Below are 230686 nucleotides of genomic sequence, written 5' to 3'. Positions count from 1 at the left end.
CTTGATGTCGCGCATTCCGTATAGGCTGAAGCCGAGCGAAAGTTTGCCGCTGCAATCCACTATCGAATGCGCTGCTGCCGATTCCGGTCGGCATGCGGCGGTCGTCAGGGCGGTGCTGGCCAATAAAAATGTTCGGCGATCGGCGCGGTGTCGACGCGGTAGGGGATCGCTGTGCATCGTGGCAAGTCTCACGGAGGGGGCGAGTGGAAGCTACGCTTCGGCCATGTCGCGGGCGTGATAGCTGCTGCGGACAAAGGGGCCGCTGGCAACTTGCTTGAAGCCGAGTTTCTTGGCGATCTCGCCCAGTTCGTCGAATTCCTCCGGCGTGACGTAACGCTGGACCGGCAGGTACTTTTCGCCCGGCTGCAGGTATTGGCCGAGAGTCAGGAAGTCGATGTCGTAGGCTCGCATGTCGGCCAGCGCGTCGAGCAGTTCGTCGCGGGTTTCGCCGAGCCCCAGCATCAGGCCGCTCTTGGTTTTGATCGTTGGATCGAGCTCTTTCACACGACGCAGCAACTGCAGCGTCCATTGGTAATCGCTCTTGGGACCGCGAACGCGGCGGTACATCCGCGGCACGGTTTCCATGTTGTGGTTGAAAACCTCGGGGCGTGCTTCGACAACGCGGTCCAACGCTTCTTTGCATTGCACAAAGTCGGGAGTCAAAACTTCAACAGTCGCTCCGGTCCGTTCACGGACTGCGGTGATGCACTGGTAATAGTGGTCGGCTCCACCGTCGGGCAGGTCGTCGCGGGTAACGCTGGTGATCACGACATGTTTCAGCCCTAGTCGCGCTGCCGCTTCGGCTAGTCGTTGCGGTTCGTCCACCTCTGGCTTTTCTGGCGGGCGGCCGCGATTGACGGCACAGAATCCGCAGGGTCGCGTGCAGATCGCCCCCAGGATCATGAACGTCGCGGTTTTCTGCGAGTAGCATTCCGAGCGGTTCGGGCACTTGGCGTTATCGCAGACCGTTTCCAGTCGCAATTCGTCCAGCAGGCCCGCGGTGAAGTTGTTCGCGTTTCCCTTGGGGACTTCACGCTTGAGCCAGCGCGGCAGGCGACCGGAACCCGAGACGGGAGTGGTTGGATCGGGGATCGGGTCGGCGACAACTGGTAACCGAAATGCCATCTTTGAAATACTCTTGTGGAGGTTTTCTATCGTCGTTTTGATTGTGCTTCGCTGCAGGGACGCCCCGCTGCGATCGCTCTGAATCGCACCGGGGCCATCGCATTCTAGTGCTTCGGGGCGTTGCCGTCGAAGGGCACCCCTCGCTTATGCAAGCGAATCCCGTCGCCATGCCAAAGGATTTCCATATCTTGCGTTGTCCATTGCTCGCGGCCGATCGAAGGGTCGCCGACGACGAAGTTGCCGTTCGGGAGGCGACCGAAGCAAACAACCGAATGTCCAAGACCGGGGATCCAGCCCCAGTTCTGTTCGTAGCGCGGGTCCTCGACACCCGTCTTGGGCAGCCGCACCATCAGCAGTACCGGCCATTGATCGTCGATGATCAGCTGGTCCAGCGACGGGGGGACCACCTCGACCTCAAGGTCGTTGGCATCGGCGTAAAGCTTGACGCCACGATACAGCCCCAGCGAAACGGTGCCGCGATTGTCGGTCAAGCAGGCTGTCATTAAGTCGCTCTCGTCGACGTCGACTCCGTTGGCTCGCAGCAGCGTCGCCGCGGCGGCAGGGCTGCACGAGGACCAGGAGGTCTGCAGCGCCACGCCCTGGCTCCACGTGTTGCCGCCCGGTTGCGGTGGTCTCAGGATGAAGCCTTGTAGCGGCCAGAAGACGGTGCCGAAGGAGAGCAGGCCCAGAAGCCCCGATGCCAGCAGTTGACGCCAGTGAGGCGTGTTAGGCAGGCGATAAGCGAGTCCCGCGGAGATCGCTGCAGCGATCGGGACGACGTTGGCCCAGACGATCACTGCTGAGTGCGGGATGTAACGAGCCCACACGATTAGTCCCGTGCTGTAGAAGACATTGCCAAACGCCCCGATCAGCAGGATCGCCATCGCGGCGGTTCGCCACTGCCCACTGGGCTGAGGGGACCTCGCAACAAGCAGTCCCAGTGTGAGTGACACGACCAGGACGATGCCAATTGCTGTGAAAATGTCGGTCATGTGATGTTGGAGACCAGTCGCTCGTAGGTCCGTTCCGCGCTTTGCGGCCGGCCTTCGTTATCCAGTTCCAATTGATACAGTTTTTGACCGCAAGGCGTTGGATATTTTCCGGTGATGCAGGCTTGGCATAGATCGCTGGCAGGCAATCCGATCGCGCGGGCGATCGCATCGACCGGCAGGTAACGCAGCGAATCGGCTCCGAGTTCGCGAGCCATTTCGCGTTGCCCCGATTCGGTCAAGTTGGCGTTTTCGAAATAGCGCGGTGCGATCAATTGATCGATCGTGCTCATGTCGATGCCATAAAAACATGGGGCAACGATCGGCGGACTGGCGACGCGGACGTGGATCTCGCGGGCCCCACCCATCTCGCGTATACGATCCAGTAGGACTCCCATCGTCGTGCTGCGGACGATCGAATCCTCGACTAGGAGGACGCGTTTTCCTTCGAGCACTTCGCGAAGTGGAGTGTATTTGGTCGATGCTTTGACGCGCCGCGCACGTCCCCCCTCGATGAACGTTCGGCCGGAATAGCGGTTTCGGATCAGCCCTTCACGGCTGGGGATGCCCAGCTTGTAAGCCATCGCGTCGGCGGCGGCTTTGCTGGTGTCGGGTACGGGGACAACGATCGTGTCCTCGGGATCCAAAGGAACTTCACCCGATTCGATCTCGAGCCTGGCAAGCTCTTCGCCCAGTCGCGTTCGACTCAGATAGACGCTCTTCTCGTCCATTGTGCTGGCGACGTTGGCGAAATAGATCCATTCAAAGAAGCAGTGGGCTCGGCTCTTGCTCTCACAAAACGGTTCGATCCGCAAACCCTCTCCTGGGGTTACCAGGGCGGCATGCCCCGGAGGCAATGTTTTGATGTCATTGGGTTCGAAGCCCAGGTTCACCAGAGCGACGTCTTCGCTGGCTGCGGCGAACAGGCTGCCATCAAACGCGTAACACATCGGTTTGATCCCCAGCGGATCGCGGGCGACAACCATTTCGCCAAGCGCCGTCAGGAAGGCCATGCTGTAGGCGCCGTCGAAGTCTTTGGTCGCTTTGCCAAGTAGCTCGATCCAGTCGGGCTTGCCTTCGCTGTTGCTCAGCAGGCGGCCGACCTCGTGCAAAATGATCTCGGTATCGGTGTCGCGCGACAGGTGATGGTCGCCATCGGCCAGCAAGCGATGCTTGAGGATTTGATAGTTCGCAAGTTGCCCGTTGAAGCAGAAACTGAACCACTTTCGCTTATGGATGTGCTGGCGTTCGAACGGCTGGGCGTAAGAGCGATCGTCTTGGCCGCAGGTGGCATACCGCACGTGGCCGATCGCCGCGCGGCCGGCAAGCGATCGCATCATCGATTCGCTTTTGGCCCGATGGCTCAGCTTAAAAACTTCGGAAACGGTGCCGATGTCTTTGTAGGTTGCCAGGATCTCGGGCCGCTTGGGATGGAAGCTGGTCATCCCGGCTGCCAATTGGCCGCGGTTCTGGATGTCCAGCAGCATCCGAGGCATCAGCCGCGAGATCTGCGACGGACCTTGGTCCGGACACATCGGGCTAGGGGCCGTACGTGGAAGATGGTAGATCGCCGCAACACCGCACTCGTGATGTATTTCGCTCATCCAGGCCTTCGCCGTCGTTGTGCATTTTGAGGGCTCGCAAGTCGAGCCGTTCATAAAAGGGACACTATCGTCTTTATAAAGTCTACTCATCCACGCCGTTTCGGCAATTCCGCCGCATTGCTTCCCTCGCCGTTAATCCGCGCGCGATCGTCAGCAAACACGTGAATCGCTTGCCCGATCCCTATCGGCACAACAGGTTTTCTTTCCCAACATTTATGCAGATTGCGGCATTCGGTAGCCCAAATGCCGCCTCCCAGGTAGGCCGCTCCCTCGGCCACGCCACCCGCTCGGCGGCCTTGCGGAGGGTTGTGAAAACTCGGATTGGTGGATGTGGCGATCCGTTTTGCACCCCGCTTCGCCGCTCGCCAGCCGAGTTTGGCGCTTTGATACCAGCCCCGGAACTACAACCACGAAGCGCAACCAGACGATCTGAATACCCGCACGAAGCGCAAGTAAGTGGTCACGAGAAAGTGAAGGTGCGTCGCTCCCTCGCCCTTCCTGCGGGTAGATACCGGATCAAGATCAATCGCTTGCGTTTCGTGCTGGTAAGAAAATTCCGTGTTTGTCGTCCAGTCCCGTCGAAGCGGGACATATATAAAAGAGAGAAGAGTCGCCACGCATCCGGTTCCGATGGAGCTCACCATGTCTTTGCCCAGCCGCTTGATCTTCGCTGCATTATTCGTTGCATCGGTGTTCGCTCGACTTGCCCACGCGCAGACGTTCGACCTGATCGTGCCGGGATCCGATCTGCGATCGACCGCGCAATTGACGGCAGATCGATTGGTGATCGTCGATGCCACTGGGCAGGCATCAATTTATGATCGCGATCCGCAACTCGACGCCAACGGATACGCCGCCTATTCGAGCCAGGCGATGGGGCAAGCGATCCGCTGGCCGCTGCGTGGCGCGGGGAACATGCAAGTCGCTTCGTTGGCCGGGCCTTTGGGGAGCATTGCGTTTCGCCCGACGCAGATGGTCGTCTCGCCGCGCGGCAACGGTGGTTTCAATCCTGGCGTACCAGGCGTGTTCCCCGTCAACCAAGTTGGACCGCAAGCGGCGGGCAATCCCAGCAACGACCCTAAATCGGTGTACGTGATTGAATCAGCGCTTGGCCCCGGCTTGCTGCTTTCCGTTGCACCACTAGCTGGCGCCAATATGCGGATCGAAACGCAAGCCACCGGCGGGCAGAACGTCTTCTTTCGTTTGCTGCCAACCGACAGTGGTTATGTCTCAATCGTGCCGATGCAAGATCGGGGGCTCGCGATCGGGATGGCGACCGGCTTGGCCGGGAACCAGGGGAACGCTCAACTGTTCGATCGTCGGATGGGCGGTGGCGATGCGATGCAGTTCCGCATCGTCCCCGACAACGCTGGCTTCGTGACGCTTGAACTGCGAGCGAATCGCGATTTTGTCATCGACGTCGTGAAGCCACGCGGTGGTCGCCCTGCCAGTGTTGGCGTCTTCACGCGTCATGGTTTGCAAAATCAGTTGTTCCGCCTGCAGCGAGTTGGCGCGATGGGGAACCTGCCACCGGGCGGCGTCCCGCAGCCAGTCGGCAATCCCGTTGCGCCGGTGCTAATTTCGAAGACGGTCGAGCCGAATCCGCCGCTGACGCCGGTTCAGGTTCAATTATCGAACTCTCACTCCAACGAGTTGTGGGTTCTCGTTACCGATTTACGCGATCCCGACAACTTGCAGCGGCTGAAGATCCCGACGGGAGAGTCTCGGCCTGCGACGTTCGAACGCGATCCGGGATCTCGAGTTGTTAGTCGGTTCGAGGTTTTGCAGCCCAACGGAATGCGGGTTCGTGAAGAATCGGTCGTCGATTTGCCGCCGCAGCCGCTCTACGACATCAGCGTCTACGAGATGATACCGCAATCGGTCTACATCGATCGAACTCAGCCCGGATCGGCACCGGAGGTTCAACACGCCCCTCGAAGCGTTGGCTTTTTCCAAGTGCCAGCGACTTTTGAAGGGGGCCGCAGCGACGTCTATCGAGCTGCCAAGCGGCAGAACAATTCCGGCGGCGTGCGAAGGCTGGAACTCAAGGATTGGGATCAGGCCGATCCATTGACCGGCGATGTGTTAGATCGGGGCACCTCGCCGCGCTGAACATCATTGAGCGTCTGAACCGCAACGCCAGGCGGTGTGCTTGCATGGGGATTCCTTTGAGTGGGTGCGTGTCGCTCGTTGGAAGTGTTGTGTGTGAGGTGCTGCATGTGTTTTATGTCGTAGGCCACGTTCATTTAGTTAGACACGCCTCGCCTGCTGTCCATGTGTATATGAAAGTGTGGGATACCACCTTTTGGATCGGTGGTAGGTGTTAAAGCAGGCTGTTTTGAGACGCTTCGCTGATGCCATAACGTGACATCAGTTCACCTAAGGGCCGGTGTTGCGGGGGAGTTCTTGTCATTGCGTTTTTAAAAGTATTGACTCTGTATTTTTTGTCGCATCTAATCGGACAAGGCGTTAACGGATCGTTTCATCGACGATTCGCATCGCAATCGCGATCTAATCCACGCGCCTCTTCTGTTTCATCTACGTATTGGGAGTCACGTCATGCACTGTGTCCAACGTCCCCGTTCTCTTAAGACAGGTTTCACGCTTGTCGAATTGTTAGTCGTTATTGCGATTATCGGAATCTTGGTAGGCTTGTTATTACCCGCGGTGCAGTCAGCACGCGAAGCTGCGCGACGGATGAGCTGCGGCAACAACTTGAAGCAGCTAGGCCTGGCGCTTCACAATTATCACGACACGTATGGCAAATTGCCTCCAGATGCAATTTGGCACGGAAATGCAAAAGGGACCACGGCGGCCGTGGGGGACCAGCGGAATTACACTTGGCTGTGCCTGATATTGCCGTTCATTGAAATGAACAGTTTGCACGATCAGATCAACTTTTCGTTGCCAGCTGACACAACGTTGACCGCCATCACAGTGGGAGAGGAAACGGCGAAAGAGCTTTCGATCGCTGCCTTTTTGTGTCCCTCGGATATTCAATGGGAGATCGGGTCGAAGCCCCGTGGGTTCGGTGTCACGTCATACGCTGGCAACGCGGGTTGGGACGGGCACCGTAGGAAAACGAATGATATCGGTCGTGCTGGGGTCTTTTCGTTTTATGACTCAGTGCGAATCTCCGACATCAAAGATGGCACGTCCAACACGATTGCAGTCGGCGAGGTGACCACCGTTGGTTTGGCCAAAGCGTCCACGGTTCATCGTTCTCAAGGAGGTGCAGGTTACTTTCGGCGAACCAGTTCATCGGTGTCACGAGGTGCTTTGGTCGCATCGGGACCTTGGCACGGGCACAATCATGCCTGGGTTACCGCTGCTGGAAAAGGGAACGTGTTGATGGCCGATGGTTCGCCAGGGCCTATCTGGGGAGTTTACGGTGGGCCAAATCATGTCTGCCCTCCAGTCTACTGGACCCATCACGCAATCAACAATGAATGGGTTGGCCCAGGAAGTTTTCATGCTGGCGGCGCTCAATTCACGCTTGCGGATGCGTCGGTCCGTTTTATCGCTGAGACCATCGCGACAGGTCGGGGGTCTGAAGAATCTACCAATGGCGAGTATTGGAATACCGGCAAATATGGAAATCTCTATGGAGCGATGCACAGTATCTATGGTTTTGATGGAGAGGAGATTGTTCGTTGGGAGTAGTGCTCTCCGGTTGGTGTGAATCGTAGACGCAGTCGTAATCGAATGGCTGCGGAATTCTCTTGTTACCCACGTTTTTGAGATTTCGATTTTATGTTGATGAAGTATGTTGCGTGTGGTTTTCTCATAATCTCGTGTTTGGTCTGTGGTTGCGGAGGAGGCGGGCTTGGAGAAGCAACCGATGAACAGGCACAGCAGAGTATGGATGCAACCTTGAACATGGAGAGTCCTGCTAGGTTAGACCCGTAGTCTTCTGCCGGTTTGTCCGTATCTATGCGCTCAAGGGTTTCTATCGCTAGACGCCGGCAACACGATGCTGGCGTCTAGCATGGATGGGCTTGCAGATTGATTCGTTGTGTTAACGAGGGGACGCCTGATTGTGTTCTTGATGTGCGTTCGTGTCTGTTCGCGTGCCAACGCTGGCGTCAATTATTCCACGTGATCGCCAGTTGTAGCGTCGTCGCGATCGAAACCCAGATCAGGTACGGGATCTGCGCCACCGCGATCAGACGGTAGTGCTTCCAGATGGCGAACATCATCCAGAGAATCGTTGTCCAGACGATCAGGATGTCGACGGCGGCAAGCGGCAGATTGCGCAAGCCGAATTGAATCGGGGTGAAGCAGAGGTTGGCGACGAGGTTGATCGCAAACGGCAATGCGACAAGCCATGGCAGTCGCTTGCGAAACGCTTGTACGAAGACGAAGCCAAACGTCACGATGATCACCGGGTACAACAGTTGCCAGATCAGGCCGATCGTGCCGGGGGCGGGAGTCCACGAAGGTTTGTCCAGGCCGTTGTACCACTCAATCCATGTCATCGTGTCGATTCCCGTTGTTTGTAGGATTGGTGATCAAATTCGTCGCCGCTGAGACTCTTGATCTTAACCGCCATCGCGCCGCCACGCTGGAGGGTCAGCAATAGGTAGCTGTCCTCGCCCGCGAGGAACTTCGAATGGGGATCGCGATATTGGGCGCCGCTGCCGCTGAGCGAGCTGTTGTAATAGGGAAAGCCATCGACTTCCGCTCGCTCTGCAAAATAGCCGTATCCGGTGACGCAACACGTTCCGCGGCGGAACAGTTCGTGCCATTGTTTGTTCGCCTGGTTGCGAATGCTCGCGTTGCGTTCGTTATAGAGCGTGACAACAAATCCGGGCGGGTTGGCCATCTGTTGTTGGTACCAGAGGAACTGAGGCGAGGCTTCGTCGAAGCGGTGGCAGGTTTGCCAAGTGGTTCCGAAGTCGGAGATGTGATTGAAGTCCAACGCGATCACCCGCAGGTCAAGCTGTGGGATGTCGAAGTGCCACTTCCACTCGTCCCCCGGCAATTCGAAGGATTTGCGAAACGCGGTCGCATCGACATCGTAGACGGCTTCCTCGGGCGGCATCTTCCCACGCGGGCGAATCTGGCGGTCGTGATTCCCCAACGCCGGCATGAACGGTGTGGAGCGAAACAGATCGGGGTAGGCGTCGATCAGTGCAGCGTAGGGCTTCACGCAATCTTTGGTCCCCTCGCCGCAGGCTGGGAAGAGGTTGGCGATGTTGTCGCCAGCGGTCAGCAGTAGATGGACATCGTCGTTTCGGATCGACGACAGGTCGGGCTTGCTCTGCCAGTCGGCGACGATCGCAATCCGCAGTTCATCGCTCGGGTAGGCTTTGAAGGTGGCGTCCTTCGATCGTTGGTCGCCGCTGCTGACCGAGTAGTGATAGACCGCATCGCGATGTTCCAGCGGAATTTCGACATGATGCAGCGTCGTCGTTTCGTCGACTCGGACCGTTTTGTCGTAGTCCGTGGTCAGGCCAAAGCGAACGACCGAATCCCCCTCGCTCTCGCTCATCCAGTTCACAACGATGCGGCTCGGGTCGTTGCTCTTGTGTGTCAGCCAGATCCGTCGGATCTCGGTTGCGACGGCGAGATCGGAAGCGACAAACAAAAGCAACAGGATTAAGACGTTTCGCATCGGAAGACTTTTGGTGGAGGGTGAGGCGGCATGTTTCCGACGGCGCGTCTCGGCTGGCGTTGGCGGTTAGCGGTATTTGCCCATCAGGGGCTTCATCGCATCCCAAGACCTCGCGTTGGCGACGTGTTGTTTTTGCAGCCCGGCTCGCCGCGCTTGCAGGATGCCGTACTGCATCACGTCGAGGCCATCGATCGAGTGCGCGTCGGTGTTGATCACGATGGGGATGTTGTAACGGCGCGACGCCGTTTGGCAATGGACTTCATGAAGATCTAACCGAGACGGGTTGGCGTTGAGTTCCAGCAGCGTCGACGTTTCGGCGGCGGCTTGGAAAACCGCGTCGATGTCGACTTGATACGCTTCGCGGCGATTGATCAAGCGTCCGGTCGGGTGCGCGATCGCGGTGACATGTGGATTCGCGATCGCTCCCAAGATCCGATCGGTAATCTGTTCGCGACTTTGCCGTTGCCCATAATGCACGCTCGCCAGCACCCAATCGGCTTCGGCGAGGACATCGTCGGGCAGATCCATTCCGCCACCTTCCAGGATGTCGCATTCGATTCCTTTGAGGATCGTCAGTCGGCCCTCGTACTGCGGCCGCAGTTGATCGATCCGCGCCCATTGCTCGCGCAGTCGCTGCGGGTCCAGCCCGCGAGCCATCGCGACGCGTTGGCTGTGATCGGTGATCGCGATCGCGGTCAGGCCGCGGGCGATCGCCGCGTCGGCCATGTCGCCGATCGTCGCTTCGCCATCGGTCGCCGTGGTATGCATATGCAGGTCGCTGCAAATGTCTTTCAATTCGATCAGGTCGAATGGATCGCCACTTTTCGCCCAATCGAATTCCAGTCGATCTTCGCGCAGTTCGGGCGGAACCCAAGGCAGGCCGATCGCCGCATAGACCTCCTGCTCTTCCCCGCCGGCGATCGAATGCTCGGGATCATCTTCGCGAAACACGCCGTATTCGTTGACCTTCAGCCCTTTTGCTTTGGCCATGCTGCGGACGCGAACGTTGTGCGCTTGCGATCCGGTGAAATACTGCAGCGCCGCGCCAAACTGATCGGCCGCAACGACTCGCATGTCGACTTGGAACGCTTCGTCGACGCGGATCGAGATCTTGGTGTCGCCTCGCAAAATGGTCTCCTTCCGCGGCGGGAAGGCTTCCAGGTGATCCATCGCCGCAGCGGCCGGATCGGCGACGACAAGGATGTCCAGATCGCCGCAGGTCTCGCGGCCGCGGCGGTAGCTGCCGGCAAACTCCATTCGCTCGATCGCCTCGCAGCTAGATAGATGGGAACGCAGCCGAGCGCCCCAGCCGTCGGCATGGACCCACTTCTTCCGCTGGGCCGCCGCTTGCGCGATCGCCAAGCCGTCGAGGATCGTCTGCTGGCTCTTCTTGCCAAAGCCTTTGAGGCCACTCACCTGATCCGTTTCACAAGCGGCCTTCAGTTCGGCGAGGTTGTCGATCCCAAGTTCTTGGTGCAGCCGAGCCGCCTTCTTCGCGCCAAGGCCGGGGACGCGAGCCATCGCCAGGACCGAGGCGGGGAACTGTTCTTGCAACTCCAGCAACTGGGGCAGGCTGCCGGTCGCGACCAGGACGGTGATCTTGTCGACCAAGGTCTTGCCGATCCCCGGCACATCGGACAGCTTGCGGCTGGGATCTTCGAGGATCTGGACGACCGGTTCTTCCAGGTCGAGGATCGCTTTGGCCCCGTTGTGATACGCCCGGATCCGGAACGGATTTTCGCCTTTAAACTCCAGCAGTTCCGCCATCTGTTCGAAAACTTCGGCGATCGATTGATTATCCATTTGTTCCAGCACTCGTTGAACTCTATCGTATCGGCAGCAGGCCTTTTCCTCATCCTACGGAATTGCCAAATCCTTGCCCACGGGCAGCGTTTGAAAACGTCGGCCGAGCCGTCCCGTTCGCCTGCAAAATTTCCTCAATCGAGCGGTGCGGCAGGTATGATGACAACTATGAACATTCGAATCATTTGCCGTCGCTCGATCATCGCTTTGGCCGTCGTTTGTGGATCGCAGGTGGCCGTGTCTGCCGTCGCCGACGACGGGACTGCGAAGCGGTTGGCCGCGTTTTTGGATCAGCACTGCACTGCGTGTCACGGTGCCGATACGCAAGAGGCCGACGTGCGGTTGGATCGCTTGACCGCCGCCGATTCGGGAAGCGAGACGATCCGCCAGTGGACGCAGGTTGTCGATGCTATCGAATCGGGAGAGATGCCGCCGGAGGGGGAAGACCGTCCGGACGCTGCTGCGGTGAAGCGTTTTGTTTCGGAAGCCGGTCGGTTTGCGGAGCGGATGCGCGGCGAACAGCCGCTGGCGCTGCGACGGATGAATCGCCGCGAATATCAAAACACGGTCCACGATCTGTTGGGGATCGATGTCCCGTTGATGGATCTGTTGCCCGAGGATGGCAGCCTGCAGGGATTCGATAACGTCGCCGACGGGTTGAGCATTTCATCGGTCTTGATGGAACAGTACTTGGCTGCTGCGGCGGTTGCTTTTGAAGCGACGATACGGCGCGTACAGCCGCTGCCGGTTGCGACGCGTCGAGCCTATCTGATGCAGGTCAAAGAGAACATCGATTCGGTTGACAAGAAAAAAGGGGGCACGGTTGCTGTCGATGAATCGTTTGTGAAGTTCACTCCCGGTTGGCCTCCCGCTCGAATCGATCCCGCCCATCCGATCGAAGATGGACTGTATCGCTGTCGCGTTGCGGTTTGGCCCCACGATCCGGGAGAGCGGACGTTGTCGGTGGCTCTCTACGTCGGTTCGTTGTTTGGTCCCGATGCGCATCGATTTATCGGGATCTTCGATGCCACGGGCAGTTCCCAGCAGCCGCGGGTGATCGAATTTACGGTGCCGATGCAGCAGGGAGATACGATTCATATCGTCCCTCGGATCTGGCCCGAACACGTCACGTGGCGCGACAAGCACGAACCGCGTCCCGGCGTGGGGATCGCGTGGGTGGAGACCGACGGGCCGCTGGACCAAGCGTTTCCATCGTTGGCGACTCAGCGGTTGTTTGGCGATGTCGATCATATTCGGATGGAACCGGAGCGAACAATTTCGATGCGGCATCGCAAGCGAGTTCCGTGGCATCGCGTCGAATCGGAGCGGCCACGCGAGGATGTGGCGCGAATCGTTCGCGATCTGTTGCCGCGGGCGTTCCGGCGTCCGGTCGACGACGCCAAAGCGGAGCCGTTCGTTCAGCTGGCGCTCGACCGCCTCGACGCGGGCCGCTCGTTCGAGCAAGCGGTTCGCGCGGGGGTGACCGCCGTTTTATGTGCTCCTCAGTTTTTGTTGCTCAACAGCCAACCGACGGTTGACGATTTCACGATCGCTTCGCGGCTCTCCTATTTCCTTTGGTCTTCGCAGCCCGACCCGCAGCTGATCGATTTGGCGGCGGCCGGGAAATTAAAGGATCCCGCAATTCGACGCGCTCAGGTTCTGCGGATGTTGGCCGATCCGAAACGGGAGCGGTTTGTCGAGAACTTTCTCGGTCAGTGGTTGGATCTGCGGGAGATCGGCTTCACGACGCCCGATAAAAAACTCTATCCCGAGTTCGATCCGTTGCTGCAGGAAGCGATGCTTGGCGAGACACGCAGCTTTTTTGAGCACTTGATCGACGAAGATGGGAGCGTTTTGAATTTCATCGATTCCGATTTCACGTTCCTCAACGAGCGGCTGGCCAAGCATTATGGCATCGCCGGGGTGCGTGGGAACGAGCTCTTTCGCAAGGTCGCGCTGCCCGGCGACAGTTTGCGTGGCGGGGTGCTAACGCATGCGAGCGTGTTGAAGGTGACAGCCAATGGCACGACCACGTCGCCGATCCAACGCGGCAATTGGGTCTTGGATAACCTGTTGGGCCGCCCTGCCCCGCCGCCGCCTCCAGGTGTTCCGGCGGTCGAACCCGATGTTCGCGGCGCGACTACGATTCGGGAACAACTGGACAAGCACCGCGAGATCGATTCGTGCAACGTCTGCCATCGCCGGATCGATCCTCCGGGCTTTGCCTTGGAAGCGTTTGATGCGATCGGTGGCCAGCGGCAATGGTATCGATCGATTGGCGATGGGGAGAAGCTTGGTCGCTTGCCCTATCGCAAAGGGCCCGATGTGGAAACGGCGTCGCGGTTGGCCGACGGCCGCTCGTTCGCCGACTTTGGTGGCTACCGCCAACGGTTGCTCGAAGACCGCGATCAGGTCGCTCGAGCGATCGCGACCAAATTGATCGTTTACGCGACCGGGCGGCCGCTGTCGCTAGCCGACCGCCCGGCGATCGATCGCATCGTCGCCGCATCGGGCGAGAACTTGGGACTGCGGTCGATGATCCTGGCGATCGCCAGCAGCGATGTGTTTATTGAACCTTAAAAGATGGGAGCGTTCCGATGAGATCTGTTTTGCGACGACGAACGATGTTGCGCGGCGGTGCGGTTTCGATGGCGCTGCCGATGCTGCAATCGATGTCCGGCGGCGCTGCTGCCGCTGCGCCGGGGGGATCTGGGAAAGGGGATGTTCGCCGGATGTTGGCGATCTGCGCTCCGCTGGGAATCCACACGCCCTACCTGTTCCCCAGCCAATCGGGAACCGATTACGAAGTCACGCCCTATCTGGAACCGCTGCAGCCGCTGCGGGACAAGTTCACGGTGATCTCGGGGCTGCACCATCCCGATGTCGACGGAGGGCATAGCGCGGAGAAGAGCTTTCTGACCGGAGCGGCGCATCCCGGTCAGCCGAGTTTCCAGAACACGATTTCGGTCGACCAGTTCGCCGCCGAACAGATCGGTCATCAAACGCGGTTTGCTTCGCTGGCCCTTTCGGCCGGGCGATCGAGTCTTTCATACACGCGATCGGGCGTTCAGATCCCGGCTCAATCGCGTCCGTCGCAGTTGTTTGCCAAGCTGTTTTTGGCGGGGACGCCGGCGGAGCAAGCCGATCAGATCCGGCGGATCGAAGATGGGCAGAGCATCATGGATTTGGTCCGCGATCAGACGCGCGGCGTCGCTCGCCGCGTGGGACGTCAGGACAATCAAACGCTAGATCAGTATCTGACGAGTGTTCGCGAGCTGGAGCAGCGGTTGGTCAGCGCGGCGCAGTGGGCGACGCAGCCAAAGCCAGTCGTCGATCGCAAGCCACCGACCGACATCACCGATCGGGCCGATTTCACGGGGAGCATGGGACTGATGTTCGAGATGATCTTTCTGGCGATTCAAACCGATTCGACGCGCTTGATCACTTTGATCGGTGCCGGTGGCAATGAGGTGGTGTCGCTGAAAGGGGTCGACGACGGCTGGCACAACTTGAGCCATCACGGGCGGAATCCGGAAAAGATCGAGATGCTGGCGATCATCGAACGCGAGGAGATGCGGTTGTTTGGTGAGCTGTTGAGCAAGCTGGAAGCGGTTCGCGAGGGTGAGCACAGTTTGTTGGATCAGACAGCCATTTTGATGGGCTCCAATTTGGGGAACGCTTCGAGCCACAACAACACGAATCTGCCGATCATCGCCGCCGGAGGCCACTTCCGGCAGGGGCAGCATCTGCGGTTTGAAGCCGAGAAATCGCCACCGCTTGGAAATTTAATGGTCAGTTATCTGCAGCACTTGGGGCTGGCGGTCGATCAGTTCTCTAGCGGCGTCGGTACGTTGACCGGTTTGCAGCCGAGTTAGCCGATCGGGGCGAGTTGGTGTTTCGATTGGAGGTATTCGCTGGAGAAGAACCGCTTGATAGCCCTTGGTTAGCCAATCGAATCGGATCGCTTTTGCCCAGGCCGCGTGTTAGGATGGATAGTAGGCAAAAGGGAATACGGCGGTAGCGCCGCGAAGGTTATATGAGCGAATTACCAAAAGACGACAAGCCGTGGATCGATCGCCTGGGGGAATGCACGGGGAATCACCACGAATCGATGGTTGCCGTTGCCGAAGGCTTGGTGATGGAGCTGCCCGACGTTTCGCAGCGGTTGCGAGTGGCGATCGCTGGCGGCACGCCGAAAGAGATCGAACGCTACGGGCATACGCTGAAGTCGTGTCTTAAATATGTCTCCAGCGGAGACGAAGTCGCTCTGGCCGAAGAGATCGAACGTTGTGGCCGCGAGTCGCGCGTCTCCGACGCCGTCGCGTTGTACGATCAACTGCAACCGACCGTTCAAGCCTGGCAGGACCGAGTGCAACAATGGCTCGACCGGCAGTAACGAGCCTTTTCTTGATCAGCCTAACGTTTCGCCGCTGTCATCATTCTGCCCCCATCATTCTGCCAAAACTTACTTCGCTTCGCGTTCTGCGATGTTGCCGTTTTCCTGGGGCTCGCGTCCCAGGCTTTATGCTGCCATGGCTCCGCCATTTAGGAAGATCCGTGCGTTTGTATAGCGAAGAGGATGGGGGCAGAATGATGGGGGCAGAATGATGGGGGCAGAATGATGGGGGCAGAATGATGGGGGCAGAATGATGGGGGCAGAATGATGGGGGCAGAATGATGGGGGCAGAATGATGGGGGCAGAATGATGGGTGGCGAGATGTTCATTCTGCCCTTCTCTTTCGCTTCTCCGTTGGCGTTTGGTGTTTACGTCCAGCGGCGGAGCCATTTTTCGAGGATCAGCAGGTTCCACAATCGGTAGCCGTGATTCACTGCGCCGGTCTCGTGATCGTGGACCATCTTGGCGACGACTTCGGGGCGGAAGAACTGTTGATGCTTGGCGTCGGGAGCCAGCAGCATGTCGTGCAGCATCGGCCGCCATTCGTTCTTGAACCAAGCAGCGATCGGGATGCCGAAGCCCATCTTTTTGCGAGTCCAGATGTTTTTGGGGATCATCGATCCGAAGGTGTCGTCCAGGATCAGTTTGCCGCGTTTGCCGCGGAACTTCCATTTCACCGGCATCCGCGCGGCGAGTTCCACGACGCGGTAGTCGAGCATCGGTTGGCGGACCTCCAGTCCGTGAGCCATCGACGCGATGTCGACTTTCGTGCACAGGTCGCACGGTAGGTAGGTCATCAGGTCGGCTAGCGATGCTTTGGTGACGTCGTCCCGATTCCCCGACTGTTTCCAGGCCATGTGGAAGAACTCGAACGGATCGTCTCCCGGCAACTGCTGAACGAAGTCCTCGTTGTAGATCTCGCCCCGCAGTGCTTCGGGGAAGATCTGCAGCCAATTCATGAAGCGCCGCGCCGGCGGTTGGCTGATCGCGTCGCAGAACCGCTTGCCGCGGCGGATCAGGGAGCGCTGCCGCGTCGAATCGGGGAGCCGCTGGATCCACTTGGCTCCCAGCATTCCACGCATCGGCAACATCCGATCTATCTGGCGACTGATCCACAACGCTCGGTAACGATCGTAGCCGGCGAACAGTTCGTCGCCGCCATCGCCCGAGAGGGCCACGGTCACTTCGCGGCGGGTCAGTTCCGACAGGTACCAGGTTGGAATGGCGCTCGAATCGCCAAACGGTTCGTCGTAGTGCCAGACTAATTTGTCGATCACATCGACCGCGTTCGGCTGGACTTCGAACCGTGTGTGCTGGGTTCCCAGATGGTCGGCGACTTGTTTGGCGTAGTGAGTCTCGTCGAAATCCTTCAGTGGAAAACCGATGCTGAAGGTGCGGATCGGATCGTCGCGCTGCTGTTGAGCCAGAGCGACGATCAGCGACGAATCGATCCCGCCGGAGAGGAACGCGCCCAGCGGAACGTCGGCTTGCAGTCGCAGCCGCACCGAATCGGAGAGCAGTTCCCGCAGTTGCTCGGACGCCTCCCCCTGCGTCATCGGAGTCTCTTTGGCGAGATCGATATCCCAGTATCGTTTGACGCTCAACTGTTCGTCTTCGAAGACCGCAAAGTGTCCCGGAGGCAGCTTGTGAATATCGCGATAAATCGTATTCGGATGAGGGACGTATTGGTAGGTTAGGAACTCATCGATCGCCGACGGATCGATCTCCCGACGCAGCCCCGGCACCTCCATCAGCGACTTCAGTTCGCTGGCAAACAGCAGCCGATCGTCTTGCACTGTGTAGTGCAGCGGTTTCTGGCCCAAGCGATCGCGCGCCAGCACGATCCGGCGTCGGTTGCGGTCCCAGATCGCGACGGCAAACATCCCATTCAGATGCGAGAAACACTCGACGCCCAAGTCTTCGTAGAGGTGCAGGATCGATTCGCCATCGCTGGAGGAACCAAAACGATGGCCGGCTCCTTCAAGGCGTCGTCGGAGGTCGCCAAAATTGTAGATCTCGCCGTTGAAGACCATCCAGATCGAACCGTCTTCGTTGCTCATCGGTTGGTGGCCGCCCGCCAGATCGATGATGCTCAATCGCCGGAAACCAAGGGCCACGCCGGGGACGGGGCCCGACGGATCAGTCCGCATCGCTTCGACATGGGTTCCGCTGTCGTCGGGGCCGCGGTGGCGGATCGCCTCGGTCATCCGATGCAGGACGTCGGCGGAGATCGAGTGTTGCGGGTGAGTCCAAAGTCCGCCGGTGATGCCGCACATAAAGCTTTTGGGGGTGGTAGAGCAGGAACGAAAAGGAATTGCAAAAGGGGCGGTTCACCGAACGCCGCCATTCCCATTGTCGCGGTTGTTGCAACAATGGAAAGCCGCCCAATCGAATGCCAATGCGCAACGCTTTGGGTAGACTGGTTGGCGACGTATGATAACAACTATTGGCTGGCTGAGCCCGATGCTCTCTGCTTCCGGCGCAGCGTTTAGAAGAAACCTTTTCAGGATAATCCGATGCGTTGGCGTGGAAGACGAGAGAGCGAAAATATTGAAGATCGGCGAGCGATGGGGGCGGGACCCGCGGTTGCCGGTGGGGGCGGGCTGATGATTTTGGTCATGGTCGTGCTCGGTTTGATGATGGGGAAAGACCCGCAGCAATTGATCCAACAGGTGCAACAGCAGCAAGCCCAGCAACAGGCCGGTGCGCCACAAAACATGCCGGTCGAAGATAGCGAAGCCGAACGCGAGCTGAAGCAGTTTGTCTCGGTGGTGTTGGCCGACACCGAAGATGTCTGGAACAAGTTGTTCACCGAGCAGATCGGGAAACGGTATCCCGAGCCGAAGTTGGTCCTGTTCCGCGATCAGGTCTCGTCGGCTTGTGGGACGGCCAGCAGCGCGACGGGGCCGTTTTATTGCCCCGGCGACGATCAGGTTTATTTGGACATGTCGTTCTTCGAACAGCTGCAGAATCAATTTGGAGCCAAAGGGGACTTCGCGATGGCTTACGTGATCGCTCACGAAGTTGCGCATCACGTGCAAAATATGCTGGGGATCTCCGACCAAGTTCATCGCAGTCAGCAGGGTGTCGATAAGGTGGCGGCAAATCGTTTGAGCGTGCGGTTGGAATTGCAGGCCGATTTTTTAGCTGGCGTCTGGGCGCACCACGGCCAAAAGATGAAGTCCTTCTTGGACTCTGGCGATGTCGAAGAGGCGATGCGATGTGCTCAAGCGATCGGCGACGATCGCTTGCAGCAACAGATGCAAGGACGCGTCGTTCCCGATGCCTTTACGCACGGAACCAGCAGGCAGCGAGCCTACTGGTTCCGCAAAGGATTAGAGACCGGGCAGATCGAAGTTGCCAACGAGCTGTTCGAGTTGCCATACGACCAGATCTAGTCGATCGTGGTGCGTAAACAACTTGCACGCGACTTCCATCGCAGAAGTCGTGTAGTCCTATTTACCTGAGGAAGCGAGTGCCAGGTCGATCAGTTCATTACCCTCGACCACGTCGATCACCAGCGGTGACGTTGTGCTCGAAGCGTAAACCGACGGAATGTCTCCCTTTGCTTGCTTCCGTTTCTTTGGGGACATGTCCGTAAGCGCAATCGCGGCTGCAGGTTCACCGTTGTCAAGCACGTCGCCTTGACGAGCGGCATCGAAATCCGCATCCGTGATCGGAATCAAGGGTTCGCTAACCGTCACACGATAGCGGCCCGGTGGGCAGCCATTGAAGTCTTGAATTGCCCCAGGGACCATTGCAAGCAGCTGGTATTTGCCTTGGCCATCGGAATACCCCGAGGCACCGCCACCGGCAGTTCCTTCAATCGGTGTTAACGTCAGGCTCTTAAACGCGAGCGGCTCGCCGTCGAGCGTGAGCGTTCCGGTGACCGGGACACACATCGGGCCGGACTCTCCGCACCCTACAATCGCAGCGATGGCTACGAACAAGCTGGCTTTCAAATACTTCAACATCTGTCTCACCTGTGAACTTTTAGATTAGGCAAAGGAATAGGCGTGCTAGATAACAGTCACGCGTTTTAAAGGGTTATGGGAGCTTGACGACTTGTCCGTCGGCCATGACGGTCAGGTTCAGCAGGGTCGGCTTGTCGATCGTTTCGTTAATGAACTGGACCGAAGCGTCACCCATGACAAAGTGGCATCCGCCGGGATGCAGGCTGGCCGACGCAACCCACCAACTGCGGGCGCGGCTACGGATGGGGATATAAGGTGGGTTCTGCCATGTCGGATGGACCCAGGGTTGATGCCAGACGTTGATGCCACCGTTCGTTGCTGTGTAATGAGGGTCGATGCCTGTCATCACATGTCCGCGATAAGACCACGCAAAAGCAGCTCCATTGACATGGTATTTGGTCGTCTCGCCGACCATGAAGGTGTTGCTAAGTCCGTCGGTTACCTCGGCCATGCGTGTGTTAACGTCGCCACCAAACATTCGCTTCGTGGCGCTGCTGGTCGTCGCATAGCTGTTGCAGGTGCTGTATTCCGTGCCGCAGGTGACGATGAAGTCGTAGTTGGTTGCTGCTCCCGACAATCCTGGGCCTGGCCCATAATGTCCGCCCACGAGGCGTCCTTTAACGGGATTGCTGTCCGAAGGGCACACGAAAACGTCCAATTCGAGTTCCGCAAGCGCCGCATTCCCGTTTGCCACCGGGTCACCAACCAGCGTGCCGGTCGCTCTTTGGCCGGAACTACAAATCGCGTACGCCTCATCGTGGTTAAATTGATCGTAGACGTTTTGCAATTCGATGTAGGGGAGCAAGGCGACAAGGCCGTTGGCGTTCTTAATCTCCCCGTTGACTGCGTTTCCAGCACATCCACCAAAGCCTCGGGCTGAGGCGGGGAACTTTTGGTAGGTGTCTACATAATTGTGCAGGGCCAATCCAAGCTGCTTCATGTTGTTGCTGCACTGCATTCGCCGCGCTGCTTCGCGAGCGGCTTGCACTGCCGGCAGCAGCAGTCCCACCAAGATCCCAATGATCGCGATCACAACAAGTAGTTCTACAAGGGTGAACGCTCTTCTTTTGACAAACATCGGACGTCTCCTAAGAGGGCATGAAATTAACAGATCGTGATTTGCAGTATTCGCCTACGATTCTGTGCAGCGCCGATTTAAGTGGACATTAATTCGAGGATGAAAGGACTCTGCACGGGATGGAGTGGGATTGAAAATGGAACAGGCAAATGTCTCAAATGTTTTAATGTAAGACATGTGCGGCTTTCTGAATTTAGCAGTCTCTAGTCGGAGTAAAAGCTTTTTCTTTCGAAGAAAGGCGATGTTTTTTTGAAGCGTAATCGATGCATGAACGAAAGGTCATGTGTCGTGGGAATCAGTGGCTATTGAGGAAGGTGGGATGTGTAAAGTGTGTGGCTTAGGATGTGTTCGTGTCGCTTGGCGTTGCTGTCGCGTTTGCAAAATTCCATCGTGTTGTGGTTTGCCGTATTGCAACGTCGGGAATCGCTATGTTGCATTGATGTGCGTTGTTGGTGCTGCAATGTGATTTACGGTCGCGTTGCGGTAGAGCTTTCCCGTTGTGGTTTTTGTTCGTGAGGTGCTGAAAGCATGTTTCGCATGCCGAAGGGCCCGCATGCCATGCAAGTATGTTTCCGCGTTTGGTTTGGCGTGGAGTGTCCGTGTTTGTTGGTGTGAGTTTTGGATGGTCGTGGCGGCGGTGCCTTGTGTTAGGGTGTTTGTTCGCGTCTAAGGGCGTTGCTGCTTCTTCAGTCGGAGTCTTTTTCGTTTTGTTGGTCTCCTGCGGAACTCTCTTGGGTGTTATCCGTCGGTGGAGTTGGCTCGGGGATGGCGCGTGGAGCAGCTTTTGAATCGAGTTCGATCGTCAGAGGTTCGGTTTGTTGGTCGATCACAATCTCTAGTGGGGAAGTGTCGTCGGTTCGATAGGCGTCGGGAATGGTGCTGTTTGGATTGGGGGCGGATAGCAAGAGCGCGACTTCGGGTTCGCGGGGTTCCTCCGTCATCTCTTGGTGAACTGCTTCAAAGTCCCGATCGGAGATCGGAATCAATGGTTCCGTGACGACAACGTGATAGCGTCCAGGGAGGCATCCGGGAACATCCTCGATGGTATCGGACGTTATCGCTTTCATTAAGAACCGTCCTTGGCCATCGGTGAACGCTGCCGCACCTCGACCTGCCGTGCCTGGGGCCGGTGATAGTACTACGCTCTTGAAGGGTAATGGCTGACCGTCAAGCGTCAGCGTTCCCCGGACAGCAACCAGGGCGGGGCCTGTCTCCAGAGGCTCTTTGCCACAACCCAAGATTGCGACGAGTGTGATGAGCAGGCCTGTTTTGAAGTCCGTAAACATTGGAACGCATCTGCCCATGCGAAAGTGAATTTGCGACCGGGCCTCGGTTGCCCGGTCGCAACAAAACAGTAGGAGTTACGGTAATGTAACGACTTGTCCGTCGGCCATGACGGTCAAGTTCAATAGGGTCGGCTTGTCGATCGTTTCGTTGATGAATTGGACCGAAGCATCGCCCATCACGAAGTGACATCCGCCCGGGTGCAAGCTGGCTGCTGGTACCCACCAGCTGCGAGGTCGGCCGCGTTGCGGAATGTAGGGTGGGTTTTGCCAAGTCGGTGCGACCCACGGTTGGTGCCAGACGTTGATTCCACCATTGGCGGTCGTGTAATAGGGATCGATGCCGGTCATCACCCAAGCGCGGTACGACCAGGCAAAGGCAGCGCCGTTGGAGTGGTACTTGGTGGTTTCACCCATCATGAACGTGTTGGTAAGTCCGTCGGTTGCTTCGGCCATCCGAGTGTTCACGTCGCCACCAAACATCCGTTTTTCATTGCTAGCCGTAGTTGCGTAACTGTTGCATGTGCCGAATTCAGTACCGCACTTAACGATAAAGTCGTAATTGGTTGCGGCGCCCGAGAAGCTGCCGCCGGGACCGTAGGCACCGCCTACCAGTCGTCCCTTGGCTGGGTTCGGGTCGGACGGACACAGGAAGACATCGAGTTCCAATTCGGCGAGTGCTGCGTTGCCGTTGGTGATCGGATCGCCGACCACGGTGCCGGTTGCCCGTTGGTAGCTGCCTGGGTTTACCGAAAAGGCTTCATCGTGATTGAACTGGTCGTAGACGTTTTGCAGTTCGATGTAAGGAAGCAGTGCGACGAGGCCGTGTGCATTCTTGATTTCACCGTTCACCGCGTTTCCAACACATCCACCATACCCGCGGGCCGAAGCGGGGAACTTTTGGTAAGTGTCGACGTAGTTATGCAGAGCCAAGCCAAGCTGCTTCATGTTGTTGCTGCACTGCATCCGCCGCGCTGCTTCGCGGGCGGCTTGAACGGCTGGCAACAACAGGCCAACCAAGATGCCAATGATCGCAATCACGACCAATAATTCAACCAACGTAAATCCGTTTCTGCGATGCATCGAGAATAAACTCCAGGTAATTTTTGAGGTGGGTTCGGAACTGGAGCTGTCTGTTGGAGTTACAGGAATACCGGCACCGAAAGTCGTAGGAATAACAAACGTTATGTGAGGATCAGCCATCCAACTGAAGTTGCTGGATGGCTAATCGAGCGATAAGCAAAAGGTGTGCCGGTGTTAGTTGCGGAGGTCCGAGGAGGGGCGTTTTACGCAGCGATTTGCTGTGTTTTTTGTTCTCCGAGTTTTTGACGTTTCTCGACGAGAGACACGCAATTGCTGGTTTCTTGCCTAGGAAGCGTGCCGTCGACGCCTATCGATTGTGCGTTGATTGTCGATTGGGCGGGCAGTCGATTCGGGGTGCTTTCTGATAAACTCGGTGCATGGAAACCCAAGAACCTGAAGAATTTTCGATCGAATCGCAACTGCTCGCCGCCCTGGAGAGAAGCTGGGGGTACGATGCCTTTCGCCCGCTGCAGCGCGAGGCGATGCAGTGCGTGATGCAGCATCGCGACAGCGTCGTTGTGCTGCCGACTGGTGGCGGGAAATCGCTCTGCTTCCAAGCCCCGGCGACCTGTCTCGACGGGATGGGCGTGGTCGTGTCGCCGTTGATCTCGTTGATGAAAGACCAAGTCGATGCGCTCCGCAGTTGCGGTATTTCGGCGGCGTATATCAACAGCACGCTCTCGGCTGACGAGCGTCGCGAGATCGCCGACCAGATCCAGGCGGGAGAGCTGAAACTGCTGTACGTCGCCCCCGAGCGACTTGTCGACGCGCGGATGATCGAGTTCCTGAAGTCTGCCAAGGTTTCGATGGTGGCGATCGACGAAGCCCACTGTATCAGCGCGTGGGGGCACGACTTCCGGCCCGAGTTCCGGCAGTTGCGGTTCCTTAAAGAGGCCTTCCCCGGCGTTGGCGTGCACGCCTACACGGCGACCGCGTCGCAGCAGGTTCGCGAGGACATCGCCCAGCAGTTGCAATTGGAATCGCCGCAGATGCTGGTCGGCGGTTTCGATCGTCCAAATCTGGTTTATCGCGTTTTGGCGGCGAACAATCGGTTCGGGCAGGTCTGCGAAGTCATCCAGCGGCACGCCGGTGAATCGGGAATCGTCTACTGTATCAGCCGCAAGGAGGTCGATCGGACGACGGAGAATCTGGTCCGGTTGGGCTTCAAGGCCGCTCCCTATCACGCCGGATTGAGTGATACTCAGCGGGCGCAGAACCAGGAAGCGTTCCTCAGCGAGCAGGTCGATGTGATCGTGGCAACCGTTGCCTTTGGGATGGGGATCGATAAATCGAACGTCCGGTACGTGGTCCACGCTGGGATGCCGAAGTCGTTGGAGCACTATCAACAGGAGAGCGGGCGTGCCGGACGCGATGGCCTGGAGGCCGAATGCGTGCTGATCTACAGCGGCGGCGATCTGGTGACGTGGAAACGGATCATGCGCGGCGGCGATCCGTCGGTCTTCGATTCCGCGGTTGCGTCGCTCGAAGCGATGAACCACTTCTGCGCGTCGGTCTCCTGCCGCCATCGATCGATCGTCCGCTACTTTGGCCAAGATCTCGAGGCGGAGAAATGCGGAGCCTGTGACGTCTGTCTGGACGAGATCGATTTGGTCGACGATGCGACGACGATCGGTCAAAAGATCTTGTCGAATGTGTTGCGGACCGAGGAGCGGTTCGGAGCCGACTACAACGCCAAGTGCCTGGTCGGATCGCAGGAGCAGCGGATCGTGCAGATGGGGCACGACAAACTTTCGACCTATGGGCTGCTCTCCAGCGAGACCGTCAACACGGTCCGCGGTTGGATCGAACAACTGGTGGAGCAAGGTTTCTTGTTGCGTAGCGGCGAATACAACACGATCAGCGTGACGCCAAGCGGTCGCCAGTTGTTGCGCCGCGAGGTGGAGCCACGGTTGTTACGCCCCGCCAATAAAGAGGCTCAGCCCAAGGCGGCGTCGGCCGAATCGTGGGAGGGTGTCGATCGCGGGCTGTTCGAACACTTGCGTCAGTTGCGCGGGAAGATCGCCGCGGAGAAGAAGGTGCCGGCTTATGTCGTCTTCGGCGACGTGACGCTTCGCGACATGGCTCGCATCCGTCCGTCGGACGTTCCTCGCTTGATGACGGTCTCGGGAGTCGGCGAGAAGAAGCAGCAGGACTTTGGCGAGTTCTTCCTCGCGGAAATCGCCAGCTACTGCGCCCAGCATGATCTGCAGCAAGATGCCGCCGTGGCGACGCGAGCGGTCAAACCGGTCGCTAAGAAACCGAAGGCGTTGGCTGCGTCGAGCCTTGCCGCGATGGATCTGTTCCGCAACGGAATGTCGTTGGACGATGCGGTTGTCGAACTGAAGCGAGCCCGGTCGACAGTAGCCGGTTATTTGAACGACTACCTGAAGCACGAACGCGTCACCGACCCAACTCCGTGGGTCGAGACCGAGGTGATCCAGCAGATCGAAGCCGTGCTTGCCGAAACGGGGCTCGAGCGGCTGCGGCCGATCTTCGACGCCCTCGACGGTAAGGTCGATTACGATTCGATTCGGATCGTCGCCAGTTGCTGGAGCAACCGGCAAGGCGAAGCGGGATGATCCCGCTTGGGACGCTGTGGCGGTTGCCTAGAACAAGCTCGCGATCGGTACACCGCCGTCGGTGATCGGAACGGGGCGATCGCCATCGTATAGATTGATGCTGGTGTCGATTCCCATCGTCGCCATGATCGTGGCAAAGGCATCGGGAACGGAGATCGGGTTTTCGACAGCGTTCATCGCCAGTTCGTCGCTGACTCCGTAGGCTCCTTGGTGTCGCAAGCCGCCGCCGGCCAGGACCATCGAGAAGTTCTTGCTGTAGTGACCGCGGCCGCCGCCGGAATCGAACTGAGCCGGGCGACCGAATTCGCTGTTGATCACGATCAGCGTCTTGTCGAGCATCTTGTGGGCTTCGAGGTCAGCCATCAGCGCCGACATCGACCGGTCTAGCTCTTGGATCAACACGTGCTGGTTCAATTGGCCGTCGTTGTGCGTGTCCCAGCCGGTTCCGTTGCGGAAGTTCATGTTGTGGGAGACTTCGATGAAACGGACGCCCGATTGGAACAACCGCCGCGTCATCAGCAGACGCTGGCCGAAGCCGTCGCCATATTGGTTCCGCAAGTCGTCCGGTTCGTTGCTCAGATCGAACGACTTCATAAAGTCGGGGCCGCTCAAACGCAGGCTCTCCGCAACCGCCGAATCGTAATCGGCGTACAGCTTGTCGCCGGCAAACCGCTTGCGGCCCGCGGTTCGGACGGCGGAGAGGAGTTGTTCGCGGCGAGCTTGTCGACCGTCGGTGATCTCCGCTGGACGAGCCAGTCCGGCCGGACCCGATTTGATATCGGTCAGGTAGACAAAGCCAGCCTTCTGGCCCAGGAAGCCCGGGCCGCGGGTGAGGTTGGGATATCCGATCAGCATGTAGGCGGGAACGCCTTCGCCGGCGGCGCCGCGTTGGTCGGCGATGATCGAACCGATCGATGGGTATTGGACGGTGCCGGTCGTCGGCCGGCCGGTGTGCATCCGGTTGGTCGCCGCCGCGTGTTCATCGACGACGTCGTGGTGAACCGTTCGCAGCGCGGTCACGCGGTCCATCATCCGTGCGGTTCCCGACAGGTGCTCGCAAACCTGGACGCCCGGGACAGCGGTGTCGATCGCTTTGTAGTAGCTGCCCGCCTTCTTCGCCTTCGCGTCTCCCATCGCTTTGGGATCGAAGGTGTCGATCTGAGCCATGCCGCCGCCGAGCCAGATCATCACGCAATGTTCCGCTTTGCCCATCGGCATCGCGTTGGTTTGCGAAGCGAGCAGTGGAGTGGCAGCTGCAGCAGCGGCGGTCGATTGCAAAAAGTGTCGTCGTTTCATGGCAAGATCGTTGGGTTGCGTGGGAATGTGTCAGAGGGGAAGTTTCCTGGGCGATTGAAAGATCCGTTATGGGACCATGATCATTTCGGGGCTGTTCAACAGCGACCAGATCGCATCTTCAGCTCGCAATCGCCAGGCTTCGGTCAACATTCGTGTCGGTGGATCACCTTGGCGTGCGTAGGCTTCCATCTCGACCTTGATCACATTGGCTTCCGAATTCAGGTGGTTCGACCACGAGACATAACGGAACCGTTTGGGAGGCTGCGGAGCAAAGGCGTCGATGTCGCTGACCAATCGATCGGCGTAGCCAGGTTCCAGCAGTTCGCGGAACTGGGCCCGTTCGGGATCGGTCGCTTTGCGAGTCAACATCCGCAGATACAACGCGTCGATGAAGGCGTCGAGGTCTTGATCCTGCAGCGCCAATTGCGTCAGTTCGCTGTGGTCGCTCAGTCGCGTCAGCCAGGTGCCGAAGGTCGCGTTGGCCAGTACGCCCGGCTGGATCAGGTTGGGCGTCTCTTCGCGTTGGCTGATCGGTTCGGGGCGGGAGTTCCGCCATCCGAAGGCCTTCAAAACGTCGATGATCGCTTGGGCACGCGGCAGTGCCAGGCTGGGGCGATCGCGTTCGTTCGCCAACGTTGTGAATTCCCACGACCGTTTGGGGAATCCGAAATTGACAAACGTGTTCGGTGGCAACGTTCCTTCGATGTCCATTGTCAATTGTTCGGTACGCATCGTTTGGCCAACGGCGTGCAGCGACGAATCGACGATCTGTTCAGCCGACATGCGGCGGCGATAGGGGCCCGCGAACAGGCGTTGTTCGCCATCGACTGGGATCGCAACGCGTTGGTAAGCGTCGCTGGAAAGGATCGCCCGTTGCAGTTCTTTCTGGTCGTAGCCCGATTGGATCAGGATATCGGCAATCGCCGCCAGCAGTGCGGGATCGCTGGGCGGATTGCCTTCCCAGTCGTCGACCGGTTGCACGATTCCGGCTCCCATCAGACGCGTCCAGATTCGGTTGGCGATCACTTCGCTGAACCGTCGCGATGCAGTGATTTGCGCCGCCAGGACCTGCCGCGAATCGGAGGGATCTTGAACGATGTCCGTTGCGCTTTCGGACGACAGGCTGGCGAAAGGCCATTCCGGTCGGACGGTCGATCCCGGTTTCAGGGTGACTTCGATCAACGATTTGCGGGCTTGCTTTTCGAAGAAGGCCGCCGGTACCGTGCTGCTCTCGGGCAGCTTGATCGAATTGCGACTGAGCATCGCAGCCATCTGGAACAGATCGCCCTGCTTCCACGAGTGGTAAGGGGCGTCGTGGCATCGGGCGCATTTCATTTCGACGCCCATGAAGGCGGTGCCGATCACGTGGGCTTTGGCAGCCATCGGCACATCGTTTTGCGAAGCGATCGAAAATCCAGCCGAGCCGCCGTACCATTGGCTGCCCCGCATCATCATCAACTCGGTCGCAAAGCGATCGATCGGTTTGTTGTCCTGCAACGCCTCGAGGATCCAGAACCGGAACGGTCCGGTGTTGTTAAGTGTTGGTTTCAGCAGGTTCGGGTTTTCAGCGAATACGTCCTGCCAGTAGCCGACCCAGTTTTCGGCCCAACGGGGATCGTTCAACAAGCGATCGATCGCGTTATCGCGGCGGGTGGCGGGATCGTCGTTGAAGAACTGGTCGATCTCTTCGAGCGTTGGCGCGAGGCCGATGGTGTCGATCGAGACTCGGCGTAAGAAGGTGTAGTCGTCGACGTTGTCGGTAAGTTCGACCGGCGGCTTGGAGGTCTGAGTCATCGCGGCGCCGTCGGCGATCCATTGGCGAACCGCTGCAATCTCCTCTTTGCTCAGCCCGTCGCCCTTGGGAGGCATGCGGTAGTCGTCGGCATCGGCGGAGATCAGGTCCATCAGATAGCTGGCGTCGGGATCGCCCGGCACGACGGCGGGATCGCCCGATTCACCCCCTTCTAAAAGCGATTGGCGATCGACAACGCTCAGTTCTCCCTGCCGCTTTTCGCTGTGACAGCGGGCGCAGTGAGATGCCAAGATCGGTTCGATCCGCTCGCGATAGAAGGTATCCGATGCGGTCGCCGTAGCGGCAGCTTGGCGTTCTGTATTGACGGCGTCGATCTTCGCGGCGATCAGACGGTCGATCTCCCGCGACGCGGGTTCTTCCAACAGATGCTGCCGCGCGTATTCGTGTCGCTGCTGCCAATAATCGGATTGGATCTTGTTGGCAGCTCGCCGTCGCTCGCGGTTCATTTCGCCCACCAGTTGCTTGTGGTCGGCGGCAAAGGCCAGCCAGCCCTCGTCGGTCAGCGGGTACGATTTGCCTGGACCAATGATTTCAAACATCTCGCCGGGACGAGCGATCGCGATGCACGATTCGCCAAACTCCAGGCGATATCGCGGCCCGCCAACGATCGCTTCAAACAGGATCTGGTGCGTTTTGCCGTCGCTGTGGAAGTCGACGATCCGTTCGGAATCGCTCATGAAGTGCGGACGCATTCCCGGCACGGGAACCTTCGGCAGCGGATCGACCACGTGGTGAGCACCGGCTCGGTTCGGTTGCCGCGGCGTCGTGACGACGTCCTGGTCGTCGATCTTCAGTCGCGAGTAGCCGCGCGATCGAACCAGCAGTTGGTAGTCGCCCGGCGGCAGTGTCAATTCGGTCCATGCGCGGACGACCATCGACTTTTGGTTGCCTTCAGTCCAATCGTCGCGGATGCCCCAGTCATCGTATTTGTAGGGAAGCTGGGAGAACGCGAGCGAGTCCTGGTGCCATTCCAGTTGCGGTTCGTCCATTCGTCGCGGGATCGAATCGAAGGTCGCCGTGGGGCCCAACAGTTGGACGAGGACCTTGCCTTCGGGGACCTCTGGCTTTTTGATCGGTTGCGGAACGTATTTGTAACGCGACGCGATCAGTTCGCTGGGCAGTTCGTTTCGGTACAGCTTCAGTTCATCGATCTCGCCGTTGAACGAACAGCTGCGGGCTCCCTTCATCGACGACCCGATCCAGACCTCGTCTTCATCGACGACGGGGGCTCGTTTGGTTGGACCTCCCATATCCCAGGCGCCTTTGACCGGCTTGCCATCGACGAAACCTTGGATCGTCTCTGGCTTGCCAAATTGGTAGGAGACTGCGATGTGATGCCAGCCGCTTCCCGGAGCGAAGCCTTTGGACGAAGTCCAGCGATGCCAATCGGCGGGGCCAGCTTCGTCGGCGCGGCTGCGGAACAAGAAGTTCACGCAGGCTTCGCCACGGTGATTGCTCAACCGCACGGCCCAGTTCTGGTTGTCGGATTCGAAACCGCTGCGCCCGGTTCGTCCTTTGCCGATGATGTAGGCGTGCTGCACGATCGAATACAGATTCACCCACGCTTCGACCGAGATCCAATCGCCGTTGTCAAAATCGTAGCGGTCATCCTCCTTAGTATCTTCAAGGCGGATGTAGGCCGGAGCGTTCAACGACAGCGCCTGGTTCTCCTTCGTAAAGTCGGGGAACTCGGGAGCCGCGGGGCCCCATGGTTCCAGGTTCGCTTCGCCGACGATCGTGCCGGGAGGCTGTTGATCGAAGGACCATCCGAGGATCGGTTGCCCACTATTGTCGGCGGCTTTGCCCGTCGGCTGGATCGCGACCGACAAAAGCAGGGTTAAGGAAGCGAGCCAAGGCAGGCAGCTGTGGGAGAATCGCATATCGCATCGTTGGGGGCGCGAGGTGTGAAGGTGGGGATGCTGGATGGACATTATACCAGGTCGATGGGGGATCTGAACCCCAATCTTTTCCCGAGGATGCCGGTCTGTCTGCGTCGGCGAACGGTCAGATGTCATGCATCTGGTGGCGAGGCTGGAGTAGATGTTTCAGCCGAATCGCGCGAGTCGATCGACCGCCTCTCGCATCGATCGGGGCCGCGAAGCGGCCCGAGGGGGTAGCCGGAGGTTTGAGCGCAGCGAACACCACCGGACCCGAGCGTGAAGTCGGACGCCACCCCCAAAGGGGCGCATATCGATCTGCGCTCCCTGTGGGAACGTCGTGCGTGGTGGGCGTCCTGCTCCGGATGCCGGGCCGAAGGCCAGGCGATTTGCCTAGCCCAGGCCAACGGCCTGGGAACACATCGCCCCCAGGCGCCGCGAGGGCCAACGGCCCAGCGATTTGTTCGCCGATCGATCCTAATGCAGCAAATTGCCGGGCCGTTAGCCCTACCGATCGGATGCTGCGATCGCCATTCCCAGGCCGTTGGCCTGGGCTAGGCAAATTGCTGGAGCTTCGCCCCGCCAAACAAAACGGGGCTCCAAACATTCCGGCAGCCCATGGACCGCGAAGCGGCCCCAGACGGTAGCCGGTGGTTTGAGCGCAGCGAACGCCACCGGTAACCGAATCGTGAAATCGAACGCCGCCCCCGACGGGGGCGCACATCGGTCTGCGCTCCCTTCGGGAGCATCGCGCGTGGTGTGGGCTTTATTCCCCCCAGCGACAACAACATGCCACAGAGGGCTCAGAGTTCACAGAGAAGAGTCAGCCACAAACACCGATCCTCTGTGGCATCAACGGCCAATCATCCGAACGGATCGAAGACGATAGCGCAGCGAATACATCGGCCCGAATCCTTTGGAGGATTCTTCAGTCGTGTCACGGAGGTCGCTGAGCGCAGGGAGAAAATCATCCTCCCTCTTATTTCCTTGGCAATGGTGCGATTAGCGGACAGCTGACGGTTTCAAGCGGAGACCGTGAAAAGACTGTTGAGCTTACGGTGGGCGGGGTCGCCTGTCGTGCAAGTCGCCGTACGCAATTTCGCGCCGGGGGGGCGGTAAACCATTGCAATAAGTTGATTCTCTTGAGTGGTGTCGTTGATTCGGCGGTCGGAGGTGTTCTTTGTGGTGGGGTTAAAGTTGGATAGCAATCCTTTTTTAGGGGGTGATTGTGATTTTAAGCCCCCCTGAGGGCTGGTATATTGATCTCCCGCAGCGTGTTGTTGTGGCCCCCCGTTGTTGCGGGGATCGCCGTTTAATTTTGGCGTGCGTTGTTTTGGGGAGCCGCCCGAGCCTGGGTTCAGTAAGTTTGCAAACAGCGATGTTGAGTCTTAGGCATTACGCAGCGATTCGCGGTTTTCCGTTCACTTTTTGTTCTTTTTGTGAGGAGTTGATTGATGCAAATCAAGAGAAGGGCGTTCACTCTGGTGGAACTACTTGTGGTGATTGCAATCATCGGAATTTTGGTTGGCCTCTTGTTGCCAGCCGTGCAGGCAGCTCGCGAAGCGGCCAGAAGAATGCAGTGCGGGAATAACATGAAGCAATTGGGATTGGCATTGCACAATTACCATGACACGCACAACACCTTGCCTGCGGGAACCTGGAGACTTCAAGGTTGGGGTTTTTCGTTCTACTACAGCGTCTTGCCATATATTGAGCAGGGAGCACTTTATGACTCGATGACATCGTCGGGTGATCATCCTGGATACACCGGTGCAAACGCTCAGAATAGGGATGCCGTTAATGGCGTCACGTTGAGCGGGTTCATCTGTCCTTCAAATCCAATGGATCCCAACAAGGATGTTGGCGGAGGAGCGATAACGACAAGGCCGTCTTACGTTGGAATCGCTGGAGCGATTGACGAAGACAAAACGAGCAGCGCCACTCCGCCACAGGCAGGTGCGACTGGGGACACCGACGGTTTCCAGGAGCAGCGCAACCGAAATGGTTCCAATTGCTGTAATGCTCAAGAAATGGCTGGGCAGATGTCAGCTGGCGGCGTGTTTCCTACGAACAAATGGCTGTCGTTTGCAAAGCTGACCGACGGGACATCGAACGTCATGATGATCGGTGAAACCTCCTCGTGGATGTACGACAATGGGATCCAAATGGACAGCCGAACGACCCATGGATGGACGATGGGAACCGACGGGTCGGGGACCACAACTAACTGGAATGGTCCCAATTCTCGCCAGTTTAATGTCACGTCGATCCGTTACCCGATTGGCACCGATACTTGGGCACTTCCAGGCGTAGGCAGCAATTATGGGCCGAACAACCCCTTGCTCTCGGCGCACCCTGGAGGCGTTCAGGCCGTCTTCGGAGACGGTAGCGTTCACTTTATCGCTGAGACGATCGCGATGCCTATCGTTAAGTACTTGGCGACTCGAGATGACGGAGAGGTCGTCAATGGGTTCTAAGTAGGGGCGAACTCGACCGTCTCCATTGGTAAACACGGGGCGCTGCAAACAATCTCGCTTGCAGTGCCCTCTTTAGTTTTCGTCATTTGTTTTTTCGCGCGAGGGATTTTGATCGATGAATAATCTGTTTAGTTGGGTGGGCTGTCTGTGTCTAACAGTCTCATTAGTAGGATGCGGTGGAGAAGGGCCAAGTGGCACAGTGGCCGGCACCGTGACAATGGAGGGTAAGCCCGTTGCAGCGCAGATCTCGTTCAAGGGTGATAACGCTGCTGCAAGTGGAACGAGCGACGCGTCGGGTAACTTCCAGATGATGTCCGGCCCCAATGCGACCGTACCGATCGGCAAGTATCGTGTTAGCGTGACCGATGTTTCTTCGTCGGTCTCCAGCGAAGGAGCCGACTACGAAGCCATGATGACAAGCGGGCAGCCTGCCGCAGCACCTAAAAGCACGATCCCCGCTAAATACCAGGCATTTGGTACCAGTGAATTGGAGTTTGAAGTTACCGAGGGGGAGAACACCTTCAACATCGCACTGGAATAGCCGACGCCCGTTTAACGGTTGTACGCTAGGCCGAAGCTGATGCCTTGGGTCCAGAAACCGTTCTCTTGCCACTGGAACTCCGGACGCAGCGGTTCGGTCGCTGTGTTGGTCGCTGGTGGCAGTAGGTTCGGGTTGACGGAGGTATCGATCTGGTCGCCCGGACGGACGACGCGGTCCCAGTAGATGATCGAATATCCGAGGGTGGCTCGCCAATTGGGACGGAAGGCGTATCCGACCGTGGCTCCCAGTTCGGGAATCAATGCGAATCGGTTCCGTGTGTAGGTGCCGATGTTCGACGTTTGGGCTAGCAGGCCGCCAGGGGCATCGACGACATCGATGCCGTCGGTCGCCACGGTGCGGCCGGAGATTTGAACGGTTTGGCGATTGTTGCCGAAAGCAACTTTGCCCAGCATTTCCAGGCTGAGGCGTCGGTATTGCTCCTGCCAGCGAACGCCCAGTTCGCCACCGTTAAAGCGGTTGGTCGTGGTGAATTGATCGAAGATGTCGAACGTTGTTTCCGGCGGCGTCACCTCTTGCAAGTCCTCGCGGATCAGCAGGTTTTCGTCCAGCGAGGCGTAGCGGTATCCGACCAACAGATCGAAACGAGACTTGTTGATGATCGGACTGCAGGGGCCACAATCTTCGCAGCATTGCTGGCACTGATTCCAAACCAAGCGTACTCCGGCCGATTGGAAGTCCCCTTCGGCTTGAACGCTGGCGGTGCCGCGAAGCACGCCGGGGAAGGAGACCAGTTCGGCATCGGGCTGATTCGTCAGGACGTTGAAAAACGGGCGGGTGTAAACGGTGGAGCCCGCTGTGCCGTCGTCACCCACGCTGTGGAATTCGTTGATCGTGTCGAGGAACAGGTACTCGAATTCGATCCCCACGGTTTGGCAGTTGTCCAACCAGGTGCCACCGCGGACTCGCAATCCCGAACGCATTCCTTCCAGCAAATCGCCAGCCGATCCGCCAACCAACGGGGTGCCGATTTCTGGGTTCTGTTCGCTCGCCCGGGCCAGCAGAGCAGGTGTTGGCATGCCCGCCGACCACCACATCAAATACTCTGCCTGTAACCAAAGGTTTCCGCAGCCCGCCGCGTTGCCCGCATTCCAACCATCGGTGCCGCACGTCGGGCCAATCAGGCTGTCACATCCGATCGTGCCTTCGCAGCCACATGAGGTCTCGCCGCAGAGATCGCAGCCGGAGCCAAACAGTTGAGACTCGAAGCGTTCGGTTTCGTTGTAATCGACCACGTCGATCGCCGCGTCATCGGCAAACGGTTCGTGCGTCGCAAAGACGACTCGCTCATCCGCTGCAAGCAACGGGTTGACTAGAAGCATCGCCAGTAGCGACGTCTGCAATAGGCGCGCGGCCTGCTTTAGGATTGTGCTATTCAATGGATTGTCCCCCCACCTTTTCGATACCAGCAGCGGTTGGCTGGCTAGATCTGATATCGGCGGCAAAGTCGCGGCAATCGACAGAATCCGGAAAATATGCAAAGGTTGCCTAGTCCGCAAACTTTACCGTCGTCGCCTCACGTGGAGAGAGTGCCGCCGGGCTGAAGGCATTACGTTGCTGCGCGCGGTTGATCCGTTTCCGGCAGTCTTGGAGCGAGCTACCACTGGCCGGTCATCACACCGCGGGTCAATGCATGTCGCGGGGTTGACTGCTTCAGCGATTCCATCGCCTGTTCTGCCTGCTGTCTCAGCAGATCCACCATGTCGGGAACGCGGGAGGCGATGTCATTGCTATCAAAACGGTCGTCCGGTTTGCGGAACAGCCCGAAGTCGGTCCCGGAGCGGCAGAGGTTCCACCACGGAGTTTGGAAGCTTGCGACGGCACCGTGGGAATCGACGGTAAGTGCCCAGTTGGTAGCCGCTTGAGCATCGGTCCAACCGATCGGAGTGGCATCGTGCAGCAAGCCGGTCGGGCCCTGCTCCAGCCACCCACGAAGCGTGGGGGCGACTTCCCACGGCTGGCAGATCCGCAACGAACGCAATGGATCTTGGCGGGGGATGCGAACGATCAAGGGGACGTGTGAAGAAACGCTGCGGTGGTCCCCGTTGGCAAAACCAAAGCGATCATTCTCCCCGAGTGCCATGCCGCTGGTACCGATCACGATCAGCAAGGTTTCTTCGCATTCGGGGCTGGATTCGATCGCGTCGGCGACGATGCCGATCAGGATATCTAGCAAACGCACTTGCCCACCGTAAACCGCCATCCACGCCAACATCTCGTCGGGTTCCAGCGCGTCGTGTTGGCAAAGTTCCGGTGGCGTCGTCTGCTCTGGCAGCATCATCTCATCGTCGGCATGGCACAACGCACGTGGCACATCCCAGCACCGGGGCAAACTGGAAGCATGCAGCCAACAGAGTCGACAGTCGGGATCGTTGATCGCATCGATGCCGGAGGCAAACAGCTGTGCCAACGCAGTCTGTTCGACTTCTTCTCGCGGCGTCGCGGGGATTGCGTAGGGGACGACGACTTGGTTTTCGAACTGCTTGGCCAGCGGCAGGTCGGCGATCCGGGAATCGTCGACGACCAGGACGGCTCCCGATTGGTAAAGCGGTTCGGCGGTCTTAGGCCCCTGGGCGGCGTGCGTTCCGGAAAGCAATGCGCCTAGCGATTCGATCGGGTCGAGCGAGTCGGCGTAGCAGCGTTCAAAGACGAGCGACTTTGCGGCCAGTTGATTCAAGTTGGGAGTCGGTTGCCAGGAGCAGCCGTAGGGTTGCAGGCTGGCCGGGGCAAGCCCATCGACGGAGAGGACGACGGCGCGTGAGGGCATGGATAGAGGCGGTTCCGGGGGGCGGCACTTATATTGACAGCAATCCCGTGGCGTTCGTGGACTGCGGTGTCGCGCGATGTTGTTTCGTTAAACGCCCGACGGTTGCGGAGCTGGTTGGGCCCCACGATGGAGCGCGTCGGAAGCAATTGATGAACATCTTAAAGGGACGGCTCGGCCGAGGTAAGTCGCCGCTTGGCAACGGGGCAATTATCCATGGTTGGAAAAAACTTGCGGTTGGTTCGCATCTTGGCCAAGTTGTTCGATGATCGTGTAGCGGTCGCGGTACATCCAGCGACGCAGGAATCCCGCCAATCGCAGGCCCGGATCGGCGGAATCGATAATGTGTTCCTTCCCCCGGCGAGTCTTTAGCAGCAGCCGACCGTCATTCAAAACCCGCTCCACAATCCAGTATTTTTCCACGACATAGGAGTACTGTTCCCCTTTAGGAGACGGATGGACCTGTTGGGCACGCGGTCCCGGTAATGGTCCGGTCTTGCTTTTGCGATAGACAACCCAGTCGCCCGCCATATAAGTGGGACGTATCATTGACCTTGCTCCGTAGATTGTGGGCAGGGAGGAATCGAAGGCTTGAATGGAGGAGATTTTCTTCGATTGCCACGGGCTGCCCGTCAGTCCGCGTCCAGTGAAAACGGTTGCGTCGACCTGACATACCTCTATGATGTTGTGGATAATGAGTTTTGGCAAAGGCAATACGCTATAAAACCAAGGTGTTTAACCGTGTTTTCACATTTCGACCTGCTAGGCATCACAACCGAAGCTGCATTGTTCCTCGGTTTCGTCGTCTTTTGCATGTTCTTCGGTCTAATCGCCGCCTTTTTTGGGTTGCGGTACGGCAAGCTGTGGTTCCAGGCGTGGATGAGTGGTGCCGACGTCAGCATCACCTCGCTGTTGCGGATGCATTTCTGCAAGGTCCATGCATCGACAATTGTTACCGCCAAGGTGATGGCAGCTCAGGCAGGCCTCGATATCAGCCCTCGCAGCGGCATCAGCACCCGTCGTTTGGAGGCACATTATCTGGCCGGCGGCAATGTGATGAACATCATCAATGCGATCATCGCCGCTCACCGGGCGAACATCCCGTTGGTCTTCGATCAAGCGGCGGCAATCGACTTGGCCGGCCGTGACGTCTTGGATGCGGTTCGCACCAGCGTCTACCCGAAGGTTATCGATTGCCCCGATCCCAAGCGCAGTGGCAAGACCACCCTGAGTGCGATCTCGATGGACGGGGTCGAATTGCGAGTTCGAGCGCGCGTCACCGTCCGGACCAATCTGGAACAGTTGATCGGCGGTGCGACCGAAGAGACGATCATCGCGCGGGTGGGCGAAAGCATCATCAGTTCGTTGGGATCGTCCAAGTCGCACTCGATGGTTTTGGAGAATCCCGATCTGATCACACGGGCTGTGCTCAGCCGTGGTCTCGACGCGCACACCGCGTTCGAAATCGTCTCGATCGATATCGCCGACATCGACGTCGGCGAGAACATCGGCGCTCGCTTGCAGGCCGATCAGGCGGAAGCCGACACGCGTGTGGCGCGTGCTAACGCGGAACGTCGCCGCGCCGAGGCGGTAGCGGTCGAGCAGGAGAACAAGGCGAAGGTCGCCGAAAATCGTGCCCGCTTGGTCCTCTCCGAAGCCGAAGTGCCGCAGGCGATGGCCGAAGCGTTCCGCGGTGGCCGGATCAACGTCAACGAGAGTAATGGTCGTGTCTGAGCCTGCGGACCACGTCGCGACCCGGCGCAGCCAACGCGTCGAATTTCCCGGCGGCAGCGGCTTCCCGCTGGCCGGGATCATCGAGATGCCTACGGTTCCGGCGATCGCTCGGGCCACGTTCTCGCACTGTTTCACCTGCGGTAAGGATCTCAAGACGATCGTCCGGTTAAGTCGTCTGTTGGCGCAGCGTGGGATCATCGTGTTGCGGTTCGATATGACGGGGATTGGCGACAGCCAAGGGGACTTTGCCCAGACCAACTTCGAAACCAACCTTGCCGACCTGCGAGCCGCCGTCGCATATTTTGATACTCAATTCGATCAACCTGCGTTTCTGATTGGGCACAGTTTTGGCGGGGCGGCATCGTTGGCACTGACCGATGCATTGGATTCCATTCGCGGGACCGTCAGCATCGCCGCTCCCAGCGACACCTGGCATCTGGCCGATACGATGCTGCGGATGAATCCTGCGATTGACGTCGACGGCGTGGGGCAAGTGACGATCGGTGGGCGGTCGTTCACGATCCGCAAAGCGACTTTAGATCAATGGCGTCGGTACGATCTGGAATCAACCATCGCTGCGATCCGCAAGCCGATACTCGCGCTACATTCACCGGACGACGAAACGGTGGGCTACGAAAGCACTTCGCGTATCGTGCCGCGACACGACGGCGAGGCCGACGGGCCGGCGAAGTCGCGGAGCCTAATCACGCTGCCCGGATCGGATCATTTGCTGTTGAAGGATTCGCGCGACTTGGAATTTGTCGCCACCGTGATCGCCGGTTGGATTGAACGCCACGCGGATTAAGACTGCAAGCTTTTGCGGTTGTCGATCACCCGCCTCGCCTTGGCTTCGAAGCGGGGCAGCGAATCGGGTGGGACAATTTTCACGTCGATCCGCAATCCGATCGTCGCTTCGAATTGTTTGCCGATCCGCTGGGGATCGTTCTGCGGGTCTTCGACCTCGACACGCACCTGATCCATCTGTCCTTGTTTGCTCAGCAGGATCCGAAATTCGCCAAGTTCGGGGAAGCTGCGGATCACTCGTTCGATGCTGCTGGGGAAGACATTCACGCCGCGGACGACCACCATGTCGTCGGCCCGTCCCAACACGCCACCTTGCAGGCGGATGAACCGACACGTGTCCTGGTGCTCCCAGTGCGGCCGCACGAGATCGCCGGTTCGGTAGCGGATCATCGGCGCGCCGATGCGGCCCAGATTGGTCAGCACCAATTCGCTCAGCTGGCCCTCGTCCGCCGGAGTTCCATCTTTCAAAAGAAACTCGGCGATGAATTCTGATTCGATCACTTGTAACGAAGTACCGTCGGTCGTCCCGACGCCCCAGGGACCGATTTCCGTCGCCCCGCTGTGGTCGATCACCTTGGCGCCCCAAGCCGCTTCGATCCGCTGGCGGACCTCGGGAATCGATCCTCCCGGTTCGCCGGCCACGATCACGCAACGGATCGAAGATGATTCGATGGGGATCTCTTCGGCTTTCGCCACATCGGCCATGTGGAGCGCGTAGGTCGGCGTGCAGCAGAGGATCGTGGCATCGGAATCTTGCAGCAACGTCAACCGCGCTGCCGTCGAAAGCCCACCGCCGGGAATCACCATCGCGCCGCGGGCCGCCAGCGCGTCGTTGGCACTCCAGAAACCGATGAAGGGGCCAAAAGAAAACGCCATGAACGCTCGGTCGTCGGACGTCACATCGGCAGCATCGAGCACGAACTGCCAGGTGTCGATCCACCACTGCCAATCGTCGGCGGTATCCAACAGCGGCAGCGGTCGACCGGTCGTTCCGCTGGTTCGGTGCAGGCGGATGTAACGCGATGCATCGAAGGTATGGAACCGCGGCGGAAAGGTGTCTCCCGCCGCGATCAGGTCGGCTTTGGTAAGCGTCGGCAGTTGCCGCAGTTCGCCGAGTGACCGCAGTGGGAATGGGATGTCGACCAATCGTTCGGCATGAAACGCATTGTGCGGTAGAATGGTCTCGACCAGACGGTTGAACCGCTCCAGCTGAACCGCTTCCAAGAGGTCCCGAGGGAGCTGCGTAAACGAAAACCGATCGTGTGCGTCGTAGGTAAGCATGATCGCAACGATACAAGTAAAGTTGGCGTTGAACAAGCTTGTGATATAGCCCAATTGGGGCATAATAGTGTGTGGAATCTAAAGTCTTTGGTCGATTCAGGGTCGCTGAACGGGTAGCTCTCTTTTCACGAGCGATTCGATTCGACATGATTTCAATCAGGCACTTGGCTCTCGGTCGGCATGTTTTGCATCGCCGCGGAGCCTGGATTTACCGATCACTATCGATCCATTGAAGGAAACAGCGTTGAGTAATTTGTCTGGCAAACGTGCATTGATCAGCGGAGCGAGTCGTGGCATTGGGGCGGGAGCGGCCATCGAACTAGCGCGGGCTGGGGCGGATGTCGTGATCAACTACTTCAGCAACGCCGACGAGGCCGAAACGATATGCAAACGCTGTCGCGAATTTGGCGTCCGCGCCGAAAGCGTTCAAGCGGACACCGGCGAACAAGCCGATTGTGAACGGCTGGTCGCCGAAGCTTGGGATCGGATGGGCGGACTGGAGATCGTGGTTTCCAATGCCGCGTACAGCGATCGCGAACTTTTCTATCGCGCCAACCTGGATGGTTTCCGACGAACGATCGATGTCACAATGTGGGGCCCGTTCTACCTGCTTCGGGCTGCCAGTTTGAAGATGATCGATGCCGGCACGCAGGGGAGCATCGTCATCGTCAGTTCGCCGCACGCGGTCCAGGCGATGCCCGGCGCGATGGCGTACAACATGGCCAAAGCCGCGATCGATCAAATGGCGCGAACCGCGGCTGTCGAATTGGCCCAATACCGGATCCGGGTCAACATCCTGCATCCCGGCTGGATCGATACGCCGGGGGAACGAAAGTTCTTCAGCGAGCAGACGCTCGAAGAAAAAGGGGCCGAGCTGCCGTGGGGCCGCTTGGGGCAACCTCAAGAGATCGGCCGCGGCGTCGTCTTCTTGAGCGATCCGGCCAGCGAATACATCACCGGCAGCACGCTGACGATCGACGGTGGCATCCAGCTACCGTGGCGGGATATGTTCCGCGTCGAAGAAACTCCGCAGTCCGTCTAGTTCAAATTGGCAGTTCCCGCGTCGGCCGCGACGCGTATCTTGTCGGCTCCCTTTTCGTAACACCCCGACCACAGCAGACCCTATGTCCGATGAACCTCGCCTAATTTTGGTCGTTGACGACAGCGCGACCCAATTGGCTCAGATGCGGATGCTGCTGGAGAAGGCGGGCTATCGAACGCTGACCGCCGACGATGGCGAACACGCCCTTACGATCGCCCGCGAACATACGCCTGATCTGGTCGTCACCGATCTCGAGATGCCCGGGATGTCGGGGCTGGATCTGGTGATGATGTTGAATCTGGAGTCGCCGCAGTTGCCCGTCGTGCTGACGACGTCGCGCGGAAGCGAAGAACTGGCGGTCGAAGCGTTGCAAGCGGGGGCGGCTAGCTATGTCCCCAAACGAAATCTCGCCAAAGATCTCGCCGACACGATCGAACGCACCCTGGCAGTCGCCGATTCGGAGCGGCAGCGACTGTCGTTCGCCAAGTACATCCGTACCGTGGCGATCGAACTGGAATTGAACAACGACGATTCGCTGCTGTCGCAGATCCTGTCGCGGCTGGAGGCTCCGTTAGTGGAACTGGGGATCGTCACCGAAGCAACGCGGATGCACATTGGCATCGCGCTTGATGAAGCGTTGCGGAACGCCATGATCCATGGAAACTTGGAAGTTCCCAGCTCGCTTCGCGATCAAGATTGCGGCCAAGCGTACATCGATATGATTCAAGCCCGCTTGAAAGAGGAGCACTACGCGTCGCGTCGTGTCTTTGTGAAGTTGACGGCAAACCCCGAACAGGCGGTTTTCGTGATCACCGACCAAGGGCCAGGGTTCGACGTCAGCAAGCTTCCCGATCCCACCGACCCTGAAAACTGGGAAGCGGTCAGTGGGCGCGGCCTGCTGCTGATTCGTTCGTTTATGGATGAAGTGGAACACAACGAGGTGGGCAATCAGATCACGATGGTCAAGTGTCGTGTCGATCCCGATGCGATCGACGACGATGATGATGACGACGACGAATGCGACGACTGATCGCGCCGGACGCTGGTCATTGCGTTGGACCGAAGCCGCAGATGGAGTTCCGTGAGACCGGGGTACGGCTTGGTGCGTTTCGCCGCCCGATTGTCTTGGAATTCGTTAACGAGATCGCCGCGGCATCGGGTAGACTTGGATGCGGGGCCATTTCTTCTCTCTGCTGGGACCGCGCGATGCTTCGCTTCTTCACCACGATGTTGGTTCTCTTGCTTGCCTTTCGGATCGATGCGGCCGACGAGACCGAAGGCAAAGTGCGCGAGGCCTTTTATCAAGAGTTGGAAGTCCAGCGGCAACCGCAGTTTCGGATGCAGGGAATCGAGATCTCCCAGCAACTGCACTATCAAATCGTTTCCTGGTTTCAGCTGTATGAACCCGACGCAGCAGGGAATCAGTCGGTCGTGCAAGAGATCCGCGATGCAACACTGATTGCGGCTGACCCGTTGTCGCATACGGTTTTTGCCGACGCCCTTGCACAACTGAAAGGACGTCAGTTGAAGTATCGTGTAGCGGCCGACGGCTCGATCTTTCAATTCACCGGATATGTTAACAGGCAGGATCCTGTGAACGTCGCCGCGGAGGACATCACGGGAATGTTGGTTTCCAACGTGATCGATGAAGATGGATGGAAAGAGTTGGCTCAGTTGACTCTTTTTCAGCCCCCCAAGGATTCTCCGGGGGCGAAGCCTTTCGACCAACCGACGCGGCACGATTGGGGAAGCTTAGGCAGTTGGTATGGCGATACGCGGTTCCAGCGTGGCAAGCGGAGAGGGAACCTGCAGGGCTTCGGTTTTGTTCGTCAGTTGCAATATCTACCACCCGGCAATGCTGCGAACGACGCAAAGCCGGCGACGGCGTTGCAAGTTCGCGACGCCAAATTTGCTACCGAACGAGCGGACGGACAGATCGTTTTTGATACGCGAAGCGACCGCGTTACCACCGCGCACGAGTGGTTTTCGGCGAAGGGAACCGTGACGGCGAACGTGCTGGGCACCGACATCGTCATTGAGTTGCACGAGCGGCAGCAGATGGCGATTCGTGTGAAAGCGGAAAAGTTTGTCCCGCGTCGCCCCTGAATCGGCTGACACGAACTCGTGCCGCCGCATCCACGGGAATGGCGTTCCGCTTGTCGAGAACCCGCTCGATGTTTGGGGCCACGTTACGGCAGTCGCTTAAAATTTCACGTCAAAGCCCATCGACAGCGTATCGCTGACCTGGGTGATCTCAACCGAAGATCCAGGGACCGGACCCGCAGGAGTTTGGATCGCGCCGCTGCTGGAAGCCTCGAAGACGTGAACATAAGCCAGCGACATCGATAACGCGTGGTTGACCGGCAGCGTCGCTCCGGTGGTGACTGCGTGATTCCAAAGCGCTGACGACAGGACGTTGAATCCGGTCTTATCGTTGGAGATCGGCGACTGGCCAAAGTCGTATCCGGCTCGCAAGCTGACGCCGTTTTGGAACTCGCGTTGCAGGCCAAGAGCGACCCCGACGGTGCTGTCCCAACCAAGGCCCGGCACCGAGCCATCGGCTTGGAATGCCGCATCGTCGCCGAAGACCGATGCGTTGGCGTAGTCGATGTAGCGGACGTCGACCGCGCTGACCCAACCTTCAAATCCGGTAAACGAGGTTCCGAGGCTGATGATCATCGGATATTCCGGGTTGGCGGTGAGTGTCCGCGGCGCCCCGGTCTCTCCGGCCGATTGGAATTCAAATTCTTCAAACCATTGCTTGCTCTTGAAAGAGAGGCCAAAGTTCCAGCCCGACATTGTTTCCAGATAAACGCCGACTTGGAAGCCGAGCGCGTACCGCCAGCGGCCGTTCTGGGCGTCGGAATAGGTCGGCAGGCCACCGTCGGCGTTGTCGGGAGCGGCGAACAGAGCGGGGGCCAAGGCGAGATCGCCCATCGTGACGGTGGGAGCAAAACCGATCGATAACCCATCGACCAATTGGACCGCAACGGTGGGTGCGATCTGCAACAGGTTCAGCCGCGAATACGCGTTGCCGATTCCAAAGCCGTTGGGGGGCTGAGCTGTCAGTAATGGATTGGTTCCGCTGGCAGCATAGTTCACTCCGAAGCCGCCGATGGTGAAAACACCTAAGCCGTAGGCGAAATCCGAATCAGGATTCGAATACACCAGAGCGATCGTCGGCAGCACCGGGACTCCCGAATGGCTGTCGCTGGATCCTGACACGGGACCTCCAGGAACGCCGGGGCCGAATGCATCGGCGGGCAGCGACGAATCGAGTGTCGTCCGCGTGTACAGGAATTCCGCTCCAAACATCATCTGCGAACCGCCCAAGCCAGTGATCGAGCCTGGATTCCATAACAAGGCTCCGGCTGCATCGATCGGGGCTGCTGTTGATGCACCTCCCATCGAGCGGTTTATCGGGCCGGCACCCGGTAGCACGATCCCTTGAGCGAAGCTCGAACCCGTGACGAGGCATGCCAAGGCGGTGGCAAGTATCCGAGAAGTAATTTGATTTTGCATCGAATGCCTACTATAAAAAGCGGAGCCTATTGCGGGGGGGATGTTCCCATCCCCTTCCTCTGGTTGTTTCGGTAGCAGCGCTTGGTTCGATGATCGCTATTGGCGCGATGGCATGGAAACGTTGCCTTTTTAGGATTAAAGCATGTCACAATCGGAAAAGATTGCCGTTTTTGGTGGTGGGATCGCGGGGCTTACCGCCGCCTATGCGTTGACCGACCCTTCGCTTTCCACCCGCTATGAGGTGACTGTCTACCAGATGGGGTGGCGTCTGGGGGGGAAGGGAGCGAGCGGTCGCAACCGCCAACAGCATGATCGCATCGAGGAGCATGGGCTGCACATTTGGCTGGGCTGCTACGAGAACGCCTTCCGCGTCATGCGGACCTGTTACGACGAATGCCGCAGCGCGAATCTAACTCCCGAATCGCCGTTTCAAACTGTCGAAGATGCGTTTGATCCTCAAGACCTGATCACGATGATGGAGCCCGACGGGGCGGGCAGCTGGGATCCATGGTCGATTACGATGCCGTCGACCGACAAGTTTCCGGGCCAGCAATCGCAATGCATCAGCGTTGCCGGAGCGGTTCGCCGGTTGTTGGAATTGATGGACAAACTGCAACAGGTGCCGTTGGATCGGATGTCGCCGGAACGACTGGACCAGGTTCGCCAGGTGAAAGAGCGGCTGAACGATTCGGAGTGCCAGAACTGTAAACAGGATTATCGAGCGGTTTTGCAGTCACTCGAATCGCTGCAGATCGATAGTAAACGCAGTTGGATCGCGGAGGATCAGACGCCGGAGCAGCGACGGCGAGCGATCCTGATCGAATTGGCGATCACGCTAGCCAAAGGCGTGTTGCGCGATGTTCTGTTGGAAGGCCATACGTCGTTTGACGTCCTCGATCAGCACGACTTTCGAGGCTGGCTGCGACAGCACGGTGCCAGTCGCCAGGCCTGCGATTCGGCGCCGGTTCGGGCGGCCTACGAGATCGTGTTTGGGTACCACCGCGGCGAGGACGATAAGCCCAGTTATGCCGCCGGCGTCGCCACGCGGTTTATGTTGCGTTGGGTGCTGACCTATGAAGGGTCGCTGATCTACAAGATGCGAGCGGGGATGGGGGATATCATCTTTTCCCCGCTGTATCTGATGCTCAAGAACCGCGGCGTGGAGTTCAAGTTCTTCCATCGCTTGGACACGATGTCGCTATCGTCGGACAAGTCGCACGTCGCTTCGATCTCGGTCGATCGCCAGGTCGATCTCGAGGTGCCGCAATACGATCCGCTGACCTGGGTCAAAGGCGTTCCCTGTTGGCCGTCTGAACCGATGTATCAGCGCGACGATGGAACGCGGCAGATTCCGCTGTCGCAACAGCAAGCGATCCAGGCGTTGGCTGAAGAGCATCCGGGGCTTGAACCGCTGGAGTCAGCTTATTCGCCATGGGCCAGCCAGGAGAAGTTGCAGCTGCGGCATGGCACCGATTTTGACAAGGTTGTGCTGGCTGTCGCGCTGGGGGCCCTGCCACTGCATTGCCAAGAGCTGATCGAAAACAGCCCCAACCTGCGGAAGATGGTGCTGGGGATGCCGACCATTGGGACCCAGTCGTTCCAGTTGTGGATGTCCGAGGATCGGCATGGGCTGGGTTGGCAGGGGGACGCCACGATCCTCGATTCTTATCTCGACAGTTGGGCCGATTTCAGCCATCTCGAAGCGGTCGAAAGTTTCCCACCGCAGACGGTCAAATCGATCGCGTATTTCTCGCGGACGCTACCCGAACCGGTTGATCCGCCACCGGTTGGTCCGAATCCTGCGTATCCGGTCGATCGAACCGAGTGGGTGAAGCGTTCGCGGCGCGACGAATTTCTCGGCGGGAAGACGGGAATGAAACCGATCTGGACCGACAGCTATACCGCCGAGGGTGAGTTCCGTTGGGATCGGTTGGTCGATCTGCAGTCTCCCGATTCGGTCGGCAAGGACCGTTTCGACGCTCAGTTCTGGTGTGCCAACGTCAATCCGACCGATCGCTACATTCAATCGTTAGCCGGAACGACACAGTACCGCGTCGGTGCCGGAGATTCGGGCTTTGGCAACGTCGTGTTAGCGGGGGATTGGATTCGTACCGGCCTGAATGTCGGCTGCATCGAAAGTGCAACCAATGGCGGGCTGATGGCGGCGCGCGCGATCTGCGGGCATCCGGTGGAGATCTCGGGGGAGTTCGATTTCTGTTCGCGGACCAGCGGATGTTTTATGACGCTGATGGCGATCTTCTCGCCCCTGCTGGCTTGGGTTCGCAAGTTGTGTCGGATCTGTTGCCCACCGCCTCCCCCTGCTCCGCTGCCAACGCCGTCGCTGCCGTTGTATGTCGAGCGCGGCGGGGATCAATCGTTTCCCGCTCCATTCGAATTCAAAACCGTCGACGCGTTTGCGTTTCATCTGTCAGCTCCTGCGTCCGCATTGCAGCGGTTATGCGATGCGCACTTGAATGATCCGACCGGTGGGCGACTCTCTTATGTCGCACCGTTTTCGAGCGTCATGATGGTCTTTTCGAACATCGCGCGATCGCGGCCCTCGGTGCCGCCAGCGAGCGAATACGGTTGGTTGCCGGAGAAAAACTTCTCGATCTGGATTCCGTTGATCGCCATGGAAAGCACCTCCACCGGAATCCCTTGGCCGCGCGCGATCGTCTGGTATCAACCCTACATCATGGTCGACCAGGCTTGGGCGTTGACCAGCGGACGTGAGGTCTATGGCTACCCCAAAGCCTTGGCCGACGTGACGATTCCCGGCTTCGGGACCGATCAGACGGCTTTCGGCGTCAAGACATTAGCCGTCGAAGCCGCCGACCCTGCCGCGGAGGTCCGTCGTTTGGAGCTGTTGAAAATTCGCCCGGCCTCAGGGGCGGCGCTCCCTGCGGGCCAGCAGTTCGATAAGACTCAAGCCGCCGACCTGGTGGACGACATGAAGCGGAAGGTGCTTGGCGATTCCGAAACGCTCAACTGCAACGACGGTGCGTTCGTGTTGGATGTCGACACGTTATTGAGCCTAACCGATTTGACCGGCGTCTTCTTAAAGCAGTTTCGCGACGCCGGGATGGGCAATCAGGCGTGTTATCAAGCGATCGTGGAAGCCGACGCAAAGCCTTCCTTTTTGGGAGGCAGTTCGTTGTCGGATTCGTATCAAGTCGAAGGGATCGACACGATCACGCATCCGTTTCTCGCCAATTTTGGTTGGGGCAGTTTCCCTCGCGATGTTGCCAATGCGTGGCATGTGAAGTTCAACTTCACAATGCAAGCGGGGCGCGAAGTCTGGCGCGCGTGAGGGCGGTTAGGTTACGCGAACCGCTAGGGCATCGCAAAACGCCGCCGGATTTCGAACCTTCTGTGCTTGCATCGTCTGTTGCGCCGTGCGGATCAGATCGTCGCCTTGCGTGCCGCCGATTAACTGTCCACGACGCCAGCGGGTTGCCGCGGCAAACATGCGCATGTCGACCGACGAATACCCGCGTTCGGCTTCTTCCAGCAATCTGCCTACAGCCTCTCGGTGGCCTCGCGCCGCGGCAACTCCCGCCAACAGATGCTTGCCGTGCGGGATGCAGTAAGGCATCTTCGACCGGATGATCTTGGAGGCATCGCGTTCGACGCGAGCCAGCATCGCGTTGGCTTGGTTCCAAGCGAAGCGGTTGCTAGGCTGCATCACCGCCGCGAGTATCGCTCGCCCTCGCAGTTGCAGGTTAAACATCCGGATGGTTTGCAAATGCAGTAGATTGGAAGCCTTCAGCTGTGGCCACTGCTTTTGGTAACGGTTCCATGCATCGATGCCGTTTCCGCAGTAGAGGTCGATGTAGGTGTTGGCCATCAATGCGATGCTGTGCTGGACATGGAAGCCTGGGTAGACCCATTTGTTTAACGCATCGTCGATCGCCATCCGCCCAGCCGCCGGATCGTCGTGCACTAGTTTCGCCATCGCCACACTGAATGAACCGTGGGTTGTTTCAGCGTACAGGTCTCCACGCTGCTTGGCCTGCGTCATCCAGGCGTCCGAACGCGTGCAGAGTTCGTCCAGTTGTCCTAGATAAAACTGCCCCCAGAGAATGAAGGTGTGGGCGGTGTCTAGTTCCCAAGCGACGCCTGCGCATTCGTTTCGCAGACGATGTTCCGCATCGATCAAAGCGTCGAACGATTTTTGCCAACGCCCGTTGGTCCAATGCTGGACACCGTCGGAAAGTGCCGTGATCACGTGCACGTAGGGCTCGTCGGATCCCGAGGCCAGTTGTTTCGCCAGCCCCAGCAGTTTGTTGACGCGGCCTTGGGTGTGTCCCCCGGCATTGGAAACATGCGCCGCTTCCCACGCCAAGGCGCGAGCCAGGCGGGTGCGTTCGCCGACACGCAACGCCATCCGTAGATTGCGCGTTTGAAAGCTGGCCCCTTCAACGACATCAAACATGCTTAAACCGGCCGATGCGGCCCAAGCGACGTCGATCTGGGTGAGTTCGGCGGGATCGATTTGATCTTCGTTACGGGTTCGAAATTTCAATCCGCGGATCCGTAGCAGGGCTTGCTGGCTGAGCATCGACAGCAGTGCGCGTTGCGGCGATTTGGACAGCCGCATGCCATTTTGTTGCAATACGCTGGCGAGCGCAGCGCGGCCTTCGGGGATGTGCCCGCTGATGCAGTATTGATAGGCCGCTTTGCGTTCCAGTTGCAATGCTTCGTCCGTATCCGTGGGATCGATTGCCGCTTGATATTGTTGCGCCGCTTCGGCACCGCGTCCCGCGTTGGCCAGCGCGTCGGCCAAACGAATCCCGATGGGGCGTGCCTCTGCGGGGGACAAATCTTGCAATGCGATGCTGCTTTGATACAGACGTACGGCGCGATTGAAGGCCAATTTGTCGGCTGCCAAATCGGCTGCGACGCCGTAGTAGCTGCCTGCCTGGGCGGGTTGGCCGGCGGCTTCGAAGTGATTGCCGATCCGTTCGGGATCGGCATCAAATTCCTGTCGCAAGGCCTCCGCCAAACGCAGGTGATGTCCAATGCGATCCTGTGCCGGCAATTTCCCCACAACGGCTTCTCGGATCCGATCGTGGTAGGCGCAGACGTCATCCCCGATGTCTCGGCCGGTGGTTCGAATCAAACGTTCGGAACGCAGCAGGCCGAGCAGGCTTTCCCGGGAACTATCCAAGCCCGACGATTGTAGCGCGACCCGCGTTCGGACCGGTTGGGCGGCAACGGATATGATCTCCAGCAACGTCCGTGCCTGCTCGGGGAGACGAGCGATTCGCTGGAACAAGACTTGATCCAAATCGGCTTCGATCCGCGTGCTGGTGTTGTCGAGACTTTGCGCTAGTTCCGAAATGAAGAACGGGATTCCTTGTGATTCGCGGACGATGGTTTCGGCAATCGACGCTGCATCGGAGATCCCCCGAGGCATCAATTCGGTCGCCAATTGCAGCGATTCCTCTCGCGACAACGCACTCACATGAATCGAAATTCGATGCTTGGCATCCCCCACTTCACGCAACATTCGCAAGCAAGGATTGTGCTCGACACGTTCGTTGCGATAGCCCATCAGCAGCATCAAACGTGGTGGATTGGGGGCAGCGACCAGTTCCGTCAACGTCGTGGCGCTATCGAGATCGCACCAATGAAGATCGTCGACATGCAGTACTAAAGGGCATTTTTTGCCGATCGCATCCAACAGTTTGCGAAACGCGGCGAACGCGATCCGACGCTGTTCCTGGGCCTCCAATTTAAACGCGTTGTGTTGCGTGGATCGGGCAATCGACGGAACACCATTGAGCGCCGGGAAGATGCGAGACAGCGTCGCGATGTTTTTTGGCAACAACGCGTCCACCTGATGTTCGGGCAGCCGGTTTAAATAGCGACACAATGCATCGATCAAGGCATCGATCGCTTTAAAAGGTACCGATTCCCCTTCGTAACAGCGGCCGCTGAGGATGCATGCTTCGGCATCCAGTTGCGTGTGTTCGAGGAAGTAATTGATCAATCGGCTTTTGCCCGACCCCGAATTTCCCTGGACGTGCGCGACTACGGCGTTCCCCTGCAACATCCACTGGAGTCCGTTGCCCAGTTTTGCCAAGTCGTCGCTGCGACCCACGAACGGACGCTGTGCCGGGATTTCGGCGGCGTCGGTGCCTGGTTGGACATCCTTGCCACTGAGCACCGCTTGAATTTTGCTGCCGTCGGGGCGCGCGTCGGGATCGCTGCTGAGCATCGCAAGTCCCAGCTGGATCAAATCCTCGGGAACATCCTCGGGAAACTGGATCTCCGGAACTGCATAGGCCTCGCGTTTGTGCTGCAAAACTACGGCCCGCAGCCCGCGGAAAAGTGTCTGTCCCGAGAGTGCCTCGCACAACATCACACCGACCGAAAACCAATCGCTTGCCGGAGTCAGTTTGTCGCTGCGCGTTTGCTCGGGCGACATGTAGGGGACCGTTCCGGCAGCATGGAGGTCGGAGACTTCATTTGCCGATGCGATCCGTGGGCGAGTACCGGACGCATCGGGTTGCAATTCATCCGCAGCGTCCAGCGCGATCGCCAGTCCAAAATCGACGATTACCAAGCTGCCATCGCCCCGGACGACGATATTCGAAGGCTTCAGGTCGCGGTGTAGTTTTCGCGTCGCATGCAGCGCCACAACGCCGTCGGCAATTTGCGCAAACAGTCGACGCAACATCGCGTAGTCCAGCGGTGGTCGAGCGGGGGCCGGCGGCGTTGGCGCCACGTTCTCTTTGGGAAATCGAGGTTGGGGCAAAACCTGACCTTGCGTGCTGCTGGGTTCCGACTTGGTTTGATTTACCGAATCGGTCGACACGAGTGCACAATTCAAGGGCAAGAACTTCGATGCGCCCAGATGTTTCCAGAGATCGCGTCCGTCGATCAACTCCATCGTGTAGAACCAGCTGTTCGCTTCGGCGAACAGTTCGTACAGCACGACCAAGTTGGGATGGACCAAATCGGACAACGACCGGAATTCACGTTTGAAGTAATGCAGCGCGCGACTACTGGCCGTCGGCAGAACCTTGAGCGCCACCCGCTGGCGCCGTTGACGGTCGAACGCCATGTAAACGACCCCCATTCCACCCGATCCGATTTCACGCAACAGGAAAAATCGGCCCGTTCGCTGATAGCTCTCTTCGCTCCCGAGAGACCTTCCGGATTGCAAGAGTCTCTCGAATTCCACCTTGTCGAAGGCAAAGTCAGGAAACCGCTGGTTCACCGACTCCAGATCGATCGGTTCCGCAAACGCTGCTCGAAACGTTACCTCCGCAGCAAGCATCCGCTGCATGTTGATCGCATGTTCCAGCAACTGGGGCCAAGTCACCAGATACGATTCCAGGTCCTTGCGGCATCCGCTTCGCCAACCCAGCTTCATGTCTTGGATGATCAAATCGGTCAGCAAGTCCAATTGATCGTCGTCGGTCTCTTCCTGGTATTCGCTTAGAACTTGAGAGATCGCATCATTGGAAGGACTGATGACCGGCAGGTCGGCATTGGTCGCGCTGACATCATCGACCTGAGTCAGGATCGTGGTTAAAGCGACTCTTGCGCGTTGGGTGATATTTCCAAGACTCACGATCACATTCCTGAGAGTTCTACACCTCCACCCATTAGGATGCTGTCCAACCGCAAAGGACGTTGCCGTTATTTTAGGTCGCCATCGATCCAATCGCTAGTAGCAATCGATGCAGCCACCCTAATGTGCTCGACTGGCAGTCGGGTCCCCCTTACATTAGGGATGCGGTGGCAGCTCGTGAATCCTGCCTGGGGTGTGGAGAAGTGCTTTGGTGCCAGAGCCGGTGGACGAAAAGTCGGACGATCGCGAACAACAACTCGCCGAGTTATTGTCGGAGTTAGCCGATCGCGTTGCGCGCAACGTCCCCGTCGATCTGGAACAGGTTTGTCGCCAGCACCCTTTGCTAGCGAGCGAACTTCGGCGGCTCTGGGGGGCGATTGTCGTGGCGGGTGCGGTCGGGGAAACGTACCAGCGAGATGCGGCAGTCGAGGACGTAGCGGCGGTCGTCAACGAGCGAATGTTTCAATTGCCGCAGCGATGGGGCGATTATGAATTGCAGCAGGAGGTGGGGCGCGGCGGGATGGGAGTCGTTTTTCGGGCACGGCAGATCAGCCTGAATCGCGAGGTTGCCGTCAAGATGATCGCCCAGGGACGCTTGGCCAGCGAGACCGATCAAGCTCGGTTCGATTCCGAAGCGCTCTCGGCGGCCCAGTTGGAACATCCCGGAATCGTTGCGGTTTACGACGTCGATGAATTCGATGGACGTTCGTTTTTCAGCATGCAATATGTTCCGGGACCTACCTTGGCCGACCGGATCCACGACGGTTTGCTGCCGCAGCGCGAAGCGGCGCGGATCGTCAGCCAGGTCGCTCGGGCCGTTGAATTTGCCCATTCCCGCGGCGTCTTGCATCGCGATCTCAAGCCTTCGAACATCTTGATCGATTCGCATGGTCAACCGTTGGTCAGCGATTTTGGGCTGGCGAAACAACTCTCCAACGACTCCGATGTGACGCGCAGCGGAGCGGTCCTGGGCACTCCGTGTTACATGTCCCCCGAACAGGCGGCGGGTCGGCGGGGCACGATCGGGCCAGCCAGCGATGTCTACAGCCTCGGGTGTGTTTTGTACCACGCCTTGGTCGGACGGCCTCCGTTGGTCTCCGATTCGGCGGTCGAAATGGTGATGATGGTATTGGAGCAAGAGCCGTTGCCCCCGCGCACCTTGCGTCAGGGGCTCGATCGCGATTTAGAAATGATCGTGATCAAATGCCTTCAGAAGCCTGCCGATCTCCGCTATTCCACCGCAGCCGAATTGGCGGACGATCTGGACGCCTTCTTGAATAGCGAGCCGGTGACCGCTCGCAGTGGCCGATTTGCCCAAGTCATTGGCCGCGCGTTGCGGGAGACGCATCATGCGGCGGTGCTTGAAAATTGGGGCGTGTTGTGGATGTGGCACAGTTTGGTGTTGTTGATCGCCTGTGCACTCACATGGCGTCTGCAAGCCCTCGGAATCACCAACCAGCTGGCTTTCGCCGCGCTGTGGACCGCTGGCTGGATCGCTTGGGCCACGGTGTTTTGGATCCTGCGGCGACGGATGGGGCCGGTCACCTTTGTCGAACGCCAGATCGCACACGTCTGGGCGGCAAGCATGCTGGGAATCGCTGCGCTCTTTCCGATGGAGGCTCAGTTGGGCTTGCCCGTGCTCAGCCTGACTCCGCTGCTGGGTGTGATCGCAGCGATGGTCTTTGTCGTCAAAGCCGCGATGCTCAGCGGGGCATTCTACATCCAAGTCGTCGCGTTGTTATTATCGGCTGTCGCGATGGCGGTTTGGCCGGCGCAAGCCCACCTGATCTTCGGTGTCGTCGCCGCCGCATCGTTCTTCTTTCCGGGGCTGAAGTACTATCGCCAACGCCGCCGGAACGAACGTCTGCTGGAAACATCACGCGATCGCGAGCCAAGTTAATCGTTTGCCGACGGAGGCTTCACGTCGCCGCTGCGTAGATGGCGATCGAGAAATTCAAAGCTGCCAACGGCATTAATCATGTGAGGCCCGTCGAACCATTCGATTTCGCATCGCTCGGGCAATTTCAATCGCGCCGCGTACAGGAACCTCGCCTTGGCGAACTCCTTGGCCACGCGATCGTCGGGCCCCACGCCATCGTAGTGTCCTCGTTCGACCATAAACGGACGCGGCGCGATCAGTGCCGCCATCTCGGCATAGTTAAAGGTCTTCCCAAGGCCAAACTCATAGATCTCGTATTCGCCGGTTCCGATGTAGCTGTACCGGGCGCGCGTCGAAGCGTTTTTCCAGACCCAGTCGTTAAAGTCGGCGCTGCAGATCGACAGGCAATAATCGGGCAGCAGGGCTGGCAAACGCATCGCCGATTTGCCCCCATACGACAATCCGTAGAATGCGATCCGCTGGGGATCGACGCTGGGGATCGTTTTCAGCCAGTCGAGGATCTGTTGATGCTGCGCCGCGATGATCGAAAACAGCGTCTTGCCGACGGGGTACGATTTGCGTTGCAGCGTGCGGAATGCGTCTTTGCCTTTGTAGGGGTTCTGTGGGGCGAAGACGATGTAGCCGGCTTCGGCCAGTTTGGCTGCGTAGTCGTGATAGGCGCGATGGTCGTTGGCGAAGGTATCGCTCGGTTGCCCTTCCAGTCCATGTTGGCAGACGACGACGGGCCGCTGCTCACCGGCGGGGATGTCGTTGGGGACCAACAGCACGCCGTAGGCAAACACGTTGGGAAAGACATCCAAGACGACGTCGTGCCCCGTCCAACCGGTTCCTTGATACGATTTCAGCGACCGCGGGTTGGCGGGCAGTTTCGGTTGGTCGTACCATCCAACCACTTGCTCGCGAAAGATCTTGCGGAACCGCTCCACCGACTTTTCATAGGCGGCGGGTGAGGAGGTGTCGAGCTGGTTGTGAGCATTGTTGGCAATCGTTCGCGAGTGCCCCAAGTTCATGAACTTGCCCCGCTCGTATTCGCTCTCCTCCAGCAACGCTTGGGTGTGGCGATCGATCATCGCCAACCGACGGGCGCGCCGATCGATCGCGCTCCGTTTCCCGGTCGCCGCCGCTTCGCTGGCCTCGGTCTTTGCGTACTTCACAGCAACCGCTGGCGCCACCGGCATGTCCAGCGCCGGGCAGATGATGTCGTTCAGTAGATCGGACTTTTCGTCGGAGATCAGTTTGGCGTGTGCTGGCGTCTCGAGCGGTTGGCCGATTCCCGACAGCACGCTTGCGATTCGGTCGAACTCTTGTTGTGCTTCGGCCTGGCTCGGCGAATGCCAAGAGGCGGGGCTCGCTCCGGCATCCCCCGATTCTTCGAGCGCGAAGCGGGGCTCGGTTTGGATGACCAGTTTTCGCGGCGCGATCGCGGCGGCAAGTTCTGCGTCGGCAAAGCGGTTCTGCAGACCGAAGACGTTGCGGTCGGCCGGTTCTTGCCAGACTTGGTCACGCGGGCCGAAGTAGCCGGCGACGATCGTCAGGTCGATTCGCGGTTCGAGTGCGGCGCTGATCAGCGCCGTGCGGCCTCCTTCGCCCCATCCTGCCACGATGACTTGGGCGTCGTCGGCTTTGGATGCCGCAGGTTGCTGGGCCAGCCAATCGATCGCCGATTGGACGGTTTGAATTTCGTAGCCGACCAAAGTCCGGCCGAGTTCAAAGGCGGCGCGGTTGAGGTATTCGCGGCGCGGCAATTTGGCCCCGCCATGTTGGATCCGGTCGTGACCGGTCGTGGCGACTTCGAGGACCGTAAAGCCTTGGGCGGCGAGCGTCTCGCATCGCACGCGTTGATCCTCGGCGATCGGTTCGGACCAGAAGGACGGTTCGCCGTCGTGGGAGAGCATTACGACGGAGGATCCATTGGCTTTGCGAGGCAGCCACAGCAGCCCCTCGCCCCACAGCGATGGCTGCAATTGCAATCCGGCGGGCGTGCCCGGTTCGGTGACGCTCGGAGGGGCGGGATGGGAGAGGACGGGCCAGCGGACAGCATGGACTTCGAAGCGGTCGCTGGTTCGCAACGGTGGCGATTCCCATTGAAGATCGGTTGGGTATCGCTCGGGTTCTAGCCCCAGTTGTCGGCTCAGAAAAGGAACGTTCTTGGCGACCGCATCGGCATCTCGCCAATACTGGTGCCGGGCGTTATCGGCGGCCGATAGCTTTTCCAGCAAGAAGCGGTCGATCCCGGCAGCCATCGCCGCAGCGGGATCTGCGGGCAACGACAGCAATCGCGGCGGCCCGTCATCGGACCATTGCCCTTTCGTTGTGGCGTCGTCGGAATCTTGCGGGGTCGGCTTCAGAGGGCGGGTTTGGATGGAATCGTCGGCAACAGCGTGGCCGAACAACGACAACAGGATGAGAAGCGCGGCGGGGCGTTGGCTCATGGGTGGGCTCGTGAGGTGGGTGGGCTAACGTTCGTCTCCAGGAGGTGAATAATAGTCGATACTGACGGGGGCTGCAGGTTGGTTCGACGCTCCCGAGCGCAACGCGACGCGGCGTAAGCAGCTGTCGGTGTCCAGCAGGCCGACAACTTTGTTTTGCGAATCGAGAACGGGAACTTGCGTGGCGTCGCGAGGCATGCCGACCAAGACCTCTTCCAGGAGATCGTTTTCGTCGACGGTGATCGATTCCCAACGCATGATCTCACCCACCGTCCGCTGTTGCCCCGCGGCGGTCTGCATCGCGATGGCCAGTGGTTCCATCGGCAATAAGCCGCGGTAGACGCCGTTGTCGACCACGGGGAAGGCGCGTTGCAATTCATCGGCGGCGCGCTGCGCGAATTCCGCCACGGTGCTGTCGATCGACGCAACACAGAACTGTCGCAGCATTGCGTCGCGGACGCGGAGATCTTTGACCTGCGAAGCGATGTCGACCTGACGATATTCCATCATCCCCACCCAAAAGATGAAGGCGGCGATGAAGGGTAAAAATGGCATGCTGGATAAATTTGTGAGTCCCAATGCAAACAGCGCGATCGCAATCACTTGTCCCAGCCGCATCGCAAGCCATGTTGCCCGGCGATGGTTGGTGAACATCGATGCCACCGACCGAAAGACGCGTCCGCCATCCATCGGGAATGCGGGGATCATGTTGAACACGATCAACGCGATGTTCACCGCGAACAACCGATGGGCGAACATATTACTTTCGCCGTTGCCGCTTAGATCAAAACCGTAGACCGCGATGATCCCAATCCCCAACGTTGTCGCAATCACTACGTTGACCGCGGGACCGGCGACCGCCACGACCAGCTCTTGCCAAGGTTCCTCGGGCATCCGTTCCAAACGGGCGACGCCGCCGATCGGCAGCATCGTGATGTCGCGGGTGCCGACGCCAAAGGCGCGGGCGGCGAGCACGTGACCGTATTCGTGAAGGATCACACAGGCGAACAACAGCACGACAAAGCCAAGGGTCAGCAGGACATCGATCAAGCGACCTCCATTGCTCCATTCGCTGTACGCCACCAGCGCGGGCATCAGGAAAAAGCTCCAATGGATGAACAGTGCGATTCCGAAAAAGGTTCCCAGCTTGAAGCGGCGAGACATCATGGATGAGTTCTAAATTACTGGGACTTGAGGGATGGGAACTTTCGTTCGCAGACTAGCGGATCGAGCCGTGTGAGGGCACTTGAAGCGTTCGCTTCAGCATACCGGGTCGCCCGACCCCTGCCAGCCACTGGATATCAATGCTCGATCACGATCGGGTAGATGAGGACCCGTTTACTGTTGCGATCTTCAGCTTGCAGGGTCATCGTGGTTCCCAGCAATTCCTTGCCATTATCCCAGACAAAGTCTTTGGAAACTTGCTGCTGGGGACCCACGGTCAATTGGTTTCGCTGATGTCGCCGCGTCTGCGACTGGGTCAACATATAGCAATTGTAGTCCTGTTGGCGGTCGGACAAATTGATCAAATTGACGGAGACCACCAAGGCGCCCGACGGATCGAAGCGAATGCTGGGATCGATTTGGATGTCTTCAGGGCCGACGTCCAGATCACGCCAGATGCTAAATCGCAACCGTTTTTCGACATCGATCAGGAAGTCGAAGCGGACTCGCTCGCGGCCGATCGCCGCGTTGCTGCGAAGCGCCACGTCGACGGTGGCATCGACGATCGCATCCTCCGCGACGTTGACGGTTGTCGGTTGGGGTGGAGAATCCCAGGTGATGGGCGTTTGCACCGTAAACCGCCCCGTGAGCGCCGAATCGAAGGTGTTTCTCAACCGCAATTGGAGTGTTTGTTGTCGGCCGGGCAGACTTTCCAAACGGGTCGGTTGCAGATCAGCGGCCAGGCGGAATTTGGCAACCGCGGGATGGACGTTGACCAAAAAGGTGGGGAGCGTTTCCACCGAAACGATCTGTCGACCGTCTTCGTCGGTCGCCACGTCTTTCGATCGGCCCCAGACATCGACTTGTTTAACGCCTTCGCCAAGATAGATTCGTTCTTCTGTTGGGGTCGTGTTCCAAACCACCATCACCGCCCGCTCGCCATCGGACATCACGACGTTCTCGCTGCGGTTGGGCATCTGCAGTGAACCTTCGTGTTGCAGTCCGCCGATCAGGGTCGCGGTCGTACGCCACGGCAGCAGCATTTCACCGGGGGTCGCATCGGGATTCAAGACGCCCAGTTTTGAATCGAAGGGATCGGAAATAAACGCGACCGGCACTTGATGCCGGCGCACCGTGAGCATCCGTCCGACCAGATCGCGAATCCGATCTTCCAGGCGATAACGTCCCGCGTCCAGTGGATCCAACGTGATCCACTTTTCCAACGCATCCGATTTCATCGCCTGCAGGTTCGCATCCAATTCAGCTGTCGTGTAGGGTTCATTTTCGGTCAGGCAAATTGCTTTCCAGCCACCGGTGGAATCGTTAGGGCTCGGATCCAACCAGGGCCATGACAACGCCACACGGATCGGTTGGCCGAATCCTTGCAGCTCGCGTCGGATCTCGTCGACCGTATCGGCGAGATTCGGGTGTCGCAAGAAGCTGTGATCACCTTCGCCCCCGATCTGCCACCACGTAGTCCGCATCGAGAGTCGTGTCAGCAAAGCCTCCAGTTGTGGCTGCCAGTCGGTCGGATCGCGCAGCAGTGGCGCAAGCGGTTTCCGCGTGCGCGGGTCGTTGTGGGTCCGCAGTTCGTGGGGCGGTTGATCCAACATCCCCACACTTTTCATGCCCCGTTCCTGCAACCGCTCCATCATCCACGCCAAATCGTCGGCTCCTTGCGTGTCGGTTGGATCCAGCCAGCAAGGATATTTCACCCAGCCGACGCCACACGAATGTAACCATTGCGGCAGTTCGCGGCGTGAGATCGGGTCGTGTCCCGAACCGAGCGTCCACCCGAACGGTCCACTCTGCCCCGTCAGCTCTTCCAAGACCGCAAGGGTCGCGGTCGCGGTGTGGGTTTGCGTTTCCTGCGCGTACAGGTCGACATAGACGCGATAAAATCCAGGCCCCAGTTTCGGCAATTGCCACGATTGGGTAAGCGTCTGTTTCGCGGCACTTCCGTCGGTCGCAGGCATCGGGCCATGCAAGTGCTTTGCCGTCGCGTCGTCCAGCGGTGCTTCGTATTCTGACAACGCTTCCCCTTGCGGGCCTTGCAAACGGAATCGCAGTCGCGTCACGACTTCCGCCAAACCCGAAACGTGGCAGGTCGCGGTCGCCGATTGTCCGACCGCGTACAGCCCGCGCGGCTGGTCGGTGGTGACCTGCAATTGCGGCAGGCGTTCGATGCGAATGTTATCGAAGCCCGCTTCGCCGTAGATGTCCGCTTCGCCGCGCGGCTGGACGTGCAATCGAACCAGAATGTTCGCGGCGTCCTGAGGCGGCGGAACCGTCGGTAGTGCGATCTGAGTCCATTCGGTGTCGCCGCTGAATTTTGGGGTCGCGTGCGTTGCCAACACCTCACCACTGGCGTCGACGAACAGGAATTCAATCCAAGCCGAATCGTGTTGCAAGCCTTGGGTGAAGATCGAACCGACGAAGCGATAGCTGTAAATTGAATCGACAGCAATCGGTGGGCTCTGGACGACCGCAGCGCCACCGTTCAACTGGACTCTCAGATAGCGGTCGACCATCCGTTCGGCAAACAGCCAATCGCGAGGCATCCCCAACTGCTCGGCGAGTTTTCGGTAGGGGGCAAATTGATGGTCCGCGCGGATCGCGGCTTCCATCAGTTCGGTCGATTTGGGAACGATTTCGATCGACAGATAAGCCGGATACTGCGGCCCTTGGCGGCGCCGCCAATTATCGGGCCAGTTGTCGTAGTTGACGTCGTTGCTTTGTTCAAACGACCATTGGGTGACCGTTTCCGCGCTCGAGGGGGCTCCCTTCGCAGCGAAGGGTGTGGGGAGTAAAATTGCGGTGACGAAAATCGCGACCCATCGTGCCGCCAGCGGCGGAACGAACCCGCCGATCGACAAGCGGGCGATCGATGCGTTTCGGTGCGATTTTCGTTTCAAAATCTCAATCCACTTTCTATTAGCTCAGCTGCGGCTTAAAGTGGCGCCTTCTTGTTTCGGCCTGGCACCTTTGGGGCGGGCCTCACCACGCGGAGTCTAACGAAAACACGTGTCTCAAACTCGTATCGCCGTCCGACTGGGATCTCTGAACCTGCCCTTTAAGAAAGCTTTGCTTATGGCGGCAAAGATGGGCGCCCGTGCTGTCGAAATCGACGCCAGAACCGAGCTGCGTCCAGCCGAACTAACCGATACAGGCGTTCGCCAGTTCCGGAAGATGCTGGATGATCTGAATTTGCGGATTAGTTCGATCCGTTTTCAAACCCGCCGCGGCTACGACGTCCTCGACGATCTGGACCGCCGCGTCGAAGCGACCAAGCAGACGCTGCGGATGGCGTTCCAGTTGGGGACCGATGTGGTCGTCAACCAAATCGGGCAAGTTCCCAGCGATCCCGAAAGCGCCGCTTGGGATCATCTGCGCAGTGTGTTGGATGATATCAATCGTTATGGCGCACACATCGGCGCCTTCTTGACTCCCGAAACGGGAACCGAAGAGGGGGCGGATCTGTTGCGGTTGTTGGACGCCAACGAGGAATCGTTTACGCCGGTCGCCTTTAATCCGGGCAATCTGATCATCAACCGCTTCTCCGCCGGCGAAGCCCTTCGTGCTTTGGGCGATCGGATTCGTCTGATCACCGCTCGAGATGGAGTTCAAGATCTGGCAGCCGGCCGCGGGATCGAAGTTCCGCTAGGGCAAGGACTGGCCGATTTTCATGACATCCTTGGCTACATGGAAAACCATCACTATCAAGGTTGGGTCGTGGTTCAACGCAGCGGCGCTGCCGATCCGATCGCCGAGATCACCGATGCAGTCGGTTATCTGGCCAATATGTAAGCTGGCAACCTTCGAAAGTCCCCCTCTGTGCCTCTGATTGAAATCGACCTGCCGATCGATCTGGACCGCGTGCCCCCGCAGGCGACGACCGATTGGCTGCAGCGAGCGAGCGATCGAATCCAGCGTTTTCAAGATCGTTGGGATCGCGCGCCGATCGAACAGTTTGTCGCCTCCGATTTTGAACTGGTCCACCAGTCGCTCGACCTGATCCGCAGCCAGCGGATCGTCTCGGGAAATCGCTTCTGCGAATGGGGCTGCGGATTTGCTGTTGTCAGCTGCTTGGCGGACGAACTGGGCTGGGACGTGATCGGGATCGAAGCCGAAGCCGATCTGATCGTCGAAGCGCGGCGTACGATCGCCGACTTGCAGGCATCGGTCGAATTGTGGCACGGAAACTTTCTGCCCGATGGCAGCGAGCGACTGGCCGACGACCTGGGGCTACCCTCGCTGGGACATTCCGAGGATAGTGTGTATCCGGAAATTGGTTTGTATGTGGATGACTTCGATCTGATCTTCGCCTACCCTTGGCCGGGAGAAGGCGACTTTTTAGAGACGGTGTTTGAAAAGTACGCCGAAAACGGGGCCTGCTTTTTAACCTTTTGCGGCCCCTACGACATGAGACTCGTTCGCAAAGTGCCCAGATAAATATGACTGTGAATCAAATCGAAGGTGGCGTGATCATCTTTCACTTCCGCGACGGACCGCTGCAAGGCGACACGGTTCGATCCGACGTGGCGACCGATCGCGACAGCACCAACGCCGCGACCACTTTTTGGGCGATGACTCAAGGTGGCAAGATCGGGCGGACGCTGAAGACGACCGGCGGCGGCACGATCGGCGACCTGTTGGCTGGCGGAGTTCCGTTGGACGGCAAGCAGCTTGGGACCGCCAAACATTTGTACCGCGTGATCGACCGGATCGAATCGCCCAAGCAGATCGAGATCTTTGTGGAATTCGTCAAGTCGCTGGCGAAAGAGTAACGGAACCACCCAACCCTCAGGCAGGTACGCCGCATGAACACTCCGACCAACAAGCCACGCAACCTGGGCGACGTGCTGCGAGAATTCGCTCAGCATCAACAGACGATGCGGCAGGAATTGAGCAAGGTGATCGTGGGGCAGAACGAGGTTGTCGAGCAATTGCTGGCGGCGATCTTCACCCGTGGCCACTGTCTGCTCGAAGGTGTCCCCGGCCTGGCCAAGACGTTGATGGTCAGCACGCTGGCGAAGATCTTGGACGTCGATTTCAAGCGGGTCCAGTTTACTCCCGACCTGATGCCGTCGGACATCACCGGCACCAACGTGATGGAAGAGGATCCCAACGGCCGCCGCGAGTTCCGCTTTATGGAAGGCCCGATCTTCACCAACGTCTTGTTGGCCGACGAGATCAACCGGACTCCGCCCAAGACCCAAGCGGCGCTGCTGCAAGCGATGCAGGAACGCGAGGTCAGTGTCGGCAATACGACTTACAGTCTGCCCGATCCGTTTTTTACGATCGCCACGCAGAATCCTGTCGAGCAAGAGGGAACGTATCCGTTGCCCGAAGCTCAACTGGATCGCTTCATGTTCAACATCAAAGTCGACTATCCGTCGGCGGCTGAAGAGGAGCAGATCCTGACCAACTCCACCCGCGGCGAGATCGTGGTACCGAACAAGGTCCTGTCGGGGCGGGCGATTCTGAATGTGCAGAAGTTGGTTCAAAGCGTGGCGGTCAGCCCCTATGCGATCAAATACGCATCGATGTTGGTCCGCGCCACGCGGCCTCGCGATCCGTCGGCTCCCGATTACATCAAGGAGATGGTCGACTGGGGTGCTGGTCCGCGAGCTGGTCAGTTTCTGATCAACGGTGGCAAAGCGATCGCCGCGATGGATGGACGCTTCAGCGTCGACATCGACGATATGCGGCACGTGGCAGTTCCGATCCTGCGGCATCGCGTCAGCACGAACTTCCAGGCCCAGGCCGAAGGGGTGACGACCGACGACTTGGTCGCTCGACTGATCAAAGACGTCCCCGTTCCCGAAGCCCCCAAGTTCGCTCAATGATCCACCGTTAGGTTCGAAACCCAATGTCCGCCGAAAGCTATCTGAAGCCGGAAGTTCTGAACCAGATCAAGCGTCTGGATCTACGCGCTCAGATGGTCGTTCGCGGTTTTTTGCAGGGCCTGCACGCTAGCCCGTACCACGGGTTTTCGGTCGAGTTCAGCGAGCATCGCCGCTACAGCAAAGGGGACGACCCCAAGACGATCGATTGGCTGGTCTACGCCAAGACCGACAAGTATTACGTCAAACGATACGAATCGGAAACGAATCTGACCGGCTATCTGATGATGGACCTTAGTCGATCGATGGGGTTTACGCATCGCCAGCAGTTTTCGAAGTTTGAATATTCGATCTGCCTAGCCGCCTCGCTCTGTTATCTAATGATCATGCAGCAGGATCCGGTGGGGCTGCTGACGTTCAGCGACAAGTTGCGAGCGAATCTGCCGGCCCGCAGTCGTCGCAGCCAGGTGACCGATCTGTTGGCCCAGTTGTCGCGGCTGAAGCCCGAAGGAGAGACCGACCTCGGCGACAGCTTGCACCGCGTCGCGGCGATGTTGCCGCACCGCAGTCTGTTGATGATCTTTTCCGATCTGCTGGGCGATCCCGAACCGGTCTATCGAGCTCTGGCGCAACTGCGACACGCCGGCCACGATGTGATTCTGTTTCACATCTTGGACGAATCGGAAGTCCATTTTCCCTACGATGGGCCTGTCGAATTCGAGGATCCCGAAACGGGACAGAAGATGCCCGTCGACGCGACCGAGATCCGCCAGGATTACCTGGAAGCGATCGAAGAGTTTCGCGAAGGCTACCGCGAGCGGTGCAGCAAGTTGCGAGTCGATTACGTGCCGCTGGACACCAGCATGCCCTTCGACAAAGCACTCACGGAATACCTCTCCAGCCGTCAATCGCGGTTCTAGAGCTCCGGTCCAATGGCCGTCGGAACGTTTGGAGTCCGGTTGGGTTTGGAGCCTGGTTTGGGTATGGCGGGGCGAAGCTCCAGCAATTTGCCTAGCCCAGGCCAACGGCCTGGGAATGGCAATCGCAGCATTTGATCGGTAGGGCCAACGGCCCGGCAATTTGCTGCGTTCGGATCGATCGGCGAACAAATCGCCGGGCCGTTGGCCCTCGCGGTGCCCGGGGCGCGATGTGTTCCCAGGCCGCTGGCCTGGGCTATGCAAATCGCCTGGCCTTCGGCCCGGCCTGCGGAACGAATGCGACCGCTTTGCGGCCCATTGGCCGCCGAACGCTATTCGGGCAAAGGGCCGTCGGCGGTCATTTCGGCGCCGGTCTTGGGGCAGCGGGTGGCGCCGGGTTGTCGGTTGATCTGTTCGACCGATGGGATCGCGTGCCAACGCTCGCACTTGGGGCAATAGAGTGCTGGTTGCAGCGTCCGTTTGCCGGTGACCGGGTGGATGGCGGGAGTCTGCGTGACGGTGTCGGCGACAACCGCTTGCATCGTGTCGATGTCGACGTAGACCGATTGAGTGACCTCGGCGACCGGCGGTGCGGTCTCGCCGCAGCCGATGGCAGTTAGCAGCAATAGGCAGGCGGCAGCTTGGCGGATTTTTACTTTGGCGAACATCGATCGAACTTCCAGGGAAGGCGTTGGGTGCGAATAGGAACTCAGCGGACTGGATCGCCTACTCGCGGTCGTACAGTTCGTCTTGCAACGCAGGGTCGTCCAGGTGACCCTCACTGACGTAGCCCAGCTTTTTCTCGTCGATCAATGCAGCTTGTTCTGCTGACATATAGTTGGTGCCAGGAACGTCGATCCTAAAGTGTCGCTCTCGCGATTCGACGTGTCCGTCCAGGAAGGCAACGTTCGCAGCGCCGTGATGACGGAAGTGGACGGAGGGAAAGTTGTGGCTGGGAGGCTCCAGCAGCCAGTTCTCTTCAAAGCTGTAAGCTGGCGGCGAGAAGGAGACAAGTTTGACTTGGGCGCTGTCGGCAAAAGCGACTGTTGCACTCATCGAACGGACTTCAGCAAAACGACGGACCATCGGTTCGGGATTGGGGGCCGCGGCGTATGTCGGCGGCAACCAATCGATCCCGGAGGATCGCGAAAGGTAGTGGCCGTTGAAGCCAAAGCCCGATGCGGGAAAACCGTATTTCACCGTGTCCATCTGTCCGGGGCCAAAATCGGGACACTGGAACGACGTGTAACTGGTCTCGATGAACGGAGCCAAGGGGCCTAGGGTGTAATCGAGTTGTTGATTCGGATCGGGTTGATCGTAGTCGACGGTTCCGAACCAGAACTGCGCCTTGCCTTGCGATCCCGAATAGGTCGCCAGGTAATTGATCCGCGCTTGATCTTCGACGACGTAGGGAATCATCGTTTCGCGGTAGGTGTCGGCATAATTATGCAGTGCCAGAGTGATCTGTTTCAGCCGGTTCTTGCACTGCATGCGGCGAGCTGCCTCGCGGGCTTGTTGTACGGCGGGCAATAGCAATCCGACGAGGATGCCAATGATTGCGATCACGACCAGCAGTTCGACCAGCGTGAAGCCGGCGCTGCGCGTATTGTTCATTTTCATGGATGGAAAGATCTTTCGAGCCGACTGCCACGGTGGCTCTACGGTTCGCGGTCCCTACGGCGCAGAACAGGAGCGAAGATCGAGATCTTTCGTCGCTCGCACGATTGCCGGCCAGTGCCGTTGCAACGCGAGCGCAACCAAAAAATCACGTCCGCTCCCTGTTCCCCGAGGGTACGACGCTATTGTGCGATGACAGCTGGGCAGGTCTTCTGGCTCCCGGTTCAGCCTTGGCTTATGCCTTCCCGCAACCGCGATCATCGTGATCGCATCGGTCACAGTGGCAGTGATTTAAGCCTCGTCCCCGGTTACAGCGGCGGGACCGCAACGGATTTGCACCGTTTTCCCTATTCTCCGAACGGACCACAAGTCGACGCTCGGCACCCATGTCGGGCTCGATTCTAACAGCGGGCCTGTGTCCGTCAATCGCTGATTTGTCGGAGGGTGTGCCAGATTGCTATTAGTAGTTGGCGAGCGCTCCGTTTCCTGCAATCATCCAAGATTGTCGCTGCAATGGCGAATTGTCATTAGAAGCACCGCACGGTGCGGCGGGATTGTCGGGTGTTTGGGTGACGGAATCAGACGGAGGAATCACAGCATGAATGCGAACACGATTGCCATGGCTTGCCATTTGTGCGGCCTTTTGGGCTACCTGGCCAATGGTCTGGGCAGCATCTTTGGGCCGTTGATCGTTTGGATCCTAAAGAAGGATGAGATGCCGTTTGTCGACGCGCACGGCAAGGAGGCGCTGAACTTCAACATCTCGGTGATGCTGTATGGTATCGCGCTGGTCGCCGCCACCTTCCTGACCTTTGGTTTTGGGATCTTTTTGACAGCTCCGTTGGGCCTGGGGCTGGTCGTCTTCCATGTCTACTTCGCAATCCGGGCCGCCCTGGCTGCGAACGAAGGAGAGATGTATCGCTATCCCTTCACGCTGCGACTGTTGAAGTAACCGCAGCGCCACCGCTATTTTTCGATCCGGTACAGGTGCGACTGCGTGCGGATGATCAAGCTGTTGCCGACGACCGCGGGCGACGCGCAGATCGTCTCGGGTAGCTTGTTGTCGGCCAGCAGTTTGAACTTGTCGCTCGCTTCGAACACGGGGCAGTCGCCATCTTTGTTGAAGCCGTAGATGCGACCTTCGGCGTACAGCGGCGAGGCCCAGAAGTCGCCGCCTAGTCGATGCTTCCAGATCTGATCGCCCGTCTTGGCGTCCAAGCAGATCGCGATCCCGTCGTCGGTGATCGCAAACATCAGGTCGTCGACGATGATCTGCGATCCGCGTTTGGGCATTCCACGCCCCTTGCCCCAGACGATGTGGGAGTCGGTGACGTCGCCGGTGCCGCCGGGACGGACGGCGATCAAACCCAGGTCATTCGCGCCGCCAGTGATGTAGACCAAACCGTTGGCGAACAGCGGACGTGGGGCCGCGTTCATTCCGCCGTGGTAAACCTTCCACAGTTCTTTGCCGGTTTCGGGATCGTACGCGATCGTGGCGACAGCGCCGGGGCTGATCATTTCCGATCGGCCTTCGTGTTGGATGATCTTTGCCGTGCTGTACGCCTTCTTGTGATCGCCGTTGTCGGTTCCGTATTCGATGTTTCGGTCGACCTGCCACGCGGTCTCGCCGGTCTGTTTATCGAACGCGATCACAAATTGGTTGTCGTATCCGTCGTAGGCGACGATCAATAGGTTGCCGTGTAGGACCGGCGACGATCCGGGAGCACGCCAGTGGTTGCAGACCAGATCGCGTCGCTCCCAGATCTTGGCACCTTTGGTCGTATCGACACACGCGGTTCCGTAGCTGCCAAAGTGGACGTACAATCGGCCCGCTTCGACGACCGGGGTTGGCGAGGCGTAGCTGTTCTGCGGGTGGCAGTATCGCGGTTCGGCGTTTTCGAACAGCGGCACATCGTGCACGACTTTGCCACTGTTGAAATCGACGCAGACCGCCGACATCTGCTTGCCATCTTCGGATGCCGTCGTCATCCAGATCTGGTCGTCCCAAACGACGGGCGAGGACCATCCCTTGCCGTGAACGGGCGTCTTCCAGGCGACGTTTTCGGTATCGCTCCAGGTGACCGGCAGCCCTGTCGCCGCGGTTTTGCCGTCGCCATCGGGGCCGCGGAACTGGTTCCAGTACGGTTGTTCGGCGACCGCGGCGCTGGCCAGCAACAGAATGATCAACGCAGCAATAGACTTCACAGGGCACCTCGGTGGGAATTCAACACAGGTTTGGGAGGGATCACTGAGATTAAACCATGATTGTCAACGTGGCAACTCGCAACCCAATCGCCTCCATTACGGCCGGGAATTGACCGGGGACGGCTGAGCAATAAAACTGGGGGCTGCCGATTTTGGTTCCCACCTCACCCCCAAGACCTTCAGCCACCCGGGATTTCCATGCTCTCTAGCCACCCTCCAATCCAGTCGTCGGGAATTCATCGCCGACCGCGGGCGATCCGAACATGGACGGCAGCGATCGCAACACCGCTGAGTTTGTTGATCTGTCTGTTGGTCGGCGGATCGGCATCGCAACGCGCCGCCGCAGCGGAGCGCTTGCCCAACGTGGTGTTGATCTTTATCGACGACATGGGATACGAAGACATCGGCCCGTTTGGTGCCGAGGGGATCGAGACGCCGAACCTTGATGCGATGGCCCAGCAGGGGCGTCGGTTTACCGATTTTGTCGTCTCGTCGGCCGTCTGTTCGGCGTCGCGAGCTGCGCTGATGACCGGATGTTACAACCGCCGGCTTGGGATCAGTGGCGCGTATGGACCTGGGTCCAAGGCGGGATTGAATCCCAATGAGATGACGATCGCGGAACTGTGCAAACAGAAAGACTACGCGACAGCGATCTATGGCAAGTGGCATCTGGGGCACTTGAAACCCTTCCTGCCGCTGCAGCATGGCTTCGACGAATACTTCGGTTTGCCTTACAGCAACGACATGTGGCCCTACCATCCCGACGTGTTGCATCTGCCGATGGAACAACGTGTGAAACGATGGCCACACCTGCCGTTGATCGAAGGGAACGAAACGATCAATCCGCAGGTCAGCGGCGAGGATCAGGAGCAACTGACGACTCAGTACACCGAGCGAGCGGTTTCGTTTATCGAACGCAACAAAGACAAGCCCTTCTTTTTGTATGTTCCTCACAGCATGGTTCACGTCCCGCTGTACGTTTCGGAAAAGTTCAAAGGGAAGAGCAAGCGTGGGCTGTTCGGCGATGTTGTGATGGAAGTCGATTGGTCGGTTGGGCAGATCAACGCGGCGCTGAAGAAGAACGGCATCGAGGACGATACTCTCGTGATCTTCACCTCCGATAACGGACCCTGGTTGTCGTACGGCGATCACGCCGGCGTGACGAGCCTCCGCGAAGGGAAGGGAACGATGTTCGAGGGAGGCTACCGCGTGCCGACGTTAATGAAGTGGCCTGGAAAAATTCCCGCCGGGACGACGTGTGACCAATTGGCGTCGACGATCGACATCCTGCCGACGGTCGCCCATTTGATTGGTGCCGAGTTGCCTAAGCACAAGATCGACGGCAAGGATATCGCTCCGCTGATGTTCGACAAAGAGGGGCAAGCGAAATCGCCTCACGAAGCGTTTTACTGTTACTACAGCGGAGGCGAACTGCACGCGGTTCGCAACGATCGCTGGAAGTTGCACTTTCCACATCGCTACCGAACGCTTGCTGGCAAGCCGGGGGGAACCGATGGTCTGCCGACGAACTATCAGCACACAACGATCGGGCTCGAATTGTTTGACCTCGACAACGACGTCAACGAAACGACGAATGTGATCGACCAACATCCCGAAGTCGTGGCGATGTTGCAGAAGCACGCCGAAGCCGCTCGCAACGACCTGGGGGACAAACTGACCAAACGCCCCGCCACCGGTGCCCGCCCGCCAGGCCGCGTCGACAAATAGGCTTGAGGTTTGGGTAATACCAAGCGGATTCTGTCAAATCGAATCTCGGTGGCGTAGAATCAAGGAGACCGAGTGAGACACCGCATTCAGTCTCCTGGTCTCAACAGCAGAGGTATGGGATGAACATCGAACTACCACGCGAAGCAATGCAGTTTGTTGAGGGGCTCGTCGCCTCCGGCGAATACGATTCGGCAAATGAGGCCGTTGTCGACGGCGTGCGATTGTTGATGGGCCGGCAACAGTTGCGATCCGACATCCAGAAGGGGATTGCTGAACTGGATGCGGGGTTGGGCATAAACGGCGACGAAGTGTTTGCCGATCTCGACCAACGTCCGCAGTCCTGATTTCTTTGTGGACTTAAGGGCGGACGTCCAGTTATGCTAGGTTAAAAGGTTCCGGTAGGGAATCATCAGGCTTGAGTAATTCAAGTTTGGTCGGCGGAGACGGAACAGATAGCTGATCGGAGTGAAAAGATGTCCACAGATAGTCGAGCGAGCATTCCTGGGATCGTGAAAGATGGCGTGATTGTTCCGCAAGCAACCCAGCAGTTGGCTGAAGGGACGCATGTCGAGATCGTGGTCGAGCCAGAATCGATTCCGGCCGAACTGCGTGCCGAGATGCAGGCATGGGATCAAGCTAGCGATGAAGCGTGGGCGATGATCGAAAAATGGGAGGCAGAGGAGCAATGAATGTCGGCGACATTCATTGGGTCGATTTTCCGCGGGCCAATGGTCGGGAACAACATGGCCGTCGCCCCGCCATCATCATGCAGGAAGATCGATATGCGGGAGGTCTACCTACAGCGCTGGTGGTGCCGCTGAGCACGGCAATTCGAGCGTTGCGGTTCGCAGGAACCACGACGATTGCCGCATCGTCAGAAAGCGGGTTGGGCAAGGCTTCCGTTGCGTTGGTGTTTCAATTGCGAGCGATCGACCGAGGCCGTATCCGCGAGAAGATGGGGCACATCGGCGATGCCGGTTGCGAAGCCGTTTTCAATGAGTTGAGCAAACTATTGGGTCGGTCGATTTGATCTCGTTCACTGTTAAGAGCGGGCATTTCACGGTTGAATCGCCACCTCTTCATATGCTTCGCCTGCAGCTCTTCGAGCGTCTTCGCGATTCAATTCGATCGCCTCCGCCAACGCATCGCGTAGGTTCGCTATCAGCTCATCGCGAGTTGCACCTTGTGAATAGACGCCTGGAATCTCCTCGATCCAGCCGATCCACCATTGGCCATCACGGCGAATTACTGCATTGAAGTTGGGAGTCAGCATGCAAATTCCTTCGAACGGGGATTCAGGTGTGCGCTGTGCGGGGCGATCGGGAGCGCAGTGAAAAGCCTCTGTTAACAATTGTCGTGCGTTGGACCTGCGCAGGCAAGCGACTATTCGTTGGTTCGATACCGTCGTGTCATCGATGCATCCCCGGATGCCGGAAGGACGCAATGCAAATCTTTTCCGTGAATCGCTTGAGAAACCGCCCACCTGCTTCGCCTCTATGCGGAGACTGCGGGGGGCGATTGTTCGATCTGGCGGGCGAAGTCGACGTAGTTGGTGCGATCCGATGCGAGTTCGTGGCGGATGCCGTCGAGGATCATGCCGCAGTGATACAGATAGACTCCCGGCATCTGAAAACTGTTGCCTTGGATCGCGCCGATCCCATGTCCGTTGACGACTCCATAGATCAAGCCTCGCAGCCAGACTCGCAGACCAAACAGTTGCGAGAAGCCGCCGAGCTCCAGGCCAAACTGACGGTACAGCCGACACTTCGGATCGGAGATTCGGGGGACGTCGTCGACGTCGTAGCGGCGAAAGACTTCGGTCGCTTGAGCGTCTTCGGGGCCCAGGTGAACGAACAGCAAACGGCATCCCGTCGCTTCGATCAACGCCCGTTGCAGCGAGATGTCGGCCAGCGTCTGACGGCAAAATGTACAGCCGGCATGGCGCAGGAAGACGATCATTTGCGGGTGGGCGTTGGCCAGTTCGTTTAAGCTTTTGCCGGTGTTGGTCCGCAGATCGTTCATCGGATCGTCGGCTTCCGGTTCGCTGTGAGCCGAATCGACGGCATGGGCGGTGTGCGCCGATTCCCAAAGAATCAACGCCAATGGAACCATCCATATCAGATCGTTGGTGAGCACAGTCCAACCGATCGCCATAGGGACCGCCCCGGCGGAAAACGCCAGCGCGAATCCTGTGGCTGTGAAGATCTTTCCAATCAACCCGATCGTCAGCAGCAGCCAGTGCCCGGTCGGGTTTCGCGATGCGATCCCGCACCCGATTCCAAACAGCCCGACAAGCAAGCCGATGTATTGCCAGAGGGTGAGGGCTAATCCGTCGCCGTCGGCACCCAACCAGCCGAGCATCGTCGCGGGCATGGCGATCGCCAACGCACCCCAGGCGAGATGGTAGACGGCCGCACCGCGCAGCGCGTACCGCATCCAACTTCGTGGCTTGTAGGCGGGATTGATGGAATCCCGATCGATAGGAACGTCTGCGTATGTCATGGACGGTCTTGTTGAAGAATGGATTCCAGCGGCTCAGCAATTTTGGCCAGCTTTTCGATACTACTGTTCAGGAGCTGTCGGACGCGTTCTTTACTGATCCCTAAATCGTCGCCGATGGCTCGCATCGACGCCCCTTTGCCCGATGCATTCAGCCCAAATCGGCGGCGGACAATTTCCTGTTCGCGATCGTCCAGCACGCGATCAAAACTAGCGATCAGCTTCTTCATCGCTTTGGCTGCGTCTTCGCAAGCCGCTTCGCCGACATAGGGCGACGCTTCGATCTGCAGGATCTGGTCGTTGCCGTCGGCCGTTTGGCGATCGCGAACCTTCCGCGTCTTCTGCAGCAACCTGTAAATATGTCGTTGGATCGCGTGAGTCGCGTACGTGCTGAAGCGATAGCCTCGGGAGTAATCGAACTTGTCGACAGCGTTCAGCAAAATCGCATTCGCCTCGGCCAGGAACTCGTCGAAATCGTCTTGCGAGTTCGAATACTTGCGAACGATCGAAGCGGCTAACCGCAGGTTCGCACAAGCGATCTGATCGCGAGTCTGGTTCGCTTCGCAAAGCAGCCGATCGATCTCCTGCTGACTCCGCCTAGCGGCTCGCCCACGCCCCAGCGACGCTTGCAAGGCGTTGGCTCGGAACCGCAGGAAGTTCAAACGCTTGAATAAAAAACGTTCGCCTTCGACCGTCAACAATCGCGACGCTTCGACCGCCATCAAGAACGCTTCGGCATCGCGGCGACTGCGTCCGGACTCCTCTTCGTCAGCATACAACTGACCATCGATCTCGGCGAAGTCTTGTTCGGACGCCGTGTCAAAGTCTTCGTTCGGAATGTAAGCGATTTCTGAACGGCCCAAGTCGATTTCCAGTAAGTGGATTGACGGAGTGGGGGAGCCGGCCGACTCTCGACCCCGCATCCTTTATAGCGGCACGCGTTGAATTGACCACAAAATTAAAGTGATTCTCGGCGGGACCAAGAATTTCGTTGGTCAATCCGGCAGTTCGCTCTACAAAGAAGTGGGTGTCCGCAGCATCGCGTGACGCCAGCAAATTTCAGCGGAGTTGAATGTGCGAATCGCCATCGTCGGATCGGGAGTCTCGGGACTTGTTGCAGCGCGAATGCTCTCCGCGATCCACGAAGTCGTCGTTTTCGAAGCCGATTGGCGACTGGGCGGTCACGTCAACACGCACGAGGTCGAGGTCGGGACGGCGGAAACCGGCCGACAACGCTACCAGATCGATACCGGGTTCATCGTCTGCAACGACCGCACCTACCCCAACTTCACACGCATCCTTCGCGATCTGGACGTCCCGACCGATCCGACGTCGATGAGTTTTAGTGTCTGTTGCGAGCGGACTGGTCTGGAATACAACGGCACCTCGCTCAACGGAGTCTTCGCCCAGCGGCGGAATCTTGTTCGGCCCTCCTTCCTGCGGATGCTTCGCGACATTTTGCGGTTCAATCGCGAGGGGCCTCAGCATCTCGAAACGGTCTCCGAAAACGAGACGGTCGGCCAGTTCCTCGCCCAACATCGCTACTCGAATGAATTTGCACAGCAGTATCTGTTGCCGATGGGAGCGGCGATTTGGTCCTGTCCCTGCGCCGACTTCGCCAACTTTCCCATCCGTTTCATTCTCGAGTTTTATGTCAATCACGGTCTGTTGAGTTTGCGAGACCGGCCGACGTGGCAGGTGATCCGCGGCGGATCGATGCGGTATGTCGAGAGGTTAGTCGAACCGTTCCGCCACAACATCCGCATGGCTTGCCCTGTCGAATCGGTCAGCCGCCAAGCCGATGGTGTGCGAGTGAGCTTTCGCGGGGGCGAGGAGATCTTCGACGAGATCGTTTTCGCTTGCCACAGCGATCAAGCGTTGCGACTGCTGGCTGATGCCGATCCGCTGGAGACGGAGTTATTGTCGGCGTTTCCCTACAGCGATAACTCAGCGGTCCTGCACACCGATGAGCGCGTGCTGCCCAAACGTCGCCGCGCTTGGGCCAGTTGGAATTACCACCTTCCCAAAACGCAAGTCGATCGGCCGACGCTGACCTACAACATGAATCTGTTGCAGCAGATCGATTCGCCGCAGACGTTTTGTGTCACGTTAAACGAAGATCAGCGAATTGCAGAGGAGAAGGTGATCGCTCGGTTTAAGTATTCGCATCCTCTGTTTACGGTTCAACGCTCGGCGGTTCAGAAGCGGCACCGCGAAGTCATTCGCCGCCGTAGGACCTCGTTTTGCGGAGCCTATTGGCGCAACGGGTTTCACGAGGACGGAGTGGTCAGCGGTTTGGCGGTCTGCCGAGAGTTTGGCATCCCCGATTGGTCGCTGCAGACCAAGCATTCTCTTCCGGAACAACCGGCGGCTGAAAAGCCTGGCGCCTCGTTGCGATCGCAACCAGCAGCCGCGGCGGTGGCCAGTGGAGGAAAGTCATCGTGAACGCATCGGCCGCCATTCCAAGCGACGCCTCGCTGATCAGTGAACTCGAAGTTGAATCGGCCGCGGAGGTGACGAGCGACTTGTCGCCGCCAGCTCGATCGAGCTGTCTGTATTTCGGTACGATCCGGCACCGCCGCTTCGTCCCCGTCGGACACCAGTTCTGTTATTCGTTGTTCCTAGCGATGATCGATCTGGACGAAGTCAATTCGCTGTTTCGCTTCCCCTTGTTCTGCAGCACTTCACGATTCAGTCTGCTCCGTTTTCGCCGCAGCGACTACTGGGGCGATCCCGAACGTCCGCTGGCCGATTGCATCCGCGATTTGGTTCAACAGCAGATCGGCTTGACGATCACCGGGCCGATCCGTCTGCTGACCCATCTGCGATTCTTCGGTCTGTCGTTTAATCCCGCCTCGTTCTACTTCTGCTATCACGCCGATGGTCGACGGTTGCAAGCGATCGTTGCCGAAGTCACCAACACGCCGTGGGGCGAGCGTCATTGTTATGTGATTCCGTGCTATGGGGATTCACGAATCCATCGCCATCAATGCCGCAAAGTGTTCCACGTCTCGCCGTTCATGCCGATGCAGATGATGTATCGCTGGCGAATCTCCACGCCGGCCCAGCAGTTGTCGGTGCAGATCGAAAACTTCGACGAAGCGACGCAAGTTTTTGATGCGACACTGCAACTGAAACGCCAACCGTTTTCCTACCGCCGGTTGGTCTGGGTCGTCGTCCGTTTTCCTTTGATGACCTTCCAAGTGGTCGCAGCGATCTATTGGCAAGCGTTGCGATTGTGGTGGAAGAAAGTTCCGTTTGTCCCGCATCCAGGCCGCCAACGCGAGGGATCTCGATGAGTACGACTGCAACCACGCTTCCACACCCCGCGGCTCCGTCGCTCTCCTGGCTGCAACGCTCGGCTCGCGGCAAGATGCTCGACTGGTTAGCGACCGCCGACGGGGGCGTCGTCCGTTTTTCCGACAGCCACCAACAACGCACACTCGGAACGATGGCGGAGGATGGTTTGCAGGCCAGCCTGAACGTCCGCGAGCCCGACTTCTATTCTCAATTGGCAACCGGCGGATCGCTGGGGTTCGCGGAATCTTATCTTCGCAATCACTGGCAGACCGACGACCTAACGACGTTGCTGCGGATCCTGTATCGCAACGATCGCCAGGCGTCTGGCGATACGTCGTGGATCGCCAAGCTGACGCGTCGCGCTGCTCGGTATTCTCACCAACTGGCGAGCAACACGTTGCGAGGCAGTCGCCGCAACATCGCGGCGCACTACGATCTGAGCAACGAATTCTTCGACTTGTTCCTCGACTCGACGGGGATGTATTCCTCGGCCTACTTCGCCGAGGATACGTTTTCGCTCCGCGAGGCGTCCGAGGCGAAGCTGCAGCGGATCTGCGAGAAATTGGATCTGCAGCCGCAGGATCATGTGCTGGAGATCGGCACCGGATGGGGCGGCTTCGCCTTGCATGCGGCCCAGAACTATGACGTTCGATTGACGACGACAACGATCTCGTCGGCTCAGTACCAAAAAGCTGGCCAGCGATTTGAAGCGGCCGGGATCGCCGATCGCGTCGAACTGCTCGACAGCGACTATCGCGATCTCGTCGGCCGCTACGACAAACTGGTTTCGATCGAGATGATCGAAGCGGTGGGCGAGCGATTCCTGAAGACCTTTTTCGAGCGATGCGGCAGACTGTTGAAGCCCGGCGGTCGGTTTGTGCTGCAGGGGATCGTGATGCCCGAATCGCGATACGACGCCTATCGCCAGGGCGTCGACTTTATTCAGAAGTACATCTTTCCGGGCGGCTTCCTGCCGTCGGTCGCTGCGATGCAACAGGCGGTTGGCCAGACGACCGATCTGCGGCTGCATACCATCGAAGATCTCTCGCCGCATTACGCACGCACGCTGTACGCCTGGCGGCAGAGGTTCATGCGGCGGCTGGATGATGTGCGGCGACTTGGCTTCGATGATCGTTTTATTCGGATGTGGGAGTACTATTTGTGTTATTGCGAAGCGGCGTTCAGCGAACAGGCGGTTCGAGTTGTTCAAGTTGTGTGGGACAAACCGAAGCGGTAGATCCAGCGATCCATGAGAGCACGCTGCAATCGTTTTTTGGGTTCCTGACGCGGAAGGCGGAAGCCGGTTGGTTGCCCGATCCGCTGCTGCGGGCTGGCATCCGGCGGTTGCTGCGTTCGCGGCTGCGCGACCTTCACGAACTGGCCGACGACAACGATTGCGAAGCCTTTCTGCGAGCGACGCGTCCGCAACCGATCGCCGTCGTGCCGGAGAAGGCAAACGATCAGCATTATGAAGTCCCGGCGGAGTTCTTTCGAGAGGTGCTGGGACCACGGCTGAAGTACAGTTGCTGCCGCTGGACCGAAGGCATCGGATCGCTGCAACAGGCGGAGGAGCAGGCCCTGCGCGAAACGTGTGAGAACGCGCAACTGGAAGATGACATGCGCATTTTAGAACTCGGGTGCGGATGGGGATCGCTGTCGCTGTGGATGGCGGAACATTACCCGAACAGCCAGATCACCGCAGTTTCGAATTCCCATTCCCAGCGGGAGTTCATCACCGCACGAGCTCGCGACGCGGGGCTCACGAATTTGCAAGTGCTTACCGTCGACATCAATCACTTCCAACCATCCGACACCTTCGACCGCGTCGTCTCGGTCGAGATGTTCGAACACATGCGGAACCACCGCAAGTTGATGGACCGGATCCACGATTGGCTGGCCCCCGACGGGAAGCTGTTTGTGCATATTTTCTGTCACAAGCAAACGCCTTACCTTTTCCGCTCCGACGGCGAGCAGAATTGGATGGGACGCTACTTCTTCACCGGTGGAATGATGCCCAGCGAGAACCTATTGGAAAGCGTCGGGTCACGATTGACCTTGGCCCAGAAGTGGCGATGGAGCGGCATGCATTATGCGAAGACCAGCCGGGCGTGGCTGGAGAATCACGACCGCTGCAGCGAATCGCTATTACCGATTCTGAAACAGACCTACGGCGAGGACCACGCGATCATGTGGCAGAATCGCTGGCGAATGTTCTTTATGGCGTGCGAGGAGTTGTTTGCTTTCAACGGCGGCAACGAGTGGTTCGTTTCCCATTATCTGTTCGAACGATGAGCACAATCCATTGTTAAATGTCATGCTCGCCAGTACCGCTGCGATCGCCTGTCTGATGCTCGCGATCTGGCTGCTGAGTCTGTGGAAACGCGACGCCAGCATCGTCGACATCGGCTGGGGCCTCGGGTTTGTGCTGGTCGCATGGACGGCGTATTGCATCGCCGATCGCGATTCGGCCGATTGGTTGTTGCCCGTGCTGACAACAATCTGGGGCGTGCGACTCAGCGGCTACTTGTTCTGGCGGAACCATGGTCAACCCGAAGACTATCGCTATCGAGAGATGCGGGCGAAGTGGGGCTCGGCCTTCGCGTGGATCAGTCTGCTGACCGTCTTTGGATTGCAGGGCGTGGTGATGTTTGTCGTCGCGTTGCCGATTCAAATCGGAACGGCGTTGGCCGACCGAGATCTAGTCTGGATTAAAGTCGTGGGTGTGATCGTTTGGGCTGCGGGGTTGTGTTTCGAATCGGTGGGCGATTGGCAGTTGGCTCGTTTTAAAGCCGCTTCGGACAACAAGGGGCAAGTGCTCGACAGCGGCTTGTGGCGTTACACGCGTCACCCCAACTATTTCGGCGACTTCCTAGTTTGGTGGGGCTTGTTTCTTGTCAGCCTCTCTCTGACCGCCGCTTGGTGGACGATCATCGCTCCGTTGTTGATGTCAGTGCTGCTGATGCGTGTCTCGGGCGTGACATTATTAGAGACGAAGTTGTCGACGTCGAAGCCAGGCTATGCGGAATACGTCGCCCGAACGAATGCCTTTTTCCCTGGCCCTGTGAATATTGGCGACGGCTAAGTTGGCAGATCGATGGAGCGGCAACACCGTTTCCCGTTTACGCCTTGGCCGTTGATTGCAGCGACCGCTGCATGATGTGTTTGGGAACACCGCGCAGCCCCCAGACCAAGCCGATTTTGGACATCATCCACAACGTGTAATACGAGATATCGATTTCCCACCAGACGAAACCTTGGCGAGCGGAGGATTGGTAGTGATGGTGGTTGTTGTGCCATCCTTCGCCGAGTGTCAGCAGCGCCACGGGCAGATTGTTGCGGCTGTTGTCTCGCGTTGCGAATCGTCGCCGACCGAAGATGTGAGCGAAGGAGTTGACGGAATAGGTGGCGTGATAGAGGGCGACGGTGGAAACGAAGAAGACCCAGATGAGCAGTGAAAGCCCACTGGTTTGCAGCGTTGGTGCCACGGCGTTTAAGACCTCGCCGGTGACGTAGACTAGCAATGCAAAAGCGACGCCGATCGGCATCGACAGTCGTTCGAGCCATCGCAGTTCGGGGAAGCGGAGCCAGTCGCGGATCAGATTCTCCCGGACCTCGCTGCTGCGATCGGCGAGGATCCATCCGAAGTGAGACCATATGAAGCCGCGTGGGATCGGCGAATGGACGTCGTCGGGCTGATCCGATTGGCGGTGGTGATGACGATGGTGAGCAGCCCACCACAGCGGCCCCTTCTGCAACGCGGTCAGGCCGATCAGGGCCCCGGCAAATTGAACGGGCCGCGACGTTTTAAATGCCCGGTGGGCGAAGTAGCGGTGGTAAAACGCCGTCAATGCAAACGCTCGCAGCAGGTACAGCCCGATTGCTGCAGCAATGTTAAAGACGCTCCATGAGACCCAGACCAAGCCCAGACAACCGAGATGCATGGCGATCAGTCCGAACAACCGAGCCCATGCGATCTCTTCCGACTCGAGCTTCCGTGGCTCCGCGATGTCTGTTTCCAAAATCTTCTCCTCGCCCATCTACAATGTGAATCGGTCGTTGCGATCAAGCTGCCGGAAGCATACGGAAGCGACCTAACGATCGTTGTAGGGGCGAGTTGTGATTTGACCACTTTTCCGTTTTCGCCTGAGTGCCTTTATTGATCGTCGGCTTCAGGTGATGCCGGCTCGTCCGTGGCGGCTTCTTCCGTTCGCGATTCTTCTTGCGCCAAGGCTTCCTGTTTTGCCAGCTTCTTGGCTTCGCGGCGGGCTTGGTGTTCGGCGGCCATCGCTTCGATCGTCAGCACGACTTCGGGGGCGACGCGGCCGAACTGCTTTTCGTACAGGGATTCAATGAATTCGGGCAACGGCAGCTTCCAAGGCTGATCCTTGCGGTCGGCGTAGTTGCTGAATCGCTTCGGACTCAGCCCCAGTTCGCGGGCCATCTGGACCTGCGCGTCGGTCAGCCGATACTTTTTGCGGACGGCGATCCACGGTTGGAATTTGTGCGGGATCCGCTGCTTTTTGGTCATGGTTTGTTTCGGTTGCCACCGCTGCGTGCGGCGGAGTGAAGGGGAACGGATGGGATCCTCCACGTAGGCGGCATCGCCTGGACAGCAGTCGCCGTGGTGGAGGATCGCAAGTTGAGGACCCGTCATAATAATGAGCGACGTTGGGCAAGGGAACCATTGTTTGTCAGTCGGCCTGGTATGCGGTGCGACCGACGCGTTTCTTGTTCCCCTCCCTCCAGCTACAATCATCCGTCCACTCTCTCCACCCCACCTCCCTCAAGGCGAAAACGATGCGTCGATTCCAGAGACTCTCGCTGTCGATTGGTTTACCGTTGTTGCTGTTGGTCCTCGTGCCGATGACGGCCAGTTGCCAGCAGATTCCGCCGACGCATCGCGATCTCGCCTACGACGACCAGCACGCGTCGCAGCGGTTGGATGTCTATCTGGCGAAGTCGGAAACGCCGGTCCCGGCGATGGTCTACATCCATGGCGGCGGTTGGCGGGGAGGTTCGAAGAATCGCTTGCCTCAATGGCTCAGCAACGCAGTCGCGCAGGGCTGGCTTTCGGTCGTCTCGATCGAATACCGATTCACCGACGTCGCGCCGCATCCGGCGCAGACCGACGACTGCTTGCGAGCGATTCAGTTTGTCCGCAGCAACGCCGCGGCGTGGAACATCGATCCCGATCGGATCGGCGTGACCGGCGGATCGGCTGGCGGACACCTTTCGCTGTGGGTTGCATTGCACGACGATGTGGCCGATGCCCAGGCGACCGATCCGATTAAAAAACAGTCGTCACGCGTGGCGTGCGCTGTCAGTTTTGCTGGCCCCACCGATTGGTCGCTGTTGTCCGATATCGAACACAAGCATCCCGCCTACCGACAATTGCTGGGCTATCAACCGGGAACGGCGGTTGCCGAAATGGATGCCGACAAAATGAAAGACGTCTCGCCGATCAGCTTTGTCAGCAGCGACGATCCGCCGATCATGCAGGTCCACGGCGACGCAGACGATATCGTGCCGATCAAACATGCCCGGCGGATGGACAAACAATTGCAAGAAGCAGGTGTCACAGCGGAACTTGTTGTGGTGCCGGGAGCCAATCATGGAGTTGCGGGAGCCGGTGGAGATGCTGGCAAGCGAGCCTCCGAATTCGTACGTGAAACAATAGGGAAGAAGTAGTCGGATGGCGAAGTCTGAAAAAACGGTATGGATCGTCGCAGCGAAGCGAACTCCTCAGGGACGCTTGCTCGGCGCGTTGGCAAAACAATCGGCGGTCGATCTGGCTGTCGCGGCCGGACGCGAGGTCGTCGCATCGGTCGATCCCGGTTGGATCGATTCGGTGATCGTTGGCAACGTGCTGAGTGCAGGACTGGGGATGAACGTCGCGCGGCAAGTTGGCGTGCGGTTGGACCTGCCAGTCAGCACGCCCGCCTTCACCGTCAATATGATGTGCGGTTCGGGGATGCAGGCGGTGATCCTGGCGGCTCAAGCGATCCAGAACGGATCGGCCAAAATGGTTTTGTGCGGCGGGACCGAATCGATGTCCAATGCACCCCACTTGATGCAGCGGGCCCGCAGGGGATACAAGTTGGGCGACGCGGTGCTTGTCGATTCGGTGTTGCGCGACGGGCTGACCGACGCGTTCAGCGGCGATCACATGGGCCAAACCGCCGAGCGGTTGGCGGCCAAGTACGAGATCTCCCGCGCGGCGCAAGACGCGTTTGCGGTTCGCAGCCAAACGCTGTACGCCGCGGCGCAGCAGGCGGGACGATTTGCCAACGAGATCGTCGCTGTTGACGGCTGTGTCGAAGACGAGCATCCGCGGCCGGGAACGACTGTGGAACAGCTGGCCAAAATGTCGCCCGCGTTCCAAAGCGATGGCACCGTGACGGCGGGAAACGCTTCGGGAATCAACGACGGCGCGGCGATGTTGCTGTTGTGCGACGAAGACTGGGGACGCCAGTGCGGCTTGGAACCGATGATGGTTCTGACAGCCAGCGCCGTCGCGGGCTGCGAGCCTGAATTGATGGGGCTCGGCCCGGTTCACGCGGTGCGAAAACTGGGCGTCGATCCGCAGTCGTTTGATGCGATCGAATTAAATGAAGCTTTTGCGGCGCAGTCGCTGGCTTGTATGCGTGAATTGAAACTAGATGAAGCCCAGGTCAACTGTGACGGCGGCGCGATCGCATTGGGGCATCCGATTGGTGCCAGCGGAGCGCGGTTGATCGTCCATCTGGCACACCGCCGGCCCCGACGCGGGCTGGCGACGCTGTGTGTCGGTGGTGGGATGGGATGTGCCGTTGTTTTGGATAAACCAGAGTGAAAGCTGTCGAAGTGAAGCAATGTGGGATCTGGGAACCAACCCAGGAAACGATCGACGCCACCAACGTGGCTTGGCTGATGCAGCGCGCCGGCGTCGACAATTACGAAGCCTTGCACGATTGGTCGATCCAGCGTCGCGAACTGTTTTGGGAGTCGGTCGTCGAACGATTGGCGATTCCTTTCCAAACGCCGTTCGATCGGATCGTCGATGTTTCCGAAGGAGTCGCCTCGCCGAAGTGGTTCCCCGGTGGGAAGTTGAACATTGTCGAGAGCTGCTTTAACGCGGCTGCCGATTCGACGGCGATCATCTATCAGCACGAAGCGGGCGAATTGGAAACGTTGACCGTTCGTGAATTGCGGGCGCTTGCGTCGCGAGTCGCCGATGGGCTGCGACAACGCGGATACAAGCCGGGCGATGCGATTGCGATCTTGATGCCGATGACTGTCGAATGCGTTGCGATCTATCTCGGCATCGCGTGGGCTGGCTGTGTCGCTGTCAGTATCGCCGACAGCTTCCAACCCAAAGAAATCGCGACGCGGCTGAAACTGTCTGGCGCCGTCGGAATCTTCACTCAAGATGTCTTCCCCCGCGGTGGGAAATCGCATCCGTTGTTCGCTGGCGTCAAGCAAGCCGGGGCGCCGGCGGCGATCGTCGTCTCCGAAGGCTCGACAGCCGACCTGCGCGATGGCGATTGTCACTGGAGCGATTTTCTTGGCGATGACGAGGACGCGACGGTTGCCGTTTGCGAGCCCTCGGATCCGATGAACATCCTGTTCTCTTCGGGGACGACGGGCGATCCTAAAGTGATTCCGTGGACGCATACGACACCGATCAAATGTGCGGCCGATTCCCACTTCCACCAGAACATCCAGCCGGGCGACGTCGCTGTCTGGCCAACCAATATCGGTTGGATGATGGGCCCCTGGCTGATCTTCTCTGCTCTGATGAACCGGGCTTCGATGGGGCTCTATTACGGATCGCCCACTGGGGCGGAGTTCTGCCGGTTTGTTCAGGACGCGCGGACGACGATGTTGGGAGTGATCCCCAGCCTGGTGAAAACGTGGCGAGCAGCGGACGCGGCTCAAGGGCTCGATTGGAGTTCGATCGAGCTGTTCAGTACGACCGGCGAATGCTCCGCCGCGGACGATATGCGGTGGTTGATGGAGCAGGCTGGCGGTCGACCGGTCATCGAATATTGTGGTGGCACGGAGCTCGGCGGCGGCTACATCGCATCGACGCTCGCGCTGCCTTGCAAAGTCGGTGAGTTCAACACGCCGACGCTTGGTACCGAAATGGTGATCTTGGACGCCGAGGGTCAACCAGCCGACAGCGGCGAGGCGTTCCTTGTCCCTCCGACGATCGGGATGTCGACGCAATTATTGAACAGGGACCACCACAAATCGTATTACGCAGCGACCCCGTGCCGTCATGAAGGGGACGTTTTGCGACGGCATGGCGACCAGATCCAGCGGATTCCCGCTGGGGGCTGGCGAGCGATGGGGCGAGCCGACGATACGATGAACCTGGGTGGGATCAAAGTCGGTTCGGCGGAGATCGAACGCGTGTTGCAAGGCGTCGCGGGGCTCTCCGAAACGGCGGCGATCGGCGTCGCGCCCGACGGCGGTCCCAGCCAACTGGTGATCTACGTGGTGCTTGCGAAAGACGTGACGGTCGACAAGAAGGAGCTGATGGCGGCGATGCAATCGGCGATTCGAAAAGAATTGAATCCGTTGTTCAAAATCCACGACATCCTTCCTGTCGATGTGATGCCACGAACCGCGTCGAACAAAGTCATGCGACGCGTGCTCCGCGATCAATACCTCCAACATGCAAAAGGTTGCTCGTGAAGCGTACAGTTATGATCAGCGGTGCTGGCAGCGGATTGGGGCGTGGGCTTGGAATCTGTTTGGCCGGGCAAGGGCACACGATTTTGGCAACCGATCTCGATTTGTCGCGAGCCGAACAGACGGCTGCGGAGATCGTGGCTGCGGGAGGTGCGGCGCAGGCTCATCAATTGGATGTGTCGAGTGAACAGAATGTGCAGGAATTGCTTGCTCGCGTCGGCCCGATCGACGTTTTGATCAACAACGCCGGCTTGCAGCATGTCGCCCCGTTGGAAGATTTCCCGCTGGCGAAGTGGGAGCAATTGTTCGACGTGATGGTCAAGGGAACGTTCTTGATGTCGCGAGCCGTGTTGCCGGGAATGCGAGCCGCCGGATATGGCCGACTGATTCATATCGGTTCGATTCATTCGCTGGTGGCGTCGCCGTACAAGACGGCGTATACGGCTGCCAAACACGCGATCCTTGGCTTTTCGAAGGTGTTGGCGCTCGAGACAGCTGGTTCGGAGATCACCAGCAACGTCATCTGCCCCGCCTACATTCGGACGCCGCTGGTCGACGCGCAGATCGGCGACCAAGCGATCGCACGCGGGATAACCGAAGCCGAAGTGATCGATCAGGTGATGTTGGCACCGATGCCGAAGAAGGCGTTTATCGAATGCGACGAGGTCGCCGCGGCGATCGAATATCTGGCCAGCCCGTTGGCTCGGAACGTCACAGGCCAAACGCTCACAATCGATGGTGGCTGGACCGCGCAATGAACCTCCTGATCATCCTTGCGGCACTCGGCTTTTTGATGCTCGCCGCCTACCGCGGCTACAGCGTGATCCTGTTCGCTCCGCTGGCAGCGATGGGAGCCGTGTTGTTGACCGATCCGGCGGAAGTCGCCCCGATGTTTACGGGGCTGTTCATGGACAAGATGGCCGGCTTCTTCAAACTCTACTTCCCGATCTTTCTGCTCGGTGCGGTCTTCGGCAAAACGATGGAGCTGTCGGGATTTGCGAAATCGATCGCGTCGGCGATCATCGAATTACTGGGACGGCAACGCTCGGTGCTGTCGATCGTGATCGTCAGTGCGCTGCTGACTTATGGCGGCGTGTCGCTGTTTGTGGCGGTCTTTGCCGTCTATCCGTTTGCCGCCGAATTGTTTCGTCAGAGCGGAATTCCGAAGCGATTGATCCCCGCGACGATCGCGTTGGGAGCGTTCAGTTTCACGATGGATTCGTTTCCCGGAACGCCTCAAATCCAGAACGTGATCCCCGCGGCATTCTTCAAGACCGACATCTACGCCGCGCCGTGGTTGGGGATCCTGGGCGGGCTGTTCACGCTGTTGGCAGGTCTGCTGTTCTTGGAATGGCGCGTCCGCGTCGCCGCCGCAAACGAAGAGGGATATGGCGACGTCTTGTTGAACGAACCTGCGGCGTTTGAGCACGATCGGCTTCCTTCGCCCTGGCTCGCCATGCTGCCGCTGCTGGTCGTTGCGGTCGCTAACAAAATCCTGACCGGTGCGATTCCGCGACTGTACGGTGAATCGCACGCATTTATTCCAGCGGTTGTTGGGACATCTGAACCGGTTGTTCAGGACGTCGCCAAAATCTCGGCGATCTGGTCGATCGAAGCAGCGCTGATCCTGGGGATCTTGACGGTGATGTTGCTGGCTTGGCGGCATCTGTTCAAAAAACTTTCCGAGGGAACAAAGCCGGCGATCGCAGGAGCGTTGTTGGCTGCGACCAACACGGCATCGGAATACGGATTTGGCGCAGTGATCGCTGCTCTGCCCGGCTTCTTGATTGTCTCCGATGCGCTGCGATGGATCCCCAATCCGTTGGTCAACGAAGCGGTGACCGTGACGACATTGGCTGGGATCACAGGATCGGCGTCGGGCGGTTTGAGCATCGCGTTGGCGGCGATGTCCGAAACGTTTATCGCCAATGCGGAAGCCGCCGGGATTCCGTTGGAGGTCTTCCATCGAGTCGCTTCGATGGCCAGCGGCGGCATGGACACGCTGCCTCACAACGGCGCAGTGATCACGCTGTTGGCTGTCTCCGGGCTGACACATCGTCAAGCGTATGGCAACATCTTTGGAATCACATTGATCAAGACACTGGCGGTCTTTGTCGTGATTGTGATCTATCAATGGACCGGATTGGTTTGACAGCAGACGCTTCGTCGCGATGAAATCCTTTCCTCTACAAACGAATATAAGACAATGATCAGCATCGACCTGACACAGAAGACAACCGTGGTTACCGGTGGCGGACAAGGGCTGGGACTGCAGACGGCGACGACGCTGCACGCCGCTGGAGCCAACGTCGTGTTGACCTATTTCCAGGACGCTGCGGGGGTGAACCAGCAGCGAGCCGAGCAGGCGGCCAGCGGCTTGGGGTCGCGGGCGAAGGCGGTCGAAGGAGACGTCCGCGATCGCGATTCGATCGCAGCGATGTTCGATGCCGTGGTCGGGCACTTTGGATCGTTGGACATCGTCGTCAACAACGCGGCGATCTTGCGAGACCGCACGCTGAAGAAGATGTCCGATGACGAATGGGGTTCGGTAATCGATACGAACCTATCGGGCGTCTATCGCGTTTGCAAAGAGGCGTCGGAGCGGATCGCCGATGGCGGGCGAATCGTTAACATGACATCGATCTCCGGCTTTACTGGCTTCTTCGGCCAGGCGAATTATTCAGCTGCCAAAGCGGGCGTGGTTGGACTGACCAAAGCGATCAGCAAGGAACTGGCCAGCCGACGGATCACCGTCAACGCGGTCGCTCCCGGCGTGGTGCTGACCGAGATGGGAGCTTCGATTCCCGAAGCGGCCCGCGCCGAGATGCTGAAACAAATTCCTTTGGGGCGATTTGGTGAACCGTCGGAAATCGCCAACGCGATCCTGTTTCTGTGCAGTCCGTTGGCCGATTACATGACCGGACAGACGCTGCACGTCAACGGCGGTTGGCTGGTTTGATCGCTTCGAGTAGTGTCGGCTAAGCATGTCGCAATATATTTTCCGGGCAAACCGCAGGCTCTTCGGACCGTCGAAAGAATTAGCGGCGGGACGTAGTGGACGAGGTTACGAGTCCCCGCGATTTGGTCTGATGCAAAAGGACTCGTAGCCTCGTCCACTACGCTTCGTTGAACGGGATTGCGGTTAAACCTAGAAGGCTGCTTGCTGGCTGCTTATAATCGGCGAACTTCCAGAACGACACTACTTGAGTTTTATCGCCTTGGCTGCACCGCTACTGACCGCCGAACAGATCACTCGCCGCGATTCCGCCACCGGTCGCGTGTTGATCGATCGGGTTTCGATGTCGATCGCTGCCGGAGAACGGATCGGTTTGGTCGGTTCCAGCGGCGCAGGGAAGACCGTTTTGATGCGGTCGATGGTTTTATTGGATCCTGTTCAAGAAGGCCGCATCCTATGGCAGGGGCAACCGGTTGTTGGAAGCGAGGTGCCCGGATTCCGCAGCCGCGCGATGTATCTGCCTCAATTGGTCCCGGTCACCGATGGGACTGTCGAAGAATTTCTGCGGTCGCCGTTTGAATGGAAGATCCATCGAGATCGCCGCTACGACGCCGATCGGATCGCGGCTTGGATCGACGCGTGTGGGTTGAATGTCGATTTGCCGCGAGGGCCGATGATGCAAGCCAGCGGCGGCGAGCGGCAGTTGTTTGCGCTGCTGCGTGCGTTGCAGTTGGATCCGATCGTCGTGCTGTTCGATGAAGCGACGGCGTCGATGGATGCCGAGTTGACTCGTCGCGTCGAAGCGATGATCAGCGATTGGCAAGCGGCAGATCCACAGCGGTCGATCGTTTGGACCAGTCACAGCAGCGAGCAGATCGACCGGATGACCGATCGCCAGATCCAGCTACAAGCCGGGCAGGTTGTCGGCGAGCGACAAGGAAGCGTGGCGGGGGAAGCAGGAAATGTGTAGGCCTTTTTATTACGTGGGGCGTCGATTGAAGCGGTGCGACAACGCCGCCGGTTGAATCGATTTGAACGAGGGGGGAACCGATGAGTCCGACAAAGCCTAAACGTCAACTGCTGCCGCCGATGTGGCAGTTGCCCGAAGAGTTTCGGCATCGCTTGGGATCGACCGCGGGACGCCAGCGGGCGATGCTGGCCGACGGTCATTTATTGCTGGTGTTGCACGTCGTTCCCGGAGCGGATGATACGACGCGAACGGGGCGTTTCTTCTGGCGGGAAACCTCGGGAACATGGCACAGCTCCGATTCGGGAGCCGGCCCGGCGGCATTGCACAAACACTTGGATCAATACGCCGCGGCGTTGGATGCGTCGGAGCAGTTGGAGACCGAGGCGTTGCATGCCGACCAGTACCTGCAGTTGCTCGAACGGCTATCGCCCTTGCTGCGAGCGTCGCGAAATATGTTGCAGGTCCTGGAGGAGGCTCGCAAAGAGGTTCCGCAGGACCGCGACCTGATCGAATGCCGCGACCGGGCTTACGAGATTTCGCGGACGGCGGAACTGCTGTACGGCGACGCCAAAAATGCGATGGACGTCGCGGTGGTTCGCCGCGCCGAACAGCAGGCCGAAGCGAGCGACCGGATGGCTCGAGCATCTCACCGGTTGAACGTCCTGCTGGCGATGTTCTTCCCGATCGCCACGCTGGCGGCGATGTTTAGCACGGTCTTCACGGAGGGCTGGCGGCTGTCCGATTCGCCGGTGCCGTTTGTGATGTTTGTCGGGGTGGGGCTGGTCTCGGGCCTGCTGCTGACTCTTTTCATCACCCGCCCCGGCGGGCCCGAAATCGGTTGGAAACGCCCCCGGTAGTTTGGGCTTCGCGTCCAAGGTGAACCCGTCGCACAGCACGATCGTGTGCAAGTCGAATCGAAGCCGCGGTAGCGGCAACACGCGTGAGGGGCGAAAGGGGACAGGCACATTCCTGGCACGCCTGTCGCGGGCCGAAGGTCCAGCAATTTGCATAGCCCAGCCTGCAGGGCTGGGTATCAGCCGACGTCGCCCGGTTTCATTTCACAACAGGCGAAGGGGCAACGCCCCGGGGGAGGTGGTGACAATCGACCGGGCCTACAGCCCAACCATGTCAATCATCGCCGCTAGAACCCAGGCCGATGGCCTGGGCTATGCAAATTGCTGGACCTGCGGCCCTGACTCTATGCTGCCGCCGCCTCCGCGGCTTTTCCGCTACCGCTGGGAGCTTTCGCCCTGCTTGAATAGCTTCGAAGCTGGCAAAAGCTGCGGCGATCGGATAGGCTCAACAGAGTGGGGGCCCGCGACGGATTGCCGGCCCCCTGGCGCGGCCCTTGCCGGTCGGCTGTCGCGCCCATCGCCTTTATTTTCTTCTTGTAGATCGTTGGTCGGATTGATAATGCCTGTTCGCAACACCTACGTCATTGTGGCGGTGATGATCGTGTCGGTCGCCTGTTATTTGAAGGCGGATCGAATGAAACACGCCGGACCGGTCGGAGACGCGATCTCGATGATCGATCGCTATTACGTCGATCCGGTCGACCACCGCGCTTTGGTCGATGGAGCGATGCAGGGGGTGGTGAGCCAATTGGATCCCTATTCCCAGTTCATCGATCCCAGTTCGTACGGCCATTTCCAAGACGCGCTGCAGCAGCGGTTTGCCGGGATCGGGATCATCGTCGAACAGCCCGATAAAGAGGACCGCGTGCGCGTCGTGACGCCTCTGTTTGCAACGCCCGCGTTTAAGGCGGGGCTGCGACCGGGAGACCGGATCATGGAAGTCGATGGGACGACAACTGAAGGGCTCGAAATCGGAAAGGTCAGCGATTTGTTGCGCGGCCCCGAGGGGACTGTCGTTTCGATCCTGGTCCAGCGAGGCGATCAAACGCTGCAGGTCGAAGTGCAGCGCGCTTGGATTCCGCTGGAATCGGTGCTGGGAGATTACCGCGATTCGGACAACAACTGGGTCTTCCGACTGCGTGAAGAGCCGCGGATCGCCTACATCCGCGTGACGACGTTTGCCGAACAGACCGTCGACGAGATCACCGCGGCATTGGAACAACTGGACAACGATTTTGATTCGTTGATCATCGACCTGCGTCAGAATCAAGGCGGGCTGTTGTCGGCCGCCGTCGATATCGCCGACATGTTTCTCGAAGACGAAGTGATCGTGACGACACGCGGTCGCGGCGGCAAGCTGGAGGCGGAGTTTTCGGCGACCTCGGGAGTACTGGTCGACGACGACAAACCGCTTGTGATTATGATCGATGGTGATTCGGCCAGCGCCAGCGAGATCGTCGCTGCGAGCTTGAAGGATCATCGCCGAGCAACGGTCATCGGCGAACGGTCCTTCGGCAAGGGAACGGTTCAAAACGTGCTGCCGCTGGAATCGGGACGCAGCGCGCTGAAGCTGACCACCGCCCGCTACTACCGCCCCAACGGCGAGAACATCCATCGCCTGGAGGGTTCGACCGACGAAGAGGCTTGGGGAGTTCGCCCTAACGAAGGCTTTGAGGTCAAGCTGTCCGACGACCAACGGATGGCCGCGATGAAGCGCCTGCAAAGCGCCGCCTACCCGATCATGCCCGAAACGGCTGTCGTGGTGACGAAAGATGCTTTGCCTGTGGACGTCACGAGTCCGGCGACGACAGAAACCGATAGCACGGAGGCGTCGAAGCCGGCCGCGGCGGCAGAAACGCCGCCGAGCGACGCGGATTCGGAAGAAGCCATCGAAAAAGTGTCGGCCGACCCGCGGGCACTCGACCAAGATCCGCAACTGATCAAGGCTGTCGAGTTTCTGAAGCAGGCGAATGGGCGAACGCAAAAGCTGGCCGCTTAGGTACGCGGGGGGGACCTGCTTAAGACGCCCAATCGGCCTTCGGTTTTTCATGCACCGTCGGCGACCCGCTTCCTTGCAATGCCTGGACCTTGGCCGCGAAAGAGTCGACGTTTTGTTGGCCGACCAGCGGATGCAGGTTCACACGGTGAGTGACGCTTCCGCCGGGGGGAACGGTCGCGACGCGCCCTTGTTTTCCTTCAAAGCTGCGTGGGTTCGGGAAATTCGTTGACGGTTCGAGCCCCGTGACATAGCCGTCCTGGTGCGCCGCGGTATTTTTCCAAACGATAAAATAGGGGAGCGTGTTCGTGTCGTAGGAAAGTCCAAAACCCTGATCGCCGCCGGGGGATTGCAGCATCATCGCCGTTGATCCGGCGGCATCGGACTTCATTCGGAATAAATGCACCTGTTCCTGGAATCCCGATTCCGGACCGCGATACCGATCCCAAGTCGCGATGTCCGTTGCGGCGTGATCGTTCCGCGGCGCCACTTCTTCGAATGGGACCAACAGCTTTGCATCCGCTCCCAGCACCGGAGCGCCTACATTGATGTGATACAGCATCTGCGTTTCGGCTGGCTGCGAGCCGTGATTGCTCACCGTGTCTTCGATCTCGATCTCGCGACCTCCCGGGGCGACGGAGACCCGCGTTGTCAGTGTTAAATTATTGAAAAACAGCCGCTTTTCGTGCGTTTCTCCCGCGACGACGCATCGCCCCTCGACCTCCTCTGACCACACCCTCTCTGCCGGGGTGTTTGCGATCCGCCCGTGCAGCGGATACCGCAATTGCCCCGATTCGTCGAATTCGGGGGCTCCATTGCTGACCAAGCCGCACCGGACCAGCAGTTCGTCAAATCCTTCCAGCCAGCCGATGCCGCCGGGATCGTGGACCGGAACCAGCGATGGGTGGATGGGGCCATCGACGGGCGAGTTCCATTTGAAGGGGATTCCATCGCAAATCACTTGCCAAATCGCCATCCCGCGGGTCGGCAACAGGGTCACCTGCATCGGTCCGGTATCGATCTGCACCACCTCGATCCCCGCCCCACGACCGCTGGCGATCGTGCCGTACTTCAGGGTGATTTGCCCCTCGGGCGACTCCATCGCGGCCAAGCAGCCTTCGCGCGGCGGATGCCAATCGATCGCGGGGAGCGTGCGGGGGGCTGCGGGATTCTTGAAGTTGGTTGCCATATGGGGGCCTCGAGCAGGTATGGGGGGTGAGTTTTTGTCGATCTTTTGTTGCACCGCGAATGATCGAATCGCCGACACTGACTTGTTTCAGGCGTCGATGCCGAATAAAACATCGTGCGCCGGTCTGACCGCCTTTTCGGATGGGTCACCGGCGGAATATCAACAGGTTATCTCATTAGGACACCACGAAAAATGCCTCAAATAAGCCTCGACGAAGGATTGGTCAAATCGGACAACGTCGCATCCGTCCTGGATTCGGCAATGAACGCAGGCGGTGGACTGCTGCGTTTAACACCCACTTGGGTGCCTCGATCCTTCCTTCAACCGGGGCGCCGGATTAAGCTGCACCCGAGCGATTATTACCGCTTCGGTGCCGATCGCGGTGGCATCGATGAACGTTGGTTCGGCAGCACGACCGAAGCGGCCAACGAGGGACGCGTCTGGCACGAAGGCCTCAGCTTCTGCCTGCACGAAGGGCAAAAGTTCTTGCTCAAAGATGCCGTTGCCGAAGCGGGCGACCGCTTGATCGGTAAAGACATGTTCTCGAAGTACGATCGCTGGCCAGTCTACAGCAAGTTCTTCGACAACATGGGCCCGATCCCGCACCACATGCACCAGAGCCAAGAAGATGCGGCGTTGGTCGGCCAAGAAGGGAAGCCCGAGAGCTATTACTTCCCGCCACAATTGAACAACGTCGACAACAACTTTGCCTACACCTTCATGGGGCTCGAACCAGGCACCACCAAGGATCAAGTTCGCAAGTGCTTGGAAAACTGGAACGAAGGGGACAACGGAATCCTCGACCTCTCGCGTGCCCACCGCCTGAAGCGCGGCACCGGTTGGTTGATCCCGCCGGGCGTTCTGCACGCTCCCGGTTCGCTATGCACTTACGAACCTCAGTGGGGCAGCGACGTCTTTGGCATGTTCCAATCGATCGTCGAAGGCCGCTACGTGCCATGGTCGCTGTTGGTCAAGGACATGCCCGAAGACAAGCACCAAGACCTCGACTTCATCATTGGCCAGCTCGACTGGGAAAAGAACGTCGACACCCACTTCAAGGAATCGAACTACCTGGAACCGATCGTCGACACCGACCGCAGCGGCGACGGGTATGAAGACCTGTGGATCGTCTACGGCCGCGTCGATGGCAAGCAATTGTTCAGCGCCAAAGAGCTGACGATTCAACCGGGCAAGAAGTGCACGCTTCAAGAACCGGGTGCCAGCAGCTGGATCACGATGCAGGGCAAGGGCAAGATGGGCAGCTTGAACCTGCAAACGCCCGCTTCGATTCGCTTCGGCGAAAACACCGAAGACGAGATCTTCATCTCGTACGAAGCTGCCAACGCCGGCGTTGTGATCGAGAATACCGGCAGCGAGCCACTGGTTGGCCTGCGTTACTTCGGTCCCGATGTGCATCCGAATCTGCCGCTGCACGGCGGATCGAAATAGCACGCCGCATCCGGTTTGCCGCCAGCCGGAGTCAAAGGATTTCGGCTGGCCTCGGCAATCGTCGAACGGCCTCTTAGCATCTCGCTACAATAGCCCAACAGAACCACTGTGGGTTGTTGCTCACACACCAAAGCACGTACAAGGCACGGAACAGGAACAACGATGAAACTACACAACGCGATGTGGCCCGGACTGGTTGGCAAAGGGACCGACGAGGGACAAGAGCCGCCGATCAGTCTGGAAAAGATGCTCGACCTGACAGCCGCTGCCGAAGTCAACGGTCAGAAGTTCGACGGCATCGATTATTTCCTGTTCCTGCCTCACACCAACCCTGAAGCGAGCGACGACGAACTGCGTCAGATCGCTGACCTGATCCAAAGCAAAGGCTTTGCCGTCGGGTCGCTGGTCGCTCCCGTATGGCCCGGCACGATTGGCGATTCCGCGATGGGAACCGCCGAACAACGCGAAAAGTTCCTCTCGGCAGTCAAGATGGCCTGCCGCGTCGCTGGCATCTTCGATAACCATGGCGTTCGCAAATACGGCGTGATCCGCATCGACAGCGCCGAGTTTGGCGTCGAAAAGTGGAAAGAGAACCCGTCGTCCAACACCGCCCAAATCGCAGCGACCTTCAAAGAAGCTGCCAAGATCGCCGCCGATCACGGCCAGCGTTTGGCTGCCGAAGGCGAGATCTGCTGGGCCGGCATGCACAGCTGGAAGGACATGTTAGACCTTCTCGAAGCGGTTGGGATGCCCGAGAGTCTCGGTTTCCAAGCCGACCTGGCGCACACCTATCTGTACCTGATGGGCTACAACGCCGCCGAACACGCGCTGCTGCAACCGGGCTACAGCGACGAAGAGTTTTACGCCGCGTATGAAAAGATGACCGACAAGCTGCGTCCTTGGACGATCGATTTCCACGTCGCCCAAAACGATGGCGAAGTCCACGGTGCCGGGTCGCACGACAAGACGGGCAAGCACTGCCCAGCGGATGACCCCAACGGCAAATTGGATATCGTCCGTTGCGCCAGCTACTGGCTCAAAGACGCTTCGTCGCGCGGCATCCAACATATCTGTTGGGACGGCTGCATGTTTCCCAACGCGACGTTGGAAGATCCCAAGACCTGGAACACGATCCTCGACACGATGATCAAGGTTCGCGACGCCAACGCCAGCTTGGTTTAACACCCGCGGGCTGCCTGCCGCCTTTTGCTCCGCGAAAGGCGACCATCGCGGCAGACGACGCTTGGCAGCCGATCGGCATTGAATAGATCCTCACAACACTTCAGAAACGAGACACCATCAACATGAAAAACGTCAACATCGGAATGATCGGTTACGGTTTCATGGGCAAAGCGCACACCAACGGCTACGCCCAAGCGAACCACTTCTTCAAGCTCGGCCACAAACCGGTCCTCAAGGCGCTGTGTGCCCGCAACGCGGAAAAGGCTCAAGAGTTTGCCGACAACTGGGGCTACGAATCGATCGAAACCGATTGGCGTGAATTGCTGAAGCGCGACGACATCGACGCCGTCGACATCTGCGTGCCGAACAACTTGCACAAAGAGATCTCGATCGCCGCCGCCGAAGCGGGCAAGGCGGTTCTGTGCGAGAAGCCGCTGGCGATCGACGTCGCCGAAGGCGAAGCGATGTGCGAAGCGGTCGAGAAGGCGGGCGTGCCGAACATGGTTTGGTACAACTACCGCCGCATCCCCGCGGTCTCGCTGGCCAAGCAGATCATCGACGAAGGTCGCTTGGGCAAGATCTTCCATTACCGTGCGAACTTCTTGCAAGATTGGACGATCAACGCCGACGTCCCTCAAGGCGGTGCAGCGACCTGGCGCCTGGATGCCGAAGCAGCTGGCAGCGGCGTGACCGGCGATCTGCTGGCTCACTGCATCGATACAGCTCTCTGGCTTAACGGCGGCATCAAAGACGTTTCGGCGATGACCGAAACCTTTGTCAAGGAACGCCTGCATGCTGAAACCGGCAAGAAGGAACCTGTCACGATCGACGACGCGTGCATGTTCCATTGCCACTTCGACAACGGCTCCCTCGGCCTGTTCGAATCGACCCGATACGCTCGCGGTCACAAGGCGCTTTACACGCTGGAGATCAACGGCGAACACGGCAGCCTGGCCTGGGACCTGCACGACCTGCATCGCCTGCAGTACTTCAACTACGCCGACGACGGCATCGTCCGCGGCTGGCGCGACGTTCACGTATCCGATGGCGACCAACCCTACATGGGCAACTGGTGGGTGCCAGGTTTGAACGTTGGATACGAACACAGCTTCATCCACCAAGTCGCCGACTTCTTGAAGAGTCTCGACGAAGGGAAGCCCGTTCATCCATCGTTCCGCGACGCCTTGGAAACTCAAAAGGTCTGCGACGCAGTCCTCAAGAGCGCCAAAGACCGCGCCTGGATGGACGTGTAGTCCTCCATCGCTATCCGGCCGGACTCGAGGCTTCGGCCGATGGTACCGCGATTTCCACTTGCGTTTGCGCCCAGCGAAAGTAAGCGGGCAGGACGGATCACAATGTGCTAACAAGATCGAGCCGAGAGGGACCGCTGGTCGGGCCTGCTCGGCTCGTTCCATTTCACAATCTCCTTTTGATCGGCCGAAGCTTCGAGCCCTGCGGTCGGTCGATCAGAGTTTTCGATCCGTGACGACCTTCGAGGATTGCAGGATGTGATCGAGTCGTTTGGGGGCGAGGGAAAGCATGCGGTCTAGGAGCATTTCGGCGACGGCTTCGCCCGCGATGATCGATGGGATCTCGGCCTTGATCGGGTCGCGATTTGCGGTGGTGATCAGCGAAATATCCGCTATTTGACTGAGCGGTGAGTTGGGGAAATTTGTGAGGGCGATCACCGTTGCCTGCTGTGTTTCGGCAACGCTCGCCGCGTGCAGGATGTCCTTCGTCGCGCCCGATGAACTGATCGCGAAGAGGACATCCGATTCGTCGAGCAGCGTCGCGTTGACCGCCATCACATACCCTTCGGTCGATGGGCGGGCGTCGATACCAATCCGGACGAGCTTCCACGCCAATCCTGTCACCAGCGGTGCAGAGCTGGCAACACCCACGATTTGAACAACTCGGCAGGCCAGCAGGCGCTCGGCCGCTAATTGCAAGTCGTGGTCGTCCAGCAGTCTCAGGGTTTCACTGAGATCGTTCTTCAGCCGTCGCTCAACCTCGCTCCCCTGGCGGTCGTTCGGATCGCGTTCGGCGCGCACGTTGACCGCTTCGTCGGTTGCCAGCATCAGCTTGAAGTCTTGAAAGCCCTTGCAGCCCAGCTTCTGGCAAAAACGAATCACGGTTCCGTATCCGATCCCACTGATCGCAACGACTTCGGTGATCGAATGGTATGCCGACTCGGGATGCTTCTCGAAATATTCGCCAGCCCGCTGTTCTGCGTTGGTCAGTTCGCCATGCAGGCGACGAAACTTCTTCCGCCAGGATTCATCGGCGTAGGAGGAGCTTTGGGCAGCAGGGGTACTCATCAAAAGTTCACAGCGTCGGTTGTGGAGGGATCACGGGAAGAGTTTCAAGGTGCAGGGGGCATCTTGTCGGGCGTTAGCTTTAACTAATTTCCCGCGGCGAACCGCCGAGCGTAATCGTCCGAGGGGGCGTCGTCGACTCCTTCACTTGAACTTCATTTGCCCCCCACGCGCTCCCCGCAAGCAGCGATCGGGGGACCGAAGACCCCTTAGATCGGATTTAATATCCAAGGTGAGTTAAGTTGAAGTGAATCTTTGCACGGGCTTCCGGTTCTGGATTGTGGAAGCCGCCCATCGCACTTAAAAATGCATCGACATCGGCATTTTCTCACGCGAATATAATGTCCATTTGGTGTCGTTGCAAACGATCGTTCACGCTACAACCGTGGAGAATACAGAATGTCAGGCGTCCAGATTCGGGCCATCCGAGCCACCTTGATTAATCTAGCGAGTGCTACTGCGATAATGAGTGCCAGCCTTTTTGGGAACGTGTCTTCCGTCGATGCCGTGGAAAAAGCCCCAACTGCAGTGTAGGCGTTTGTCTGGGACTATCTCGACCCATGGACCAACCGCCGCGGAGCGTCCCAGTTGCTGACCGAAGCCGGATTCGAGGTCCATCCCTTGCCAAAGGACAGTTCTCCATGGGGCCTCTCGGGGCTGGTTTTTATCGGTAGCTTTGCCAGCGAAGACCCCGCCTACCAACCCTACATGAAGAAGTACGCCAAAGACCTCTATAAATTCGTCGACGACGGCAATGTCCTGGTCCAAATGACGCAGGCCGATCAGACCGAAGATCGCCCTCCGTTTCTTCCTACAACGCTCGAAGCGCGACGGTGCGATATCGATTCGGCCAAACTGCACGTCCTCTCCACAGGGCACACGCTCGCCCAAGGGTTTATCAAAGCCGACGGCACCGCGCAAGTGACCGGCGACCGCTTGGGGTGGGAGACGTTTGATCGGCACGGGGGATTTGAAGTCGTGATCAGTTCCGACGCTTACGCCAGCCACCCGATCTTGATGGAAGGAGCCTACGGCCAGGGGCGGATTGTGCTCGCGGCGATGCATGTCGACAAACGGATCGACGCCGACGGCAAGCCTTCCGCCGAAGAACATCTCGATCGGCTGGGGCAGCGGTTTGCCAAGAACCTGCTGCAACACGTCCAGGATGTCGAAGCCCGTCGTGCCGTTCCGATCCAGGTCACGCCGGCACCTCGCGTTCAAGGCAGCTTTATCGAGGGTTCCTGGACTTTGGCCCTACTCCCCGACACCCAAGTCTATTCGGTTCGCTTCCCGGGTTTGTTTTCAGCTCAGACCGCTTGGCTGCGTGCTCATGCGAAACAACGCAACATTCAATACGTTCTGCACCTGGGTGACATCACCAACAACAACACCAGAAAGGAATGGGAGAGAGCGGCCGAATCGATGCAGTTGCTCGACGGCCACGTCCCCTATGCGATCGTTGGTGGCAATCACGATTACGGCCCTTCGGGCGACGCATCGACGCGCGACACGTTGTTGAATGAGTATTTTCCTTACGAAAAAACAGCTGCGATGCCAGGGTTTGGCGGAGCCTTCGAAGCGGGAAAGCTTGACAACACGTACCATCTGTTCGAAGCGGGAGGTCAAAAGTGGATCGTCCTGGCGTTGGAATGGGGGCCGCGCGACGAGACGATCGCATGGGCTAACGATGTGATGACCAAGCATCCCGATCACAAAGGGATCCTTGTGACCCACGCCTACCTCTTCTCGAACTCTCGTCGCTACGATGCGACCGACAAGGTAAATCCCAATCACTGGAATCCGCACCACTATCGAACTCCCGGTGGCGTCAACGACGGCCAGGAATTGTGGGACAAATTGGTTCGCAAGCACAACTTTGTCTTCACCTTCAACGGCCATGTTCTCAACGACGGAACGGGCTATCGCGCCGACCCCAACGACACCGGCCAGCTGGTCCACCAAATGTTGGCGAACTACCAGATGCGAGAACTTGGCGGCGAAGCCTACCTGCGGCTGTTGGAATTCGATCCCGATGGCAATACGGTGCACGTGCTCGCGTACAGTCCGCTGCACGACCGCTACATGCTCGAGCAAGATCAATCGTTTACGATCCGATTGGACCAAGCTCCGGCGGAACAACCCGAGATGAAAGAATCGGTTCCCAGTCAACCCAAAGACCAAGCCGCTTCGGCAGCATTGGTTCCAACGAAGTGAGCGGTCTGTGTCGGCATGCTTATAAATGTCGGATTCGACCGATCCTCGCAACCATTCACCTCGGCGTGGCCGGGTGTTGAAGTGACGGTCGCTGAACTCACCTCGGTTCGATAAAGCTTGCCGTTGGAGTCCTCTTCAGGACCGCAAACGCGTCGATGTTCGCATCGGAAAAGCTGCATTGAACCGAGGTGTGGGCAGTCCCCGGGGCATGCCCAAGCAACACATCCTTTAGACGCCGACCTCTTCTTTGCGATCGAGAGCTGTGTCAACAATTGACGGCGACGCGGCTGTGTCGGCCGTCTGCTTTGCCCGTCGCTTGTGTTCCCGTTCGGCTCGCATCATGATCCGCGCGACGCCAAGTCCCAGCGGGGCCAGTAATGTTCCGGCTGTCATCACGCCCGACATCAGCGCGCCGTTGACTCCGGGGATTCCGACATCGCTGCCGGTCAGATACAGATTCTTGACCGATGTCTTCACTGGCCAGCGGTCGCGATAGAGTCGATGCTGGTTGCACACGCTGCCGTAGATCGTGCCGTGCCAATGGTCGGTGAAGGTCTTGACGGTGAGCGGCGTGGAGAGTTCTTGGTAGTCGATCAGGTCGCGAAAGCCGGGGAAAAACAACTCCACATGATCCAGTAACGCCTCGGCCGTCGCGGCTTTCTTTTGTTCGTAGTCCTCGCCGCGACGCTTCCACTTGGTGTTGTCCCACCGCGCCCAGTGTCGGTCCTCGCTGAAGCTGATGATCTGCGCGGTGTGAGGTTCCTGGCCCGGATTGCGCAGCGAACCGAAGCCGAAGTAACACCCATCGACCTGCTCCGGGTTGTTGGGATCGGCTTCCAAGTTGTGGTCGGTCCGCGCGTACAGCCAATAATTGCCCGCGTCGAAGCCATGCTTCCGCGGATCCTCTTTCAGCCCCAAATACAAGACGTTGACCGAAGGCCCCGGTGTCATCCGTGCGATGCGATTTCGTTCGCGTTGGCCATGCCCTTCGGGACACAGTTTTCCAAACGTGATCACGCCACCAGCGTTTGAGATCACGATCGGTGCTCGGTAGGTCACTTCCTTCTCTTTACGGATCGCCACAACACCTGTCGCTTTCCCATTTTCGATCAGGATGTTTTTCACCGACCGATTGACCAAACAGGCTCCGCCATGGGCTTCGATCACCTCTTTCGTATGCTCCGCCAGCACCGTTCCACCGCCGGCGGGGAAGTAGCCGCCGTTGAGGAAGTCGCCGCTGACGATCCCATGAAAGGCGAAACTGCTGTCCGACGGCGGCGTCCCAAAATCGGGCCACTGAGCGGCAATCACCGCGCGGAGAAACGGATCCCCAAATTGCTTGGCTAGATATTCTCCCGTGTTCATCGTCGCCATCCGGCGTCGAAACATCGTCAACAGCGACGCCATCCAATCGGGCAGCGTCTTGCCGACATACCAGCGGACCATCCAGTCGCGCATCTTTTGAATGTCGCGGAAGTATTGTTCCAACGCATCTTGTTCGTCGGGGAAACGTTTCACGAGCGCCGCGAGGATGTCGGGCTGGTTGTCCGGTAGATCAAACGTCTCTTGAGGAAAGACGAAGTGTTCGAAGGGATCGCCCAGCGAGTTCCATTGAATCCCGCCGCCGGTGACAAAGTCCATCACCTGGCGGGTTTGCGATCCATATTGCATCTCGCCGACGTAGTGGACTCCGGTATCCCATTCGTGATGCTTGCGGCGGAAGCAATGCGTGAAGCCACCCAGCTTCGAGTGGCGTTCCAACACCAGCACGCGTTTGCCAGCCATCTGCGACAACAGGCTGGCGGTCGCCAGTCCTCCCAAGCCCGAACCGATGATGATGGCATCGTATCGATCTGTCTGTTCGTTTTTCATCGGGATTCATCGACCTCGGAAGAGAAGTTGTACGGACGCGAGATTGCCGGTGAGGCCTCGCGCCGGATCGTATCGCCGCGTGGGCGACGCTGTTTTTGCCAGACCATCGTTTTGCCGCGCCGCAGGCCAACGATCTCGCCACGGTTGGCCAAATGGTTCATGTAGCCGACCGCTTCGGGAAACAGAAACGCTCGTTCTGCAAGGCTTAACGTCCGTCGATAGATCGCCGCCAGGCAATCGATCGCCGTCCGAGGCCGCTGCAGATGTTCCAGCAACCGAGACACGACTGCCTCTTGGCTGGCAGCCATCTGCCGAGATCGAATCGCGATTCCCGTGAACGGAGTATGGTGTCCGGGCAGGCAGACCGATCGCTCGTCGATGTGTTCGCCGATACGGCGACAGGTGTCTCGCCAAGCGGAAATCGGATCCAAGTCGGGTTGGTCTGCCGGAACGTTTAGGTTCGTCGACATGCCGGGCAAGATTTGATCGCCGGTGATCGCTAGCCCGTCGTTGGAGCAGAGCGTCAGATGATCGACCGCGTGCCCGTTGCCAACGATGGCTGTCCAGCAACGCTTTCCAATCTGCAATGTTTCCCCGTCGGCAATGACGCTGGTCGCGTTGGGCAGCATGGCAACGCCATCGGCGTAGCGTCGCTTGGGGCGGCGGATGAAGGCAGCCAATTCCAGATCCTTCATACCAGCGAGGACTGCAAAATCGATCTCTTCGGGCGTCCGCGACAGCGTCTTGTCGTGCAACATGCGATGCGCCACGGCGAGGGTCCCTCGCGTCGCCACGATCTCGGCTCCGCGCTCGGCGAACCACCCCGCCAGCCCGATGTGATCGGGATGGTGGTGTGTCACCACAACGCGGCGAATCGTGCCGTGATTTGGTTCTAAGATGCAAAGAGCCTCCGTCAAAGCTTGCAGCGTTTGCGGCGCGTTGGTTCCGGTGTCGACCAACACGATGCCATCGCGATCTTGCAACGCATAGACATTGACATGCCCCGGCCCGGCGGCAACGGGCAGACGGATCCACCACACGCCGTCGGCGACCTGCCGCGCAGTTCCCGTTGTGGGAGCGATGCCGTCGATCGCCCGGACAGCTTCCGCCGCCGTGGGCGCAGCGCCGGCATCATGCTGCAATTTGACAGCTTCGTTCGATGTCGGCATTCGCTGAGTTCTTTGCATAGGGAAATCGAATTCAGGCGGATTGTCCGGCAACAGAAACTATCACTTTGCCACTGCGCCCCGGTTCTTCGGCGCGAGCCAGCGCGGCGGCGATCTCATCCATCGCGAAGGACGAATCGACTTCGAAGTGCAACGTTTTCCGTGCGATCATCTCGCTGATCGCGTCATAGAGTGCCGTTCGTTGTGGCAAGGTCATGCGATTCAAACGCTTGGACAGCCAGAAGCCCTCCAAGCGGATGCCGCGAAAGATCAACTGGTCGCCACCGATGCAACACTCCTCCCCCGACAGCATCCCATAGTTGACGATCGTTCCCCCTTCGCTAAGGCACGCGGCCAAGCGACTGGTGCTCGCACCGGCGACGGCATCGAGCCCCAATCGCAAAGGTTGGTTCTTGATCGCTTCGCGGACGCGTTGTTCCAACTGGGGCCCGTCGACAACCGCGACATCGCCACCGAAACGTTTGACGTGGTCGATCGATTCGGGGCGTCGCACGACATTGATCGTCCGCAGACCTTGAACCCGCGCGATCTGAATGATGCAGCGACCGACGCTCGATAATGGCGCGTTCTGAATCAACCAGTCCTTGGGCTTCAATTGACCATCGTGTTCCAACAACAGTAGCGCCGTCGCCGGATTCACTTTCATCAACGCAAACTGATGCAGGTCCCCTTCGGCAGGCAATTTGTGCACGGCCGCGGCGGGAACTTTTCGCTGTTGAGCCCAGTTGTTGTTGGCGGTCACCATCACACGGTCGCCGACTTGCAAATCTTTGACCGCTTCGCCGCACCGCGCCACCCGTCCGACAGCTTCCATCCCGATCGCGGCGGGCAATTTGGGGAGCGAGCCGTAGCGGCCCGCCAATGTCGCCAGATCGGCTGGGTTGATCGGGAACGCTTCGATGTCGACAACCACCTCCCACGCCGACGGTTCGCCCACTGCAGCGACGGTCACGCATTTGGCGACTTGGCTTGGCGGGCCAAACTTTTCAAATCGAATCTGTTTCATGCCAGACACTAAAACACCCCCTTCGATTTCGGCGCGACGCGCAGGTTGTCGACGATGCACTGGATCGTGTAATCGAGTTGCTGGTGCGTATGGAAGGTGTTGATGAAAAATCGCAGGCGCGATTTGTCGCGTGGGACGATCGGATGCAGCATCGGGTAGGCGCAGATCCCTTGTCCAAACAACGCCATTGAAAGCCATAACGCCAGTTCAGAATCGCGGCACATCAGCGGAACGACTGCCGAATCGTGGCTGTTGTAGGTGTCTAGCCCCGCCGCTTTGGCACGCTGGACAAAGTAGCGGGCGTTGTCGACAAGCCGCCGCGCCCGCTGGGGTTCGGCCCGCATGATCCGCAGCGCTTCCAGCCCCGCAGCGGTGTTGGCGGGTGTCGGCGCGGCGCCGTATAACAACACGCCGGGAGCAAAATATTTGAGCATCGCGATCAGCGGCTTGGGGCCTGCGATGTAGCCTCCGCACGTTCCAAACGATTTGCTCAGCGAACCGAAATAGATGTCGACGTCGTGCGGATCGAAGTCGAAGTAATCGGTGACGCCCAAACCGTTGGGGCCGATGATTCCAAAGGAATGCGCTTCGTCGACCATCAACAACGCCTTGTACCTTCGTTTGATATCGATCAACCGAGGCAGGTCGGGGATGTCGCCATCCATGCTGTAGACCCCTTCGACCAGGATCAACACGCGTTCAAATTTACCGCGGTTCTCGGCTAGCAGAGCCTCCAACGCTTCGTAGTCGTTGTGTGGGAAACCGATTCGTCGCGCCGCGGTCATCTTGCATCCGGCCAGCGCCGAATTGTGGATCAGTTCGTCGTAGAGGATTAAGTCTTTGTTGCGACACAGATAACCGATGGCAAACGTGTTGGTGCTGTATCCGCCGACCGACAGCACGGCATCTTCGGTTCCCAGAACCTCGCAGATCTCATTTTCGAATGCCCGGTGCAATTCGATCTCGCCGGTGATCGAACGCCCCGAACCGGTGCTGGTTCCAAACGTGTCGACCGCTCGTTTGGCCGCCTCTTTGACACGGGCATCCCCGGCCAGCCCAAGATAGTTGTAGGTCGAATAGTTGATCATCTCGCGACCTTCGAGATTCACTGTCGCATCGGAAACCGAAAGCCGCTTGAGGAACTGGGTGCGTGGATATTTCTCCTTATCCAGGTACCACTCCATCGTGGTGAATTCTTTGTATTCGGGAAACTTGTCGAATTGATAGAAGGCTGGCGAAGCTTTGACTTCGCCGCGCGATTGGGGCGGTTTCTTCGCGGCGTTATCCTCTTCCGAATCGGAACTCTCCCGCCGGATCTGCATCTTCAATCGCTCGAGGCTCGATTTAACGCTCATGTTGTTTGGACTCTCGTTGCTGCATCGTCATGTGGTTGTCTGGTGTCGCGGTGGAAACGGGCACTGCAATTTTTAAACGCTGGTTTACACAGGGGCGGCCGCTGTGGGATCCAACGACGCTGCCGGTCGGCTGGCCGACTTGCTGGGCAGCGAGGTTGCCGTTCCAAGGGAAGCGAGTGATCCGACCGCCAGCGATCGGATCGTGGCTTCACCGACTAATTCGAGGACCGAAACTTTTAGTCCCAGCTGGCTATCGAACATTTGTTGGATCTCGGTCGCCATCAACGAATCGACTCCCAATTCGCTGACCGGCCGATCCACGGCGATCGCTTCGGGATCCGACTTGAGGACGACGCCAACGATCTCGCGAATCAGTCCGGCAACCAGATCGATCTGGTCGGCGTCGTTGAGCCCCGAGAGTTCTTCGATCAATTGATCGCGCAAGGCGTTGTCTTGCGGTGCCGAATCGGCTTCGATCAACGCGGCAAAGCGAGGCGACTTGCCCCCCAAGGTTTCGAACCGCGCCCAATCGGCCCAGGAGGTGATCAGGACCATGCCGAACTGCGTCACATCGCGGGCGAGCCCCTGCCGCAGCAAGCCCAACGCTTCTGCCGATGGCAGCCCACGCAGACCGACATACCTCAGGAACTGCTCCAGTTTTTCATCTCGAGCGACGACGCCGACATCCGAGATCGCTCCCCAGCAGACGCTTGTCGCCGGCAGTCCGATCGCCCTGCGATGGTGAGCCAAACCGTTCAGGAAACCATTGGCCGCACAGTAGGACGCTTGCCGGCTGTTGCCGACTTGATTGGCCAGCGAGGAATAGAGCACAAAGTGATCGAGGTCGAGATCCTCGGTAGCGAGGTGCAGATTCCATGCGCCCAGGGCCTTGCTGCGCAGCACGTTTTGCAGGTTGGAAAGCTCGATGTCGGCAATCGCTTGATCCATGATCACCGCCGCCGAATGGAAGACTCCCTTCAACGGAGGCATCTGGTTTTGGATCGCGTCCAACAGCGACTGAACCTGGCCGAAATCGGACGTATCGCACGCCACGGCATGAACCGTTGCGCCGAGGCTTTCGAGTTCCTGGACGAACACTTTTTTGTCGTCATCGTCAGCGCCGGCGCGTCCGGTTAACACGAGATGCCGGGCGCCTTGTTCGATCAACCAACGAGCGGTCTTGCGGCCGAAGCCCCCAAATCCGCCAGTGATCAGATAGGTTGCGTCGGTCCGCAAACGCAGATCGTCGCGTTGCACAATCGGCAGATCTTGGCCGCGGGTGTCGTAGGAGATCACGACTTGTGTTTTGGTTTCACGCAGCGGCAAAACCTGCCACGCAACATCGGCCACCGAAACTTCTAGCGCCGAACACTCGGGCGATTCGTTTTTCAGCAGCTCGCCGACAACATGCTCCAGCGCGGCGCGGAGCCGCAACGGTTTGGTTGCCAAGACAGCCAGATCGGTCCTGGCAATCGCAGCGATCGTCGGCGGCAAGGAGAACGCTTGAGGTATGTCGTCGGTATCGATCACCGCGCCACCATCGACGATCACACGCAGATCGAACGATGTCAGCCAAGCCTGCATTCCCGCGACCAGCACCGCAAAACCACGCCCTCCCGTTTCCTGCTGCACCGCGTCATGAAGGCTCTCCGGACAAGCGGGAACGATGTTGTAATTCGACGGCAGATTTTGCATGGCCGACGCCACATCCTGTGTCACTACCGAGACGCGCACGCCGCGTGCGGCGAGCAATTCGGCAACGGCCAGCGACATCGGACTCGTATCGACTAGCGCCGCGTCGCCCGATTCGAGATCGATCCCATGCAGAGCACAACGTGCTCGAGCGAGGATCCCAACGTTAGCAACTAACTGGGATGCATGGTCCGTCGATGGAATTTTGACCAGATGAAAGCGAGCGCGGCGACCGGATAGCTGGCTGGCGAGATCGGCGGGAGCAAACCCGCAGACCTGCATGCCGGCACGCAAATCGTCGACTTCGTCGCCAGCTTCGAGAATCGTTCCGACGATTTCGATCAGCGGTTGTTCGATATGATCCGCCGATTGATCCAAAACCAAATTCAGTGGCAGCAACGACTTTTCCACGCGAACCCGCACGTCGTGGGGACCGATCGCCGGTTGGGGAGCGGCCAGAATTCGGACCGTTCCGACCTGTTCGGCACCGGGCCGCAACGGTCGGATCTGAATTGGATGTTGATCGTCGGGGATTCGGTATTCGATTCGATCGTCGTCCAGGCAAGGCGATTCCAGCAACTCGCTGGTCCAACGGGCGAGGTGCCGAATCGCAACTTCATCCTCCGCCGCGTCGCACAACAGTTCCAATGCGACGGCGTCGCAGGTCGCGTGATCAGTCGACGCCGGTAGATCGATCGACGTGAAATGGAAGCCTTCGAGTTCGTTGGCGGCGACGCGAACAAAACCGTTGACGGCCGTCTGACGCGGATCGACTGGGCCATCCTCTTCATCGACAGCAAACGCCGACTGAGTGACAACATAGGCTCGTGGTCGTTTCGTGGGATCGATCTCCAACATCGCTTGGGTCATCGTGACGAGGGCTGCGATCGATTGTTCGCCCGTCGGATCCTGATCGGCAACCATCACGTCGAGGCTGTTGAAGAAGACGACGCCATCCAATTCGCCACAGCGGTTCAATACCTGTCGCGCGTCGTCGATCGAATCGGGACGGATGCAAAACAGGCCGCCGTCGTCGACAAAGGCATCGCCAAACTCGACTCTTCCCGAAATCATCGCGCCATAGTTTTCGATCTGCATCGAAACCTGTTGAGCCACATCGTTGGAAGCTCCCACCACCAACCAATGCCCCAGTCGGCGCGGTTCGTCGAGCGTATCGGCGATTCGCCATTGGTAATCGAGGATCTGTCGCTTGACGACGTCGCCGAACTGGTCGGTCCGTTGCGGCCGATTGGCGGCGGTCGCCACCAGCGAACGGACCACACCGACAACCTGACCCTGGTCGTCGCAAAGGGTCAGGTCGCAAGTGATCTGCCGATCGGTTTGGGCTGTCATTTTGCCGAGGCACCAAACCGTGTCGGGCAGCGAATCGACATACAGGCAGAGTTCACCGATCTGTGTCGGTAGATAGGTTGTATCCGAATGGACCAACAGCGACATCAACGTTTGGAAGCAACCATCCAATAGCGTCGGGTGCATTTTGTATGGGGCGGGATGTTCGCGAAGCGTGTCGTCGATTTCGATTCGCGCCAGCACCTGACGATCGGTTCGACCGATGCGAAGTTCTTTGACCGCTTGGAAATAGGGCCCGTACATCAATCCGACTTGCCGCAGTTCCCTGTAAAAGGAATCGACATCCGCCGGCTTGTCGAATTTTGTAAGCAGGTCCGGCAGATCGATCGCCTTCATTTCGGAAGCGGGAAGCGGAGCGATCGACGCGGTGACATGGACCTGCCCCGTGCCGAGACGTCCATTTTCCAAGCTGCGGATCTGGGCGGATTGCCGGGACGCGTCGTAAGTGGTCGTGAAATCGAGTCCACGGTCGGGAGCGATGATCATCGGCGCCGCGATCCGCAAATTGCGAATTGCCAACTTCGCCCCGTCGGGGAACTGGATCGCCGCCAGTTCCAGCAGCGATTCGATGTAGGCCGCCGCCGGCAGCACGGGGATGCCGGCGACGATGTGATCTCTCAAGTAGGCAACGGCTTCGTGGTCGAAGTCGTTCCGCCAAACGGGAGCCGAGAGCGCTTCCTGGGTTCCCAAAATGGGATGGGTGATCGGGTTGATGCGGTCCTGCGCGGCGCGGTCGTTTTCCAACCACAATCGCTCGCGCTGCCAGGCGTAATTGGGCAACGAAACCAGTTTTCCGGTGCGATACAGGCGGGACCATTCGTATTCGCATCCGGCCGTAAAAACTCCGGCGATGGCGCGGTGAACGGTTTGGATTTCGGGCTGCTTGCGATGCAGCGTGTGCACCAACCGGCATTCCTTCCCCGCGGCGTGGATGCAATCGCGGAGCGCCGACGACAGCACGGGGTGCGGACCGACTTCTAAAAACGTGTTGTATCCGTCGTCCAGAATCGAATCGACCGCATCGGCAAATTCAACGGGCTGGCGGATGTTCAGCGGCCAATACGACGCGTCGAACGAAGCCTCGGTCACCAAGCGACCGGTGACTGTCGAATAGAGCGGGATCTTGGCAGCGCTTGTCTGCAAACCGGACAACCGGCGTTCCAAGGCTGCCATCAATGGATTCATCAACGGGCTATGATAGGGAACTTCGACGGTCAATATTTTGTTGAAGATCTCGGCCGCCGTGAATTGGCGCGACAGTTCGGTCAGCGTGTCGGTGTCCCCCGCCAACGTCACGGTGTTGGTTCCATTAACAGCTGCCAGTGAAACGAGATCGCCCATTCCCGCGATTCGCTGCAACGCTTCCTGTTTGCCAATCCCGACCGCCAGCATCGAACCGGTTCCGGCTGTCGTCGCTTGCAATTGGCTGCGATGGTAACTGACAGTCAAGACATCTTCGAGACTCAGCACGCCCGCGGCATAGGCCGAACCGAGTTCACCAACCGAATGGCCAACACTGGCGGCGGGCGTGACGCCAGCGTCTTCCAACATTTCCAACAGACCGATTTGGATCAACAGGTTCGCGGGTTGAGCGTATTGGGTTCGCGAGATCCGCGAACTCGATTCGCCCTTGAGCATTTCGGTCAGGATCGAAAAGCCCGCGATCTCTTGGAAGAGCATGTCGGCTTGCGCGACCGCTTGCCGGTAGATGTCCGATTTGCGATAGAGTTCCTGCCCCATGCCCCACCACTGCGGCCCCATCCCTGTAAAGACAAAGACACACTCGCGGCGTCCTTGGAAGGGCTGCGAATCGACGACGACATGCGGTGAGTCCTGCCCTTCGGCGAGCGAGCGAAGTCCTTGCCGCAATTCGCTGCGATCGCTGCCGATCACAACGGCCCGCTGGGCAAGATGCGCCCGGCGCCGAGCGGCGGTATACAACACATCGTGCAATTCTCCCTCATTTGCCAAACAGGATTCGAGGTTCCCTGCGTTAGCTCTTAGGGCTTCTGTGCTACGCGCGCTGACCGGCAACATCAGCGGCAGTTCATGTGGATTGAGACTCGCATTTCCCGAAAGCAAAGCGACCCCATCGAGCGGCTTTCCATTCCCATTGCCGTTGCAATGGGCCGATCCGTTGCCCTGCGGATGCCCGTTTGCGTGCGACTTTCCATTGCAATGGTGTTTTGCAAAATTTGGCTGGGCGTGGTGAGCCGGTGCCGATTGCAAGATCACGTGCGCGTTGGAACCGCCGTAGCCAAACGAATTGACAGCGACGCAGATTGGTTCGTCGCCGCGGCCCAATGGAATCAGATCGTCCGCTAGACGGAGCCCCAGTTTTTCGAACTCGATCGCTTCGTTGGGCGTTTGTAAATTGGCTAGCGGAGCGGCTTGGCGATAGATCGTCGTCAGCACGCCTTTGATCACGCCGGCGATCCCCGCGCACGCTTCCATGTGTCCGGTGTTGCTTTTGATCGAACCGATCACGACGCGGTCTTCGCCATGGCGGCCTTGGCCATAGATTTCGCCGATCGCTTGGCATTCGGTAGGATCGCCGATCGCGGTTCCCGTGCCGTGGCATTCGACATATTTAATCTGCAGCGGATGGATCTGGTAACGCTCGCAAACCGACTGGATCAACGCGCGTTGGGCATCGCCGCTGGGCATCGAGATCCCCGCCGTGCAGCCGTCTTGATTGGTTCCCGATCCGATCACTGTTGAGAGGATTTCGTCTCCATCGCGGAGCGCGTGTTCCAACGGCTTCAGCAGCACAACGCCCGCTCCTTCGCCGCGTCCGTAGCCATCACCGCGAGCGTCGAACGATTTCGATTCGCCATCGCGCGACAAGAAGTGTCCCTTGCACATCCCCATCGGATATTCGGGACGCATCATCACATTCACGCCCCCGACGATCGCCATCTGCGCCGTCCCACGCCAGAGATCTTGGCAGGCATAGTGGAACGCGACCAATGACGACGAGCAGGCGGTGTCGATGGACAAGCTGGGGCCGCGGAGATCGTAGGTGTGGGAGATGCGGTTGGAGAGCATCGTCATCATCATCCCCGCAGCACTGTGCTGGTTGATCTGCGAACGATTCCGCGACGACATCTGCGTGATCATGTGGTCCAACATGAAACCGCCGACGTAGACACCGAACGATTTGCCCGCTTGATCGGGCAGCGGGATCCCCGCATTTTCAAACGCTTCCCAAACAACCTCCAACATCAGGCGTTGCTGCGGGTCCATGTTCTCCGCTTCGCGTGGCGAGATCCCAAAAAACGAAGCGTCAAAGGTCGTTGGATCTTGATGGAGAAAGCCGCCACGCCGAATGTACGCCTTCCCTTTGGAGACCGGATTGGACGAATAATATCGATCGACATCCCAACGGTCCGCCGGGATCGTATCGATTGCGTTGAACCTCGTTTTCAGGGCTTCCCAGAGTTGCGTGATACTATCGAGTCCCTTCGGAAATCGGCAGGCCATCCCTACGACTGCAAGCGGTTGATCGGTCATTGGAAGTTCCTCTCGAGTGAATCACCTGCTGGTTTGCCGGTACGCGAACCTGCACACTGCAACACCAGCCGGCAGCTCATGTTGCTTGAATGGACGGGCTGATCTCCGGCTGCTCTTGAGCCGCTGCGATCAAGACATAAACTGCGGGGACAAAAAACAATGCGATCAGGGTCGCACCGCCGACACCGCCAGCGATCGTGATCGCCAACGGCGGCCAGAAACCGCCACCAGCTAAAAACAGAGGCGTGAAACCAGCGATGGTGGTCAGAGTGGTTGCCGTGACGTGCCGCGTCGATCGCATCACGACATCGACCAACGCGTCGTGGTCGCCAGTTCGTGCCGCGGGATCCTGACGGATCGCTGCCAGTACGACGATCGAATCGTTGATCGCAACGCCGACCAACCCCATCGATCCGACGATCGCCATGAACCCAAAGGGATATCCGGAAATCCAGACGGCAAGATGGCTGATGCCAAACGAGAGACCGGCGACAACGAAGATCAACGCTGCCAACCGAAACGATCCGAAGGTCAGCACCATCGCCGCGACCATCAGCACGACGATCACCACGACGCTGGCCATCAGGTTGTCGACGGCGGTGTTGCGGGTCTGCTCTTCGCCTCCAAACGAAATGCTGTACCCCGTGGGCAATTGGATGTTGGCTCTTGCGATCCTGCGTTTGAAATCGTCGATGACTGTCGAAGGCAACATGCCCGCGGGGATGAAGCCTTGAATCTCGTTCATGCGTTGGCCATCGAGTCGCGGGATCTCGGCGCTGTCGGCTTCCAGTCCGATCGTGGCGATCGCGGAGATCGGAATCGACGATCCGCTGCGGCCCGGTTGGGAAGCCAGCAGATTGATCGACGCGATCTCGGACATACTGGAACGGCGTTGATTCCCCGCGCGGACGCGGACCGGCAACTGCTCGGTCGTTTCGACGACCGCCCCTCCGGTGCTCCCTTCGAGCGTGGTCTGCAATTGGTTGGCAATCGCTTCGTGGCTGAGCCCCGCGATTCGAGCTTCGGCTTCGTCGATCGAAAACGCGACTTTGGGAACCGCTTCGTCCAACTGCACACGGCTGTGGATCACGCCCGGCGTCGAGACCAGCAGGTCGCGGAACTCGGTTCCCAAGCGACGCAGTTGATCGAGATCGGGGCCAAGGACGCGGACCTCGACCGGCGCATCGAAGCCGGCCCCCTGTTCCAACTGGCGGACCAAGACGCGAGCAAATGGGCAGCGATTGTCGACCAACGCTTGCAAGTCGTGGATGATCTCGGGAGTGGCAACGTCCGTGCGAAGCTTGACGATCGCTTGTCCATACGAAGGCAGGTTCCGTCGGCTGCGAACGACGTTGTAGTAGAACGTGGGAGCCGATTCGCCCAAGAACCAATGGACTGCGTCGACCGCCGGATGCGCGGTCAGCGTCTCGGTCAAACGACGCGCTGTGTCGCGTGTGTTGTGGATCGAAGCATGGGCGTTCAATTCCAGATCGATGTAGACCTGATCGCGATCGGCCGGCGGGAAAAATTGGATCGGCAAGCTTCCGACCATCAAAAATCCCAGAATCGGAGCGACCAAGCCCAACGCGATCCCTAGCGCTGGCACGGCAAGCGACATCTGAAGCAGCGAGCGATAGGCAGCGGCCAAAGGTTTGATCGCCAGCCCGCGATCGAACCATGCGAACCAATGCGACCTGTCTGGCCGAACTCTTCCCATCGCTGCCAGCGCGGGAATGATCGTCACCGCCAACAGGAAGGAACTGGCGATCGCGAGGATCACGCTGACACCAATCGCTCCCACAAACTCGCCATCGGGGCCGCGCATGATGGCGATCGGGGCAAACGACAGCGCGGTCGTCAGCGTCGAACCAAACAACGGCACCAACAGATGTTTGACTGCGGCGGCGACGGCATCGGCTGGAGCGGAACCCTCGCGAATCCGATGACTGGTTTCGTCGACTACAACGATCGCATTGTCGATCAACAGGCCAAGCGAGATGATCAATCCGGTGACCGAAATCTGGTGGATCGGAATCTCCAAAAGACGCATCCCAGCCAGGACCATCATCGACGACAGCGGGAGCGAAAAGGAGACGACCAACGCGTTCCGCAAGCCCATCATCAAAAAGGTGATCAGAAAGACGGCCAGACAACCCAACAACAGATTCTGGCCAAGACCTGCCAAGCGTTTGTCGACGTAGTCGTTCTGGTCGAACAGTTTGTCGATGCCGATCCCTGGCGGAAGGGAGGATTCAAATTCAGCCAATCGCCCGGTGACATCGCGATTCCAGGGACCGATCTGATACTCGGAACGAACGCGAATCCCCAGCACCACCGCATCCAAGCGGTCGATCACGGCCACGTTTGTCAGCGGACGGACGACATCGCGTTGGATCTCCGCGACATCGCCCAATTGCACGACCGGTCCGTCGTCGGAGGTCCGGATCGGCATCCCGGCGATTCGACGTTCGGAATCGAGTTCGTTGTCGATCCCCATCAATAGATCGCTGCTGGCGCCGCGCAACTGGCCAGCCGAAACCTTGGCGTCGCTGCGGGCCAATTGGTCGGCGATATCGCTGGCCGTCAACTTCAACGCCGCCAACTCTTCCGGTTTAACCGTCACCAAGAACTCTTCATCGGGAGCTCCATACAGATCGACCGACTCGGTTCCGGCGATGCGTTCGAGTTGTTCCTTCAGTTGTTTGGCCAGTCTGCGCAACAGCGAATAATTCGGATCTCCGTCGCGTTGCCAAGTGATCCCAACGAGCATCGCGTTCGCCTTGATCTTGACCTTTTCGAAGACGGGGTCGAGCGTTCCGGCGGGCAATTCGTGGGCCACCGCGTCGATCTTGTCGCGGACCCGCGACCAAACCTCATCGACAGCGTAGACGTTGGCGTTGAGTTCGATTCCGATCGTCGACACCCCGGCGCGGCTGGACGACGTGATCTCTTTGACCTCATCGATCTCGCGGATCGCTTGTTCGACGCGTTCGGTCACCAACGCTTCGACACGGGTCGCGTTGAAGCCTGGCACGACGGTGTTCACGATCGCAAAGCGTGGCGTCAGTTCGGGATCCTCGGCCCGCGGCAGGACGCTGTACGACGAGAGCCCGGCGACAAAGATCAGCCCCACCGCCAGACACAGCAGTCGTCGATTCCGGTAGAAGAGGTTGGAGAGCATGGATTATCGAGGTTGGCGTTTAGCTGGCGGTCGGGGCGAGCGAAGCGATCGGACGATCCGAGCGTGGCGTGGGGACGAGGTCCAATGGTTCGGGAGGTTTTTCGGCGGGCGACATCCCATCCTGCGACGCGGGTTCGGTCGCGGGGAGGGGGGCCGATTCGTCGACGTCATCAGTCGGTTCGGGAACGCGGATCGCTTGCTTGGTCGTCAGCCGATGCGTTCCGCTGGAGACGATCCAGTCGCCGGTTTCCAGCGTCCCGCGGACCAGCGCCCGTTCGCCTTGCGTTTCGATCAGTTCGACATCGCGTCGCTCCGTCGTGGTCGTTTCATCGCCATCGCCGACGACCGCGAGAACCGACCACAGTCCCTGGCCGCCGCGTGAGATCGCGGCCAACGGGATCCAGAAACCATCGACTGGAATCTCTTGAGTGAACGCCAACCGAGCGACTTCGCCCGGGACAATCTGCTGCGGCGAGACGTTGTCGAGTGTCAAGACGATGGTTTGGGTGAGCGTTTGATGATCCAGGTCCGCGATCCGCGATCGGACCGTCGCATCGAACGATTGCTTGCGAACGATCACCGGCAATGTTTCGCCCGTTTGGATCGATGCGGCGATCGCTGCCGGAACACCGACCCAAACTTCCAGCGATGTGTCTTCGATGATCCGGAAGATCGTCGACCCCGGTTGGGCGATCGATCCCTCGTCGACCGACCGCTCGGTGACAAACGCATCGTAAGGGGCGACTATCTGGCTCTTTTCGATCTCGATATCAACATCTTGAATCGACGCGTCGAACTGGGCCACGATCGCCTTCTGGGCGTCCAACCGTTCCTGACGCGTACCGGCTGTCAATTCATCGAGCACCTTCTGAGCTGATTGCAATCGAGCTTCCACCGCCGTCAATGAAAAGGCCGCCTGCTCGGCTTCTTCGCGTGACGAAGCACTCGCCAGCAACAACCGCTGCCGCCGTTTGGCCATCTGGTCGGCGGCGTCGGCCTGGGCGGCAAGGTCTTGAACTGTCGCACGCTGAGCCGCGATCGATTCCTTGCGCGGCCCGGCTTCCAGTTCGGCAAGGACCGCCAGCGCTTCGCGGTGCTGCGCTTCGAGCCCCAGCCGTTTGACTTTCAGTCGACGATCGCCGATCCGCGCCAAAGGCTGCCCCTTTTCGACCCGATCGCCCAGATCCGCGGAGACTTCGACGACCTCTCCCTGGCGTTCAAAACTCAGCTCGCTCTGGCGCGCCGGTTTGATGATTCCGGTGAACGTTCGCTCGCGAGCGTAGCTCTCCACGCGTTGAACCTGCATCGTTTCGACCGGCAACGTCGACGCGTTTCCACCCGCTGTGTGCGGTCGCGAGCTTTCGCCCAGGCTGCGGTCGGTTGCCGGATGATCGGAACGCCGCATCGACGATGCGGCGAGCCCGGCGCCGATCGCCACGGCGACCAACAGCATCGTCGCCAAGGCAACTTGGATTCCTCCCCCGCGACGCCGTCCAGCGGTCGTAAGCGGCGCTCGATAGGGGGCCTCTTGTTCGTTCATGGATCTTGATAACGGTGGATTCCAGATAACATTTCGGAGGGGAATGCGACGCCGCAGAATGGCAAGGACCCCACCGATCGAAAACGCAATTGTTGGCAGGGAAATGACGTTTTCACTGCACTTTGCTAGCCAAGTTTAGCTAGGCAGTCGAGGTTTGGCATCCAGAATCGCATCCGAAAGAAAGCAAATATGGAAAAAAACTCAGTTTAGGTAGGTGTCGAGGGCTGCGGGGAATGCGGTAGCGCAGCGAGAAGGGGCGGCTGAGTCGACATTAAGGTGGGTGAGGCTTATGCCAATTTTAGCCAGGCCTGTGTGCCGAGATAAGCTACATGAACGTTGGGGCCGGAATAATCGGACCTACGCCACAGCCGGCAGCCTGCTAGCGATCTCCAAAATCGACCGCCCCATGCTATCGAACGACCCCAACCGCCCGATCGCTGCCGCTGCCTGCCCGTTGGGTGGGCGGATCCGCGCGGTCGGTCTGGCATTGTGGGTGGTTAGTTGGCTGCTCTCGCTGGGAGGCTGCGGCTACCTGGCTCAATGGAAAACCAACGGTCACAAAGTCGGCCCCGATCATGTCGCTCCCACCGCCGCGGTTGCGGAGCATTGGATCGATTTCAACAATCCCAAGCTGATCAGTTCGCAAAATGGCGTCGACGACGAGAACTGGTGGCGGTTGTTCGGAGATCCGGAGATCGAAAAGATCGTCTCGGCCGCCCAGACCAACTATCTGCCGTTGCGGATCGCGATGCTGCGAATCCAAGAGGCCCGATTGCAGCGGGCCATTGCGGTGGGAAATCTTCTGCCGCAATCGCAGGAGTTTTTCGCGGAGTTCCAGCGGATCCAAAACAGTGACAACGGGAACCAGATCGGAATCGCCGATCTCGGCAATACGTTCGACCTCTATCAATTTGGCTTTAACGCCAACTGGGAACTGGATGTTTGGGGGCGTTTGCGGCGTCAGATCGAATCCGAAGGAGCCAAGGTGCAGGGGACGATCGAAGACCGCCGCGACGTGAAGCTGTCGTTGGTCTCCGACGCGATTGCGGCTTACATCGAGATCCGCACCAACCAAGATCGCCTCGTGTTCGCACACGCCAATATCAAAGCTCAGCAGAAAACGTTGGAGCTGGCCGAATCGCGATTCAAGAACGGTTCGGTCTCCAAGCTGGATGTGACGCAGGCGCGGGCCAATCTGGAAGCGACACGGGCCGCGATCCCCGAACTGGAACGGAGTCTACGTGTTGCGAACAACCGACTGTGTGTTCTGCTGGGGCTCTCCCCGCGGGATCTGATCGCGCAGATGGGGTGGGCCGGCGTCCCGACGACTCCCGATGCGATCTTGGTCGGAATGCCGGTCGATCTGCTGCGTCGGCGTCCCGACATTCGCAGCGCCGAACGGGCGATCGCCTCGCAAAGTGCGCTGATCGGCGTCGCCGCAGCCGACCTGTTTCCAACGTTTTCGCTGCGCGGGACCATCAATTGGCAATCGTTCAATTTTCCCGACCTGTTCGAATCGGCAGCCAATGCCGGAGCGATCATCCCCGGGGTTCGCTGGAACTTGTTGAACTATGGCCGTCTGATGAACAACGTCCAGATTCAGGAGACGCGGTTGGAGCGGACGATCGTCGAATACCGCCAGGCGGTTTTGAAAGCGGGAAGCGAGGTGGAGGATGCGATGGTTCGATTCGTCAAAGCGCGGGAGCAGATCGCGAGTCGCGAGCGAGCGGTTGCGGCGACCGCTGAATCGATCGAAATCGCCACGCTGCAATATGAAGAGGGGACGGTTGAATTCGATCGCGTCAACGAATTGCGCAAAGACCTCGTTCGCCAACAAGATCTGTTGGCCCTGGCTCGTGGCGAAGCGGCCCTTGGGATCATCGCGATCTACCGAACGCTCGGCGGCGGTTGGAGCGCGGCGGACCAAGCGATCAGCAACTGCGCTCCCGCGCCAATCATCCAAGCGGAGCCTGCGCCGCCCATGCAATCCATCCCTTCGCAGGAATCCAAACCGCCGCTCACCGCCAGCCGCTCGCCCCAGGTGATCGTACGCACGATCGGTACGCAAACGCCTCTCTCCAAGAGCCCCTACCAACCGATTGAGGCGAGCCAGCCGACGTCGCTTGGCGTGCCAAAGTCGCGGCGACAGGTTGATCGTTCGGCGCCGCCAGTGAGTCATCGGTAAACGCTGTACCCGTCACCGGTGACCAACGCACCTGGGGTGATCGATGGGGCAGGCAGTGAGGGTTGCAGGGCAGATGCTTGGTTTGGCTGGCAAAAAACAGGGCTTCAGAAAAATTTTGGTTACTGGTTGACAGTCTTTGGCGTCGAACGCATCATAGACCCGGCGAGTGTTGAGACTGAGTTTCAATATCGCCATCACCGAAAAATTCGTCAACGAAGCCAGCCACCTTTCTTTCGGCAGCCCGCCACGTTCGACGACTCCGCTGGAAATGTTTTCCAGATGCGAGTTCCGTCAATCTCTCTGAACGTGGAGAACTAAACATGTCCTCGAAGGACCTCCGTAGCCGCGCTGGCTTTACGCTTGTTGAATTGCTCGTTGTGATCGCGATCATCGGCATCCTGGTCGGGCTTCTGCTGCCCGCAGTCCAGGCGGCTCGCGAAGCTGCCCGGCGGATGCAATGTTCCAACAACATGAAACAAATCGGCTTGGCCCTGCATAACTATGAGTCAACGTACCGCTGTTTCCCTGCCGGCTCCATCCAAAGCAATTTTGTTTCTGGATTTGCCTCGATCCTGCCCTACCTCGAAGAGGGCAACCTGTACGATCAATATGACTTTTCGCTGTACTACACCGATGCGGAAGTCGCGGAGATCTCCAAACAAGAAATCTCCACTTACCTATGCCCGTCGATGGTCATGCGTCGTGAGCTGCCAATGCCTGGGACGACCGAGGTTGGCGGTCCGTGCAGCTACTTGTTGAACGAAGGGACCGCGTCGTACATGTCTGCCGGGGCCGACGGGATGTTCGGCTTGAACTGGGGTGGCTATGGCTATGCGAGCCGGCACTACCGGCACGGCGATATTACCGACGGCACCAGCAACACGATTGGCGTTGGAGAAACGACCTTCAATTATGAAGACTATACGTGGAGCGCCAGTACCGCGGGCACGAACACCGCACTCGTTGGCACGCCACGCTGGGGAGCGTTTCGTTGGATTGTGGGATACCCAGGCGTCGCAATGGGCACCACCGCGTATCGGATCAACGACTTCTCCAATTCGACCAAAGCAGGCTACAGCAGCCAACATCCTGGTGGCGCACAGTTCTTGGTAATGGATGGAAGCGTCCATTTCATCGCCGAGACGATCGACGCCGTTCCTTACGAATCGCTTTCAACGAAAGCAGGCGGGGAGGTTGTCGATGACGTGCTGCACTAATCGAAGCTGCGGAACCTTCTGTTTGTTGAGTTGCGTTCTAACGATCGCAATCGCCGGATGCGGACCGTCGGAACCGTCCAGACAAGAGATTTCTGGATCGATCACCTGGGATGGAGAACCACTTTCCTCCACGAGTATCGTCTTTCGTTCTCAGGGTTCCGGTGGTCAGGGGGTTGCAACAGAGGTTACCGATGGCGAGTTCCAGGTTTCGTCCGAACAGGGCCCAACACCGGGACTTTACGATGTGGTTCTGTTGCCAGTGCAACCCGAGCTGGAAGATTACGAAGCTTTGCGACAACAAGGGAAAATGCCCCTGACCGGTCCCAAAATACCACATCGGTATCAACACCGCGGCGAACTAACAGCCGAAGTGAAAGCGGATCAACCGAATCGCTTCGTCTTTGAAATCTCCAGCAAGCGTTAGCGACTGTTTCTCGATCGATTTCATCGCATCGTGGAACCTCAGAAACGCTGTCGAAACCTACACGACCACTTCGTGATATCGAAGTGGTCGTTCCCGAATACACGCTGGAGACTCCGGGATTCCAAAGTGAGTTGCCAACGCGTGAGGAATAGAGCATTCCCCGATGCCGTTTCGTCTGGGAATTTGTCCTAACCAAACCATTATGAAGTCCAACATGATGAACCGAATCTACTTTCTGCACCTGATCGCTGCGACAACCCTTGTTGCAGCGTCTTTCGGACGCGCCGAAGAGAGCCAAACGGCGACCGCCAAACCGGCTGCGACCGCAACCGACAAAACCGCTCGCGATGCCATGCAAGCCGCTCACGACGCGCGGCTGGCCTGGATCGACTTTCCCGGCTTCACCGCCGACGTCCGCGTGCAAACCGATGGCGTCGCGCACTCCGGATCGATCCTCGTCACCGACGACTTCGATTACGAACTGTCGATCTCCGACGACGCGATCCAACCCTGGGTGAATTCAAAGCTGCGTTCGGTGATCGGGCATCGCCGCCCCGGTAGCGCGGCGACCGAAGTGAAACTTGCAGAAAGCGGAGCTTCGGCAGATTTTGGACTCTTCGTCGCCCGGCTCGATGGCAGCGGCACGTTCCGGATCCAGGACGGCTTGATCCGCGAGGTGCACCGCAAAAACGATTCGCATTGGTTTGAGATCACCAACGTCGAGTTCTTCGACGCCGGAAATGGCAAGGTCTTGCCCGAGACGTCATCGGTGACCTACCGCGATCCCAAGACGGGAGACATCACGAAAAACGTCGTCAACCGATTCACTTGGACCTCGGTCGGCGACTTCCTGTTGCCCGAGGGCTGCCTGACGATCGAAACATCGGCCGACGGCGGTCGTCAAACTCGCCAGCTGCAATTCACCAAGCACAAGCTTTCGCAAAACGCTCCACCGCAAAAAGCGAAGCTCCTGTCGAGCTCAAAACTGCATCGCCCGCTCCCCGAATCGCTCACCAGTTTTGGTGCCGCCGTGGTGGGAGAGTATCTGTACGTCTTCAGCGGCCACAGCGGCGACGCGCACGGCTTCGGAAAAGACCTGTTGGTCGAACATTTCCGTCGTATCAAATTCGATGATCCCGCGGCGCAGTGGGAAGAACTTGCGATGCACCAATCGGCTCAAAGCACCGCTTTGGTGACCGACGGCAAATACATCTACCGTGTCGGTGGGCTCTCCTTTTTGACAGGAGAAACGGAATCCGAAGCGATCTTCAATTCGACCGACCACTTCGCTCGCTATGACATCGAAGCGGATAAGTGGACCGATCTGGCAAAGCTGCCCGAACCGCGCTCCTCGCTGGATGCGGCGGTCGTCGATCGCAAGGTCTATGCCGTTGGCGGATGGAATCTGCAGGGGAAAGACGGTTCGCGCGATGCCCCTTGGAATGAAACGGTCAGCGTCTTTGATCTCGATCAACCCGACGCGGGTTGGAAAACGATCGATGGCCCCGGTTACAAGCTGCGTGCCGCATCGGTCGCCGAGCACGACGGCAAGCTGTACGTCTTGGGAGGCATCAGTCCCGGCGGGTTCCTTCGCAAAACGTCGGTCTACGATCCGTCGACATGCACTTGGTCCGAGGGCCCTGAAATGGTTGGCGACAGCCCGATGACAGGATTTGCCACGAGCACCTTCGCCGTCGGCGGGCACCTCTACTCCACCGGCGCTTCGGGCGTGGTCTACCGCTTGAAGAGCGACGGACAAGCGTGGGAGAACGCCGATCGGCTGCTGTACCCTCGGATGTTCCTGCGTTTGTTGCCTGTGGGCGAAGATCGCTTGATCGCCTTGGGTGGAACGGGAGCGTCCGGCGCCGGGCGACTGTCCGTCGTCGAATCGCTGCGAGTCGATCCCAACAAGCAACCAGGCGAGAAATTGGTCTCCTGGACGGTTCCTTATACTGGCAAGGCAAAACACAGCCAAGCATTGGTGCTCGACGGAACGACTCTTTACGCGATGGGAGGCAACGCCAGTCGCAAGCCGCACGATTTCAGTCGAGAGGCATTTGTCGCCGAAGCGTTTGCGTTTGACATCGCCAACCAATCGGTGACGCCATTGCCCGAGATGCCCTTTCCCGTGCAAAGCGGCGCCGGCGTGGTCAACCGCCAGACCAGCGAACACAAGACGATCGTCGTCGCTGGCGGGATGAACTTTGGCGAAAAGGAATTCCATTCGATCGACTCGGTTCTGCAGTTTGATCCCGAGGCGAAAAAGTGGTCGGTTGCCGAAACCAAACTGCCCGTGCCGCGAGCGATGGCCGAAGCGGTCGCTCACGACGACGCCCTCTGGTTGTTTGGCGGCAGCGATGCCGGTGGCGACCAAGGGCTTGCCCGAAGCGTGTTGCATTGGTGGGGCGACCAGTCGGAGATCGGGGCATTGCCGGAGGTCCAATTGCCACACCCTCGTCGTTCGTTTGGCGGTGCCAAGATCGGCAACGAATATTTCCTGATCGGTGGACTGGGAGATGGAACGGGGATCGAATCGACCGTCGACGTCTTCGATATGGAACAGCGAACGTGGCGAACCGCCCCATCCCCTTCGGCCTCGCGCGTCTTCCCGACCGTCTGCGTCGACGGAAAGAAGATCTATCTGTTTGGTGGCTTTAGCAACGACGAAGGTCATTTCGCCCCATGCTCGAAGCTGGAGGTTTACGACAGCGAAACCGACGCCTGGAGCACGCTGGCCGAATCGTTGGAGGGTGTCGATGCATCGATGAACCTGTTCAACATGAGCGGCCGGTTGTTGTTCTTCGGGATCGACCGCAACAACGACGAATTGGCTCAGTTCCATCTCTACGACCCCAACCCCGCCGCGGTCCCTGAAAAAATTGCGGCGATGAGTTTTGGCGGTCGTCGCGGCGGCAACGAAGCAGCGAAAAATGCCAAGATGCTGATGCGAAAAGATGTCGACAAAGATGGCAAGCTGAGCCGTGAAGAGCTTGGCAAACGGATGGCAGACTTTGCTGCCGCAGCCGATTCCGACGGCGATCAATTGATCAGCTTCACCGAGGCGAAAGCGAAGATGGAAGCCGACGCAGCGGCGGAGAAAGAGGCTGCGGCGGAGTCGGACTCGAAGGCGGAGAAGAAGAACGACAAGGAGCCTAAACGGGCGAAGGGAAAGAAGTCGAAAGCAGCCACCGGTTCTGCGGAAGCGGCACAGGCCAAAGCCGATGCGTTGCAACGCGACGCCGACGCGGCTCAGCGAAAAGCGGACCAAGCCCAACGCGACGCCGATAAGGTGCGACGTTCCGCGTCCTAGAAGCAGTTACCGATCGTTGCCTCGCACCACGCCATCGCCAGCCGACACGCTGGCGATCGGTGCGGCAACGTGATCGTTTCCACGCCGACAGCCTCTCGGTCGGTCGGCGAAAGTCTTTGCCCCACTTTCCTCCCAAGCAATTGCACCGACTCATGTTTCGCATCCCACTGACCCTCATCGCGGCGATCTTCCTTTCCGCTTCCCTCTCGGCGGACGAACATCGCTTCCAGCACGAAAACGTTTTGGGGACTTCGCTCACCCTCGACGTCCACGTCGCGTCGCCACAGTTGGCGCGTACGATCGAATCCGAATCACTGACCGAGATCGGCCGCTTGGACGCGATCTTCAGCAGCTATCGCGACGATAGCGAACTGAGCCGTTGGCTGAAGCAGCCCGTTGGCGTCGATGCGGCTCTATCGGTCGAGTTGATCGCGGTGCTGCAACGGGCCGAACACATTCGGCGGGAGAGCCACGGTGCGTTTGATATCCGCGCCGCCGCGATCGCTGAACTTTGGAAAAGCGAAGCGAAGGCTGGGCGTAGTCCGTCGGATGCGTCAAGGAACCAGATGGTTCAGTCGCTTGCCGAGCCAGCTGTTTCGTTCAGCAACGAGCGTGTCCGCCGCCTGACCGACCACCGGATCAATCTGGATTCGCTTGCAAAAGGCTATATCCTCGATCGCGTTTGCGAAGTCGTTTCAAAGCACCTGTCGCCGGGGGATCGATTTTCGATCAACGTCGGCGGCGACCTGCGCACGATCGGCGACGGAGCGACAAAAATCGTGATCACCGATCCGCGGCGGCCTAGCGAAAACGCAAAACCACTTGTCGAGTTCACCGCCGACGGCGAGGTCGCGGTGGCGACCAGCGGCACCTATCGGCGATCGCTGCAAATCGGCGAACGCGAGGTCCCACATCTGTTTGATCCTCGATCCGCGCTGCCCGTCGGACATGCGATCAGCGCCAGCGTGCTCGCTGCCGACGCGATCACTGCGGATGCTTTGGCCACCACGATCTCGGTCCTCCCCACGCATGAAGCGATCCAGTGGATCGACGGGAAATCGGGCTGTGAATGTTTGATCGTCGATGGGGAAGGGAAGGTCCACCGTTCGGCAAACTGGCCAGCGGCCGATCCTTCACCCGCTTCGCGATTGATCGCTGCCGCCGATGCCAAGCAGGCTGGGGTCCATGTTTGGTTTAAGCTCGAACGTCCTTCGGGCAGCAGCTATCGACGTCCCTACCTTGCCGTATGGCTCGAGGACGAAGATGGCTTTCCCGTCAAAACCGCGGTCCTGTGGATGCAGACCGAACAACCAGGGCCGCGTTGGCATCGCGACCTGACGCGTTGGTATCGCAACGACCGGATGCGAAAGATCGTCGAAAAGACCGACCTGATCGAAGCGATCTCCGGCGCGACGCGTGGGCCGGGAGAATACGAAGCTCATTTCGATGGGACCGACAACTCGGGAGAGCCTCTGCCAACAGGACGCTACACTTTGTGCCTGGAAGCGGCCCGAGAGAACGGGACTTACAAGATCATCCGCCAACGCATCGACTGGGGAACCGACGCCGTCGAGAAGACGCAGCTGAAGGGAAACATCGAGATTTCTCAGGCGGCTTATCAGATCGTTCCCGCAGTTCAATAACTTGCGACTCAAGAACTTCAACACGCGTCGCTTGTGGGCATCCCAACGAGCGACGCAGGTCCGAACCCCGCCGCTCCGCATATGCCTCCTGATCCAAAGCCAAGCCGTTGGCTGTATCGCAAATCGGCCGCCGCCTTCCGCTGGCTGCACATCTATCTTTCGATGTTGAGTTTTGCGTCGCTGATGTTTTTTGCGCTGACCGGGATCACGCTAAATCATCCGACTTGGTTCGGCGGCAGCGTTCAAAATGTGGTCGATCAATCGGGGCAGTTGCCGACGCAGTTGTTGGCCGGCGAGGTCGATGAGCTGGAGATCGCCGAGACGCTGCGGGCGGAACATCGTCTGAAAGGACGGGTTAAAGAGTTTGAGACCGACGACTACGAATGCATGCTCGTCTTCAAATCTCCCGGCTATGCGGCGGATGTTTTTATCGACCGCGAAACCGGCAACTACTCGCTGACCGTCACCTCCAGCAACGCCGTGGCGATCATGAACGATCTCCACAAGGGCCGCGACAGTGGCCCCGCATGGAGCCTGTTGATCGACGGCTCGGCAATCCTGATGGCGATCATGTCGCTGTCCGGATTTGGGTTGCTCTTCTATCTCAAAAAACGCCGCGTCGCCGGAGTCCTCACCGCCCTAGCGGGAACCATCGCCGTGTTGGCCGTCTGGATCCTCGGCGTCGCTTGATAGATCGCCAGCTGTGTCGTGTTTGCCCTTGGTTGCGAATGCGTCGACCATCGGTCCGAGTTCACGGTGTTGGTGGGCAGAGGGGCGCAGGATCTCACCATTTCCAAGTGCGACGCAAAAGAATCGAATCCGCGTTTGGAGTAGACCTCCAAAACGGATTCGATTGATCGTTGCGGTATCGACGTTTCCTCGTTTGTTACGATTTCAACGGCGACCGATATTGCGCCCTGGCGTGATCGAACCGATCAGACTTTGCCGATGTTGTAACCATTGAAGTATCGTTGGAAATCGGTCCATGAGATCCGGATCAGTCCGTCTTCGCGGACGCTATTGACGCGATCGCCTTCGAATCGGCTGCTCGAACTGAAGCCGTCGCTATACTGACTGACACTCAGGTTGTTGTCTTTGCCCCAGGGGTTGCGGAGGGTGACCGAAGCGCTGCTGGAGCCAACATTGTCGACTCGCAATACGGTATAGCCATGGCCGTAGATCAATCCCGTGTTGCCGACGCTACCTTTCTTGGGGATGTCTTTCTTGGATGGGTTCGTTGCGGATGGATTCTTCCTTGTCACGGCCATCACCGCATTGCCACTCGCGATCGCCTTCTGGATCTTTTGTTGCTGACTGGTCGCGTTGCTGCTGATATCGTCCCAGTCCGCCTTTGCGCCCGTGATGGTTTGCATGGCGGTGCGCGTGTTTCGGTAGAGAGCGTTTGAATCCGGTGCGTCCTTATCCTGCGGTGCAGCCAATTCAGAAAGTTTGAATTTGTACATGTTCGCATAGGCTCGCAGGTACAGGGCTGTCCAGAATTCACCTTTGTCGGAGTACCCCATGTCGACGGATTCGCGGGTGCCGTCATATCGCACGGTGACCCATTGGGCTTTGAGTGTCTCGTGATGGTACAGCTTGACCTTGTACTCGTAGGATTCACCATCGGTTCCCGCATACTTGATATGGCTGGCAAAATCGAAATCGGTTCGGGCCACGGCAGCTAGCGAGGATGCGAAGATGCACGACGCAGAGCTTTGTTGCTGGATATCGTTGTAGGAGAATGCCTCGGCATCACCGTCACCCGTCTTGGCGATCGCCTTGGGATCAAAGTCGATCAGAAAGGAACCCGACACTTCCTGCGGAATATCGACATCCACTGTTTCGCTTAGAAAGGAACCCGTCACTTCCGTAGGTCGGTAGACCGGTTCGGTTTCGGAATCATCGCCCGCGGTCAACGACATTCCAGACGACGTCTTGTATCCGTGAACCAACAATCGATTCTTCGCCGACGACAGACTCGATGTTGTGCCGTAGATGACATTGATTGCCGTGGGCGTACTCAACGCGCCGAAGTTCTCGCCACTGACCACCGCGGCAATGTCATCTTTTCCGTCGCCGTTGAAGTCCCCAAAGACCACGTCGTGGGCAAAGTAATCTTTGTGTTCGGCAGCGCCGGCAATCGAATCGATTGCTTGCGAAAGGATCACGTCTTTGGTCCCGAGTCCTGATTTCGAACCGTAGATCACTGAGAGTGCCCCGGCGTCGGTTCGGCCGCTGTGGTCTTCGTAGGGTGTGCCGATCAGCAGCTCGTCGTGGCCGTCGCCGTTAACGTCACCGGTGGCGATTCGAAATCCGAACCGGTCATAGGCTTCGGCAGTGCCAGCGATTCCGTTGTTCCCTTGGTAGAAGACCGCATCCTTTGTTCCCAGCCCAGACTTCTCGCCATAGATGACGCTGACCTGGCCTCCTTCGCGAATCGATCGGATATCTTCGTACGGTACTCCAATGGCAAGGTCGTCTCTTCCGTCGCCATTGAAGTCACCGGCGGCCAGGTCGGTGCCGAATCGATCTCCACTTTCCGCCGTGCCGAGGATTCCGGACGTGTTCTGATGATAGTACTCGTCACCCGAGGTGGTCAGGCCGCGACTTGTCCCGTAGAGCACTTGGACGACGCCAGCGTCGGTGAGGCCGCTGAAGTCCTCTTTGGGAACGCCGATCGCCAAATCATCGCGACCGTCGCCGTTGAAGTCCCCCGCGGCCAGGGAGCTGCCAAAGTAGTCATTCTTCTCCGATACACCGCGAACACCACTGGTGTTCTGCGAGATCAAAGCATCTCGACTCTGCAGTCCTTTGGAAGAACCGAAGACGACGTTGACAAGCCCTGCCCGCTCCTCGCCAGAAACGCTGTCCTCCGGGGCTCCGATCGCTAGGTCATCGAAACCATCGTTGTCGAAATCTCCGGCGGCTAACGCGGCACCAAAATTGTCGCCCTTCTCTGCGGTGCCTTGGATACCGCTAGTGTTTTGGTGGATGTGTCGAACGCCCGTCGTCTTCAGGCCATTGTTTGAGCCATAGAAGATGGTCACCATTCCGGCGTCTTTTAGGCTCCCGACATCCTCGTCTGGGGCCCCAACGGCCAAATCGTCATACCCATCTTTATTGAAGTCGCCCACCGCCAAGGCCTCGCCAAAACGGTCATAGGATTCGGCATTGCGAGCCGCTGTTTGCGTCAATGCCTGTGCTTCGCCACCGGACAAGCCATTGCGAGATCCGTAGGTCACGCGAACGATCCCCGCATCTTTGCGCGTTCCGATGTCGTGGTGTGCATCGGCAACCGCGACGTCGTCAAACCCGTCCCCATTGAAATCGCCAAAGACGTTTGCCGCCAACAGTTTGCGAGCATCGAGTGCTTCGATACACAATTTGCGGTTTCGCTTTTTTCCGTTTGCATTTTGCTTGGACATGGGGAATTCCGTGTGGTGAAGTGATGCAGGTGTCTGTGTCCAAATGGGGAGTCCTTCGAGAAAGCGGACAATATTTTTCCGGATAGGGAGAGCAGCAGGCCAAGACGTTGCGGGTTATCGCCGGTTGGATTGTCGTTGTTGGACGTTAAGGGGGGAGCGTTGAGAGCGTTGAGGATAGGCCTCTTCGTTTGCCCATGGTCCGCGTTGTCATTGCGATTCCATTTACAGGGGCGTTTTCGTGGAGGGATTTTTCGATGACGATGGCGCGCAAGTTTCTCGTCGATCCGGCGGTCACGCGGTGGTATCACTGCATCTCCCGCTGCGTGCGGCAAGCGTTTCTGTTCCACGACGAAGACTATCCCAAACGCCCCGATTGGCGGCAGTGGATCGAAGATCGGCTCGAGTTGCTCGACGCGCACTTCGGGATCTCCGTCGGTGGGTTTTCGGTCATGGATAACCACCTGCACCTCCTCTGCAGGCTCGATCCAGAGGTGTCCGACCGCTGGAGTCAGCAGGAGGTCGTGCGGCATTGGATCGCGATCTACCCACCCAAAACGCTCAAGTCGAACGATGAAAAAGTTGTCCGTCAGTTTGTCGAAAGCCAGGCGATCGATCGACGACGGGTGGCGGTTCTGCGGGAGCGATTGAAAAAACTCGGCTGGTTCATGAAGGCCTTCAAGGAACCGTTGGGCAGGCTGGCCAACAAGGCCGACGGCTGCCACGGAACGTTTTGGGAGGCGCGGTACAAGAGCATCGCGATGCTCGACGACCAAGCGCTGTTGGCGACCAGCAGCTACATCGACCTGAACCCGCTGGCAGCGGGCAAGGCCTCGGCTCCCGAGCAGGGGCTGCACACCTCGATCCACCAACGTGTCGCCCACGTTTGTCAAAAGGGTGAAAAAGAAATCGAGCGGTTGCGAGCCGCTCGGCAGGGGAGTGTTGCAGCGAGCGTCGTCGCCGGCGAGATGGAACAAAATCTTTGGCTCGTCCCGCTCGAGGACCGGCGGTGCATCGCCGCGGAAGCTGGCGGCTTTCGCGAGGGGATGTTGGAATCGTTCCCGCTGGGGAGCTATCTGCTGCTACTCGATTACACCGGACGGATGTATCGCGATGGGAAGGCGAACATGGCAGCGGGTGTCGAAGAAATTTTTGTCCGCTTGTCGACAACGCACCGGCAGTGGCAGCGCCGGACCGACAAGATGCTGCATGCCAAAAGTCTCCGCGGCAGCTTCTTCGCCTCCAGCGACCAGGCCGTCGCCGCGATCACCATCGCCCCCGGGCACCGCTTCAGCAACGTCGCACCCCAACCGCCCGACTGATCTCTAACACGCTTGGGGGATTCTGCTCAAGCCCGCTCATGGCAATCGAGTTCCCGCTTCAGCCGATCCGGCAGAACACGCTCTACTGGCTGTGGCTGTCGCGATGAACAAAATCTGGGTACAAGAAACATTCCCTCGCTCCCAGATTCCTCGATAAATATCCAGTGCCGCCCTTCGTGGAGTGTCAGTGAAACTAACAGTTTAGAACGATTCGCCGTGAAGTAAATATGTCTGTCCTTTCCGCCCGAATTGCCGAGACGCTGCGGGCCGAACATCGTCTGAAAGGACGGGTCAAAGAATTTGAGACCGACGACTACGAATGCATGTTGGTCTTTAAGTCTCCCGGTTATGCGGCGGATGTTTTTGTCGACCGCGAAACCGGCAACTACTCGCTGACCGTCACCTCCAGCAACGCCGTGGCGATCATGAACGATCTCCACAAGGGACGCGACAGTGGCCCGGCTTGGAGCCTGTTGATCGACGGCTCGGCAATCCTGATGGCGATCATGTCGCTGTCCGGGTTTGGGCTGCTCTTCTATCTCAAAAAACGCCGCGTCGCCGGAGTCCTCACCGCCCTAGCGGGAACCATCGCCGTGTTGGCCGTCTGGATCCTCGGCGTCGCCTGAATATCCAAAACAATGGATTTGGAAAGGCTCCCTGTGGCGGCCACCGGCCTGTGAGGAATGCACGCTCAGCGTTTCAACTGTCTTGAAGCCGCGGTAGCGGCTTTGGGAATTGGGGTGCTGGAAATGCCGGACGCGCGGGGCGATGCCCACGCGGTTAAACGAGAAGGGCGGACTGATTCGGCTACGCTTTCAGTTCGCTGAGGACGCGGCGGACGATGGCGTCGATGCTTTCAGGAGTCGCGGAGGCGGAGGTTACGGCGCCGTTGGTGTACGACGTCAGCATTCCTTTGATTTTGGCTTCGGTCTGCGCGCTCTTGTCGTATTGTGCGGCGGTCATCGGTTGACGACTGCGCCCCATGTCCCAGCCGCGAGTTCGCAGGCCGGCGCGGAAGCCTTCGGGGAATTCGCCCGTTCCGATCATCGTATCGAACAGCGGCGTCAATTCGTTTTGCAAGCGAACCGCTTCGCTCAAGTCGCCCGCTTTGCAAGCCTTGTAGACCGCGGCGGTCAGTTCGGGGACAACACCGCTGGTCGCGTTGGTGCCACCATCGGCTCCCATCAACAGCATCGCTGACAACGAAGCATCCCAGCCCGTCAAGAAACTGAACTCCGGTCGCTGCGGGCGAATCGCGGCGATCATCCGCATCATGTGGGGCAGGTCGCCCGAGCTGTCTTTGATGCCGACCACGCGAGGGCACTCTTCGGCCAGACGGCGGACCGTGGCCAGATCGATCTCCGACGCAAACAGCGGAATGTTGTAGAGCGTGACGTTGACCGAAACGGCGTCGGCGATTTCACGGAAATAACTGTAAACGCCTTCGTCGCTCAACTTGAAATAATAAGGAGCGACGATCGCAACCGCTTGGGCACCCATTTCGCCATACGCGTCGCAGGCCTTGATCGTTTCGCGGACGTTCGCTTCGGCCGCACCGACCAAAACGGGAACGCGACCGGCGGCTTGATCGATCACGATCCGAGCAATCTCGCGGCGCTCGGCTGAGGTAAAGCGAACGAATTCACCCGTGCTGCCGTTGGGATACAACCCATCAACGCCGTGGGCGATCAACCAATCGACGTAGCCTCGCAACGTTTGTTCATCGACGTTGCCGCGAGGGTCCAGCGGGACGATGTTTGGGGTCAGGATGCCGGTGATGCGATTGGATTGGGCCATCGATTCGCTAAGGGAAGGAGGGAGAGTATGGTCAGCGGGCAAGGAACAATGTAGCCTGAGCCAGCCCGATAGGTCGAGTATCGTCGCGATCGATCCAGATCGCGACAGGTTACCTACAATAGTAGTTTGAACCTATTGAGTTGGTACTGCCGAAGTTTCCGAGAAACGCAACAAAAATGACTTCCCGTCGCCGTAAACCGAAAACCCAGGGCGACCCACATCCACTGACGCCCCCAGCGGTCGGGGCCGCCGAGTTTTCATGGCTCCGCCTGGTCTACCAGATTGCGATTCCCGCCCTTTTGGGACTTTGGCTTTGCGTGTGGGTCACACATATACTGTATGACGGTGGTCAAACCGATCGCTCTCACCCCCGCTGGCATTTGCTTTTCAGCCTGTTTTTCCTGCCCGATGAGATCTTCGCCGCCTGGACCGATGGCGTGGTCAGCTGGCGCGGTTGGGTCGATCGACTGCGGGTTTTGATGATTGTGACTGCCGTGACCTTGCCCAGTTGGCTGCTGGGAGGGCAATTGCTGCGGGTCAGCGGGATTGCTCGCCGGATGCGAGGGATCGAAGTCGCGATCCTTGGTCTGGCGATCGGCCTGTCGCTGCAAGCGACTGCAACACTGATGTTGGGGCTGGCCGGCTGGGTCAGCTATCGCGCGGCGATGCCGATCTTGGGAGCCATCCAAATCGCGATCGCACTCGCATTGGGGGTCCACCGGTCGATCGGTCGCGAGCAAATTTGCGACACCTGCAGACAGCTGGCTCGCCCCGCGCGAGAGCATCCCTTGGCGGTGGGGTTAACGCTGATCGGGATCGCATTGGTCGCGATCCGCTGTCTTCTGCCGAGCAATGAATTCGACGTCTTGGAATACCATCAGGGGGCGCCGAAGCAGTGGTTTCAGGAGGGGCGGATCGGATTTTCCGAGCAAAACATCTATGCCAACATGCCGATGGCAGCGGAGATGCAGTCGCTGGCGGCGATGTCTTGGGCCGGGGCTCTGGGAATCGAAGACGCTTGGTGGTGGGGCGGCTTGGCGGGCAAATCGACGATGTTTCTGTACTGGATTCTGGCGATCGGCGCGACCGCTTGCTTGTCGCGACGCTGGGTCGGCGGCCAAGCGGCATGCTGGTTGGTGGCGGTCGCCTGCAGCGGTTTGGCGTTTGCTGAAGTCACCGTCTTGGGACTGATCGAACCGGCGGTCGCCTGCTACTTCGCAGCCGCGTTGTTGGCTCTGGCCGCGTTGCGCCACCAGTTGGCTACGCAGCCGGCGGCGATGTTTTGGGGCGGCTTTCTGGCTGGCAGCGCGCTGGCCTGCAAATACCCGGCGCTGCTATTCGTCTGCCTGCCCGTTGGTTTGTTAGCCGCGTGGCAGATCACTCGTCAGCGATCGAAAACTCCGATCGACCTCCGCCTCCTGGGGATGTTTTTCTTAGGATGCGCTCTGACTGCGGGTCCGTGGTTGGCGAAAAATGCGGTGCTGGCGCATAACCCCGTCTATCCGTTGGCGGCTGGTTTGCTGGGCGGCTACCAGTTCTCCGAAGCCAAGATCGCTCAATGGCAAGCGGCCCACGCGGTCCCCACACGCTCGTTGTCGGCGCTGGTCGACTCGCTGTTCAACATCGCTTGGGGCTGGAAATCGCAAGGGGCGATCCTGATCCCGCTGGCCCTGATCGGTCTGCTGCGGTTCAAGCGATCCCCCGCGGTGCGGATTACCGCGGCGATCGCTCTCTTTGTGTTTGCTGTCTGGTGGTTACTGACTCACCATCTGGAAAGGTTCTTATTGCCGACGATCCCGCTTGCGATGCTGTTGGCCGGTTTTGGAATCCAGACGATGTTCCAACAGCTGGGGCGTCCGTTGGCCAGCATTTGCCTGACCGTTGGCATTCTCTGCAATCTGGTCTTGCTGGCCGTTTCGCCAACGTTGGGAGATCCGCGGCTGTTGGTCGACACGAGTGCGATTCGCCGCGAGGGGAGCGAGCCGACCGATTCGATTCGCATTCCCGAACACGTTCTGTGGGCCAACCGGAATCTGCAGTCGACCGATGGAGTGTTGTTGCTGGTCGGCGACGCTGCGATCTTTAATTACGAAGTCCCGCTGCGCTACAGCACTTGTTTCAACGTTTCGGATCTTTCCGAGATCGCCCGCCTGCCAGCCGACCAGTGGCGAGGGGAGTTTGAACAACGGGGGATTCGATACGTATTAGTTCATTGGGGCGAGATCGAAAGGTATCGCAGCGATGGGAATTACGGCTTCGATCCGACGATCACGCGGGAGCTGATTCGAGCGATGGTCGACCAAGGGGGGCTCAAACCACTCGACACTGACCTCGATCCGCAGCGCGTCGAAGTCCTTGCCGTCGGTCCATAATGACGGGAGCCCCGAAGGACTTGGGTGCCTCCTTTTGAATGCTCGACCAAAACGTAAAACCTTTTCTTGACCGCTGTCGATTCTACGATGCGAAGCCCCAGTCAAATTTTCGATTTCACGCCCAGCGGTTTGCGGTTGGGGCGTTGGCGTGGGACGACCTACGCGATCGGGTGGAGCTATCTGGGGCTGGGAGCTGTATTGTTTGTCGCCGCATGGTGGCTGAAGGTCTGGCCGGGGAACCAGGACTTGCCCTGGTTGGCTCTTGTCGTCTGGTTGGCGATCGGATTTGTCGGCGGATTGCAGGAGAGTGCTCACGCGGTGACAGCGTGGCTGTTGGGGGGCAAGTCGCGGTTGATGATGATCGCGGGGCATGGCGGTGCCGGTCAGTATCGAATCTTTGGCGGACCAAGGCAGGCGATCGTCGCGGCGGCTGGTCCGACAAGCAGTTGTCTGTTCGCACTGCTTGTCGCGGGGATCTTGATGTTTCGTGGTGAGGCGTCGTTATTGCAGATGCTCGATCCGCTGCGACCTCCCGAATTGGTCGGCCGGCTGAACCTCGTGTCGATCGGAAAAGTTGTTGCCTGGATCGCGATGACGCTCTCGGTTGTCCAGATGTTGCCGCTGTGGCGATGCGATGGTCGAACCTTATTAGACGGATTGGTGGCGACGTTCCGGCCGCACTACACCCCTTCGTCGAGAGCTCACGCCACGGCGGTCGCGATCGGCTGGATCGCGTTTGCGATGGTTGGTCTTTCGCTTGCCGTGGCGATGTTTGAAGATCGCCAAGGGGTGCCTCGATGGCCCGTGCTGGCAGCGGTGGGACTGGTGCTGTGGATGTCGGGACAGAAAGTCGATCCGCGGATTCGAGTGATCGACGCGAAGCACCAGCCGATCGGATGGTTAGGGGCTCGGCGGATTCGTCAAGCGCACCACCGCGAGGTTCGCGAAGCCTCCGACATCGCCAAGCTCGATGAGATCCTCGACCGGATGACCCAACACGGTGCCGATTCGCTGAGCCATGCCGATCGCGCGGTGCTGAAGCGGGCGAGCGCCGCTTTGAAGAAGCACTCAGGTAAATCGTAGTGAAGTCAAACTTCACCCTCCCGGCGAAGCAGGGAGGGTCGGAAAACGAGCGTTTAGCTAGTTTTCCGGGGAGGGCTTCGCCGCTGGGGCGAGGGCGACAAATTTACCTGCGGACGCCCCTCCCCGAACTTCGCTTGTTCGACCCTCCCCTTCAAACTTCGTTTGAGGGAGGGTGAAGGGTGTTGAACGTGGCCCCAAACTTCACCCGCCGGGCGAAGCCGGGGAGGGTCGGAAAACGAGCGTTTCGCTAGTTTTTCGGGGAGGGTTTGAACGCTGGATCGAACGCGGCGAATTTGCAGCGGGCGCCCCTCCCCGAACTTCGCTTCGCTTGTTCGACCCTCCCCTTCATACTTCGTTTGAGGGAGGGTGAAGGGTGTTGAACGTGGCCCCAAACTTCACCCTCCGGGCGAAGCCGGGAGGGTCGGGAAACGAGCGTTTAGCTAGTTTTCCGGGGAGGGTTTGAATACTGGATCGAGCATGGTGAATTTGTTGCGGGCGCCCCTCCCCGAACTTTGCTTCGCTCGTTCGACCCTCCCCTTCAAACTTCGTTTGGGGGAGGGTGGAGGGTCTTGTGTTTGGCCCCAAACTTCACCCTCCGGGCGAAGCCGGGAGGGTCGGAAAACGAGCGTTTAGCTAGTTTTTCGGGGAGGGCTTGAATGCTGGATCGAGCATGGCGAATTTGCAGCGGGCGCCCCTCCCCGAACTTTGCTTCGCTCGTTCGACCCTCCCCTTCAAACTTCGTTTGGGGGAGGGTGAAGGGTGTTGTGTTTGGCCCCAAACTTCACCCGCCGGGCGAAGCCGGGAGGGTCGGAAAACGAGCGTTTAGCTAGTTTTTCGGGGAGGGCTTGAACGCTGGGGCGAGGACGACAAATTTACCTGCGGACGCCCCTCCCCGAACTTCGCTTCGCTTGTTCGACCCTCCCCTTCAAACTTCGTTTGGGGGAGGGTGAAGGCTGTTGTGTTTGGCACCAAACTTCACCCTCCGGGCGAAGCCGGGAGGGTCGGAAAACGAGCGTTTAGCGAGTTTTTCGGGGAGGTCCGAATGCAAGGATCGGATCGATTGAAATCCGCGTGTAGCGTATGATCGTGTGGTTTCAGATTTGCGAGACTTTCCCGAGCGTGGTGGGTGGCATAGTATGAAGCGACCGATTCCTTGCAATGCTTTTCGTATTTATCCCTATAGAGCTCGATGAACGACACGACTTCAAAATCCTCTTCCGGCCGCAAGTCGCCCGCAAAGCTGACCGCTGGCGGTGGAGCGATCGGCATCCTGATCGTTCTGTATGCGCTGCTGCAGCCGATCCTCAGCAAGCAACTGGGAATCGCGCTGCCGAAGCTTCCGGTCAACGTCGGGGCCGATGCTCCGATGGTCGCTGGGCCCGACAAACCGATCGAGCCAACCGACGCCGCTTCCCAATCGACAGCTCCCAAGATTCAAGTCACCTCGGGGCGGGCGGATTCGCCGACCAAAACGGCTGCCGATAAATCGTCGACGGCTGGCGAGAATTCGCCCAAGTTGGACCCGCAGAAGTCGGCGGCTCCCAAAACCGGTGGCGGCCCGCTGTCGCAGTTCAATCGCAGCCGCCAGAGCGATGACGCCAAACTGTCGCCGACAAAATCGGCGCCTGAAAAAACGTCGATCGCAAAATCGGATCCCTCTTTAAAGTACGGGATCTTAAAATCGATCGGCCGGGATACCTACATGTCCCCCGCCGGTTTGCGATACACGCCGGGGAGCCAAGAAGGGCATCGTTTAAAGCACCTGGAACGCCATACCGCCGACCAACCGAGCCGGCCGGGGAAGCACGGTGTCTTTGATGGCGGCATGGAAAAGACGTTGTTAGTGCTGGATCAGGCTTATGAAAAAGGGACCAAGGGAGGTCATGGGACAACCAAGACCCAGGACGACGGGCGAACGATTTATACCGTCGACATGGGCAAGCGGATCGGATACATCGGCGGCCGCGATGGCAATCGGATGCGGAAACCGATGGCTCGCCGCGTGCGGATCGTATTGGATGGCGATCGCGTGATTACCGCTTATCCGTTGTAGCGACGCCGAAACAGCCGGAGCTCGTCGACACCGATCCTGTTGTTCCCGACGTCGATTGCCGGATCGACCCCTGCGGCGAAAGCCTGTCGATTTCTCTCACCACACAAAATTTCAACGCCCAATCCGCACGTGTTGCGGCGACGTTTCCTGGAGACTGCATTGATGACGCCCCATTATTCGATCGATTATTGCCCGCGATGTGGTGCGGGCCTGTTGGGCATTCGAATCTGCGGCTTAGGGACCAACGATCCACACGGGCTCGTGGTCTGCGACGAATGCGAGGCGATCTGGTTGGAACCGGATGTCGCGACGCCGCATCAATATCCCGACGCGTCGGACGCGCGATGCCCCAAGTGCAGCGATCCGCTGTGGGGACCGCAGAGCCGCTGGGCAACGCGAGAAGATCTTGTGCAATTGGACTGGCAGGACCGGGTCGATCCCGAATTAAACGGCGAACCGGACGATCACGTCGTTTAGCGGTTCTTGAGCGATTGGGGATCGTCGAACGGCAGTTCGGCACTTTGGCGTGACGTCATTCCTTGTTTGAAGTGCTGTCGGCAGACCGACAGGTAGCGTTCGTTGCCACCGATCTGAACCTGGTCTCCTTGTTGGATCGGAGCCCCGTGTTGGTCGATTCGCAAGACCATCGTCGCTTTGCGACCGCAGTGGCAGATCGTTTTGACTTCGGTCAGTACATCGGCCCATGCTAACAATTGCATACTGCCGTCGAACAGCTTGCCTTGGAAATCGGTCCGTAGGCCGTAGCACATCACCGGCACGCCCAGATGGTCGGCGACGTCGCTCAACTGTCGCACTTGTTTGGCTGTTAAAAACTGAGCCTCATCGACAAAGACACAGTGTAATGGTGCACGCTGGAGTTCGGTTTCGATCTGGCGATGGAGGTTGTCAACTTGATTGAAAACGATCGCATCGGCTTCGATTCCGATTCGCGAACTAACCTTTCCCACTCCGAATCGCGAATCGAGTTCCGGGGTTAAGATCAGCGTGTTCATCCCCCGTTCGCGATAGTTGTAGCTGGATTGCAACAATATGGTTGACTTGCCAGCGTTCATGGCGGAGTAGTAGAAATAAAGTTTTGCCACGGTTGTCGATGTAAAGGTGGGTTAGTGGTGCATCTTTCGCTTGCGTAGTGGAGGGCGTACGATAGGCGTCGATGTCGGCCAATGGCCGGGGGCGGTGCGAATTTAATTTGTCGGAACAAGCTTACACGGAACTATGAATCGAAACCAGATTCTGCTGTTGATCGTCATCGGCCAAGGGTTGGTGATCGCTTTGATATTCTCGGTGCGTTTTAAACGCGAATCCGTCGAGCCCGACGATTCGGTGGGCGTAGTTCAGGTGGCTGAGCCGATGGGCTCGCTTCCCGAGGGGGCTCAAGAGTCGACGCTCGCCGAAGCGCTCACGATCGCTCGACAGGGGCTGACGTCGATGCGTGCCGAGCTGATCGATTACCGCGGCCGCGTGGTCAAGCGAGAGCGGATTCAGGGGCAACTGGCCGAAGAGAGCGAGATGGAGATTAAAGTCCAGTGCCGACGCTTAGATAAAGAGGAGGTGGTGCAGCCGATGCGGGTCTACTTAAAGTTCCTGCGGCCGCGGGGCGTTGCAGGGCGGGAGGTGATCTGGGCGGAGGATCAGAACGACGGTCGTTTGATCGCGCATGAGCCTGGTTTGCTGAACGTCGCTCAAGCGTCGCTGGACCCACGTGGCGAGCGAGCGATGGATGGCAACCTGTACCCGATCACCGAGATCGGTCTGTTCAACCTCGTGGAGCAATTGATTGCCCGTGGTGAAGAGGATCTCCAGGAATCGCAGGTCCGCGTGACGCTGGCCGAGGGGCAGATGATTGGCGATCGGGAGTGCCAGCAGATCCGTATCGAATTGATCCAACCGCATGACGAATTGAATTTTGAGTACGCCGAAATTTTCATTGACAGCCAGCGTCAGATTCCGCTCCGCTATGCGGCGTACGGTTGGCCTGGCGAAACCACGACGGGCGACGGCGACGCGGCGTCCGAAGTTCTCGAAGAATACACATATTATGACATCGAAACCAACGTCGGCCTGACCGACGCCGACTTCGACCCCAGCAATGAAACTTATGATTTTCCCGCGTTTCGGGTCAATCTGTAGTCGTCCCCGTGGGATACCCACGTGAGGCGTGAAGTAACCATCGTTCCTCCATTGAACATGCCGTATTTGAAGCCTACAACCGACAGTTCGCCATCGACCGACAGCCCGTCGAACGGCCGACGACATGTGAATACGGCGATTCCGATAGCGCTGTTGATTTTGGCGTTGATCGCGGGGGTGGCGATCCAAGGTCGGGTCGACGACGCGATGATGAAGGTTGTCGGCAATCAATTGTTGGCGATCCGGAATTCGAGCGCCTCGGCGATGCGATTGTGGTTTGGGGTTCAAGAATCGTATTGCCAGGGGATCGCGGACGTCGTGCGGGACCCGTCGCTTGCGTTTGAACGGCGTGCTTCGGCGCGGGCGTTGTCGCCGCGGATGCTCGAGAACGATGCCGAATACCAAGCGTTGCGTGAACTGCTGGTCCGCAACATCGATCCTCAGCGGTGCGTCGGTTGGACGTTGCAGTCATCGGCTGGGGTGGTGCTGGCAGCGTGGGACGATTCACTGGTTGGCCGCAGCGGGTTTCCATTGCCATCGGTTGCGATGAATCGCGCCGTGGGCGGCCAGGCGACGGTCAGCGTCCCCTTCCGAGCCCCGGTTCCGATCGTGACCGACCAACAGGAATTTAAAGTCGGCGATGCGGTGATGGCCGCAATCGCGCCGATCATCGACGATAGTGGACGATGTGGCGTCGTGTTGGCGATTCTACTTTCCCCCTCCAAAGACTTTGCTTCGGTTTTCGACACCTCGCAAGTTGGCGACAGTGGCGAGACGTTTGCATTTAGTCGAGAGGGCATCATGATCTCACGCTGTCGCTTCGAAGACGAACTGCGAACCCTGGGCCTGCTGCATCCCGATCCCTCGACTTCGGCGATCCTGAGCATCCAGCTTCGAGACCCCGAGGTCGATATGCGTTCGGGGAAACGAGCACTTAAGCCACTGGATCAACAACCGTTTACTCGGATGGCCTTGGATGCGACGCGTGGCGGAACTGGTGTCGATACCGCCGGCTACAATGATTGCCGTGGCGTGCCAGTGATCGGTGCCTGGAGTTGGTTGCCGGAGTATGAGATGGGGATCGCGACCGAAATCGCAGTGGAAGAAGCGTATCGGCCATTGAACGTCCTGCGGTGGTCGAATCTTGGTTTGCTGGCCTTGCTGCTGCTGACCGCGGCGACCGTTGCCGTCAATGCGATCCGCGCGCGACGGGTGGAGAGTCAAGCCAGCAAGGAACATCGGCTGGCACGTAAGCTGGGACAGTATCGGCTAGAGGAAGTGCTTGGCGCTGGCGGGATGGGGTCGGTTTACAAGGCCCAGCATGCGATGTTGATGCGGCCCGTGGCGATCAAAGTGTTGGACACCAAGGGGAGCGATCCGCAGCGGCTGCATCGTTTTAAACGCGAAGTGGAATTGACCAGCCAGTTACAGAACCCACACACGATCGCGGTCTTCGATTACGGGCAAACCCAGAACGGCGACTTCTACTATGTGATGGAGTATCTCGATGGGGTCGACCTGAACGATATGGTGCGGCACTACGGAGAATTGCCTGCGTCGCGGGTGATCGCGATTCTGTTACAGATCTGCGGATCGTTGATCGAAGCCCACGGCAAAGGTTTGATCCACCGCGACATCAAGCCGGGAAACATTATGTTGACCGAGTGTGGTGGGATCTATGACTTTGCCAAGTTGTTGGATTTTGGGTTGGTCAAGGAGTCGAGTCCTAATAGCGCCAACGTGACGCATGAAGGGTCGTTGACGGGAACGCCGATGTACATGTCGCCCGAAGCGATTCGCAATGCCAAGAGTGTCGATCCTCGCAGCGATATTTATTCGATCGGGGCGGTCGGCTACTTCCTTGCCACGGGCAAACCGTTGTTTGATGCCGCGGGAACGCTTGACGCGATCTTAAATCAAGTGCAGGAAGAACCGCTGCGACCGAGCGAGCGGGCGGGGAAGGCGATCGATGGCAAGTTCGAAAAGGTGATCATGCAATGTCTTTCCAAGAACCCCGATTCACGCCCTGATTCGGTCCGTGAGCTGGTCGACCTATTGCAGGCCTGTCCCGATCATGGAGTTTGGGACCAACACGCCGCCCAGCAATGGTGGACCGAGGTGTTTACCGGCAGCCACCGCCGATCGACAATCCTCAGCGGGAAGGATACGATCATTCCCTCTCACGGCGAAATCGATACTCTGCACGGCGCGCGGCTCAGCAGCCCTTCGCAAGAGCAATCCGTAACGCGGTGAGCTGGAGTCTGAACGCCTCGCACTCACTCGACCCCGCCTAAAACCACAGTTCGATTTCTTATGACGTCTCGCATCGAATGGCCGCCGATTCGCGATCTGCTGGAGGACGATCAGCAGCATGCTGCGATCGAGTCGTACTTTCCCGATCGAGGGCGGGTCAGCTTTTTCGATGCCCTGCAACAATGGGACGCTAATCGATTGACCGAAATCCGCGCGGCCGGTCGCCGCTTGGAGGTCGCCGCGCAGCTTGCGGATTTCCCGATCATCGCAATCGCCGGGATGCTCAACAGCGGCAAAACCAGCTTGGTCAGCACCTTCTTGAGCGACGCCGGTCGGCAACGGTCGCTGCGCGGTGAATCGAACGATGCCGGTACGCACCGGTTTGTCCTCTGGCTGCCGCAAAGCTGGCGAGCCGATGCGGAGGTCTGGGGCCTGTTGATGTCGCGACTGGGCGAAGCGCTCGGCCAGCCGCCGCAGATGTTGTCCGACGATCCGGCGGCCGCGCACGAACAATACAACAACGCCGAGGGACAAGCCGATGCATTGGCGATCCCGTTGGTCGCGACCGATCCAGGATTGGATAAGGCCTGCGTCGGATTATTGGATTGCCCCGACATCGTGACCAGCGAAGCGTTTGGCCGCGGCGCGTTGGAGGTTCGCAAGACGCTGCTGTGCCGCGCCGCAACGCTCTGTTCCGCCTTTGTGATGGTCACCGACTTCGCTTCGCTGCGAGCCAACACTGTCGGCGAACTGCTGGATGTCGCGGCGACCAGCATGTCGGGAGTCAGCCGTTATCTGGCGATCAACATGATCCGCCCCAAGTATCGGCCGCACGAGGTCTTTGAAGATCTGCAGCCTCTGGTCAGTGGGCACGGAATCACCGCCAGCTATCTCGCATACGATTTTGAGATCCCCGCCAGCGAAACCTTTGTGCCTGAGGTTGCGGATCGAGGAACCGAAGACGATCCGATGCCGGTCTTCTTCGAAGCCTCCGCGATCGAGCCCGATTTGGTGAAACAGATCGATGCGTCGCAGCTGCTCTCGTCGCTGCCGACACGGCTGAACCGATCGGCGTTGTTCGATGGGTTCCGACGATCGCAAGCGACTTCATTGGCGGAACGCGTTTGGTCCGATGGCGTCGATTTCCTTCGCGACCAAACGGCCACGCAAGCGACATACGCGCGGCGGGCTCGGCAAGCGATCTGCGATGCGTCGCTTGAGTTTTTCGCGCGGCGCGACTTTTCCAGCGGAGCGATCATCGAACTGCGGCTGCATCAATCGGCGCGGATCATCCACCAATTGACCGATGCGTTCTCGCAAGCCGCACCGTGGTACGCGCGGCTGGGCATGAAGATGAACGGCTTTGTATCCAAGCTGACCCGTTCGGCCAGCGAATTGATGCAGAGTTTCAATCTGACCGGAGCGGCTCAGAAGAAGGCGGAACAGATTCGCGACGATTTCCGCAAAGGAGCCAAGGGATCGGTCCTCTCGGGGGAACGGCTGTGCGAGAGCTATCGCCGACACGACCTCACCGGCCAGATGCGGACCGAGATCCCCGATTCGCAACTGCTCGAGATCTGCAACCACGCGGTGGAGCGGTTCGATGCGGAAGATCAAACCGCATTGGACCCGCAACAATTGCGACGGACCGCCGAAGCGATGTGGCAAGAGATGTCGATGGTCAAGAAACTTCAGCACGGCCTGACGCCGGTCGCCGCGCTGTTCGCTGCGTTTGCGGCGGTGGTGATGGTCCCGGTCGATGGCGGCGGGACGCTGGTCCTGATGCACGCGTCGATCGCAGAGCTGTTGCTTGCCACAGGATTCGCCGGATTGGTGACCGCGTGGAACAGCCACGGGGCGCTGAAGGCGATGGAATTGCAAGCCGCTCAACAACAGCTGGCCGACTTCATCGCCGTGCAATGCGATTCGTTAGGCGTACCGCGCGGGATCGACGATCAAATCGAACCGCTACGAATCCAGATCGGTCCGCGCGAGCACGTCCTGCCGGCAGCCAAAGTCGCGCTGCGGCGATCGGACAACACCAGCATCCGAATCTGGAAGCTGCGGCAGCCGTTCCTCGATTCGCTGCACCAAAAGCTGCCGCGAGATTGAGTCGACAGGCGTCCATCGTTTCGGCGGCTCACGTCGTGCGTTAAGACCAGCGATCGACCAACAAATTGCCGGACCGTTGGTCCTTCTGTAGCGTGTCGTGAACACATTGCCCCCTGGCCTGCACTTCGCTCGCGGAGCTCGCTTCGCTTGACCTGGGCTATGCAAAGGATCGGAGCTTCGCTCCTCGGGCAACGCACAAGCCGCGGGAGCGGCGATCGCATAAAGCCTGCGGCGCGAGCCGCAGGATCACTTCCCGACAGGGCCGATGAGTGGGCAAGTAGCGTGAGAAGTGACCAGACGCTCTGGAAAAGCATGTATTGGTGGGGCGTGACGCCATCAGTGCAGTCGGGCGTTGCGAATGGGGGGTGAGTCAGCGAGAATCAGAGCATGAAACCTATTCTCAGCCGGGCCAACTACTGAGAATCATAAGTTATCCACGCCAACTAAATCGCCAATGAGCAGCTCCCGCCTCCTTCCAAACGAAGCCCAATTGCAACGACTCGTTTTCGCGATACGTGATTTGAACCATGCTAATTCCGCGATCCAATTCCTGCTTGAGGAATGCGACTTCTCAAAACCCTATCCCAGACTTGCACTTCGCAAATTCAAACTGCTGGAGTCCGCCGCAATAGTTGCATTTGGAAGGCTATTCTCCGTCTCAGGGGGCGGTACAACCCCAAGTTTTCGACTGGCCGGAATCAGATTTTCACCGGCTGATGAGCGAATAAAGAAACGCATCATGGATCTGCGAAACACCACAGTTGCACATTCCGATGAAGAAATGATGCATTATCGTGTGGATTTGATCAGGCCAATGGAGGACAACCTCGAATTGGCGATGCCCCATTTGCAAATTGACGACACATTACACCTCGACGAAAACGAACTGGGGGAATTTGACCGACTGGTGCGAGAATTGGTATCCAAATTATACAAATATGTCTTTGATATTTCCCAAACGCACCCAGAACTAGTAGAAAAATACGTTACCCCAGCCGCATCTGCCAGCAATGGTGGATAACCATCGGTTTCAACGGAGCTGGGCTTGCAAGCGTTTTGATGATGGACGATCAACTCTCCCGGCCCGCTGAACCGTAACGTTATTCGTGCTATGCTTAACGCTCGCTTGATACGGAGACACAAATGCAACTTCCATTGGAAACGATGACCACCGCGCAGAAGCTGGATGCTATGGAGCAACTCTGGGCTTCGCTTCGTTCCTCGGCAGACTATTCGCCCCCCGACTGGCACGGCGAAATCCTTGCTGAGCGGAAACGCCGAGTCGAGAATGGCGAAACAACCTTTTCATCGCTCGACGACGTGGTTTCGCGAATCAAACAAGGCCGCAAGTGAATGTCCAGCTTTCGGGCGAAGCTGAACGCGACTTGCTGAATGGCGTCGCGTTCTACGATGGCGGCGACCGGCACGCTGGTGACCATTTCCTTGAATCACTCACCACGGATCTTCGCTCCCTGTCGTTTCTCGGGGGTGTCCATGCGATGCGCCATGGTTACCACTGCATGTCGGCGAGTCGTTTTCCGTTCGCAATCTACTATGCAGTCGATTCGGGCTCCATTTTCGTCATCGCAATCCTTGACGAGCGCCGCGACCCTGGGTGGATTGCGAATCGATTACAACTCGGATGACCATCGCATGCAAAGGATCGGAGCTTCGCTCCTCGGGCAACGCACAAGCCGCGGGAGCGGCGATCGCATATAGCCTGCGGCGCGAGCCGCAGGATCGGGCAAGCCGCAATCATTAAAAAGCCCCGGCAGGGGCGGCAGGTGCGCTGGATCTGTCGCCGCCTACCGGGGCTTATATCGAGATTGTTCCTAACATTTCCTACGGCTGACGCCGTAGGCTATATGCGGCCGCCGCTGCCGCGGCTACGGTGGTGGTTTTAGCGTGGAGGACGCGTTACCCAGGCCTGCACTTCGCTTGACCTGGGCTATGCAAAGGATCGGAGCTTCGCTCCTCAGGCAGGTTGCGAGCTGCGGGTGCGCCCGACGGACGGCGTTTGCATGCGTTACGGAGCGAGCCAGAGGGCTTCTTTTAGAGCATGGCACGTGGGTAGAAACCACCAGGTGCGTTTCTTTTCGGTTTCGCAGGCCTGCGGACAACAAGCGACATCGCCCGCCGGAACACACTTGTACCACGACGGATAGGCGGGGAAACAAGCGCGAGGGTAGGGACGAGGAGTGTAGTCATCGCAGCAGCAGTTGGGCGGAAAGCAGTTGCCCGAGCATGCGTCGCCGTTGGTCCGGCAATCGCACGCTGTCCCTGCAAGTGAATCACAAGGCAGGGCGTGAGAACCGGCCGGCGCGTGCGGCGGCTGTTGTGCAACGGCCAAGTTTCCGACGCTCCACGCGGCCAGAAAACCGAGCAGACAAACCAAAGTTTTTGTCATCGAATCTGTTTCCTATTCTGTCGTTATAAGCTCGGGAGCTTCTACCACAACGGAAGTCGCCGGCACCGTTTCAATCATTCCCACGGTCACAATCGCAGGGTCGGACAATCGCAACTGCCAACCGCCGCCGAGCGATCGATAGACAGTGATCAACGCCAGAGCGACATCTCCCTGAGCCTGGGCTAACAGGTTCTGTTGCTGAACCAAAAACTGTTCCGCGACGAAGACCGAGGTGAAATCGATGACACCTGCATTAAATTGATCGGTGGCCAACTTCACGGCGCGTTCGGCTGCCGCGACACTCGCCTCGAGACGCTCAGCGGTCACCTTCGAGTTGACGTAATCGATGATGCCATTCTCCACCTCCCTCGCCGCTACCAGAACTTTCTGTTGGTAGACAGCGACCAATTCTTGCGTCTTGAATTCCTGCAGTCGGACGTTGTTCACGATCCGTCCGTAGTTCAGCACATTCCAACTGAAGCCCGGAGTAATCTGGCCGATACCACTGCGCGGACCAAACAGGAGGTCGAGATCCTTGGCTTGGTAACCGATGTCGCCGCTGATGAAAAACTGAGGATAGAAATCAGCTTCCGCGACACCGATCTGCGCATTCTGAGCCGCGATGTATCGCTCTGCTGCGCGAAGGTCAGGCCGGCGGCGAATCAGATCGGCGGGGATGCCGACGAGCACTTCGGGGGGCGATTCCGGGATAGGAGCCGTGCCGAGCATCTCTGCCAGATCGGTTGGCGGCATGCCGAGCAACAGACAAAGCTGGTTTTGCGAAACGCGAATCCCCGTCTCGATGGTCGGTTGCGTCGCTCGCAATTGTTCCAGCAGCGAGTTGGCCTGGACCGTGCCTAGTTCGTTGGTCTGCCCCGACTTCCATCGTTCGGTGGCAATCTTGAGCGTCGATTCTTGCAGCGTGATGTTCTGCTGCACATACAACAGTTGCTGCTGCAGGATTCGGTAGGTTACGTAGGTCGACGCGACGTCGCCGATCAGCGTCACCATCACGTTGTCGTAATCATCGACCGAGGCATCGACGACGTCATCGGTCGATTCAACGATGCGACGGATCTTGCCCCAGAAATCAATTTCCCACGACGCGCCAAACGTGGCGCTCCAGGTGCTGAAGTGGCTCACCGGAGATGGCACGGCAACATTCTTACTCAGCTGAGAACGAGTGAATGATCCGTCGATCGACTGGCTCTGTGGAAACAGGCTGCCAACGGCGATCCCTTTTTGGGCGCGGGCCTCGAGCACACGCGTTGCGGCGACTCGCAGGTTAACGTTCTGTTGGTACGCGGTAACGATCAATCCATCGAGAACAGGATCTTCGAAAACCGTCCACCAATCGCTGTAGTTCACCGAGCTGGTGTTAACGCCTTCATGGTTGCTGTCGATCCATTGGTTTGCCAACGGGACCGGCGGGCGACGGTAATCCGGGCCAACTTTGAAACCGTTGTCGACAAATTCTCGCAGCGGCGTCGAACAACCGCTCAAGAGCGTCAAACCGATAGCACAAACGACCACCAAAGACTGGGGCAGCGACCGGCGATCCAGCATCATCCTGAAACAGGAGCGTGACGTTAAAGCGTTCATCGCGAATCCATTGCGCACCAACACGGTCAGCTCCGCACCGTGCGAAGCACGCGACGGGTCATCCCAGTTATACAGGTCTGCCCCGTTTTACGGTTCCACCTTCGATGGTCGTATCGGTTGCTTGTCTTGGTCTGGTTGAGACCGATACTCCAGAACTACGCAACGCACCAGCGGCTGATGAGCTAGGAAAAGTTTGCCGCCGCAGAACCCGCTTAACCGCGCAGGACAAGCCCAGTTTTGAGAACCTTGCGTTAACTTGGGATGATGTACAGAAGCCACTTCTGCATGCGGATGGCGACCTTGGAGATGATGTGAACCGGCTTGCCATGATCGGTATAAATGGCCACCGTCCCACCAGCACCAAGCGGCAGACTGGGGATCGTTTGGTCCTGATCCAACAGGATTTTCACAGCCAAGAAGCCATGAGAGCCAACCTGCGAAGCAAGCGGAACCGATTTGCTGGGGTCAAACTGGCCTTCGCCCGTCGCCGGAATCACTTGGTCCACTTTGCCTTTAAATAGTCGGCCGGGGAAGGGATTCAGAACCAATTCCACATCATCCCCGCTCTCGACGTTCATCAACCAGTTTTGTGGATACGAAGCGACGATAAACGTTTGTTCGGTGTTGATGAACGTTCCGGCAGCCGCCAACGGCACCGGGACCAACATCGTCCCCTCCTGCACCGTCCAGTTCACAACATAACCATCCGCAGGGGCCAACATTTTGCATTGCCCCAAATTAAACTGGGCGTCGCTGACCTGCGCCTCGGCGGCTTGAACCTTGCTTGCGGCGATCTTCACGCCCAACATCGCCTGACTTTCCGAAGCGTCCGCCTGCTGTTGGACGGCTTGAGCGGCGACCAGTCCGGCTGCCGCTTGTTGTTCGGCCGCTTGGGATTGGCTGAGTCCTGCTTCGGCTTGCAGCAGTGCCGCTTGAGCCTCGTTGACTCCGGTTTCCGCAGCTTGCAAGGCTGCGTCCGCTGCTTGACGACTCTGCACCGACTGAGTCACGCGGAGCGCGCTGATCGCTCCGGCGTCGGTCTTCTGCAGGTTCACGGCGATCTGTTCTTCGGTCTTCGCCAAATCGTCAGCCGCCTTGGCCTTGGTGACTCCCGCTTCCGCGCTGGCGATGCCCGCTTTGGCTCGTTTGATACTCGCCAACGCGTTGGAAACTACAGCCTTCGATTGGCCGACGGCCGCAGTGGCTTGCTGCACGCCAGCCGCCGCGCTTGCCACACTCGCCTTGGCGACGTCCACGCCCGCCTCGGCTTGTTTGAGTCCCTCGCGGGATGCCTGCAGCTGCGCCGTGGCTTGGTCGAGCGCGTTCTGATAAGGCGTCGGATTAATCTCCAGCAGCAGGTCGCCCTTCTTCATCGGCACGTTGGCTTGGGCATGCACCTTCGCAACTTGCCCCTTCACATAAGGGACCAGCTGGACAACGTATTGCGTCGTGACGACGCGCGGACTCACCGGAGCGGACAAAGTCCAGGCGACCGCTGGCCCACCGATCACAAAAATCCCCGCCACCAAAATCAAGGCGATTGGATAGGGATTCGGTTTGACCAACTTCATCTTAAAAAGCAGGACCACTACCGCCACGTAGATCGTCAACATAAAAGCAATCACGGCGTCATATCCTACTTGGCGGTGAGTTTATTGAGAGCAGCTTGCAAGGAATCGACCTGCGTCTGCATTTTTGCAAGCTGAGCTTGCCCGTCGCCGCTGGCGGACGATTGCGATTCCCGATCGGAATTCGCTCCGTTAGCTGCTGCGGAAAACGGTTTCAGATACGCCCAGATCATGGCGAACGGCCAGAGAATGCCGAGCGTAGCAACGCCCAGCCAACTCGCGACATTGATCGCCGCGGCCTGAGGATGATTGCGTTGCTTGGCGATCTGGCCCGGCAGCTGTCCCAGGGTGACCACAACGATCACAACCGCCGCTAGCAGCACGCCAAATACAGCAAAGGCAAATATGTCGAAGACGTCGATTGTTCCGCTCCTAACGATGGAAGAATAGCTTCGCGTGCTCGGCCGATCCGTATTTTCCGATGGCTCCCACGTCGAGCCTGTTAATCTAACCAACGAACAAGTTTATAGCGAGCAGAAGCTTCCAACGCATTCGTCGCGATCATTACGTCCCCACCCAGCGACAGGCCTCTGGCGGGTTGTAGCGATTCGAGTTGCGAGGTGCGCCGATGCAAACGAGGGGCACGAGACAAGGTTTACCCCAGCCTCCACTTGATGCTGAGCAGCCTAAGCTTACCGGTGTTCGCATGTTGAAGCACCAACATTGGAAACGACCAGCCCGGAGTCACCAATGCTGCCGATGGGGGCGCATTCGCGTCGCTACGTCTTGAGAGGGCGACGTGCCGCAAATGTGAGGCGCGTTAATTTTATCCCCAAATAGTGGAACAATGGTACTGCGTACCCTAAATTGCGATTGGTTTCGAATCCGATGTCGGAATGCCAACGTTGAAACAACGAGGACAACATCATGAATCACAGATTTCTGACCTTCATCGTGGTTGCGATGCTGGGTGCTACCCACTCACCCGCAGGCTTTGCCCAGCAGCCAGCGATCGCTCCGACGGGTCAGAAATCGGCAGCGCCGCCGACTCCCTCGGAGGCCGCGATTCGCGCCGAATCCGAAGCGTTTGTGGCCGCCTTCAACAAGGCGGACGCCCAAGCGATCGCGGCGTTTTGGACCGAGGAGGGTGAGTATATCGATGCCAGCGACCGGCAGATGGTTGGACGCGAAGCGATCGAGCAAGACTACTCCGAGTTCTTTGCCGCGAACCCCAATGTGAAAATCCAAATCGCAATCGACTCGTTGCGGTTTCTTAGCGACAGCATCGCAATCGAAGATGGACGCGCAATTGTTGCTCCGCTTCCCCAGGGGGCTCCCGGTGTCAGCAAATACACAGCGGTTCACACCAAGGTCGATGGAAAGTGGTTGATGGCGTCGGTGCGAGAAACGTGGATCGAGACGCCGATCACTCGCCAAAGCATGGCTGACTTCGAATGGCTGATTGGTGCCTGGGTCGCTGAAGAGCATGGAAATCAGTCTGAATCGGTCTACAGCTGGGTGGCCGACAAAAGCTTCGTCCAACGCACCTACACGACCACGCATGCCGATGGCACAAAGACCTCGGGAGTGCAATTGATCGGCTGGAATCCGGTTCAAGGACGTGTGCAGTCATGGAGCTTTAGTCCCGATGGCGGCCATGCTTCGGGGCTCTGGTCACCGAATGAACGTGGATGGACAGCCGAGATGATCGGAATGACCGGCGACGGAACACCAACGACGTCGCTCATCCGAATCGCACGGCTCGACGACAACGCATGCGTCTGGCAATCGATTCAACGTACGCTCGGCGGCGTCGCGATCCCCGACACCGACGAGGTGGTCATCAAACGCCAATCGCCACCGGCCGCAAGCCAACCGACCGAACGCTAAATATCCCGTAGATGCTGAATATACCTTCGCCTATCAAAGAGATCCCCATGTACCAACAGCCGCTCCTTACCCTGCTGACGATAAGTTTGATGTTCTCATTGCCACTGGCTGACTGCTTGGGGCGCGGCCGAGGCGGCGGTGGCTTTGGCGGAGGGCATGGGGGCGGCTTCGGAGGTGGCGGCGGTGGCTTTGGCGGCGGTGGACATGGAGGTGCGGGTTTCGGTGGCGGCGGCTTCGGCGGTGGTGCTGGCTTTGGCGGCGGACATGCTGGAGGTGGTCTTGGTGGCAGCGGACTTGGTGGTAGTGGACTTGGTGGTAGTGGACTTGGTGGTAGTGGACTTGGTGGTAGTGGACTTGGTGGTAGCGGACTTGGTGGTAGTGGACTTGGTGGTAGTGGACTTGGTGGTAGTGGACTGGGTGGTAGTGGACTGGGTCGCGGCGGACTAGGTGCTGATGGGCTTGGCGGTAGTGGACTGGGCGGCAGTGGACTGGGCGGCAGTGGACTGGGGCGCGGCGGACTAGGTGGAAGCGGGCTTGGCGGCGGTGGTCTAGGGGCTGATGGGCTTGGCGGATCAGGATTAGGTCGCGGTGCGAGTGGCTTGGGTGGCCTCGGTGCTGGAGGGCAAGACGCTGGGAGCAATCGATTCTCCGCGCCAACTCGAAACCAACTCAGTGGATTTCTTGGCCTTCCATCCGACGACGGTCTACACAGCCTAAGCGGAAACCGCGGTGACAACTTTGACGTTAATCACGGTACGGCGGAAGGGCCGCGGGGAGGCAACGCAGCAGGTGTCGCGGTGACGGGGCCACAAGGCAATACGGCAGGCCGCGCCGTAGGTGTAGGGCCCGATGGCGGCGTCGCCACAGCGGGTGGAGTGCGAGGTGCTGACGGTGGAGCGGCGGCGCGTGGCGCTGCAGTTGGACCCAATGGAGGAGTTGCAGCAGGCAGCGCGGCGCGAGGCCCCGACGGCGGTGCGGCAGCGCGAGGCGCTGCGGTTGGACCCAATGGAGGAGTTGCAGCCGGCAGTGCGGCACGAGGCCCCGACGGCGGAGCGGCAGCGCGGGGCGCTGCGGTTGGACCCAACGGAAGAGTTGCCGCAGGCAGTGCGGTGCGAGGTCCCAACGGCGGTGCCGCAGCGCGGGGAGTCGTCGCCGGCCCCGCCGGTGCCGCAGCAGGATTTGCACGAGTCACCCCATCGAATCGCTACACGACAGCGGTCGGAGTTCGCACCAATTACAACCACTGGGACATCTACGGCGGACGATGGTATACCGATCATCCCGGAGCCTGGTTCGCGGCAGGATGGGCTACCGGCGCCGCTTGGCGAGCGGCCTCTTGGGCGTCCGTCGGCGCGTGGATGGATTACTATCCAACGACACCGATGTATTACGACTACGGCAACAACATCACCTACGAAAACAACAATGTGTATGTCGATGGCCAGGACGCTGGAACGACCGAGCAGTATTACGCGCAGGCAACCGAGTTGGCGAAGTCGGGTGCCACAGCCAAGGCTCCGTCCGACGGCGACTGGTTGCCACTGGGAGTGTTCGCGTTGACCAAGAATCGTCAAACAAACGCGATCGTTACGATCCAACTGGCGGTGAATAAGCAAGGTGTGATTCGCGGGAACTACACCGACACCAAGACCGGTAAAACGATGGTGATCCAAGGTGCCGTCGACAAGAAAACTCAACAGGTTGCATTTACAGTTGGCGACAATCAATCGAACTTAATCGAGACCGGACTTTACAACTTGACGAAAGACGAAGCTCCCGCTTTGGTTCACATCGGGGACGGCAAAACGGAGCAGTATCTTCTCGTTCGGCTGAAGAACAAAGATCAGGATTCGGCAGACGCTGATAGTTCGCCAACATCCTAGTCTTCGCGCGGCAGCGGTTTGCGAGACCAAGGCAAATCCACTTGTCCAAAGTGCGATATGCCCGGCAAAGCGATATCCGCTGGCCCACGACCGGCATCTCCGCAGCGGTAGCCTTTAAAGGTTCTTACCGTTTGTGATCTAGCCGCCATCGCGACACGTTCCTGGGCTACAACACGGTGCAGTCCCGTCTACCGTCTGCGATCCCTTCGGGAGCGTTTGGATGTGTTGGGGCGACGCGTTCCGAGGGGCGCCGCTTTGCGGCAACCCCCGGCTACCATTTTGAATCCCTGCGGGATTTTTGCTCCGTTCGGTGGGGCGTTGCCGCTGCCGAGGATGGGTCGGCGAGTGGAATGCGATGCGTTATCATTTGCACACTCCGACGTCTTAAGATCGGGTGAACCGAACGCTCCTCCCTTCCGGCGTCCTGAGCCTCGGGCTTCAAATTAGAATAGCTTCATGAACGAAACCAACGAAATCGCACCGACCTCTGGACGTCCCGACCGCTTTGTCGCAGGAGTTCGTCGGGCGGCGTCGCGCGTGCTGGGGACCAGCCCGGTCGGCGAGCGGGTGCTCGAACTGTGCGATCGCTTCGAAGCCCAGCGGGCTGCGATTCTGCAGACCCGCGTTCCCGATGCGATCGTCGTCGGCGTGGTCGGTCCAACCGGTCAGGGGAAAACTTGGTTGGTCCGCCAGTTCATCGAAGATGCCAATTTACGCCAGGCGTTGCCTAGCGGAGATCGAACCCGCGAAGCGACGGTCCGCATCGCCTGGGTCGGTCCCTATCCGCCGGCTGATATCAACGACCGCTACGAACGGTACCTGCACTGCGAAGCGGAGAAGATGTTTCCGCTGGGGGTCGAATATTTGATCCTCGACACGCCGGGAGCGACCGATCAAGATCCGCATGTCGTCGAGATCTCCAAGCAGACGCTGTCGCTGGCATCGGTGCAGATCCTTGTCGTCCGCCGCGATCAATTGCGGTCGCAGGTGGTCCACGATCTGGTCAACGCCAGCGAGGGGACTTTGGTGCTGCCGGTGATCAACATCGTCCGCCAACACGACGACAAACTCTCCAGCGACATCGACGCCTACTGCGCCGCGATCCACGCCGCCGCTCCGTCGTCGGAAATTCTGCCTCCGGTGATTGTGCATGATTTTGATGTGGTCGACGACGAAGCAACGATCGCGCGCACGACGCGAGAAGCGATCGGGCACGCGCTGCGCCCTCGGTTGGTCGAAGCGGGCGGGGCGGAACGGCGGCAACGAGCGCGACTGGCCGCCGCCGATCGCCGCTTCCGACAATCGCTGCACGAGATGATCAGCGACGAGCTGCCCTACCTGGTCCGCGCTGTCGATCATCTGCACGAAGCCGCCGACCGACTGCCTGTCGATGTCGCGAACAGTCTCGTCGGCAGTGGCGGATCGCTGCGAGCGGGGATCCGTTCGCGGTTGCGGTTGGCGCTGCTGACCGATACCGCGGCGATCTGGTTTCCTTACAAGACGCTGATTGGATTGTTGAACCTCACCCATGGTGCCTGGGACCGGTTGGTGTTGAGTCTTTCGGGCAGCCTGCCCAGTTTGATCAGTTCGGCCTGGACGTCGGCGACGAATATCGGACAGATGCAGTCGATGGAAGCGGAGATGCGAGGGGGCGTTCGCGAGCGTTCAGCCGCTTTGGTTCGCGATCGTCTGGGGCCGTTGATCCGTACGTTCCAGCAAGAACTGGGGCCGCTGAATGCCCAGGCACCGCAGGCGATGGGAAATGAATCGCATCACGCCCACCTTCGCGGCATCGACCAACTGCAACATTCCTCGCAACAGATCTTGGAAGAAGAGATCGACCGCGGCGCGATCGGCGGTGCGACGGCTCAGTTGTTGGGCTTGGTCGGCACGCTGATCTTTTGGGCGTTGTTTGCCGGGCCTGTGGTGGGGCTGTACTCCAAATACTTCCGCGCTTCGTCCGCGGTGGCGACTGACCTGCACGATCACCTGGATCAATTCCCCGCACCCGAATGGGCGATGCTGTTAACCAGCGTCTTGTTGTCGGTGATGCCGACCGCGGTCTACGCGATGTTGGTGATCACGATGACGCAGAGCAATCGGCGGGTGCAGAAGTGTAGCAGCAAAATTCACGATCGGCACTCGCAGGAGATCGTCCGCTTGCAACGCGAAGGGGTGCTGCGATTGGAATTGGACGATCCGATCTTGGCCGATGCCGAGTTTTTGGTCCGCGCGGGGAAGCAGCGCGACACGGCTTAATCCAGCAAACGACTGCGCGGCCGCGCTATGCCGTCGCTGGGAATTTCTTCGCGTTCGATCGTTTTATGGCGGTTGTGCGGCGGTTGTCGCAAGCGCTGCATCCGCTGCAATCGCACCCCGGTGCGACGATTCTTTAGCCGGATGCTATGATTACGGTAACCTTCGTTGTTTTCCGAAGGCCTGCCTGCCAACGTGCTCAGGATTGCTCGATTCGATTTCGCGGTCCGCAACGACGTTACTCGACAAACCTCCATGCAACACCTTTCCCAGATCACCGTCACCTGTTTTGTCGGCAGCTATATCGTGGCGCTGCTGCTGGAGATCACGCGCGGCATGTTCCGACTGCCCGGACGGATGGCCGGTGTGATCGGATTCACGGCGGCGGGGCTTTATACGCACGTCGCCTACCTGACGATGAGCGCTCGCCAACAGATGGACGGTCGCGGAGTGGGGCTGTTGGCCAGTTGGTACGACTGGACGCTGTTGCTGGCGCTGGGCGTGGCGATCTGTTACGCGATCCTGCTGCTGCGTCGGCCCGATTCGACGCTCGGATACTTCCTGTTGCCACTGGTTCTAAGCCTGATCGGATTGGCTGGCGTGCTCCGCAATTCCGCTCCCTTTTCACGCGACGAAGCGACAGGTTTTTGGTTGAACATGCACGCCGGTTCGATGCTGTTGGTGACCGTCGCGGTTTTGCTGGGCTTTGTCGCCGGTGTCGTCTATCTGGTCCATTCGTATCGTTTGAAGCACAAGCGGTTGTCGTCGGCGGGGATGCGATTGCCGAGCCTGGAGTGGTTGCAAACGGTCAACCGCGTCTGTCTGCTGACCAGTACCTGCCTAATGGCGGTCGGCTTGTTTGCCGGGATCGCGATGCATTTGAATCGCAGCGGCGAGATCGTCTGGACCAACCGCGGGATCGCCCTCTCTTGCGTGCTGTTCGCTTGGTTGGTGATCGCAACCCTCTTCGAGGCGTTCTACAAACCGGCTCGCCGCGGTCGCAAGATCGCCTACCTGACGCTGGCCAGTTTCGGATTCTTGGTCCTCGCGATGGCGGGACTGTTTACGTCGAACCATGGTGGGACGGGAGAACCGCCGGCGGGTAAGGCGCAGGTGACCGAACAAACCACGTCGCTGAGCGTCGCGTTCGCGAAGGGGGCTGAAGTATGAAGCTCCAAATGATTGGCTGCAGCCACCATCAAGCCAACGTCGAATTTCGCGAGCGGTTGTCCTTCACGGGAGATCAGGCACAGCTTGCATTGGATGCGTTCCGCGACCGGTTTCCCAAGACCGAAGCGGTGCTGTTGAGCACCTGCAATCGGGTCGAGTTCTACACCGCGACCGATGACGACAGCGGGGTCGAGCAGGCTCAGTTTGTCGACTTCTTGGCCGGCCAGCGCGGATTGACTCAGGACCAATTGATGGAACATTTGATCTGTCGCAACGGCAACGAAGCGATCGAGCACTTGTTCACCGTCGCCGCCAGTTTGGACAGCATGGTCGTCGGCGAACCCCAGATCTTGGCTCAAGTGAAACAGGCCTACGAACTGGCCTGCACGCAGGGATCGGCCGGGCCGTTGACGCATTCGATCTTCCAGACCGCCAGCCGCGTCGCCAAACGCGTCGCCAGCGAGACCGCGATCCATAAGAAGCGCGTCAGCATTCCCAGCGTGGCGGTCGGCGAGATCGCTGTCGAATTTTTCGAGCGGATGGACGACAAGCGAATCGTCCTGATCGGCGCGGGGGAAATGGGGCGGGAAACGCTGCAGTACCTTCGCGACAAAGGAGCGCGCGACGTGCGGTTGATCAACCGTCATCGCCAGCGAGCCGATGAAGCGGCGGCCGAACTGGGGGCTCGCAGTGCGGATTGGGAAGAGATGCATTCTCTGCTGGCCGATGCCGATCTGGTCGTCAGCACCACCGCGGCGACCGAACCGATCATGGACGTGCAGCGTTTTGGCGCGATCCATCAAGCTCGCTACGGGCGGATGCTGTTGATCCTCGACTTGGCCGTCCCCCGCGACTTCGATCCCAAGATCGGTGAATTTTCGGGCGTCTACCTGTATTCGGTCGACGACCTGCAAGCCGCCTGTCATCGAAACCAACGGGAGCGTGAAAAGGAGTGGCCCAAAGCCAAGCGGATCATCGAAGATGAGACCCGCGAGTTTGTCACGGCGCTTCACCATCGCGCGACCGGTCCGGTGATCAAACGTTTGCGCGAACAAACCGAACAAGTCAAACAGGATGAGTTGGCAAGATTGATCGGGCGGCTAGAATCTGCCGGTGCCAGCGACGAGATCCGACGCGAAGTCACCCAGTCGTTTGATCGTCTGGTCAACAAAATGCTGCATCCACCGATGGCTTCGCTGAAAGACGACGTTGCCAGCGGCGGCAACCACGGTTTGTTGGATGCCCTGCGGAAACTGTTTCAATTGAACGATGAGTGATCCAAGCGTGATGCCTCGAAATCGCAGCCGTCGTTGGCACCCGAATTGGCCATTGATCGGTGTGGTCGGTGGATTGGCAGTCGCTGCGGTGCTGTATGTATTGGCCTCTGTCGGTCTGCATGACCATCGACACGACCACGCCAGCGATCTCATCGTTCCCTGTTTGTTGGATCTGTTTGTCGTCGCTTGGTTTTTCTGGTTCGGTTCATCGATCGGCAGTTTTCTGAACGTCGTCGCATGGCGGATGCCACGCGGCCGGTCGATCAACGGATTTTCGGCCTGCCCGTTTTGCGCCGTCCCCATCCGAGCCTACGACAATGTTCCCGTCTTCGGTTGGTTAAATCTTCGCGGCCGCTGTCGCGCGTGCCGGTTGCCGATCGCCGCTCGGTATCCGATCGTCGAAGCATTGGTTGGGATCTCGATCATGCTGGTCGGAGTGTTGGGGCTGTACAGCGGTGGCGAGAACCTGCCGTTTAGCGGCGCTCGCGGTCAGGGGCACGGGCCGTTGCGGATGCCTCACATCACCACAGAAATTATTGCGATCAACATCTACCATATTGCGATCTTAACCGGCGCGTGGGCCTTTGCATTGGTCCGCGTCGACGGCTTTCGATTGCCAGCAAGGTTGGTGCAGTTCTTCTTGACGCTGGCGATCGTGCCGATGCTCGCCTGGCCGCCGCTGCAACAGGTTCCCTGGCAATTGCGAACCGAGCCGGGTTGGGACAACGGCAGCCATCTGGTCGCATTGTTTTATCTGGTCACTGCGGTGGCGGCAGCGTGTGTGTTGGCGCGGATGATGGCCCGTTATGTCTGTCCGGGGGCCGATCCCAAGCTGGATCCGTTGGGCAAGGATACGGCGCGGTTGATCGATCTGATCTGCATGCTGACACTGCCGGGAATCGTCCTGGGGTGGCACGCGCTGATCGCAATCTGTGCCGTGTCGATCGTCGCAGCAATCCTGTTCCGCAACGCGTTTCCATCACGCAACGGATACGAATGGTTGATGGCATTGATCCCCGCTGTGATGGCGCTCCATCTGGCCTTCTGGCGACCGCTGGCCCAGTGGTCGTTGTGGCCCGCTGTCGATCATTCCCCAGGTGTCATCCTGGCTTGGTTAGCAGCGGTTTTGGTGCTGTCAGCTGGCCTGCGGACGGTTGTCGTCGAACCGCCTGCCGAAGTGCTCCTTGCCGAGGGAGCCTGTGATATCGCTGCCGATTCCGAACCGGATATGGAATCGGCTGACAATGAAAGGACTTCCCTATGAGCGTCTTGCCGACCGATATCGCCCGCACCGCGCGAGGGCTACGGATCACATGGTCCGACAATTTGGTGACCGAATTCACCGCGCGCCAATTGCGCGACGCCTGTCCCTGTGCAACGTGTCGCGAGAAACGCCGCGCCGCGGAGCCCGAAGAGGTCGATAGTGATCAGGCTCCGGCCCCTCGCAAGCCGATGGGCTTGCCAGTGCTCTCAGCTCAGGAAACCCGACCGATGGCCGTTTTGGGAATGCGGCCGGTGGGCAATTACGCCTACAACATCGCGTTCAGCGACGGCCACGATTCGGGGCTGTTCACGTTGGATTTCTTACGTGCGCTGCCGACAGGAACGCAGGGCGGAGCGCCTGGAGAATCAACGCATGGTACGTGACAACAGCACGCCACTGTAGACAACGACGGTAAACACGATTGCGGTGCCCGCGATCAATAAACGCTTGGCTTTGGTGAGATCGCGGGTGGCAATCTGTTGAACCAAGACCACGACAAAGGCGACCGAAAGCATCTTCAACGCAATCATGCCGTCAAAGCCCCATCGTTGCAAAAAATAATTGGCGATCGGGTTTGTTTCGATCCCGCCAACTTTCAAAAGTCCCCATGTCATAAAAATATCCAAAACGTTCACCAGAACGAAAACGGATGTTTCATTTTGCAGCGGCAGTTCGCGAAAGAATGTTTGCCAAACCAGATGCTTGGGCATTTCCACCGGCTTGGAGTTGGTGATCTTCTGTTTAGGTAGGGGCACCGGCGCTGGAGGTGACACCTCTTTTGCCGCGCGCGTTTTTGAAGTACCTGTTCTGGTGTGCACTCCTTTGCGGTGCGATTCGCGGAGCGTTCGGAAAGCTTGCTGAACGTCTTGGAAGTCCCACGGATCGCTGCCCGGGTCGGCGCGATATTCTTCTTGTTTCTTGAGAAACGCAGCTTCAATGGTTGCGAGTGACGCCGTTTCGGGAACTCCCAAAATTTGGCAAGCTTGTTTGATAGCTTCCACGCCCGCGGTCTCCTCACTTCACAACTATACAGAACAGCACTATCGAAATTGAAATCTAATTATAGTTTCCAATTTCGGATTCGACACGCTCCTACAATACGATATCCTATGCCTCCGAGAGCTACAGGATGCCAAGCTCGGGAGCCACCCTTTTGGCGGTTTAAAGATGCCTCTTTGGCGACTATCGCAGTTCGTGTTTACGCACTATCAATAACAGTCGCTGATAAATGGAAACTAGGTAATAGATTGACTTAGCCAATTTGATGCCTAGTATTCCGGGGCACCTAGCTTGAACTTTCGGCCACCATTTTAAGTAACAAGTTCAATCGAGACGAACTGATAAAGTCGACGCGCGCACGAACGTTGGTACGTTTTCGATGGACATCAAACGCAATGAGGACATTCCGTTGTCAGACAATAATCCCCAATCGAACAGCCGCGTTTTGCGTGGTACTTTGAACATGTTGATCATGCGTGTTGTTAGAGATTCGCCAACGCATGGTTATGGAATCATGAAACAGATCGAAGCCGAATCGGGCGACGTGTTGAAGCTTGAAGAAGGTTCGCTTTACCCCGCTTTGCACCGGCTCGAAAAAGAGGGGTTGTTGACTAGTGAGTGGCGTCAAAGCGAATCGAATCGACGCGCAAAGTTCTATCATTTGACGCAAACCGGTAGCGATGCATTGATCGCTGAAATCGCCAACTGGGACATCGTCTCGGCCGCCGTTAATCGCGTCGTCCAAGCCTAACAGCAACGTTGCGACGTAAAAAAAGCGTCACACAATAAGCGCAGGCCCCGTGCTGCGCTTATCGCATGACGCATCGTTCTCAAATGTAATCGCTGTCTTGTCTAGCGATTGCATCCAACAAAACGCCGCGATGGGTCTATTCGTCGGCGTAGACCATCGTGCTCTCTTCTTTTGTCACCGGCACGTTCGACTGATCGCTAGTCAGAATCGCTTTCAGTACGTGAGTTCCTGTCGCGATACCTTTCACCGTCACGTGGAAGGTGTGTTCATCCTGAGCCGTCATGCGTTGCAGCGGCGCGAACGAAACGATACCTCGGCCATCGACCTGAGCCTGCTGGTCGGCACGCACAAATTCCATGCCCGGCGGAAGCGCCAGTTGCAATTGAACATTGGTGTCTTCGCGGGATCCGGAGTTGGTGATCCGGATCGCATACGTGGTTTGTGTTCCCGTTTCGATCGGGTCGTGATCATCGTTCACGCTGAACGTGATCTCAGCCAAGGTTTCGACGGTGATCGGTTTTTCATTGCGGGCTTGAATTCCCAGGTCGGCTTGGGCTTCGAGGCGGACCAATTGTTCTCCCGCTTCGATCGGCAGCAAGACCAACGGCACTTCACCCGCTTCACCGACCGGCAGTTCGGCAAGGCTCCAGAATACCGCGTGCCGGGTGGCATCGTATTGACCTTTGTATTCGGTGCTGACAAACGACAGGCCGCGATCCAGGTAGGCCACCACGTCGACATTGGTCGCTGATGCGGATCCGTTGTTAGCGATCTGCAACATGTACTTCGCTTGGCGTTCCAGGAAGCGGCGGGTAGGTCCGTCCATCTTAATCGCCAGTTCTGGCGAGATGACTTCGATCGGCAGTGCGTTTTTGGCGACCACTTGATCTTCGGAGATCAATTGGATGAAGTTGTTCGCGACGCCTGGCTTGGCCGCTTTGAGGATCAGCCGTTGACGGCGGACTTGCCCCGGTTGGATGTCTCCCAACAGGTTGTCCAGTTGTTTGCCTTTGGGATGTTCCAGGCCGTCGGGAACGTCTTCCTGCAACACGACGCCGTAAGCGGTGCCGGTGCCGGGATTGGAAACTTCGATTTCGATTTCAACCTGCTGTCCAATCAGGACCTGCTCCGAAGCGCGTTGGACGATCTTCAGTTCGGGACGCGTGCTGAGCGTTCGCACGCTGGCGGCCGCTTCGAAGCTCAAGCGCGCCACGCTGCCGAGTTCACCTTCGGCAACGGGCATCATTTGCAGAGTGATGGTGCGCTCTCCAGCCGGTTCCAGGTCACCGAATTCCCAAGTCATCAGGCTGCCTTGGATCTGTGGTTCGGGGGACGCTTCGATCAATTCCATTCCTTCGGGAATCGCATCGGTGACGACCACGTTCAACGCGTCCGTCACGCCGGTGTTCCGGATCTGGATGGCGAGCGTGGCTTGTTTTCCGACGTTGATCTCTTCGGGGGCACGTTTGTGGATCGTGACGCTTGGGGCCTGTGCACCTTCGAGCAGGCGGCTGCCCGGTTGAGCCAGGATGCTACTTGGATCAACGGCTCGGTTCATCGGTTGCACGTTGCGAGCGGCCATCGGAGCTGGGGCTGCACGCGGGGCGGGCGGTGGCGTTGCGATCGCTTCGCGTGGGATCGCGGGCGCCGCGGCTGGTTGGTCGGAATACGTTTCCGAGGGAGCGGCGCGAAGCGGCGAGGGGGCGGTGGGAGCTGAATCGCTAGGCAGGTTGAAACCGGGCGAGGTCAGCGTCGGGTTGGCGGCTCGCGGTGCGGGGCTCGCTTCGCTGCGGTAGTCTTCGGGCATGTCGACCAATGGCCCGCTTTGAATTCCCACGCCACGTTGAGTCATGATCGATTGGTCGCTAGCTAGCGGAGCCGGTGCGGCTGCGGGGGCTGGTGCGGCGGCCACGGGTTCCTCTGCGGGCGTGCCTTCACCAACGCCTTCGAATGCCGAATCGGGCATCTGGATCGTTTGAGGCTGGGAGGCGTCCGATGGTGTTGCCGGAGCGGTAATCGCAAGGTTGGCGTTGGGAGCCGAGAACGCGGGGAGCGGAGCGGGAGCGTTAGCGACTCCAGTGCCGATCTGCGAATCGTTGGAATCGGTCGGCAGCGTTTCGGGCAAGTCGAAACTTGGCGAAGCGGGGGCGTTGAATTCTGTCGACGCACTGCTGTCCTGGATCACCGGCATCGAGAAGCTGGGGGGCGCACTGACTGCCCCACCATCGATCGGCTCCTGATGCGAGGCCAGCTGGATCGTCGGAGGCGCGTTGACGCTGGTCGCAATCGGCGCGACCCCGCTGTCGCTGCCACGAACGATTTGCGTATCCGGCGGCGCAGGCCACGCACTACCCTCGAACCCGTCGCCACCGATGGGGCGTGGCGGAGCCAGTTGGTTTTTGAGATCGACGAACTCTAGCGAGCTAGTCGAGGAATAATCTTTTTGAGCCTGCGTGATCGCCATTACAGCTAGACCAACCACGCCGACCAACATGCCCAAACGGGTACCGAGCCGTTTCATTGTTCTCGAATCCTTTCACAAACAATGCGCCGATGTTGCGACTGAGATACCTACCTATCAAATCTATTCTGCTATCGATAGACCGATTCGTTAAAGTTGTCGCAAACTTGCAGTGCAACGCGCTCGCGTGCTAGCACACGGGCGCGATGCGGATCCGCGGTTGTCCCGATTGGCGCAAGGCCTCCGCCGCTCGAAGAGAGGTCGCGAGCGTATTCGGCTGAAGGTCGGCTCCAGAGCGGGGCCGATCGAGCTCCCGATTAGCCCTTCGCTTTTTCCTTGGCCCAGCTGTCGCGGAGGCCCACAATCTGATTGAAGACAGGCTTTTCGGGAGTCGAATCTTTGTCGACGCAGAAGTAGCCTTTGCGTTCAAATTGAACACGATCTTCCGGCTTTAGTTCGGCCAAACTGGGCTCGACCTTGACCATGAACGTCTTCAGTGAATCTTCGTTCAGATGATCTAGGAACGATCCGCCCGCGTCGTTCTTCTCTGGGTTTTCCACCTTGAACAGGCGATCGTACTGCCGCACTTCGACCTCTTTGGCGTGGGGCGCGCTGACCCAGTGGATCGTCCCTTTGACCTTCCGGCCCGACGTATCGGCACCGCTTTTGGTTTCGGGATCGTAGGTGCAGAGGACTTCGATCACGTTGCCAGCGTCATCTTTGACGACGTCGTGGCAATCGAGGATGTAACCGTATCGCAAGCGAACGGCCCCGCCCTTCTTCAAGCGGAAGAACTTCTTCGGCGCTTCCTCCTGGAAATCGTCCTGTTCGATGAACAGCGACCCGCTGAACGGAATCTGCCGCGTGCCGGCGCTAGCGTCTTCGGGATTGTTGACCGCGTCGACCATTTCCACTTTGCCCTCGGGCCAGTTGGTGATCGTAAGCTTTAACGGGTCGAGGACCGCGTTGCGTCGTGGGGCGACTTTATTCAAATGTTTGCGGAGGGCATTTTCCAGCCGTCCGGTATCGATCATCGAAATGAACTTGGCCACGCCGATGTCGTCGCAAAAATCGCGAATCGATTCGGGGGTGAAGCCGCGACGGCGAAGACCACAGATCGTTGGCATCCGCGGATCATCCCATCCGCTGACGTGCCCTTCGTTGACCAATTGCAGCAGCTTGCGTTTGCTCATCACCGTATAGGTCATGTTCAAACGCGCAAATTCGATCTGCCGCGGATGGTGGATTGCCAGCGATTTGCAGAACCAATCGTACAGGGGGCGGTGGTTTTCGAATTCCAACGTACAGATCGAAAACGAGATCCCTTCGATCGAATCGCTTTGGCCGTGCGCCCAATCGTACATCGGGTAGATGCACCAGGCATCACCGGTGCGATGGTGGTGTGCCCGTGAGATCCGATACATCACCGGATCGCGCAAGTTGAGGTTGGGGGAGGCCATGTCGATTTTGGCACGCAGCGTCTTGCTGCCGTCGGGAAACTTTCCAGCCCGCATGGCGCGGAACAGTTCCAGGTTCTCTTCGGGCGAACGGTCTCGATTGGGGCTCGGTTTACCTGCTTCGGTGATCGTGCCGCGGTATTCACGCGTTTGTTCGGGGCTCAGGTCGCAGACGTACGCCTTCGAATCGACGATCAATTTCTCCGCCCAATCGTACAGCTGTTCAAAGTAGTCGCTGGCGTAATAGAGCGCATCCCACTGGAAGCCCAGCCAGCGGACATCGTCCATGATCGCGTCGACGTATTCGGTCTCCTCTTTCGATGGATTGGTATCGTCGAAGCGGAGGTTGCATTTGCCCCCCATCCGTTGTGCCAAGCCAAAGTTCAGGCAGATCGCCTTGGCGTGTCCGATGTGCAGGTAGCCATTGGGTTCGGGAGGAAAGCGTGTCTGCACGTTCGCGAATCGACCGGCGGCAAGATCTTCTTGGATCGCGGTTTCGACGAAGTTCAGCGGACGGGCTTCAGGTTCGTTGGCCGAATCGTTCACGAGAGGACACTCCAGGCAGGTCGAGCAGGACGTTATTTCAGTACAGAACGGTAGATTATGACGGCTGGGGCAGCCGTTCCGAAGGGGACTACCGTCGCGTCATTCGCTCATCCACGCTGGGACTCTTCCTGCGCTAGGATCTCTTCGAGCACCAGCTTCAAGGCGGCCCGAGCGCGGCTCAATCGGCTGCGGACGGTGCCGATCGAGATCTCGAGAATCTCCGCGATATCTTCGTACGCACAGTCCTGCATTTCACGCAAGACCAAGATCACGCGGTGGTCTTCGGTCAACTGATCGAGGGCCGATCGGACCGTTTGAACGCGATCGTCCCGGATCATGGAAGCATCGGGAGCTTCGACCTTATCGATCGGTTCCAGCCCCGCCGATTCGCGGGCGTGTTCCAACGAGACGGTGTTGCGTTTGCGTCGTCGCCGACTCAACGCACTGTTAAATGCGATCCGGTACAGCCAGGTAAAGAACTGGCTTTGGCGTTGGAACGTGTGCAGTTTGACAAACGCCCGCACAAAGGCGTCTTGGACGACATCCTCGGCGTCGTCGGCCGATCCGGTCACCTGCAGCATCGACGCGAACAAGCGATCTTGGTAGCGATGCACCAATTGCCCAAAGGCCGCTCGGTCACCCGCCAGCGCCATGTCGATGAGTTTTGAATCGTCTTTCACGCGCGGAAGAGAAGTGGGCCGGGGGCGGGAGGGAGCAGAGTAACCTGCTTTAGTTTAGTTCCGCAGCGCCGCCGGGACCACTGTCGGCTAAATGGCGCTGCAGGTACGACGCACGTTCGACGTTGCGGTCGGCCGATCCGAGCGTCCGGCCGCGGAGCTTTTGCAGATGCGCCGGTTGGGTGTGGATGAACAGCTTATTGATTGTCGTGATCGGCAGGTCGTCGATCAGTCCCAGGTTGATTCCCATTCGGACCTTCGACAGGTAGTGCATCGTCTCTTCACTGCTGATTTTTTTTGCCGTGCAGAGGATTCCGCGGGCTCGACTGACATCGTCGTGTAGATCCTGTTCGCTCTCTTCGACGAGGAATCGCCGGGCCCGGCGTTCGTAATCGATCAAAACGGGGATCACTTCGCTGACCTGTTGGACCAATTCTTCTTCGCTGCGGCCCAACGTGATTTGATTGCTGACCTGGTAGAAATCGCCCATGTACTGGGATCCTTCGCCGTAAAGGCCGCGAACGGTCACGCTAATTTTTTGCAGGCTGCGGAAGACCTTGTCGATCTGGCGGGTGATCACCAGGGCGGGCAGGTGCAGCATCACGCTGACACGCAAGCCGGTTCCGGCGTTGGTCGGGCAAGCGGTTAGATACCCGAACTTGGAGTGAAACGCATAGGTGATCTCGCCTTCGATCAAATCGTCCAGGGCGTTGACGGTTTGCCAGGCCTCTTGCAGGCTCAGCCCGCTGTGCATGACTTGCAGCCGCAAATGATCTTCTTCGTTGATCATCACGCTGAACTGTTCGCCGGGATCAATCGCCACGGCGCGGGCGCCTTCGGAATCGGCCAGTTCACGGCTGATCAATTGGCGTTCGACCAGGAATTGTCGATCGACTTCGGAAAGTTCATCGACCATCAGATAGCGGACGTCTTTCCACTGCTCTAGCTTTTCCATTTTCGCCCGCACGGTCCGTTCGATCGCTTGTCGGTCCTCGGGGCTGCATTTTTTGATGAACGGAAACCCGGCCAGATTGCGAGCCAGCCGAACTCGGCTGCTGATCACAATGTCCGATTCGGGCCCGGTGCCGCGCAGCCATTCGCCGCATTGTCCCGCCAATTCATCCAACTTGGGATCCATGTCCACGTGCGTAACCTTCGGTGTTTGATTAGAGATCGCTCGATGTATCCGATTGACCCGATTCCAGACTGCGAATGCGATCGCGGATCTCCGAGGCACGCTCGTAGTTCTCCTTTTCGATCGCTTCTTCCATTTCGCGGCGAAGCTGAATCAATTCCGCTTGGCGATCCGCCGAGGGGGCCAACCGCGTTGGACGCTTGCCCTTGTGTTCGCGGGAGGCATGGATGTTGATTAACAGCGGTTCGAGATCCTTCTGGAAGACCGTGTAATCGTAGGGACAGCCCAGTCGGCCGGCGTTACGGAATTCGTAAAACGTGATCCCGCAAACGGGACATTCCTGCTGGTCCAATTCGGCCAATTCTTCGGCGGTCTGGCCTAGCTTGAGCTGCTTTTCCAAGTGATCGGCAACTAAACTCGTAGGCGTCGACTGTTCTTTGGACAAATAATGCCGAGCGTGCTCTTCACACAGATGCATCACCTGAGGACCACTGGGTTCGGTCAATTCGGTAATGTGAAAGGTCGCAGGCTTTTCGCAGTGTTGACACTTCATTGATCACACGCCTTTCTCAAAACACCATCCTTATTAAGATATCACCTGAAAACACAGGCTTGCCGATTCTAACTGTCCCCCTTGAACCGTCAACCAACGCAGCGCCGCTGGCAGCGACCGCCCGACTTTCGCGGTCGCTGTTGTTAATTGTACGGGGCGGGAACGAATTGCACGATCTGTCTTCCCTCGAAACTATCGAACCCGCCAGGCGGTTTGATGCTCTTTGACAGCAATTTCCGCCAAACCTCGGTAAACGCAATGCATACGCCCCACGAAGAAGAATTTACTCGCCTGGCCGCCACCCACGACCTGGTACCGGTCACGCGGCGTTTGCTCAGCGACAGCCTGACCCCGGTCAGCGCCTTTCGGTTGCTGGACACTGGCGGAGGGGCGTGTCTGTTCGAAAGTGTGATTGGGGGCGAGAAGGTCGGTCGTTTCAGTTTCCTCGCCGTCGATCCGATCATGCGGTTCTGCGCCCACGGGAATTCGGTGTCGATCACCCGCGGGGAGACGACCGAAACGAAGACATGTGGAGATCCGTTGGACGAATTTCGCGGACACTTGGCCGGCGTGACCTTCGCCGACACCGGAGACCTGCCTCCGTTTGTGGGCGGTGCGATCGGATATGCCGGCTACGATGTCGTTCGCTACGTCGAACATCTGCCCAACGCACCCGAAGACGATCGTGGACTGCCCGATCTTGACTTTGGTTTCTATCATACCTTGGTCGTGTTCGACAACGTCACCAAAACGATGACCATCGTGGCGGTCGCGCGGCCTGCCGACTTCGCTTCGCCCGCCGCCGCTTATCGCGACGCAACCCAACGGATCGACGAAACGGTTGCCCGGTTGTCGCGTCCGGTGCCACATCTGGAGACGGCCGACGTCGAACAGAGTCGCGGCGACGATCCGGAGATCACATCGAACTTCACTCGCGACAGCTTTGCCGCTGCGGTCGAGAAGTGCCGCGAATACATCCGCGCTGGAGATATCTTTCAAGTGGTCCCCAGCCAAAGGTTTGCCGTCAGTACTTCGGTCGATCCGTTTGAAATCTATCGCTCGCTGCGCGTCGTGAATCCGAGCCCCTTCATGTTCTTCATGCGAACTCCCGAATGCGCGCTGATCGGTTGTTCGCCGGAGATCATGACTCGCGTGGTCGATGGTGTTGTGACGGTCCGTCCGTTGGCGGGGACGCGTCGCCGTGGGACAACCGAACAGGAGGATTTAGAGCTTGAACGCGAGTTGTTGTCGGATCCCAAGGAGCGCGCCGAGCATGTGATGCTTGTCGATCTGGGACGCAACGATATCGGCCGGATCGCAAAATTCGGAACCGTCGAATTGACCGAAGTGATGGTGGTCGAGCGGTACAGCCATGTGATGCACATCAGCAGCGAAGTTCGAGGAGAATTGCGCGATGGTTTGGACGCCTTCGATGCGCTCAAGGCCTGCCTTCCGGCGGGAACCGTTTCGGGCGCACCGAAGGTTCGCGCGATGGAGGTGATCGACGAACTGGAGCCGCATCGCCGCGGCCCCTACGGCGGTGCTGTCGGATACGTCGATTATCGCGGCAATATGGATACCTGCATCGCGTTGCGTACGATGGTGGTTCAAAACGATCATGTCTACATTCAGGCGGGCTGCGGTGTCGTCGCCGACAGCAATCCCGACGCAGAGTATGAAGAGACGGTCAATAAAGCCAAGGGAATGGTTCGGGCAATCAGCCTCACACTGGCGCGTTTGAGCAGTTCGAAAAAGGAATAACGTTTCCCCGTTCGGTCGATCCGGCCGACGTTCAAGAGGAACACTCTACGGCCACAAAAAACGCGGTTGCCGTTTTCTCTTTTGCTTCTATTGCCTTGGCGCTCGTCGGTGCGAGGCACTCTCGGTGTCCGCTTACTGCGTTTGCTTCCTCGAAGGTCTCCCGACGGTTGGCTCCAGCGGGGAAGAGTTCCCTGCGGAAAAGAACGTAATTTGTGCATGTGGGCCGTTTTGCGGACGACGTTCGCGTCGACGTATCGAAACGTGTCCTATCATTCCCAGGACCTTCATTTGCTTTTCGACGATCCGACGGACCGGTTTGTTTGATTGTGATGATTGTCGGGAACGCCTGCCCTGGCTGCTGCCGTCAATCGTGGGCCCAGCCCCCGTCGTCGTAACCGTACAGCAATAGGCCGTTTTGGGCGAAGAAATCCACCGCAAGTGTCTGTGATGCCTTTGTAAATTGCCGACCGGCAGTTTGCAGGGTGTCGCACCGTGGTGGCCGGTCTGGACCCAGGAACGCTCCTGATTTCTCGACGTTTAGACAAATGATGACGTAATGAACAAACCAATCATGGGTATCTTTTGCCTCGTTGCGGCGGCCTTTGGGAACGCTGCGCCGGTAGTTGCGTCAAGCAGCGCGACTGCAAACGCACGGCACGCCCATCTTGAAAACTCGGAAGCATGGATTCCCATCGCGGAGGGCGTGCGCATTGCTGGGCTAAGCTCCAGTTCGTCGGTTGCGGCGCACCTGCGAGACGTCGCAGCGCGTTGGAGCCACGCGTTGGGGACAATGCCGGACGCTTCGGTCTCCAATATTTCCAACATCTCAAACATCGCAATTTTCCTCGCCTGTCTGGCGATCCCCGGGATTCTGTTGATCTGTGGGGGTGGGCGATTCGGCGGGCCGATTTCTGCTGCGCTAGGACTGTTGTCCTGTTGGATGTTCTGCAGCGGTTTGAACCATCTGATCGTCGGGGACGCATTGCCTTGGTCGGTCGAGCGATTGGCAATGCCACTGTCCGTGCTCACGGCCATCGTCTCGTGGATCTTGGTGTTGGTCTTGGTTCGTCTGCTCCCCACGCTGCGACGCTTGCCCCGCAAGACTTCGGCGGCGAAGTCGTTGAAACGCCGGATCACTCAATTGGAGTTTGCGATCGAAGCAGGCAGCCTGGGCGTATGGGAATGGAACATTACCGAGGACACGTTGGCTTGGGATGCCAGAACACGCGAACTGTTCGATGCCGATCCCGATGCGGATGGGTTGTGCTACCAAACCTTTCTCGATTGTTTGCACGTTAGCGAACGTGAGCAGGTCGCGGTGCGGGTTGCTGAATGCATCACAACGGGATCCCACTACGACACGATGCACACCGTCGTTCATCGCGATGGTTCGATCCATTATGTGCAAGTGCTTGGCAAATACGTCGCCGACTCGGGAGAGCCGGAGAAGTTTACCGGCATTTGCATCGACTGTACCGAAACGCAGCGACAACGCGATACGTTGCAAGCGAGCGAAAGCAATTTCCGAAGCACGTTCGAACAGATCGCCCTGGGGATCGCGCACGTTGCGCTCGACGGACGTTGGCTACGGGTCAATCAGGGCATGTGTGAAATCCTTGGCTACAGCAGCGAAGAGATGTTGCGTGGCTATTTTCAGGACCAAACCCATCCGGATGATCTGAGCAGCTGTCTAAATTTGGTCGGCCAAACGATCGCCGGCCAGCGCGATTCGTTCTCCGTCGAAAAGCGATACGTTCGCAAGGATGGAACGCCGATCTGGGTGAACGCTACGGTCTCGGTGGTCCGTGACCCGTCGGGCACGCCATCTCATCTGATCACTGTTGTCGAAGACATTCAACGTCGCAAGGACGCCGAGAAAGCGTTAAGTGAGTCGTCGGAGCGGACGCGGGCGATCCTGAACTCTGCGTTTGATGGAATTCTGACGATCGATCAGTGCGGCACGATCGGGATGGTCAATTCGGCCGTCGAGCGAATTTTCGGATTCCATGAGCGCGAATTGGTCGGCACCAACGTTAGCAAATTGATGAGCTGGCCGCTGCAATCGGGACACAATTGCGAACAGGAAATCGTCGGTACCCGCAGGGATGGTTCGCGATTTCCGTTGGAATTCAATACGACAGAGGTCGCCGCTGCGGGCTCGCGTTTGCTGACCGTATCGGTTCGCGACATCACCGAACGCAAGCAGACCGAACAGGCTTTGAAGGCAGCCAAGAAGGCGGCTGAAGATGCCAGCGTCGCAAAGAGTGAGTTTCTCGCGAGCATGAGCCATGAGTTGCGAACGCCCCTCAACGGTGTGATCGGAATGACCGAGCTGTTGGCCGAATCTCCATTGGACGTTCGCCAACGTCGCTTTGTGAACGCTTGCCAAAGCAGTGGCAACGCGTTGTTGACATTGATCAGTGACATTCTGGACCTGTCGAAAATTGAAGCAGGTTGTTTGGAGTTGGATGAGCATCCATTTGATCTGTTGCAATTGATGGACGAAGTGATGTCATGCCTGCCGGTGAAGTCGCAGGAGAGTGATGTTCAATTGCTCTACATTCTCGATAGCCCAACCACGTTGCAGTTGAATGGCGACAGTCACCGGTTGCGACAAGTGCTTTTGAATCTGTTGGGCAACGCTTTGAAATTCACCGAACAAGGACAGGTCACCCTGCGTGCCGAACCGCAGCAATTGACGGACGATCGGGCGACGATTCGGTTCTCGATACAGGATACTGGGATCGGGATCCCGCAGGATCGATTGGACCGGTTGTTTAAATCGTTTTCTCAAGTCGACAGTTCGATTAGCCGGAAATATGGCGGATCGGGGCTGGGCTTGTCGATCAGCAAGGCGATCGTCGATGCCTTGGGGGGACAGATTGGAGTCGAAAGCACCGAAGGTGTGGGCTCGCGATTTTGGTTTACCGTTTCGTTTAAGGTGGCCGAAGCAGACGCCGACTCGACCCATGACTGGTCGTTGGGGCGGCTGTCGAATCTACGCGTCCTGTTGCTCGAACAGCAATCGGCGACGCAGGAGATGTTGGTCCAGTTTCTCCGCAATTGGGAGATTCAAGTGGACGCGGTGGAGACCGCCGACTTGGCGATACCGCGTCTTGAACGCGCCTTGGGAATCGGACGGCCTTACGATCTTGTAATCGCGGACGAAGCCGCATGCGTCGACGGCGATAGCGGTTGGATGCGTCATGTCGAATCCCATCGCTCGGATCAAGATAAGCCGGTCCCGCTGTTTGTGATCGGCGCCGCGGATCGTGGAGCGGCAATCCACGCAGACGGTTACCGCCAGTATCTGCCGCGTCCCGTGGGGCAGTCCCATCTGTTCGACGCGCTGAACGATCAGTTTTGTCGCGGAGCTAACAAACGCGAAGTTGCCGTGGCGGTCGATGACGTGCAACAGCAATCCGGTGACGACGGGATGACGACACGGATTTTGCTGGCCGAAGACAACGCCACCAATCAGTTGTTCGCACGCGAGATTCTGTCGCGGAACGGTTGGAAGTGTGACATCGTCGAGAACGGGGAAGATGTCTTGGCGGCGCTCGAAAAGAAACCCTACAGCGTGATCCTGATGGATTGCCAGATGCCGATCATGGATGGCTTCACCGCCACTCAGGAAATCCGCAAGCGAGAAATCGACGGACGGTTAAGCCATTCGCCTCTGATCGTCGCCCTAACCGCCAACGCGATCCAAGGTGATCGCGAACGCTGCTTGCACGCCGGGATGGACGACTATGTTTCCAAGCCTTTTAATCCCGCGCATTTGGCATCGGTCACGCAAAGCATGTTGGACCTCGCGGACAAGCGAGCCAAGCGAAAGAGCACAGATTGTCAGACGGATGTCTCCCCATTTCGTGAAACGTCACCACGTGAATGTTTTTCAAATGAGCGGGGCGATGGCCTGCCTGCGGGGATCGATTTTGCGCCCCCCGCGGACTATGTCGGACCGCAGGGTTCACTGCGTTGATTCCATGATCCGGTGGAGCGTATCGTCGATTCATTTTGAATCCAGCTCCGGTGCCGAGGGAACCCGATCGCAAACGTCACGTTTTATAAGAATCGTCAACTGGAGAGCCAAGCAATGAAACAATCCGCTATCGACAGCCGTCTGGCCGCCGATCGGTTTGCCGTCACCTGGGCACCCCGGTCAAGACGGACGTGGCTACTGCTCACCAGCGTTTGGTGTGTCGCCGTGACCGCGTATTGTTTCTGGATGACCGCCTATGGTCTGGGAACTCACCCCGAGAATTTGAGTCGGAAGGTGGCGGTCTGGCCAGCGGACGCGACGCTGCCCCGCGATCCGGATCGCCCGACCCTGGTGTTGTTCCTGCATCCGCGGTGTTTCTGCAGCGAAGCCACCGTGGAACAATTGCAGACAATTTTGCGGAGTGCAAAAGAAGCCCAAGTTGCGATTCCTAACACGCTTGTCGTGGCCTGTATGCCCGCCAATGCCCCGTCGGACTGGCGCGACAGTCGATTGAATCTGCAGTCGCGGCAGTTGCCCGATTCGATTTTCATTAACGATGTCGACGGCGTCGAGTGCGGGCGGTTCGGCGTGAACACCAGTGGAACCGTGATGTTGTTTGATGCCGCAGGACGCCGACGTTTTTCGGGAGGGATCACGATTGCTCGCGGACAAGTGGGCGAGAGTCATGGGGGGCGATTGCTTCGCGAGGGCCTCGCACAAATCGATGCCAGCATCGTCCCCGCTGCGGGTACGCTTGCCGAACGACAACGACATGTTTCGCCGCCGGTTTTTGGATGTAAGTTGTTGTCGCCACCCGATCCGCAATGGATCGTTGGATCGACCCTGACCGCGAAGGAGAGAGTCCAATGATCGAGTCGATCGAAGCGACACGACGGGGTTCGCCCAGCCAGGCGGAAATCGATCTGTTCCAACAACACGCATTGGCGATTTATCGACGAACCGATCGGATGTTCGCGGCCCTGATGGTTTTGCAATGGGTGGCTGCCATCGTCGCGGTTTGCTGGGTTTCGCCGCGGACATGGGACGGGCTGCACAGCGCCCCGCATCCCCATGTCATGATGGCGATCTTTGGAGGCGGGTTGTTGGCCAGTCTGCCCGTTGCGATGGCGATACGGATGCCGGGGCGTGCCCTCACGCGGTACGTGATTGCGAGCAGTCAGGTCCTCTTCTCCAGCCTGTTGATTCATGTCACCGGCGGCCGGATCGAGACCCACTTTCATATCTTTGTATCCCTTGCGTTTTTAGCTGCCTATCGCGACTGGAAAGTATTGGTTCCGGCCACGTTGATCATCATCGTGGATCATGGAGTTCGCGGAATCTGGTGGCCCGAGTCGGTTTTCGGGATTGCAACCGCGTCGCACTGGCGTTGGCTGGAGCATGCCGCTTGGGTGCTATTCGAAGATCTTGTGCTGGCGTTTACGATTCAGCAGAGCGTTCGTGAGATGCGAGCCTTGGCGTTGCACACCGTCCAATTGGAGCAAGCGCGACAAGTCGCCGAAGAGGCCAGCAATATCAAGGGGCAGTTCTTGGCCAGCATGAGTCACGAACTGCGGACACCGCTTAACGGCGTGATCGGGATGACCGAATTGTTGGCTGATTCGCCGCTGAGCGAGCGGCAGCGACGGTTTGTTAACGCTTGCCAAAGCAGCGGTACGTTGCTGTTGAGGTTGATCAACGACATCCTCGATTTTTCAAAGATTGAATCGGGGCATCTGGAACTGGATTCGCATGTTTTCGAGCTTCAGCAGTTGCTCGAAGATGTGATGGCGGGGATGCCGCTGCGGTTGTGCAAAAAGAATGTTCATCTGGCGTGCTATCAGGACGAACTGACGCCGTTGTATTTGCTTGGCGATAGTCATCGGTTGCGGCAAGTGCTGGTTAATCTGTTAGGCAACGCGTTGAAATTCACCGAGGAAGGTGAGATCACGCTGCGTGTGGCGCGACAGCAGGCGTCCGGCGATCGAGTGACGTTGCGGATGTCCATCGAGGACACGGGGATCGGAATTCCCGCTGATCGCTTGGATCGGTTGTTTCAATCGTTTTCCCAAGTCGACGGGTCGATCCGTCGCAAGTACGGCGGTTCGGGGCTGGGGTTATCGATCAGCAAAGCGATCGTCGATGCCTTGGGTGGAGAGATTGGAGTCGAGAGTCGCGCTGGAATCGGATCGCGATTTTGGTTTGCCGTAACCTTTCCAGTCGCTTCGGAAACCGAGGCGTCGGAGCTCGAACGATCCGCCACGCCATGGTGTGACGTTGACGACGCCCCCATCAGCCAAGAACTGCCGGTGCTTGCCGTTCCCTTCGTGCAAATCGCTACTGAGAGTGTTTCATCCGTCCCGTCCAGCTCAAGTTTTTGACCCTCCGCCCCAACCTGCTCTGCTGCCAAACGCCTGCAAACGCAACTTACACGAATTGACCGATGCGATATGAAAACCAATATCGATAGTTTAGACCTGACCGCCGATACTCGACGGCCAGCGCGCCCGACGCATGATCCTAGCAGGGATCTTCGACGCAGGTACCTGCTGGCCTTGGGCGGGATCGTTGCGTTTTCGGTCGTCGTACAGCTTGTTCTTCCCGTTGGAATCCAAGAACCACACACGACCTCACGGCTCGTTCTTGCCCTGACGATTTTAGCGATGGTCATCGAGGTGGTGTTTGTTTTCGAACCCGCGGTGCGTACCGTTCAAACCCAGTTTCTGGACCTGCAGAAGATGTTAGCCGTCGTTCAAGAGAACTCAAATTTTCCCTCTGTCCATTCAAGCCAACCGCAAGAGGTGATCGCTGTGTACTGCGATGCAACCGAATCCGCACAATCACTGGCCGAGCCCACCGCTTGCGTCGCATTGTCATCCCGCGATCTCGATGGCGCTCCATCGACCGCCCTGTCGTCGACTGCGATGCAACGGATCGATGATGCCACGGCCCCCAAGATTCTGCTTGTCGAAGACAATCAAATCAATCAAATGCTGGCCCAAGAAGTGTTGGTGGGGAAGGCTTGGAAATGCGAGATTGCGACCAATGGAATCGAAGCGTTGGATGCTATCGGAACCAAGGCATTCGACCTGATTCTGATGGACTGCCAAATGCCGATCATGGATGGCTTTTCGGCGACGCGTGAAATTCGGAAACGACAGCTGGATGGCCGCGTTACCCACCGATGTCCGATCATCGCGGTTACGGCAAACGCGCTGAAAGGGGATCGCCAGAAGTGTCTCGAGGCGGGCATGGACGATTACCTTGCCAAGCCTTTTAACCCGAATCAATTGACGGAGATCATTGAACAGTGGCTGCCGGCCGAACCGCCGACCAAGTCCGCCGACTCGGGCGACGACTCGGGCGACGACAGGCCGATTGGTGACGAAGCGACGCCCTTTGTTCGCAAAGAATTTTTAGAGCGTTGCATGGGAGACTTGAGTTTCGCCGAGTCGCTGTTGGAATCGTTTCAGGCCGACAGTCTCGCCCGTGTCGAAGAGATCGTCATGCACGCCCGTCAACGCAACGCGGTGGCTGCGGGGCAGGCCGCCCATACATTAAAAGGGATGGCCGGAATCCTTGCAGCGCACCCGTTACAGTCGATCGCCGCAGAGATCGAACAGGCGGGGCGCGATGAGCATCTGGACGAGATCGTCGACCTGATCGACGACCTGCAGAATGAAGTCGCCCGCTGCGTCGCGTACATCCCGTCGCTAACTCAGCCCGAACTCGAATCCGCCTAAATCGCGACGAACAGGGATATCGCCGCGGTGCACAAAAACGCTGGGTGTCGTCCCGGCCTCAGGTCGCTTGTTCGAGCAAACGGATGAGCGTGCGGACCATCGCGCCGGTACCGCCAGCATCACGCCACTCTTTCGGCGCATCGGCATACGCGGGACCCGCGATATCGATGTGTACCCAGGGGATGTCGCCGACAAAGGTTTCAAGGAACTTGGCGGCGGTGATCGCACCACCCCAACGTCCTTCGCCTACGTTTTTGATGTCGGCCACTTTGCTCTTGATCTGCTCGCCGTAGAAATCCCACATCGGCAGTTCCCAAACCTTCTCGTCTTCCAGTTCGGCGGCTTGTTTGACCTGCTGGCACCACGCGGTATCGTTGGTCATGACGCCAGCGACGTCGATCCCCAGGGCGACCAGGCAGGCGCCGGTGAGTGTCGCCAGATCAACGATATTGCTAGGCTCCTGTTGGACGGCAACGTCCAGCGTGTCGGCCAGGACAACACGTCCTTCGGCATCGGTGTTGAGGATCTCGATCGTGGTGCCATTACGTGTCTTGATCACGTCGCCCAGCTTGTAGCTGCTGCCAGAGAGCATGTTTTCGGCCAACCCGACCAAACCGACAACGTTCTTGGCAAGCTTCAATCGCGAGACGGCGACCATCGTTCCAAGCACTGTCGCGGCGCCCGCCATGTCGCACTTCATGTCTTTCATGCCGTCGCTAGGCTTGATCGATAGGCCGCCGCTGTCGAACGTCACACCCTTACCCACGATCGCAATCGGCGCTTCGTCGGCGGGGCCTCCGTTGTAGCGAAAAATCGCCAATCGGGGCGGACGGTCGGAGCCCGCCGAGACGGCTAAGATCGCGTTGCAACGCTCAGCTTCCAGACGATCTTTATCCCAGGATTCGACTTCAAATCCACATTCGCGGCCCAACCGTTCGGCTTCCTCTACGAAACTTTCGGGGTAGATTTTGTTCGGTGGTTCGTTCACCAGTCGCTTGGTGATGCAGATCCCTTCGCCGACTGCCGTTCCCGCTTGCACGATCGTGTCGCTGACACCGATCCACGAAACCCGTCGCGGTTCGACCAAACCAATCTCCGCGCGATAGAGATCTTGCCCGGGGATGCCCGCAGCGGCGCCCGCCACGGCGGCGCGCGCCAGGGTGTCATCCCAGCCATCGGCAAAGCCGATGACGACATGCTTGCGTTTGCGATCGGCCAGCATCCGCATCGCAGTCGCGGCGGTACGATAGGCCAACCCACAGTCGCGATTTGCCGGATCGCCGGTGCCGAGGACTACGATCGATTCCAACGCGCCAGCGTCGGGGGCAGCCAGCAATTTGGCCCCGATCGGTTTTCCCGACCGCGTTTCGCGATTCAAGACGCGACCCAACCAGCCGGAGAGCTTTTGATCCAATTGTTGGCCTGTCGGATCAAGGTTTCCGTCGTCGTCGACGCCCACCACGATCGCATCACAATCTTCTGCCAGCTCGTGTACCGCAGCCATTTTCATCGTTTTCTCCTCGTCGGTCATCTCGTCAATGAAGTTGTTTCATGTAGCGTAGCGATTGACCTACCAAGCTGCGAAGGGGATCGATTAAAATCGGTCCGACCGACAACAGAGTGAGAATCCGCGACCATTCCACCGGCTCCCTTGCGGACTCTCACTCTGTCGTCTCGGTCGGTCCATCGGCCGCGGAGGTGATCAGACCCCGCGGCAAAAGATTCCCAAAACGTTCGCCATCTTGATAGCGATTAAGAATTCAACGCCGACGCCAAGAAGCTACGCTTGCTGAACGTGCGTTCTTCGCCGAAGTTGAAATTGACGCCCTGATCGCTAGGGCTGAAGTTGATCGATGCAAACACATCGTTCTGGACGCTGGTCGGTAAGGAAGGATTTGATTCCTCTTCGCCGTCGTCAAAGCTGCTTGGCTGCGATTCTGCCAAGCGATACGTTCCCGCCGCCAGATCGTCGAACAGATAGTCCCCGTTGCTATCGGTGGTTTGCGTTCGATTGATGGTGTTGCCCAACAGATCGGTTCCCGTCAGGGTGATCAAAACGCCTTCGATGCCGACTTCTCCGGTGTCGCGTTGACCATTGCGATTGGCGTCAAAGTAGACCGATCCCGCCAAGCTGCCGTCGACCGGATCGACGATCGTCGTGTCGGAAGCTGAATTGTTGGCGGTGTTCGATTCGGTTTGAGTGGCCGAGACGGTGGCCGTATTGATGATCGTTCCCGTCGTCGCCATGTTGACGGTTGCCAAGACGGTGATCGTCGCCGATGCGCCGGGGGCGAGTGTGCCGATCGTTCCCGAGACATTGTTGGCGGTGTTGGTAACCGTGCCCACGGTGCTGGTGACCGAAGTCACCGTTACGCCTGCGGGGAACGGATCCGAGACGGTGACGCCGGTTGCCGTCGAAGGGCCCGAGTTGGTGACGACGATCGTGTAGGTTAGCGTATCGCCGTTCCGTACCGTCGTCGCCGAATCGGTCTTCGTGATCGATAGATCGATCGACGGGGTCAAGAGCGTGGTTTCGGTGTCGGAATTGTTTGTCGTGTTCAATTCGGTACCGGTCGTTGTCGAAACCGAAGCCGTGTTGCTGAGCGTCCCCGTGGCGGTCGGATCGATGTTCACCGTGATGGTGAAGGGAACCGAGGCGCCCGAGGCGAGCGAGGCGATGTTTGCGGTGACGACCGATCCCGCGGCCGTCAGACCGTTGGATCCGCTGGCAAACGTGACGCCCGCTGGCAACGTGTCGGTCAACGTGATCCCGGTTGCGTCCGATGGGCCATCGTTGAAAACGGTGATCGTGTAGGTCAACGTGCCGCCGGGTGTCGCAGGATCGGCCGAATCGCTCTTTTCCACCCGCAGATCGAATTGGCGGTCGACAGCCGTTGGTTCGCTGGCGGTGTTGTTGGCGGCCACCGAATCGGTTTCGTTGGCCGTGACCGTAGCGGTGTTCGTGAACGCGGCGGTGACCGAAGAGGCAACATTCACCGTGAGTGTAATCGTGGCGGTTGCACCCGATGCCAGATTGCCCAGGTTGGCCGTAACGGTGCTGCCGGAGCTGGAAACCGTTCCTTGCGTGGCGGTGTTGCTGACCAATGTCAGGCCGCTAGGCAGCACGTCGGTCAAGATCACTCCCGAGGCATCCGACGGGCCGTTGTTGGTCACGACCAGGGTGTAGGTCATCTGGTTTCCGGGAACAACCGGGTCGACGCTGTCCTGTTTGGTGACCGCGAGGTCGATCGTGCGACCCACCGGGGTTTGTTCGGTCGCCGTGTTGTTGGCGGTGTTGGTTTCGGTGCCGTCGGAGGTGACCGTGGCCGTGTTGGAAATGGATCCCGAGACCGACGAAGCGACATCGGTCATCAAGGTGATCGTTGCGGAAGCCCCGCTGGCCAGTGTTCCCAGTAGGCCGGTGATCGCGTTGCCGACGTTGCTGACCGTGCCTTGCGAAGCGGTTCCGCTGGCGAAGGTGAGTCCGGTCGGAAGCGTATCGCTGACGACAACATTGGTCGCCACCGATGGACCGTTATTCGTCACCGTGATCACATATTCCAGCGTTCCGCCGGCCGAGACCGGTGCGGTTTGATCCACCTTGGCGATTACGAGATCGACCTGCGTGTTCACATCCGTTGGCGCGGTTGCGGTGTTGTTGGAGGGATCGTCGTCGGGCTGATCTCCCGAGACCGTGGCGGTGTTGGAGATTTGGGAAGTCACGTCCGGATCGACCGTCACGGTGATCACGATCGTGGCATTGCCCCCGTTGGCAATGCTGCCCACGTCGACGGTGACGACGTTGCCGTTGGTGGTCGACGTTCCTTGGCTGGTCGTGATCGTATCGATCTGCACGTTGGTGGGGAGGGTGTCGACGACGGTCACCCCCGTGGCATCGACCGGTCCGTTGTTGAGAACCGTCAAGGTATAGGTGAGCGTGTTGCCAGCGACCACGGGGTCGGGCGTGTCGGCTTTGGTGATCGAAAGGTCCGATGAGGCGAAGAAGCCGAAGTCGACGGTCAGATTGGTGCTGTTGTCGGTATCGCCATCGTCGGTCGGTTCGCTGCTTGCGACCAGCGAGACTGCCAACGAGACTGCGCCTTGTCCAGCCAAGAGCACCCCGTTGTCATCGTTGTCGACATCGTTGTCGGGATCGGGGTTGCCAGGGCTGGATTGGAATTGTGCCAGCGGATTTCCGGTCGAGAAATTGCTCTCGTTGACTTGGACGATGTAGCTGCCTGGAGCAAGGTTGGTGAAAGTGTAAAGCCCGTTGGCATCGGTTGTGGTGGTGTCGACTTGGACATCGGTTCCCGGTGTAAACTCGCCGTTCCCGTCGGTGTCCGCGTACAAGGTCAGATCCACATTGGCGACTCCGACATCGATTCCGCTGTCGAAGGTGCTGTTGCCGTTGAGGTCGTTGAATACAAGGTTCCCGAGCGTCATCGGTTCAAACATCGCGAAGTTTGCGGTCTGGTTGGTTTGCCCCAACGTTCCGATCACTGCGACCTCGCTGTCGAACGCCGCCGAACCAGTGATTGCGATCCGAATCGCGCCGACGCTGCTGAAGTCGGCGCCGGTGCCGGTGGGGACGAAGTCGGATAATCGGAGCAACAACTCTTCCGACGCAGCTCCCAATGCGGTTTGTGGCACGGTCGTTTGGATCGTCGAATAGTTCGCGGCGTCGTCAAAAACCGTGATCGTGATGGGAACGCCCGAAACGTCGGCGCCCAACATCATTTGCAGGTATTCCGCCCGGCCGCTGTCATCGAGATTCGCGCCGCCGAGACCTGTCATGTTGATCGCACTTGAACCATCGACGCCATCGTAGACGATTTCAAATCCACCCAATGCGTTGCTGGGTGAGCTGTACAGGATCGTCCCCTCGGAAGGGTCGGTGTCCAGATTGACGCGCAGGCCCGCGGTATAGGTCAGCAGCAGGTCGCGTTCCCCACCGAGGATCGATGCGTCGGAAAAGTAGCTTTCGTCAGTCGTTGTCGCCGACGTGGCTTCCAAGTTTTGTGTGCCGGCAAGAAAGTTGTCGACCAGCGTTCCCGATGTCGCTCCGGAGGCATCCGCTGGAGTGATCGTGAATGTGACCGCGTTTTCACCGCTGCGTTCGATGAATCCCGAGGGAAGGACGCGTTCGACAAAATAGGTGCCTGCGGTTAAACGATTAAATGCATAATCGCCTGTCCCATCGGTTGTGGTGCTTTCGAGGAAAACGTCGTCGCCTGCCGTGCCGCCGCCCGACGAGCTGAGTACGCCATCACCCCCGTCGCGATACAGGTGCAAGGTTACGGCCGGGGTGGGGGGGAGATCGTCCCCCGTTAATCCGTCCCCCGTCAGGTCATTGTAGACGGTTCCGATCACGCCACCAAAATCGCTCGCCAGCGGGAGCCGTGCTTCCAAGGCTTCGGCACGCAGTGCGCGACGGCGACGATTTGCTTGTGGTTTGCGGTTACGATTCCAGAACATATCCATCGCCTCTTGATTCAATTGTTGACCCTAGGCGGCAACTGCCGCATCTGTCTTTGTGTTTGTTGGCCAGTCGCTACGCGTTCGAACTAGAATCGGTACTCCGCACCGATGCTCCATCCTTGGACCCAGTAATCTGTTTCGTTGAATTGGAAGCCAGGACGCTGGGATGCGTTGGCACCAACGATTGCAGGTGGGAACTGGCTGGGGTTCAAGTCCAGGTCGACTTGGTCGCCCGGGCGGACGACATTGTTCCAGTAAATGAAAGTGTAGCCAAGTGTGAATCTCAGATTAGGGGTCCAGTTGTAACCACCTGTGATGCCGATCTCCGGGACGATGGCAAAACGATTGCGTTCGTATTGCCCGATGTTCGAAGGTCCTGCCAGAATGCCGCTATCATATTGTTCCACGGTGTCGGTGGTGATCACGGTGCTGCCAGCGATCGAGACCGATTGGCGGTTCGAACCGATCGCGAACTTGCCGGCCAGGTCCAGCGACCAAGGGCCACGTTGACGGTGGTACAAGACGCCGAAGTTAAAGCCATTGAAGTGAGTGCGCGTGTTGAATTGATCGTTGATATCAAAGCTGCCCGACCCATCGGCGGCGTCCAAGTTTTCGGTGATTCCCAACGTTTCGCTCAATTGCAGACGACGCCAGCCGACCAGGCCTTCGATACGGCTGGTGTAGGCCCGTGGCAAGCAGCAGCCCGCCAGTTCCGCACATCCGGTGCTGCAACACCACAATCGTCGCAGATGAACTCCTGTCCCTTCCAGCGAACTGGTCACGTCGACGCTGACCCGACCGTTCACAACATTGGGGAAGGAAACCAGTTCGGAATCGTTGGCGTTGTTTTCCATGTTAAAGAATGGACGGGCCAGGATTGGCGAACCATCGCCCGATGCACTGAACGAATCGCGTTCGGTGTCGAGGCCGAAGTGTTCCGCTTCGATTCCCCAGCGATGACACGCATCCAACCAGAACCCAAGACGGAATCGCATTCCGTTCAAGCTGTCGGTGACATAGTCATCGTTACCGCCAAACAGAGTTCGCGTGGTACCGCGACCTAAAACGCCCGCATCGGCAGTCGTTGCGCTGGTGGTCACCAAGGGAGGTAGATTCATTCCCTTCTGCCACCACATCAGGTACTCCGCAGAGAACCATCCGTCCGACGGCACGCCGACGCAGAACAACGGGCTCCAGCCGCGACCACGGCGGCACGAATTGCAACCGCTGCCGCAACCATCGCAGCCTTGGTCGCCCGAGGTGCCGTAGTAGGCACCTTCGCGGTAGCGATCGTCGTAGTCGTAGTAATCTCCTTCTTCCACGATCACTTCACCATCGGCGAAGGGGACCATTTCTGAAGAGATGATTTCGGGTTCGGCGCTGGGCAGTTCTTCCAGCGATTCATCGATCGGCTGGCGAATCGGTTGCCAGCGGGCGCGGGCAATCCGCTCAGCCGATGAGGCGACTTTTTCACGAGGTTCGGCAGCCCATGCTTGGATTGCTGTCAAACAAGCGAATGCCGCGACGATGATAATGCGTTTTTTAGACACAGCGTGACCGGTGGATTCAGGGTTTACGAGGCAGCCGGACTCAATGCTCCCGTTGGCAACCAAGACCCGTGTGAAGAGAAACCTCTCCACGCCGGTTTGACCAACGAGAACAGTCCAGATGCGATGCGAGCCCCCCGGCTTCCGCGACCGCTTTCTTGAGAACATCACTGTTCCCCTTCACCTATCGGTCAGTCCTGTCGTCGAACTTTGCCGTAAATTCGATTTAATCGGAAAAGTTTGCGCAGTCCGTCGAAAGAGGGCGTTCCGCTATCAAACTCAGGGGGGAGGCCAGCGAATCAATGCGCGGCAGAGAGTCGCGTAACGCAAGCGGCTGGAAAGAGAGTGCGGTTGTACGCCGCACGGTCAAAGATGAAGTACGCCCAGGTGGATTCGAACCACCGACCTACGGATTAGAAGTCCGTTGCTCTATCCAGCTGAGCTATGGGCGCTCGTTACTGCGAAGAAACACTACGCTACCCGCGATATCGCGCGATCGCAAGCGGTTTAGGCCCCTGCCAGTCGCGGATCCACGATGATCTCGCGTGCGCTGCGGAATGTGAACAAATGTGCACTCATGCGAAATTTACGCATGTTGCACACCGAAAGAATGGGCGATAATTTGTACAGGTGTTCGAGGTAGACTAGGCACTCTTTCGGTCCAATCCGCAGCTTGCCCCGCAGCGGACGATCGGAAGCTTGGTCAACGCAATCGAATCACCTGTCGACGCCGTGCACAGGAATTGCCCCTCCTGTGTGCGGCTTTCTTTATTAATGCGAAGCCCAGTTTAGGAACGTCGTTGATTTCATGTCTGACGGACTGACGTTCTATCTGATTTCCAACTTTGATCCACGGGTTCGCGCGGTCGTAAAGTCTGCGGCCGACAACCACAATGATTCGGCGGTGCGAGAATTATCCCTAGCCGTGGTTCTTCAAAAACAGGCTGCCAGATCGCCGGGGTGCGTGATCATCGATATCGACCAGACCGAGGGGCTCGATACGATTCACGAATACATCCATGAGAATGCCCGAACGAGCAAAATCATTTTGCTGTCCGAGCAGGCTGATTTGGAGTTTGCGCGGCGAGCGTTTCGGATGGGGGTGTTTGATTGTTTATCCAAACCGCTCGATACCCGGCAACTGCTTGAAGCGGTCCAGCGGGCGATCGATTCGCTGCGAAGCGATCAGAAAACGCGACAGATTGATAGCAGTGATGCCGCGGCCCTGGAGACACTGACGCCGCGCGAGCTCGAATACTTTTCCAAATTGCTCGAAGGCTGGTCGATCAAAACGCTCTCGATTCACTTTCGCGTTTCGATTCAAACCGCAGCGAAGCACCGCGCCCGCGTGCTATCAAAACTGAAGGCGGAGAACGAAGTGGAATTAGTCCTCCGGTTCGACAAGCACCGCTCGTTTCTGTCCGATGGATCCGAATCCGGCGGCTAGCATTCCTCTGCAGCCGGTTCACTGAGATCCGCGTCACGCCAAAATCCGCGGAACGCTGCGAGCTAGGCAGCTGTTCGAAGTGACTGGATCGTCGCGGCACCCAGCAGTTCGGTTGGATCGATCGCGTAAAGATGCTTGGTGGCCGAATCGGTTGCGATCACCACCGTTTCGGGATGGATGATCCGGGGCAAAAAGTTTTGCACTGCCGGTTCGCACAGACTGTCTCGATCCTGGTTCAGGATCAGCAGATCGACAGCTCCGATCGTGTGAGCCACACGTGGCAAACCGGTTGCCAGCGTGCCTGGGATCGGCATCGGTTTGATCCCAAAGGCGGCAAGTTTGGAATGGAATTGCTTCAGAGAAATTCCACCGCCGGCTTCGAATTGATCGATCGCCGCGTAGCGTGCGGGCACGCTATCGTGATGTTTCAGCCACTGCAACAAGCGTTCGCAGCGGCTTCCATCTTCCAATCCGGTTTCCAGGACCGAAAGGATCTTCCGATTGGCCGTTGCTCGAAACAGGACACGATTCTCGGCTGGCTTGGACAATCGAGTTGCCTGAAACACATACCACCAGTCTGCCAGTCCCATCGCAATGAGTCCTTCCAATCACGACAAAATCGGTTCATCCATCACCACACACAAGAATAATGTCGGGTGAAATTCGGTCGCAAATCAAGCCGATCTTGCGTGATTCGTCAAACCTTTACCGATTCCGTTAAGGCTTAGGTGCCGAACGGGTCGCTGCCACCAAACGGATCGCTCATGTTGCTGTCACCCCCTCCGAAGGGATCGGCCGCAGGTTCCGCCGCAGGCGCTGGGGCCGCCGGTTCGGCGGCACCACCAAAGGGATCGGCACCGGCAGGTTCTGCGGCTCCGCCAAAGGGATCGGCGCCAGCGGGTTCGGCAGCGCCGCCAAAGGGATCAGCCCCAGGGGCGGGAGCGGAGGGTTGTGCCGGATCATCTTTAAAGGGATCGTTTTTGGCGTCCGGTACCGGTTCTCCAGTATCCGTCGAATCTTTGCCAAACGGATTGTTGGTGTTCTCGTCGTTCGGTGCAGCGGGTGCAGCTGGCGTGACCGGGGGAGGCGTCGTTCCACGCAAGACGGTCCCTTCGGCAGCCTTGAGATCGTTGTAACGCGCATTGTCTTTGGCCGATTGGGTGGCTCGATTTTCCAAACGCACCATTTGTCGAACGTTCTCCAGCTCCATCCGAACCGGGCCTTGTACCCGATGCAGTGCCCGACCGATTCCAGCACCGTATTCGCCTTCAATCTCAAACTGGGCACCGGTTCGCCAATCCGCCTCGGCTTCATGTTGTCGGCCGGTCGCAGCGTTAACGACGCCGCGGAAGTAGTAGGTACGAGGATCGCGAGATCCGTGGTCGATCGCCAGCGAGAGATAGCGGTGGGCATCGATCAGATGGCCGCAGTAATAGGCATGCACTCCGCGACCGTAAAGCTCTGCAAGAACGGGGCTTTGCGCTTGGCTGGGCGATTGGAAACCGATCGATCCGGCAACCATGAGAATCATCAAGAACAGGGACCGAGCCATGGTGAAACACCTTTCCGACCGTGGGATTCGACTGAGTAGAAACAACGGAATGGACTCCCCCACGCGACCGAACATCTTGCCGGAGGCAGCTTTAGGCGGAAATCCAATTTGGTTTGGAGAATAGCAAGAGCTTAATCACAACCCATTGCCATGCTACTCGCAAATTGCCGTAATCACAACAAATTCGTAGGGTCGATCGGGGCTGTGTCTCGGCTTCCGGGCCCCGTCAATAGGCCCCTGGCGGCAATTTCGTTTCAATCGATCCCATCGCAACCGCCGTTGGGGGGCGTGGAGTTTGGTTGAGGTGGGGAGTTTTGGCGGTTGGTCCGGTTCTGGGCGATCCGAACCCGCGCCACCGCGCGTACCGGAGGAGAGACCTCGCATAGGGAAGGACGGATTTCGCTTGCCAGCGCGATCCCTGTCTATCGCGCACCCAGCCAAAGCGGATAAGTTAGTACGGGGGAACGGTGACGACGTCACGCCCAATCACCCGTTGCATTCTAGATGTCCGATTCATGAACCGGTTCCTGTCCCCATCGACCATCCGATCTGTCGCGTTCGTTTGTGTTGCGTTTTGGGGAAACGTCAATGTGCAAGCTCAAGTTACTGCCGAAGCGGTCCAGCATTCGATCGATCGGGGCGTCGCGTTTTTAAAGAAGCAGCAGTCAGCGGAAACCGGTGGCTGGCAGGAATATACGAATCAGAGCTGTGGATTGTCGGCGCTGTGTACGTTGGCGCTGCTGAATTGTGGTCTGGACCACAACGATCCGGAGGTCGCAAACGCGTTGAACTATTTGCGGCAAGCGGAGCCCAAGCGGACGTATTCGATCGCGCTGCAGACGATGGTGTTTTGCCAAGCCCGACAGGCGCGCGATCTTGCGGCGATACGTAATAACGTTCGGCTGCTGGAAGGATTGATGATCCGCCGCGACGACGGACCTTACAATTCGGGCGGCTGGCCCTACCAAACCGGGCAAGGGAACGGCGATCCTTCCAATTCGCAGTTTGCACTGTTGGCCCTTAGCGCCGCCGAGGAGCGTGGCGTGGCGGTTTCGAAGGAGGTTTTCGAGATCGCGGAAAAGTATTGGTTGGATCGCCAGCAGCGTCAGGGAGGTTGGACCTATTCCTCCACCGCGCAAGGGGCTCCGGCCAGCGGAAGCATGACCTGCGCCGGGATCGCATCGCTGGTGATCACTCGTGGTCGAACGGGCAAGAGCCAGGCGAGGATCGAAAAAGGAATGATCCAGTGCTGCGGAGCCGATGTCGAGCAACGCGATCCGATCCAGGCGGGCTTGGATTGGTTGGGGAAGAACTTTCTTGTGTCGGCGAATCCAGGCGTTCGGGTGCATGGATTGTATTATCTCTATGCCTTGGAACGCGTCGGTCGCTTGACCGGACATCGTTTAATCGGTGGGCACGACTGGTATCGCGAAGGCGCTGAATATTTGCTGAAGCGTCAGGATGGTTTTGAAGGCTTTTGGCGCGGCGTAGGGCATGACGACAGCATTCCCACGGTCGGCACGTCGTTCGCGCTGTTGTTCCTTGCGAAGGGAAAGCGGCAAGTGGTGATCAGCCGCTTGCAGCACGGCGTGGCATCCGATTGGAACTGGCATCCCGACGCGCTGCGGCAATTGACGCATCACGTGGAACGCAAGTGGCAACAGGATCTGACTTGGCAAACGGTGCAGCTGGCCGGTGCGTCGGTCGAAGAGCTGCTGAAGTCGCCGGTTCTATTTATCAGCGGTAGTGGACCGTTGGTCACGACACCTCAACAACGCGATGCCCTGAAGCAGTATGTCGAACAGGGGGGCTTCATTTTCGCGCAAGCAACAGCCGCCAGCGGATGTCAGCCGAGCCGCGAGTTTGAACAGTCGCTGCGGCAATTGGTCGAAGAGTTGTTCGACGCACCGTTGGAGAAGCTGCCGGTCGATCATCCGATTTGGAATGCAGAGTACCGATTGAAACCGACCAAGATGCCGGACAACTTTTGGCTGTATGGCGTTCAGGCGTGCTGCCGGACCAGCATCGTTTATAGTCCCGTTTCGCTGGCCTGTTTATGGGAGTTGAGCGATCCGACGGGACGCCGCGAATTGCCGGAGCGTTGGAAGCCCGCGATTGAGACGGCGGCGCAATTGGGACAAAACGTGATCGCGTACGCGACCGGACGCAGGTTGCGAGACAAGCTGGATGGGCAGACGGTCTTGGTGCCGCAGACCGATCTGGAGATGTCGCCGCGGAATACGATGATCGTTCCTCAATTGGAAATCGGCGCCGGTGGGGACGAGGCGCCGCGGGCGCTGCCAAACTTGATGGAATGGATGCGACGGCAGGTTGCCACCGAAATCGCTAGCCCCGCGGAGATGGCTGGTTTTAATGCCAAGACGCTGCAGGATTACAGCATCGTGTTTATGCACGGTCGCTACCGTTTCACGTTGACCGAAGCGCAGCGGAATGTGCTTCGTGATTTCTTGACCAGTGGCGGGACGGTTTTTGCGGGGTCGATCTGCGGCAACGATGAATTCTCGCAGTCGTTCCGTCGCGAGATGCAGTTGGTGTTGCCCGGGGTTCCGTTGGCGCCGTTGCCTGCCGATCACGAAGCCTTCACGTCGCGGTTCCGTGGATACAATCTGTCGTCGGTAACGCTGCGTAAACCGGTGGAAGGGGAATCGGGGATCGTGGTCAGCCAGAAGGTGGGCGCGCCGTTGATCGAGGTGATGCGGCAGGACGATCGCGATTGCGTCTTCTTTTCTCCGTTTGATCTCAGTTGCGCCTTGGAAAATCAAGGCGGTATCCAATGCGCCGGTTACGACACGGTGGACGCAGCCAAGATCGGAATTAATCTGATCCTCTATGCAATGCTGCAATAACGGGGTAAGACAAATTGGATTATCTCCCACAGAATCGTGATTTAAAACGGAAAGCGAACTCCCCATGACGGATCGGAAACCAGATTTCGGCGGCCTGCGCGTTGCAGCACTCGAGAGCCGCCGGGCGGATGATCTGACGCGGATGATCGAAAAGCATGGCGGCGTCCCTTTTGTCAGTCCGTCGATGCGAGAAGTCCCGATCGAACCGAACCGGACCGCGATCGAATTCGCCTACAGTGTGATCACGGGGCAGATCAGTGTCGTGATTTTGATGACGGGCGTCGGTTTCCGTCATTTGTTGCGGGCAACGGAAAAGCATCTGGACAACCAAAAATTTCTCGACGCGCTGTCGGACATCGTGACCGTTTGTCGTGGCCCCAAGCCCGTTGCGGCGATGAAAGAGGTCGGGCTGAAACCGACGCATCGGGTTCCCGAGCCGAACACCTGGCGGGAGCTGTTGACGACGCTCGATCAAAACGTTGCGTTGATGAATCAGAATGTCGGCTTGCAGGAATATGGAATCGCCAACACCAGTCTGATCGCTGGTTTGGAAGCGCGGGGAGCGACGGTTTTTCCGGTTCGTCCATATGCATGGGATTTCCCGGAAGATCCGACTTTGCTGCGACAAAACGTGCGTGCCTTGGCGTCGGGGCAACGCGATGTGGTGATGTTCACCAGTGCACATCAAGCGGTGAACCTGCTGCGCTGTGCTGAAGAGATGAATTTGGTGAACGAGTTGCGGCAAGGGCTCAAGCGGATGGTGGTTGCGTCGATTGGCCCGACGACTAGCCAGATGTTGGAGGAGTCGGAGATTCGTGTCGATCTGGAACCAGAGCACCCCAAGATGGGACATCTCGTTGTCGACACCGCTCGCCGAGCGGGCGAGATCCATACCAATCGGCACACCATACAGATGATGCCAATACACGATGAGTTACCGATGAACGCAGCAGACAATACTGGGCCCGCGTGGCAGCAAAGCTTGTTTTTGAAAGCCTGTCGTGGCGAACCGACGGAACGGACCCCCATTTGGTTGATGCGTCAAGCGGGACGCTACATGGCCGAATATCGCGAAGTTCGGGCGAAGACTAGCTTCCTGGATCTGTGCAAGAATCCTCAGCTGTGCAGCGAAGTGATGTGTACTGCCGTGAATAAGCTGGGCGTCGACGCGGCGATCATCTTTTCAGACCTGCTGCCGATCCTCGAGCCGCTGGGATTCGACCTGGAGTTTGTCAAGGGAGACGGTCCGGTGATCCACAATCCGATTCGCGGCGCGGCGGAAGTCGATCGCGTGAAGGAGTTAGATGAACCGGGCAGCTTGCAGTTCGTTTACGACACCGTTCGGCAAACGCGGGCGGACATGCCCGAAGAGATCCCGGTGATCGGTTTTTCCGGTTCGCCCTTCACGCTAGCCAGTTATGCGATCGAAGGCGGTGGCAGCCGCGCCTATACGAATACGAAGCAGTTGATGTACAGCGACCCTGGCGCGTGGGATGCGTTGATGAGCCGGTTGTCGCGGGCGATCGTCGTCTATTTAAACGAACAGATCGCCGCGGGGGCCAACTGTGTTCAATTGTTCGACAGTTGGGTCGGTTGCCTTTCGCCCAGCGATTACAAGCAATTTGTGCTGCCTCACATGCGGCGAATCTTCGAAGGGGTCGACCCGAGCGTTCCGGTGATCAATTTTGGCACTGGCAACCCAATGCTGTTGCCGTTGATGCGTGGCGACCGGCGGACGGTTGTGGGGGTCGATTGGCGCATCGATCTGGATGCCGCATGGAAAATGATCGGTGCGGATCGACCGGTTCAAGGCAACCTGGAACCTGCGGTTTTGCTGGGGACACCTGAATTGATCAAAGAGCGGGCTGCGCAAGTGTTGCAGCAGGCTGGCGGCCGGCCCGGACATATCTTTAATCTCGGTCACGGGGTGTTCCAGCAGACGCCTGTCGAAAACGTGATTGCGTTGGTCGAGATGGTGAAAGAGTTGAGCGCGGTCTAAATCGACGATCGCAAGTTACTTTCTCCACAGCCGTGATGGACTCCTCCGGCTGTTTTCGGCCGGTCAATCGGCAGTATCGCTACAGCCCGAACCTGCGGGGCTAAATTCTTTCAGGTGGTGGAAGCCCGAATCCCCAGAAATGCTTTTGGAACGCTGGACCGGAAATCAGCAAATGTCTCAATTTTTGCTGAACTGATAATGGCCCTGTGTCGGTTCTGATGATTGTTCGCGTCGGACCGCGGAGGGTCGGGCTCCATTGTGGTCAGCCACATCCGTGGTGGTCGATTGAACAGGTTCCTTTGGTGGCGTTTGTCGTCGCGTGGCGTTGTAGGTTACCTGAACGTTTCTTTTTGACTGATCCGAATTGTGTCGTACTTTCCCTGTAGAGCGAATCTGAACGATTCGTTGCTGGGGCTTGGTGTTGAAGCACCAAGACAGCCCCAGCCGGCCAACGCTCCCTTGAAAAAGGCAAACCGTTCGAAAGGGCGGGGCGCAAAGTTACGGGTCCTTTGGGATTGCCGGACTGCCAATGGCGCAGAGGGTAAGTCAACAAGTGTTGCTTGTTGATTGTCCTGCCCCACTGCTACCTATGGTGTTAGGAGATTGAGGCTGCAGCGGATTGCACCGCGGTGGTGCAACCAACTGTTTGTTTCCAGTAACGCAAGTTACTACCTGGTAGGGGAAGACACTATGAAGAAGTTCACCGAAAAAGTAGTTAATTTTCTGAAGGAAGAAGACGGACCAACCGCGGTTGAGTACGCCGTCATGATGGCATTGATCATCGTTGTGTGCTTGAGCACCGTTAAGACGATCGGAACCAAGGCGAACAGCCAGTTCACCAAGATCGCTAACAACCTGTAATCGTTCGCTGGGTTAACCAGCAACATTACCAGTCGATTCGTCGGAGCGCACGGCGGCCTATGTCGGGCCGTCGTGTGTGACCGGCGATTTTTCAACTTAAATACAAAACACTATGAATTATCCGCTGCTGCCGGTCGACGCCGCCCAACATGCTTGGCAAATCGCGTGCTACGCCATCACGATCGTGATGGCCATGTTCAGCTGGTTTTCCTTGGGACGTTAGCGCGCTGAAATTGCTGAGAAATGAGGCGCCGCGGTCGCCAAACCAACAATCGATTCCGGGGGGAAAAGAACACGATGGATACAAATACACTGATCGAATCTGTGATGTACAACTGGCACGTTTGGCTCGTCGCGGTCGTGATGGTCGTTGCGGCAGTGATCGACGGGATGATCTTAAAGGTGCCAAACTGGTTGACCTACCCGTTCATCATTTCGGGTTGGGTCTACGCCGCGCTGGCAACCGGATGGAGCGGGCTGGGATACAGTCTGTTGGGAACCTTTGTCGGCATGATGCTGTTGTTGGTCGTGCGTGCCGTCGGTGGCATGGGAGCCGGCGACGTGAAGCTGCTGGCTGGTCTGGGGGCCTGGATGGGCGCTTCGACCGCATGGTGGGCTTTTGTTTGGACGACCGTCGTTGGCGGGATCATCGCGGTGATCATGATCGCGATGAGCGGCAATTGGTTTAAGCACTATGCGATGTTCCATCAGATCCTGCAGGAGTTTGTGACGATCCGCAACCCCGAGAAATTGGCCGCGATCGCACGCGAACGTAAACCGACGATGAAGCTGTTGCCGTACGGAATTCCGATGGCAATCGGATCTATTTTGTATTTTGCCTATGCTGGCATGTTCGTTTAAGCGAAATGCAAGCAACGTTAATCTGCGTTGAATTGGTTGGCGTGGCTGTCTTTGAGGACGCCAGCTGATCGTTTGGAGAAGCTCTGCGGGATTTTCCGATCTTACCTTTTGTACCTGATTTTAGAACTGCGGAATCTAAACCGCGCTCGTCGATCGGTTTGAAACGGGTGTTTGTTATGTTCCAAGAGATTGGGTTGCACGCCTCGATTCGGAAATACTGTAGGGAACTGTCTCGAACTGCCAATTGAGTTGACACTGGGCGCTTTTCTGCGTCGAGTGATCGGAACGCTTCGGTGCGTTCGGTGGGATCAAGAAACAATCGTTATCGGGTTCTGGGCCAGGAAGGCGTGGTGACTCGTGCGCCTTTATCAGTCACGCCCAAGGCGTCCAATATCATGCGAAACAAATCTGTCATATTGCTCGCAATCGCTTTAGGTTGCGGAATGATTGCCTCGGTTGGCATCAGCCAAGTCGTGATGAGCGGCAGCGAAGCGCCATCCACGAAAATGGTCGAAATCTTGGTCGCATCGATGGATATCCCTTCGAATGCGAAGATTGCCGCTGACAACATCATGTTGGAGAAGTGGCCTGCGGGGAAAACGCCCGACGGGGCGATCACCGATGTCGCGGCGATTGAGAACAAATTCGCCAAACAGCATATCTATGCGGGCGAAGCGATTTTGAAACAGAAGGTTGTTGATGCGACCGAGCGAGCGACGGTGGGAATTCCGCCGGGGCACACGGTCGTGACATACAGCATCGGCAGCGATCCAGGGATTGCCAACCTGATCGAACCGGGAGACCGCATCAATGTGATCGGTTTCTTCGAGAAGAGTGATATCGTTCCGCAGACGACGCACCGCGATGTGTTTCGCAACGTGATGATCTTTGCTGTCGATGGACGGACCGGTCGGGAGACCGACGAGAAAGCTAAGAAAGGGCCAGTGAGTTCGATCCTGCTGCTGATCAAGCAAGAGGACGAACGGGTTTGGAACTGGGCCAAGAAGGTGGGCTCGCTTCAATTGACGTTAGGAAATCCGAATGAACCGATTAATCCGAACGCGCCAAATGCAGCTGGCCAGGAATTCATGAAATGGCTCGATGACTACGCCGAAGAACGCCGACTTGGTCAGGTAGAGACTAAGCCTGTCGAGGCATTGGTCGAAAAGCCGGGAGGCGAAATCATCAAGATGTTGACTCCCAAGGGCTATCGATTGTTTCGATGGAACAAATCGACACAGACGATGGAGTTGATTCAGGAGCAAACACCCAACGATGCCCAGATCGGTGCCGAATCGGCAGCGAGCGACAGCAAAGTGGTGGTTCCTGGCGAGAACGCGGACATTCCTCAAGCAGGCGATGTTCCGCAACCCGATTCGGGAATCAGCGGCCGCGCCAACGAAGCATTTCAAATCAATCGAGCCCGCTAGCTGACAAACGATGGATCGTTTGTCAGGTGGCATGTTCAAGAAATAATTGTTCGTCAGAACCTATCGCAAGGATGCGCAGGTATGTTCAAGCAGACCGTGGCTGGTGTCTCACCGGCTCATATCATGATGATCGTCGCATGTGTTGTTGGAAACGGCACACCTGCACTGGCACAGTCGGCTGACGTTCACGCCGCTTCCTCGCGCACGTCTTCTTCTGCGGTAACGTATGCTGTCTCGCAACCGACGCAACGGTTGGAGATGATCGTCAATTCGAGCCGGATCTTGAAGCTCGAAAAGGTGGTGCCACGCTTTCAAGTTCAGAACGAAGAGATTCTGATCGCCAATCCGGTGGCTCCCAATCAAGTTCAGATCTCCGCGCAAGCCGCGGGTGTGACCCAATTGAACCTGTGGGATGTCGACGACACCCTGTATACGGTCGATGTGATCGTGACGGGCGATTCGCGTGAATTGAGTGCGGTAATGCAGGCGCAGTTCCCCTTTGCCAGTCTGCGGATTACGCCGCTGCCCACCGGCGCGGTGATCGATGGAACTGTGACCGATACCGACGACATCGACCGCGTGATCGCGGTCGCCGAGCAATACTACCCGAAGGTCGTCAACAACATTAAAGTCGTCGGCGTGCAAACGATTCTGTTGCACACCAAGGTGATGGAAGTCTCGCGGACCAAGCTGCGCGAGTTGGGAGTCGACTGGGGGTCGACCAATTCCACGAACCTGTTCGCCTTCGGTATCAATGGCACTGTCGACGCCGTCTCATCGACGATCGGGAACATCGTCCCCACGGGAGCTCCCAATGCTCGCGTCGGTTTGATCCGCAACGGCAACTCGTTGGATTTCTTGATCCGCGCTTTACAACAGAACAATTGTGCCAAGATCTTGGCTGAGCCGACGCTGGTTGCGACGCACGGTCGTCCCAGCCGATTTATCGTCGGTGGACGTTTCCCGATCATCTCGCCCGACGGCCAAGGTGGTTCGACGGTGACGTTTGAAGAATTTGGTACCAGTGTCGACTTTTTACCCTTCTTGGTGGGCCCCGGTCGCGTTCGATTAGAGATTCGCCCCGAGGTCAGCGAACGCGACGATGCCAATGGTGTCTCTTTGAATGGTTTCACCGTTCCCGCGATCCGCCAGCGATATGTTGAAACGGCCGTGGAAATGCAAGCTGGCCAGACCTATGCAATCGCCGGCTTGTTGCAATCGCGAACTGAAACGATTTCTACCGGACCTCCCTTCCTGGTCTCGCTGCCCTGGATTGGAACCTTGTTCCGGCATGTCGAATCGTTGGAGAATGAAATCGAATTGTTGGTCACCGTTACGCCTGAATTGGCCGACGCGATGGATCCCCACGAAGTTGGATCGGGAGGGCCTGGCATCAGTTCGACGGTTCCATCGGATAAGGAACTGTACTTCAAAGGTTACATCGAAGTGCCTCGTGTCGATTGCATTCACGAGAGTGGGTGCATGCAAGATCCGGTCTTTGAAGCGGCCGCCCTGCCCACGCCACAAACGATCCCAGTACAACAAAGCAGCAGCTTTGATAACTCCGCACCATGACCTTGATTGTTAGGGACCACATGTTGATCTGTCGCTTTGACATGTATGGCGTAGACGTTTTTTCACTAATCATCACCACCGAATCATCTGGTTAAGAGCATGCCCAACGTACTCCGCTTGGCAGTCGTCGATCCAAACGATAAGACGCGTGAAGACCTCAAGTCGATGTTGTTGGGACTAGACGTTGTGTGGCTAGAAGCCGAGTGTTCGCGCTACGAGTTTTTTCCCGATGTGATCACGCAAACGCGTCCCGACATCGGCGTGGTTTCGCTGGACAGCGATCCCGATCGTGGTATCGAACTGTTGAACACGATCCGTTCAACAACCCCCGATTGTGCTTTGTTGGTCGTTAGCAGCAGCACCAGCGGGCAATTGATTTTGCAGTCGATGCGGGCGGGGGCAAAAGAGTTTCTGACGTTGCCGTTGAGTGGCGGAGATCTGTCGGCGGCGCTGCATCGCATCGGCGAGCAGAAATTTGGGGCGAGCGACGCACGGAATCGAAACTGTGAGGTCATCGTTGTCGCGGGCGCTACCGGCGGTGTTGGTGCGACGAGTGTCGCGGTGAATATGGGCTGCATGCTGGCGTCGCGTGAAGGCAATTCGGTGGCGCTAATGGATTTGGATCTGGCGGTCGGCGATGCCGACGTCTTCTTGGATTCGATTCCCGATTACACGCTTGCCGACGTCACGCAAAACATCGCCCGTCTCGATTTCACCTTGCTGAAGCGTTCATTGACCAAACACAGCTCGGGCCTGTACCTGTTGCCGCGGCCGGTCGAGCTGCAGGACATGTCGATCATCAACGGCGACAGCATCGAAAAGGTGATCACGCTGCTAAAGGCATCGTTCACGCACTTGGTGATCGATCTTTCGAAAACCTATTCGGAAGTCGACATGGCCGCCATGCGGATGGCTGCTAAGATCGTTCTCGTGACCCAGTTGGATGTTCCTTGTTTGCGGAACGTGGTTCGGTTGCTGTTGAGCTTCGAGCAATTCGAAGGCTTGAAAGAGAAGGTCCACGTTGTCGTCAATCGTGCTGGCCTCGAATCGGGGCCGATCAGCATTCGCAAGGCCCGCGAAACGATCGGTTGCGACATCTACGCCCAATTGCCCAACGATTACCGTACGATGGTTGAAGTGCGGAACAATGGTGTGCCGTTGTTCGAACAGGATCCCAAGGCCGCCATTACGCTGGCGATGCTTGGTTTGGTCGACCGTTTGTGTGGCACGGGAAGCGATGCGCAATCCGAAGATACAGGGGAAACGGTTGCGTTAACCGAAAACAGCAGCTGGCTGAATTTCTGGCCACGCGGTGGAAAGCAGAAGAAGTCGTCCTGAGTCCAGCGGAGTGCGATCGCCCTGCTCTCGGGCGTCGCACGAACCACCTTGCGGGTGGTCTTCTGAACCGGCCGGGGCGATTGTTTCCCCCATCTCTCTCGGTTCCCTACTTGGGTGTGCTCCCTTGTCTTCGTTTCGGCTGCCATTGGCCCTGCTGAACCTCGCTTAGACGATCACCTGCAACGCGGCATCAAACGCGGGATGATTTCGGATCGGATCAAAGTCAGATTCCCCTGCGATTCTGCTGCGCAAATCGGGCTTCAATTCCAGTGCGATCGACAATTCCATGGCCGCCAACTGGGGCTGACCGGCGAGACTCAAGTAGCACGCTTGGTTGTAACGAACTAGCGGGTGGTGGGGGGCGCGTTCGACAGCTTGGTTTAATATCTCGATCGATTGCTCAAGACGATCGATCCGCTTCAGGCACCAAGCGAGTGATAAATAGGTAGCGATGTGGTGGGGATCGATTTTCGCCGCCGCCCGTAGCGCCCGAATCGCGCGTTTGTGTTTGCCCAACAGGCTCCATCCGCGGCCCCGCAGGTAGTACCAAGCGGCGCGGCGAGAACCCCGCGGCCGTGCCCCTTGAAGCAATGAGAGCGCACGGCATGCCATTCGGCGTTTGATTTCCGGGTCGAGCCCCCAGAGGTCGTCATTGCACGAGATCAGTTCCAAGATGCCTTGGGCCTCCCTCAGCTGGCGATAGTTCTGGTAGTGGCGGAGCTTGGAGACAGACATGAATCGCTTGTGGCTGCAGAGGAGGGGGAGAATGGTCGGCGATCAACCTGTGCTTCCATTCTACGCACGACCTGGGAATAACCAAGTCGAACCTCGCAAACCCCACAAAAAGTGTGCGATTCCGCTTCCAAGACACTCGCGCAGACCATCCAAGCGGTGGGACGGTTGTCAGCGACGGCCGGTCGGGCCGATTGCAGGGAACTTAGTGAAAATACAGGCGTCCAACTGGGACGGCGTTGCGCGGATATGCGCCATTTGCGGCCTGTTTGGCCTCCAATGGTCCCCGGCCGTGCAACACGAATGATCGACAAAACCGCAAATCGGAAGCGTTAAGATGGCTAGGCTGCGAAGGATGGGCAAAACAAATTTGCGTCCAAAACGCTGCTAACTATACTCGGTGCTTGCTGGTCCAGCCTTGATCGCCTCGAGTCCGAGGACTTTTCTTGCGTGGTCCGACCCGATTCGGCAGGTCGGTTCCTGTTCACATTTCACTAGTTCGTAAGTCGTTTGATTTCAGGCATTTGCGTCGATCGAGACGGTTCTCGGCGATCGCTCATAGCCCAAATCATTTGAAGGTTCGCTCCATGGCCAATCGCAAACGGCAAGATGTTTCAAGCCGCCTCCACTCGGTGAGAAAAGGTACGAAGAGGAACTCTCTTCGCAGATCGATGCTGGAATCTCTGGAACCGAGGAAATTGTTGGCCGCGGGGCCACAATTGATCGGAATCCAGCCTAACAGTGGTGATTTGATCACTGATGGTAGTGTTCGCAGCGAGTCTCCCGGTGAGCTTGTCTTCCGTTTTGACGAAAATCAGGTGATCGATCCGGCCACCCTGGATGCGATTCGGATCGTTCGCAGCGGGGGGGACGGGACCTTTGATCTGCCCGTTGCTTCGAGCGACTTTGGTAGCGTCTATCGAAATCCCAGCACGTCGGTGATCGAACTGACCGGAGGCGTCGATATCCAGTTGACGCAGATCGCGTCGGGACAACCGATTCGCGTGACGGTGACCCGCGACGACGGCTTGGCCGCTGGCGCGGCGCCTCAATTCACGGTCGGGGCGAGCGTGGCGGGAACCGTCCCGCTGACGATCACGTTGGCGCCGGGAACGACGGCATTCAACTTCATCGAAGCGTTTAATGCTTCGGCGTCGGTCAACACCTTCTTGAACGCACAATTGAAGGGTGGGCATCGCGACGCGGTCCTGATGGCGGATCCCGCGGTCAACAGCCTGCCAAGCTTCGATATCGTGTCGACTGGCGATGAACAGATTGTCCCAACGTTCTTGGAAGTGGGTGCGGCCCCGAATCAGAACGAGGTGATTGCGCGGTTCTCCAATGCGCTGCCCGACGACGATTACCGAATCGAAGTCTTCGGCTTCGACGATCCCGCTTTGGGGATTGTGGGGCTGCGAAGTATTTCCGCGACCGATCCAGATACGCTGCTGATCCCGAGTCAAGAAGGGGCACGCAAAGAGGTCGTTGACTTCCGGCTTGACCTCGGGGCACAGGTTCAAGCTGTTGTGCCACAGCCGGTGGTCCGGCTGGCCGATGGTAGCCTGAATCAACGCCGCAACGAAATCGTCGTCTATTTCAATGACGACGATTTGTTCGTTGAGAACCTGGCCAATGGCCAACCCACCGATCGTTCGGCAGAGAACCCACGATTCTACACGCTGATCTTCACACAAGATTCGGTCAGCAATCGCGATGACATCGAGATCGCGCCGTCGCGCGTCGTTTACAACCCGGCGGCCGATACCGCGACGTTGGTCTTTGATTCGGATCTCTCGGATCTGGTTGGCGGTGACGGAGGGATTGGAACGTTCCGGCTGCGCGTCGGAACGGCCGAAGCGATTCCGTTGGCGCCGCAACGCGTCGAACTGGGGAGCGCGCTGGCGGCGACCGATCTGAATTCGGGCGGGGCTGCAACGTTGCGCTTCCAGTCGGTCGTGGGAGCTCCCGCGAATATGCAAGTGCGGTTCGTCCGATCGGGGACCGGAGCGGTTTCCGTGGCTGTTGCAGGTTCGGTTGTGACGGTGGACCTGGGGGCTGGAACGACGTTTGCCGATATCGTTAACGCGATCAACACCGATGCGGCTGCTTCCTTGTTGCTGCAGGCGAGTGTCGATGGCGCCGCCGGCACGGCTGTCGGAACGACGGCAGCGGCCTTCGCTCCTGTCTCGCTGCTGGAACCGGGCGATTCGTTCACCGCAGCGGCGGATATTGGAACATTTGGGATCGATCCCAACGCGATCAATTTCCGCAGCGTCGTGCTTTCAAGCGCGATCGATCCGATCAACTACCAATTGGAACTGTTGGGTGGCAACGACGACCCGGGGCATCGCGATCTGGTCGAAGACCTTGGCGACGCTTTCTCACAGCATGTCAACGATAATTTTGGCGCCGATGTCACGCCGGGGATTACCACGATCCCGTACAACTTCCGCAGCGACTACGGCATCGATGATAACGGCACATCGCGTGTGAATTCGATTTCCGAACGTCAGAAGGAACGGATTCGCGAAGCGCTCGACATGTGGGCCAGCGAATTAGGGGTACAGTTCTTCGAGACCGACAACCAAGGCTTCACGTTCGCCACGGGCGATCTGTCGGTCCTGGGCAACGATCCCACCACAGGCGTCCCGTTGTCTGGCGGGAATGTCTTTTTGCAGTCGACGTTTGGCGTGCGGGTCGATCCCGCGATTGCCACGACCGGTGCGGGCACCAATGCGACGCTCGTGATGGATTCGTTTGTCGAATGGGAAGATCTGTACGGCGAGGACTACTTCCGGACCGCGATTGCAGGCATCGGATTTTTGCTGGGGCTGGAACAGGCAAGCGATCTGCCCTCCTCGACGCTGATGAACTTGGACAGCAATTTCCTAGCGAATGATTCGACTTTGGAACCTGTTTTCCCAGGCAACTATGACATCTTGCACGGCCAGTATGTATGGCGTCCGGAATCGGGTGATATCGATCTGTATCGCTTCGAAATCGATCTCGACGATCCGAACAAACTAGCGGTCGTCACCGCCGAGACGTTTGCTGAACGCCTTGGAAACAGCAGCCTGTTGGACACTTCGCTGACTTTATATAAGCAGCAACAAGCTAGCGTCGTGACCGATTTTGGTGTCTACGGCAACTTTGAGATCGACTTCACCGCGGTTCAGCCCGGCGATTTGGGCAATCGTACCGGCGTGCAGTTGGTGATTACTCCCACGGGAAGCAATCCGACGCCGACAGTGGAAGTCACTGAAAACCAGATCGTTGTGTACATGTCCAACCCTGCCGGCACGACGGTGCAGCAGGTGGTCGACGCGATCAACGCGTCTCCCGCGGCGGCGAATCTGGTCACTGCGACCTTGGTCTTAAGTGAAGACATCGACCCGACGGAAATCCCCACTTTCGCGAGCTTGCAGGAAGATGCGCCGCGCGTGTTGTTGACCGGTGGCGGAATTGTGTCGGTCGCGCGCAACGACGACTACTACAGTGAAGATTCGTTCTTGGAAGTCGAACTGGGCAGCGGTGTCTACTATATCGGTGTGATGGCTTCGGGGAATGATCTTCCCGATCCGACGATCGGTGGCACCGGATTTGGTGGCACCACGCAAGGTGAATACGAACTGCAATTGAAGTTCCGTCCGCAGGTCGACGAAACCGATGTGCTGCGTGACTTGGATGGCAACGATCTAACTAGCAACGATCCATTCCGTTTGCCAGGTACTCGGGTCGATGCATCCAACGACGGAACGCCCGGCGGGGTCTTCAATTTCTGGTTCCAGACGCGTCCGCTAAATCGTCAACTGGACTTCGTTGGCGGTGGCGATAGCGTCGTCAATGGGCAAGTGATCGAGGTCACGAACTATCGCGGGATTACGCGACGGTTTGAATTCTCCAACGACGGGACGGTCGGATCCAATCGGGTCATGGTCGCTTACAACGACAGCGACACGCCAGAAATGCTGGCGTCGAAGTTCGCCGCGGTGTTGGGAAGTGTGGTCGCCAGTGGTGGTCCGTTCTTGACGTCGGTGGCAGTCAATGGCTCGGTGATTGAAATCACTGGCGAGCAATTGCTGAACGTGCCGGATGATTTTGTCTCGATGGACATTTTGGGACGGACCATTTTTGTCGACAACTTCGGCAGTTCGACCGCTGATGGATCCGCGGAGCGTCCGTTCGATAGCATCTCGGGAATTGGAATTCCAAACGCCTTTGCGGCGACGCATCCCGGGGACATTGTGCGGATCGTCGGCAATGGTGGTTTGGATCAAGATCCGACGACGCTGAACGACAACTTTGCTTATGAGATCGGTTTTGGATCGCTGCCCGGCCAGGTGCTGCAAGACGGTACCGAGATGGAAGTTCCGAAGGGCGTCACGGCGATGATCGACGCCAACGCGATTTTTAAACTGCGTCGCTCGTACATCGGCGTGGGCAGCAGCACTCTATTGGTTGATCGCAGCGGCGGCGCGTTACAGGTGTTGGGTACACCGACTTTGGTCGACGACAATGGCGCGGTTCTTCGCGACGCGTTGGGGAACGCGATCGAAGGTTCGGTCTACTTCACAAGTGCTTTGGATCGAACGATCGCCACACCGCAAGCGGGTCTCGCGACGACGCCTGGCGCTGGCGATTGGGGCGGTTTGTTGTTGCGACGCGATATCGATCAGATCGAAGGTCGCACGGATCTCGAGGATCAAGGTATCTTCCTGCAGCACATTGGATTCGCGGATATCAAATATGGTGGCGGCGCCAACACGGTGCTCGATGGCAACCAGAAATTGGTCAATCCGATTCAGATCGTCGACATGCGTCCAACGATCGCCAACAACACGATATCGAACAGCGCCGATGCCGCCATTAGCGCGACTCCGGACAGTTTCAAGGAGACCAATTTCCAAACGATCGAGTACCAGTTGACCGGTGCATTCACCGCCGACTACGATCGCGTGGGTCCGGATATCTACCAGAACCAGTTGACCGATAACAGTATCAACGGGATGTTCATTCGCGCCACCACGCCTGCCGGTGGGACGTTGCGTAAACTGACCGTAGCGGGTCGATTCGACGACACCGACGTGGTGCATGTGATCGCCGAAAACTTGGTCGTTGACGGAACCCCCGGTGGTCCGCGATTGTACCAAAGTCGATTGCCTGTCGATCTGGTCGACACGGCGGCGTTGAGCGGAGGTTCGTTGACCGCGGGTGTGGCCTACGAATATCGAATTGTTTCGGTCGATGCGTTCGGAAACGAAGGGCTTCCTTCGGATGCGATCGTTGCTCCCGTGCTGGGAGCGACCGAAGGGCGAATCACGCTCAGCGGTCTGCCACCTGCGGAAGACGGCTTTTTGTTCCGCCGCGTTTATCGATTGATTCCCGGTGGAACGGGGTATGACTTGGTCGCGATTCTCGACGCGAACGATCCCGACTTTATCGATGATGGCGATCGGTTGAATTCCGTTGCGGTTGACTTGGACGTAACCCGCACCGAGGTGCGATTGGCACGCCCCGACGCATCGCTGAAGATCGATCCAGGCAGCGTGATCAAGGTTCAAGGTTCGCGATTGGAGTTTGAATTCGGTACGCAGCTGTTGGCCGAAGGGCTTGATGGTCAAGAGATCATCTTCACCAGCATCTTGGACGATCGTTATGGTGCCGGCGGAGAATTCGATACCGAGAACGGTGGCTTGGTCGATGGAGTCAATCCGTTGCCACCATCGTCCGGCGATTGGGGCGGTTTGTATTTCGCCCCCGGTGCGCATCTAAGCCTCGACAACGCGGTGGTTGCCTTTGGTGGTGGTCTGACGCGTATCGAAGGTACTTTCCGAGCCTTCAGCGCGGTTGAATTGCAACAGGCGACGGCGCGGATCACCAACACATCGTTCGAAGACAATCACGAGGGCTTGGGAGGCCAAGGCCCTCGCGATCGCTTGGGGCGGTTGGATAACGTGGCGATCGATCTTCGCGATGCCCCATCGGATGATGCCGGTGAGTCCTTCCGGGCGCTCAGCGGAACGACGATCTTCGTTCGCGGTTCGCAACCGGTGATCGTTGGTAACACGTTCATCGACAATGTCGGTAGCACGATCAATATCGACGGCAACTCGCTGACCGACGAATACATCGTCGACATCGGCCGCGATACCGGGCCGATCGCACGAATCGATGACTTGGATGACAACTATGGTCCGTTGGTCCGCCGCAATCGGATGGACAACAACGGCCTTAACGGTTTGGAGATTCGCGGCCGCGATACGATCTACGTGGGTGGGCGTGAATTCACCAGCGAGACCGCTGAATATACGGTCGGAAACGTTGTGGGCGGTCTTGTGCCAGACGTCGACGATGTGCGGAATCCGAGCAACGTGACGTCGGTCAACTTCACTGTTCAGGGGGATGCATTGACCGCGGGCGAATTGGCAGTCTCGGCAGTGATTCTGACGACTCGCAGCATCTGGGATGACACGGATATCGTGCACGTTCCGTATCAACAGTTCATCACGGGCAATTTGCACAGCAGCAGCGGGCTGCGTTTGCAGAGCCGTCCGGATGAAAGTTTGGTGGTCAAATTCGCGGGTTCGACCACAACAAGCCAAGGGAAAGACACGGGTTCGGGCAGTTCGGCCGATCCTTTCTATGGGACCGGTCTGACAGCGACCGGATCGTTGGGCGATATCGATGATCGCGTCGGCGGCACGTTACAAATTGTGGGTCTTCCTGGTTCGCCGGTTGTCTTGACGGCGCTGGCAGACGACACCGTGGGTGCGTCGTTGAAACCCGATGGTACGCCACAAACGGACACGAACAACGATCAATGGGCAACACGGCCAGAGCCGAACGATTGGCGTGGCATCTACTTGGATGAATTCTCCAACGATCGCAACGTGGAAATCGTATTGGAACGCGAAGCGCACGACGCGCCGGCGCCGGGCTTGAATGCCGATACGGTTAATCCCGAAGTGATCGGCGATTTGGCTGCGACGCAGTACGATTCGGACGATACGCTGCGACTGGGCTTCGAAGTCTCCGGCTTCTTGACCGAAAACGATATCGATGTCTACGCCTTCAGCGCCGTTGCGGGGACCGAAGTCTGGATCGATGTCGATCGCACCAGCTTCAATCTCGACAGCATCGTCGAAGTCCTCGATTCGGAGGGACGATTGCTGGCGCGTAGCACCAACAGCACCGACGAAGTGTTCGAGAACTTCGAACTGCGTGACGAGCAGTTGGGGACGTTGCAAACAGGAGCCGACGAACTCAATAACTTCAATGAGTACGGGTTGTTGGATGAATACGGAACGACCAATCCTCGTGATGCCGGTTTCCGAATTTCATTGCCAGGAGTGCGCGGCGCTCGCGACACCTATTACGTGCGAATTCGATCGCAATCGGTCGATCCAAACGATTTCGCTGGCGGCATCACGTCGGGTAAATACGAATTCCAGATCCGGATGCAGGAGGAACAAGAGTTCTCTGGTTCCACGGTGCGATACGCCGACATCCGTTACGCCAAGCACGGTGTGCATGCCAAGGGCCTGCCCTACCACAGTCCGTTGTTGGGCGAGGCACAAGAGGATGAAGGTCCCGGGTCGACGATCTCCAACAACAATTTGTTCACCAACCCTGCGACACCCGAGGACCGGGCGCAATATGTGGGCAATCTGCTGAACAGCGATTTGACCGTGTTGAGCGTCGGTGGCGAATTGTCGAGCCTGACCGATGTCGATTTCTACCAGTTTGATATCGTCAAGCCTGAAGGTAATTCAGGAACGCACTTCCCCACGATCTTCGATGTCGACTATGCCGACGATCTTGGACGTCCCGATACGACGCTGTGGGTCTACTACGACAGCGACGGTCAGTCGGGCAGCCTGCCGCCGCGTTTGGTTTACACCGGTGCGGACAGCAATATCGCCGAAGATCGCAGCGACTCACTGAACAGCGATCCCGCGTTGGACTTTGACCGTGGCAGTGTGGGGTCGGGCGATCCGTTCATTGGTTCGGTAGAGCTTCCCGAGGGAACGTATTTTGTCGCGATTACTGAATCGAGCCGAGTGCCTTCGATTTTGACGACCGATCCGTTGATCCGACGCGAACCGATCGCTTCGATCAAACGTCTGGTCGACGATCAAATCGAAGCCCTCAGCTTGTCGACAACCAATCCGCCGACCGTGCTTCAGTTCATCGACCAGTCCAATTTGCCCGCCGGTTGGCAAGTGACGACGAATCGGGCGACCGAAGCGGGGCACGGCGTCTATTCAACGTTTGACGGAGCACGTGACGGCGTTGATCCCGTGTTGGCGGAGCAAGCGGAGTCTGAGCCAAACGATGGGTTGTTCTCGGCGGATAGCATCGATGGCGCCGCAAACTGGGGCCTGAACTACAACAGCGATATCACGCAAGATATTTTTGATACGAACACGTCAACCAACATTCCCCACACGACAATCCAAGGCGTGTTGGATGACAGCGTCGATTTCTTCCGCTTCACAGTGCCCGACACCAATAACGGTGCGGGAAATCGGGTGATCCTGGATATCGATAATGGCTTCGACTTCTCGAATGCTTTGGGTTCAGACGATTTCACCTTGGAGTTGTTTGCCATCTCGGGTCCAAATGCTGATCTGACGGCACCGATTTTGACCAGTATCGACAATGGTTTCGATACCGGTAGCAGCGCCTTCGGCGGTTTCAACGATCCAATGATCGATGCCACGATAGCTCCGGGAACCTACGTGCTTGCCGTGGTCGAAGACGGTTCGACCTTCAACGCGACCAGCACGACGTATACCTCTCCCGATACGCTGATCGAAAACGGTAACTACACGTTGCATGTGTCGGTGGAAGGGCACGCTGTGGGAGCGTTGGGCGGATCGGTGCTGAATGAAAGTCTGCACTTTGATCCATCCACGGGCAACGGAACGTTGACCGCGAACCAATTTGATTTGTCGGGATATACCGCCGATGATCAAGCGTTTTTGTATTTCAATTATGCCTTGGACACCGATCCTGGGGATGTCGTGACGGTCCACATTACCAGCAACGATGACCCCGTGGGGCAGACGGTCGCGTCGAGTGATATCACCTTTGGTGGTAACATCCTGACCAGCGATAACATTTGGCGTCAGGCACGGATTCCGTTGAAGGCGTTTGCCGGTGATTCGGGTGTGACGGTCGAGTTTCAATACAGCACTCCGGGCGGTTCGACATCCGAAGGCTTCTACATCGATGACTTTATTGTCGGCTTTGCTGAGCACGGCGAACTGATCACCGGATCGTCGTTCGTAACGTCATCGTCGGTCGACTTTGTTCAGCAGGGGACGCCGGGCACGTTTGTCTCTGGGGCATACCAACTGGAGGTCCGTCCTGGCACCGATTACGCGGACACGGTCGGTACTTCCTTGGAAATCCGTGAGGTGTTCGACACAAACGATCGCCAATCCGAATCGATCACGGTGATTGCACCTGCTGGGTTCCAGCTCGCCGATGGCGATTTCTTCGAACTCAGCGATGGGTTTGTCACGCAAGAGTTCGAATTCAATTCGACCGGTGGTGTGAAACTGGGACGTGTCGCGATTCCGTTCCAGGCGACCGATTCGGCCAGCACGATCGCGGCAGCCATGATTTCGGCGATCAACAGTCCCGCCGTTGCCGCGAAGGCTAGTTTCAGTGCCGCTTCCAGCGGTGGAATCACGCAAGGCAGCACGCAAGGCGATGCGCGGATCAATCTGTTCGGCAACGTCCGCGGTGATTTTGCGGAGCTTTCCGATGAGACGTTGGGGGTGACCTCAAACGCCGATTCAGAAGCGTTGGCCGGCCAATTGTTGGGCAACGGTTTGACACTGGTTTCCGGTTCGACGTTGTTGACTGGAAATGCAGGGACCTTCGATGGTGGATCCCGTGTCATTGGCATCGAGCAAGGGGTTGTGCTGACCACGGGTGATTTGTCGACCGTGCAGGCCTTCAACCTGAGCGACAGTTCGACCGGTTCGGCGACTGGGTTAGGTGACGTCGATCTCAATGAACCAGGCGTTTTGCCTGCGGGTAGCACGTCGGTCGATTCGACAGCGCTGGAGTTCCAGTTCACCTTCGACGATAGCAGCACTCCAGGCAGCTTGTTCTTGGAGCTCGCCTTTGCTTCGGAAGAGTTCTTTGAAGCTTCTGCGACTCCCGATGTCGCAGCGATCTTCCTGTCGTACACCGATAATTCGGATCCGTTGAATCCTGTAGACATAACGATTCCTGTCCCGATCTCCGGACAAGATACGATTGGAACGGGGAACCTTCCTGTTGCAGAAGTTATCAACAACGATCCGAATCTGGCTGGAAAACATCTCAGCGAACTCGGCTTCGATGGAATCTCACGTCCGTTGACCGCGAGTTTAGCAGGATTGGATCCAAGCTGGGTTTATACGGTGAAGATCGTTGTCGCCGATGTGGCGAACACGCTGAATCCTGTCGATTCCAACGATTCGGCGGTCTTCGTGCGGGCCAGTTCGATCTCCACCGAGGATTCCGGCGATCCTAACATGATCGCTGTCGACCAACGCGTGACCTTGCCCGCCATCGTGCATTTGGGCGTGGGGGATACCAACGCAAAACGTCAGCAAGGTCAGTTGTTGATTCACAGCAACACGATCAGTGATTCGCAGGTCTACGGTGTTTGGATCGAGGGTGCCGATCGCGAACAGGATCCTGAAGACTTCCGTGCCAATGGCTCTCCAACAGGCTTCGGCAGCGGATTGCCTCACGGCGACCTGGGGCAACCTTACCTGGGACGCAGCTACGGCGGCGCGGTGCGAAATCTTCGCGCTCTGAACAACTCCGTCGAAGGCGGTTTGGTGCCGGGAGCTGTGGTTGTCAATAACGTGATCGACCAAGCGGGCGTTTCAGGAATCACGGTGGAAGGGACGACCCTGCCGTGGATCATCAACACCAATGGCAACTTTGGAATCGGCGAGGACACGACACTCGCAACGGCCGCAACCAACACGCCAGGTTCTCCAGAGGTTCACTTTGGCGATGCGATCAGGGACGGCGCCCAGATGATCATCTCGGCGGCTGGAATCGACGTCTTGTTTGAGTTTGAGGATATCAGCGGCGACGTGACCGGCGATGGCGGAAGCGGCGTGCGTGGTGGTAATGGTGTTTCTACCGGTGCGGTACCAATTTATTACCGCATGGATGCCGGGGGCACCACCTACAATCCACAAGGCACGGCACCCAACCGAAGCTTCGGTTATACCGAACACGAAATGATCGCGGCAATTTATGATGCGATCATCGGCAGCGTGTTGGTCACCAACGACTTGGTCAGCTTGGTCACGCCTACGATTGGCCCCAGCGTGATCGAAAACAGCATCACTTCCAATATTGGAAACGGTGCCGACGACATGGCATTTGTCAATCCGGCACTTTATTTGGACGGTGTTACGAACATCCGGTTTCCGCTGATTCCTCAGTCGCCATCTGCGTGGCTGACGGCTCGTGAAGTCACGTTGGCGGAATCGCCACAGCCGTTCGTTCGCATCGTGAACAATACGATCTACGGATCCGATGGGAATCTGGCCAGTGCTGCAGGCAGCGGCACCGACGAACCCAACGATACGATCGCGGGAGCCGTAGTCACGCATCAAGGTTCGGCGGTGACGCCGTTCTCGTTCACCACCAGCGGTGTGATCGGCGATTCCCCATCGCTGTCCGCGACGCAAGATGTCGATATCTACCAAATCGAACTCGACGCCGGCGATCGCGTGCAAGTGGACATCGATTCGTTGGGATTGGGCACGATAGCGAACCCTGTCGATACGACGCTGTGGTTGTTTGATAGTGCAGGCCGCCCTGCGAGCCTAGGATCCGGTTTGGCGGTCCAAACCGACTTCAGCCAGTCGGGGCAGGCCCCTGGAGAAGCCGTTAGCGAAGATCCTTACCTCGACTTCACCGCGACTCATAAGGGAACCTACTACGTCGCTGTCAGTGCTGCCGGCAACGAAAGCTACGATCCATTGAGCCTGGCCGGGCGTTCCAACGGAATTGGGCAAGGAAACTACCAACTAGAGATCAATGTCTCGGCGCCGCGTGAATTCATCCTGGCATTGGCTGATTTGAACGCCGGTGACACGATCGAAATTACCGATGTCGCGGGCAACGTGGATACGTTTACCGTTCCCAACGATGACCGTCCGTGGGATCAGGCTCGGAACTTGGCGACGACGATTAACAACACCGCAGGCAACACGCTGCCTAACCATGAAAATGGCAACGGGCCGGATGGACTCAACGGTCCCGTGTCACGCGTCGAAGCGATCGCTTTAGGAGGCATCTCGGGCGATCAACCGGGTATCAATGAGATCTTGTTGCGATTCCACCATGCTTTGGGAACCGCCATCGATTCGCAAGACGGTTTCGGACATGACCGATTGGCCAGCACCGGAAGTACCGGTGACGGAACCAGTGAACAGTTTGTTGTGATCGACAATGCGGCAACGATTTCGATCAATGGCGTACGGGTGACCAATGCGTCGTTGAGCACCAATCAAAGTCGGTTCCTGCCAGAAACGGGAATCATGGTGCGGGGCGCGAGTCCCACGATTTTGAATAACATCATCATGAACACACGTGATGGTGTCGTCGACGAAACGACAAGCGTGCAGGGACAAAACCCGGCTCGCAAAGACGAAGTGATCGTCGGCAATAACATCTTCCAGGGCATCCGAGGGGTCGCGTCGAACGTTAATCCAGGGGACGTGTTTAACGATTTCAACGATGTCATTGTGACTAGCCAACAGGTTTTGAATAATCCTGAAGGAGATAACTTCATCCCGAACCCAGGTTCGTACGCGATCGACTCTTCGATTGAATCGCTGCTCGAACGTGACAAATTTGCCGCCCTGAAAAGTGCGTTGGGGATCTCGCCTAGCCCGGTGTTGGCACCCAGTCGCGATGTCTTAGGTTTGTTGCGAGCGGACGATCCGTCGGTCGCCACGCCTGGCGGTATCGGCGGGAACGTCTTCATCGATCGTGGTGCTGTCGATCGGGCCGACTTTGTCGGACCGGGTGCTTCGCTGATCCTTCCCTTCGACAACGATGGTGCGGGAACCGATAGGGATAGCAACCTGACGCGTGTCGATCTCAATTCACCGCCCCCATCGGAGTTCCGCATTCGTTTGCAGGACGTCGCCGATCCGGCCGATCCGTTTGTCGGTTCCAACATCGACAACGACACGGTGATCAATTCAGCGCTCGCAGATCTCCGTAAACCGGGGGCTGTGGTCACGCTGTTCGAAAACGGAGATTTGTTAGAAGAAGGCGTCGATTATACCTTCCGTTATGACACGACCACCGAGACGGTGATTTTGAATCCGTTGGCCGGTGCTTGGAAGCCAGACGCGGTTTACCAAATTGGTGTTAACAATCGCGATCGCTTTGTGTTGGTGGCCCCTCCGGGAACGCAGGCTGTTGATGGCTCGCAGTTTGTCGTCACCGACAACCGGGGTGGAACCGTCACCTTCGAATACGAAACCGGTTATCAATTGCAATTGCCAACCGATATCAATCTGCAAATCCCATTGGCGGGTGGCGGTGCCGGTGGCGTACGCGACGGCGATCGGATTCGCATCACTTCGCCCGACGGATTGACGGTTACAACGTTCGAATTTGATCGCGACGGGACGACGTTGACAGGTAACATTCCTGTTCCATTTGTGTTGACCGATACCCAGGCGGACATCGTCAATTCGTTGAACGCTGTTCTTGTGGAACGAACTCGTTTCCCTGTCGACGCGGTCGAAAACGTGGGCAACGGTTTGATTCTGCTGACACCGAAGCAGGATGAAGTCGTTGACGTTGTTTTTGAACCAACGGTTGCAGCTTTGCAGGTAACCAATTCGGCAGCCAACTCGCAAATCCAAGTCGATCCGTTGCGGCAAGTTGCCGACGGCGACCTGATTCGAATTACGTCGGGTACCCAGACCTTTACGTTTGAAATCGATCTCGCGGGAACTGCGGCCGTCGATCCAAACAACTTACGGATTCCGATTCGCAACGCCAGTAATGCGCAATTGGTGGCGCAGGATATCCAAACGGAGATCAACAAGATCACCAGCAATCAGTTTCCATTTGAGACGGCCGCGACGCCGGTTAATGGCCTGCTGACGCTGGTTCCCAAGCCCGCTCGGACCGCGACGGTTAGTTCCCTGCCGGTTGCACGCATCAGTAGCAGCGTCGTCGATGGCGACGTTCAATTACAAGTGCTCTCGACCACAGCCGTTTACGATGGCGATTTGCTGCGGGTCTCCTCGGGTACCGACAGCGTTGTGTTTGAGGTCGATACCGACGGTACCGTTGCAGATGGCAACGTAGCGATGACGTTTGTCAGCACGATCAACCAACAACAGATTGCCAATGGAATCACCGCTGCGTTGCGTAGTCGGTTGTTCTCGATCGCTGCGGTGGAAACCAGTTTGTCCGATACATCGATCGAACCGGGAACACTCTTCCTGGCTGCTCAATCGGGGACGGTTGTCGATACCGGGTTTAGCGCGATCGGGCAACCGGTCGGTAGTCTGGCTTTGTCGATCTCGGAATTGGGCTTTGGGATCGGAGGGGTCGCCGATGGGCAAACTTTCACGATCAACGACGGTGGAATCAGCGTTACCTTCGAATTGGATAACGATGGCAACACGGCGGTCAACAATGTTCCGATCGATATCTCGACCTTCCTTTCGACCCAAGAACTTGCCGACGCGATCGCGCTGGCGATCAGCGTCTCGGGGCTGTCGGCACAACCCGAAGTGGTCTCCAATCGAATCGTGTTCCTAGGCCTCAGCGAAGGTGCCAGCGTGTCCACCACCGGTGGCGGCGTCTCGTCGGTTGGCTATGCTCGACCGTTGCAAGACGGCGATGGATTCTCGCTTACGACCGGTGATCTCGACGCCGGCGGCAGCAAGGTTGAATTCCAATACGTTCCAACCTCCAGCGTGGTTACGCCCGGTGCGTTGGCGTATTTCGATCTTAACGAAGACGGAAACATCGACCTCACGATTCCGAAGGATCTCAACAACGACGGCGTCGACGATCTGTATACGCTGGACGACAGCAATTCAGACGGCGTCATTGATCGCGTGTTTATCAACGCTGATGGCGTTTCGCAAGTTGATTCGTTGGGCAACATCGTTCCCGATTACATCTTCGCGCTCGACGCGAATTTGGATGGCGTGCTGGATATTCAAATCGTCTTGCCAGCCTTGATGACCACGGCGTTCGAAGCCGATTTCGATGGCGACCTCGAATTGGATCTGCGATTCCCAGCCGACGTCGATGGCAATCAACTGGAGGACTTACGCCAGTTGTTGGATGCCGATGGAGACGGCTTCAATGAATCACTGCAGATTCTATTGCCCGGTCCTGGTGGAGTGGCCTATGCCGCATTGACCATCGCGATCGATGCCAACGACGATGGCGAAGTCGATCGTCCGTTGTTCTATCCCGCGCGTTCGGAGGTCGCCTACGAAGCCGACTTCAATTTTGATGGCGTGTTGGACGTGCGATTCCCACGTGATCTCAATGGCGATGGCATCGAGGACGTCCGGACGCTCGTTTACGCCGATGGCAGCACCGCAATCGGTGGAGATGGTTTGACCAATCGCGTGCCGATCGCAATCCAGATCGAAACCGATCGCGTGTTGACCTATCCGTTGGATCCGACAACAAATCTACCGATCTTGTCCGAAGGTCCCCTGGCCGACGTGACGATCGATGTCGATGCCAATCAGGATGGGACCCCGGACGCTTCGGTGGTCTTGATCGACGGCATCGAATTGACCGATTCCAACGAAAAGATTGCCGAATTGACGGTCGCGGCAATCACCGCTCAAACGGTGTTTGGCTTGACCCCCAGTGCAATCGACGGCGGTTTGATCTCGATCGGTGGTGAAGCCGGTTTGGTGCTGGACATCATCAGCGGATCGCCACTTCAAGCCTCGGGGCAACCCGGCGTGACGACGAATTCGACGTTGACGATCGCTGGTCCTTTGGTGCTAAGCGTGCAGCCCGCCGGTGGTGTTTCGATTCCCGACGGGGCGACCTTTGCAATTACGAACAACGGACAAACGGTTGTCTTTGAATTCGATATCAACGTTCCGACTCAGTTGAACAATCCCAATAGCATTGGAATTTCCTATACGTTGGCGGATTCCGCGAACGTGATCGCCGCCAAAATTCAAGCGGCGATCGCTGGGTCGGGATTGGGAATTACGTCGCGAACAGGGCTTTCAGGTTCCGTTGAACTCGATGGGGTAGACGAATCCCAATTGACGATTCCAAGCAGCACGCCGTTGACCAGTCGTCGCGGCACCGTCAGCGATGGAGAGACGTTGACGATTTCCAATGGCGTGCAGACGGTCACGTTTGAATTTGAACGCAGTGTCGGTGGCGGCGGTGTTGCCGCAGGAAACCAAGCGGTGATCTTCAGTTCGACAGGGACTTCCGATGACGTGGCGGTCAGCCTGGCCGCAGCGATACAGAATTCAATTCTGGCAATTGGTACGACGGTCAACGGTAGCCAAGTCACGCTCAACGGCGCGACGTCGCAAACCACGATCGATGTGTCCAATACAAATTCGGTGGAAGTTAGTGGCACGCCTGGTGGAGCCGTTCCGATTTCGATCGTCCGATCGGGTACCGTCAGCGATATCGAAGTTCGCGATGCCATCATCGCTGCGGTCAACAATAACGTTCCTTCGTTATCGGCCAGTGTGCGTGGTGACAACACGATCTTCCTGGAAGGTGCGACGACGGTTGACTCGACGATTCCAAACTACTTCTTGCGTGCGGTTGCCGATAACGTCGGCAATCCACTCAAGAGCAATCAATTGGACGATACGGTCACGTTCACGATCCTGTTGGACGGGGCACAATTCGATTATGGCGACGCGCCCGATCCTGTCGAAGACGTTCCCGGACGTTACCCAACCTCGCGTGACTTCGATGGGGCTCGGCACCTGCTGGTCCCCGATGGGCCACGTTTGGGTGAACTGATCGACGCCGATGCCGATGGCCAACCGCAACGCAATGCCGATGGTGACGATAGTTCACTGGTTGTGCTGACCGACGATGCGGCCCATCCGACCGAACCGAGGTTGTTCACAATCACGGCTGAAAATCCAGCGGGCCCAACGATCAAAGTCAGCACCGCTGACGCGGAGATTCCCGCATCGTTCGAAGGTCGTTTGTTGATTATCGACAACGGCTTGGAACGGATCACCTTCGAAGTCGATTCCGATGGCATGTTCGATGAGGATCACATCCGAATCGCGTTCGATCCCGACGGTGAATTTGGAGACAAGACGACCCCTGTGGCGTTGGCGGCTAATTTGGTCGATGCGATTCGTCGCAGCGGGCTACAGCTGGCAGGCAGAACGCTCTCCGGGGCTCAGGTCACGTTGATTGCCGATGATGAGGATGGCGTCACGTTCGGTACGGCTACGTCGCCGACCACGGTACTGCAAGTTGGACAGAACACCGTGATGACGGTCGAAGTGACCGGCGAAGGCCTGTTGGACGGATGGATCGATTTCAATCGCGATGGCGACTGGGACGATCCAGGCGAACGCATTTTCGTGAACAAGCCGATCTCGTCGACAACCCAGTTTGAAATTAGTGTCCCTTCGACCTTCGCCATTCCGGCGACTCCTGAAGGGGTGACCACAATGGCTCGCTTCCGATTGAGCACTGCGGGCGTCTCCTCGCCAACCGGCTTGGCGCTCGACGGCGAAGTGGAAGATTACGAGGTTCGGATTGTCAATGGCGGAACCACGGCGAATGCCGATGCCGGTGGCTCGTTCAGCGTACGAGAAGACGAGCTGCTGAACCTGGATGCCAGCCAAGGTGTTTTGGCCAACGACGTCGCTCGCCCCGCTTCGGTCTTGAGTGTTTACTCAGAGGATGTCGGCACGCGGACGCTGGAGAACGGCACGCTCGAATTGCGAGCTGACGGAAGCTTCACCTACACACCGAATGCCGACTTCTTTGGTACCGAAACGTTCACGTATCGAGCGGTCGATCAAACCTTGCTCGATGCGACCGGCGCGCTGTTGGTCTCCGCACCAAGTACAGTGACGATCAATGTAACGAGCGTGAATGACGCTCCGCGTGGTGGGGTAACGCAACAAACCTTGTCGACCAACGAAGACTTTGCCCTCACCGTTTCGATCGAAAGCCTGTTGCAAAACCAGACAGCAACGACAACCGACGATTTCACGACGGGACCGGCAAATGAATCCGAGCAGACGTTAAGTATCGAACTGACCGGCGGAGGCGCTACCACGCAGGGCGGCACGGTGCGGATCCAAGGTGGCAACCTGATCTACACACCGCAAACTGATTTCAGCGGTACCGACACGTTTGTTTATCGCGTGGTCGACAACGGTGTGCCTTCGCAGGGAGTGAATGTGACGGTGACGGTTAATGTTGGCGAAGCCAATGACCCACCGGTCTTGCGGAACCACTTTGTGACCACCAATGAAGATGTGGCGTTTGATTCGGATAACAGTACGACTTTGACCGGTGGCTTGTTGACCGGGGCAGTCGACCCCGATGGCGACTCCAACGCGTTGGTTGTGAGTTCCACCGGAACCATCGCCACCGCGGGTGGGGGCAGCGTGCAGGTCTTTGGCGATGGCCAATTTATCTATACGCCAAGTCCCAACTATGCGGGGACCGACCAGTTCACCTATACGGTTCGCGATGCCGATGGCAGCACGAACACCGCGGATGTGACCATTACGGTCGTCGGCCAGCCCGATGCTCCGGTCACGGTCTCGACGGCTCCCGTCGGCGTCTCGTTGATCGAAGACGGCGCGGCCGGCTTTGTCGACTTGGATGACTATTTCACCGATCCCGATCTTCCCTACGGCGACTTCTTGACCTATGAGGTCGAATCGGTGGTTGTTCCGGATGTCGGCGGTGCCCAAGTGAACGCCAACGTGACCGGACCGTTGTTGACGATCACGCCTCAGGCGAACGCCTCGGGAACTGCCGTGATCACGGTCCGTGCGAAAGACTCGACAGGTCGACTGTCGAATCGTTTGACGATCAATGTGAATGTCAGTTCGCGGAACGATCCACCACAGGTCATCGGGACGCTCGAAGATTTGGTTGTTCCCGAAGACGCGCAGATCACGCCTATCAATATGGCGAACATCTTCCGCGACCCTGATGGGGACACGTTGAATTATGTCGTCACCAGCAGCGACACCGGTCTGGTCACGGCAGTTTATAACGCCGCCACAAATCAGCTGGAAATGTCCTTGGTTGCCAATGCCAGCGGTCAGGCGACGATCACGGTAGAAGTGGGGGATGGTTCAGGCTTTAGCGTGTCGGAGCAATTCCTGATTACTGTCAATGCAGTGGAAGACATTCCGGCTGCCGTCAATGATTTCTATCCCAATGCCACGAGCACCGGAGAGATCTTGCAAGGTGGCATCTACCGTGTCACCGATCCTGCGAAGGGGTTGTTGGCAAACGACTTCGACGGCGACGGCGACGCCTTTACGATCACCAGCTACACCCAACCGGTGAACAACACCGGAACGGTGGTGGTCGACGCAACCACAGGCGGTTTTGTCTATACGAATACCGGCGGCACCCTAGGGACGGTCGATTCGTTCCAGTACACGATCACCGATTCGAAAGGCAACAGCAACACCGCGACGGTCTTTTTGGAAATCGGCAATCCGCTGCTCTCGCACCAGAACCCCAATAACTCGTTGGATGTCAACGCCGATGGAGTCGTCTCTCCGATCGATGCATTGTTGATTATCAACTTGTTGAATCGTTCCTCGGGAACGTCGGTTTCGGTTCTGGGGCTGGGGGCGCCACCGGCTTACTACGACGTTTCGGGGGATGCTTATGTCACCGCCCTCGATGCGTTGAAGGTGATCAATGCTTTGAACACTCAGTCCAGCACGCCTCAGGCGGCGGGCGAGTCGCCGGACGCGATCGGTTTGGCAACCAGTTCGATCGTCGCCGGTCGAGGTGCTGTGAACGTGCCTCAGCTGGTGAATCCGAAACCGGCTATTCAAGACGATACGACCGCCGAGGATTCGATCGAAAGCTTGGACGCCTCCGGAGTCGTCGACCATGCGGAGATCGTCGACGGATTGCAGAACGACCCAATGGATTTGGTCCTGGATGCGATCGCGGCTTCTGGGACGGAGGATCAAGAGCAGGAGGCTGCGGAAATTTTTGACGCTGCAATCGACCAATTGTTGGGTGATTTCCGTCTGAATGACTAGACTCGGGAGCATTCTCTCGAGTTATTGACTGTGACAACGCCCCAATTCATCATTCGTGATTAAACGATTTCAAGCGACCGGCAACCTTTGTTGCCGCGTCGCTTGGCTAGTTCCCAAGGAAAACATCGATGAAGAAAAGCATCGAACGCCAGCTTTTGACCAACAAGAATCGCCGACGAGACATCGGTGCCAAGCGGCGCAATCGTCTGTCGCGACGTGCTTTACGGCACGAGGTGCTTGAGGCGCGACAGCTGCTCGACGCAAATTCTCTGACCTTCGTGCTCGACTTTGTCGAATCCAATCAGGGGCAGCTGGTCGACAAAAGCGGAAACGCGGTCGCTCCGTTCGATGCTTCCAGTTTCGGGTTTGCCCCGGGGGATGAATCGCAAATCGCCAACGCCGTCTTGGCCCAAGTCCGCGCCGGATTTTTGAGCATTCCCGACGCTGGTGAAAACGTCACCAGCCCGCTGGCCAGCGGGCAAGAGCTGGACATCGATATCTATATTGGCGATGTAGGGCAGGCACCGATCAATGGCGCCAGCGAGTATTACACGCTGTTGATTGGCAACACGCTTGGCGGCGTGCCGTTGACTGTCGGTACAACACTGCAAAACGATGTTCGCGATGGCGCTGGCAACCCCAATACGGCGCTCGTGGGCAGTTCGATCGGATCGGTCTTTGTCGACAACATCAGCAGTCAATTCCCCGCCGGCACGTTGACGCCCGCCGATGCCCTGACCTCGGGAGATCTGACCTTCACGTCGCGTTCGATCGCCAATTCCGTGTTACATGAACTTGGCCAAGTGCTGACGCTAACCGACGTGCAAACCGGCGGAGCGCATACATTAGGTGGGTTGTCGCCTGTAATGGGTGTATTGGGTGCATCGGCGCTCGATTCGCAACCGCAGGAGTTCATCAGCACGCGCGAGTTTGCCCTCACGGCGATCAGTCCCGAAGCGGGCGGTGCGGTCGTGAACCCATTGCAGACCTTGATCAACAACATCGGGACGCGAGATAAGGTCGGTTTGCCGGTCGTCGACGACGCGGGCGACGGACCGCAATTGATCGGCATCAATCCCGATGCGGGCAGCTTGTTCGCCAGCACCCAAGACTTTCCCAGCGGCACCGGATCGCTGGATCTGAATACCTTGTCGTCACGTAATCTGTTGAATGTCGCCCCGTCCGAACTGACGTTGCGGTTCGCCAGCGACGATGCGATCGATGAGGCCACGCTGGCCAGCGGTATCGAGATCACCCGTTCGGTCGACGGGATTTTTGGCAATGGCAACGACATTACAATTACGCCTGGCTATTTGGGATTGGATGATACCCAGCGGATCGTGATCGCGCGGTTCAGCGAAACGTTACCCGACGACAGTTATCGTGTCCGCGTGTTCGGGTTCGATGATGTCAGTCGAGACATCGAAGGGGTGCGAACGGTTTCGACAGGGCAAAACGTCGGCGGCTTGCTGTTTGAGCCAGCGAACATCAACGGCATGGAAATCGATGGCGTCAACGACAGTACCGAGACGCTTTACTTCGAATTGGAACTAGGCGCTCAAGTCGTTGCCGTGGTTCCCCAGCCGATTGGCCGCAATGCAGCTGGCGATTTGATCCAAAACAAGAACCAAATCGTCGTCTATTTCAACGACGACGATCTCGCGGCCACAGCGGTTACGACCTCTAGCGATCCTGCGGTCGTGGCCACCCAGCCACGCGTTGTGCAGCCCGACTTCTATCAGTTGATTTTGACGAACGAAACGGTCTCAGGAAACGACGATGTCGTCGTCCTACCGACCAGCATCAGCTACGATCCAAGCCTGGACCGCGCCGTCTTGACGTTTGACCAATACAGCGACGGTTCGACCATCACCGATCTCGGGCAGATTCCCGTATTCGCTGGTAATCCCAGCGGCGCCGCGACCTTCCGGTTGCGCGTGGGCAGTAGCGACGAGGTCGCTTCACGTGATCATGTGATTCGTCCGGTTGAGGTTGATCCCGCGGTGTTGCGGTTCACCGGTACCGCCGCCGACATTAACTTTGTCGATCCTGCGATCTCGCTACTACCTCGCGATCAGATGACCGTTTCATTGACCGACGGAACGAGTGTAACTTTCGAGTTTACCGATTCGGGAACGACGGTCCCTAATCTCCCGATTGTGATCAACGCAGGCATGACAAACGAACAGGTTCGCGACGCGATCCTGGCTGCGCTGGAGTCGCATGCGGCATTGCAGCTTTCTCCGCTGGCAACCCTGGATGGGATCGCCATCGATATACGTGAAGGACAAGTCATCTCGTCGACGAATCCTCGGCTGGGAGTCTCAAGCGACGTAGGCAGCAGTTTCGCCGGGGCCGATACGCTGTCTTTAGGGGCCCTTACGGGGGCGACGTCGACGTTGATCCGTCAAGAGATCCGCGCGCTCGATAGCTATGCGTTGGAGTACCCCGGTGGATTTGATGAGCAGGGGTTGCGTGATTTTGACCAATTGAGCCATTTCACGTTCCAAAATGGTGATGAATTTGATGGCTTGCAAGGGTCTGCAATTTCGCGACTCTACTATAACTTCAATACCAGTCTACCTTATGGACAAGACGGGTTCGGACAAAATTTGTCCAATGCGATCACCGAGGCTCAAAAGCAACGGACGCGGGAGATCTTTGAGGTCTTAGGACAGAACTGGGGTATCGACTTTGTTGAAACCGATTCGCATCGTGTCAACGGTGTCGATGGTGTCAGTCTGACGATCGTCACTGGCAACCTCGTTGTTGCGGGCGTGGAAAGTGGACCCGGCGGCGTTTTCGGGGCGCTAGCCAACACACCTCAAGTCGCACAGCAGGCACATACGTTCGGGCGAACTGTCGTTTTGATGGATGCTGGCGAGTCATGGTTCAACGAGTCAAGTTTGCCCGATCCATTGAACGCTTCGCGGCTCAGCTACTACGCCCACGCGATGAATCTGATCATGTCGGGATTGGGAGTTCAGACTGCCAGCGAAGCCCCTCCCGGTACGGTTGCGTCGGGTGTGATTCGCAACTACACATTGGGCGGTGAAGAGAATCTGTTAGCCGGTGTGACGTATGCCAATAACGGCGTAGCGAATTTAACGGGAGTGAATCCTGTCGAACCCGTTTTGCCTGGGGACATCGACAACGTTTTGGGGCAACATTTGTATCGTCCTGAAAGTCGTGATATTGATGTCTACAGGTTCGAAGTTGCTGAGGCGGGGGTCTTTACCGCGGAGACGTTCGCCGAACGGTTGAACGGATCGGCGAGTTTGTTGGATTCGTACCTGTCGGTGTATCGCAACAACAACGGCGTTCAGGAATTGGTCGCGCGCAACGACAACTATTATGGTGAAGATGCGTTCATCGAATTGAATCTCGAACCGGGTGAATACTTCTTGGCTGTTTCCGCAGCTGGCAACGAAGCGTTTGATCTCGCTTTGGCGGATAGCGGGATGGGGGGAACCAGTGAGGGAACGTATGAGCTGCTTGTCAACTTTGCGCCGAAATCAGTTTCGCAAATCGTCGATACCCGCGGAACTGCGATCGACGGCGATGGCGATGGAACGGCGGGGGGAGAGTTTAATTTCTGGTTCCGTAGCGTTTTGGATGAGGGAGGAGTTGTAGGGCAAACGCCTACGCTGCCGCGCACCCTTTATGTCGATAAATCGCACGCTACCAGCACTGCGTTGGGGCAACGCATCGGTACTCTGGAAAACCCTTATAACAACATTCAGAACGCCTTTGCCGCGGCGCGTCCGGGAGATACGGTGCGGATCGTCGGCAACGGTGGTTTGGATGGTAACGTCACGACGCTAGGCGATAACTTCGCCTATGAAATCGGACGCGGCGGTTCGTTCAACCTGCCATTGTCCGATGGCGCGACGATGGAAGTACCTCAGGGAGTGCATGTCCAGATTGATGCGGGCGCGATCTTTAAGTTGAAGGATGCTCGGATCGTGGCGGGCAGCAGCAGCAGCAGCGTGGACCTTAGCGGTGGGTCGTTGCAAGTTTTGGGGACACCATTTTACGATCCGATTGGTGCTGTCGACACCATCGTTGGTCTTGGAAATGGCGAAGTGCGGTTTACCAGCTATCTCGATCAAACGATCGGCGTGGATACCAATTCGCTGTATACCGAGCCCGCTAGCGGTAACTGGGGCGGTATTGAGTTTAAGAACAACGTTGATAACGCCGAAGGTCGCGCGAACCTGGAACGCCAGGGCATCTTTTTGAATTACGTGGGCCATGCCGATTTCCAGTACGGTGGCGGTCGCGTGACGGTGAACAGTCAGAGCCAAACTGTTAACCCTATTCACTTATCGGCGGCACGACCGACGTTGCTGTACAACGAAATTCAGTTTAGTGCCGATGCGGCGATCAGCGCCGATGGTGACAGTTTCTTAGAGACCAATTTCAATTCGCCGTTGTATCAACGCAATGATGCGTTTGTCAGCGATTACGACCGTGTTGGCCCCGATATCCGCGGTAATGTCTTGCAGGGCAATTCGACCAATGGATTGTTTGTTCGTGTCGATACCCCCTTCGGCCAACCGACACAGCAATTGGTGGTGCCGGCACGTTTTGATGACACCGATATCGTTCACGTGATCGGTGAAAACTTGCTGATTCAAGGAACGCCCGGCGGTCCGATTTTGCAATCGACGCCACCGACATCGACGGGGGTCGTGTCCAGTGCTGCAGCCAATGCTGCCAGTACATTGGCGGCGGGGGCCTACACCTATCGGATCACTTATGTCGATCGGTTCGGTGGCGAATCGCTGCCTAGCGACGCGACAAGCGTTGTGAATGTGGTCGCCGGACAACAGGTTTCGTTGTCGGGGCTACCTGCAGCTACGGGGGATTTTGTAGCCCGTCGGCTTTACCGCAGCCAACCTGGAGGCGGTGGCGTCTACGACTTGGTTGCGGAACTTGACCGTAGCCGAACAACCTACGTCGATCGCGGCGGAAGCTTGGGGGCGACGCTCAATACGTTGGCGGCCACGGCGGAACCCAACGTCGATTCGACGCTTGCCGCGGGGACGCATGTATATCGCGTGGGGCTGCTTAACGACGACCCTAATCTTGGGCAAACCGAAGTCGTCTTCAGCGACGTGATCAACGTGACGACGACGGTAGGACAGCAGGTTCGCTTTGATAATTTGGCGGGACTGGAAACCAGTTCGTCACCGATTACCCAGCTGGGGGCATTGAACACGGGGTTCAGCGGCGAGACTCAGTTCCGTGTCATCTATCGTCTCAATACCGGCACCGGACAATTTGACGTCGTTGGTCTGACCAGCTTGAATCAGACCAGCTTCGTCGACGATGGTACGACGTTGGTTGCCGGAACGCTGACCGGCGTTCAGCCCGCGGACATGCCGGTAATCAACGCCACGCGTTTGCGTGCGCGGCCCGATGCTCGTTTAGCGATCGATCCAGGGATCATCGTCAAAATGGACGGCGCTCGGATTGAAACCGGCTATGGTGCTCAATTGATTGCCGAGGGTACTGATGGCCAGCAGGTACGGTTCACATCGTCTGCGGATGATCGTTTTGGCGCCGGTGGAAGTTTTGACACCAATGGAGATTTGGGAGGTTCCACCCCTGTGGCCGGTGATTGGGGTGGAATTCATATTGGTCCTTTGGGCAGCGTCAGCATCGACCACGCCTACATCGCCTATGCGGGTGGTGTCGTGGAGACTGGGGGTACGTTCGCTGGGTTCAACGCGTTGGAGATCATTCAAGCGGATGGTCGTGTTGCCAATTCCACTTTTGAACACAACGCTTCGGGACTTGGCGGTCAAGCGGGCGTGCAACGTGACGGTCACGGGTTCAACGAACCTGCGGTGATCTTCGTTCGTGGTTCCCAGCCGGTGATCGTCGACAACGTGATCCAGAAGAACAGCGTCGGGTTGACCGCCGCGATCAGCATCAACGTCAATGCGCTCAATAGCGAAATCGTCTTGGATCAGGGGCGTCAGACGGGCGTCGCGGACAACCGCACCGATGTCCGAAATAACTTTGGACCACTGATCGATGGCAATCGTTTGGGTGACAATTCGATTAACGGATTGGCTGTCCGTGGGGGTACCCTGACGACCGAGGTGGTCTGGGATGACACCGATATCGTGCATGTCGTCGATAATTTCCGTCCCGATATGCAAGGGGGGCCCGAGCTAATTCAGATTCCTGATCTATTCAGCTTTGGCGGACTGCGGTTGCAGAGCGATCCACAGGAGAGTTTGGTTGTTAAGTTCGGTGCGGGTGCGGAGATCATCGCTACAGGACGTCCTTTAGATATCGAAGATCGCGTTGGCGGTTCTTTGCATGTCTTGGGCGCACCGGGCTTCCCCGTTGTCTTGACGAGCCTAACCGACGATACCGTTGGCGCGGGATTTGATCCGCTGGGGCAGGCCCTCAGTGATACCAATGGCGACGGCGCGGCGACCTCCGCGGCGGCGGGCGATTGGCAGGGCTTGGTGTTGGACAAGTTCAGCAACGACCGAAATGTCGAGACAGTCAACGAAATCGAATCGCCCGATCGCGTGCTACCACTCACGGCTGCGGGGAACAACGCGAATCCCAGCAGTGCGGAATTCTTGGGGGCGCTGGCCTCCTCGGAAACCAGCAGCGACGAAAACCTGCGGCTTGGTTTCACCGTGCATGGGGTGATCAGCCGTCCGTCGGATGTCGATGTTTACAGTTTCAATGCGGCGGCCGGGACTGAAGTCTGGATCGATATCGACCGTACTTCGTTCTCGCTGGACACCGTCGTTGAAGTTATAAATATCAATGGCGACATCATCGCGCTGAGCGATAACTCTCACTCCGAATCGACGCAAACCACCACCTTGCTGGCCAATGAAAACTTGTTGCCAGCGGATCGTGTCAATGTGCTGCAACGCGATCCTTTTGGTCCCACCAATTCGATCGATGGATCGTTCCGCGATGATTACACGACCAACCTGTTCGACGCGGGGATGCGATTGACCTTGCCGGGATCGGCGGGGACCACCAACACGTTCTTTGTTCGTGTTCGCAGCAATAATCAGGATTCCAGTGATCCACAGCCGCGCGACATTCAAAACGATCCCTCCGACGGAATCGCGTTTGAAAACGACTTGGTTGGTGACGGCCGTACCAGTGGCACTTACCAGTTGCAAGTACGTATCGGCGAACAACAGGAACATGGTGGATCGACGATTCGACAGGCGGAGATTCGCTATGCGACCGCCGGTATCGAAGTGCGTGGACTTCCGCTCCACAGCCCTCTGTTGGGCGAAGCGTCCGAACCGATGACTGGGACCAGCGACGGCAACGATACGATCGGCGGTTCGATCGACCTGGGCTCGCTCAATGCAACTGATCGCGCAGCCCTTTCGGCGGCGGGCCAAATCTTCGACCTCTCGGGTAGCGGCCGCACCGACGACGTCGATTGGTTTGAGTTTCAGGTTGCATCTGATTCGGTGGATCCGTTGGGCGCAGGGGCATTGCACACTCCCGTTGTCATCGACGTCGACTACGCCGATGGCTTGGCCCGACCCAATACCTCGATTTGGCTGTTCGGACGTCCGGATAATTCGACGTCCCCCGCCGGAGAAATCCGGTTGCTCGCGTTTGGTACCGATTCAAATATTTTGGACGATCAAGGCGCTCCGAATCAGGGAGTCGATCAGGATGATTTGTCGCGAGGATCGGGCGGTCCGTTGGATGCTTGGTTGGGGACTATGGAGCTAAACGCCGGGAACTACTACGTTGCCGTCACGAACAACAGTCGGATCAGCGACCAATTGGAGCAGTTCCAGACAGCAAATCCGAGCAATCCGTTGACTCGTGTCGAACCGATCACCAGTGTCCAGCGGATCTCGTCGGATCATGATTTTGATGACAACGGGGTTCAGGACAATTACTTTGGCTTCGGTGGCAATCTCTTTCCGACCACGGGAGCTGCTACCGCGACACCGCCGGTGACCGTTGCGTTTGACGGCAACAGTAATCGCATCGACTATACGCTCAGCGACGTCGTGCTGTACGTGACGACCAGCACCACGCTTTCGACCTACGATCCGTTTACCGGAATCCGTGAATCGGTCGTCTCCAATTCGACCGATGGTGGCACGGTCTACAGCGTTCGCGATATCGCGATGCGACCCGACGGAAACCTGTACGGGTTTGGAGAGAACGGCGCGATCAACGATGCCAACTACGACAGCTTCTTGCGATTGTCGACCGAGGGTGGTGACTCCGAGAAGGTTGGAGATGCGGGGATTGAAACGTATGAACTCAACGACGCGGGGGATGCCGCTGCACGAGCGCGGAGCAATTCGCAAAGCACCACCGCACGCAACGGTGACGGTCTGTCGTTCGAAGCGATCACTTATGTCGGGGCCAACGGAAACAGTACTTCTCTCGGGCAGAATGCTGACGATCTGGCATTGATTTCGGTCTCGCAGCGCGCCGATTCCAGCGTCGATGCTTTGCACGACACGAATTGGATATTTCGACACAATCCGTCCAATGGTACAGGGATCAGCACCCCCAGCGGCGATCGCACCAACGCAAACGGCGTGGTGGACGGACCAGGGCCGTATGAATCGGGGACCGAAGTCGTCGAACGGGGATACATCAACACGGACATCGATGAGATTGCCAATACGCAAAGTGCGATAATCAACGTTGGATCGGCTGCATCGATTCTCGACACGGATCTGCTCTCGGTCATGCGGTTCGGCACGACGGCGACGTTGGAGTTCGATGCGGGACTTTCGATCGATTTCGATCTCAACTTGGGGATGTTGTCTGACGGCGATCTCGTCTCGATCGACGATTCCAATGGTGGAACTCATCTGATTGAGATCGATACCGGAGTCATCCTCCAAGCGTCGCAGGCGGGTGGTTTCACAAACATCAGTGATGGCGACACGTTGACGGTGACAACCGCATCGGGATTCCCGATCGAGTTTGAATTCGACAGCGATAGCACGTTGAACGACCGCAACCGCATCGCAATCAATTTTCAAGCGACCGATTCGCCTGCGACGATCGCGGCCGCGGTCGCAACCGCGGTGAATTTGTTGGACATTGACGGTTTGTCGGCCGTTGCTTCGGCGGATCTGGTCGACATCACCGGTGAACAATCGATCACAGTGCTCTCGAGTGGCCTGACAACGATTGGCGCTGCGGGAATTGTTACTGCTGGTGCCATTCCGCTGTCGATCAACGCGTTTGCGTCGAGCCAACAGATCGCCGAAGCGTTTGGCACTTTCGAAGGTGTGAACTTCGGCTTTAACTTAGATTCCGTGGCCAATGGCTCGTCGGCCACTTTCGCGGGTGCGACAGCTATCAGCGTGCTCACCGCTTCGGCTACCTATATGACGGTCTCGGGCGATCCGTTGACCGCGGGCGTGCAGCCGGGCAACCTGCCTGTGGCAATGGTTGTTGGGGAATCCGAGGGTGAGCTGGCGACGCGATTGGCTGAATTCTTGAAGTCGATAAATTTTGATGTCGACCAATACGGTACCAAGCTCGTCGCGGTCGATGGATTCTTCAATCATGCGGGGATCAGCGCTGCCTTTGACGTGCAAGATTCACCCGGCGGCGGAGAGATCACCGGTCTGGCTTCGGTTGAAACGAATGCCTTCAGCGGCGGCGGAGACCGCGTCGAATTGTTTGCGGTTAGCGAGTTTGGAGATCTGTATCGCGTCGTCGGCAACACTGGTGGCAGTGCATTCCAACTTGGTTCATCCAGCAATCGTGGCGACTACATTGCTACGTTGACCGATGCCAGCGGCAATGCAATTCGCTTTTCGGGGCTAACCGTTGGGCCACGAAATCTCGAAGAAGGCCGCCTGAGCGAGACGTTGTTTGGCGTTGCCACCGACGGAACGATCTATGCGTTTGACACGATGGGGCGGCCTCAAGCTGTCTTTGCCAATGGGCAAACTTCGCTGCGAACCAATCAATCGGGAGTGACGGGGCTTGCCTTCTCGAACCTCGATGTCAACCTATGGCACGTCTCCAATAGCAGTCCAGTCGCGAGCGGTGTCGCGAGCGATCAAGATGGCGTGGGGGTCGACCCATCGCCTGATGGCAACACCTTCCGAAATATCGAAGGTTCGGCAGGCGGCAACCACCTGTATTTTGGTTTCGAGAATCCACGCTCTTCGGGCAACGATATTCAAACGGGTGAGTGGGACGGAATCTACGACATCGGGAACACGGGAATTGTCGGGGATTATTCTGGCGACTACCTGACGTACAACTTCCCCGGCGGTGCGTTGGGGTCGATGGAGAGCAATCCGTTGGATCTATCGGCGTACAGTTCGGCCGATCGACCCGCGCTCTACTTCAATTATTATCTTGAAACCGAAAACGCGAATGACGATCTGCCGGGGGACAGCGGCACCAACCATGACGACTGGATGCTTGATTCGTTGCGCGTGTTTGCGGCGGGTGAAGACGGTGTTTGGCGTTTGCTTGCGACGAACAATAGCGACCGGTCCGATGCCGGTGGTTCACCCGACGGATTCAATACGAATGCCGGTTTGAATCCACGGCAACCGCAAGCCATCAACAATGGCAGCTCGGATGAATTCGACGAACTCACCGCTGGCGGAACCGATCTCGTCCAGGAACTTTATGACGTGGGAGACAATGGAGCTCCCGACAGCTGGCGTCAAGCACGTGTTTCGCTAGACGATTTCGCAGGACAATCGGGCGTTCGTATTCGCTTTGACTTCTCAACTGCGGGGTCGATGGGGATCGGAGATCCATTCGAAGGTGGCGAGGAGTTGCGTGCTGTCGCCGGATCGCAAATCGCCGATGGGCAAACGATGCGGTTGCGAAATGCTTCGAACTTTTCCACGACGACATTTGAATTTGACAGTGGATTGGAACTGCGTATCCCCAGCGCTGTCAGTATTCCTTCTGGCGAATATCTACAAATCGATGGTCACCGTTTCACCTTCCAGCAGGGCGGTGCTGAGGTGGACGGGGACGGCGTCATCAACTTCAGTTTGACTGACACTCCGGCAATGATTGCGGGGCGTTTGCAAGCGGAACTGTTGAGTGCTGGCCTAACGTCCTATCTGGACACAACGTTGGGGAACCGGTTGAGTGTGGCTGGGGTTACGAACAGTCGCGGTTCGGTCGACCTGCCCACCGGAATGATCGTGGGACAGCCAGGTGTTGCCGTTGGAAATACTCCGGTCTTTGTCCATTCAGGGATGACAGCCGAAGAGGTTGCGCTGGCCGTGCAGAAGAGTTTTGCCGAAGCGTTAAACGTCACCGAGTCGCAAGACGTCACCGCTTCCTATCCGATTCGCAACGGTTATCTGATCAAAGTTTACGGTTACAACGTCCTTGATTCAGGCCCCTTGGGACTTTCGCAACATGGTTCCGGTGGGAATGCCCTGCCTGGGGATGAGTTCGGGCAATTTGCTTCCAGCAGTCTCGACAATTCCTTCCGTGCGCAAAATAACGCATTCCGCGGCGTCTATTTGGACGACATCATCGTCGGTTTCCGCGAACGCGGTGAAATGGTGATTAATTCCCAGG

145 protein-coding genes, 1 tRNA gene and 2 riboswitches (2 of these 148 only partly in view) are annotated in these 230686 nt (G+C 58.1%); of the genes, 87 read left to right on the top strand and 59 right to left on the bottom strand.

The annotated features are described in order from the left end of the window. The 4 genes from Poly24_RS24570 to Poly24_RS24555 form a co-directional block, all read right to left on the bottom strand. On the bottom strand, positions 1 to 177 hold the 5' portion of the coding sequence (locus Poly24_RS24570) for a sugar phosphate isomerase/epimerase family protein (protein ID WP_145101860.1). The gene continues 795 nt to the left of window position 1, outside the view; only the first 177 of its 972 coding nucleotides appear in the window; its start codon is at positions 175 to 177; its stop codon lies beyond the left edge, outside the window. Between the two features lie 33 nt (positions 178 to 210). Further along, positions 211 to 1125, bottom strand: coding sequence for a lipoyl synthase (gene lipA, locus Poly24_RS24565; protein WP_145101858.1), 915 nt, complete (start codon positions 1123 to 1125; stop codon positions 211 to 213). 104 nt (positions 1126 to 1229) lie between these two features. Beyond that, positions 1230 to 2117: a cysteine peptidase family C39 domain-containing protein gene (locus Poly24_RS24560; RefSeq protein ID WP_145101856.1), complete on the bottom strand. Its 888-nt coding sequence runs from the start codon at positions 2115 to 2117 to the stop codon at positions 1230 to 1232. Beyond that, positions 2114 to 3718: an amidophosphoribosyltransferase gene (locus tag Poly24_RS24555; protein WP_145101854.1), complete on the bottom strand. Its 1605-nt coding sequence runs from the start codon at positions 3716 to 3718 to the stop codon at positions 2114 to 2116. Before Poly24_RS24555 ends, Poly24_RS24560 begins: the two co-directional genes overlap by 4 nt. Before the next feature lie 642 nt (positions 3719 to 4360). On the opposite strand from Poly24_RS24555, the gene Poly24_RS24550 reads away from it, so the two are divergent. Both Poly24_RS24550 and Poly24_RS24545 read left to right on the top strand, forming a co-directional pair. After that, the gene (locus tag Poly24_RS24550) at positions 4361 to 5830 is read left to right on the top strand and encodes an RICIN domain-containing protein (RefSeq protein WP_145101852.1); all 1470 of its coding nucleotides are present in this window, start codon (positions 4361 to 4363) and stop codon (positions 5828 to 5830) included. A 447-nt stretch (positions 5831 to 6277) separates the two neighbouring features. Beyond that, positions 6278 to 7381: a DUF1559 domain-containing protein gene (locus Poly24_RS24545; RefSeq protein ID WP_145101850.1), complete on the top strand. Its 1104-nt coding sequence runs from the start codon at positions 6278 to 6280 to the stop codon at positions 7379 to 7381. Between the two features lie 422 nt (positions 7382 to 7803). Here Poly24_RS24545 and Poly24_RS24540 read toward each other — a convergent pair whose 3' ends face one another. The 3 genes from Poly24_RS24540 to polX all read right to left on the bottom strand — a co-directional run bounded on the left by Poly24_RS24540 (position 7804) and on the right by polX (position 11138). Further along, positions 7804 to 8196 (bottom strand): TspO/MBR family protein, encoded by a 393-nt coding sequence (locus Poly24_RS24540; RefSeq protein ID WP_145101847.1) that lies wholly within the window; start codon positions 8194 to 8196, stop codon positions 7804 to 7806. Beyond that, positions 8193 to 9335, bottom strand: a complete 1143-nt coding sequence (locus Poly24_RS24535; protein WP_145101846.1) for a metallophosphoesterase — start codon at positions 9333 to 9335, stop codon at positions 8193 to 8195. The genes Poly24_RS24540 and Poly24_RS24535 overlap by 4 nt, the downstream gene beginning before the upstream one ends. Positions 9336 to 9401: 66 nt before the next feature. Continuing rightward, entirely contained in the window at positions 9402 to 11138 is a 1737-nt protein-coding gene (gene polX, locus Poly24_RS24530; protein ID WP_145101843.1) for a DNA polymerase/3'-5' exonuclease PolX, read from the bottom strand. Between the two features lie 168 nt (positions 11139 to 11306). Here polX and Poly24_RS24525 point away from each other — a divergent pair, with 168 nt between their 5' ends. The 3 genes from Poly24_RS24525 to Poly24_RS24515 all read left to right on the top strand — a co-directional run bounded on the left by Poly24_RS24525 (position 11307) and on the right by Poly24_RS24515 (position 15534). After that, positions 11307 to 13718, top strand: coding sequence for a DUF1592 domain-containing protein (locus Poly24_RS24525; RefSeq protein ID WP_197452152.1), 2412 nt, complete (start codon positions 11307 to 11309; stop codon positions 13716 to 13718). Positions 13719 to 13735: 17 nt separating this feature from the next. Further along, complete coding sequence (locus tag Poly24_RS24520) at positions 13736 to 15013, top strand: DUF1552 domain-containing protein (RefSeq protein WP_145101838.1); 1278 nt, start codon at positions 13736 to 13738, stop codon at positions 15011 to 15013. 161 nt (positions 15014 to 15174) lie between these two features. Beyond that, positions 15175 to 15534, top strand: coding sequence for an Hpt domain-containing protein (locus Poly24_RS24515; protein ID WP_145101836.1), 360 nt, complete (start codon positions 15175 to 15177; stop codon positions 15532 to 15534). Positions 15535 to 15902: 368 nt separating this feature from the next. Here the strand turns inward: Poly24_RS24515 and asnB are convergent, their stop codons facing one another. Continuing rightward, entirely contained in the window at positions 15903 to 17810 is a 1908-nt protein-coding gene (gene asnB, locus Poly24_RS24510) for an asparagine synthase (glutamine-hydrolyzing) (RefSeq protein WP_145101833.1), read from the bottom strand. Positions 17811 to 18050: 240 nt separating this feature from the next. Here asnB and ypfJ point away from each other — a divergent pair, with 240 nt between their 5' ends. Continuing rightward, positions 18051 to 18932 (top strand): KPN_02809 family neutral zinc metallopeptidase, encoded by an 882-nt coding sequence (gene ypfJ / locus Poly24_RS24505; protein ID WP_145101832.1) that lies wholly within the window; start codon positions 18051 to 18053, stop codon positions 18930 to 18932. A 57-nt stretch (positions 18933 to 18989) separates the two neighbouring features. On the opposite strand, the gene Poly24_RS24500 is transcribed toward ypfJ, so the two are convergent. From Poly24_RS24500 to Poly24_RS24485, 4 genes are all read right to left on the bottom strand, one after another. Further along, positions 18990 to 19436 carry a hypothetical protein gene (locus tag Poly24_RS24500; RefSeq protein WP_145101830.1) on the bottom strand — a complete coding sequence of 149 codons (447 nt, stop codon included), beginning with the start codon at positions 19434 to 19436 and terminating at the stop codon, positions 18990 to 18992. Positions 19437 to 19581: 145 nt separating this feature from the next. Then, the gene (locus Poly24_RS24495) at positions 19582 to 20586 is read right to left on the bottom strand and encodes a DUF1559 domain-containing protein (protein ID WP_145101828.1); all 1005 of its coding nucleotides are present in this window, start codon (positions 20584 to 20586) and stop codon (positions 19582 to 19584) included. Positions 20587 to 21272: 686 nt separating this feature from the next. Then, entirely contained in the window at positions 21273 to 21653 is a 381-nt protein-coding gene (locus Poly24_RS24490; protein ID WP_145101826.1) for a hypothetical protein, read from the bottom strand. Between the two features lie 294 nt (positions 21654 to 21947). After that, a complete protein-coding gene (locus tag Poly24_RS24485) occupies positions 21948 to 22952 on the bottom strand; it encodes a DUF1559 domain-containing protein (protein ID WP_145101824.1) in 1005 nt (334 codons plus the stop codon). Between the two features lie 377 nt (positions 22953 to 23329). Here Poly24_RS24485 and recQ point away from each other — a divergent pair, with 377 nt between their 5' ends. Further along, positions 23330 to 25531: a DNA helicase RecQ gene (gene recQ, locus Poly24_RS24480; protein WP_145101822.1), complete on the top strand. Its 2202-nt coding sequence runs from the start codon at positions 23330 to 23332 to the stop codon at positions 25529 to 25531. A gap of 27 nt (positions 25532 to 25558) precedes the next feature. Here the strand turns inward: recQ and Poly24_RS24475 are convergent, their stop codons facing one another. Both Poly24_RS24475 and Poly24_RS24470 read right to left on the bottom strand, forming a co-directional pair. Further along, a complete protein-coding gene (locus Poly24_RS24475) occupies positions 25559 to 26827 on the bottom strand; it encodes a DUF1501 domain-containing protein (protein WP_145101820.1) in 1269 nt (422 codons plus the stop codon). A 66-nt stretch (positions 26828 to 26893) separates the two neighbouring features. Continuing rightward, positions 26894 to 30520 carry a DUF1553 domain-containing protein gene (locus Poly24_RS24470; RefSeq protein ID WP_197452151.1) on the bottom strand — a complete coding sequence of 1209 codons (3627 nt, stop codon included), beginning with the start codon at positions 30518 to 30520 and terminating at the stop codon, positions 26894 to 26896. Positions 30521 to 31971: 1451 nt separating this feature from the next. On the opposite strand from Poly24_RS24470, the gene Poly24_RS24465 reads away from it, so the two are divergent. Next, complete coding sequence (locus Poly24_RS24465) at positions 31972 to 32994, top strand: DUF1559 domain-containing protein (protein ID WP_145101816.1); 1023 nt, start codon at positions 31972 to 31974, stop codon at positions 32992 to 32994. A 115-nt stretch (positions 32995 to 33109) separates the two neighbouring features. Next, positions 33110 to 33535, top strand: a complete 426-nt coding sequence (locus Poly24_RS24460; protein ID WP_145101814.1) for a hypothetical protein — start codon at positions 33110 to 33112, stop codon at positions 33533 to 33535. 11 nt (positions 33536 to 33546) lie between these two features. On the opposite strand, the gene Poly24_RS24455 is transcribed toward Poly24_RS24460, so the two are convergent. The 3 genes from Poly24_RS24455 to Poly24_RS24445 all read right to left on the bottom strand — a co-directional run bounded on the left by Poly24_RS24455 (position 33547) and on the right by Poly24_RS24445 (position 36866). Next, a complete protein-coding gene (locus Poly24_RS24455) occupies positions 33547 to 34932 on the bottom strand; it encodes a BBP7 family outer membrane beta-barrel protein (RefSeq protein ID WP_145101812.1) in 1386 nt (461 codons plus the stop codon). Between the two features lie 218 nt (positions 34933 to 35150). After that, on the bottom strand, positions 35151 to 36320 hold the full coding sequence (locus tag Poly24_RS24450) for an alkaline phosphatase family protein (protein WP_145101810.1): 1170 nt from the start codon (positions 36318 to 36320) through the stop codon (positions 35151 to 35153). A 207-nt stretch (positions 36321 to 36527) separates the two neighbouring features. Next, the gene (locus Poly24_RS24445) at positions 36528 to 36866 is read right to left on the bottom strand and encodes a hypothetical protein (protein ID WP_145101808.1); all 339 of its coding nucleotides are present in this window, start codon (positions 36864 to 36866) and stop codon (positions 36528 to 36530) included. Between the two features lie 237 nt (positions 36867 to 37103). On the opposite strand from Poly24_RS24445, the gene floA reads away from it, so the two are divergent. Then, the gene (gene floA / locus Poly24_RS24440; protein ID WP_231753673.1) at positions 37104 to 38051 is read left to right on the top strand and encodes a flotillin-like protein FloA; all 948 of its coding nucleotides are present in this window, start codon (positions 37104 to 37106) and stop codon (positions 38049 to 38051) included. After that, a complete protein-coding gene (locus Poly24_RS24435) occupies positions 38044 to 38856 on the top strand; it encodes an alpha/beta hydrolase family protein (protein ID WP_231753330.1) in 813 nt (270 codons plus the stop codon). Before floA ends, Poly24_RS24435 begins: the two co-directional genes overlap by 8 nt. On the opposite strand, the gene Poly24_RS24430 is transcribed toward Poly24_RS24435, so the two are convergent. Further along, a complete protein-coding gene (locus tag Poly24_RS24430; RefSeq protein WP_231753329.1) occupies positions 38853 to 40199 on the bottom strand; it encodes a phenylacetate--CoA ligase family protein in 1347 nt (448 codons plus the stop codon). The two genes, Poly24_RS24435 and Poly24_RS24430, sit on opposite strands and share 4 nt — an antisense overlap. Before the next feature lie 181 nt (positions 40200 to 40380). On the opposite strand from Poly24_RS24430, the gene Poly24_RS24425 reads away from it, so the two are divergent. From Poly24_RS24425 to Poly24_RS24415, 3 genes are all read left to right on the top strand, one after another. Continuing rightward, the gene (locus Poly24_RS24425; protein ID WP_145101803.1) at positions 40381 to 41178 is read left to right on the top strand and encodes an SDR family NAD(P)-dependent oxidoreductase; all 798 of its coding nucleotides are present in this window, start codon (positions 40381 to 40383) and stop codon (positions 41176 to 41178) included. Positions 41179 to 41260: 82 nt separating this feature from the next. Further along, positions 41261 to 42208, top strand: a complete 948-nt coding sequence (locus Poly24_RS24420) for an ATP-binding response regulator (RefSeq protein ID WP_145101801.1) — start codon at positions 41261 to 41263, stop codon at positions 42206 to 42208. Positions 42209 to 42384: 176 nt separating this feature from the next. Further along, positions 42385 to 43284, top strand: coding sequence for a hypothetical protein (locus tag Poly24_RS24415; RefSeq protein ID WP_145101799.1), 900 nt, complete (start codon positions 42385 to 42387; stop codon positions 43282 to 43284). A 96-nt stretch (positions 43285 to 43380) separates the two neighbouring features. Here Poly24_RS24415 and Poly24_RS24410 read toward each other — a convergent pair whose 3' ends face one another. Beyond that, the gene (locus Poly24_RS24410) at positions 43381 to 44700 is read right to left on the bottom strand and encodes an OmpP1/FadL family transporter (protein ID WP_145101797.1); all 1320 of its coding nucleotides are present in this window, start codon (positions 44698 to 44700) and stop codon (positions 43381 to 43383) included. Between the two features lie 142 nt (positions 44701 to 44842). Here Poly24_RS24410 and Poly24_RS24405 point away from each other — a divergent pair, with 142 nt between their 5' ends. Next, on the top strand, positions 44843 to 48010 hold the full coding sequence (locus tag Poly24_RS24405; RefSeq protein ID WP_145101795.1) for an NAD(P)-binding protein: 3168 nt from the start codon (positions 44843 to 44845) through the stop codon (positions 48008 to 48010). A 6-nt stretch (positions 48011 to 48016) separates the two neighbouring features. Here Poly24_RS24405 and Poly24_RS24400 read toward each other — a convergent pair whose 3' ends face one another. Further along, a complete protein-coding gene (locus Poly24_RS24400) occupies positions 48017 to 52285 on the bottom strand; it encodes a serine/threonine-protein kinase (RefSeq protein ID WP_145101793.1) in 4269 nt (1422 codons plus the stop codon). 211 nt (positions 52286 to 52496) lie between these two features. Between Poly24_RS24400 and Poly24_RS24395 the strand changes: the two genes are divergently transcribed. Beyond that, positions 52497 to 54185, top strand: coding sequence for a serine/threonine-protein kinase (locus Poly24_RS24395; RefSeq protein WP_231753328.1), 1689 nt, complete (start codon positions 52497 to 52499; stop codon positions 54183 to 54185). Here the strand turns inward: Poly24_RS24395 and Poly24_RS24390 are convergent. From Poly24_RS24390 to Poly24_RS24380, 3 genes are all read right to left on the bottom strand, one after another. Beyond that, the gene (locus tag Poly24_RS24390) at positions 54182 to 56617 is read right to left on the bottom strand and encodes an alpha/beta hydrolase family protein (RefSeq protein ID WP_145101789.1); all 2436 of its coding nucleotides are present in this window, start codon (positions 56615 to 56617) and stop codon (positions 54182 to 54184) included. The genes Poly24_RS24395 and Poly24_RS24390 overlap by 4 nt on opposite strands. A gap of 24 nt (positions 56618 to 56641) precedes the next feature. Beyond that, positions 56642 to 57781: a site-2 protease family protein gene (locus Poly24_RS24385; RefSeq protein ID WP_145101787.1), complete on the bottom strand. Its 1140-nt coding sequence runs from the start codon at positions 57779 to 57781 to the stop codon at positions 56642 to 56644. Positions 57782 to 57915: 134 nt separating this feature from the next. Further along, positions 57916 to 60693 carry a hypothetical protein gene (locus tag Poly24_RS24380; RefSeq protein WP_145101785.1) on the bottom strand — a complete coding sequence of 926 codons (2778 nt, stop codon included), beginning with the start codon at positions 60691 to 60693 and terminating at the stop codon, positions 57916 to 57918. Between the two features lie 175 nt (positions 60694 to 60868). On the opposite strand from Poly24_RS24380, the gene Poly24_RS24375 reads away from it, so the two are divergent. Genes Poly24_RS24375 through Poly24_RS24355 form a run of 5 tightly spaced genes read left to right on the top strand, consistent with a single transcriptional unit; the run spans position 60869 to position 64544 of the window. After that, positions 60869 to 61585 carry a sugar phosphate isomerase/epimerase family protein gene (locus tag Poly24_RS24375; protein WP_145103461.1) on the top strand — a complete coding sequence of 239 codons (717 nt, stop codon included), beginning with the start codon at positions 60869 to 60871 and terminating at the stop codon, positions 61583 to 61585. Between the two features lie 27 nt (positions 61586 to 61612). Further along, on the top strand, positions 61613 to 62230 hold the full coding sequence (locus Poly24_RS24370; protein WP_145101783.1) for a methyltransferase domain-containing protein: 618 nt from the start codon (positions 61613 to 61615) through the stop codon (positions 62228 to 62230). Between the two features lie 2 nt (positions 62231 to 62232). Next, the gene (locus tag Poly24_RS24365; RefSeq protein ID WP_145101781.1) at positions 62233 to 62565 is read left to right on the top strand and encodes a hypothetical protein; all 333 of its coding nucleotides are present in this window, start codon (positions 62233 to 62235) and stop codon (positions 62563 to 62565) included. Positions 62566 to 62598: 33 nt separating this feature from the next. Continuing rightward, positions 62599 to 63627 (top strand): AAA family ATPase, encoded by a 1029-nt coding sequence (locus tag Poly24_RS24360; RefSeq protein WP_197451446.1) that lies wholly within the window; start codon positions 62599 to 62601, stop codon positions 63625 to 63627. 23 nt (positions 63628 to 63650) lie between these two features. Continuing rightward, positions 63651 to 64544, top strand: coding sequence for a DUF58 domain-containing protein (locus tag Poly24_RS24355; protein ID WP_145101779.1), 894 nt, complete (start codon positions 63651 to 63653; stop codon positions 64542 to 64544). A 329-nt stretch (positions 64545 to 64873) separates the two neighbouring features. Here the strand turns inward: Poly24_RS24355 and Poly24_RS24350 are convergent, their stop codons facing one another. Then, positions 64874 to 65209, bottom strand: coding sequence for a hypothetical protein (locus Poly24_RS24350; protein ID WP_145101777.1), 336 nt, complete (start codon positions 65207 to 65209; stop codon positions 64874 to 64876). A gap of 58 nt (positions 65210 to 65267) precedes the next feature. Beyond that, positions 65268 to 66161 (bottom strand): DUF1559 family PulG-like putative transporter, encoded by an 894-nt coding sequence (locus Poly24_RS24345; RefSeq protein ID WP_197452149.1) that lies wholly within the window; start codon positions 66159 to 66161, stop codon positions 65268 to 65270. A gap of 182 nt (positions 66162 to 66343) precedes the next feature. After that, positions 66344 to 66561, bottom strand: a riboswitch (cobalamin riboswitch). A gap of 195 nt (positions 66562 to 66756) precedes the next feature. Here Poly24_RS24345 and Poly24_RS24340 point away from each other — a divergent pair. Beyond that, on the top strand, positions 66757 to 67110 hold the full coding sequence (locus Poly24_RS24340; RefSeq protein WP_197452148.1) for a DUF4870 domain-containing protein: 354 nt from the start codon (positions 66757 to 66759) through the stop codon (positions 67108 to 67110). A 14-nt stretch (positions 67111 to 67124) separates the two neighbouring features. Here the strand turns inward: Poly24_RS24340 and Poly24_RS24335 are convergent, their stop codons facing one another. After that, the gene (locus Poly24_RS24335; RefSeq protein WP_145101775.1) at positions 67125 to 68363 is read right to left on the bottom strand and encodes a PQQ-binding-like beta-propeller repeat protein; all 1239 of its coding nucleotides are present in this window, start codon (positions 68361 to 68363) and stop codon (positions 67125 to 67127) included. Positions 68364 to 68561: 198 nt separating this feature from the next. On the opposite strand from Poly24_RS24335, the gene Poly24_RS24330 reads away from it, so the two are divergent. The 4 genes from Poly24_RS24330 to Poly24_RS24315 all read left to right on the top strand — a co-directional run bounded on the left by Poly24_RS24330 (position 68562) and on the right by Poly24_RS24315 (position 71121). Continuing rightward, the gene (locus Poly24_RS24330; protein ID WP_145101773.1) at positions 68562 to 70091 is read left to right on the top strand and encodes a sulfatase family protein; all 1530 of its coding nucleotides are present in this window, start codon (positions 68562 to 68564) and stop codon (positions 70089 to 70091) included. A gap of 119 nt (positions 70092 to 70210) precedes the next feature. Next, a complete protein-coding gene (locus Poly24_RS24325) occupies positions 70211 to 70435 on the top strand; it encodes a ribbon-helix-helix domain-containing protein (RefSeq protein WP_145101771.1) in 225 nt (74 codons plus the stop codon). 129 nt (positions 70436 to 70564) lie between these two features. Next, positions 70565 to 70780, top strand: coding sequence for a hypothetical protein (locus Poly24_RS24320; protein ID WP_145101769.1), 216 nt, complete (start codon positions 70565 to 70567; stop codon positions 70778 to 70780). Beyond that, positions 70777 to 71121 (top strand): type II toxin-antitoxin system PemK/MazF family toxin, encoded by a 345-nt coding sequence (locus Poly24_RS24315; protein WP_197451443.1) that lies wholly within the window; start codon positions 70777 to 70779, stop codon positions 71119 to 71121. Before Poly24_RS24320 ends, Poly24_RS24315 begins: the two co-directional genes overlap by 4 nt. Positions 71122 to 71148: 27 nt before the next feature. Here Poly24_RS24315 and Poly24_RS24310 read toward each other — a convergent pair whose 3' ends face one another. From Poly24_RS24310 to Poly24_RS24300, 3 genes are all read right to left on the bottom strand, one after another. Continuing rightward, entirely contained in the window at positions 71149 to 71364 is a 216-nt protein-coding gene (locus Poly24_RS24310) for a type II toxin-antitoxin system HicB family antitoxin (protein WP_197452622.1), read from the bottom strand. Between the two features lie 221 nt (positions 71365 to 71585). Further along, positions 71586 to 72593, bottom strand: a complete 1008-nt coding sequence (locus Poly24_RS24305; protein WP_145101765.1) for a thioredoxin domain-containing protein — start codon at positions 72591 to 72593, stop codon at positions 71586 to 71588. Then, the gene (locus tag Poly24_RS24300; protein ID WP_197452147.1) at positions 72590 to 73453 is read right to left on the bottom strand and encodes a sigma-70 family RNA polymerase sigma factor; all 864 of its coding nucleotides are present in this window, start codon (positions 73451 to 73453) and stop codon (positions 72590 to 72592) included. Before Poly24_RS24300 ends, Poly24_RS24305 begins: the two co-directional genes overlap by 4 nt. A gap of 211 nt (positions 73454 to 73664) precedes the next feature. Here Poly24_RS24300 and Poly24_RS24295 point away from each other — a divergent pair, with 211 nt between their 5' ends. From Poly24_RS24295 to Poly24_RS24275, 5 genes are read left to right on the top strand one after another with little or no spacing between them, the layout of a single operon-like run. Further along, positions 73665 to 75035 (top strand): NAD(P)/FAD-dependent oxidoreductase, encoded by a 1371-nt coding sequence (locus Poly24_RS24295; protein WP_231753327.1) that lies wholly within the window; start codon positions 73665 to 73667, stop codon positions 75033 to 75035. Next, positions 75032 to 75889, top strand: coding sequence for a DUF1365 domain-containing protein (locus Poly24_RS24290; protein ID WP_197452146.1), 858 nt, complete (start codon positions 75032 to 75034; stop codon positions 75887 to 75889). Before Poly24_RS24295 ends, Poly24_RS24290 begins: the two co-directional genes overlap by 4 nt. Continuing rightward, on the top strand, positions 75886 to 77127 hold the full coding sequence (locus Poly24_RS24285; protein ID WP_145101759.1) for an SAM-dependent methyltransferase: 1242 nt from the start codon (positions 75886 to 75888) through the stop codon (positions 77125 to 77127). Before Poly24_RS24290 ends, Poly24_RS24285 begins: the two co-directional genes overlap by 4 nt. Further along, complete coding sequence (locus Poly24_RS24280) at positions 77106 to 78182, top strand: SAM-dependent methyltransferase (RefSeq protein WP_231753326.1); 1077 nt, start codon at positions 77106 to 77108, stop codon at positions 78180 to 78182. Before Poly24_RS24285 ends, Poly24_RS24280 begins: the two co-directional genes overlap by 22 nt. A 10-nt stretch (positions 78183 to 78192) precedes the next feature. After that, on the top strand, positions 78193 to 78972 hold the full coding sequence (locus tag Poly24_RS24275; protein ID WP_231753325.1) for a DUF1295 domain-containing protein: 780 nt from the start codon (positions 78193 to 78195) through the stop codon (positions 78970 to 78972). 37 nt (positions 78973 to 79009) lie between these two features. Here Poly24_RS24275 and Poly24_RS24270 read toward each other — a convergent pair whose 3' ends face one another. Together Poly24_RS24270 and Poly24_RS27230 are read right to left on the bottom strand one after the other, a co-directional pair. Next, on the bottom strand, positions 79010 to 79909 hold the full coding sequence (locus Poly24_RS24270; RefSeq protein ID WP_197452145.1) for an acyl-CoA desaturase: 900 nt from the start codon (positions 79907 to 79909) through the stop codon (positions 79010 to 79012). A 134-nt stretch (positions 79910 to 80043) separates the two neighbouring features. After that, positions 80044 to 80544: a hypothetical protein gene (locus tag Poly24_RS27230; protein ID WP_197452144.1), complete on the bottom strand. Its 501-nt coding sequence runs from the start codon at positions 80542 to 80544 to the stop codon at positions 80044 to 80046. Between the two features lie 143 nt (positions 80545 to 80687). Between Poly24_RS27230 and Poly24_RS24260 the strand changes: the two genes are divergently transcribed. From Poly24_RS24260 to Poly24_RS24220, 9 genes are all read left to right on the top strand, one after another. Then, complete coding sequence (locus tag Poly24_RS24260) at positions 80688 to 81578, top strand: alpha/beta hydrolase (protein WP_145101755.1); 891 nt, start codon at positions 80688 to 80690, stop codon at positions 81576 to 81578. Between the two features lie 4 nt (positions 81579 to 81582). Next, entirely contained in the window at positions 81583 to 82722 is a 1140-nt protein-coding gene (locus Poly24_RS24255) for a thiolase family protein (protein WP_145101753.1), read from the top strand. Further along, positions 82719 to 84569 carry an AMP-binding protein gene (locus tag Poly24_RS24250; RefSeq protein ID WP_197452143.1) on the top strand — a complete coding sequence of 617 codons (1851 nt, stop codon included), beginning with the start codon at positions 82719 to 82721 and terminating at the stop codon, positions 84567 to 84569. Before Poly24_RS24255 ends, Poly24_RS24250 begins: the two co-directional genes overlap by 4 nt. Further along, positions 84566 to 85324 carry a 3-hydroxybutyrate dehydrogenase gene (locus Poly24_RS24245; protein WP_197452142.1) on the top strand — a complete coding sequence of 253 codons (759 nt, stop codon included), beginning with the start codon at positions 84566 to 84568 and terminating at the stop codon, positions 85322 to 85324. Before Poly24_RS24250 ends, Poly24_RS24245 begins: the two co-directional genes overlap by 4 nt. After that, positions 85321 to 86718 (top strand): GntP family permease, encoded by a 1398-nt coding sequence (locus Poly24_RS24240; RefSeq protein ID WP_145101751.1) that lies wholly within the window; start codon positions 85321 to 85323, stop codon positions 86716 to 86718. Before Poly24_RS24245 ends, Poly24_RS24240 begins: the two co-directional genes overlap by 4 nt. Positions 86719 to 86772: 54 nt before the next feature. After that, complete coding sequence (fabG, locus tag Poly24_RS24235) at positions 86773 to 87525, top strand: 3-oxoacyl-ACP reductase FabG (protein WP_145101749.1); 753 nt, start codon at positions 86773 to 86775, stop codon at positions 87523 to 87525. Positions 87526 to 87769: 244 nt separating this feature from the next. Continuing rightward, a complete protein-coding gene (locus Poly24_RS24230; RefSeq protein WP_145101746.1) occupies positions 87770 to 88492 on the top strand; it encodes an ABC transporter ATP-binding protein in 723 nt (240 codons plus the stop codon). An 80-nt stretch (positions 88493 to 88572) separates the two neighbouring features. After that, the gene (locus Poly24_RS24225) at positions 88573 to 89349 is read left to right on the top strand and encodes a hypothetical protein (protein WP_145101744.1); all 777 of its coding nucleotides are present in this window, start codon (positions 88573 to 88575) and stop codon (positions 89347 to 89349) included. 556 nt (positions 89350 to 89905) lie between these two features. Continuing rightward, the gene (locus Poly24_RS24220; protein ID WP_197452141.1) at positions 89906 to 91345 is read left to right on the top strand and encodes a S41 family peptidase; all 1440 of its coding nucleotides are present in this window, start codon (positions 89906 to 89908) and stop codon (positions 91343 to 91345) included. A 19-nt stretch (positions 91346 to 91364) separates the two neighbouring features. On the opposite strand, the gene Poly24_RS24215 is transcribed toward Poly24_RS24220, so the two are convergent. Continuing rightward, positions 91365 to 92531 (bottom strand): aldose 1-epimerase family protein, encoded by a 1167-nt coding sequence (locus Poly24_RS24215; RefSeq protein ID WP_145101739.1) that lies wholly within the window; start codon positions 92529 to 92531, stop codon positions 91365 to 91367. 192 nt (positions 92532 to 92723) lie between these two features. On the opposite strand from Poly24_RS24215, the gene Poly24_RS24210 reads away from it, so the two are divergent. The 3 genes from Poly24_RS24210 (at position 92724) to Poly24_RS24200 (ending at position 96415) form a co-directional block, all read left to right on the top strand. Further along, positions 92724 to 93980, top strand: coding sequence for a cupin domain-containing protein (locus tag Poly24_RS24210; RefSeq protein ID WP_145101737.1), 1257 nt, complete (start codon positions 92724 to 92726; stop codon positions 93978 to 93980). A gap of 162 nt (positions 93981 to 94142) precedes the next feature. Continuing rightward, a complete protein-coding gene (locus Poly24_RS24205; protein ID WP_197452140.1) occupies positions 94143 to 95162 on the top strand; it encodes a sugar phosphate isomerase/epimerase family protein in 1020 nt (339 codons plus the stop codon). Between the two features lie 122 nt (positions 95163 to 95284). Further along, positions 95285 to 96415: a Gfo/Idh/MocA family protein gene (locus Poly24_RS24200; protein ID WP_145101735.1), complete on the top strand. Its 1131-nt coding sequence runs from the start codon at positions 95285 to 95287 to the stop codon at positions 96413 to 96415. A 213-nt stretch (positions 96416 to 96628) separates the two neighbouring features. On the opposite strand, the gene Poly24_RS24195 is transcribed toward Poly24_RS24200, so the two are convergent. Beyond that, positions 96629 to 97480: a MurR/RpiR family transcriptional regulator gene (locus tag Poly24_RS24195; protein ID WP_145101733.1), complete on the bottom strand. Its 852-nt coding sequence runs from the start codon at positions 97478 to 97480 to the stop codon at positions 96629 to 96631. A gap of 618 nt (positions 97481 to 98098) precedes the next feature. On the opposite strand from Poly24_RS24195, the gene Poly24_RS24190 reads away from it, so the two are divergent. Then, positions 98099 to 99691 carry a metallophosphoesterase gene (locus Poly24_RS24190; RefSeq protein ID WP_145101731.1) on the top strand — a complete coding sequence of 531 codons (1593 nt, stop codon included), beginning with the start codon at positions 98099 to 98101 and terminating at the stop codon, positions 99689 to 99691. A gap of 228 nt (positions 99692 to 99919) precedes the next feature. On the opposite strand, the gene Poly24_RS24185 is transcribed toward Poly24_RS24190, so the two are convergent. From Poly24_RS24185 to Poly24_RS24155, 7 genes are all read right to left on the bottom strand, one after another. Then, complete coding sequence (locus Poly24_RS24185) at positions 99920 to 101563, bottom strand: phytoene desaturase family protein (protein ID WP_145101729.1); 1644 nt, start codon at positions 101561 to 101563, stop codon at positions 99920 to 99922. Then, a complete protein-coding gene (locus Poly24_RS24180) occupies positions 101560 to 102732 on the bottom strand; it encodes an MBL fold metallo-hydrolase (RefSeq protein ID WP_197452139.1) in 1173 nt (390 codons plus the stop codon). Before Poly24_RS24180 ends, Poly24_RS24185 begins: the two co-directional genes overlap by 4 nt. Positions 102733 to 102763: 31 nt before the next feature. Beyond that, positions 102764 to 103756 (bottom strand): MDR family NADPH-dependent oxidoreductase, encoded by a 993-nt coding sequence (locus Poly24_RS24175; RefSeq protein ID WP_145101725.1) that lies wholly within the window; start codon positions 103754 to 103756, stop codon positions 102764 to 102766. Positions 103757 to 103764: 8 nt separating this feature from the next. Further along, a complete protein-coding gene (locus Poly24_RS24170; RefSeq protein WP_145101723.1) occupies positions 103765 to 105111 on the bottom strand; it encodes an aminotransferase class I/II-fold pyridoxal phosphate-dependent enzyme in 1347 nt (448 codons plus the stop codon). 84 nt (positions 105112 to 105195) lie between these two features. Beyond that, positions 105196 to 111687 (bottom strand): type I polyketide synthase, encoded by a 6492-nt coding sequence (locus tag Poly24_RS24165; protein WP_145101721.1) that lies wholly within the window; start codon positions 111685 to 111687, stop codon positions 105196 to 105198. Between the two features lie 76 nt (positions 111688 to 111763). Continuing rightward, positions 111764 to 114868 carry an efflux RND transporter permease subunit gene (locus Poly24_RS24160; RefSeq protein WP_145101719.1) on the bottom strand — a complete coding sequence of 1035 codons (3105 nt, stop codon included), beginning with the start codon at positions 114866 to 114868 and terminating at the stop codon, positions 111764 to 111766. A gap of 19 nt (positions 114869 to 114887) precedes the next feature. Beyond that, a complete protein-coding gene (locus Poly24_RS24155) occupies positions 114888 to 116408 on the bottom strand; it encodes an efflux RND transporter periplasmic adaptor subunit (protein ID WP_145101717.1) in 1521 nt (506 codons plus the stop codon). Between the two features lie 406 nt (positions 116409 to 116814). Between Poly24_RS24155 and Poly24_RS24150 the strand changes: the two genes are divergently transcribed. The 7 genes from Poly24_RS24150 (at position 116815) to Poly24_RS24120 (ending at position 125877) form a co-directional block, all read left to right on the top strand. Then, a complete protein-coding gene (locus tag Poly24_RS24150) occupies positions 116815 to 118593 on the top strand; it encodes a TolC family protein (protein ID WP_197452138.1) in 1779 nt (592 codons plus the stop codon). An 18-nt stretch (positions 118594 to 118611) separates the two neighbouring features. After that, positions 118612 to 118911 (top strand): hypothetical protein, encoded by a 300-nt coding sequence (locus Poly24_RS24145; RefSeq protein ID WP_145101713.1) that lies wholly within the window; start codon positions 118612 to 118614, stop codon positions 118909 to 118911. Positions 118912 to 118913: 2 nt separating this feature from the next. Then, positions 118914 to 119810 carry a DUF1559 domain-containing protein gene (locus Poly24_RS24140; protein WP_145101711.1) on the top strand — a complete coding sequence of 299 codons (897 nt, stop codon included), beginning with the start codon at positions 118914 to 118916 and terminating at the stop codon, positions 119808 to 119810. A gap of 25 nt (positions 119811 to 119835) precedes the next feature. After that, complete coding sequence (locus Poly24_RS24135) at positions 119836 to 120234, top strand: hypothetical protein (RefSeq protein WP_145101709.1); 399 nt, start codon at positions 119836 to 119838, stop codon at positions 120232 to 120234. A gap of 214 nt (positions 120235 to 120448) precedes the next feature. Next, positions 120449 to 123544, top strand: coding sequence for a DUF3386 family protein (locus Poly24_RS24130; protein WP_197452137.1), 3096 nt, complete (start codon positions 120449 to 120451; stop codon positions 123542 to 123544). A gap of 152 nt (positions 123545 to 123696) precedes the next feature. Further along, on the top strand, positions 123697 to 125187 hold the full coding sequence (locus Poly24_RS24125; RefSeq protein WP_145101705.1) for a DUF2271 domain-containing protein: 1491 nt from the start codon (positions 123697 to 123699) through the stop codon (positions 125185 to 125187). An 81-nt stretch (positions 125188 to 125268) separates the two neighbouring features. Next, positions 125269 to 125877 carry a PepSY-associated TM helix domain-containing protein gene (locus tag Poly24_RS24120; RefSeq protein ID WP_145101703.1) on the top strand — a complete coding sequence of 203 codons (609 nt, stop codon included), beginning with the start codon at positions 125269 to 125271 and terminating at the stop codon, positions 125875 to 125877. Between the two features lie 245 nt (positions 125878 to 126122). On the opposite strand, the gene Poly24_RS24115 is transcribed toward Poly24_RS24120, so the two are convergent. Next, a complete protein-coding gene (locus Poly24_RS24115; RefSeq protein WP_145101701.1) occupies positions 126123 to 128612 on the bottom strand; it encodes a C2 family cysteine protease in 2490 nt (829 codons plus the stop codon). Positions 128613 to 128866: 254 nt separating this feature from the next. Here Poly24_RS24115 and Poly24_RS24110 point away from each other — a divergent pair, with 254 nt between their 5' ends. Continuing rightward, a complete protein-coding gene (locus Poly24_RS24110) occupies positions 128867 to 129931 on the top strand; it encodes a hypothetical protein (RefSeq protein ID WP_145101698.1) in 1065 nt (354 codons plus the stop codon). 227 nt (positions 129932 to 130158) lie between these two features. Then, positions 130159 to 130557 (top strand): PepSY-associated TM helix domain-containing protein, encoded by a 399-nt coding sequence (locus Poly24_RS24105; RefSeq protein ID WP_145101696.1) that lies wholly within the window; start codon positions 130159 to 130161, stop codon positions 130555 to 130557. Between the two features lie 181 nt (positions 130558 to 130738). Here Poly24_RS24105 and Poly24_RS24100 read toward each other — a convergent pair whose 3' ends face one another. Beyond that, the gene (locus Poly24_RS24100) at positions 130739 to 131728 is read right to left on the bottom strand and encodes a dihydrodipicolinate synthase family protein (RefSeq protein WP_145101688.1); all 990 of its coding nucleotides are present in this window, start codon (positions 131726 to 131728) and stop codon (positions 130739 to 130741) included. Positions 131729 to 131904: 176 nt separating this feature from the next. Here Poly24_RS24100 and Poly24_RS24095 point away from each other — a divergent pair, with 176 nt between their 5' ends. The 4 genes from Poly24_RS24095 (at position 131905) to Poly24_RS24080 (ending at position 137713) form a co-directional block, all read left to right on the top strand. Further along, the gene (locus Poly24_RS24095; RefSeq protein ID WP_145101686.1) at positions 131905 to 134100 is read left to right on the top strand and encodes a hypothetical protein; all 2196 of its coding nucleotides are present in this window, start codon (positions 131905 to 131907) and stop codon (positions 134098 to 134100) included. Positions 134101 to 134187: 87 nt separating this feature from the next. Beyond that, positions 134188 to 135183, top strand: a complete 996-nt coding sequence (locus Poly24_RS24090; RefSeq protein WP_145101684.1) for a zinc metalloprotease — start codon at positions 134188 to 134190, stop codon at positions 135181 to 135183. Positions 135184 to 136372: 1189 nt separating this feature from the next. Next, positions 136373 to 137236 (top strand): hypothetical protein, encoded by an 864-nt coding sequence (locus tag Poly24_RS24085; protein ID WP_145101682.1) that lies wholly within the window; start codon positions 136373 to 136375, stop codon positions 137234 to 137236. Positions 137237 to 137398: 162 nt separating this feature from the next. Continuing rightward, a complete protein-coding gene (locus Poly24_RS24080) occupies positions 137399 to 137713 on the top strand; it encodes a hypothetical protein (protein WP_145101679.1) in 315 nt (104 codons plus the stop codon). Here the strand turns inward: Poly24_RS24080 and Poly24_RS24075 are convergent. Then, positions 137710 to 138339: a thymidine kinase gene (locus Poly24_RS24075; RefSeq protein WP_145101677.1), complete on the bottom strand. Its 630-nt coding sequence runs from the start codon at positions 138337 to 138339 to the stop codon at positions 137710 to 137712. The two genes, Poly24_RS24080 and Poly24_RS24075, sit on opposite strands and share 4 nt — an antisense overlap. A gap of 133 nt (positions 138340 to 138472) precedes the next feature. Here Poly24_RS24075 and Poly24_RS24070 point away from each other — a divergent pair, with 133 nt between their 5' ends. The 6 genes from Poly24_RS24070 (at position 138473) to Poly24_RS24045 (ending at position 145398) form a co-directional block, all read left to right on the top strand. After that, entirely contained in the window at positions 138473 to 139387 is a 915-nt protein-coding gene (locus Poly24_RS24070) for a DUF1571 domain-containing protein (protein WP_145101675.1), read from the top strand. Between the two features lie 21 nt (positions 139388 to 139408). After that, positions 139409 to 141640 (top strand): serine/threonine protein kinase, encoded by a 2232-nt coding sequence (locus tag Poly24_RS24065; protein WP_145101673.1) that lies wholly within the window; start codon positions 139409 to 139411, stop codon positions 141638 to 141640. A gap of 60 nt (positions 141641 to 141700) precedes the next feature. Beyond that, positions 141701 to 143752 carry a hypothetical protein gene (locus tag Poly24_RS24060; RefSeq protein WP_145101670.1) on the top strand — a complete coding sequence of 684 codons (2052 nt, stop codon included), beginning with the start codon at positions 141701 to 141703 and terminating at the stop codon, positions 143750 to 143752. A gap of 454 nt (positions 143753 to 144206) precedes the next feature. Next, on the top strand, positions 144207 to 144773 hold the full coding sequence (locus Poly24_RS24055) for a hypothetical protein (protein WP_231753324.1): 567 nt from the start codon (positions 144207 to 144209) through the stop codon (positions 144771 to 144773). Between the two features lie 122 nt (positions 144774 to 144895). Beyond that, on the top strand, positions 144896 to 145105 hold the full coding sequence (locus Poly24_RS24050) for an addiction module protein (RefSeq protein ID WP_145101666.1): 210 nt from the start codon (positions 144896 to 144898) through the stop codon (positions 145103 to 145105). Continuing rightward, positions 145102 to 145398, top strand: a complete 297-nt coding sequence (locus Poly24_RS24045; RefSeq protein ID WP_145101664.1) for a type II toxin-antitoxin system RelE/ParE family toxin — start codon at positions 145102 to 145104, stop codon at positions 145396 to 145398. The genes Poly24_RS24050 and Poly24_RS24045 overlap by 4 nt, the downstream gene beginning before the upstream one ends. A 773-nt stretch (positions 145399 to 146171) precedes the next feature. On the opposite strand, the gene Poly24_RS24035 is transcribed toward Poly24_RS24045, so the two are convergent. From Poly24_RS24035 to Poly24_RS24025, 3 genes are all read right to left on the bottom strand, one after another. Continuing rightward, positions 146172 to 147761 (bottom strand): efflux transporter outer membrane subunit, encoded by a 1590-nt coding sequence (locus Poly24_RS24035; RefSeq protein WP_145101659.1) that lies wholly within the window; start codon positions 147759 to 147761, stop codon positions 146172 to 146174. A 251-nt stretch (positions 147762 to 148012) separates the two neighbouring features. Beyond that, entirely contained in the window at positions 148013 to 149386 is a 1374-nt protein-coding gene (locus Poly24_RS24030) for an HlyD family secretion protein (RefSeq protein WP_145101657.1), read from the bottom strand. Between the two features lie 11 nt (positions 149387 to 149397). Next, on the bottom strand, positions 149398 to 149844 hold the full coding sequence (locus tag Poly24_RS24025; protein ID WP_261343098.1) for a DUF3302 domain-containing protein: 447 nt from the start codon (positions 149842 to 149844) through the stop codon (positions 149398 to 149400). A 412-nt stretch (positions 149845 to 150256) separates the two neighbouring features. Between Poly24_RS24025 and Poly24_RS24020 the strand changes: the two genes are divergently transcribed. From Poly24_RS24020 to Poly24_RS23990, 8 genes are all read left to right on the top strand, one after another. Next, entirely contained in the window at positions 150257 to 151219 is a 963-nt protein-coding gene (locus Poly24_RS24020) for a YybH family protein (protein ID WP_145101655.1), read from the top strand. Between the two features lie 138 nt (positions 151220 to 151357). Further along, positions 151358 to 151666: a hypothetical protein gene (locus Poly24_RS27575; protein ID WP_231753322.1), complete on the top strand. Its 309-nt coding sequence runs from the start codon at positions 151358 to 151360 to the stop codon at positions 151664 to 151666. A 350-nt stretch (positions 151667 to 152016) separates the two neighbouring features. Then, positions 152017 to 153102 carry a hypothetical protein gene (locus tag Poly24_RS27570; RefSeq protein ID WP_231753321.1) on the top strand — a complete coding sequence of 362 codons (1086 nt, stop codon included), beginning with the start codon at positions 152017 to 152019 and terminating at the stop codon, positions 153100 to 153102. A 456-nt stretch (positions 153103 to 153558) separates the two neighbouring features. Further along, positions 153559 to 155361, top strand: a complete 1803-nt coding sequence (locus Poly24_RS24010) for a hypothetical protein (RefSeq protein ID WP_145101650.1) — start codon at positions 153559 to 153561, stop codon at positions 155359 to 155361. 252 nt (positions 155362 to 155613) lie between these two features. After that, entirely contained in the window at positions 155614 to 156528 is a 915-nt protein-coding gene (ccsA, locus tag Poly24_RS24005) for a cytochrome c biogenesis protein CcsA (protein ID WP_145101648.1), read from the top strand. Continuing rightward, complete coding sequence (hemA, locus tag Poly24_RS24000; RefSeq protein ID WP_145101645.1) at positions 156525 to 157805, top strand: glutamyl-tRNA reductase; 1281 nt, start codon at positions 156525 to 156527, stop codon at positions 157803 to 157805. The genes ccsA and hemA overlap by 4 nt, the downstream gene beginning before the upstream one ends. Then, the gene (locus tag Poly24_RS27705) at positions 157798 to 159069 is read left to right on the top strand and encodes a prepilin peptidase (protein WP_315852220.1); all 1272 of its coding nucleotides are present in this window, start codon (positions 157798 to 157800) and stop codon (positions 159067 to 159069) included. The genes hemA and Poly24_RS27705 overlap by 8 nt, the downstream gene beginning before the upstream one ends. Next, positions 159066 to 159452 carry a DUF971 domain-containing protein gene (locus Poly24_RS23990; protein WP_145101643.1) on the top strand — a complete coding sequence of 129 codons (387 nt, stop codon included), beginning with the start codon at positions 159066 to 159068 and terminating at the stop codon, positions 159450 to 159452. Before Poly24_RS27705 ends, Poly24_RS23990 begins: the two co-directional genes overlap by 4 nt. On the opposite strand, the gene Poly24_RS23985 is transcribed toward Poly24_RS23990, so the two are convergent. Next, on the bottom strand, positions 159435 to 160070 hold the full coding sequence (locus Poly24_RS23985) for a DUF5658 family protein (protein ID WP_145101641.1): 636 nt from the start codon (positions 160068 to 160070) through the stop codon (positions 159435 to 159437). The genes Poly24_RS23990 and Poly24_RS23985 overlap by 18 nt on opposite strands. A 377-nt stretch (positions 160071 to 160447) precedes the next feature. Here Poly24_RS23985 and Poly24_RS23980 point away from each other — a divergent pair, with 377 nt between their 5' ends. After that, positions 160448 to 160819, top strand: a complete 372-nt coding sequence (locus tag Poly24_RS23980) for a PadR family transcriptional regulator (RefSeq protein ID WP_145101639.1) — start codon at positions 160448 to 160450, stop codon at positions 160817 to 160819. Between the two features lie 136 nt (positions 160820 to 160955). On the opposite strand, the gene Poly24_RS23975 is transcribed toward Poly24_RS23980, so the two are convergent. From Poly24_RS23975 to Poly24_RS23955, 5 genes are all read right to left on the bottom strand, one after another. Next, complete coding sequence (locus tag Poly24_RS23975) at positions 160956 to 163340, bottom strand: COG1361 family protein (RefSeq protein WP_145101637.1); 2385 nt, start codon at positions 163338 to 163340, stop codon at positions 160956 to 160958. 257 nt (positions 163341 to 163597) lie between these two features. Beyond that, positions 163598 to 165283: a glutamine--tRNA ligase/YqeY domain fusion protein gene (locus Poly24_RS23970; protein ID WP_197452136.1), complete on the bottom strand. Its 1686-nt coding sequence runs from the start codon at positions 165281 to 165283 to the stop codon at positions 163598 to 163600. A 107-nt stretch (positions 165284 to 165390) separates the two neighbouring features. Further along, complete coding sequence (locus Poly24_RS23965; RefSeq protein WP_231753320.1) at positions 165391 to 165963, bottom strand: RNA polymerase sigma factor; 573 nt, start codon at positions 165961 to 165963, stop codon at positions 165391 to 165393. 49 nt (positions 165964 to 166012) lie between these two features. Beyond that, positions 166013 to 167098 (bottom strand): protein arginine kinase, encoded by a 1086-nt coding sequence (locus Poly24_RS23960; RefSeq protein ID WP_145101633.1) that lies wholly within the window; start codon positions 167096 to 167098, stop codon positions 166013 to 166015. Positions 167099 to 167126: 28 nt separating this feature from the next. Beyond that, entirely contained in the window at positions 167127 to 167648 is a 522-nt protein-coding gene (locus Poly24_RS23955) for a UvrB/UvrC motif-containing protein (RefSeq protein WP_145101631.1), read from the bottom strand. 258 nt (positions 167649 to 167906) lie between these two features. Here Poly24_RS23955 and trpE point away from each other — a divergent pair, with 258 nt between their 5' ends. The 5 genes from trpE (at position 167907) to Poly24_RS27700 (ending at position 177134) form a co-directional block, all read left to right on the top strand. After that, positions 167907 to 169409 (top strand): anthranilate synthase component I, encoded by a 1503-nt coding sequence (trpE, locus tag Poly24_RS23950; protein ID WP_145101629.1) that lies wholly within the window; start codon positions 167907 to 167909, stop codon positions 169407 to 169409. Between the two features lie 790 nt (positions 169410 to 170199). Beyond that, positions 170200 to 173394: a PAS domain-containing hybrid sensor histidine kinase/response regulator gene (locus tag Poly24_RS23945; RefSeq protein WP_231753672.1), complete on the top strand. Its 3195-nt coding sequence runs from the start codon at positions 170200 to 170202 to the stop codon at positions 173392 to 173394. A gap of 114 nt (positions 173395 to 173508) precedes the next feature. After that, positions 173509 to 174264, top strand: a complete 756-nt coding sequence (locus tag Poly24_RS23940) for a hypothetical protein (protein WP_145101625.1) — start codon at positions 173509 to 173511, stop codon at positions 174262 to 174264. Next, on the top strand, positions 174261 to 175772 hold the full coding sequence (locus Poly24_RS23935) for an ATP-binding protein (protein WP_197452134.1): 1512 nt from the start codon (positions 174261 to 174263) through the stop codon (positions 175770 to 175772). The genes Poly24_RS23940 and Poly24_RS23935 overlap by 4 nt, the downstream gene beginning before the upstream one ends. A 318-nt stretch (positions 175773 to 176090) precedes the next feature. Further along, complete coding sequence (locus Poly24_RS27700; RefSeq protein WP_261343097.1) at positions 176091 to 177134, top strand: response regulator; 1044 nt, start codon at positions 176091 to 176093, stop codon at positions 177132 to 177134. 58 nt (positions 177135 to 177192) lie between these two features. Here the strand turns inward: Poly24_RS27700 and Poly24_RS23925 are convergent, their stop codons facing one another. From Poly24_RS23925 to Poly24_RS23910, 4 genes are all read right to left on the bottom strand, one after another. Then, positions 177193 to 178644: a leucyl aminopeptidase gene (locus tag Poly24_RS23925; RefSeq protein ID WP_145101619.1), complete on the bottom strand. Its 1452-nt coding sequence runs from the start codon at positions 178642 to 178644 to the stop codon at positions 177193 to 177195. A gap of 242 nt (positions 178645 to 178886) precedes the next feature. Then, positions 178887 to 182615, bottom strand: a complete 3729-nt coding sequence (locus Poly24_RS23920; protein ID WP_145101617.1) for a DUF11 domain-containing protein — start codon at positions 182613 to 182615, stop codon at positions 178887 to 178889. Positions 182616 to 182698: 83 nt separating this feature from the next. Beyond that, positions 182699 to 184162 carry a BBP7 family outer membrane beta-barrel protein gene (locus tag Poly24_RS23915; RefSeq protein WP_197452132.1) on the bottom strand — a complete coding sequence of 488 codons (1464 nt, stop codon included), beginning with the start codon at positions 184160 to 184162 and terminating at the stop codon, positions 182699 to 182701. 375 nt (positions 184163 to 184537) lie between these two features. Beyond that, positions 184538 to 184611: transfer RNA gene (locus Poly24_RS23910), tRNA-Arg, on the bottom strand. A 356-nt stretch (positions 184612 to 184967) separates the two neighbouring features. Between Poly24_RS23910 and Poly24_RS23905 the strand changes: the two genes are divergently transcribed. Then, a complete protein-coding gene (locus Poly24_RS23905) occupies positions 184968 to 185606 on the top strand; it encodes a response regulator transcription factor (protein ID WP_145101613.1) in 639 nt (212 codons plus the stop codon). 62 nt (positions 185607 to 185668) lie between these two features. Here the strand turns inward: Poly24_RS23905 and Poly24_RS23900 are convergent, their stop codons facing one another. Continuing rightward, positions 185669 to 186196: a hypothetical protein gene (locus tag Poly24_RS23900; RefSeq protein ID WP_145101610.1), complete on the bottom strand. Its 528-nt coding sequence runs from the start codon at positions 186194 to 186196 to the stop codon at positions 185669 to 185671. A gap of 134 nt (positions 186197 to 186330) precedes the next feature. Further along, a complete protein-coding gene (locus Poly24_RS23895) occupies positions 186331 to 187158 on the bottom strand; it encodes a hypothetical protein (RefSeq protein ID WP_145101608.1) in 828 nt (275 codons plus the stop codon). A 590-nt stretch (positions 187159 to 187748) separates the two neighbouring features. Here Poly24_RS23895 and Poly24_RS23890 point away from each other — a divergent pair. The 7 genes from Poly24_RS23890 (at position 187749) to Poly24_RS23860 (ending at position 198089) form a co-directional block, all read left to right on the top strand. Continuing rightward, on the top strand, positions 187749 to 190025 hold the full coding sequence (locus tag Poly24_RS23890; protein ID WP_197452131.1) for a DUF4159 domain-containing protein: 2277 nt from the start codon (positions 187749 to 187751) through the stop codon (positions 190023 to 190025). Between the two features lie 64 nt (positions 190026 to 190089). Beyond that, entirely contained in the window at positions 190090 to 192024 is a 1935-nt protein-coding gene (gene hemE / locus Poly24_RS23885; protein WP_145101605.1) for a uroporphyrinogen decarboxylase, read from the top strand. Positions 192025 to 192481: 457 nt separating this feature from the next. Beyond that, positions 192482 to 192555, top strand: a riboswitch (cyclic di-GMP riboswitch). A 159-nt stretch (positions 192556 to 192714) separates the two neighbouring features. Continuing rightward, entirely contained in the window at positions 192715 to 192885 is a 171-nt protein-coding gene (locus Poly24_RS23880; protein ID WP_145101603.1) for a Flp family type IVb pilin, read from the top strand. Between the two features lie 297 nt (positions 192886 to 193182). Beyond that, complete coding sequence (locus tag Poly24_RS23875) at positions 193183 to 193746, top strand: A24 family peptidase (protein WP_145101601.1); 564 nt, start codon at positions 193183 to 193185, stop codon at positions 193744 to 193746. Positions 193747 to 194141: 395 nt separating this feature from the next. Continuing rightward, positions 194142 to 195176, top strand: coding sequence for a Flp pilus assembly protein CpaB (cpaB, locus tag Poly24_RS23870; protein ID WP_145101599.1), 1035 nt, complete (start codon positions 194142 to 194144; stop codon positions 195174 to 195176). Between the two features lie 81 nt (positions 195177 to 195257). Continuing rightward, a complete protein-coding gene (locus Poly24_RS23865; RefSeq protein WP_145101597.1) occupies positions 195258 to 196751 on the top strand; it encodes a type II and III secretion system protein family protein in 1494 nt (497 codons plus the stop codon). A gap of 99 nt (positions 196752 to 196850) precedes the next feature. After that, positions 196851 to 198089 carry a nucleotide-binding protein gene (locus Poly24_RS23860; RefSeq protein ID WP_145101595.1) on the top strand — a complete coding sequence of 413 codons (1239 nt, stop codon included), beginning with the start codon at positions 196851 to 196853 and terminating at the stop codon, positions 198087 to 198089. A gap of 165 nt (positions 198090 to 198254) precedes the next feature. Here the strand turns inward: Poly24_RS23860 and Poly24_RS23855 are convergent, their stop codons facing one another. Continuing rightward, positions 198255 to 198824, bottom strand: coding sequence for a TPR end-of-group domain-containing protein (locus tag Poly24_RS23855; protein ID WP_145101593.1), 570 nt, complete (start codon positions 198822 to 198824; stop codon positions 198255 to 198257). A gap of 668 nt (positions 198825 to 199492) precedes the next feature. Here Poly24_RS23855 and Poly24_RS23850 point away from each other — a divergent pair. Further along, positions 199493 to 219121 (top strand): tandem-95 repeat protein, encoded by a 19629-nt coding sequence (locus Poly24_RS23850; RefSeq protein WP_145101591.1) that lies wholly within the window; start codon positions 199493 to 199495, stop codon positions 219119 to 219121. Positions 219122 to 219249: 128 nt separating this feature from the next. Next, positions 219250 to 230686, top strand: partial view of a tandem-95 repeat protein gene (locus tag Poly24_RS23845; RefSeq protein WP_145101589.1) — the 5' portion only. The gene runs 8441 nt beyond the window's last position; the window shows 11437 of its 19878 coding nt (coding positions 1–11437); the start codon lies at positions 219250 to 219252; its stop codon lies beyond the right edge, outside the window.

The organism is Rosistilla carotiformis, from assembly GCF_007753095.1.
GTDB classification, from domain to species: domain Bacteria; phylum Planctomycetota; class Planctomycetia; order Pirellulales; family Pirellulaceae; genus Rosistilla; species Rosistilla carotiformis.
The sequence above is the reverse complement of the archived record's forward strand: the minus strand, read 5'-3'. Positions and strand labels throughout refer to the sequence as shown.

What these genes read in the sequence shown, in the direction of transcription:
- Poly24_RS24055 (WP_231753324.1), top strand. Translation starts at nt 144,207, where the DNA reads ATGAGCAGCTCCCGCCTCCTTCCAAACGAAGCCCAATTGCAACGACTC.
- Poly24_RS24555 (WP_145101854.1), bottom strand. Translation starts at nt 3,718, where the DNA reads ATGAGCGAAATACATCACGAGTGCGGTGTTGCGGCGATCTACCATCTT.
- Poly24_RS24545 (WP_145101850.1), top strand. Translation starts at nt 6,278, where the DNA reads ATGCACTGTGTCCAACGTCCCCGTTCTCTTAAGACAGGTTTCACGCTT.
- Poly24_RS24520 (WP_145101838.1), top strand. Translation starts at nt 13,736, where the DNA reads ATGAGATCTGTTTTGCGACGACGAACGATGTTGCGCGGCGGTGCGGTT.
- hemA (WP_145101645.1), top strand. Translation starts at nt 156,525, where the DNA reads ATGAAGCTCCAAATGATTGGCTGCAGCCACCATCAAGCCAACGTCGAA.
- Poly24_RS24095 (WP_145101686.1), top strand. Translation starts at nt 131,905, where the DNA reads ATGACTTCCCGTCGCCGTAAACCGAAAACCCAGGGCGACCCACATCCA.
- Poly24_RS24385 (WP_145101787.1), bottom strand. Translation starts at nt 57,781, where the DNA reads ATGATGTCTCGCCGCTTCAAGCTGGGAACCTTTTTCGGAATCGCACTG.
- Poly24_RS23865 (WP_145101597.1), top strand. Translation starts at nt 195,258, where the DNA reads ATGTTCAAGCAGACCGTGGCTGGTGTCTCACCGGCTCATATCATGATG.
- Poly24_RS24495 (WP_145101828.1), bottom strand. Translation starts at nt 20,586, where the DNA reads ATGTTTGTCAAAAGAAGAGCGTTCACCCTTGTAGAACTACTTGTTGTG.
- Poly24_RS24465 (WP_145101816.1), top strand. Translation starts at nt 31,972, where the DNA reads ATGCAAATCAAGAGAAGGGCGTTCACTCTGGTGGAACTACTTGTGGTG.
- Poly24_RS24420 (WP_145101801.1), top strand. Translation starts at nt 41,261, where the DNA reads ATGTCCGATGAACCTCGCCTAATTTTGGTCGTTGACGACAGCGCGACC.
- Poly24_RS24475 (WP_145101820.1), bottom strand. Translation starts at nt 26,827, where the DNA reads ATGAAACGACGACACTTTTTGCAATCGACCGCCGCTGCTGCAGCTGCC.
- asnB (WP_145101833.1), bottom strand. Translation starts at nt 17,810, where the DNA reads ATGTGCGGCATCACCGGCGGACTTTGGACTCACCCGCAACACTCGATC.
- Poly24_RS24080 (WP_145101679.1), top strand. Translation starts at nt 137,399, where the DNA reads ATGACGCCCCATTATTCGATCGATTATTGCCCGCGATGTGGTGCGGGC.
- Poly24_RS24070 (WP_145101675.1), top strand. Translation starts at nt 138,473, where the DNA reads ATGAATCGAAACCAGATTCTGCTGTTGATCGTCATCGGCCAAGGGTTG.
- Poly24_RS24415 (WP_145101799.1), top strand. Translation starts at nt 42,385, where the DNA reads ATGCTTCGCTTCTTCACCACGATGTTGGTTCTCTTGCTTGCCTTTCGG.
- Poly24_RS24375 (WP_145103461.1), top strand. Translation starts at nt 60,869, where the DNA reads ATGGCGGCAAAGATGGGCGCCCGTGCTGTCGAAATCGACGCCAGAACC.
- Poly24_RS24035 (WP_145101659.1), bottom strand. Translation starts at nt 147,761, where the DNA reads ATGAACGCTTTAACGTCACGCTCCTGTTTCAGGATGATGCTGGATCGC.
- Poly24_RS24360 (WP_197451446.1), top strand. Translation starts at nt 62,599, where the DNA reads ATGAACACTCCGACCAACAAGCCACGCAACCTGGGCGACGTGCTGCGA.
- Poly24_RS24305 (WP_145101765.1), bottom strand. Translation starts at nt 72,593, where the DNA reads ATGACATACGCAGACGTTCCTATCGATCGGGATTCCATCAATCCCGCC.
- Poly24_RS24105 (WP_145101696.1), top strand. Translation starts at nt 130,159, where the DNA reads ATGTCTGTCCTTTCCGCCCGAATTGCCGAGACGCTGCGGGCCGAACAT.
- Poly24_RS24325 (WP_145101771.1), top strand. Translation starts at nt 70,211, where the DNA reads ATGAACATCGAACTACCACGCGAAGCAATGCAGTTTGTTGAGGGGCTC.
- Poly24_RS24515 (WP_145101836.1), top strand. Translation starts at nt 15,175, where the DNA reads ATGAGCGAATTACCAAAAGACGACAAGCCGTGGATCGATCGCCTGGGG.
- Poly24_RS24470 (WP_197452151.1), bottom strand. Translation starts at nt 30,520, where the DNA reads ATGCGATTCTCCCACAGCTGCCTGCCTTGGCTCGCTTCCTTAACCCTG.
- Poly24_RS24060 (WP_145101670.1), top strand. Translation starts at nt 141,701, where the DNA reads ATGACGTCTCGCATCGAATGGCCGCCGATTCGCGATCTGCTGGAGGAC.
- Poly24_RS24165 (WP_145101721.1), bottom strand. Translation starts at nt 111,687, where the DNA reads ATGACCGATCAACCGCTTGCAGTCGTAGGGATGGCCTGCCGATTTCCG.
- Poly24_RS24355 (WP_145101779.1), top strand. Translation starts at nt 63,651, where the DNA reads ATGTCCGCCGAAAGCTATCTGAAGCCGGAAGTTCTGAACCAGATCAAG.
- polX (WP_145101843.1), bottom strand. Translation starts at nt 11,138, where the DNA reads ATGGATAATCAATCGATCGCCGAAGTTTTCGAACAGATGGCGGAACTG.
- Poly24_RS24255 (WP_145101753.1), top strand. Translation starts at nt 81,583, where the DNA reads ATGGCGAAGTCTGAAAAAACGGTATGGATCGTCGCAGCGAAGCGAACT.
- Poly24_RS24050 (WP_145101666.1), top strand. Translation starts at nt 144,896, where the DNA reads ATGCAACTTCCATTGGAAACGATGACCACCGCGCAGAAGCTGGATGCT.
- Poly24_RS24140 (WP_145101711.1), top strand. Translation starts at nt 118,914, where the DNA reads ATGTCCTCGAAGGACCTCCGTAGCCGCGCTGGCTTTACGCTTGTTGAA.
- Poly24_RS24445 (WP_145101808.1), bottom strand. Translation starts at nt 36,866, where the DNA reads ATGATACGTCCCACTTATATGGCGGGCGACTGGGTTGTCTATCGCAAA.
- fabG (WP_145101749.1), top strand. Translation starts at nt 86,773, where the DNA reads ATGATCAGCATCGACCTGACACAGAAGACAACCGTGGTTACCGGTGGC.
- Poly24_RS24535 (WP_145101846.1), bottom strand. Translation starts at nt 9,335, where the DNA reads ATGCGAAACGTCTTAATCCTGTTGCTTTTGTTTGTCGCTTCCGATCTC.
- ccsA (WP_145101648.1), top strand. Translation starts at nt 155,614, where the DNA reads ATGCAACACCTTTCCCAGATCACCGTCACCTGTTTTGTCGGCAGCTAT.
- trpE (WP_145101629.1), top strand. Translation starts at nt 167,907, where the DNA reads ATGCATACGCCCCACGAAGAAGAATTTACTCGCCTGGCCGCCACCCAC.
- Poly24_RS24155 (WP_145101717.1), bottom strand. Translation starts at nt 116,408, where the DNA reads ATGAACGAACAAGAGGCCCCCTATCGAGCGCCGCTTACGACCGCTGGA.
- Poly24_RS24405 (WP_145101795.1), top strand. Translation starts at nt 44,843, where the DNA reads ATGTCACAATCGGAAAAGATTGCCGTTTTTGGTGGTGGGATCGCGGGG.
- cpaB (WP_145101599.1), top strand. Translation starts at nt 194,142, where the DNA reads ATGCGAAACAAATCTGTCATATTGCTCGCAATCGCTTTAGGTTGCGGA.
- Poly24_RS24450 (WP_145101810.1), bottom strand. Translation starts at nt 36,320, where the DNA reads ATGCCCTCACGCGCCGTCGTCCTCTCCGTCGATGGGCTTGCCCCGGCC.
- Poly24_RS24320 (WP_145101769.1), top strand. Translation starts at nt 70,565, where the DNA reads ATGTCCACAGATAGTCGAGCGAGCATTCCTGGGATCGTGAAAGATGGC.
- Poly24_RS24215 (WP_145101739.1), bottom strand. Translation starts at nt 92,531, where the DNA reads ATGGCAACCAACTTCAAGAATCCCGCAGCCCCCCGCACGCTCCCCGCG.
- Poly24_RS24130 (WP_197452137.1), top strand. Translation starts at nt 120,449, where the DNA reads ATGATGAACCGAATCTACTTTCTGCACCTGATCGCTGCGACAACCCTT.
- Poly24_RS24205 (WP_197452140.1), top strand. Translation starts at nt 94,143, where the DNA reads ATGAAACTACACAACGCGATGTGGCCCGGACTGGTTGGCAAAGGGACC.
- recQ (WP_145101822.1), top strand. Translation starts at nt 23,330, where the DNA reads ATGGAAACCCAAGAACCTGAAGAATTTTCGATCGAATCGCAACTGCTC.
- Poly24_RS23955 (WP_145101631.1), bottom strand. Translation starts at nt 167,648, where the DNA reads ATGAAGTGTCAACACTGCGAAAAGCCTGCGACCTTTCACATTACCGAA.
- Poly24_RS23895 (WP_145101608.1), bottom strand. Translation starts at nt 187,158, where the DNA reads ATGGCTCGGTCCCTGTTCTTGATGATTCTCATGGTTGCCGGATCGATC.
- Poly24_RS23855 (WP_145101593.1), bottom strand. Translation starts at nt 198,824, where the DNA reads ATGTCTGTCTCCAAGCTCCGCCACTACCAGAACTATCGCCAGCTGAGG.
- Poly24_RS24085 (WP_145101682.1), top strand. Translation starts at nt 136,373, where the DNA reads ATGAACGACACGACTTCAAAATCCTCTTCCGGCCGCAAGTCGCCCGCA.
- Poly24_RS23860 (WP_145101595.1), top strand. Translation starts at nt 196,851, where the DNA reads ATGCCCAACGTACTCCGCTTGGCAGTCGTCGATCCAAACGATAAGACG.
- Poly24_RS24560 (WP_145101856.1), bottom strand. Translation starts at nt 2,117, where the DNA reads ATGACCGACATTTTCACAGCAATTGGCATCGTCCTGGTCGTGTCACTC.
- Poly24_RS24285 (WP_145101759.1), top strand. Translation starts at nt 75,886, where the DNA reads ATGAGTACGACTGCAACCACGCTTCCACACCCCGCGGCTCCGTCGCTC.
- Poly24_RS24200 (WP_145101735.1), top strand. Translation starts at nt 95,285, where the DNA reads ATGAAAAACGTCAACATCGGAATGATCGGTTACGGTTTCATGGGCAAA.
- Poly24_RS23975 (WP_145101637.1), bottom strand. Translation starts at nt 163,340, where the DNA reads ATGAAACGGCTCGGTACCCGTTTGGGCATGTTGGTCGGCGTGGTTGGT.
- Poly24_RS24260 (WP_145101755.1), top strand. Translation starts at nt 80,688, where the DNA reads ATGCGTCGATTCCAGAGACTCTCGCTGTCGATTGGTTTACCGTTGTTG.
- Poly24_RS24220 (WP_197452141.1), top strand. Translation starts at nt 89,906, where the DNA reads ATGCCTGTTCGCAACACCTACGTCATTGTGGCGGTGATGATCGTGTCG.
- Poly24_RS24160 (WP_145101719.1), bottom strand. Translation starts at nt 114,868, where the DNA reads ATGCTCTCCAACCTCTTCTACCGGAATCGACGACTGCTGTGTCTGGCG.
- Poly24_RS23905 (WP_145101613.1), top strand. Translation starts at nt 184,968, where the DNA reads ATGTCTGACGGACTGACGTTCTATCTGATTTCCAACTTTGATCCACGG.
- Poly24_RS24125 (WP_145101705.1), top strand. Translation starts at nt 123,697, where the DNA reads ATGTTTCGCATCCCACTGACCCTCATCGCGGCGATCTTCCTTTCCGCT.
- Poly24_RS24315 (WP_197451443.1), top strand. Translation starts at nt 70,777, where the DNA reads ATGAATGTCGGCGACATTCATTGGGTCGATTTTCCGCGGGCCAATGGT.
- lipA (WP_145101858.1), bottom strand. Translation starts at nt 1,125, where the DNA reads ATGGCATTTCGGTTACCAGTTGTCGCCGACCCGATCCCCGATCCAACC.
- Poly24_RS24490 (WP_145101826.1), bottom strand. Translation starts at nt 21,653, where the DNA reads ATGAAAGCGATAACGTCCGATACCATCGAGGATGTTCCCGGATGCCTC.
- Poly24_RS24430 (WP_231753329.1), bottom strand. Translation starts at nt 40,199, where the DNA reads ATGCCCCAATTGGGCTATATCACAAGCTTGTTCAACGCCAACTTTACT.
- Poly24_RS23960 (WP_145101633.1), bottom strand. Translation starts at nt 167,098, where the DNA reads ATGGATCCCAAGTTGGATGAATTGGCGGGACAATGCGGCGAATGGCTG.
- Poly24_RS24115 (WP_145101701.1), bottom strand. Translation starts at nt 128,612, where the DNA reads ATGTCCAAGCAAAATGCAAACGGAAAAAAGCGAAACCGCAAATTGTGT.
- Poly24_RS23990 (WP_145101643.1), top strand. Translation starts at nt 159,066, where the DNA reads ATGAGCGTCTTGCCGACCGATATCGCCCGCACCGCGCGAGGGCTACGG.
- Poly24_RS24340 (WP_197452148.1), top strand. Translation starts at nt 66,757, where the DNA reads ATGAATGCGAACACGATTGCCATGGCTTGCCATTTGTGCGGCCTTTTG.
- Poly24_RS27230 (WP_197452144.1), bottom strand. Translation starts at nt 80,544, where the DNA reads ATGACGGGTCCTCAACTTGCGATCCTCCACCACGGCGACTGCTGTCCA.
- Poly24_RS24195 (WP_145101733.1), bottom strand. Translation starts at nt 97,480, where the DNA reads ATGAGTACCCCTGCTGCCCAAAGCTCCTCCTACGCCGATGAATCCTGG.
- Poly24_RS23900 (WP_145101610.1), bottom strand. Translation starts at nt 186,196, where the DNA reads ATGGGACTGGCAGACTGGTGGTATGTGTTTCAGGCAACTCGATTGTCC.
- Poly24_RS24550 (WP_145101852.1), top strand. Translation starts at nt 4,361, where the DNA reads ATGTCTTTGCCCAGCCGCTTGATCTTCGCTGCATTATTCGTTGCATCG.
- Poly24_RS24540 (WP_145101847.1), bottom strand. Translation starts at nt 8,196, where the DNA reads ATGACATGGATTGAGTGGTACAACGGCCTGGACAAACCTTCGTGGACT.
- Poly24_RS23940 (WP_145101625.1), top strand. Translation starts at nt 173,509, where the DNA reads ATGAAACAATCCGCTATCGACAGCCGTCTGGCCGCCGATCGGTTTGCC.
- Poly24_RS23945 (WP_231753672.1), top strand. Translation starts at nt 170,200, where the DNA reads ATGCCGGACGCTTCGGTCTCCAATATTTCCAACATCTCAAACATCGCA.
- Poly24_RS24525 (WP_197452152.1), top strand. Translation starts at nt 11,307, where the DNA reads ATGAACATTCGAATCATTTGCCGTCGCTCGATCATCGCTTTGGCCGTC.
- Poly24_RS24120 (WP_145101703.1), top strand. Translation starts at nt 125,269, where the DNA reads ATGCCTCCTGATCCAAAGCCAAGCCGTTGGCTGTATCGCAAATCGGCC.
- Poly24_RS24310 (WP_197452622.1), bottom strand. Translation starts at nt 71,364, where the DNA reads ATGCTGACTCCCAACTTCAATGCAGTAATTCGCCGTGATGGCCAATGG.
- Poly24_RS23880 (WP_145101603.1), top strand. Translation starts at nt 192,715, where the DNA reads ATGAAGAAGTTCACCGAAAAAGTAGTTAATTTTCTGAAGGAAGAAGAC.
- Poly24_RS23935 (WP_197452134.1), top strand. Translation starts at nt 174,261, where the DNA reads ATGATCGAGTCGATCGAAGCGACACGACGGGGTTCGCCCAGCCAGGCG.
- Poly24_RS24100 (WP_145101688.1), bottom strand. Translation starts at nt 131,728, where the DNA reads ATGGCCCAATCCAATCGCATCACCGGCATCCTGACCCCAAACATCGTC.
- Poly24_RS24390 (WP_145101789.1), bottom strand. Translation starts at nt 56,617, where the DNA reads ATGAGCCAACGCCCCGCCGCGCTTCTCATCCTGTTGTCGTTGTTCGGC.
- ypfJ (WP_145101832.1), top strand. Translation starts at nt 18,051, where the DNA reads ATGCGTTGGCGTGGAAGACGAGAGAGCGAAAATATTGAAGATCGGCGA.
- Poly24_RS27705 (WP_315852220.1), top strand. Translation starts at nt 157,798, where the DNA reads ATGAGTGATCCAAGCGTGATGCCTCGAAATCGCAGCCGTCGTTGGCAC.
- Poly24_RS24110 (WP_145101698.1), top strand. Translation starts at nt 128,867, where the DNA reads ATGACGATGGCGCGCAAGTTTCTCGTCGATCCGGCGGTCACGCGGTGG.
- Poly24_RS24345 (WP_197452149.1), bottom strand. Translation starts at nt 66,161, where the DNA reads ATGAAAATGAACAATACGCGCAGCGCCGGCTTCACGCTGGTCGAACTG.
- Poly24_RS24460 (WP_145101814.1), top strand. Translation starts at nt 33,110, where the DNA reads ATGAATAATCTGTTTAGTTGGGTGGGCTGTCTGTGTCTAACAGTCTCA.
- Poly24_RS24185 (WP_145101729.1), bottom strand. Translation starts at nt 101,563, where the DNA reads ATGAAAAACGAACAGACAGATCGATACGATGCCATCATCATCGGTTCG.
- Poly24_RS24175 (WP_145101725.1), bottom strand. Translation starts at nt 103,756, where the DNA reads ATGAAACAGATTCGATTTGAAAAGTTTGGCCCGCCAAGCCAAGTCGCC.
- Poly24_RS23875 (WP_145101601.1), top strand. Translation starts at nt 193,183, where the DNA reads ATGGATACAAATACACTGATCGAATCTGTGATGTACAACTGGCACGTT.
- Poly24_RS23925 (WP_145101619.1), bottom strand. Translation starts at nt 178,644, where the DNA reads ATGAAAATGGCTGCGGTACACGAGCTGGCAGAAGATTGTGATGCGATC.
- hemE (WP_145101605.1), top strand. Translation starts at nt 190,090, where the DNA reads ATGACGGATCGGAAACCAGATTTCGGCGGCCTGCGCGTTGCAGCACTC.
- Poly24_RS24410 (WP_145101797.1), bottom strand. Translation starts at nt 44,700, where the DNA reads ATGCAAAATCAAATTACTTCTCGGATACTTGCCACCGCCTTGGCATGC.
- Poly24_RS24170 (WP_145101723.1), bottom strand. Translation starts at nt 105,111, where the DNA reads ATGAGCGTTAAATCGAGCCTCGAGCGATTGAAGATGCAGATCCGGCGG.
- Poly24_RS24500 (WP_145101830.1), bottom strand. Translation starts at nt 19,436, where the DNA reads ATGTGTGTCCCGGTCACCGGAACGCTCACGCTCGACGGCGAGCCGCTC.
- Poly24_RS23980 (WP_145101639.1), top strand. Translation starts at nt 160,448, where the DNA reads ATGGACATCAAACGCAATGAGGACATTCCGTTGTCAGACAATAATCCC.
- Poly24_RS24330 (WP_145101773.1), top strand. Translation starts at nt 68,562, where the DNA reads ATGCTCTCTAGCCACCCTCCAATCCAGTCGTCGGGAATTCATCGCCGA.
- Poly24_RS24180 (WP_197452139.1), bottom strand. Translation starts at nt 102,732, where the DNA reads ATGCCGACATCGAACGAAGCTGTCAAATTGCAGCATGATGCCGGCGCT.
- Poly24_RS24485 (WP_145101824.1), bottom strand. Translation starts at nt 22,952, where the DNA reads ATGCATCGCAGAAACGGATTTACGTTGGTTGAATTATTGGTCGTGATT.
- Poly24_RS24210 (WP_145101737.1), top strand. Translation starts at nt 92,724, where the DNA reads ATGCCTCAAATAAGCCTCGACGAAGGATTGGTCAAATCGGACAACGTC.
- Poly24_RS24090 (WP_145101684.1), top strand. Translation starts at nt 134,188, where the DNA reads ATGCGAAGCCCCAGTCAAATTTTCGATTTCACGCCCAGCGGTTTGCGG.
- Poly24_RS24350 (WP_145101777.1), bottom strand. Translation starts at nt 65,209, where the DNA reads ATGTTCGCCAAAGTAAAAATCCGCCAAGCTGCCGCCTGCCTATTGCTG.
- Poly24_RS24225 (WP_145101744.1), top strand. Translation starts at nt 88,573, where the DNA reads ATGAGTCCGACAAAGCCTAAACGTCAACTGCTGCCGCCGATGTGGCAG.
- Poly24_RS24365 (WP_145101781.1), top strand. Translation starts at nt 62,233, where the DNA reads ATGACTGTGAATCAAATCGAAGGTGGCGTGATCATCTTTCACTTCCGC.
- Poly24_RS24240 (WP_145101751.1), top strand. Translation starts at nt 85,321, where the DNA reads ATGAACCTCCTGATCATCCTTGCGGCACTCGGCTTTTTGATGCTCGCC.
- Poly24_RS23920 (WP_145101617.1), bottom strand. Translation starts at nt 182,615, where the DNA reads ATGGATATGTTCTGGAATCGTAACCGCAAACCACAAGCAAATCGTCGC.
- Poly24_RS24010 (WP_145101650.1), top strand. Translation starts at nt 153,559, where the DNA reads ATGAACGAAACCAACGAAATCGCACCGACCTCTGGACGTCCCGACCGC.
- Poly24_RS24020 (WP_145101655.1), top strand. Translation starts at nt 150,257, where the DNA reads ATGAATCACAGATTTCTGACCTTCATCGTGGTTGCGATGCTGGGTGCT.
- Poly24_RS23850 (WP_145101591.1), top strand. Translation starts at nt 199,493, where the DNA reads ATGCTGGAATCTCTGGAACCGAGGAAATTGTTGGCCGCGGGGCCACAA.
- Poly24_RS24150 (WP_197452138.1), top strand. Translation starts at nt 116,815, where the DNA reads ATGCTATCGAACGACCCCAACCGCCCGATCGCTGCCGCTGCCTGCCCG.